We start from the raw sequence: 228,423 nt of genomic DNA, 5'->3' as shown, positions 1-228,423 counted from the left end.
AAGCGCGGCAACGTGTGGAGCTGACGAATACTAATCGGTCGAGGGCTTAACCTATACAATTTAACTCACACTTTACGCAAGTTTCGTATCTAGTTTTCAGGGAATGATAAATTCCTAGAGATATATAGCTTGGAGAGATACCCAAGTGGCTATAAGGGGACCCTCTGCTAAGGGGTTAGACTGCGTAAGTGGTGCGAGGGTTCGAATCCCTCTCTCTCCGCCAGTTCCAACTATATATATCTTGTATGGCGGCGTAGCTCAGCTGGCTAGAGCGTACGGTTCATACCCGTAAGGTCGGGGGTTCGAGCCCCTCCGCCGCTACCATACACAACCCAGTAGGAGGCTTAGCTCAGCTGGGAGAGCATCTGCCTTACAAGCAGAGGGTCGGCGGTTCGATCCCGTCAGCCTCCACCATCATTATATGCCGTTGTAGCTCAATTGGTAGAGCAACTGACTTGTAATCAGTAGGTTGGGGGTTCAAGTCCTCTCGACGGCACCATTTCACTTCAAAGAGTGAAAGTCAACGACTGAGCTTCCATTTGATTTTCGGAGATTTAGTTATTTCTTAATGCGGAGCCGTGGTGTAGAGGCCTAACATGCCTGCCTGTCACGCAGGAGACCGCGGGTTCGAATCCCGTCGGCTCCGCCACCTATTATTTTTTTTGCCCAAATGGGACAAACTATAGTTGCATACATAAGGCTCGGTAGCTCAGTCGGTAGAGCAGAGGACTGAAAATCCTCGTGTCGGCGGTTCGATTCCGTCCCGAGCCATTTGAGATGGTTGCGCTGCAATGGTATGCGGCGCAGGTATCTCTAATCTGGAGGCTTAGCGAAGTGGCCAAACGCAGCAGACTGTAAATCTGTTCTCTGACGAGTTCGGTGGTTCGAATCCATCAGCCTCCACCATTACCTTAATAAGAGCCATTAGCTCAGTTGGTAGAGCACCTGACTTTTAATCAGGGTGTCGTAGGTTCGAGTCCTACATGGCTCACTTTTCAACAATCAAGCTGACCCTCGGGGTCTTTTTTTATTACAAAAAGCATCTGCCTGTAAAGGGGGTGCTTTTTGTCATTACAAGAGACAAGGGAAAGGTCAGAGTGACCGCACAACTACCCGACTCTGACTTTTCCGTATGAAAACCTAAACGTGCAGCTTTTTAGCTCGTTTGATATGCCGGTAGCGCAACATTCCTGCTATTGTGGCAGGCTTTTCACCGAGCATAGGGGTTGAGGTTCATTTTTCTTGAGAACGAAGAAAACCTGCAAAAATACATGAATTTGCGTCCTTTGATCACTGGCCACAAAGAATTCCTGCAAAAGTGCAGGTTTTTCACCGAACACATGGACACAGATTCACTTTCAGCGAAATTTCCTGTACTTTTGCAGGTATTTCGTCAAATCAATCCAATTTCGAAGGGAAAACCTGCACTTTTGCAGGTTTTCTCCCCACCAAGCTGCTTCCAGCCCAGCTGCGCAGTCACAAGACCTACGCCGGGAAAGGCGCGCATGGTGAAAAAGTGGCTTTCCCCAAATTAGCGCTTCTTCAAGTCTCTAACCCTAGCAAAGTATCGCGACTTTCTCGGCAGGCTGATTGGTCGCCTCTTTCCCTCGTTGGGCAGCGCAGGGGGAGTCTGGCTAACATATGATTGTGTCAGCCAGATCGTCTGATGCGTGAACAAACCATCGCTCGTTTTTGAATCCTCTCCTATGAGGTTTGTTATTTCAACTTCTCGGCGACGGATTGCATTTTTTGTTCCATAGAGGCGTGTTTGTCGCGGCGGTCGTCGATTTTGATGGAGGTGGATACCCGCTGTGCGCCGTTTTGGAAAGGGATCTCGTGTATGGTACGGATTACTTCGAAGAGCCGGTCCAACGGTCCTTCTATAATGGTTCCCATTGAGGTCATTTCGAACTTGATGCCGCTTTGTTTGGCAAGCTCCTTATGAAGATCGGCAACATAGCCGCTTAGGCTGGTAGTTGCCGTGCCTATAGGAATAACCGTAAACTCAGCAATGGCCATACGCTTGTCTTCCTCCTTAGCAAGTCTGTATATTTTTTATTGTAGATGAAGGAAGGAAGGCGTGCAAACAGTCCGAGAGGTTCAAATCTCCTGGGAGCCGGCGAGCCCGATGATGTAATCGGCTGTTCTGGCTGCCAGCGCCATGACGGTATTCGTCGGGTTCCCACCGCTTGACGTGACGAATATGCTGGCGTCGCAAATGAACAGATTGGGAATATCGTGGCTTTGGCCGTAGGAATTGACGACGGAGGTGGCGGGGTTATTTCCCATTCGGCATCCGCCCATAAGATGCGCGGAGTCCGGCACAACATATTCGATTTGGCCGCCGGCAGCCTTCAGGATTGTGCTCATGCTTTCCACCGCATGGTCGATCAGCTTCAGATCGTTGTCTCCGTAGCTGAAAGTAACTTTGGCCCGGGGCATGCCATGAGCGTCTTTTTCGTCCGATAAGGCGATATGGTTGTCCCAATGCGGGAGCACCTCGCCAACCATGGTCAAACGGCCGTATTGGTTGTAATCGTTCATCGTCCGCCGCAATTTCTCGCCCCAAACAGGGCCGCCTTGTGCGGAACTGATGCCATTTGCCATGCCGACAGGTCTGGCGCCGTGAGCATGAATCGTATAGCCGCGGGCAAAGCCTCTGCTTCTGTCGGTCTCATAGAAATCCTGGGTGGAAGCCAGCACGGGAGTACCTTTATACAGCCGGATTTCCTGATCGAATTTGGCGTATACGTCATGGCTGCTGTGAGGCATAAATCCGCGGCCGACCCAGCCGCTGCTGTTGCCGAGACCGTCAGGGTACTGCGGCGTAGCCGAATTAAGCAGCAGGCGCGGCGTCTCGACGACATAAGCGGATACGATGACTATTTTAGCCCGCTGCCGGTAAGTATGGCCGTTACGAACAAAAATAACGGCAGAAACTTTGCCGTCCCCGTTCGTTTCGATGTGCGTCGCCATGCAATCGGTCAGCAGCTCGGCTCCGGCTTTGATCGCTTTGGGAATATGAACGATCAGCGTGCTGAACTTGGCGTTCGGCATGCATCCCTGGTTGCAGAAGCCGCGGTTGATGCACGGGGGACGCCCTTCGAACGGGGCGGAGAGTATGGCCAGCGGCGTGACGACGGACTGGTAGCCGAGCGCCTCACACCCTTTTTGGAACAGGTAGGCGTTCGGGCTGAGAGGTTCGCGCTCCGGATATGGATAGGGACCATGGAAATTGCCCCAAGGGAAATAATGGGGGCCGGAAACGGCGATTTCTTTTTCGATTTTGCTGTAATAAGGCTCCAGGTCTTTGTAATGAATCGGCCAGTCCTCACCGACTCCGTCAATGGATTTCGTTTTGAAATCGGATTCGTGAAATCGCAAAAAGACGCCGGTAAAATGCTGAGTGCCGCCTCCGACGCCCCAACCGGAATTGTTATGGCCCATCGTTAACGGGTCGGCGCCGTCGACAAGCCGGGTGTCCTGCCAACCCAACGATTTCATAGCGAGTTCATCGCTGGCAAAATCTTTTTGCGGATCGCGCATCGGCCCCGCCTCCAGAATAACGACGCTCATTCCGGCTTCGCTGAGCTCCTTGGCTAGTACGCCTCCGGCTGCGCCGGCCCCGATAATGACAACATCCGCCTCTTCGTGCTCGTGTCTCCATTTCATTGGTTTTTAACCGCCTCCCACGGGTCCAGATGCCCGAGCTGGGTTCTGACGTAGCCGCGCGGGTAAGCGGGGCCTCCATAGCCGATCTCGGACCAGATTTGCGGATGCGAGTAGTAGGCTTCGACGGTCAGGGTCAGGAGCTTTTGAAACAAATGTTTTTGGGATATTCCTTCCCACAGCTTGCTATGACCGAGGAGACCGCCGCTGATGTCTGTCATGATTTGCCTTTGGCGGTTTTCCTCCAGTTGAAAGAACGGCTTGCTGTCCGCCATGTCCGATGCCTCATCGATGGCTTTCAGCCCTTGACGGATCAATACCTGGGCGGGCGGCACGCCGGTTTTTCGCTGACCTTCGCCTTTGCTGCCGGCGAGACTTTCGTCGATGTGGCTGAGCACATACCCGATAATTTCGCCCCGGTCGTCATCCACAAGCAGAGAGCACCATGACCGCAGCATCTCCGCTTCAGTCAACGTTAGAAACCGATAGCTATGTTCGCGCACAAGTCTGGATTGAACGATCGTTTGCGTATGTGCATCCCACTCATCCTGCTGCGACATCACATCGTAGAACGGATAATGCGTATGGTTGTTCATCAGCGTCTACCCTCCATATACGGCGATCAGGCCAAGTATGCTTAAGGCGGAAAAGAGCAGAGGCAGGACGACCGGAGGACCGGTCAGGAAATTGCGCAGAGCGTATCCGCCGACTCTCAGGCCCACTCCCCTGAAATGGAAATAAAAACCGATCAAGCCGGAGATAGCGCCAAGCCAAAACAAAATCTGACTCAGCACGTACCATCCGCTGCTGTTCGCTAGCGTTGAGACGACGGAAGCTAAACAAATGATCGGCGCCAGCAGGACGGGCTCCCACATCGCTTTGTTGTGGAAATTTTGCCTGTAATGCAGCATCGTTACTTGAATCCACAGCAGTAAATAACCGAGGCCGATGACAAGGATGATTACCCGGTCCAAGGCCCATTTATCCCATACCATAATGAAACCCCTCCAAAAATGATGATTCTCGCGGCTACGAGCGCACCTGCGGGAATGTAATACCTCCGTAAGGAATGACTGCAATTTTCAAATCGGGAGCCCCCGTTAAGCGGGCAAGCGTCGAATCGAGATCCGAAACGGGCCGGAAGCCAAGCAGTTCAGTCGTTGCATCGGGCATTTGCGAATACATAAAAACTTCATGTTTGCTCAAAATCCGGTCGATATGTTCGATTTTATGGGCTCCGAGCACAAATTTATCATTCAACTTTTGCACCATGATGCGGCGGTCCTGGATCGTTTCCACCCAAAATTGGAAAATGCCGTTGCCGAACAGCTCCTCGCAGCGGGCGATGAGCACGATTTGGCCCCCTGGCCGAGTGATTTCGGAGGCGTTTTTTAATGATTTTACGGATTGATACAGCTGCGTGTCTTTGGGATAACCCCCGGGGGAAACGATAACCACATCGTACAGATGGGGAACCTCAACGAGAAAAGCTTGCCGCATCAGGTCCAGCCCCGCGCGATGGGCGGCAATGACATCCCCGGCGACCGCGCCGAGCAGATTGCGCTCATGGTCTACGACGACATTCAGCAGATAATGAACCGGAACGAACTGCAGCATTTCTTCCATATCCGCGCGGACAGGATTGTCCGCATTTCCGGGCGTGGAGGCATACGTCTGCGACAAGCCGTGGTTATGCTCGATTGCAGCGGCTGAAGCGGTGCCCGGGAAAAGCGCCTTGACCCCTCCGGAAACGCCCGCCAAAGCATGCGGCTCCAAATTGCCGGTGACGATGCGGAAATCGGCTTCGGCGACATGCTTGTTGATTTCCACCGGCGTACCCATCCGGGTGACTCCGAGCCGTATACAGTCCTCGGGCAGAGGCGAATGGTTCACTACTTCGATGCGGCGATAGACGGATTCTCCGACCAACCGGATCATCTCTTGCACGGTTTGTTTGCGATGCATGCCGAGAGCAACGACAATGCGTATCCGCTTGTCGGGAATGCCGCCTTGATTTATCTCGTCAAGCAGCTGCGGCAGAAACAAATAGCTTGGACATAGGCGCGATATGTCGCTGATCAGAATGACGGCGTTGCGGCGGCCTTTGACAGCTTCGTGCAGCCGCGGCGCGGCGATGGGGTGCTGAAGGGCGCCTGCGATGCTATCTTTTGAATCTGCTGAGGCAGGCCGTTGATAGCTGATCCAATCGGGTTTCGCGCCTTGCGGGAAATGCAAAGGAACAGTAGTATTCCCATATGGGACGTAATGGATGTGGAACCCTCCTCTCGTTCAAACCATGTTCTAATTGTTTCCATAAACGGGAAGTTTATGAGCGAGGCAGGCGGCTTTTCGCATCCTTTTCCCAACATATGTTACAATGAATTCAATATAGAGAGATTTTGATCGCAGGGAGAGGGACAGATGGATTGGGAACGCATGAAGGAACAATTGGAAGCGGTTTTACATGCACCTATGCAGATTGGTTTGCTGCCCGAGGCGGAATGGAATCGGTTGATGGACAGACAGCGGCAGGAGGGGCGCGATTTTGCCCGAAGCGTTGTTCGCGATCATGATGTGCTTTTTTATCTTGGCAGGGAGCAGGGCGATATTCGAATTTTGCAAGCTTCCAGAGCTGCGCTGACCGATTCGGAGCGCCGCCTTGTCGAATTAATGATGGAATCGAAGCAATCGCAAGAGAAAAAGCAAAAAAATGCCTACGTTTCCGAAGATGAGCGCAAAGCCTACCAGATCAGGGAGTGGCTGATGCATCAAATAGAGCGCGGCGCCGCTCACGCCGAGCTGCCCGATGCGCTGGCCTCTCAGTCCTCACTGTACTCTACCCGGATTCCGCTGCTCATATACGGCGACTATTCGCAGAACCAGCGGGTGTCTTATACGGAACTGAAAAAGCTGCTTGAGTCGTTCTTCGAGTCCGAGATCACCCTGATCCCGCTGCTTGAAAAAGAGTGGCTGATCCTCGCTTCGGAAAGCTTGCTGACGAGCGGAGCGGAGGACCGGGATGGAGACGAAGAGGAAAGCGCGGAGCAAATTCTTGACGCCATTGGCTCCGGTCTTTACGAAATGCTGGCGAACGAATGGGTCGGCGAGTGCCATCTGGCCATCCACTATCCGGTGAAGCCCGCCAAAGTGCTGCCCGGCACAATACTTCAACTGCGCGAGACGATCATGCTGGGGCGCTCCTTTCATGTCGGCAGCAACATCCATCTCCCGTGGGAGCTGCGCCTGGAAAAGCTGCTTCATTTGATCCGGGAGGAGGAGAAGGCCGAGTTTCTGGAGCAGGTTCTCCGCGGCACCGATCATGTCTTGGATGCGGAGACCGTGATGTCGCTGGAGCAGTTTTTCGAACTTGACTGCAATGTAAGCGAAACCGCCAAGAAACTGTACATTCATAGAAACACGCTGCTCTACCGGCTCGATAAATTTAAAAACGAGACAGGTCTCGATGTGAGGACGTTCAACCATGCTGTGTTGGTCAGGCTGGCTTTGCTATTGTACAAAGTAACGAAAAGAAAGTGATTTTTTTGTAAGAGTTGTGCATAGTCAGTCCGTGGCATGTGCGTTAAGATGAATACATGAAGTCCGATAAACCGTAGGGGGAATGAAACCATGGCAGGCGTACGTTTAAATCATATCGTGAAAAGATATTCCGGTGCAGAAGAGTCCACTGTAAAAGATTTCCATCTCGAAGTTGAAGATAAAGAGTTCGTTGTACTTGTAGGCGCTTCCGGTTGCGGAAAATCGACAACTCTTCGTATGATCGCAGGTTTGGAAGAAATTACGGAAGGCGAACTGTACATCGGCGACCGTCTGGTGAATGACGTAGCTCCTAAAGACCGCGACATCGCGATGGTGTTCCAATCTTACGCGCTTTATCCGCATATGACCGTGTATCAAAACATGGCATTCGGCTTGAAACTTCGCAAATTCAAAAAAGCGGATATCGACGCTCGCGTTCGCGAAGCTGCGAAAATCCTTGATATCGTACATTTGCTCGACCGCAAACCGAAGGCTCTGTCCGGTGGACAACGTCAGCGTGTCGCCTTGGGCCGCGCGATCGTCCGCGAACCGCAAGTGTTCCTGATGGACGAACCGCTTTCCAACTTGGATGCGAAACTCCGCGTACAAATGCGCGCTGAAATTACAAAATTGACTAAACGTCTCGGCGTTACAACCATCTACGTAACGCATGACCAAACAGAAGCGATGACAATGGGCGATCGTATCGTCGTTATGGATAAAGGCATTATTCAACAAGCCGCTACACCTGAAGAAATTTACAACCATCCGGTAAACATGTTCGTTGCGGGCTTCATCGGATCCCCATCCATGAACTTCCTGAACGGCACATTGACTCAAGAAGGCAGCTCTCTGTACTTCAAATCAAACAATATCAGCGTAGAAGTTCCTGCGGGCAAAGCTCAAACGCTTCGCGACAAAGGTTTCTCAGGCAAAGAAGTGATTCTGGGCGTTCGTCCTGAAGACATTCACGATGAGCCGGTGTTCCTGGAGGCTTCCCCTAACTCCGTATTGAATGTCAACGTGGAACTGACAGAGAACCTTGGTCATGAAATGTACTTGTACCTGAACGGCATCGGCGTTAACACCGTTATCGCTCGTGTAGACGGCCGCGCAGGTATCAAAGAAGGCATGAACACCAAGCTCGCTCTTGACATGAACAAAGTGCACTTCTTCGATAAAGAATCGACTAAGTCCATCTTGGTTAACTAATCAATAATGTTGTAAAAAGATAGGCCAGCCGTTATCGGCTGGTCTTTTTATTCATGTTTGGGCCGTTTAATCAACACTTTAGTTGATTTCGGATAGGGATTCCTTTACGATGAAACTATTGGGAACATTTAGTTTGTGCTGGCGAAGCTCATTTGGCCGAGGCATAACTCGAAGGAGACAAGGTGGATGGCGAAAAAGGTTAAAGTTTCCGACATGGTCGAACAATTTCATATGGAAGTGCTTGCAGGTGAATCCGGACTGAAAAGGCCGATTACTACGGCCGATTTGTATCGCCCCGGTTTGGAGATGGCGGGGTATTTCAATTATCACCCGCGGGAACGAATACAATTGCTGGGCAAAACGGAAATTACGTTTCTTGAAATGCTGACTACCGGCGTCCGCCGCAACAGGTCCGAACAGCTCTGCGCACCCGAGGAGACGCCGTGCATAGTGATAACAAGAGGGCTCGAAGTTCCGTCCGAGCTTCTGGAGGAAGCGGCGAAACGGGATCTTCCCGTTGTTAGAACCCAGGTGTCGACAACGATTTTTTCCAGCCGGTTGACCGGATTTTTGGAAAACAAGCTGGCTCCGAGCACGACCATCCACGGCGTACTTGTAGACGTCTATGGAATCGGCATGCTGATTACGGGAAGCAGCGGGATCGGAAAAAGCGAGACGGCGCTCGAACTCGTCAAAAGGGGCCACAGGCTCATTGCCGATGACGCCGTAGAGATTCGTCAAACCGCCGACCACGTTCTAACCGGCAACGCGCCTGAGCTGATTCGCCATTTGCTCGAAATCCGCGGCGTGGGCATCATTAATGTGATGACGCTGTTCGGGGCCGGAGCGATCCGCAATATCAAGAAAATATCGCTCGTCGTCAAGCTGGAAAATTGGCAGCAAGACAAACAATACGACCGTCTGGGACTGGACGAGGAACTGACGCGGATTATTGAAACCGACCTGCCGCTCGTTACGATTCCCGTGCGTCCGGGCCGGAACTTGGCGGTTATCGTCGAGGTGGCGGCGATGAACTATCGACTTAAGCGGATGGGTTACAATGCCGCGCTGCAATTTACGAACAAGCTGACGGAGTCGCTGTCGGAGGATTTTGAAGATTTTGATTGATTCGCGAATGCGCGGCTGTAGGGAGTGCTTACAAAAAAAGGAGGCAACGAGAGAGCGATGTTGGATCCAATCGCATTTGCAATAGGTCCCTTGAAGGTGCATTGGTACGGGATCATACTGGGAACCGCTGCTTTGGTAGGACTGTTGCTGGCTATTAGGGAAGGAAAACGATTCCGCATTCCGCAGGATTTTTTCATGGATTTATTATTGATCGGCGTTCCTTCCGCTATTGTGGGCGCGAGAATCTACTATGTGGCGTTTCAGTGGGATGACTACAAAAACAATCTGGCCGAAATTTTTATGATCTGGCACGGCGGCATCGCTATTTACGGCGCTTTGATTGGCGCTATCATAGGCGGTTACTTTTATACTCGGGCTAAAGGGTATTCGTTTTGGAGAATCGTCGATATTTGCGCACCGGGATTAATTGTCGGGCAAATGATCGGCCGCTGGGGCAACTTTATGAACCAGGAAGCGCATGGCGGACCCGTTGCGGAGTCGTTCCTCAGAAACACGCTGCACCTGCCTGATTTTATAGTCAATCAGATGAACATCGAGGGCACGTTTTATCATCCTACGTTTTTGTACGAGTCGTTGTGGAACCTTGTCGGATTGCTGCTGTTGTTCTGGCTGCGCCGGAGACCTTTTTTGCGGGCGGGAGAGCTGTTTTTCAGCTATTTGATCTGGTATTCCATCGGCCGTTTCTTTATCGAAGCGCTTCGTACGGACAGTCTGGACTTTACAGGTCCGGCCTGGCTGGCGTCGCTCATGAACGCTCTTTGGTCGCCAATGAGCATCGTATTTGAGCAGGGTGCCTTGACTTACGGCGGCAATGTAAGGATTTCGCAGCTGCTTTCGCTGCTTATTATTATCGCGGCGGTTACGACTATCATTGTAAGAAGGAAAAAAGGGTACGCAACCGTGCGTTATGCCGATCCGATTATTTCCGCCAAAGCATCATCGGAAAATACTAACGAGAAGGATCAAGAGTTGAATACCAAAGGAGCCGATTATGATTCGAACCGTACTGTTTGATTTGGATGGAACGATTGTTGATACGAATGAGCTGATCGTGCAATCGTTTCTTCACAGCCTTGAAGGGGAAACGCCGGAGCCGGTTACCAAAGAGTTGATTATTCCGAACATGGGGCGCCCTCTGGTGGAGCAAATGGAGTTTTTTACAGGAAGAAAAGAAGTGGAAGACGTGATCCGCAAATACCGCGAGTTCAACTTGTCCAAGCACGACGAATTGGTTCGGGAATTTCCGCACGTCCGCGAGGTGATGTCGCAGCTGCATGCCAAAGGATATAAGCTCGGCATCGTAACAAGCAAAATCCGCCAGACGACTTTGATGGGTCTGAAGCTGTGCGGCTTGTACGACTTTGTCAGCGCGATCGTCACGGTCGACGACGTCAAGCAGCCGAAACCGAATCCGGAAGGGATTCGCATGGCGCTGGAACAGCTCGGCAGTAAAGTGGACGAAGCGATCATGGTCGGCGACAGCCATTACGACATTCAGGCGGCGCAAAACGCGGGCGTCACTTCGGTCGGCGTATCGTGGTCCTGGAAAGGGCGGACCTACCTGCAGGAATACAAGCCGGATCATATCATTGAGGATATGCGCGAGCTGCTGGCGATTGCGGGAGCCGCTCCGGAAGTGGAAACGACTTGAGACGAACGGAGAAATTTCCGGTCGAAGGCCCGAATGCGCTGTGGCAAATTTATCATACGGTCAGCAAATGGAAGGCGATTCGCAACTTTATTTTTATACAAATAAGCCGGTATTCGCCGTCCTTACGGGTCAAGAACTGGATTTACCGCAGCGTGCTGGGGATGAAAGTCGGCGAACATACGGCGTTTGCCCTTATGGTGATGGTCGACGTGTTTTTTCCGGAAAAAATTCATATCGGCAGCAATACGATCATCGGGTACAACACCACGATTCTGGCTCATGAATATTTAACGAAAGAGTACAGGCTCGGCGAGGTGTGCATCGGTTCCAACGTGATGGTAGGAGCGAATTCGACGATTCTTCCGGGAGTGACGATCGGGGATTACGCGGTGATCGGGGCGGGCTCGGTCGTGCATAAAGATGTGGCTCCCCACAGCTTTGTCGCAGGCAATCCGATCCGGGTCATTCGCGAAGGACATGGGGAAGAGTAAGATTGTACTGCGAGCAGTGTGCGAAGAAAACCTGCAAGAGAAAGACTGTCGAAAAACTCACGCGCTAGAAGATAGCACATCCAACATGGCAACGTGAAGTTACCTGCAAAAGTCAGGCTATCTGGAAACCCGCATGCCAGAAACTAGTTGCACTATCTATCTGGTTGCGCGAAGAAAACCTGCAAAAGTCAGACTGCCCAGAACCCCGCGTGCCAGGACCAGTCGAACGATCTGCCTGGTTGCGTGAGGAAAACCTGCAAAAGTACAGTTTTTGCCCGATGGATGCGCTGGCTACGACAAATTCCTGCAAATGTGCAGGCTTTTTGCCGCGAACATGGGCTCAGATTCATTTTCATCGAAAATTCCTGCACAATTGCAGGCTTTTCGCCAAAATGAAGCATTTTTCTGAGAAAAACCTGCACTTTCGCAGGTTTTCCCCTGCCAAGCCGACGTATGCTCCCCACTTCAGCGCTGCACCCGTGTAGGAGAGGCGTGGGCTGCCCGTCACTTTATGAACAATCTGAGCTGTACTGCTTGCAGTACGGCTCTTTTTTTACCAAGCGTGGTCGACCGACCGCCGTCATGCAGCGCAACACCGTGCGCTGGGAGCTGCGCGCGGTGAAGACCGATAGCCGCAAAGGACGGGTTCTTGCATCTGGCGATTGACGCCCAAAAGGTAACGTGTTAAAATTACCGTACATTCTTTATTTTGGTAGTATGGTAGCACGTTATCGCACTAAAGCATCGAGCGAAGCAATGCACATGCCTGAGGCATGATGACGGATATAGGGTAGAGGTGAGACGGTGTCTAAGCCAAAAGTGTTTGAGAAGCCGATTGGGGTTAAGGATTATTTGCCCGAAGCGGTAGCAAAGCTGCGCAATATTGAGTTCCGGGTGCTGGCGTGCATGGAGCGCTGGGGATACAGTCAGATTATGACGCCTACTTTGGAATATTATGATACGGTAGGAGCAGCGAGCTCTACGGAAGACAGGAAGCTGTTCAAGCTGCTGGACCGGAAGGGCAAGACGCTTGTTTTGCGTTCGGAATTAACGGCGCCGATTGCGCGGGTCGTTTCGTCGCTGCTGAAGGAAAATGCCTTTCCGCTGAGATTGTCCTACCACTCCAACGTGTTCCGCGCGATTGAAGAGGAAGCTGGAAGAGACTCCGAGTTTTTTCAAACCGGCGTAGAGCTCGTGGGAGATGCTTCCTCCGAGGCTGATGCGGAGGTTGTAGCGCTCGCTATCGCGTCGCTGCAGGCGGCAGGGGTGGATAAGTTTAAAATCGCACTCGGCCACGTCGGCTTCCTGAACGGGCTGTTTCAGGAAACGCTGGCAGGTCGCGCAGACGCCCAGACGCTGCTAAAGGAATGCTTGCTGAACCGGGACTACGTCGGTTACCGGGAAGCGATCAAATCACTGTCACTTCCTCCTGAGGTGGAACGCGAGCTTCAAGGCGTACTCCGGCTCAGAGGCGGAGATGAAATTTGCGAGCAGGCGCGCCACGTCTCCAAAGACCCGGTCGCGCAGGAAGCGATTCGCCATCTGTGCGAAGTCTGGGATGTGCTGAAAGCTTACGGGGTCAGCGAGCATGTGGTCATTGATTTGACGATGATCGGGGATTTTTCCTACTATACGGGCATGACGTTCGAAGGCTATGCCGCGGATCTCGGTTTTCCGGTTTGCAGCGGCGGCCGTTACGACAACCTGCTCAGCCAGTTCGGGCGTCCGGCGCCGGCCACCGGCTTTGCCCTCAAGACCAACCGGATCTTGGAGGTCATCGGAAAAGAGCCGGCCGAGCAGCCGGGACGCACGTTGATCGCCTATGACGCGGAGCACCGGGAAGAGGCGCTGCAGCTTGCCCGGGAGATGCGCAGCCGGGATGGGCTGATCGTCGTGACGCAGCTTGTCGGCGGCGCGGATTGGGCTGACGAGGTACGGATGCTCCCGAACGGACGATACGAACTGCGTGGAACGGTGTATCACGATATTATCAAAATGATTCCTTAAGCCGGATCAGGCTTACAGTTTTGCTCACGAGACGGGCGTCCTGTCCGGAGGCCCGAAGGAGGCTTTGCATCATGGAAGAGATTTTAAAAGTAGCGATGCCGAAAGGCCGCATCTATAAACAGGCAGCCAAACTGCTGCTTAAGGCGGGACTGCCGATTCCGGAGGATCTGGAGGAAGGCCGCAGGCTGATCATTCCGGTTCCCGAAGCCGGAATGGAATTCATTCTTGCCAAGCCTGTCGACGTTCCGACGTACGTGGAGTACGGAGTGGCGGATATCGGCGTGGTCGGCAAAGACGTGCTGATGGAAGAGAACCGCAACGTCTACGAGCTTTTGGATCTCGGCATCGCGCGCTGCCGCATGTCGGTGATCGGGCTGCCGGATTGGAAGCCGGTGATCCATCCGCGGGTGGCGACGAAGTATCCGAACGTCGCCTCGCAATATTTTCGCGAGCAGGGGCAGCAGGTCGAGGTCATCAAACTGAACGGCTCGATTGAGCTCGCGCCGCTGATCGGCCTTGCCGACCGGATCGTCGACATGGTCGAAACCGGGCAGACGCTCAAGGAGAACGGGCTTGTCGAGCAGGAAGAGATTTTCCAGATCACGAGCCGGCTGATCGCCAACCGGGTCAGCTACCGGATGAAGAACGAGCAGATTCAGCGGCTGTGCGATCTTTTGCAAGCGGTGCTGCCTGTGCCGGCGCAGGTGTAACGGGGTCGGAAGCTAGGAGTCTGTCCGATGAACCAAGTAGAAGGTATATATACAAAATGACAGCAAATATGCAGTCATGATTCACCCGGTATGCACAAAAGTAACTCCGTCGGACAGACTCCTGTGCGATAGAAACAGGCAAAAGAGCGGAGCTCCATGGAAAGGATGAATAGACATGCGGATAGTACCTGCCTCGGAATTTGATTTAAAGCGGGAGGTCGAGTACGGCTCGCCCGAGCAAAATGAGAGCGTCCGCCGCATCATCGAAGCGGTGCGGCAGGAGGGGGATGCGGCACTGCGGCGCTTCGCGCGGCAGTTCGATGGCGTAGACGTCGCCGAGCTTCGCGTGAGCGACGAGGAGGTCCAGGCGGCGTACGCGCAGGTCGACGCCGGTTTCGTGGCGGCGCTGCGGCAGGCCGCCGCCAACATTCGCGCGTTTCATGAGAAACAGAAACGCGCGTCGTGGATGGACCTGCAGGCGGACGGCAGCCTGCTGGGCCAAATCATCCGACCGCTGAAGCGGGTCGGATTGTACGTGCCCGGAGGGAAGGCGGCTTACCCTTCCTCCGTGCTCATGAACGCCATCCCCGCGCTCGTGGCGGGGGTGCCGGAGATCGCGATGGTGACGCCTCCGGCCACCGCGGGCGAGGAAGGCATCAACCCGCACATCCTCGTGGCGGCTGCCGAAGCGGGCGTGCGGGAGATCTACCGCGCAGGCGGCGCCCAGGGGATCGCCGCGCTGGCCTACGGCACGGAATCGATCCCGGCGGTCGACAAAATCGTCGGGCCGGGCAACATTTACGTAGCGCTGGCGAAGCGCTATGTGTTCGGCGTCGTCGATATCGACATGATCGCCGGCCCTACCGACATCGTCGTGCTGGCCGACGGCTCGGCCGACCCTGAATATGTCGCCGCGGATCTGCTCGCGCAGGCGGAGCACGACGAAATGTCGCCGGCCATTCTGGTGACGCCGTCGCGGGAGCTGGCCGAAGAGGTGAAGCAGGAGCTGTGGAGGCAGCTGGACGTGCTGCCGAAAAAAGCGATCGCCGCCGTGTCCACAGCGACCAGGGGCGCGATCCTGCTTGTGGAGAGCTTGGACGAAGGCATCGGTGTCGTCAACAGGCTCGCGCCGGAGCATTGCGAGCTGCTGGTGCAGGAGCCTTTTGCGCTGCTGCCGCGCATTGAGAACGCGGGGGCTATTTTCCTCGGCCCATACAGCACCGAACCGGTAGGCGATTATTTCGCCGGTCCGAACCATGTGCTGCCGACGAACGGTACGGCGCGTTTTTCGTCTCCGCTGAACGTGGACGATTTTATAAAAAAATCAAGCGTCATTCACTACAGCAAGGAAGCGCTGTTGGCGAACGGCGAACAGATTATGATATTGGCCCGCAATGAAGGGCTGGAAGGCCACGCCAGAGCGGTGGAGGTCAGACTCAAAAAGGAAGGGAAGTTGAAGTAGCGATGGCGGAACAAGAACAGCTTTCCCGCAGGGCGAGCGTTTCTCGCAAGACGAACGAAACCGACATTCAGTTGACGTTCGAGGTGGACGGCACGGGAATTTCCGAGCTTGAGACGGATGTGCCTTTTCTCAACCATATGCTCGATTTGTTCACGAAGCACGGGCAGTTCAACCTGAACGTGGTTGCGAAAGGCGATATCGAGATCGACGATCACCACACGGTGGAGGATATCGGCATCTGCCTCGGCCAGACGCTGCGCGAAGCGCTCGGCGACAAAAAAGGCATCAAGCGCTACGCGAGCGTATTCGTTCCGATGGATGAGGCGCTGGCACAGGTCGTCATCGACATCAGCAACCGTCCGCATTTTGAATACCGCGCCCAGTATCCTTCGCAGAACGTGGGCAGCTTCTCGACGGAGCTCGTGCAGGAGTTTCTGTGGAAGCTGGCGCTCGAAGCGCGGATTACTTTGCACGTTATCGTTCATTACGGCCAGAACACGCACCACATGATCGAAGCGGTGTTCAAAGCATTGGGCCGCGCGCTGGATGAGGCGACTTCAATCGATCCTCGCGTGCAGGGGGTTCCTTCGACGAAGGGAGTGCTGTAGCATGATTGCAATTATCGACTATGGAATGGGCAATTTGCATAGCGTCAGCAAAGCCGTGGAACGGCTCGGGCATGAGGCTGTCGTGACCGGCGACGCGGAGCGGATTATGGCCGCAGACGGCGCGATCCTGCCGGGCGTAGGGGCTTTCGGCGACGCGATGGAGCATCTGCGCGAATCGGAGCTGCGCGATGTCGTCGTCCGCTATGCGGAGTCAGGCAAGCCGCTGCTGGGCATTTGCCTGGGCATGCAGCTGCTGTTCTCAAGCAGCGAGGAGCACGGCGATCACGAGGGGCTGAATCTGCTGCCCGGCCAGGTTGTGCGCTTCCGGGGCGATTACAAGGTGCCGCACATGGGATGGAACCGGCTCAGCTACAAGCAAAGCGGGAGCCCGTTGTTTGCCGGCATCGAAGAAGGCCACGTATACTTCGTGCATTCTTACCATGCGAAGCCGGAGCGGGAGTCCGATCTGCTCGCGGTGACGGATTATTATCAGCCTGTGACGGCTATTGTCGGCAGAGACAACGTCTACGGCATGCAGTTTCACCCGGAAAAGAGCGGCGATATCGGCATGCGCCTGCTCGATAATTTTTTGAAAATGTGTTAAGCGAGGTGCGGGAATTCATGTCTTCATTCATCATTTACCCGGCTATCGATATTCGCGATGGCAAATGCGTCCGTCTTGTGCAGGGCGATTACAACCAAGAGACGGTTTACAATACAAATCCGCTGGAAGTCGCTCAAGACTGGGCGGCCCAGGGCGCGGCATGGATTCATCTGGTCGATCTGGACGGAGCCAAAGCGGGCCATCCCGTGAATGACAAGTTGATCGGGCAAATCGCGCAAAGCGTCAAAGTTCCCGTGCAAATCGGCGGCGGGCTGCGCACGGAGCAGGATGTGGACCGCTTGCTTGCGCTCGGCGTATCGCGGGTCATTATCGGAACGGCGGCGATTGAGGACCGCCAGTTTGTTTATAATTTGCTTGCGAAGCACGGTGAAAAAGTGGCGATCGGCATCGACGCGCGCGACGGCTTTGTGGCGACCCGCGGATGGCTGGAAACGTCGCAGGTGAAAGCGGAGGATCTCGCGGTCGAGCTTGCGGAGCGCGGCGCCAAGACGTTTATTTTCACGGATATTTCCCGCGACGGCATGATGGAAGGCCCGAATACGCAGGCGATCGCCCATTTGGCCAAAGTGTCGGGACAGACGGTCATCGCTTCCGGCGGCGTCAGCAAAATGGACGATCTCATTCGTCTCGCCGAGCATGCGGATCAAGGCGTCGGCGGCGCGATTGTCGGCAAGGCGCTGTACACGGGCAGCATCAAGCTGGAAGAAGCGGTCAAGCTGATTTCCCGCTGATTGTTCCGGCATTAATGACGAAGGAGGTGCCCTTATGTTGGCAAAAAGAATTATCCCTTGCCTCGATGTGAAGGACGGTCGGGTCGTCAAAGGAGTTAATTTCGTCAATTTGCGCGATGCGGGCGATCCGGTGGAGCTGGCTGCGATTTATGACCGCGAAGGCGCGGATGAGCTTGTATTCCTCGATATTTCGGCTTCGCACGAAGGCAGGGCTACGATGGTTGAGGTCGTTCGCCAGACGGCGGGGGAGATTACGATTCCTTTTACCGTGGGCGGAGGCATTGCCAGCGTGGACGACATGAAGCGTCTGCTGCGGGCCGGTGCGGACAAGATCGGCATCAATACTGCGGCGATCCGCAATCCGCAGCTTGTTTCCGACGGGGCGCGCAAGTTCGGTTCGCAGTGCGTGGTCGTCGCCATCGATGCGAAGTATAACGCGGAGTGGGGCGAATGGGAAGTGTTCACGCACGGCGGGCGCAACGGTACGGGCATCAAAACGCTGGAGTGGGCCCGCCGCGTCGAAGAGCTGGGAGCCGGCGAGATTTTGCTGACGAGCATGGATGCGGACGGAACGAAGGACGGCTTCGATTTGAAGCTAACCAGTGCAGTATCCGGGTTGGTTGGCATCCCTGTCATCGCATCCGGCGGAGCGGGCCGGGTCGGACACTTTTACGACGTATTCACCGAAGGCAAGGCCGATGCGGGCTTGGCCGCCACCATTTTTCACTATAAAGAGCTGACGATCCAAGAGGTCAAGAACGACCTTAAGGACAAAGGAGTTGAAATCCGATGACATTTGCGATAGATACGATCAAATTCGACGCTCACGGACTTGTGCCTGCCGTCGTGCAGGATGCCGTCAGCAAAGAAGTGCTCATGCTGGCTTATATGAACAGCGAGTCGCTGCAGCGCACGATTTCCACCGGCCAGACGTGGTTCTGGAGCCGTTCCCGCGGGGAGCTTTGGAATAAAGGGGCCACTTCCGGCCACACGCAAAAGGTTAAGGCGCTGCGCTATGATTGCGACGCCGATACGCTGCTCGTTCTGGTCGAGCAGACGGGTCCGGCTTGCCATACCGGCAAGTACAGCTGCTTCTACAACAGCATTCCGCTGGAAACGGAAGGCGCCGCGGCGGAAGCTATCGAAGCTGCGCCGGCAGGCCGCTTCGCGATTTTGTCCGAGCTGGAAGCCGTGATCGCATCGCGGGAAGCCGAACGCCCGGAGGGAGCCTACACGACCTACCTGTTTGAAAAAGGCGTCGACAAAATTTTGAAAAAAGTCGGCGAGGAAACCGCGGAAGTGATCATCGCCGCGAAAAATCAGGACAACGACGAGCTTCGCTACGAAGCGAGCGATTTGATTTTCCACTTGATGGTGCTGCTGCGCAACAACAAGCTCCCGCTTGACGAAGTCATGAAAGAGCTGGAGCGCCGGCACGTCAAAAAATAAATATTTTGCAGACCTGGAGTGATACGGATGTTGATTGATTATCATACACATCATGTGCGCTGCGGTCACGCCTCCGGGGAACTGGAGGATTATGTCAAACGCGGCATCGAGATCGGGCTCACGCAGTTGGGGCTGTCGGATCATATGCCGCTTTTGCACGTGGACCCGGCGGCCTATTGGCCCGAGATGGCGATGCCTATGGATGAGCTGCCGCGCTACGTGGAGGAATGCCTGCATCTGAAAGAAAAGTACAAGGACCGGATCGACATCCGCGTCGGGCTTGAAGGCGATTATATCGAAGGCTTCGAGGCCGAGATCGAGCGGATCGTCAAGGCATACCCGTGGGATTACGTGATCGGCTCGGTGCATTTTTTGGGCGAGTGGGATATTTCCGATTTTCGCCAGGTAGCGGGATGGGACGGCAAGAATGTCTATGAAGTGTACGCGCAATATTACGATGCGGTGATGAAAGCGGCGCGAACGGGATTTTACGATTATATCGGCCATATCGATGTCATCAAACGATTCGGGTATAAGCCGGAACGCGATCCGTGGGAGCTGGAAAAAGCTGCGCTGGACACGGTCAAGGAGTGCGGGCTTGCGATCGAGCTGAACGCATCCGGCCTGCGCATGCCGTGCGAAGAGATGTTTCCGAGCAGGCGGATGCTGGAATATTGCCATAAGGTGGGAATTCCTTTAACCATCGGTTCGGACGCGCACCAGCCGGAGCGGTTGTCCCAATATTTGGACCAGGCCAGAGCGCTGCTGAAAGAGCTAGGATTTAACGAAATAGCCACATTTTCTACGAGAAAGCGGCATCTTGTTACTTTTTAAATTCGACACCTTTCATGTATAATGATATAGGCATGAATAATCCTATTTAATGAAACCTTCGGAGGTAGCCATTAACCATGTATAGCGACAATGTTAAAATATTTTCCGGATCGTCGAATCCGAAGCTTGCGGAACGTATTTGCAATGAGCTCGGCCAGCCGCTTGGGCAAATCAAACTGTCCCGTTTTAAAAGCGGAGAAATTTACTGTCTTTACGAAGAATCGATTCGTAACTGCGACGTATTTCTGGTACAAACGTTTTCCCATCCGATCAATGAGCATATGATGGAACTTCTGGTCATGATGGATGCGGCGAAAAGAGCCTCCGCAAGAACAATCAACCTTGTCATTCCTTACTATGGCTACTCCCGTCAAGAACGTAAAGCTGCTCCCCGTGAGCCGATTTCCGCTAAATTGGTCGCTGACCTGTTCAGTGCCGCGGGCGCACACCGCGTGGTGACAATCGACCTGCACGCTCCTGCGATCCAGGGCTTTTTCAATATTCCTGTGGATCACTTGACCGCACTTGATTTAATCAGCGATTGCGTCCGCAAGAAAAATCTTGTCGATCCGATTATCGTATCCCCGGATGCCGGGCGCGCGACGACCGCCGAGAAAATGGCGAACATTCTCGATGCGCCTTTTGCCATGATGATCAAAAAACGTCCTGCTCACAACGAAGCCGTGATCACGCATGTGATCGGCGATGTCGCGGGCCGTACGCCGATCATTATCGAGGATTTGATCGATACCGGAACGACGATCGTCAATGTTGTGGAAGGGCTCAAGGAGAGAGGCGCTCACGACGTATATATTTGCGCGACTCACCCTGTTTTCTCCGGTCCTGCGCTCCAGCGTCTCGACCATCCGAACATCAAGGAAGTTATTATTACCGATTCCATCGCAATTCCGGACGGCCACTCCGAGAAATTCCGCGTGCTGTCCGTAGCTCCGCTGCTGTCGGACGCTATTCGCATTATTACTGAAGGAGGATCCCTATCCTCCCTCTTCAAATACGGCGGCGTGTAAGGGAGTTTAAAAAGCCGGCTTTGATAACGAAGCTGAGTCAGGAAGCTTAATCGGCATCGAATCTTGAACGAATCCGGGAAGTCCGGTACTCACGTAGAACCCCTCTACGCTCCGTTCCTCCTTCTCCGGATATCGTCCAACCTTCTCGGTTCTGAAAGCCGGCTTTTTAAACCTGATCTAAATTTTTCCTCCTTTTGGATAAAGTTTTTGGCTTCCGGGTGATCTATGGTATAATTTGATGGAAATCAATTTACCGGAGGTGCCTTGCTATGGAAAAGAAGAAGCGTGTGTCCAAAGCGCTGAAGCCCAAAGTCATTTCAATCAACATGGATGCCGCATTCTTTTTCGAGAGAGCGGTTCAATCCCTGGATCGATTTCATTACGATAAGGCATTAAAATATTTCCGGCGTGCTGTAGAGTACGAACCGGATAACCCGGTGAATCACTGCAATCTTGCAGGGGTTCTCTCCGAGACGGGCAATTACGACGAGTCGAACCTTATTTTGCAGCAAATTCTTGATACAATCGATCCGACGATGACGGAATGTCATTTTTATATGGCCAACAACTACGCCAACATGGAAAATTTTGAGCTGGCGGAGCAAGCGTTGGTCCAATATTTGGAGAACGACCCGAGCGGGCAGTTCCTCGAAGAATCGGAAGAAATGATGGAGCTCCTCAGCTACGAGCTTGAACGCCCTGCCCCTCTCACTAGCATCAAGAGTCGAGAAGGGCTCTTCGAGCATGATAAGGCGAGGGCCCTTCTGGAAGAAGGCAAATTTGCCGAGGCGGTGCGCCAGCTGGAGAAGCTGATCAAGAAGCATCCGGATTTCCTGGCGGCCCGGAACAATTTGGCGTTGGCCTACTATTACATGGGCCAGTTCGAGAAATCGATGTCGACGATCCACAGCGTTCTCGAAATCGATTCCGGCAATTTGCACGCGCTGTGCAATCTGGCCATTTTCCACCAGCATTTCGGCAATAAGAAAGAGCTTGCGGAACTGGTGGAGCTGCTGTGCAAAACGTATCCGTTTCAGCAGGATCATGTATTCAAGCTTGCTACGACGATGGGGATTTTGGCCGAGCACGAGAAGGCGTACCATCTGTTCAAGCGTCTGATTAAGGCGGGCGAAGGCGCAGCCGATCCTTGCCTGTATCATTATGCCGCGGTAGCTGCGTGCCATATCGGCCGGTTCGCGGAGGCGCAGCGCCACTGGAAGCAAGTGGAGAAGCTCGACCCGGGGACGGAGATTTCCAAATTTTATTTGGATCAGCTGCGAAACCTCAAGGACGATGCCGCAACGCCGACGTGGAGCTACCATTACCATCTGCCTTTCGAGGAACAATTCCGCGTGCTGGAAAAATCGACTCAAGGCATACCGGAGCAGTTGAAGAAAGACCCGCTGGTTCGCTCTTCGTTCTTTTGGGCGCTTCGGCACGGGGATATCGATACCAAGCTGCAGGTCATTCAGGCGTTCGGCCTCATTGCCGACAATGAAGTGAAGGATGCCCTGAAAGATTTTATTCTGGAGCGCGAAGAGGACGATTATTTGAAAAAGGTCGCCATATTCGTACTCCGCAGCATCGGCGTCCGCGATCCGCTGCCGGCGGTTCTCGAACAGCGCGACGTCGTCGTGCAGGCTTCACCGTACTCCCCGCACTTGCCTGTATGGGATTCCAAGTGGCAGGGAGTGATGGAAACCGCGCTTGCGCATATGCATAAGCGGTATGATATGATTCAGCAGTACGATCTGGAAATTCTCTGGGTCGAATATTTGACCAAGATTTATCCGGGTGTGCCCAAAATCAACAAGTCGGAAGGCTGGGCCGCAGCTTTGGAATATTTGATCGCCAAAATGCACCGCCGCGCCATTTCGTATCAGGAAGTGTCGGTTCGTTACGGCGTCACCGTCTCTACCGTAAGCAAAAACGTGAAACTGATCGACGAAGCTTGCGGGCTGCGTGAAAAAATGGAAGCCATTTTCCCGAAATTCACCAGTATTTGACCGGTTGTGACCGCCGCTTGCGGCGAACCCCGGCTTTCTTTTCCAAATCCAGTAGGCGGAACTCATTTCTGCTTGCATATATAAGCTTCTCAAATAGGAGGGAAACCATATGTATAAAACAGTCGTTGTAGGAACAGGGCCATCCGGTCTGACAGCAGCCATTTATTTAGCTCGTGCCAACCTTAGTCCGCTTGTCATTGAAGGTCCGGAACCGGGAGGCCAATTAACGACCACAACTGAAGTAGAGAACTTTCCGGGATTCCCTGAAGGAATTATGGGGCCGGAGCTCATGGAAAATATGCGCAAACAAGCGGAGCGTTTCGGCGCCGAGTTTAAAACAGGCTGGGTCAACTCCGTTGAACTGACGAATCGTCCTTTCAAGCTGCAGGTTGAAGGTCTGGGCGAGATCGAAACCGAGACGCTGATTATTTCTACGGGAGCTTCCGCCAAACTGCTGGGTATCACCAACGAAAAAGACAGCATCGGACGCGGCGTCAGCACTTGCGCTACATGCGACGGATTTTTCTTCCGCGGCAAAAAAATTATCGTAGTCGGCGGCGGGGACTCCGCGATGGAAGAAGCGAACTTCCTGACTCGCTTCGCCTCCGAAGTTCGCCTGGTACACCGCCGCGATGAGCTGCGCGCCTCCAAAATCATGCAGGACCGCGCACGCGGCAATGAGAAAATCAAATGGGCGCTCAACAATACGCCGCTTGAAGTCGTTTCCGGCGACAAAGGCGTTACCGGTTTGAAAGTGAAAAACAACGAAACCGGCAATGAAGAGATTATCGAAACGGACGGCATTTTCGTAGCGATCGGCCACACGCCGAACACGAAATTCCTCGGCGGTCAAATTACGACTGACGAGCAGGGTTACATCCTGGTCAAGCCGGGTACGACAGAAACGAACATTCCCGGCGTATTCGCGTGCGGAGATGTTCAGGATACGAAGTATCGCCAGGCAATTACGGCCGCAGGCAGCGGATGCGCAGCGGCGCTTGAATGCGAGAAGTTCCTTGAAGGACATATCGTGCACGATTGGAGCCAGTCGCTGTAATTCGACCGGATCTGTTACGAAAACGTGGAGGGCAATGCTTTCCACGTTTTTCTTACTGTATGGGGAGCTGCTAAATTCTGTTCAACCTTGACCTGTATTCGGGCTTGTCATATAGTTGGATCAGGAGCTTATATCTGAAAATTTTATGATTATTCGTTGAGGTGACCTTGCAATGTCAAATCAGATTTATATCGGTGTAGATTTAGGCGGTACCAGTATTAAGGTCGGCATTTGCGACGAGCACGGAAAGCTGCTGCACACTTATGAGGGGCCTACGGGCGCGGATCAGGGGCCTGAGGCTGTTTTGAACCGGATTGCCGAATATGTGCGCAAAATTGTTGACGATTCTCCTTTCGAGTGGGAGCAAGTGGCCGGTATTGGTGCAGGTCTTGCGGGATTTCTGAATATTCCGGAGGGCATTGTCAAATTTTCGCCGAACTTGCAATGGCGCGATGTCCACGCAAAAAGCACGCTTGAAGCTTTGCTTGGCAAAACGGTAAAAATAGACAACGACGCGAACGTCGCCGCTCTTGGTGAAGCATGGGCGGGAGCGGCTGCAGGCATCGATAACAGCGTATGCTATACGCTGGGAACGGGTGTTGGCGGAGGCATTATCATTAACGGGAAAATTTATCAAGGGTCCAACGGTATGGCCGGCGAGCTCGGACATATTAGCATCGTTCCCGATATCGAAGCGATCAATTGCGGCTGCGGTCAAGTGGGCTGCCTGGAGACGGTTTCTTCCGCGACGGGAATTATCCGCATGGCCAAAGAAGCCGTAGAGCGCGGCGAGCGCACATCGCTTGCTCTGCACGACAATATCGAAGCCAAACACGTGTTCGATGCGGCGAAAAGCGGGGACGAAGTGGCGCTGCGTATCGTGAACCGTGCCGCTTATTACCTCGGCCGTTCGATGGCGACCGTTTCCATCATACTGAATCCGAAGCGCTTTGTTATCGGCGGCGGCGTATCCAAGGCGGGAGAAATCCTGTTCGCCCCGATTCGGGAGACGTTTAAAAAATATACGACTGAAGTGGCGGCCGAGGGCGTTGAGATCGTTCCTGCCACACTCGGCAACGATGCGGGCGTCGTTGGCGCCGCCGGTTTGAGCTTGCGTTAGTGTCAGCCATGTTTCGCAGACGGGCTGCAGCTTTGGAGAAAGGATCTCCGGGTGCCTGAAAAGCAATGCGTCTTTATCGCGAAGGTTAGCGAAAGGCTCGGCCGTTCACGGAAATTGCGAAGCGTTCGTCTTCGCAAACGTGCACCCGACATCCGATATTCGGAACGGAAATCCTTTCCCAAGCCTCAACACCCGTCCTCGAAACGCACTCCAAAGGAAGGTGTGTAACCATGGAAGAAATCCACCCTTTAGCGAAGCTGGTCATCATCACAGGAATGTCGGGCGCAGGAAAGACGATCGCTGTACAGAGTCTGGAGGATCTCGGATTTTTTTGCGTCGATAATTTGCCTCCGGTGCTCATACCCAAATTTGCCGAACTGATCGAACAGTCGGCGGGCAAAATCGGCAAAGTCGCGCTGGTGATTGATTTGCGGGGGCGTGAGTTTTTTACGGCGCTTCAGGAGTCGCTGCGCAGCATTCGAGAGAATTATACCCTGACCTACGAGATTCTGTTCCTTGACGCTACGGATGCTGCCCTGGTGCAGCGTTATAAGGAAAGCCGCCGCCGCCATCCGCTCGCTCCGCAGGGCGTACCGCTGGACGGTATCGGCCTGGAGCGCAAGCTGCTTGAAGAGCTGAAAGGCTTGGCGACGCAAGTCATCGATACGAGTGCGCTTAAGCCGACCCAGCTCAAGGAAAGAATTATTTCCAGGTTTACCAATTTGGAAACGAATCGCATATCTATAAATGTAATCTCTTTTGGATTTAAGTACGGAATCCCGATTGATGCCGATTTGATTTTTGACGTGCGCTTTTTGCCGAATCCGCATTATGTCGATCAACTGCGTCCGCAGACCGGTCAGGACCCGGATGTGTACGATTACGTCATGAAATGGAACGAAACGCAGGAATTTCTTGCCAAACTGCTGGATATGCTGCACTTCCTGATGCCGCAGTACAAGAAAGAAGGCAAGAGCCAGGTCGTCGTCGGAATCGGTTGTACGGGAGGCAAGCACAGGTCTGTCGCCATTTCGGAATATTTGGGCAAAGTAATGGGGACCAGCGAGACGGAAGTCGTGCGTGTAAGCCACCGGGACGCCGAACGTGACCGCGTATAAGAAGCTGTTCATTATTTAAGAGGGTGTATAGATGAAAAGAGATAGCTTGCAGAGCGTTCCCAAGATCGTTGTTATCGGCGGCGGCACCGGGCTTTCGGTTATGCTTAGAGGATTGAAAGAGAAGCCCGTTGATATTACGGCTATTGTGACAGTCGCCGATGACGGGGGGAGCTCTGGGATTCTCCGAGCGGAAATGCAGATGCCGCCACCCGGCGACATTCGCAACGTGCTGACGGCTTTGGCCGATGTGGAGCCTCTGCTTTCTTTAATGCTGCAGTACCGGTTTCAGACGGGAACCGGGCTTGCCGGACACAGTCTCGGGAATTTGATTCTGGCTGCTCTCACGGACATTACAGGCGACTTTGTCACCGCTGTCAAAGAGATGAACCGGGTGTTCGCGGTCAAGGGCAGAGTGCTGCCGGCATCCAGCCATGCGATTGTGCTGAAAGCTGTCATGGAAGACGGCTCAACGGTCGAGGGCGAGTCCAAAATCCCCAAGGCGCAGGGCCGGATCAAGCGCGTATTGATCGAACCTCCCGATGTCGCTCCTCTGGAGGAGGCGCTGCAGGCCATTCGCCAGGCGGATGCGATTCTGTGCGGTCCGGGAAGTTTATATACGAGCATACTCCCCAATCTGCTGGTTCCCCAAATCGCTCAGGAAATCATGAGCTCGGACGCCGTGAAAATGTTCATCTGCAATGTGATGACGCAGCCGGGCGAAACGGACGATTACTCGGTCGGCGACCATTTGGACGCGATTCACAGCCATTTGGGCCACCATTTGTTCGACTATGTCATCGTCAACAATGGCGAGATTCCGCCTCAGGTTCAGGCCAAGTACGCGGAGCAGGGCTCCAAGGCCGTCCACCTCGATTTGGATGAAGTGACGAAGAGAGGGTACCAGGTCATTGCCGACCGGCTCGTGCTGTTCCGTACCTACCTGCGCCACGATGCTGAAAAGCTGAGTGACCATATTTATCAGCTCGTCGAAAGCTGGATGTTAAGGAAGAGGTGAGACCTTTGTCCTTTGCGGCACAAACCAAAAAAGAACTGACTTTAATCGAAACGGATGCGTGCTGCGAAAAAGCGGAACTGTCGGCGCTGATCCGTATGAACGGCACCGTGCAGTTGTCTAATCAACGCGTCATCCTGGACATTTCAACCGAAAACGCCGCCATCGCAAGGAGAATCTATACCCTCCTGAAAAAGACGTACCACCTCCATACGGAGCTGCTTGTGCGCAAAAAAATGCGCCTCAAGAAGAACAACGTGTACATCGTCAGAGTGCCCGGACAAGTGCAGGAGCTTCTGAGCGACCTGAAAATCGTCTCCGAGGGCTTTCTGTTCACGCCCGATATCGAAAGGGAAATTATCCGCGGCAACTGCTGCAAACGGGCGTATTTGCGCGGTGCATTTATGGCCGGCGGCTCGGTTAACAACCCCGAGGGCTCCTCGTACCATCTGGAGATCGCCTCGATCTATGAAGAGCATTGCAAAGCGCTGTGCCAGTTGGCGAACAAGTTCGATCTCAATGCGCGCTTCATCGAGCGCAAAAAAGGGTTCGTCTTTTACATCAAGGAAGGCGAGAAAATCATCGAATTCCTGAGCATCATCGGCGCTCATCAAGCGCTGCTGCGGTTCGAGGACGTGCGCATTATGAAAGATATGCGCAATTCGGTGAACCGTATCGTGAATTGCGAAACGGCAAACCTGAACAAGACGATCGGCGCGGCCGTCAGGCAGATCGACAACATCCGACTGCTGCAAAGGGAAGTCGGCCTCGAGAACTTGCCGGAGAAGCTGCGGGAAGTCGCCGAAATCAGGCTGCAGCATCCGGATATGAACCTGAAGGAAGTCGGCGATATGCTAAAAGGCAGCGTCAGCAAGTCGGGCGTGAATCATCGCCTTCGAAAAATAGATGAATTAGCCGAAAAACTGCGAAATTCGTAAGTACGACACAACCAAACAGCTAATTCGCAAGTTTTTCTCAATTTTTCTAGTGTACTTCCGCGAAAAATGCTATAATGTTTTAACATAGGGTAATGAGATGTATTCGACAGTATTTCATATAAGCTTGAGTAGGGGGAATTAGTTCCATGTCCAGACGGCCAGTCGTTGTGAAGTTGAGAACGGGACTTCATGCCAGACCTGCGGCATTGTTTGTTCAAGAGGCGAATAAATTTTCATCGGAAATCTTTGTTGAAAAAGATGAAAAGAAAGTAAATGCGAAGAGCATCATGGGTATTATGAGCCTCGCCATCAGCACAGGGACCGAAGTTTTCATAAGTGCGGAAGGTTCGGACGCCGAGCAGGCTGTAAACGCTTTAGTCACATTGGTCAGCAAAGAAGAATTGGAGAACCAATAATTCGAACGAAGGCTTCCTCTCGGGGAAGCTTTTTTGCGTTTTTGCCTTAGTTGCTCAAAGATGCGAGGGGTCGGAGTCGATTGCGTAATCCGCCTGGCCGTGCTGCGTAGAAAGCCTGCAAAAATCAGGCTGCCCAAGACCCCCCCCGCCGCGTCAGAGGCGATAGCCGCAATCTGCCAGGCTGCACGAAGAAAACCTGCAAAAATACATGAATTTGCGTCCTTGATCGCTGGCCGCGAAGAATTCCTGCGAAAGTGCAGGCTTTTCACCGAATACGTGGGCTCAGATTCACTTTCGGTGAAAATTCCTGTACTTTTGCAGGTTTTTCTCCAAAATAAGTCAATTGCACAGGAAAAACCTGTACTTTCGCAGGTTTTTTCCCTGCCAAGCTGTCTCCTTCCCGGTTGCGCAAGCGGCCGGCGCCTGTCATTTCGAAGGAATATATGTTTCCGCCGGGCCGTTCGCTCAATTTCCTTTATCAGCTAATTCCGTGGCAAAATTGTTAACAACTTGTGAATGTGAGAAACCTTTCTCTTGATGCGCGCGTCTAATTAACGTGACTAAAGAAGGAAAAGGCTTTTTGCCATTTTCACTTACTTATCGGACAAAAGGAGTAAGAAGATGAAACAGTTCAAGAAAGAGCTTACCCTGCTGCTGGCGCTGCTTATGTTTGTGTCGAGCATCGCCATAGCGCCTGTAGCCGGTGCGGTTTCCGCAAGCGCCTCCATGATCCTGCTGTATTTGGACAAGACGGATGCATTTGTGAACAGCGAGCAGGTGCAATTGGACGCCCCGGCCACGATTATTGACGGAAGCACGTTCGTTCCCGCCAAATTCCTCGGCGATTCGATGGGATTCAAAGTCGAGTGGAGCGACGCGACCCGGACGATTCATATGACACCATCGGGTTACGATATCGTATTGGATGTCGACAACAAGAAAGTGACGATCAACGGCGTCGATACCCCTTTTGATAAAGTTGCTTCAATCGTGAATGGCAAGCTGCTAGTGAAGCTGACATGGGTAGCGGACTATATGGGGGCCAAATATACGTACAACGGCGAGCTCCGCCGGGTGGAAATCATTTCGTTTCCTGCGGCTGAGGGTGTTTATGTAGATCGGGACAGCAACTCCACACCTGTCGCCAAGTTTACAACGGCGAAGGCTTCGTACCGGCTCGGAGAGCCTGTCAAATACGTCGACCTGAGTTACGATCCGGACGCGGAAGGCCTTGTATCTTACAACTGGAAAGGGAAGCAGGAAGCCTTTTTCCAACCGGGCAAGTATCCGGTATCCTTGACGGTGGCCGATGCCCATGGACATGTGAGCAAGGAGTTCAAAAGCTATGTCACAGTCGTCGACCAGCAGTATTTGAGCGAGTTCGAGTATCCGATTTACACCAAGCCGATCGGCAGCTCGATCAAAGCGGATTGGGGCATCATCTGGGCGCATTTTAACCAAATGCCGGCTTTGACCAAGAAGGTGACGCAAGAGACCGACCGCAAGCTTCTGGTTAGCGACAGTCCCGAAGAGTTTACCGAGAGAGGGATTTTGTATCAGGATAACATCAACGGAAAAGCGCGCTTGTATGCCGATCACATTAACGGCACGAAGCAAAAGATGACGATGGCGATTTTCGCCACCAACAATACGGACCAAGCCGTTACGATCAAAACGACGAACAAAGGCGAAGTATATCCTTCCGTATATGCGAATTTGATTGGAAGCGAAGCTTCCGTGGACTTTTTGCTAAACAATGTGTATGACCAAAAGCTGACCATTCCGCCGCATCAAACGTATGTTTATGCGAAGCTTCCCGATTTTTATCCGGGTCAAGGCGTGAACCTGTTCTACGACGTGGAAACGGACGGGGAACTGCAAATGTCTTTTGCCGTTACCGAGAAGCTGTCCACGAACTCGTTGAAAGATCTTCCGCTGCTGCCTTACACCGGCCATGTGCGGGGAACGTTCCCGGTCTCCCAGATTAATTGGGATATAGATGCTTCATCCTTTACCAAAACATCGGTGGTATCGATCGGAGACAACAAAACCGACCCGTTCGTCAAAGGCTACGATGTGATGCGCAAGGAAAACGTGGATAACGGCGGCAACTACGGCGTCGTGTACAAAATGCATATCAACAAGCCGCGCAAAATGGCGGTCATGATGATGGCCAAAGGCGGCGTGTTCAAAGGTCCGTTCAAGGTGAACGGAGAAATGATTCCCGTTCCGTATTCCGGCGTAGTCACGGCGTTCGACGGTTTGACGCTGCTGGCCCGGACCACGGGAAGCGAAGATTCCCTGGATATCGAGTTCACGCCTCCGGCGGGATCGGCGTTCCCGATCGATCTGATTTTCTACCCTATGGAAGATAAAAAGTAAGCATAAAAAAACCAGCCCCTGAGCGCCCGGAAGCGTTCGGGAAGGCTGGTTTTTTGTTATTTTGAGCGGATGGCGTTACACGCGCTCGATGACTTTGTCAATAAGTCCGTATTCCGCCGCTTCCGCAGCGCTCATGAAGTAGTCGCGGTCCGTATCCTTCTCGATGCGCTCCAGCGGCTGGCCGCTGCGCTCGGCAAGAATTTTGTTCAGGTTGTCGCGCATTTTGAGGATGCGTTTCGCGCGGATCTCGATATCGGAAGCTTGACCTTCCGCACCGCCGAGCGGCTGATGGATCATCACTTCGCTGTTAGGAAGCGCGTAGCGCTTGCCTTTGGCGCCGGCCGTCAGCAAGAATGCGCCCATGGAAGCGGCCATGCCCACGCAGATCGTGGAAACGTCCGGCTTGATGAACTGCATCGTATCGTAGATGGCCATCCCTGCTGTAATGGAACCGCCTGGGCTATTGATGTAAAGGCTGATATCTTTGTCAGGGTCTTGTGCGGCCAGGAAAAGAAGCTGGGCAATAATGGAGTTCGCGACGACATCGTTTACGCCGGTACCGAGGAAAATGATGCGGTCCTTCAGCAAACGGGAATAGATATCATAGCCTCTTTCGCCGCGGGCGTCCTGTTCAACGACCATAGGGATAAAACTCATGAGAATTACCTCCTTCGATGGGTACAATGGTTTCAAATGGAAATACTACTTACAGTATGGCCAAGAGAATGTTTAAAAAGTCTGCGCCTTTCTTAATACGAAAGGGAACATTTTCAAACGAACTCGTTGTTAACTAGTATGATACCGAAAAAACAAACAAAGGTCAAGAAAGGTCAAACTTATAATCAAAAAAAATCAGTTTCGCAACTGATCTTCGTTCGTGTTGGCGCGCCCGAAGGGAATCGAACCCCTATCTCAGGCTCCGGAGGCCTACGTCATATCCATTGGACCACGGGCGCATGCAATTGAAATTTAGTGAAGCAAGGGTTATTATATGACACCGAATAAAAAAAAGCAAGACTGAAAATGCTTTCAGTAAAAAAAGGCAAAAATATTTGAACAATTGTTGAATCTGACAAAGCAATTGGTTATAATAATAATGCACGGAACGATATATCTCGACAATGTGCGATTCAAGTTGAAGACTTACCGAATTTGAAGTACTGGCAGTACTCAATTTTTTTTGCTCGGGTGGGACGAAAAATGCATACCCGGGACATAAAACGTCCAATCAATGGAGCAGGAGCGTTGTGATCGTCATATGAGAGAAATCCTTGACATTCAAAAGCAGCTCTTGCCGGACCTCATGGATGTTATGAAAAAACGTTACTCGATTCTGCGCCACATCCTTGTTTCCGGTGTCGTAGGGAGAAGAACGCTGGCCAGCTCGCTCGATATGACGGAGCGCGTCCTGCGCGGCGAGGTTGAGTTCCTCAAGGAGCTGGGCCTGCTGGAGACGGATGCCACAGGCATGAAGGTCAGCGAATCCGGCCACCGGCTTCTGGAGAAGATGGAGCCGATCATTAAAGCCGCTTTCGGCCTGACGGACCTGGAAGAGAGCATCAGCCGGGCGTTTCAAATCGCCCAGGTCATCGTCGTGCCCGGCGATTCGGACGTCTCCGCCTTCACGAAGAAGGAGCTTGGACGGGCAGGAGCGGCCGCTTTGCGCAAACACGTCGCCAAAGACGATGTCATTGCCGTAACGGGCGGATCGACGATGGCGCAGGTTGCGAACCATTTGACGATCTCGTCGCGCATGAAGGGCAGTTGGTTCGTACCGGCCCGGGGCGGACTCGGCGAGAGCGTGGATATGCAGGCGAACACCATCGCATCCATTATGGCCAAAAAGACAGGCGGCAAATACAGGCTTTTGCATGTGCCCGACCATTTGGGCGAAGAAGCTTATCAGACTTTGATCCAGGACCCGCAGATCCAGGAGGTTGTCGACGTCGTGCGCAGCTGCCGCATCGTCGTACACGGAATCGGAGAAGCTATGGTCATGGCCCGCAGGCGCAAGGTGGATGCCCGGACGACGCACAGCCTGCAGGAAGAAGGAGCTTTGGCCGAAGCGTTCGGCTATTATTTTGACCGGCAAGGAAATGTCGTCCACAAGATGGCTACAGTCGGCCTCAGGCTGGAAGACATTCAGCGCGTTGAAGTCGTCATCGGCGTCGCAGGCGGCAAGAGCAAGGGGGAAGCGATCGCTTCCGTACTGCTTCACGGCCAGGAAGACGTGCTCGTGACGGATGAAGCCGCCGCGCTGGAAATTATGAAGCATGCCCCACAAATGCCATCATGACGTGTCTTTTTGACCGTCTTGACCATATAATTTTTAAATCTTAGGAGGAATTCGCTATGGTAAAAGTAGGTATTAACGGTTTCGGACGTATTGGACGCAACGTGTTCCGCGCAGCTCTGAACAGCACTGAAGTTCAAATCGTGGCAGTAAACGATCTGACAGACGTAAAAACATTGGCTCACTTGCTCAAGTACGACACAACTCACGGCAAACTTAACGCTACTGTAGAAGCTGGCGAAGGCGAACTGATCGTGAACGGCCGTTCCATCAAAGTATTCGCTGAGCGCGACCCTGGAAACCTGCCTTGGGCTTCCGTAGGCGCTGAAATCGTTGTTGAATCTACCGGTATTTTCACAGCGAAAGAAAAAGCTTCCCTTCACCTGAAAGGCGGCGCTAAGAAAGTAATCATCTCCGCTCCTGCAACTGACGAAGATATTACAATCGTTCTTGGCGTTAACGAAGATAAATACGATCCTGCTGCACACACTGTAATCTCCAACGCTTCTTGTACGACTAACTGCTTGGCTCCGTTCGCGAAAGTGATCAACGACCAATTCGGTATCGTTAAAGGTATGATGACTACTGTTCACTCCTACACGAACGACCAATCCGTGCTTGACCTGCCGCACAAAGACCTTCGCCGTGCCCGCGCAGCCGCTGAGAACATCATTCCTTCCAGCACTGGCGCAGCTAAAGCGATCGGCCTTGTTCTGCCTGAACTGAAAGGCAAACTGAACGGTATGGCTATGCGTGTTCCTACGCCTAACGTATCCGTTACGGACCTGGTTGTAGAAACAAAAGTCAACGTAACTGTAGACGAAGTGAACGCAGCTCTGAAAGCAGCGGCTCAAGGCGCTCTGAAAGGCATCCTGAACTACTCCGACGAGCCTCTTGTATCCAGCGACTACAACGGAGATCCTGCTTCCTCCACGATCGATGCCCTGTCCACAATGGTAGTTGGCGACAACATGCTGAAAGTGGTTTCCTGGTACGACAACGAGTGGGGCTACTCCAACCGTGTCGTTGACCTTGCCGCTTTCATCGCAAGCAAAGGTCTGTAATTCATAATCAGCACACTTGTAGACACTTGAAGAGGAGAAGCGATTCTCCTCTTTGTGTGTGATTGTTACCAAAAAACCGCTCGGGAGGCCTGTTCCATGAATAAAAAAAGTGTCCGCGATGTTGAAGTATCCGGCAAAAAAGTGTTTGTTCGCGTAGATTTCAACGTACCTCTGGAAAACGGTCAAATCACAGACGATACCCGGATCAGAGAAACGCTGCCTACAATCAAATTCCTGATTGAAAAAGGCGCAAAAGTCATTTTGGCGAGCCACCTTGGACGTCCGAAGGGTCAAGTGGCCGAAGAGCTTCGTCTGACTCCGGTTGCCGCAAGACTGGCCGAACTGCTTGGCAAGCCGGTAGCGAAAGCCGACGAAGCGATCGGCGAAGCAGTTAAAGCGCAAGTCGCTGCGCTGAAAGACGGCGATGTGCTGCTGCTTGAAAACGTTCGTTTCTACGAAGGCGAAGAGAAGAACGATCCCGCTCTGGCGAAAGCTTTTGCCGAATTGGCCGATCTGTACGTGAACGACGCGTTCGGTGCGGCTCATCGCGCTCACGCCTCCACGGAAGGCATCGCACATCATCTGCCGGCCGTATCCGGTCTTTTGATGGAAAAAGAACTGGATGTGCTCGGCAAAGCGCTGAACAATCCGGAGCGTCCTTTTACCGCGATTGTCGGCGGCGCGAAAGTGAAAGACAAAATCGATGTGATCAACAACTTGCTGAACATTGCAGACAACGTGATCATTGGCGGAGGCTTGTCCTATACATTCCTGAAAGCGCAAGGGAACGAGATCGGCAAATCTCTCGTGGACAACGAGAAGCTTGACCTGGCGCTCGGTTTTATTGCCAAAGCGAAAGAAAAAGGCGTGAACTTCCTGCTTCCGGTCGATATCGTAGTCGCCGACAAATTCGGACCCGACGCGAACACGCAAATTGTTCCGGTGGATGGCATCCCTGCTGAATGGGAAGGCATCGACATCGGGCCGAAAACCCGTGAAATTTATGCGGACGTCATTGCAAAATCCAAACTGATCGTTTGGAACGGACCGATGGGCGTGTTCGAAATCGAGCCTTTCTCCCACGGCACCCGCGCTGTAGCTGAAGCTTGCGCTGCCACTTCCGGCTACACGGTTATCGGCGGTGGAGATTCCGCGGCGGCTGCTGAGAAATTCCATCTGGCTGACAAAATGGACCACATCTCGACAGGCGGCGGAGCTTCCCTGGAGTTCATGGAAGGCAAAGCACTGCCGGGCGTTGTGGCTCTGAACGATAAATAAGGGAGGATCTTTCGATGAGAAAACCGATTATCGCAGGCAACTGGAAAATGTTCAAGACCGTTTCCGAAGCGGTCAGTTTTGTAAACGAAGTGAAAGGCGGGGCGGAAGTAGACGGCGTAGAGAGCGTAATCTGCTCCCCGTTCACGAACCTTCCCGCTCTGGTTGAAGCCGTTAAAGGCACAACCCTCCATATCGGTGCGCAAAACCTGCACTTCGAAGATAACGGCGCATTCACCGGCGAAATCAGCGGCGTTATGCTGAAAGAGCTGGGCGTAGAATATGTCATTATCGGACACTCCGAGCGCAGAGCGTATTTTGCCGAAACCGACGAGATCGTGAACAAAAAGGTTCAAGCGGCATTCAAACACGGCTTGACGCCGATTCTGTGCGTAGGCGAGAAGCTGGAAGAGCGCGAAGCGGGTCAAACCAAAGAAGTTTGCAAAGTGCAGACAGAGGCGGCTTTCCAAGGCCTTAGCGCGGAGCAAGCGGCTAAAGTCGTTATCGCTTACGAGCCGATCTGGGCGATCGGTACGGGCAAATCTTCCACAGCGGAAGACGCTCAAGACGTAATCGGTTATATTCGCCAACTGGTGAGCGGTTTGTACGGGGCTTCCGTGGCGGATGCGGTTCGCATTCAGTACGGCGGCAGCGTGAAACCGAACAACATTGCCGAGTACATGGCACAGCCTGACATTGACGGCGCGCTTGTAGGCGGAGCGAGCCTGGAGCCTGCTTCCTACATCCAGCTCGTCGAGGGGGCGAAGTAAGATGTCCAGACCGAAACCGGTAGCGCTGATCATTCTCGACGGCTTCGGGCTTCGTTCGGAGGAGCAGGGCAATGCGGTCGCACACGCGAAAAAGCCCAACTACGACCGTTACTGGTCGACTTATCCGCATACGACCTTAATCGCAAGCGGCGAAGCCGTAGGTTTGCCGGAAGGACAGATGGGGAATTCCGAGGTAGGGCACCTGAATATCGGAGCGGGACGTACCGTGTATCAGGACCTGACCCGGATTTCCAAATCGATTCGCGACGGCGAATTTTTCGATAACGAGACGCTGCTCGGCGCCGTTCGCCACGCCAAATCGACCGGGAAGAAGCTGCACCTGTACGGACTGCTCTCCGACGGCGGCGTGCACAGCCACATTCAGCATTTGTTCGCACTGCTCGATCTCGCGAAAAAAGAGCAGCTTGAAGAAGTGTACATTCACGCTTTCCTGGACGGCCGCGACGTGGCTCCGGATTCGGCGAAAAAGTACATGGAAAGCTTGCAGCACAAAATCGCGGAAGTCGGCGTAGGCAAAGTTGCCACCGTGCAAGGCCGCTACTACGCGATGGACCGCGACAAGCGCTGGGAACGTACGGAGAAATCGTACCGCGCGATGGTTTACGGCGAAGGCCCGACTTATACCGATCCGATGCAAGCGATCATCGATTCGTATGAAAAGTCGGTCTTCGACGAGTTCGTCATGCCGACCGTCATCGTAGGCGCTGACGGCAAACCGGTAGGGCTCGTGGAGTCCGGCGACGCGGTCGTCTTCTTCAACTTCCGTCCCGACCGGGCCATCCAGCTTTCGCAAGTGTTTACGAACGAGGATTTCCGCGGGTTTGACCGCGGGGACAAAGCTCCCCGTAATCTTTACTACGTGTGCCTGACTTTGTTCAGCGAATCCGTAGACGGCTTTGTCGCGTATAAACCTAAAGATCTCGACAACACGCTCGGCGAAGTGCTGGCCCAGAACAATCTGAAGCAGCTGCGCATCGCTGAGACGGAAAAATATCCGCACGTGACGTTCTTTTTCAGCGGCGGGCGCGATGTGGAACTGCCGGGCGAGACCCGCATTCTCATTCCTTCGCCGAAGGTCGCTACTTACGACCTGCAGCCTGAAATGAGCGCGTACGAAGTGGCGGAAGCGGCTGTGAAGGAAATTGAAGCGGAGCGCCAGGATGTCATTATCCTGAACTTTGCCAACCCTGACATGGTCGGCCACTCCGGGCTTCTGGAGCCTACGGTGAAAGCTATCGAAGCTACAGACGAGTGCTTGGGCAAAGTCGTCGAAGCGATCTTGGCCAAAGGCGGCGTCGTGTGCATCACCGCCGACCACGGCAATGCGGACGTCGTGACGAATCCGGACGGAACGCGGAACACGGCGCATACGACAAATCCGGTGCCTTTTATTGTTACGGACAAATCTGTTACACTAAGAGATGGCGGAATTTTGGCGGATATCGCCCCGACGATGCTGGACTTCCTGCAAGTGAAGCAGCCTGAGCAGATGACAGGCTCCACCATCATCAAGCGATAATCATATTAACCAACATAAAAGGAGTGTTATCAACGATGACTATTATTTCTGACGTTTACGCTCGCGAAGTTCTTGACTCCCGCGGCAATCCGACTGTTGAGGTGGAAGTATACCTCGAATCCGGCGCTTTCGGCCGCGCAATCGTGCCTTCAGGCGCTTCCACAGGCGCATACGAAGCCGTTGAGCTTCGCGACGGAGACAAAGGCCGTTACCTCGGCAAAGGCGTTCTGAAAGCCGTTGAGAACGTGAACGAAATCATCGCTCCGGAAATTATCGGATTGGACGCTCTGGACCAAGTCGGCATCGACAACAAAATGATCGAGCTGGACGGAACTCCGAACAAAGCGAAATTGGGCGCTAACGCAATTCTGGCCGTTTCCATGGCTGTAGCCCGCGCGGCTGCCGACGCTTTGGACGTGCCTCTGTACACATACCTGGGCGGATTCAACGCGAAAACTTTGCCTGTTCCGATGATGAACATCATCAACGGCGGCGCGCATGCCGACAACAACGTCGACGTTCAAGAGTTCATGGTTCTGCCGGTAGGCGCAGCCAACTTCAAAGAAGCGCTTCGCATCGGCGCGGAAATTTTCCACAACCTGAAATCCGTTCTGAAAGAAAAAGGCCTGAACACGGCAGTTGGCGACGAAGGCGGATTCGCTCCGAACCTGAGCTCCAACGAAGACGCCATCCTGACCATCATCGCCGCTATCGAGCGCGCAGGCTACAAACCGGGCGTTGACGTGTTCCTGGGTATGGACGTTGCGTCCACGGAGTTCTTCAAAGACGGTAAATACCACCTTGAAGGCGAAGGCAAATCCTACACTCCTGCCGAGTTCGTAGACTTCCTTGCTGCATGGGTCGACAAATATCCGATCATCACAATCGAAGACGGCTGCTCCGAAGACGATTGGGAAGGCTGGAAATTGCTGACTGAGAAACTGGGCGGCAAAGTACAACTCGTCGGCGACGATCTGTTCGTAACGAACACAAGCCGTTTGTCTACAGGCATCGAGCAAAACATCGGCAACTCCATCTTGGTTAAAGTAAACCAAATCGGTACGCTGACCGAAACTTTCGACGCTATCGAAATGGCAAAACGCGCAGGTTACACAGCGGTTATCTCCCACCGTTCCGGTGAGAGCGAAGACAGCACAATCGCTGACATCGCCGTTGCTACCAACGCCGGCCAAATCAAAACAGGCGCTCCTTCCCGTACGGACCGCGTAGCGAAGTACAACCAACTGCTTCGCATCGAAGACGAGCTGCACTCCGTAGCTCAATACGCAGGGAAGAAAGCATTCTACAACCTGAAAAACTTCAAATAATTTCGCTTCGCTTCACATAATTTAATACCGGGAGGGGGTTGCACGATGAGCAATTGGGTGAAGACTATTTTATTTTTGATAGGTTCCGCTTTGCTGACTCATTGGATCCCCTCTTCTTTTTTTCGCAATTTGGATACGATGGTTCATGAGTTCGGCCATGCCGCCGTCACGCTTGCGCTTTCAGGGAAAGTGCAGTATATCGAGCTTTACGCCAACCACAGCGGGGTTACGCACTCTTTAATCACGAAGTCGTGGTCGATTGTTCCGGTTGCGCTCGCCGGTTATACGACGGCATCCTTGTTCACCTGGTTTTTATTCTCGGCTTATGCCAGAGGGAAGCAGCGATTGGGACTTCAAGTGATGACAGTGTTGGCCGTGATTTCTTTAGTGCTGTTCGTGCGGAACGCGTTCGGCATTACGTTTATTATCGGCTTGATCGCCATAACCGTACTTGCCCTGGCGTTAGCTCCCAAATGGCTGCGGGACATCTATTATTTGCTGCTCGCTTTCCTTTGCCTGGAGGAATCGGTGTTCGGGCCGTTATCGCTGGTGCTGTATGCATGGAGAAATGCGCGTGCGGCAGGCGATGCTACAAACCTGGCCCTTTATACGGGTGTGCCTGCTATCGTATGGGCCGCGTTTTTCTTGTTGTTTTCCTTATGGTGCGCAAAACAGGCCGTTCAGGCATTTTTGGGCCGCAGGGGAAACAGAGCGAATCACCCGCAATCGCCGGCAGCTTCCTACCGGAATTAGGAAAGGAATTGTAATCTTGGACGAACTATGTTAAAATACTCATGCTGAATGTATAGGCAAAGATCAGGCTATTGGGGTGCTAACATGGTAATCTTATTCAAGGTTTTGTTGATCATAGCTTCAATCGGATTAATTTGCATCGTATTGCTGCAAAAGGGTAAAAGTGCGGGGTTGTCCGGCGCTATTTCCGGCGGTGCGGAGCATTTGTTCGGCAAGCAAAAAGCGCGCGGTTTAGAGCTGTTCTTGTCCCGTTTCACGATGGGGCTTGCTGCCGCATTTTTCATTCTCTCCATTGTCGTAGCTTACGTAGTGAAAGCTTAGCACACATAAAACGATAACAGCAGGGGAACATTACTCCTGCTGTTTTTTCATTTTACAACGAAAGTCTATGTGTGCAGGAGTGCAACGGAGAAAAATGGGCGAGAATAGAATATATAAATCGACGGAGCCCTTCCTCTGGCAGGGCAGCGGGGCGAACGGGCAAACCGGAATTTTAATGATTCACGGCTTTACGGGAACGCCGTCGGAGTTTCGAAGAATCGGCTATTATTTGCAGGATCAGGGGTACACGATTCATGCGATTCGGCTGCCGGGCCACGGCACTTCGCCGGAAGAGATGCTGCGAACCGAATGGACGGATTGGTATGGGCACGTGCAAGCAAGCTATGACGAGCTGGCCTCGCAGTGCAGCCATGTTGTAGTCGTAGGCCATTCGATGGGCGGGCTGCTCGCATTCATGCTGGCCGCAGAGCGGAATGCCGCAGGCATCGTATCGCTGGCTGCTCCGGTATATCTGGCAACACGGAAGACAGCGCTTGCGGTCATGCTGCAGCATTTTATCACCTATGTGGAAAAGAAGCCCAAGAACATCCCTACGCTGCTGGATGAGTCATGTGCGTATACCAAAACGCCGATTCGTTCCATAGTCAGTTTGCGTAAACTAATGAAGCAGGCGAAAAAGCTGCTCCCCCGGGTAGCTGCGCCGGTATGGATCGGACAAGGAGCCATGGACGCCGTCGTCCTGCACCGAAGCGCCGCATTTTTGTATAAGAAAATAAATTCGGCAATCAAAGAAGTGCATTACTATCCGCAGTCGTCCCACGGAATGCTGCTGGATCAAGAAAGAGACAAGATCTATGAGGACATTTCTTCATTTATCCGGTCTTTGAAGCTGCAGCCCGGCAAGCAGGAAGCTTATCCGTGAAAATTACAAGAAGGTGAACAATACATGATAACAGAAAAAGAAATTTTGAGCTTTATGCAGGAAACGGCCTATAAACCGATGACTTATCAGGAGCTCGAAAAGCATTTTGGCGTTGGGAATGCCAACGAATTTAAAGAGTTTTTGAAAATTTTAAACCATTTGGAGCAGGAAGGATTGATTTTGAGGACCCGCAACGACCGTTATGGCGTGCCGGAGCGAATGAATTTAATTCGTGGCAAGCTGCAAGCGCATGCGAAAGGCTTCGGCTTTCTCATTCCCGACGACCGGGATCACCCTGACGTGTACATACACGCCAACGATATGAATACGGCGATGAACGGGGATATGATTCTTGTCCGGGTTACATCCAAAAGCCAGGGAGGCGGCCGGATGGAAGGCGAGGTCGTGCGGGTAGTATCCCGTGCGAATACGCAGATCGTCGGAACTTTTCAGAGTCAGGAAACGTATGCGTTCGTAGTGCCGGACGATAAACGGATGACACGGGATGTTTTTATACCTCAGCATGCGTTCATGGGGGCGGTTACAGGGCAAAAGGTAGTCGTCAAGCTCGTCAGCTATCCGGAAGGCCGGGCCGCGGCTGAAGGGGAAGTCATTGAGATTCTCGGCCATAAAGACGATCCGGGCGTCGATATTTTGGCGATTGTCCGCAAATTTCAGCTGCCGGAGGCTTTTCCTGAAGAAGTGATTCTGGAGGCGGATGCCGCCCCGGATGCGATCAGCGAAGAGGAGCTTCAAGGCCGCAGGGATCTGCGCGGCAAGCGCATTGTGACCATCGACGGGGAAGATGCCAAAGATTTGGACGATGCGGTGAACGTCGAACGGTTGGATAACGGCAACTACTTGCTGGGCGTGCACATTGCCGACGTCAGCTACTATGTCAGAGAAGGCTCCGCGCTCGATCGGGAAGCGTATAACCGCGGCTGCTCGGTTTATTTGACGGACCGTGTCATTCCGATGCTGCCTCACCGGCTGTCCAACGGCATCTGCTCGCTGAACCCGCGTGTAGACCGGCTGACGATGTCCTGTGAGATGGAATTCGACGAGAATTTGCAGGTGGTTAGGCACGATATTTTTACTAGTGTGATTCGTACAAGCGAACGAATGACGTATACCAACGTGCGCAAGCTTTTGACGGATGAGGAAGTCGAGCCTGAGCTTCTGGAGCGTTACGAGTACTTGCTGGAAGATTTCAAGCTGATGGAAGAGCTGGCCATGAAGCTGCGCGGCAGAAGGATGAAGCGCGGGGCGATCGATTTCGATTTTGAGGAATCGAAAATTTTGGTCGATGCCGAGGGCAAGCCGACCGACATCGTCAAACGCGAACGATCGATTGCCGAGATGATGATCGAGGAATTCATGCTTGCCGCGAATGAAACGGTAGCGGAGCATTTTCATTGGCTGAAAGTGCCGTTCCTGTATCGGATTCATGAAGATCCGGACGCAGAGAAGCTGATGCATTTTATGGAATTCATTACGAATTTCGGCTATGTGGTTAGAGGAAAAGGTAACACGGTGCACCCGCGGGCGCTGCAATCCCTGCTGGAAGAAATTCGCGGCTCTGCGGAAGAAACCGTGATCAGCAAAGTGATGCTTCGTTCGATGAAGCAGGCGCGCTACGATGCCCAGAGCTTGGGGCATTTTGGGCTGGCGGCCGAGTTTTACTCGCACTTCACCTCGCCGATTCGGCGGTACCCGGACCTCATCATTCATCGGGTCATTCGGGAAGTGCTGGCAGTCGGAGTGCTGCCGGATCAGCGCCACGAATCGCTGGCCGGGCGCATGGACGACATCGCGCGGCAATCGTCCGAACGCGAGCGGGTAGCTGTCGAAGCCGAACGGGAAACGGAAGCGTTGAAAAAAGCCGAGTACATGCTGGACAAAATCGGCGAGGAATTCGAAGGTATTATCTCGTCCGTTACCAATTTCGGCATTTTCGTCGAGCTGGATAATACCGTTGAAGGTTTGATCCGTTTAAGCGATTTGACGGACGATTATTACCACTATCATGAAATGCAGCACGCTCTTATTGGGGAGCGCACGTCGCGAATTTACCGCATCGGCGACGGCGCCAAGGTGCGCGTGGCGCGGGTGAACATGGACGAGCGGACCGTCGATTTTGAGATGGTCGACATGAAGCCGCGCGGCAGCGGCAAGGCGAATTTTGTGCGCGGCGGGGACAAGGCGGGCTTTGCCCGCGGCGGCAAAGCCGGCAAAGGCGGCAAAGGCGGCAAGGCAGGCAGCTTTGCCGGCGGCGGCGGGAAAGCTGGGGCCCGGGCCGCAGGCAAGCCCGGCAAGGGCGGCGGTGCGCGAGCTGGCGGCGGCGCCGAGACCGCGAAGGGCGGCAAAGCCGGTAAAGGCGGTGGCCGCCGCAGTGGCATTTCGCTAGGGGGCGAAGCCCTGGCGGGTGTTGGCGCCTCGCCCGCGGCGGGCAGCGCGGGCGATTGGGCGAGCGGCGTGAACGCGCTCGCCAAGAGCGGCCGCCGCCGTGGAACGGGCGGCGGGAGCGGCGGTGGCAAGAAGCGGCGGAAATAGTCGCCGCTTCTTGCATTTCCGCCGTGAACTTGCTACAATAGGTTGCACATTGTAGCAAGTTCACGCATGCTTTTTTCCGCGTGCGGTGCGGAAGGAGGATCCCGCGGTGGCAACGAAGAAGGCCGATGGCAAAGTGCTCGCCCAGAACAAGAAGGCGTCACATGACTACTTTATTGAAGATACGTATGAGTGCGGCATCGTTTTGACCGGAACGGAGATCAAATCCTTGCGCGCAGGCAAAGCGAACTTGTCCGACAGCTTTTCGACGATTCGAAATGGCGAAGCTTTTGTCCATAACATGCACATCAGCCCGTTCGAACAGGGGAACCGGAGCAATCCGTCCGACCCGACCAGAGCGCGCAAGCTGCTCATGAAGAAGGCCGAAATTGCCAAGCTGCTGGGTCATGCCAAGCAGGAAGGCTACACGCTGGTACCGCTCAAGGTGTACATCCGCAACGGCTACGCCAAGCTGCTGCTGGGACTGGGCAAAGGGAAGAAGCAGTACGACAAGCGCGAAACCGCGGCAAAGCGGGACGCACAGCGCGACATTCAGCGCGCGCTTCGCGAGAAGCAGAAGATCGCGAGATAATGGCGAGTGGCAGTTTTGCCACATAGCTGCCTGAGCTTCCATGAACATGGACGTTCGTTTCTCGTCCGATTGTGTTATACTAAGTAAGCAGCAACGAAAGAGCATCAAGCTATACCTTTCACCTTCCTTGGTTCGAATGAACGAAGCGGAAGGCAATCCGGGGGCGTTTTTGGATTCGACGGGGATAGTTCGAGCGCGGGTTGCGGGTAGTGGGGACGCGTCCACTTCATCAACGCTAAAGCCTATTAAATGGCAAACAACAACCTAAATTAGCTTTCGCAGCTTAATAACCTGTGAGCTAGCTTCTACCCTGCATCGCCCATGTGCCGGGATAGGGGCCCAACTTTAGTGGGATACGCCGCTTCGGTCTCCGCCTGGGGTCGACGGAAGAAGACAATCAGGCTGACCCAACGCAGAGCGGGTTACGGCGCGCTGCTCGGGTGACATCAAAACTGTGACTACACCCGTAGATGCCTGTGTGGCGATATTTTCGGACAGGGGTTCGACTCCCCTCGCCTCCATACTTAAAACCCGCTCATAGAGCGGGTTTTTTGAGAGTTAAACCAAAACTTTGCCGCTGCGGCAATCGATTGCTTTAATAAACTCGCGGCAAACATTTGCTTTAATAAGTTTAAGACTATTTTACCTCGGGGCCGTTTATGGATTCGACGGGGATAGTTCGAGCATGAGTAGCGAGTAGTGGGGACGCGTCCACTTCATCAACGCTAAAGCCAATTAAAAGCATATTTTTGTCCGAAATTGGACGGAAATATGCTTTTGTTTTATAAACTTACTTGCCAAAATATAGGGTGGATCAAATTGGATAATTTACCTTCTATCGGAGAAAGAATAAAGTCTATAAGAAAACAACATAAATTGACGCAAATTGAATTTGCCCAGAGCTTAGAAATATCACAAGGTACGCTTAGTGAGATAGAATCTGGAAATGCTAAGCCTTCTTTCGATGTCTTAGTTGTGTTAGCGAATAAAGGTTTTAGATTTGATCCGTTAAAAGAAACAGCGGCGGATCAAGACTAGAAAATACAGTCTTAGACCTGCCGCTGTTGTCATTCAACTAATGTTCCCGAGAACTTCTGCAACCGCCAGCTTCCGACCCGAGAATACTACCAGCATGGACACGCCGCGCGGCGGGCAGGAGAGTTTCAGGCGTGAACTCCCTCCATTACTCTTAGCGTAGGAACGCTGTCCGTTAAGGCCTGCCGCTGAACCGCTCGAGCGCTTCCTCGGTAACCGGAGCGAAGAGGTTGACGAGGTTGCCGTCGGGGTCGCGAAACAGTGCTGAGCGGTTCCCCCATGGCATCGTGGTCGGTTCCTGTACCCACTCGTCGACAAGCGGCTTCAAGCGGTTGTACTCGGCATCGACGTCGTGGACGCGAAACTCGATGATGACGGTGTGGTTGTCGGCCGCGCGCGCGGAACCGGCGCCGAACAGTTGCACCGTCTGGGAGTGGCCGATCGCAAGGGTACACGATGGCAGAACGAACTCAGCGAAGACAGGCGCGGGGCGCTTCGCCAAAACACCTGTGACTTTCTCATAGAACACGACGAGTCGATCCAAGTCGTCAGTAATTATGCGTACAGAAGCGAAATTCACGAGACATCATCCTTTCAATAATTTAACGATACGATACCGTATCGTATCGTATCGTATCATATTGACCTGGATAATACAAGTTACCGTACGACTAACAAAAATGGTGCTCGAAAATGCTTCGTTGCCTCACTGAAGCACAAACAAGGAGTGCTCTAAATGGCAAGCCGAAATCCCCGGCGCCAAGGATGCTTTCATGGTATAATGTGAAGGACTTTTTATTTTAAGGCAACGAATCCGAGTCTAAAGTACTTTTATGTTGGAGGGAAGATGGTGATTACGTCTAAGAAATCTGAACGTGTGCCGTCGGCCAATTTGAATAGACGCGTCGAGCGTTCACGACATGCTGTCCTGACCACTGCGTTTGAACTGCTCAGCGAAGGCGGTGTGGCTAGCTTCTCCGTCGACGAGGTGGCGCGTCGTTCCGGGGTCGCGAAGACGACCATCTACCGCCACTGGCCGACGCGTGAAGCACTGGTGATAGACGCCTGTTCACGGATGATTGCCGAGCAGGAAACGCCCGACACCGGCTCACTCGAAGGTGACGTCACGGCTATCCTGGTGGAAATCGCGCACCTGCTACCGACGGCGAATTGGTCCTTCGTCCTGCCGTCAATCGTCGACACAGCCGAGCGCAATCCGGAGTTCGCGGAAATCCACAGTCGGATTCAGCGCGGACACGCCGCCCCCCTGCGAGAGGTCCTACAGCGCGCGGTAGGCAGAGGCGAGCTGTCGGCACACGCCGACGTGTCAACTATCGTCGCAGCCCTGCTGGGGCCACTCTTCTACCGCCGCTGGTTCTCACGTGAACCGATCGACGACCAGTTCGTAAAGGCGATCATCAAACGCGTACTCGCTTCACTTTAGTACGAGACGCCTACCACTGCTTGGCCGAACATCGATGGCGGACCAGCAAACAGCAAATATCTGTTTTGCGCGCCCAAAGGCTTCGGCATCCTGATGCAACGCGATCGAACCTTCGACCTGGAGAGCGAGGGTTCGAAAACAGATTAGATACATGAACGGTGTTTCTTCGTATTTCGAGGCGTTCTTAGAGTCCAAATTCCTGCTCTAATTAGCGTATGTTTTCGATGTTGGCAGTCCCCTACCCGATCTGGTTGTAGTGTCGCTATTCCAACCTGTCCGTTAGTTTACCACTATTTAATATATATAAGACACAGTTTATTTACCGTCGAAAGGTGTGCGTCATTTATAGTTCGCTTACTATCGCAATTCCGCGAGATATTTGGCGGTGCGAATCATTTGGCTGGTAAAGGAGTTTTCGTTATCATACCATGCCGCTATTTTCACCAGGGTATCTGTTCCTAGTTCCGTTACCTTTGTTTGCGTAGCGTCGAATAAGCTGCCGTAAGTCATACCGATAATATCGGACGAGACAAGCTCTTCCTCTGTATATCCATATTGCTCCGACTGGGACTGCTCCATCTTCTCGTTGACCTGCTCCGCAGTTACGGAACCGCCCACGACTACTGTCAATTCTGTTAGGGAGCCGGCCATAACCGGCACTCTTTGGGATACACCATCCAGTTTGCCATCCAAGGAAGGGATTACGAGTCCTATTGCTTTTGCTGCCCCGGTTGACGTTGGGATGATGTTGCCGGCTGCAGAGCGCGCCCGGCGCAAGTCACCTTTGGCGTGAGGGCCATCAAGGGTATTCTGGTCGTTTGTATAAGCATGTATCGTCGTCATAAAACCTTTTTTAATCGGCGCAAGCTCGTTCAAGTAATAGACCATTGGAGCCAGGCAGTTCGTGGTGCAAGATGCGGCCGAAACAATAGTATCTTCTTTAGTTAGCGTGTGTTCATTAACACCATATACAATAGTAGGAATATCTTTCCCAGCAACGGTTGAGATGACTACTTTTTTTGCACCTGCCTCAATATGGGCTGTAGATGCTTTTTTTGAGGCGAAAAAGCCTGTACACTCCAGGACTACATCAACTTGCAATTCTTTCCACGGGAGTTTGCCGGGATCTCTTTCGGCATAAATCGGAATATCCACGCCGTTTACGGTTAAGCTGTTATCACTGTAATCAATCTTTTCATCATAACGTCGCTGCGTTGTGTCGTGCTTTAGCAAATGCGCAAGCATCTTCGGACTTGTTAGGTCATTGATAGCGACAATCTGATAACCTTCTGCATCAAAAAGCTGCCGAAAGGCAAGCCTGCCAATTCTGCCGAAACCATTTATCGCAATGTTGATTGCCATAATAATAACCACCTTTCTTCGTCTGTGTTAATTATACTCCTCGAATCTTTGTGGTACACTGTTATAAGTGAAGCAATTGACTATACTATTTGTCAGGAGAGGACCATGCCGCAAGTTGACCGCCACAAAGACAGAACGGTAAATATTGAATTTGTTGCCGCCGAGGACTTGAACTGTCTTCCCTATCCGGAGCGGCTTACTTTAATCTTAATTACATCCGGCAGCATCAACGGGGTACTCAACGAACGACCGATAGCGATTTCAGCCCCCGGCGTTCTCTGTTTATCCGAAGATGATACGATACAAATACTTGAGAAGCATAACGCCTCTGCGCAATCATTCAGTTATCATCCCGATTTTCTTATTACCGTACCGAATTCTGAAACGAAAGACTACTTTCCTAGCCATCTGAAAATACAAACAGGGCTTTCGCTTTTTCAGGGCAATCAAACACGCACCGGAGTACCTTTTGTTACCGAGAAAGCCTTTCCGCAAGTATTTGAGTGGTTTTTTGTACTTGGGACTGAAGTGTATGCGCAAAGCGATGCAAACTGGGCGTGCAGAATCAAAAAATATCTCATCCAGATATTGGGCCTGCTTGAGGATTTGAACCGCCAAAGCGAACAATCCCCTGTTGATTTAGTGCTGGAATATATACACACCAATTATGCTAATAAAGTCACCTTGGAAGATTTAACTAAATGCGCACACTTGAATCGTGTGTCGCTTAATAAAATGTTTCAGGAAAGATGCGGGTGTACAGCAATGAGATATTTGCTGTCGCACCGCTTGAAAGTTGCGGGAGATCTCCTCACCCATACAGGTATGAGCTTGAACGAAATTGCGCGTGCCACCGGGTTTGAGTACGACACTTACTTCATCAAACAATTTACGGCTAAGAGAGGGATATCTCCAACCGTATACCGGAATATCTCCCGCCAGTTCGCTACTGCTCAATAAGGCTTTCCAATGACTCTTCAATTCATGTGTCGCCTGCGCCGTTCGGCACTCATCCACTCAGGAGTTCAGGTTTGCTCTTTGTCATCGGGGAGATGATGAAGATGAAAACGACAATAAGCTTAAAGACGGTTGACATCGAAACGAATTTCCGAAACATCGAAGCCATGCGAAACGGCATGACTTCGATGTTTTTCTTTATGAGCGGCTCGGGTTCAAGACTGTGCTGCCGCCCCTAATTCTATGATCTGTACCGACGGCAAGGAAATGGTTTTAGCGAAGCCATTGCATTTAGATTTGGACTCCCTTAACTAGTCCTTTATCCATATTACTATTGTGTCCAATCGTTTAACGAGACCGCTAATCTTGCACAAAGATCCCCATTCGTTTCTACCGATGTTATTACCCATAATTTGCACACCATTTTTCTTATCCCTTGATACGCCGAATTCCTTGCACGATCTGTTCCCTCTCGCAATCTCTCAACGAATAGAGTACAGGTGCCGTAGGAATCTCAAATTTCAGATGAGAATGTGGAATTTCTGTCAATAAAGATCCAATAGGTTGTTGGCTTTTTTTATGACGGACAACATTCCAAAATATCCTGGATCTATTTTCTTCGGTTCCCCATTTTTCAAGCGAATTTCGAAATAGCAAACATTTGCCGATAACGAAATCATGTTCCACGAGGGGTTCCGTTGCTTCGAAACCGGCGTCCTCAAGGCAATCAAATAGTGCAGGCATTAACTGGTCCAAATACAGCCCGTAGGCAGCATCCTCGATTTCGCGAAAAGCGACCGTTAATTGAGCATGCATCGAATCGTACAAGGGCTTCCATACCGATTCAATATACCGATTGCCTGCCACGCCAAGCTCCTCGATTGTCATGTCATAATGGAATATTGGTTTTACGGTCATACTTACTCCTCCTTGAATTGGTTTATTTCCATCATATAACATGTAAGCCAATTGGAAGGTTTTGCGAAAATGTTTGAAGGAAATCAACAAAAAGATCAGAATAACATTACAATGGTTTTAATGTTCGTGCATTAATTATAAAGGTGTGATTAGCATGGGCTCGCGACCTAAAAAATTGGCGGGGAAATTTAAGATAAGCGCCAGCACTTTGCGGAACTATGAAGCGAAGGGGTTAATCCCTCCTGCGGAGCGATCCGCCACCGGATACCGTATGTATACTGAACGGCATGATGCCTATCTGGCATGTATTCAAGCCATGGCCCCAGCATTTGGGATGGAAGTGACGACCGAGGTGCTGCATAGTCTCCAAAGAGATGAGTTGGACGATGCATTGTGGATCGTTAGGGAAAGGGAAGTCATGTTACATCGGCAAAAAGCAGATTTGGATCAATTGATAAGGGAGTTGAAATCGTATGCCAATGGAAGTCAAGCTTACGATTTGAACCAACGCATCAGCATCCACGAGGTCTCAAGACGGACAGGGGTTCCTAAATCAGCGATCCGTTACTGGGAGAAAAGCGGCCTGTTCACTACAGAGCGTGACCCTGATAACGGCTACCGACTATATAATGAAGCACTTCTACTTAAAATTAGGATGATTCAGGTGCTGCAAAGTTCTGTATATTCCGAAGACACCGTGAACTTGAAGCAATCGATTGCACTTTTAGATTCTCATAACATCGAACGTGAGATAAAGCTAGCGGAAAGTATCCGAACCTACCTGCATAAAACGATCAAATCCCAGATCCGAGGTCTCTACTACCTATATCGCTTGATTAGATCGTTAGGCTTTTCGGAAATAAACGAAGGCCATCAATAGTACCGACGGCACAATAAAAAACCCGACCGTGTAAGGTCGGGCTTTTGTCCATGTGATCGTATAACTCTATTTTGCATGCTCATCTGGCTGATGAATACCAAAAGTATTTCCTTCTGTGTCAATGTAATACCCTTGCCATGCCATTCCAGGCAGTGCATACTTGGGCAATGCGAGCTTGCCTCCAAGATTAAGAATTTTTGCTTCGGTAGAATCGTAATCTCCGACTCCCATCGTACATGCATAACCATTCATAGCCTGACCGGGTTGCGGGGAAGCGCCTTGACGTTGCATTAAAGCCCCGTTGATTCCAAGTTCATTTGCATCGCCTGTCACAGCTCCCCAATAAGGCATTCCGGCATAAGTACTCCAATCCTCAAATTTCCATCCAAATACCTCTCCATAAAACTTCTTAGCACGTTCCATGTCATCTACATGAATTTCGAAATGAACTAATCGGCCCATGACTTCCTCCTATGTTTTGACTTCCTACATTTTTATATTATTATACTTTCCTATTTCGCTAAATATATAAAATTCAAGTGGGAATTTTTTGTAGTCTGTGGGAGGCCCAGGTGATATCAAAACTGTGACTGCACAGGATGGAATACTTTCACCCCGTATATCCGCATACGCCCACACGCGGAGAATTGACAACAGGAAGAAGCATTTCCTCTCCGCATTCGTGATTTTCCGAACAAGTTTCGCATAACCATCCGGACTCGTTGTATTGGCATTCCGAGCAGACGTTTTCCGCCGCGGCGTTTCCGCATTCGGTACATTGGATAACAGGAGCATTGTTGCGGGCAAGGAGCTCTACGTCAGAGGAAGCGCGTTTGGCCCCGAACCGTTCCCCGACTACCTTCAGCGTCAGTTCCGTTGTCGATCCCATATCGTACTCGTGCCTGAAGGACAGGCCTTTATACAGCAAGTTACCCAGTTTGACCCGCGTGCTTTTCTCATCGTAAGATTTGTCGGGTTGGGGGGAATAGATTTGATTTTCGATCGTGAACAGACTCAAATGTCCGCAGCATTCCAGCCAAATATTTCTCAGGTAATCATCCAGCCTTGTTAACGTCAAGTCAGCGCTTGCCTCGAGGAAGAGCCAGTACTCCGGCGAGTAGCGGCCCTGTACACTGATCAGGAAATATCGTACGACCCCATCGTCCAGCGCTCGTTCGGGACAGTTTTGCAAATGCTTCGTAACGGTTGCCTTGCTGAGTTCTTTCCGGCAGCATGTACAACTTCCTTTGCTTGTTTTGCCCATGTAGATCACCTTTCAATATCTTTTATTATGTTAATTATAACTATTGGGATAAGCGAGCGAAAGGAGTTTCTTCAGACGGGCGGCCAGATCCCTTTCCAAAGGTTATTCCGGTTATGATAAAATAGATGAAGCCTGAATGAATGTAACGGAAAACAGCACGAAATCTGGGGGACCCCCCCGTTTACTTGCGCCTATGGTGTAAAATATACGAATGGCGGGAATTACTTGAAGAGATTGTAGTGGGAACGAGGGATGGAATTGAGCAAACCTATGAAACGAGAGAACCGGCCATTGCCGGAGCCTGAATTGCGGGCGATACTGCGGGCTGCTGACGATATCATCGCAGAAGGCGGACGATCGCTGCTAGCCAAAATATTGAAGGGCTCAAGGGATCGAAAGCTGCTGGAACTGGGGCTGGATCGAAATCCTTCTTATGGATTCTACAAAGATCTCACTTTGGAGCAGATTATGGATAAAGTAGATCATATGATTCGCACCGGCTATTTAAGGATCGAGAAGCAGGGCAAGCTGCCTATGATCGTATTTTCTCCGTTCGGATGGGTGATCGAAAGAGAGCGGTGCGCAGAAGAATTATTGCAGGAGTGGGATCGCTGGATCGAGCAAAACGTCACTCCGATTAGCATGGAGTATTTAAAGGAACGCAACCGGGGCATGATGTTTTTGTTCCTGTACAAAATTTTATGTACCGGGAATACAAAGTACATTCCGTTTTTGACTTTGTGGGAAGGCATCGATTTCAAGAAAGTGCGGGAGGAAATACGCAACGTGATCGAGGTATTAAAGCAACGCGATCAAATGGATGATTCGGCTTGGGAGCAGCTGAAGCGTGAACGAGCCCAATCGCTGCTGATTCGCTTGGATGATCCGATTATTATGGCGTGCAAGCACTGCGGGGATCCTTACATATTCGATGAGGCAAATCCTGAAAACTACACAAGTGAAGGGCTGCGGTTTCCGGAAAAGTGTCCGGATTGTTTGAACTACGACGATCGGCATCAGAAGGCATAGCCTTTTTCCGGCAGATACGCACCCGTGAACCGGGTATGCTAGGAGTCTGTCCGACGGAGTTACTTCGGACAGACTCCTAAGGGTTTGTATTTTTGTGCGATAATGAAGGTGGAGGATGGCTATGAAGCCTGCAGCGCTACTCGAACCCATGGATATGCCCGAACCGAACTTCCCGGTGAAGGTTCATCGTTGTAAGGCAGATGAATATGGTACGACCCTATTCACAAACCATTGGCATAAACATATTGAACTGCTGTACTTCATATCAGGGAAGGCAGTGATCAACTGCAATTCGGAAACTATCCATGTACAGCCCGGCGACCTTGTCTTCGTGAATAGCAACGATTTGCACGCAGGTGTAAGCCTTTCCAATAATTTGTTCTATTATGCGCTTATTTTTGACCCTGCTGTTCTGCAAAGCCATACTATAGACGCCGTAGAAACGAAGTACATGCTGCCTATCATTCGGAATCTTATTTTTTTTCGCAACCGTATTGAGCAGCCCGGCGACGTTGCGGATAACCTCATGGCCATTGTTCGGGAACTGGACGGGCGCGATGAAGGATACGAGCTGTCCATCAAAGCTCACTTATATCGTTTGCTGGTGCGTCTCGTACGAAGCGGTGCTGCGCAAGATCAACCAACTAAGGATCAAAGAGTTCGTATGCGGCAGCTTGAGCAATTTACCCCTGTGCTCGCTTATATCGAAGACCATTATCACGAGGAGCTTTCTATCGAGCTGCTCGCCGCCAAGGCCGGTTTAAGCCGCTTTCATTTCAGCAGACGGTTCAAGATGCTTACAGATAAGTGCGTTACTGAATATATTACTGACATACGCATCCGGCATGCGGAATATTTGCTGTACAATACACAGCATACGATTTCCGAAATCGCTCTTTCCGTAGGTTTCCGGGATATTTACTACTTCAGCCGCATGTTTAAAAAATACCGGAATGTACCGCCTTCTCATATTCGGGACCAGAATTGAATCCTATCGCTTCATCTGAAAAAGGAGAATCCCTTTTCACAGGCGAAGTGTCATAGATGCTGCAAACTCAGCTTGTGAGAGGGTGACTTTGATCATGTCGAGGGGTAAAAAACTCATATCAAGGCTTACTATATACCCAAAACTCGTTTTATCGTTTCTGCTGGTAATTGTACCGATCTATGCGATTAGCTTAACCATGAACGAATCGGGGGCAGACAGCGTAAGAAACGAAATTCTGCAATCCATGCAGTCGCGCGTCCATTTTTATTTAAGCTCCTTCGAGAATGATATCAACCGTGTCCTGAAGCTGAAAAAAGAATATGTCACCGACGAGGATCTGCAAAATCTGAGCAATATCGCTCCGATCATGACCGATTACGACCGCAGGCGGGCGGTTCTCCATTTGCAAAATAAGCTGATGCTTCTCAAAAACTCAAGCCTTTATGTAGAAGAAGTAAAGGTTTTCATCCCTTTGATCAACCGCACGATATCGACGAATGCTTACGATAACGAGATGCGGACGGATGAGGTTCAAGCGCTGCGCAATTTTCCGAACTTGTCCAATTCCCCCTTTATCCCATTTCAGAATCGGCTTCTGTTTAGCGAGGTCTACCCCAATCCGATTTATCAAAGCGAGCATCTTGCGTTTGCCCTTGAAGTGGAGCTGTCCCAACCACGAATGCAAGCCTCATTACGGCAAATCATGACTGAAGCCAACGGCGGCGCGATGATTTTTCATTCCGGAGGGCAGTGGATTGTCGAAGACGGGAGCGAGCCTGAACTGGTTAGGAAATTCAAAAGTTTTTTGGAAAACGAACGGTCTGAAGGACGATTTATGGGGCAGGGGCGGGTAAACATCGGCAATCTCAGCTATCTGACTACTTATGAACAGTCGCCTTCGCTGGAGACGACTCTGCTCGTCTATGTGCCGGAAGCGAATATCCTCGGTCCTGTGTATAAATATCGGCTTTGGTTCTGGATTTTGTCAGGTTTGTCCGTTGTTATAGCTGCTTTATTTTCATATTGGATTTATCGGTTGATTCACCGGCCGCTCAGCCGGCTTGTCCGTGTATTTCGCAAAGTGGAACAGGGAGATTTGGCGGTTTCTATCCGTCATGGGCAAGAGGATGAATTTCATTATTTATACGAGCAGTTCAACTTTATGGTCAATCGACTGCAATCATTAATATTCGAGGTATACGAACAAAAAATCCGATCGCAAACTTCGGAATTGAGACAGCTGCAATCGCAAATTAATCCGCATTTTCTGTACAATAGCTTTTTCGTTCTTTTCCATATGGCGGAAATGCACGATATCGATAATGTCAAACGGATGACCAGACATCTCGGTGAGTACTTCCAGTTCATTACAAGAAACGCTTCGGACGATGTGCGCTTGGAGAGAGAAATCGATCATGTAAAAGCCTATCTGGAAATTCAAGCGATTCGTTTTGCGGGTCGCATCGCGGTCGAATGGGGTGAACTTCCGGAGGGCTGCCGTGAGATGTCGGTTCCGCGCCTTATCCTGCAGCCGATTATCGAAAACTCTTATGAACACGGGCTGGAGGATAAAGTTTCGGAGGGCAGGCTTCGGATTACTTTTACGCAGAAGGATGGAGAACTATGCATTGCAGTGGAGGACAACGGGAGTCATCTAACGGACGAAAAGCTTGACCGGATGCGGGGGATGCTTGCTTCCGGAAGCGTGTCGATGGAAACGACAGGTATGATCAATGTCCATCGCAGGCTTCAGTTAAAGTTCGGCAACAACTACGGTCTATGGCTCCATAGAAGCACTTTAGGCGGCTTGCGAACGGAACTGCATATTCCTGACAAAGAAGGAGAATGAGGATGTACAAGCTTTTGATTGTAGACGATGAGCCGATAATCGTGGAAGGTATGGCCGAGATGTTCCGGAGCGAGTCCCGCCTCGGTCTGGAAGTCTACAAAGCAAATACGGCTATGGAGGCCTTGAACTGGCTGGAGAGAACGAAGATGGATATCGTTCTGTCGGACATACGTATGCCGGGAATGAATGGGCTCGAGCTGCAGCGCGAGATTCACAAGAGGTGGCCCCGATGCAAAGTGATTTTCCTGACCGGTTACAACGATTTTCATTACGTACAGACGGCGATTCGCCATCAAAGCTTCGATTACTTGCTGAAAACCGACGGAGCCGGGACTATCATCCAAGCGGTAGAGAGGGCCGCAGCCAGTTTGCAGGAGGAATTGGAGTCGAATCAATTGCTTATGGAGTCGAAGAAGCAAATGCAGCAGGCGCTTCCCGCTTTACAGAAGCAATTTCTATGGGATGTGCTGATGGGGAATGTCCTCGCTTTGCAAACTTTGACTGAGCAATTCGAAGAGCTGCGAATTCCGCTGGATGTCCGGAGGCCGGTGCTGCTGTTGATTGGACGGGTGGATGACTGGCCGCTTCAGATGAAATCGTCGGACCGGACTTTAATGCTGTATGCGATTCAGAATATAGCAGCAGAATATTTAACGTCCGCCGTTAACCTCGTACCGATGGTGTATGATCGGACGAAACTCGTATGGATGATCCAGCCCCGCGACGGCGGTGAAGCGGAGCTTTCGCATGAAAGCTGGCACAGCCCGATCCGATTCGTTCACGGAACGGTGGAGCTCATTCAATCTGCCTGCCATCATTTGCTGAAGCTCAAGCTGTCCTTCGCCGTAAGCCGCGAGCCTGTTCATTTGAAAGATGCCTGCGAGAAGTTCGACCGGTTGCAATCGTTGTTCAGCCGCGCCTTCGGGATCGGGAAGGAATTGCTGCTCACGGATGCCGAACCGGTATCGGTACAAGAAGTGACCAACGCATCCGGCAATGAGATACGTAAACAATTCGGAAAGCTCGACCTGCTGAAAAATGATCTGGAGAGCGGCAATCGGGAAGCTTTCTTCGACTTGTATCGCGAGTTGGAGGGTGCGGTTCTCTTATCTCCGCACACCTCCGACACCATCAAGCTGGAGCTGATCTATTCCATACTTTCGCTATTTTTCTCGTTCTTAAATCGATTGGGAGAACCGGATGAGGGGTTTAAAGATGTGCTGTTCAGCCGTCTGACGCAGCCGGACTCCTGGCAGGAGATCGCCGCTTATTTCTCCAGCTTCGCCGAATCGCTGTTCGAACGCAAAACGAACGGACTTCTGGAGCAGGAGCATATGCTCGTCAGGCGGATCAAGGAATTCGTCGAGCAGAATCTTTCCGAAGATCTTTCGCTTACTCGCATAGGGGAAATCGTTGCACTAAACCCCTCATATTTGTCACGAAAGTATAAACAAATTACCGGCGAAGGACTATCCGAGTATATTGCGCAGGTCAAGCTGAAGAAGGCAAAAGAACTGCTCTTACATAGTTCGAAAAAAATTCATGAGATTGCACTTGCGGTAGGTTTTGAAGCGCCTGCTTACTTTCACCTCTTTTTCAAGAAAGCTACGAATATGACTCCGCAGGAGTACAGGGAATCGCTTAACAAGTAAACGGAATGCAAGTTCCCTGAAACGCGAAAAGATAGACTTTATTTATACCTTTGCATCAGCAGAATATAGTCACGGGCGAGCTTCAAATCTTCCAGCGCTTCCTTGGATTCGCACGGAGCCGGACGGATGCCCTGCACGGCGGCGATGAAATTCATCGCCTGCTGGCGCATCGCCGAACGGTTAGGCATGACGGGAAATTCGTAGGAAGGAGGCTCCTGGCCGTTATCCTTCAGGATCGTCACTTTTCCGGCAAGCTGGCGGGCGAGCGGAGACGGCAGATCCACGCGTACAAACCCTTTCTCAAAACAAACCAGCAGACTCTCGTGCCACTCGATTGTCGTCTGATAGGGGGCCATTTCCAGCGCGACTGTCACGCCGCTGTCGCTCTCTCCGGTCAACAGGACACCGAGCCGATCCCCGAACGTAATCCGGTAAGGTTCCTGGAGCAGATAACGGATCGCGTTAACTTGATGAATATAGTAGTTCACGAAACTGTTCAGCTCACGCGTCTGTTCATCCGAAAAATTCGCAGGTCCCGGCTCTTGGGGAATGTGCGGGTACGGTTCATCCGAAATGATCGGAGCATCCGCGCCTCCGATCCAATCTCCCGGAGGCATAGTCACTCGGATGTACTGCAGGCTCCCGAATTCTCCGCTTGCTTTCCAGGATTGGATAACTTTGCGGGCGTATTCCATCGCAGGGTCGGACCGTTTATGATAGCCGACCATGTGCAATACCCGATAGTCCTCCGCCAACTGTACCAACTGCTCGCCCGCCTCTACGGTCAGCGACAGCGGTTTTTCGGTGAAGACCGGGATGCCCGCCTTCAGAATGTCCGGAATGACGGCATGATGGAAACGATATTGCTGGGGGGCTACGATAGCATCCAACTTCGGGCCGTTCAGCAAATCCTGGTGGTTGGAGAAAACCTGCGGCACACCGTAGCGGTCTGCCACCGTTTGCGCCAGCTTAGGACGAATTTCCGCAAGCGCGACGACCTCGCATTCCTCGCTAAGTGCCGCATAATTGGACAGATGGGCCATCTGTCCCATGCCGCCTACACCTACGAATCCGATTTTGATTTTACTCATCTTCCTCACTCCTCAGGTCCCTGATTCTCGAATAAATACAAACCTTCCGTGCCCGGTGCGATAATGTCGGGGTAACCGTTGCCTGTGACGTCCTGAATCCACATGTAGATTCCGTTGCCGGAAGCTTCTCCTGCCGGTCCGTAATCGATGACGTGTTTCTCGAACCGGCTGTTTTTTATCTTAAAATAGTACAGTCCGAGCGGGTCATCGAAACCGGGATCATTATCGTGGGCGAGATACCGCTTGCCCGTCACAAGTTCGAGCTCGCCGTCGAGATCGAGATCTGCGAGGGCAAGGTCATGATATTGCGATGCGGTCATATCGATTTCGTGACGAATCCAACTGCGGGTGCCGTCCTCCTCCCGCACTTGTTCGTACCAATGCAAGCCGTAATCGTGCGCTTGGCCCACGATGAGGTCACATAGGCCGTCGCCGTTCACGTCGTGTCCCAGAATCGGCACGCTTGCCATTCCGAGGGAAAATTCGCGATGGAACTTCCACGGACCGGTGAACGGATCGTCCGGCTGTTCCAACCAGCCGTCGCATAGGACGATGTCCATCTTCCCGTTGCCCGTAATGTCCGCAAATCCAAGCCCGTGCCCGCTCGGCCGGTCTCCGATGACTGTTTTGCGGAATTGCCCTGTTCCCCGGCCCTGCTCGTCGCAGACCAATTTGTAGAAGGCTTGCGGCGCTCCCGGCGTATTGGGGAAAATCTCGGGTATGCCGCAGCCGTCAATGTCCAGGTATCGAATCGTTTCAATGTTTGAAGCAGGGTCAATCACGAACGTTTCCCACTCGGCGCCGCTGTCCCCCGGATTTCTACGCCAACGCAGCGCTTCGCTCCACCAGGAGCCGGTAATGATGTCCATTCTGCCGTCTCCGTCCACATCCATAGGGTAATCGGAGAAATCGTCACGATAATGATCATGCGAAGAAATGTCGCAAATTTTGTGCCGGGTGACAAAGTCAGGCCCCTCATACCAATAGGCACCGCTGACGATATCGAGTACCCCGTCCCCGTTAACGTCGAACACCGAGCATGCCTCATAAGGTTCGGTGCTGAGCCGTCTTTTTTTGAAGCGCAAAGCCATTTACCACAGATCCTTTCTAGCGGATGCTATTTATTATTGTGTCAGCATTGTGTAACCTCGTTGTTGTAATCACTCTACAGCATGTTAAAATGGACTACAATGCGCATAGTTGCGTACATTGGCTATTGAAAATTGGGGTGACTGTTATGAATTCGTCAATGTTGATCCGGATGCCGGAAATTCTTGGAGGGGCATTTTGTACAGTGGAGCCGGGGGGACGTTTTTATTTGCCTCCGCATCTTCACGAAGATAATTCGGAACTGCTGTTGATCGTAAAAGGAGAAGGGGATTTCCGCGTGGACGGCAAGTTGTACCATGCAAAATCGGGGAGCTTGATGTGCTACAACCGCGGAATTTGGCATGAAGAGCAATCGAGCAGCGATCAATTTTTGGCCATATATGTAGGCTATAAAGGCTTGCAATTGAGGGGGCTGCCCGAGGATTATTTGACCGGTACGGACCAAGCGGCCATGATCGAATTGAAAGAGCAATTTGTACCCGTCAACCGGCTTTTCCGGGAGATCATTGCGGAATGGCACAGCGGCATGCCGGAATCCAAAGCCATTGCCAACCAGCTTTTGGGCGTCTTACTGGGCCGATTGGTCCGGTTGCTGTACTACAAGGAGGAAAACGAGTTCCGTAAACATCCGGCCAAGGAATATGTGCATATCGCCAAGCGGTATATGGAGGAAAATTATCATACCGAGGTGGACTTGAATACGTTGTCGAACCTGACGCATACGAGCGCCTACCATTTTATTCACGTGTTTAAAACGGAGACGGGGCTGACGCCCATTCAGTATTTGATCCGGTACCGCATGGAAGTGGCCAAGCATTATCTTGCGACCACTCCATTGCCTTTAACCGATATAGCCGAGAAAGTCGGCTACCGAAGCGAGACGTATTTTCAGAACCTGTTCAAGAAAGCGACCGGTGTCTCGCCCGGAAAATACCGCTCCATTACCCGGGAAGCAACTTCAAACAAGTAAATAAAAGTGATAAGAAGTAAAGACATTCGACTATCTGATAGTCTCCTTTTCGCTTTACAATAAAAACAAGAAGTGCTTCCGCAGCATCTTCTGAATCATCTAAATGAAGGGGGCATTGTTTGAAACCGTGTACAAGAAACGAATGTTGATTCTGTCATCCATCGTCTGTTTGATCGCTTTATCCGCTTGCAGCAAAGAAAGATCGGCTCTGCCGGCAAGCGACAGCCAGCCCGTCAACAGCGAGAAAAGCGCCACCGCCGGCAAGATCGATCCGCTGGGCAAGTACGATCCGCCGGTCGAAATAACCGCTGTGAAGCAAATGGATCCGGCCACCAAATTTGTAGAAGGCGAGACGATCGAAAACAATGTTTGGACGAAAGCGTACGTGGATCGGCTTGGCATCAAGCTCAAGTACAACTGGATCGTCTCCGGCACAGTAGATCAGTACAATCAGAAATTGAACGTGTCCATGTCTTCGAACGACTTGCCCGACATTATGTCGGTCAACGCCACGCAGCTCAAACAGCTTGTTGAAGGCGGCCAATTGTCCGATTTGACGGGGATTTACGAACAATACGCCACGCCGCTGACCAAACAAATTTTGACCGGCGACGGCGGACTCGCCCTCAAGTCGGCGACGTTTGACGGCAAGCTCATGGCGCTCCCGAATTTGGGAGGCGATGTCGATCCGGTGCCGTTATTATGGATTAGGACGGATTGGTTGAAAAATCTGAACCTTCCGGAGCCTAAGACAATGGATGACGTACTTGCTATATCCAAGGCGTTTACGACACAGGACCCCGACAAGAACGGGAAGAACGACACATTTGGCTTCGCTGCCCTGAAGGATCTGTGGGGCGGGTTTGCCGGGCTTGAAGGATTTTTCAACAGCTATCACGCCTATCCGAATAACATGTGGATCAAAGACGATTCCGGCAAGTTGGTTTACGGAAGCATTCAGCCGGAAATGAAGCCGGCTTTGGCCAAGCTGCAGGAGCTTTACAAGTCGGGTCAGATCGACCCGGAGTTCGGCGTCAAGGACAGCAACAAGGTGGCGGAATCGGTCACTTCCGGTAAAATCGGCATCGTCTACGGCCAAATGTGGAATCCGATATGGCCTTTCCAGGATGGCAAGAACAAGGATCCGAAAGCTGAGTGGAAAGCGTTTCCACTTCCTTCGATCGACGGCAAACCGTCCCAGGGACAAGTGCCGTTCTCGGTTTCCGAATACTTCGTTATCACGAAGAAGGCCGCACATCCGGAAGCGATCGTCAAGATGCTCAATCTGTGGTCGGACAGCAACTACGGGGGAGGCAGAATTGACGGCGATGCGAAGTATAAAGGCATGGAGCCGTTCAAGTATGTACTTGTTCGGGCCAGCGAAGCGCGCGAAAATCTTGATTTGTACAAGATGTTCAAAAAAGCGTTCGAGAACAAAGATACTTCCAAGTTTACCTCCGGACAGCTCGAAACCTTTGACAGAATCCTCAAATACAGAAATGGCGATCAAGCAGGATGGTCCATGGAGCGGGTTTTTGGCTCGCAGAGCTCGTGGGAAGTGATCGACGGCATGCTGAGCAACAAACAGATTTTGATGACGGGTTATCTTGGAGAACCGACACCCGGAATGATCGATAAGAAATCGACGCTGGATAAACTGGAGCTCGAGGCGATCACGAAAATCATTTATGGCGGCTCGTCGCTCGACGAATTCGACAAATTTGTGGCCGATTGGAAGAAACTTGGCGGCGATCAAATCACCAAAGAAGTGAACGCCTGGTTAGCGGCCCAGAAATAGAAGCAACGCTTGGACATCACAGGGATAGGTGGAACGCCAGCCTACCCCTGCTTTTAACAGGGGGACTGTTCCCAAGGAGGCGGAAGATGACACGATTTAAAAAACTCCGGCAGGAGCTGCCTTTGCATTTGATGATATTGCCCGGTTTCATTTTAGTTTTCATCTACAGTTATGTGCCGATGGCAGGTACTGTCATCGCTTTTCAACGATTCAAGCCGGCTTTCGGCATCTGGAGATCCAAATTCGTCGGACTGGACAACTTTAGTTATGTGCTTCAGTTGCCGGACATTTTTCAAGTGCTGTGGAACACGGTATTCATCTCCGTTTTGAAAATCATGGCCGGTCTGATCGTGCCGATCGTCGTTTCGTTGCTGCTTAACGAAGTCAACAAGACGTTGATCAAGCGGGGGATCCAGACGCTGATTTATCTCCCGCATTTCTTATCCTGGATTATTCTGGGGGGGATCCTGATCGATATCCTGTCGCCGACCACTGGAATCGTAAACGGTCTGTTGAAGTGGGCCGGGTTTTCTCCGATCTATTTTCTCGGAAACAATCATTGGTTTCCTTATGTTCTGGTTGCATCCGACGTTTGGAAGGAATTCGGCTTCAGCACGATTGTTTATTTGGCTGCCCTGACGACCATCAATCCCGTTCTGTACGAAGCTGCCGTCGTGGACGGCGCCAGCCGGTGGAAGCAAACCGTGAACGTCACGCTGCCCGGCATGCTGCCGGTCATCGTGCTTATGGCGACGCTCAGCATCGGCAATGTGCTGAATGCCGGTTTCGATCAGGTGTTTAATTTGTACAGCCCGTCGGTTTACAAGAGCGGCGATATTCTGGATACGCTCATCTACCGGATCGGCCTGGTTGACGCCCAATACGGCGTAGCGACGGCGATCGGTTTGTTCAAATCGTTCGTTTCCTTCGCGATGATCTCGGTTTCCTATTGGCTGGCCTACCGATTCGCGAATTATCGCATTTTCTGAAGGGGGATGCCGATTGCATTTCAAGTCTTGGAGCTATAAAGTATTTCTGGTCTTTAATTATATGTTTCTGATCGGGTTGTCGCTGCTTTGCATGTTTCCTCTGATCCACGTTCTGGCGATTTCCTTTAGCTCCAGCAGCGCAGCGATAGCGGGGGTTGTCAAATTTTGGCCGGTTGATTTTTCCACCAGCTCATACGAATTCGTTCTGCAGAAGCCGGCATTTATCCGCTCGTTCGGCATCACGTTGGAGCGGGTCACGCTCGGAACCGCAGTGAATATGCTGCTGACGCTGCTCATTGCCTACCCTTTATCGAAAAAGAAAGGGCGGCTTCGATTTCGCACCTTTTACGCTTGGTATTTCGTCTTCACGATTTTATTCAGTGGCGGTTTGATTCCCTGGTATATGACGATACAGGCTACCGGATTGATGGATACGGTCTGGGCACTCGTTCTGCCCAGCGCTGTTCCCGTGTTTAATGTGATTCTGCTGATCAATTTTTTTGCAGGTTTGCCGCAGGAATTTGAAGAATCCGCCTTTATCGACGGGGCCGGCTATTGGTCGGCGCTTTGGAGAATTTACGCGCCATTGTCTTTGCCGGCGCTCGCAACGATCACGCTGTTTACGGTTGTCGGGCACTGGAATTCCTGGTTCGACGGGCTGATCCTGATGAACAAGCAAGAGCATTATCCGCTGTCCAGTTACCTGCAAACCGTTGTGGTAAGCCATGATCTGATGGCGAACGTGTCCGAGAATTTGAAATCGCTGCAGGAGGTTTCCGACCGAACGGCCAAAGCGGCGCAGATTTTTCTGGCGGCCCTTCCGATTTTGCTGTTTTACCCGTTCCTGCAAAGGTTCTTTGTGAAAGGTATGGTACTGGGCGGTGTAAAAGAATGATGCGTAAAGGGAGGGGGCCCGGCCTAAGCGGGTCCAATATTTTAAGGAGCGTGAAGAGTATGAGGAAAAAAATGAGGTCTTTCCTATTGGTCATGCTTTCTCTTTCTTTGATGCTTTCGATTGCTTTGACGGTTCATTCATCTTCTGCGTTTGCTTACAGTACAACAGTCAGCCCGTTCCCAATCGGCATTTTTTGGCCGCCGGGTCCAAACGATACGACGGATGCGAATTATGCCAACATACAGAATATGAATGCGAATTTTATTGTTGCCTCGAATGGCTTGAACGATTTTGCCACGAACGATGCCGCTTTAACCAAAGCTGCAAGCCATGGCTTGAAAATGCTCGTGAATGACGAGCGGATCATGTATACGAAAACGCAGATTTCCCAGACGGCAACGGGAAGCGGATATTTTGTAAATAGTTCGAACAATTTAGGGCAAACGTTCACTTTGCCGGCCGGTACCGATTGGGAACTGAGAAGCATTCAACTCTATATCGACAAGAACAACTGGCCATCGGGTATAACGCTTACTTTAAGCGTGTATGATTCCCCAAGCAAGACGAATTTGCTGAGTTCCTCTTCCATAACGGGTCCCGTTACTACGTTTTATCCGGTCTTCAATTTATATGGCTTTTATCAAGGGAATAAGTCTTATTACATGGAATTGACCAGCAACAGTCCCACCAATGTCGGGTGGGTCGTGACTAGCGCCGCGGACAGCTATTCTGAGGGACAAATGTTTCGGAACGGTGCTGCGGGCACGACTGATCTCTATTTCAATGTGGCGCTTGCCAAACTCGTTTATAACGATGGAGGGCAGCCGAATACCGCCGATCTGCAAAGCATTGCGCAGCATTATAGTTCGAATGCCGGCGTTCTGGGGTACAACGTGTACGATGAGCCTTCTGCCGCCATGATGCAGCGCATTAAAAACACAAGCAGCGTCCTGAATACGTACGATCCCAATCATATGACATTTGTTAATCTGCTGCCGACTTATGCCTCAACAAGCCAGATGGGTGTTGACAAATTCGATGGCAGCTACGTAAAGCCGGGTTCGCCATTAGGTCAAACGTTTAAAACGAAACCGGGGCAAACCTCTATTCAAACCATTCAGCTGTACATCGATCCAAACCAATGGTCCTCAACCGAGCCTTTAACATTGTCGCTGTGGAACTCTCCGGCTAAAACAACTTTATTGGCTTCCAATACACTAAACGGCTCTTCGACAGCATGGCCTCAATTTACGTTGAACGCTGCTGTTAGTGGTAATACGCAGTATTATTGGGAGCTTTCCCACGGGGGCGGCGGCGATAACTCCGTCGGATGGGTCGTACGATCCAATATCGGGGATGATTGGTTTGACGGTACCGCTTATGTTGGCGGGAGTGCGATCAATGCGGACTTTTGGTTTACGGTCAATCAAAATATCCAGTTTGGAACCTACGAGGACTATGTATATCGGCATTTAACGACCAATCCGGATGTGTTGGTTTTCGATCACTATCCATTCCCTGAGAATGGCTCCGTCAATAGCGGCTTTTATCAAAATCTGGAGATCATTCGCAAACAAGCTTTGCTGGGGAAGGTTGATTTCTGGTCGTATATCCAATCCGTAGGAATCACAGGATCTTTGCGATCTCCGAACCAAAATGAAATGAGATACGATATATATGCGAATCTTGTTTACGGCGCGAAGGGAATTATTTATTTTACCTATGCTTTGCCTAACTCGTCGGAGTTTCATGATGCCCTCGCTTCAGCTAACGGTTCGCCAACGGCTTCCTATGCCTGGGCGCAAAATTTCAATTCGGAGCTCTTGCACTTAGGCCCGACCTTAACCGGTCTGACGTCATTAGGGGTCTACCATTCGGGCACACTTCCGGCAGGCGCATCGCCGATTCCGTCGACGTTTTTTGTCCAACCTGCAGATAACACTCAACCTGTTATTGAAGGGTATTTTACGAATGCGAGCGGCCGAAAATACGTCATGCTCATGAATAGAGATTATGTTAATAGCAAAACGCTCAATTTCAACTTCAACCCCAAACCGCAAGGACTGACTGAAATCTCCAAAACCACCGGTTTGGAAGTCAGCGTCCCGGGATATAACGTGAATACAGGCGTATTGAACCTTACATTGCTGCCAGGGGAAGGACGATTGTTTGCTTTGCCGGCGGGATATTAGCTATATATGGAGAAGAACGATGACCGAATGCAGCATTATAATTCGCGAAATGCTAGTAAATGGGCTTGATACTCCCTTGGGTGTTGACAATCAGCCGCTCCGGTTCTCTTGGCGTCTCGAAAGCGATGAAAGGGACCAATCCCAGAGTTCGTACCGCATTCTGCTATTTTCCTCTAAAGAGCTTCTAAGCACTGGGATCGGAGATATTTGGGACAGCGGCAAGGTGAATTCGAACGAATTATTTCATCTTGCGAGCGGTTCCTTTCCCCTGGAGAGCAATAAGCGCTATTGGTGGAAACTGCAGATATGGGATCAGAACAATGGTACGGCTAAGGAGGAAACTGCGTGGTTGGATACCGGGTTGCTCCACCAAAGCGATTGGAAGGCGATATGGATTTGGAAAGCTGGTAGCGTACAAATTAATGATTTCGCTTACTTTCGCAAGGAATTTTGTCTTCAAGGGCCGCCGAAGCGGGCGATGCTGTTTGTTTCAGCCCATCATTATTATCACTTATACATCAATGGCAACAAACTGGGAGGCTACAATTCGCCTGCCCCTTCGGAACCTGTACGCTCCAAATATTATTTGGCCTACGACATCACTTCTCATTTGCAAAAAGCCGATAACTGCTTGTCGGCCGCAGTTCATTACTTGGGCGGGGATGGGCAAAATTATGTAAACGGGCTTCCGGGGTTTCGTCTTCAATTGGAAATCGAATATGGAAATCACTTCTCTGAAACGCTCTGTACAGATGAATCATGGGATGTCCTTCAGGACATCCCGCACAAAATAGGCACTCCCTTTCAGCAAAACCGGCGTATCTCCGCAGTTGAGGACTATGACGCGCGAAAACTGGAATCAGGCTGGCATTATCCGGGCTTCCGGGCAATCAGTTGCAGCAAGGCAGCGGTTGCTCAGCTAAACAGTGACAACTGGGTGATGAAGTCGCAGAGCATTGCGGAAGGCACTATCGAGGAGGTCATCGTACCCAAGGCAGCAGGCTTGCAAACAATTGGCATACAGGTATTCGATGCGGGGAAAATCGTATCCGGCTGGCCCAGATTGATCGTTTCCGGCCATCAGGGTGTAACGGTGCGGATGAGATACTCCGAAGACTTAGAGGAATCGGGATGTGTACGCCACAACGTATGCAATGAAACCTCGGAGTACTATTTCGACCAGTATACGATGAGAGGGGAAACGTTGGAGCAGTGGGAACCGAATTTTTCGTACAAGGCGTTTCGGTATGTGGAAGTGACGGGGTATCCGGATTGGCTTACGCCAGACAACCTGCAAATTGTTTGTGCTCATACGGCATTGCCCCATGAAGGAAGCTTTGCGTCCTCCTCTCCATTGTTGAATCAAATTTATGAGGCGTGCATACAAACCCAAAAAAATAATGTTTTGGGTCAGGTGGTTGACTGTCCTCACCGGGAGCAGGCGCAATATTTGGCCGACTCTGACCTGCAGGCTGAAACGCTGCTTTACAACTTTCGTTCCTACCACGTCTTGTCGAAGGTGCTGGCCGATTTCGCGGATTCTTCATTGGAAGACGGAACGTTTCCTTTCGTATTTCCATCCAATTATTTGCATCCGGATTTTCATATTCAGATACCGGAGTGGGATTTGCATTTCTGTACGCTGCTCTGGAAATTGTATGATTTCTATGGGGATAGCCAATTGATCGAGAAGTATTACAGTCCGGCCGCTGCGATGCTTCATAGTTACCTCGACAAGATCGACGTCACTGTGGGTCTCTTGCCTAAAGGGAAGGGATGGCACATTAGCGACTGGCCCTACCCCAATATTGATCAAAGCGGAACGTATTTGACGGTACAAAACTGCAAGCTGTACCATGCGACCACCCTGATGGAAGAAATGGCGATTGTGCTGGATAAACGGGAAGAGGCGCAGAGATTCCGGCGGCAGGCAAAAAAGCTGAGAGACGCTATTGTTCGACATTTATATAATGTGGATACGAGGAGGTTTATCGACAGTTATGGTTCGAATGAAAGTCATCAAGGCACCCAAGTCATTGCTCTGCAATATGAATTGGTGCCTGCCCGGGATCGTCGGGAATTACTGCGAACTATCGTGGAACAAGGTTTAGATTGCAGGACGCTGCTTGCTTTGAACCTGTTGCGCGTGTTATTCGACAACGGAGAAGGCAATGCGGCATGGCGGTTGATTCACCGGACGGAATATCCGGGCTGGGGTTATATGGTTAGCCGGGGAGCAAGGACGATGTGGGAAGGTTTTGAAGACATTGAATCCCATTGTCATGCTTGGAACGCTTACCCGGCCCGATTATTCGTAGAATATATTGTAGGGATCCGTTCCTTGTCACCGGGCTTCCGGCATATTCTTGTTCAGCCGTTTATTCCTGATGACCTGAATTTTGCCGAAGGCAAGGTTCCTGCCGTAACAGGAATCGTGGATGTCAAATGGCAGAAGGAATCTGGCGGTCTCGTTGTGACGGTAATGATTCCGGTCGGTACGGAAGAAGCAATCATTATACTACCCTTGGATTGCCGAAGAGGGGAATTGTTTGAATCACAGACGGTTATTTGGCGTAATGGGATCTTCATTTCAGAAGCTCCGGGAATTCGTATGTGCCGGGCGACCTCCGACCATGAAGCAGTTATTGTAAACGTTGGCTCCGGACATTACAAATTTCGACTCACCGCTACAAATTTTCATGATCCAAAGACGTCTTGATGCAAAAGGGGGAGTTTTACTATGGGGCAGAAGGAACAGATCAAGATCGCGGCGCTTCAATGCGAATATCGAACGAATCCGATCGGGATTGACGTCCTGCGGCCTCGGTTCAGCTGGCGGCTTGAGGCGGCGGCGCGCGGGGTGCGGCAAACGGCGTACAGGCTGCAGGTAGCGAAGGCTGCAAGCTTCACGGAACCGATTTGGGACACGGGGCGCAAAGATAGCGACCGGTCCGTGCTCATCGAGTACGAAGGTCCGGCGATTGAGCCGCGGACTCGTTATTACTATCGGGTGCAGGTATGGGACGGCGACGGCCGAGAGTCGGCGTGGAGCGCAGCCGCTTACTGGGAAACAGGACTGCTTGGTCCCGACGGCTGGTGCGCAAGCTGGATCACGGCGGAGGAGGAGACGCCGGATACCGAGCCGGCTTTGCTGCTGCGCCGTGCTTTTCGGCTGCGCAGCAAACCGGCGTCAGCGCGCTTGTACGCTACCGCGCTCGGTGTGTACGAATTGCAGGTAAACGGCTCCCGGACGGGCGACTGGCAGATGACGCCTGGCTGGACCAGCTACCGGCAGCGATTGCAGTATCAGACTTATGACGTGACCGCGCAGCTTCAAGAAGGCGACAACGTGATCGGCGTCATGATCGGCAATGGCTGGTACCGTGGCAATCTCGCCTGGGCGGATCGGCGGAACTTTTTCGGCGACCGCCGGGCAGCGCTCGTCCAGCTTCACGTGCGGTACGAGGACGGTACGGAGGACTTGGTTGAGTCCGATTCGTCGTGGCGTTCGACGACCGAGGGGCCGATTCGCATGTCCGAGCTGTATCATGGGGAAACTTACGACGCCCGTCTTGAGCAGCGAGGCTGGAGCGAGGCAGGTTTCGAAGCTTCCGGCTGGCGGGGCGTGACTTTGATCGACCATCCGAAATCGATTTTGCTCGCGCAGGAGAACGAACCGGTACGCGTCATTCAAGAGGTTGAGCCGATTGAGGTCATCCGTACGCCGAAGGGAGAAACCGTGCTGGACATGGGGCAAAACATGGTCGGCCGGATTCGGTTTGCTGTAAGCGGTGAAGCGGGGACAACCGTAACGCTGCAGCACGCGGAGGTGCTCGACAAAGACGGCAACTTTTATGTTGGCAATCTGCGACAGGCAAAGCAAACCGTTTCGTATGTATGTCGCGGCGGCGGTACGGAGACGTACGGGCCGATCTTTACGTTCCAAGGCTTCCGGTACATCAAAGTCGAAGGGTATCCGGGTGAAGTGACAACGAACCGGTTTGTCGGCCGGGTGCTCCATTCGGATTTGGAGCCGACCGGCTCGTTTACGTGCTCGGATCCGCTGCTCAACCAGTTGCAAAGCAACATCGCATGGGGGCAGAAGGGCAATTTCCTCGATGTCCCTACCGACTGTCCGCAGAGGGATGAGCGGCTTGGCTGGACGGGCGACGCTCAGGCGTTCGTCCGGACGGCGGCGTTCATGGCGAATGTGGCGTCTTTCTTCGCGAAGTGGTTGAAAGATTTGAAGGCGGACCAGCTTGCCAATGGCGGCGTGCCTTTTGTCATTCCGCACGTGCTGAACGAGACCGACCACTCCTCCGCCGCTTGGGGGGATGCGGCCGTCATTTGTCCGTGGACCATCTATTTATGCTACGGAGACTTGAGAATCCTGGAGGAACAATACGATAGTATGAAGGCGTGGGTGGAATACATACGGGCGCAAGGGGACAATGAGCGGCTGTGGAACACCGGTTTCCACTTCGGCGATTGGCTCGGGCTCGATGCCCATGGAAACGGCTGCATCGGCGCGACGCCGCGCGATTTGATCGCGACCGCTTTTTACGCTTATTCAACCAAGCTGCTCGCGAAAGCCGCGAGTGTTCTCGGCAAGCAAGAAGATGCAATAGCATACGACCGTCTGCATGCGTCGGTCGTCGCCGAGTTCAACCGAGAGTTCGTTACGCCTCTCGGGCGGATCGCCGCTCCGACGCAGACGGCACATGTACTTGCGCTCATGTTCGGTCTAGTCGATGGTCCGGTGAAGGAGCGGACGGCTCGTGAACTGGCCCATATGATCGAGGAGAACCAATTCCACCTGACGACGGGCTTTGTCGGTACCCCGTATTTGTGCCTCGTGCTGTCAGAGAATGGGTATCATGACGTTGCGGCGAAGCTCGTTCTGCAGAAATCGTATCCGTCCTGGCTGTATTCGGTCACCCAAGGAGCTACGACGATTTGGGAACACTGGGATAGCATCAAGGAAGACGGCTCGTTTTGGAGCGATGACATGAACTCGTTCAACCATTATGCGTATGGTTCAATCGGCGACTGGTTGTATCGGGTCGTGGCCGGTATCGATACGGACGAGGCGGAGCCGGGCTATAAGCGGACGCTCATCCGCCCGCATTTCGTGGAGGGACTGTCGTATGCGAAGGCGGCTTTACGCTCGCCGTACGGCAACATCCGCTCCGGTTGGGAGCGGGACAAAACCGCCGGTGCCGTATATGTGGACATCGCCATCGCACCGAACACGACCGCCGAGGCCATACTGCCTGGTGCGAATGCGGGGACGGTTACCCTAGATGGTCATCCGCTCGCATCAGGAGACGGCAGCATCGCGTATAATCAAATGGGTGATGGTGTCAAGTTGGAACTCGTCCCGGGCGAGTACCGGTTTACATATCCGCTGAAATAGAAAAAGTGCCTGGGACTTGGGACATCAAGTTACCGGGCACTTTTATTACCGTACAAGGGAGAGAGAGCTTTCAACACATCATTTGGGATTCAGGCAAGGATGTCAGCATGTTTGGCGAACGTAGCAGTCACGAACGAAGTTTTGGAGAGCGCTGAAAATCCCTGTTGCTGGAATTGGAGGGGCTGCTTGGCAAGGAGCAGAAAGCCTGCAAAAGTGCAGCTTTTTGCTCCTTCGTATGCTCGCCGCGAAATATTCCTGCAAATCTGCAGGCTTTTCACTAAAAATTCCCACCCAGCCCAATCGTGCTTGGAAATTCCTGCACAATTGCAGGCATTTCCTTCAAAAGAGCCGATTTCTTCGAAAAAGCCTGCACAATTGCAGGTTTTGCGGGCGTCGGAGCTGTTTGCAACCCGTAGTGCTTATCAGAACTACCACCAGTAATAAAGCAATCCTCCACATGGGAGTGTTACTTTTAACGGCTTATCAGCCTTTTGGCCGACCAACTTTTATGCAGTTCATAAGTTCTGTATCCAGCGGGGAAAGAGTGATGAAAAGTCATAATATGTAAAAATATGAAGTAGGACGGACAGAAAGCGTTATTTTCCTTCGTATAAATAGATACCCTGTCGAAATTTGTCCGGTTTCAGAGAAAGGTGGTGACATTACTGGAACAACTTTGCAGAAAGATGTGCAGGTGAACTGCTATTCCTGCCATATTTTTGGGTTCAGGCAGATGCGGTTTAGAAGACTTGTCCGGATAAAACGGCGCAGTCCGCCGAAGCAAGGGGCCAAGGCGAGGCTGGGCCAGAGAGAAGAGCCATTAACTCTTTTCAAAAGCCGTAAGTCTTAGTTGTATTCGTTGAACTTAATGATGCAGAAATCAAAAGGAGGGATGGCCGGTTTCCTATCTTACTTCGTTAAACTATCTGGGAGGATGAGAAATTAATGTATTCCGATTTGAAGAAAAAATACGGCTCGATCTCTATGATCGCAACGCTGGCCGTATCCATGTTTGCAGGCGTGACAGGCGTAGCGCCGGAAACGCTGCACGCCGCAGCCGCTACGGATGTTTCCGTCCAGGCAGCATCCGATTCTATGAATAAAGAGCGTTTCCTGCAATTGTACAACCAGATCAAAGATCCGAAAAGCGGTTACTTTTCCGCCGAAGGGGTTCCTTATCATTCTGTTGAAACCCTGATGAGCGAGGCGCCTGCTTACGGGCATATGACGACTTCCGAGACTTACAGCTACTGGTTCTGGCTGGAAACTTTGTACGGTCATTACACAGGAGACTGGTCGAAGCTCGAAGCGGCTTGGGATAACATGGAGACTTATATTTTGCCAAGCAGCAAAGAGCAGCCGACGATATCGAACTACAATCCGAATAGCCCTGCGACTTACGCGGCGGAGAAAAAACAGCCTGACCAATATCCGAGCGATTTGAACGGCCGTTATCAAGCGGGCCGCGATCCGCTGGATGCCGAGTTGAAGGCGGCTTACGGAAACAACGAAACTTATTTGATGCATTGGCTGGTTGACGTTGACAACTGGACCGGCTTCGGCAACCTGCTGAATCCGTCCCATACGGCTTCGTACGTCAATACGTTCCAACGGGGCGAGCAGGAGTCCGTATGGGAAGCGATTACTCATCCATCCCAAGACAACCAAACGTTCGGTAAACAGGGAGAAGGCTTCATGTCCTTGTTCACGAACGAAAATAAGGCTCCTGCCAAGCAGTGGCGCTATACGAACGCTACGGACGCCGATGCGCGCGCCGTTCAAGCGATGTTCTGGGCTAAGGAATTAGGTTATAACAATACCAAATATTTGGATAAAGCCAAGAAGATGGGTGACTACCTTCGTTACGGCATGTACGATAAGTACTTCCAAAAAATCGGCAGCGGAGCTAACGGCAATCCTACGCCTGGAAACGGCAAGGAAGCCAGCCACTATCTGATGTCCTGGTACACAGCTTGGGGCGGCGGCCTGGAAGGCGGCAACTGGGCTTGGCGGATTGGCGCGAGCCATGCGCACCAAGGCTACCAGAACGTAGTAGCGGCTTACGCATTATCGCAGCCTGAGGGCGGATTGAATCCGAAATCGGCAACAGGCAAGCAAGACTGGGATACGTCCCTGAAACGCCAGCTTGAGTTCTATACATGGCTGTCCTCGGCTGACGGCGCGATCGGCGGCGGCGCAACGAACAGTTGGAACGGCGACTACAGCAAATATCCGAGCGGCGTAAGCACGTTCTACGATATGGCTTATCAGGAAGCCCCTGTGTATATGGACCCTCCGTCCAACAAATGGTTCGGTATGCAGGCTTGGCCGGTTGAACGTATAGCAGAGCTGTACTACATCATGGCCTCCAATGGAGAGACGAACTCCGAGAACTTCAAAATGGCCAAAACGATTGTTGAAAAATGGATCGATTGGGCCATTGATTACACGTTTGTGAACAAGAAGCCGGTAACGGACAGCGAAGGATACTACCTCGACGCAACCGGCAAACGCATCATGGGCGGTGCCAATCCGGCTGTTGCGACGGTTGACGATCCAGGTCAATTCTGGATTCCGGGCGGAGAAGAGTGGGCAGGTCAGCCGGACACTTGGAAAGGCTTCTCTTCTTACACGAACAACCCGAATTTCCGTGCAATTGCAAAAGATCCGGGCCAAGACGTTGGCGTACTTGGAAGCTATGCCAAAGCGTTGACGTTCTTCGCGGCGGGAACGAAAGCGGAAAAAGGCGCTTACAGCGATCTCGGTACTAAAGCTAAAGATCTGGCTCAACAACTGCTGGATGTTTCTTGGAAGTTTAACGACGGCAAGGGAATTGTCCTTCCGGAAAAACGTGAAGACTACGCTCGTTTCTTTACCAAAGAGATTTATGTTCCTAACGGCTGGAGCGGTAAATACGGCCAAGGAAACACAATTCCGGGCAACGCAGGCGTACCTTCCGATTCTTCTAAAGGCGGAAACGGCGTATACATCAGCTACTCCGATCTGTATCCGAAAATTAAAAACGACCCGCAATGGTCGAGCCTTGTCGATCTTTACAACAAATCGTACAACCAAACGACTAAAAAATGGGAAAATGGCGTGCCAACTTACACGTACCACCGTTTCTGGTCGCAAGTTGATATCGCAACTGCCTATGCGGAATTCGACCGTTTGATCGTAAACGCTGAAACTCCGAATCCGCAGCCAGGCGAGAAACCAGGCGTTCCTACCGGCGTAGAAGCCAAACTCGAAGTTAAACTGAGCTGGAATTCGATTCCTGGCGCGACCAGCTATAATGTTAAACGCGCTTTAAGCGAAGCGGGTCCTTACACGACAATTGCCGGTGATTTGAAAACGACTAGCTATATCGATACGAATGTAGTTAGCGGAGTTGCTTATTACTATGTGATCAGTTCCGTGAATGCGGCAGGCGAAAGCGCAAATTCGGCTCCAGTGTCTGTAATTCCGCAAGGCGGGGGCTCTACCGACCCCGGACCGGTCGTTCAAGCGCCTGGAAGCTTTACGCTTAGCGGCACAAGTGATACTGCGAAAATCGATTTGAGCTGGACGCCATCGGCTAACGCGACACAGTATGAAGTGAAGCGCGGAACATCCGCGAATGGTCCTTTCGCAGCGATCGCCAATGTGACGGGCAATGCTTTCACGGATACGACAGCAACTGCGGGAACCACTTATTACTACCAAGTAACGGCTAAAAACAGTGCCGGAAGCAAAGATTCCAACGCGATCAGCGCGGCGCTGCAGCCTACGGACCCAGGAAACACGAACAGCAATCTTGTGGTTCAGTACCGTACGGCTGATACGAATGCAAACACGAACCAATTTAGACCTCTTTTCCAAGTTGTTAATAAAGGCGCGACGCCTGTATCGCTGAGCGGTTTGAAACTCCGCTATTACTTCACAGTTGACGGCGACCGCGCTCAAACATTCAACTGCGACTATGCACAAGTCGGATGCTCGAAGCTTTCAGGCAGCTTTACGAAGCTGGGCAGCCCTAAAGCCGGTGCGGACTCCTACCTGGAGGTTACATTCAATTCGGATGCAGGCACGTTGGCTGCCGGAGCTTCGACCGGCGAAATTCAAACGCGCATCAACAAAAACGACTGGACGAACTATAATGTGGCAGATGACTACTCCTATGATCCTACAAAGAACCAATTTGCGGATTGGAGTAAGGTGACGCTGTACCAGAACGATAAGCTCGTTTGGGGTCAGGAGCCTTAAAGCCTGACGGAGCGGCACCCGTATGGGTGTCGCTCTTTTCAAATTGAAGGGAGGAAAGTAACATGAAGGAAAGAAATAGTAATAGTGTTATTTTGTCCAAACGTTCCAAATGGCTGCCTGTCGTCATGGCATGTGCGGTTACAGTGGGGGGCGCACTACCGGCTCAAACTGTCGTTTACGGCCAAACGGCAAAAAATGTCACCATTCAAGTCGATACGTCCAAGGATCGGAATCCTATTAGCCCTTACATATACGGTACGAATCAGGATTTGGCAGGGGATGAAAATATGGCCGCCAGACGGCTTGGCGGAAATCGGCTGACCGGCTACAACTGGGAAAACAATATGTCCAATGCGGGAAGCGATTGGCAGCAATCCAGCGATAACTATTTATGCACCGTTAGCGGCTTGACAAAATCCGACTGCGACAAGCCTGGAGCGGTGACGACTTCGTTTCATGACCAATCGCTGAAGCTTGGCGCCTATTCTTTAGTTACGCTGCCGATGGCCGGTTATGTGGCCAAGGATGGAAACGGAAGTGTGCAGGAAAGCGAAAAGGCCCCTTCCGCTCGTTGGGATCAGGTTGTAAACGCCAAAAATGCGCCGTTCCAGCTGCAGCCCGATTTGAATGACAATAAGGTTTATGCGGATGAATTCGTCAACTTTTTGGTGAAGAAATACGGCGCTTCTTCAACAACGACGGGCGTGAAAGGGTATTCACTCGACAATGAGCCTGCCCTTTGGTCGCATACGCATCCGCGCATTCACGGCGACAAGGTCGGGGCGAAAGAGTTGGTAGACCGGGCGGTAAGCTTATCCAAAGCCGTTAAAGCGGTCGACGCGGGCGCGGAAATTTTTGGCCCGGTTCTTTACGGATTTGGCGCCTATAAAGATCTTCAAACCGCACCTGACTGGGACTCCGTAAAAGGCAGCTACAGCTGGTTCGTGGACTATTACCTGTATCAAATGCGCCTCAGTTCGGCAGCCGAAGGCAAGAGATTGCTGGATGTCTTCGATGTGCACTGGTATCCCGAAGCGATGGGCGGAGGCATACGAATTACGAATGAGGTAGGCAACGACGAGACGAAGAAAGCCAGAATGCAGGCGCCTCGTACTTTGTGGGATCCGACCTACAAGGAAGATAGCTGGATCGCTCAATGGAATAGCGAATTTTTGCCTTTGCTGCCTCGATTGAAGCAGTCGGTGGACAAGTATTACCCCGGAACGAAACTGGCTTTGACCGAGTTTAACTACGGCGGCGAAGCCGATATTTCCGGCGGTATCGCTATGGCCGATGTGTTGGGCATTTTCGGCAAAAACGGCGTCTATATGGCAAACTTCTGGAAGTTAAAGGATGCCAACAACTACGTTAGCGCCGCTTACAAGCTTTACCGAAACTATGACGGAAATCGTTCTGCTTTCGGCGATATCAGCGTTAACGCGCAAACGTCGGATATTGTCAACAGTTCGGTGCATGCTTCCGTAACGGATGCATCCAACAAAGAGCTGCACCTCGTTGTCATGAATAAAAGCATGGACAGCGCATTAGACGCCCAATTCAATCTTTCCGGCGGAACGACTTACGGCTCCGGTAAAGTTTGGGGCTTCGACGGAACAAGCTCGCAATTGAAGGAAGCGGCGCCGATCGCGCAAATTGCAGGCAACCGCTTTACCTATACAGTGCCGCCTTTGACGGCTTATCACATTGTGTTGACTGCCGGCAATGATACGCCTGTGCAAGTTCCTGGAAGCTTCACGCTGAAAGCCGAGGCCGGCGATGGGAAAGTCGCTTTGTCCTGGGGCGTTTCCAGCGGAGCTGCAGGTTACAGCGTACAGCGGGCAACGGCTGCAAGCGGTCCGTTTACTGCTGTAGCGTCCAACTTGACCGCAACGTCTTATACGGATACCAACGTAACGAACGGCACTTCTTACTATTACAAAGTAACCGCAAGCAACAGTGCGGGAACGAGCGATTCCAATGCCGTGAATGCGGTTCCGCAGGCGCCTGTAAACGGCCCGGTTCGCTATGAAGCCGAAAACGGCACACTGAAGGGAACTATTGTGTCATCCAGCGGGACCGGCTTCTCCGGTACCGGTTACGTAACTAATTTCCATAACCCAGGGGATTCGCTGACGATGACGATCCAGGCTGAGGCGGCAGGTTTGTACAATCTTACAATCGGCTACCGTTCTCCTTATGATGACAAACGCACGAATTTCTCCTTAAACGGCAATGCGTCAGGCGAGCTGGTGCTTTGGAAAACGGCTGATTTCAAAGAAACTTCCGGAGGTAAGCTGCTGCTGAATGCGGGGGCGAATACGATCGGTTTTGAAACGGGCTGGGGATGGTATGACATCGACTACGTCAAGCTGGAGCCTGCCACCGACCGTCCGCCGCATGCGGTAACCAAATCGCTCACCAATCCGAACGCGACGGTGGAAGCAAGAGCATTGATGAACTACCTCGTTGATCAATACGGCAAGAACATCCTTTCCGGTCAAGAGGAAATGACTGAGATCGACTGGCTTCAAGCAAATGTAGGTAAAAAGCCGGCTATTGCGGCGCTTGACCTGATCGACTATTCGCCAAGCAGAGCGGAACACGGTCTTCGTTCCACAGAGACGGAAAAAGCGATTGAGTGGGATAAGCAAGGGGGCATTGTTACCTTTGCATGGCACTGGAACGCGCCGAAAGGTCTTATCGATACGCCGGGAAAAGAATGGTGGAGAGGCTTCTATACCGATTCGACTACATTCGATATCGAATATGCGATGAATAATCCGGAGTCTGAAGATTATAAACTGCTTATTCGCGACATCGATGTGATTGCGGAGCAGTTGAAGAAATTGCAGGATGCGAAAGTACCTGTCCTGTTCCGTCCTTTGCACGAAGCGGAAGGCAAATGGTTCTGGTGGGGCGCTAAAGGTCCTGAGCCTGTCAAAAAATTGTATATTTTGCTTCACGATCGTTTGACAAATGTGCACAAATTGAACAATCTGATCTGGGTCTGGAATTCTGTTTCCCCCGACTGGTATCCGGGAGACGCCTATGTGGATGTTTTGAGCTTTGACTCTTATCCGCAAGCAGGCGACTACAGTCCGCAAATTGCAAAATATGAAGACCTGGTTACATTGGGCAAGGACAAAAAGTTAGTTGCCATGAGCGAAAACGGACCTATCCCGGACCCTGATCTGATGAAGGCGTATCAAGCTCATTGGAGCTGGTTCGCTACATGGTACGGGGATTTCCTGAGAGACGGCAAACAAAACAGTCTTGAGCATCTGAAAAAAGTATATAATCATCCGAACGTTATTACGTTGGAGAAGCTCCCGACCAACTTAAAAACGTATGGCATCTCCGAGCAGCCGCCGGTACCGGGCAGCTTCACGCTGAGCGCAGCGGGCGAAACGGCGAAAGTAAACCTGAGCTGGACAGCATCGGCGAATGCGGCAAACTATGAAGTGAAGCGTTCGACGGCTGCAAACGGCACGTTCACGATGGTAGCGAGCGGAGTAACCGGAATCACCTACACAGATACGGCGGTGACGGCAGGCACGACATACTATTACCAAGTCGTAGCGAAAAACGATGCAGGCCAAACGCTTTCGAACATAGTCAGCGCAGCGCCGAAACCGGATGTTCAGCAGCCGACAACCGGACTGGTGCTCCAGTATCGCACACTGGATACAAGTGTGAACGACAATCACTTCAAGCCGCACTTCCAAATTTTAAACAAAGGGACAACTTCCGTACCGATCAGTGAGTTGACGATTCGCTATTACTATACGATCGACGGCGACCGCGCGCAGACATTCAACTGCGACTATGCGACGCTGAGCTGCTCGAAGCTGAACGGCAAGCTGGTTAAAATGGACAAAGCTGTAGCCGGCGCTGATTATTATTTGGAAGTCAGCTTCAATTCGAATGCAGGCGTGTTAGCACCTGGGGGCAGCACGGGCGAAATTCAAACCCGTATTAATAAAACAGACTGGTCGAACTATAACGAAAGTAACGATTACTCGTATAAAGGCACGCAAAATTCATATGCCGATCATACGAAAGTTACGTTGTATCAAAATGGCGTACTTGTCTGGGGAACCGAGCCGACAGCTAATTAATGAAGTGATTACAAATTGGAAAGTGGTTGCCAGATGAACAACTTATCTGAAGAATGCTTGCCGCAGATTCGCAGCGGCGATGAGCAGGCACGGTCGGCTCTGATCGGTCAATACCGGCCCTTTATATTGAAGGTTGTCAAACACGTCTGCAGGCGCCGAATTGGATGGAATGATGATGAAGCAAGTATAGGTTTGATCGCTTTCAATGAAGCTGTCGATCGATACCGTACGGAGTATGGAAAAACATTTAATAATTTCGCTTTTCTTATGATTCGCAGACGATTGATCGATGATTTTCGGAAAAAAATCAAAATTTCCCAAAACGAAGCCGACTGGAAAGACGAAGAGGAAATGCTGTACATTGCAGATAAGGTAAGCTCGCTGGATGCTTTTGAAAGGCAGGAACGAGCCGCGGCGCTGGCGGAGGAATTGGTCAGCTACGATGAAAGGCTCCAGGAATTCGGCATTTGTCTTCGGGAACTGGAAAATATCATGCCCAGCCACCGGGATACCCGGCAAATGCTGGTGCGGATTGCCCGCTATTTTTGCAACAACCGGGAGTGGCTGAACGATCTTTTTCAAAAAAAGAAGCTTCCCTTGAAGGCAATGACCAAAGAGATCAACGTCAGTAAAAAGACGCTGGAACGCAACCGGAAGTATCTGATATCGCTGATCCTGATTTTCGGCTGCGAGGATTTTACGAGAATCCGCGAGAGCATCTCTTTTACAAGCGTGGAGGAGGAAACGCGGCGCGTAGAGCAGTTGTAACGAGATCCCGCGGCGCCACTTTCCTTGCCCACTAAAGCGGAACGCCTTGCCGGACGAAACATCCCGATGAGTTGTATCACGGTGTGACAGTATAGGATTACAATGAAGAGTTACTGACGTAAAGGTGTCGGTAACTCTTTGTTATGGTGGAGGAACTTCGATTTACAGAGGAACTCGTTAACATGAATACGATTCAAATCGCGCAAAGCCTGTGAAACGACTCGATTTGGGCATCTTGTCCAGTCGAGTTTTGTTTATGTTATAATTTAATTATCTATGAAAGCCTGGGGGTGATGGGATGCGCTGGGAAGAAGTGCAGGACCGATTTCCGAATGAATGGGTAGTTCTTGAAGCAACAAAAGCACACTCTATGGATGGCAATCGTTACATTGAAGAAGTGGTTGTCGTTGATAGATTTGATGATTCAACGTCAGCGATGCGCCGATACTACGAGTTGCATAAGCAGGACCCTCAACGTGAATACTGCTTCTTTCATACGTCTCGTCCCTCTTTAGTGGCCCGTGAACGTTATGTCGGCGTACGGGGGCCAAGATGAAACTAAACGAGAGTTTTGGTTTGCCATTTGTTACAGTTACGGTCCAATTTCGCGGACAGAAACTGACATTGGAAAAAGTCTTACTAGATACGGATCTGCAGGAACGATCTTTAAAGCAGATGCTGTTGGCGTAATCGAGTACGTATATACGAAGAACTTCGATGCGATTCACTTCGATGGTGTTTCTATAAACAATTTTCAGGTTGAGATTGGGAATATGGAATACGGGTTAGATATCGAAGGGATCATCGGTTTTGACTTTATCCGAACGGCCGGTTTGGTTATTGATGCAGTAAAAATGCAGGTCTATTCAGTTGCAAAATAAGGCCTCTCCCTTCACGCCAATTCCTCAAACATCCGAACCATCGCGCGGCGATGAGTTGTGGATTTATCACACCACGGTTTGTTTGCATTTAGGAGACGTGTGGAGAGAGACGGAGCGCGGGAATTAAAGATTTCGATACCCCCTCACATACACCATGTAAATCCACAACCGCATGATGTTTGTGGGTTTTTGCTTTATGTCTTGAGCAAGATTTTGATAAAAGGTGTGGTCAAGTTGACGAGCGATAAACGAAGGGTGATTCGCAAAATAGGACGAATGGGAAACAGCTTGGGTATAAGCCTGCCTAAAAGTCTTGTTGAAAAATTAAATGTCTTACAAGGAGACGAAATCGAATTCATCGAGAATGAACGTGGTGAAATTGTGCTGAAAAAAGCAAGGCAAGGTAAATTGCCTGAAAATGTCCGTCCTGAAGTTTTAGAAGCTTTCTTTGATGTTTTTGAAGAAGACGAGGGTATTCTTGAGGACTTAAGGGACAGATGATATGACGGAATTTCTGACAAAAGAAGAGGTTATCTCGGCACACTATTTCATGATGAAAAGAATGAACGACGCAGAGCAAGCGGGAGTAAAAAACCACGGTCTACAGGAATCTGCGGTACATAGGCCCCAGCAAAGTATTTTTGGAGAAGATGCTTATCCATCCTTATTTGATAAGGCCGCGGCCTTACTGGAGTCCCTTGTCAAAAATCATTGTTTTCATAATGGGAATAAGCGGACAGCCTATCTTGTTACCAAGTCGTTTTTGCTGTTGAATGGACACCATTTGCAAATGGAACGCAAGTATGCGGTGGAGTTTATAGTCGATATTGCAACAGGATTGCATACATTGGAAACTATCTCTCGTATTCTAGAAGAACATTCGGATGAAAGTTGATTCTTCGGAACATTGTTATGTCGACATCAAAATTATGACTACTTGTAACAACCACCCGTAGATGCCTGAGCGGCGATATTTCGGACAGGGGTTCGACTCCCTTCGTCTCTATACATGGAACCCATGTAAGTGATTTCCGTGTCAAATGCGTCAATTTCGCGGGACGGCTGGATTATGACACGATCCACGTATTCTTGAAGCACTTGCTTCTTATCGTCTTCATCGCCGGTAAGAAGGGAGTGCTTCTTTTCTAGCCGTACGGCGAGCGTCCGCACGCGTGAAATGCCTTTTAAGGCGTTTCAAGGATACCTTTCCAGGCTTGGGCGGATTCCTTCCAGGGATCCAAATTGTGTTAATTAATATAACAATTTTTAGGATATATAGCAATAAAGAGGATAATACTTTACAAAAAAAAGAATTTAAGGTATATTATTGAATGTGATTCTTGGCCAGTTCACAATCATAGACTAGGAGTGATTATTAATGATGAACTTTAAATTTAAAAAGTCTTTGTCAGCCGCTGTTGTCGTATTAAGCTTACTTGTATCCGCTCAGTCCGCATTCGCGGTTAAAGGACTTGGTGACGCTGAATCGTCACCGATTTATGCCGCCCCTAACACGCACTATACGTTTCCGCTCCAAAGATCCGCTGACGACGTAGATTGGTTCGTTTATACCAATAACACTTCTAGCAGTGTAACTATAAATGCCTCTATGACTCCTCCTAGCGGGCAAAACTATAACTTGGATGCATTCTGGTACATAAACGGATCAGACAAAGACCGAACCAAGTTGGCCGTTAACGATAATGGAGTCGGAAAAAAGGACTCTTTTATTCTTACGAATCTCAAGCCGGGTGAGAAAATCACTTTCCGAATCTATTCGGCAACCGGTACTGTCAGCACATCCGGTTACGATTTCTATTTTACTGCTAACTGATAAACGATTGATTTGACGCTCACGAAGATGCAGATCTTTACATGACGGACATTAGCCCGTAAATAATCCATAAAATAAAAAAGGAACTCAGGACTTTAAGTCTTGATTTCCTTTTTTTGTTTATTAAAGCTTTCCTGTGTATGTAAAGTGACTCCTCGGAAAACAATATGTGTAATGCTTTTGATCCTCGGCCAAGATGTCACTTTTCCGATTTTCGGGAAATAATCCCTTACTAAAGGAGTACTACTGCCATGCATCATCATGTGTTTTGGCTTGAGATCGTGTTTATCTTGCTCGCTTTCATTGCCATGTGGTATTCGTTTTCAAATTTCGCAAGCGTGAAGAGAATTTTCATCGGTCGGCCTTTGCGAACGAAAGAACTTCATGCGCAGCATACCAAGCTTTTCTGGATGATCGCTCTTCCCATTTTATCCGCGGACCTTTACTCTTCGGTAGCTTACGGTCCTGAAGCGGGAATAACGGAACTGATCGGGTTGGGCGCTTCCGCAAGATGGTTCATTTTGCCCATCACGGCTTCAACGGTCGTTTTGCTTGCAATTCTCATTACGTCTTATATTATGGGAGTCATTGCGTATCCGAGCGGTGGTGGCGCTTATGCTATTGCAAAGGACAATTTTAAAAATCGTGTGCCTTCTCTAATTGCTTCGAGCTCTTTGCTCGTTGATTATGTGTTGACGGTTGCCGTCTCGGTTTCGGCGGCTGTAGAAGCGGTCTCTTCTGCATATCCGGCGGTGGGGCCTTATGAAACGATACTTGCCATCATCTGCATATGCGTGCTTGTTGTCATTAATTTACGCGGAGTCGCAGAGTCCGCTAAGATTTTTGCCTGGCCTACATTTGTATTCATGGCTTGCATGCTTTTTTTGATTGTTTCAGGTTTATTGAATGAAGCGCGGCATGGATTTATTCAGGATGTTACGCCTTCCTTTGGCACGTTTCCTCAAGGGTTGACGACGCTGCTTATTTTAAAAGCTTTCAGCTCTGCCTGCTCGGCATTGACCGGTATTGAAACGATTTCCAATGCGGTGCCGGTTTTTCGGGAGCCTCGGCAAAAAAGCGCCATTAAAACTTACATTGCCCTAGGCGCTATCACGGCGGTTACGTTGCTCGGTTTTGCGTATCATTTATATGTGCAAGGGATTGCGCCGAATCCGCATAACACCATGCTGTCCCAGTTGGCGGAGGTATATTATGGACGGGGGGTTCTTTACCAAATCCTGATTTGGTCTACATTTGTCGTGTTAATATTAGCTGCGAATTCGACATTCACGGGATTTTCACAGTTAGCGGCTATTGTTGCAGCTGATGGTTATTTACCACGTGCACTAACCAATCGCGGCGACCGATTAGGTTATTCGAACGGCATTTTAGTTTTAGCCGGTTTCGCGATTCTGCTCATTGTTGCTTTCCGTGCCCATACTAACGCTCTTATTCCGTTATATGCAATTGGCGTTTTTATTTCGTTCTCTGTAGCTCAGATCGGATTATTGCGCCGCTGGAAAAGGGTAAAGGGCGCCAAGTGGCGTGTGAAATTTGTTATTAATCTAATCGGTTCCGTAATAACGGTTCTCGTTGCGTTGATTTTTGCCGTCACCAAATTTGTGAGCGGGGCATGGGTTGTATTGATCGTACTGCCCGTAATTGTTGCTATATCCATATTGATCAAACGACACTATAATCAAGTGGCGGCGGAACTCAAGATAGATCCAAATGAAACCCGTCCGGTTATGCATCGCGTTATTACTATTGTACTCGTTTCCGGAGTGCATCGCGTGGTCAACAACACGCTATCTTTTGCGACAAGTCTCGGTACAGAAATCATTGCCGTATATGTAGGCTTTGACGATGAATCCATCGAAAAAATGGAACAAAAATGGGGAGAATGGGGGGAGCCGTGCAGATTGGTCGTTCTGAGAAGCTCGTACCGATCCATTCTCGAACCAATATCAAGATTCATTCAGACAATGGAGAAAATGGAGGGTGGGAAACCCGACCATATTCATATTGTTGTTCCACAATTTATCCCCAAGAAATGGTGGCACCATGTGCTGCACAACCAAAATGCGCTGCTGCTCCGCGCCTGGTTTTTTAGGAATAAGGATGTGATTATTACGACCGTACCGTATCATCTTCAAAAATAGTGTCGCAGCAATTGTTTCGTATCGTTCCAAAGCTTATTTTGCATAGCGGTATCTCCGCCGGGGTGGACAGGTGTAATAGGACTGCCGTTTCCAACGTTGAAATACCCGCCGGTCACCCCATCGTATTTGGACTCAACAACTAAGCGTGTAATGATGTCAGCTCCTCTACGCGGATCTCCGATACGTAAAAAATTCAAAATGCGTTCAAGCATAGCGGCAAACCGGAGCTCGCGCCCGAGACCTGTTACATTAAAACCCGGATTTAGCGCGTTAACAGTAACTCCGGTTCCGGATAATTGACGGGCCAGTTCCCCAGTAAATAGGATATTAAATAGCTTGGTTTTGCCGTAAAGCGCTGACGATTCCCTCATGGTAAAAGCAGATGTATCGACCAAATCCTCAGGCAGTTTAAGTTCACCATGGTTGCGCGATGCTTCAGAAGCAACATTTACAATTCTGGCAATTCCGGACCTCACCAAAGATTGCTGTAATGTTTGCGTTAATAGCCATTGCGCCAAATAGTTTACGGCTATCATTTCAGCAAAGCCCTCAGAGGTTATCCGCTGCTCGAATGCATGCAGTCCTGCATTATTCACTAGTACATCAATCTTGGGGTATGCGGCTTTAATCTCATTTCCGATGCGCCTGACATCCTCCATCAAGGAAAGATCTCCGAAAAAAAAGTCCACTTCTGTTTTTGGCGCAAGATCTTTCAGCATGTTCCTAGTCGTCTCGGCCCGATTCTTGTTCCTGGCTGTTAGTACAAGATGAGCACCGCGCTTAGCCAATTCAATTGCAGCGAGTTGTCCAATACCGCTGGTCGCGCCGGTAATTACAATAATTTGGTTAGTCGTCATAAAGATTCTCCTTATGCTTGGATAGTGAATCGAAGCTTTTTGACAGGCAGCAGTTAAAAGATTTATAATTGATATATATCAACTATATTCATTTGTTTGACATATGTCAATTATATTTGTTGGGGGAAACTATGGCGGAACATACTAAAGATAAAAATACTGCGAGAGTGCAGTTGGAACTGAAGCTGGGTGAACAGCTAAGTGCACTTATTAGCGCCGCGCATGCACTCAATGTCAGAGCTGCAGCACGTTTCGATTCATCACTGCAACCCGCGGCTTTCCTTATTGTCCGTTGGTTGTATTCATTCGGTCCGACAAGTGCCACAGCTTTAGCGGAATCGACGGCTATGGACCGCAGTTCGGTTAGCCGACTCGTCAATCATCTCAAGCGCTTGGGTTATGTGAAAAGCGAACCCTCTCCCGAAGACCGTAGAGGAGTACTATTATCTTTGACTGAGCTTGGACGACAAAAGACTGTGGATGCTCTAAAAGAGAAAGAATCCGTGTTCTATGAATGCGTTTCAGAATGGAATGACGGCCAACTTGAAAATTTTATTGAGATGCTCAGGCACTTCAACGGTCATGGTCGCGGATAACGAGATTAGTTATTAAGATTGGTGGCGGACCGCAGACTTTTTCTTTTTTTGCATTAAGTATTGACATGGATAAGAAAATGTTTTATCTTAATATTAAGATATTCGATTTGAAGATATCTCAACCAAAGACTTTTTTGAATAAGGAGGTAAAAATATGCTTACAATATTAGAAAGAATTAATCAGCTTTCAAAAAAGGCAAAAGAAGTCGGATTAACTGAAATTGAAAAAACGGAACAAACCGATCTTCGCAAGGAATACCTCCAAATATTTCGGGGTACTATAAAAAGCACGCTCTTGCAGGTCACCGTTTATGATCCAAATGGAGATGATGTGACTCCTGAAAGACTAAAAAAAGAACAGGCCAAAATAGTTCAACAATGAACTCCATTTTGCAAAATATCTTAATTTTAAGAATCTTCGATTGAAAATAATTTAAATAATGATTTTTAGAGGAGGATTTCATATGTCACTTCAAACTACAGGTATCCATCATATCACTGCTTTTGCCGGTAATCCGCAGGAAAACGTCGATTTCTATGCCGGTATCCTCGGACTCCGGTTAGTGAAGAGAACGGTCAATTTCGATGCTCCGGAAGTTTACCATTTGTACTTCGGCAACGAGGCGGGAAGCCCCGGTACCATCATTACTTTCTTCCCTGCGCAGGGCTCGCCCAAAGGGCGAATCGGAGGCGGCCAGGTGGGCATTACCTCGTATGTGATACCGCCGGACTTGCTTGATTTTTGGCACAATCGTTTGCAAAGCTTTGGCATTCAGGTTACGAGAACGAGCCGGTTCTCCGAACAATATCTTCAATTCGAGGATAATGAAGGTTTGCGCCTAGAGCTTGTCGAACGTGAAGAGGGGGCGAACAGCACCTGGTCTTTCGGCGGCGTTCCGGCCGATAAAGCCATCAAGGGGTTTGGAGGCGCCGTGCTGTTCAGCGTCAACCCGCCCAAAACGATGGATGCGCTGGAAAACATACTCGGATTTACGAAAGTCGATGAGGATGCCGAATATGCCCGTTATCGGTCCACAGGAGAAATCGGCAACGTCGTCGACGTTCCGCTCGCCAAAATGGAGTTCGGCGTGGGCGGAGCAGGCACGGTACACCATATTGCATGGCGTGCGAAAGATTTCGAACAGCATGAAGAATGGAGAAGTACAGTTCAAAATTACGGCTATCAGCCGACTCGGGTCATAGACCGCCAATATTTTAATGCGATATACTTTAGAGAAGCAGGCGGCATACTATTTGAAATCGCTACGGATCCACCTGGATTTGCTAACGATGAGCCTGCAGAGACTCTAGGACAAAAACTCATGCTGCCAAACTGGTTTGAACCGCATCGCGCTGAGATCGAAGCGAACCTGCATCCCATCGAAGTGAGAACATTAACGGCAAAACAAGAGTGAACAAATCTTTTAAAAGAATAGAAAGTGACGGTGGATAACTAATGGCATCTATTGATCCAACCACTCAAAGCGATCAGGAAAATTATAAGCTGCTGATTGGCAGTATCGTACCCAGACCGATCGCTTTGGTGACTACGCTTTCCAAGGAAGGGGTGCTCAATGCCGCTCCTTTCAGTTTCTTTTCGATTGTATCCAGTGCGCCGCCCCTAATTTCGGTGTCTGTTCAACGAAAACAAGGGGTAATGAAGGATACGTCAAGGAATGCGACGGAGACCGGAGCTTTCGTCATCCATATCACGGACGAATCGATTATAGATAAAGTGAACGAAACGGCTGCTAACTTGCCCCCGGACGAAAGCGAGGTTGCGAGAGCAGGTTTCACGCCGATAGCGAGTGAAGCGATTGTTGTGCCGGGTTTGAAAGAGGCCAAAATTCGCATGGAATGCCTGCTGGAACAAGCGATACCAATCGGCGGTACCGGCGAACAGCCCGCTTGCGATTTGCTTATTGGGCGAGTTGTTCGCTTCCATATCGCGGATGAAATTTATGAGAACGGACATATCGATCCGGGCAAATTGGCTCCTGTCAGTCGGATGGCAGGCAGTTATTATGCCAAACTAGGCTCCCTGTTTTCCATGGAGCGTCCTAAGTGAGCAGTTCTCATAGGCCGCGGCGAAGCAGCTTGCTTTTCCAGTAAATAAGATCCCGAGGGAGTTTTGACGGTTATGGTTGAGAAAAAGGTTACCTGGCTGGAGCTTTTTTATGATCTGCTTTTTGTAGCAGCCGTTTCAAAAGCAAATCATGTCTTGCTGCACGCCGACCACGGGGCCATCCCTATTGAATATTTAAGTAAATTCGTATTGATTTTTATTCCGATCTGGTGGGGATGGGTGGGTCAAACTCTCTTTATAAATCGGTTCGGCCAAGATATCGCCAGTCACAGGATATTCCTCATCCTTCAGCTGTTTTTTGTTTTAATCATGACAGCAAGCCTATCCGTTAATTTTGATCAATATTACATTCCTTTTTTTATTGGTTATATAGGTTCGAGGGCATTGACAGCCATTCAATATCTTACGGTACACAAAGCAAAAAGCGCGTATCAGCAGCGGACCGCTAAATATTTGGGAATTTGCTTTTTGATAGGAATATTGATATCTGCTTGTTCGCTGTTCTTTGACTCATGGATCCGATACGTCATTTTGTATGCCGGAATCGTTGTAGATACGATACTGCCTTTAATCGGGCGGCGGCACCTGGTAAAAGCACCCATACACACCCATCACTTATTGGAACGTTTTGCCTTGTTTACCCTCATTCTGCTTGGTGAATCCGTGATCAGTATCATTGCTGTTTTGCAGTTCAGTAACTGGAATTTGCCATCTATTTTATTTGTCAGTTTTACATGTGTATTAGTTATCGCAATGTGGTGGCAGTATTTCGAGAATGTGGAGAAGAAAGTAAGCAAAGAGATGCAGACAGCCGGCCAAACGATTATTTATGGCCATTTATTCATCTATTTATCCATGAGCACGTTGGCTGCTTCGATCCAGCTGTTGTATCTGGAACAACTAAATTATTCGTTCATGCTGGGTTTCGTATTTGGGTCTGTGCTGCTTTATTTTTTATCTACGTCTCTGGTTTTTCACCGGTACAGACATCAACATCTGCGGTTGAAGCCCTATCATTTGGCGATATTACTAGGGGTTATTGGAAGTTTTATAGCGCTAGACTTGCTCTATCATGTGCCTAATTATGCAATCGCCGGAGAAATGATGGTGTTCTTTATCGTATATGCGAAATTAACGACATGAGTGGATGCAAAGCCCTGGTAAAAAAACGGGTTCAAAAACCTGGCATCGGCCAGGCTTTCGAACCCGTTTTTTTATAAGTGAGATCCGCCGCTTGCATCAATGAGTTGACCGGTTACCCAACGGCTGTCCGATGAGGCGAGGAAAGCGGCAATATCCGCCACATCTTCAGGCTCCCCCCACCTGTTGAAGGTTGAAAGACCGGCGGCATATTTCTGTCCATTGGGATCTTGCAGCGTCCCGGCATTCATTTCTGTATTAATAATACCAGGCTGGATGGCGTTTACCGTAATATTACGGCTCCCAAGATTGCGAGCCAGAGCAAGCGTAAGTGTGTCGATTGCGCCTTTCGACATGCTATAGGCGAAAACGCTAGGGGAGGCCACCCGTGTAACAAACGATGAGATGTTGATAATGCGGCCTTCATTTTTCAGACGCGGCAAAGCTTGCTGGATAACAAAAAGCGGCGCTTTGACATTCATGTTCATGACTTCGTCAAAAGATGCTTCCGTCGTCTCTTCAATGCTTATAATTTGCCCGATTCCGGCGTTATTCACAAGAATATCAAACCGATTATCGCCTGTGCGATTCCGAAGGGCGCCATCCAATGCCGCATATAAATTGTGAATGCCGTTAAGCGTACTTAAGTCAGCGCCGATCGTGAATGCGGAACCTCCATTTTGTTCAATTTGAAGAACCACTTCCTCTGCTTCATGCTGTCTCTTTCCATAATGCACTGCGACTAATACGCCGTCCTGTGCCAGACGCAGCGCAATGCCGCGACCGATCCCCCTGCTTGCACCGGTTACTAAAGCGATTTTGCCATTCAACTTACTCATGCTCTCATCTCCTTGTTTGTAATTCATGTTAGTTATATCACGAGGCGACATTTGCAATGTTGCTTTCTCATTCGGGAATTAGAAAAGTCGGAAAATAAAGATTTTTGTTGTAAAATAGCGAAACATATAGTACTATCGATTCATAAACCGATTTAGTAAATCGGTTTATGAATCGATAGTACATAACAAGTCGTCCAATTCGGCGCTACTGCCGTATCGTATCTGGAAGCGATTTCCCGGCAGACGAATCTTAGGAGGTGATTAAGAGCTGTGCATCTTAGTTAACATCCCGGTTGTTGAGGAGATTTGACATGTTAATCAAAAGGGAGGACAAAAAGTGAAAACGTTCACTTACGCAAAACCGTTAGTTTTAGTGACAGCATTATCTATGGTTCTTGCCGCATGCGGCGGCAATAGTTCAAGCGGTTCGGAGAGCAAAGGAACCGGTGGCAATACTAACGCCAGCGACTCAAGTAAACCTGTTAAAATTTCGTTCCTGAATTCGAAAGGGCAGATCCAGGCGGCAGCCGAGGAAGCTGCGAAAGAGTTCACCAAAGCAAATCCTAATATTACAGTGGAAGTATTGACAGTGGCAAGCGGCCAGTCTCCGTTCGAGAGGGCATCTGTGTTGTATGCATCAGGCAATCCTGCAACACTGAACATGCTGGATGCAGGCGACATTGTTAAATTTCAAGATAAGGCTCTCGATTTATCCGGAGAACAATGGGTGAAAGACCTCGCGCAGCCTAATCAGCTCGACGGAAAAACGTTAGCTTTCCCGTTTGCAGTAGAAGGCTACGGGCTTGTCTACAACAAAAAAGTTCTGGATAAGGCAGTCGGCGGCACATTCGATCCCTCCACAATTAACTCCGCCTCTGCACTGGAAGCGCTCTTTAAAAAGATTGAGGCTTCCGGAACTGCGCCATTGATCATCGGCGCCATGCCATGGTCTTTGGGCAATCATTTTATCCCGATTACGTATGCTTCTCAACCGAAAGGCGATGTTAACGCGGTCTTGAACGATTTAAGAGCCGGTAATGCAAAGCTGGCCGACAATGCTGTGTTCAACGGTTTGCTTGATACTTTTGATATGATGAAAAAGTATAACAAACGGAAAGGCGATCCGCTCGTTGTAACCGCTGATGATATTGCTGCCGCCGTAGCAAAAGGCGAGGCAGGAATTACATTCAACGGAAACTGGATGATCAGCCAATTGGATAGCGTGCAACCGAACGGGGAGTACGGCTTCATACCGGTTCCGACCAGCAATGACGCAGCCGATAAAAAGAACGCTTCGATCCCGGTGGGCGCCACGAAACAAATATTTATAGATAAAACGGCAGCTACGCCAGCTCAACAGGAAGCGGCCAAGAAATTTTTGAATTGGATCGTATATGAAGGAGCAGGTCAAGATTTCTTGGTCAATAAAGCAAACATTCTTCCCGCTTTCAAAAATATTAAGCTGGAACCTAAAGATTCGCTTGCCAAATCAATCAAAACATATATGAATGCCGGCAATACGCTTCAATTCGGTGCCAATTATGTACCTGGCGATCACTCCAAAGTGATTGGCGCATCTATGCAAAAATATCTTGCAGGCGAGTCCGACCGCGCCGGATTAATCAAAGAAATCGAAGGGTACTGGAAGGATAAAAAGTAGTTATCTTTTTCAGTCAAGTCCACTGCGATAAGCAGCGAAAGGCGATGGATGAGAAGCGGTTCGCTTCCATCCGTCGGCTTTCCGAAGTTAAATCAATGAGAGCGGAGTAGATCCCAATTGATCTCAGAAAAAAGTCTAACTAAAAAGATAGGCAACCAACTTTTGTATACCGGACCGGCGACATTGATCTTTTTCATGGTCATGATCGTTCCATTTCTTTATGGTATTTATTTAACTTTTTTTAAGTGGGATGGCATTTCGCCCAATATGCCGTTTGTGGGATTTGAAAACTATATCGGGGTTTTTCATGATGCGAAATTTTGGAAATCGATGTGGATTACCATTAAATATGTCATCGCCACGGTTTTTCTAATAAATGCAGTAGGGTTTTTATTAGCTTACTTGGTAGTATCAGGGATCAAAAGTCAAAGTTTCTTTCGTGCGGCATTTTTCACACCAAGCTTAATTGGCGGTTTGGTTCTAGGATTTCTGTGGCAATTTCTATTCAATAACTTCTTCGTAAATATCGGCACTAAATACGGGCTCGCTCTATTAAGCAAATCTTGGTTGGGCAGCGCGGATAAAGCGTTCTGGGCTTTGGTCATCGTCACCGTATGGCATTATGCAGGCTATATGATGGTTATTTTTATCGCCGGCCTTATGAATGTCCCCAAAGATATTATGGAGGCATCGACAATCGACGGTACAAGCAGATGGCAGCAGCTTATCCATATGACACTACCCTTGATGGTTCCTTCGTTCATTGTGACGATCTTCCTTTCTTTGCAGAGAGGGTTCATGGTTTATGATTTGAATTATTCCTTAACCGAAGGCGGTCCCTTTGGAAGTACGGTGTTTGTTTCTATGCATGTATTCGACAAAGCGTTTAGAAGCTACGATTACGGCATGGGACAAGCGGAGGCATTTGTGCTGTTCTTCATTGTTGCAGCTGTAACGATTATGCAGGTATATTTCAGCAAGAAAAAGGAGGTCGAAATATAATGGAGACCCGCCTCCTTGCCCGGCAGGTGTCGATTTATTTGATAGTTGTAGCGGCGCTGATATTTAGCATGCTTCCATTTGTTCTGCTTTTGATTAACTCCTTCAAAACGAATGCGCAAATTTTGGCTTCACCTTTTAGCCTGCCTGCAACTATAGATTTCATAAATTTTAAAATGGCCATCCAGCAAATGAATTATTTTAGGAGTTTTATCAATACAGTCATCATTACATTCAGCAGCGTACTGATCATATTGCTGTTCTCGTCCATGACGGCTCATTATTTTGTAAGAAATAAATCGAAGTTGAACAGCACCCTGTTCTTGCTGATGGTGTCAGCGATGATTATTCCGTTTCAAGCGATTATGATCCCGCTGGTCAGTATTTATGGAAAGATGTTTGGCTGGATAACCGCAATGCCGCAGCCAACTTTGATTTTCATGTATATCGGATTCGGCACTCCGCTGGCCGTGTTTATCTATCATGGATTTATCAAAAGCGTTCCGCTTGAGTTGGAACAAGCAGCTCAAATAGATGGATGCAATCGTCATCAAACATTTTTCAAGGTTGTGTTCCCGATCTTGCGTCCTACTTCCGTGACGATCGCGATTTTGCATATTTTATGGATCTGGAACGATTTCTTATTGCCGTTAATTGTTCTTCAAAATGCGGGCAAAGAGAACCGTACATTGCCGCTGGCGATACAAGTGTTCAAGGACATTTATTCCACGGATTATGCCAAATTTTTGCCGGGTATTTTATTGATTACTTTGCCTGTCTTACTCATCTATCTTTTTGCTCAACGATACATCATTCAAGGCGTTATGCAAGGAGCTGTTAAGTAAAGCTAAGAAGTTTGACAAACAACAATTTTGCACAGAAAAGAGAGATCATTTTGGATAAGAGTCTGGATGTCATTACAATAGGAGACGGCATGGTGACAATGAACCCTAAGAGCAAAGGGCCGCTGCGCTATGTCGCTGATTTCGAACGCAAAGTTGGCGGGGCCGAATTAAACCTGGCGATCGGTTGCGCCCGATTAGGCATGAAAGCAGGGTGGATTAGCCGGCTTGGCGATGATGAATTCGGCAGGTACATTTATAATTTTGCAAGAGGCGAAGGCATCGATGTGTCCAATGTCAGGTTGATGGAGGGATTCACCACATCGGTAAATTTCAAAGAGATATGGGAAGACGGCGCCGGGCGCACATTTTACTACAGGACGAATTCGCCTACGCTTACGATGAAAGCTGAAGATTTGCCGTTGGAAGACATCAAAAACTCCAGAATTCTTCACATAACCGGCGTATTCTCGGCAATCCGTCAAAACGATATGTCCGTCATTCACAAGGCGATAGAGACAGCGAAAAACAATAATGTCTTAGTGGCATTCGACCCTAATATCCGTTTGAAACTGTGGTCGAAAGAAGAGGCGAGACAATGTCTCACACAATTGCTTCCCTACGTCGACATTTTGCTTACGGGCGAAGAAGAAGCCGAATTTTTGCTTGGCATCAGTGATCTGGATGAGATGATACGGAAATTTACGGAGTACGGAATTGGCCGTATTGCAATCAAACAAGGATCTGCCGGCAGTGTAGGTTATTATGAGGGGCTAAAGATTAACATGCCTGCCGTAAAAGTAAATACGATCGCAGATACTGTCGGGGCCGGCGACGGATTTGACGCGGGTTTCCTGTTGGGAATCGTAAGAGGGTGGCCGCTTGAAAGAACGCTGACTTTTGCGAATACAGTGGGATCCATGGTTGTAAGCGTATCGGGAGATAATGAGGGGCTTCCGTATTATGAAGAGGTTTTGCAAAAACTTGGGGTAAGAGAGTTTATTGAACGATAAGAGGGTGTTAGCTTGAAGCTGCAATTGGCATTGGATCGGTTGACGCGGCAGGAATGTCTGGAAATCGTCGAAGAAGTGAAGGATCTGATCGATATCATCGAGATTGGAACCGGGGTTATCAAGCAATATGGAGTAGACATCATTTCAGATTTGAAGCGGAGATACCCCGATAAGACAATGTTGGCCGACATGAAGACTTGCGATGCGGGAAAGCACGAGACGGTGCAAGCTTTGTCCGCTGGAGCCGACATTTCGACGGTGATGGCATTCTCAGCCGAACAAACAATCAAGGATGCGTTGGAAGCAGCCCGTTTATCGGGCGGACAAGTCATGATCGATTTGTTGGGGATACAGGACACGGGTTCAATCGCCCGATTGTATGAACAGGGAGCCCGCCTCTTCTCCGTACATATAGGAAAAGACATGCAAGGACGACAGGGAGCAGGGTTAAGGGAAGCGGAAATGATTTCGTTCCTGCATACTCTGGAGGGGATCGATTTTGCGTATGCAGGGGGAATAACGGCTGATTCCATAGAACGAATTGTCCAATATAAACCGGCTATCGTTATTGTCGGAAGTGCCATTACGGGATCCGCTCATCGAAGAGAGATAGCCGAAACCATCAGAAAGAAGATGATCCGATTATGAAAAATTTGCTTGTCCAAATGAATAGCGAAGTTGCCGCGGTATTAGATCGAGTGAGCGAAACGGAGTTTGCAGCTTTTGGCAAAAGAATGAAAGGGGCTTCCAGAATTTTCGTTGCGGGCGAGGGCCGGTCCGGATTAATGGGGAAAGCTTTTGCCATGCGTCTTATGCATGCAGGTTTCAACGCATTTGTGGTTGGCGAAACGATTACACCGAGTATTCGCCCGGAGGATGTGTTGGTGGCGATCTCCGGTTCAGGAACTACGGAAGCCGTTCATTTATACGCAAGTCAAGCGAAAAAGAGCGGAGCATCCGTCTTGCTCATCACGACCAATCGGAACTCGAAAATTGCGGAGTACAGCGATCTTGTCTTAAGAATTCCGGCTGCGACCAAATTAAGGCTGGAAGATGAGCCGCCTACGATTCAGCCGCTCGGCAATCAGTTCGACCAAAGTTTGCACATGCTGCTTGATGCCGTGGTTATCGACATTTTGGATGAAACGGGCGATGCAAGTTACAAAGAGATGGCGCGGCGCCATTCGAATTTGCAATGAGGATGAGGCTGACGGTTATCGGCATGCGAAAGGAAGTTATCCAATGAAATTGTATAATAATATCATTCTGCCGGACGAATGGCCGCCCAAATACGAAGAGGTCGCTCTGGATAAACCGCTGCCGTCGGATTATAAGGCGTATTGGCCGGAGGTCGTGAATATTTCGATCGGAAGGCAATTGTTCGTCGATAGTTTTGTCATTGAGGCCACGGATTTGACGACCCAATATCATCAGCCTGTTCTTATGGACCGGCCTGTATTTGAACCGGAAACTCCGCTTGAAATGAACGATGGATACTGTTCGTGCGCATGCCCTTTCAATGACGGCATTTTTTATGACGACACCGATAAGAAGTTTAAAATGTGGTACCAGGCGGGCTGGTTCGACGGGGTCGGTTACGCGGAAAGCGATGACGGAATCCATTGGGAGCGATTGTCGGAACTTTACCCGGACAGGCAGGACGACAGAGTGATCCCGTATGAATCCGGAGCGCTCCGCGACGGGTCGGCCGTATGGATCGATTACGAGGCTACAGATGCAAGCGAGAAATATAAAATGCTAGTATTTTTCCGGAAATATGATTTTGAAGTGAAATATTATCATCGGATGCCGAAGCATTTTCATGATATTCCCGGCTCTGTCCCGCCTATTGAGGTCATCAAATTGTATAAGTCGGCAAACGGCATCGATTGGACCGAGATGGGGGAAACGACCCTTGCCGGAGACAATTCCACATTTTTTCAAAACCCGTTTACGAAAAAATGGGCTTTCAGTTTGCGAACATTCTCTTCATTAGATAGCCGGGTAAGGACAAGAGGCTACTATGAAACGGATGATTTCTTCCGGGGCTCGAAGTGGAAGAGCGAGGAAGTCCGCTTTTGGTCAAGAACAGATATTTATGATTCTCCGGATCCGAAGCTGGGTTACTATACACAGTTATATAATTTGGATGCAACCCCTTATGAAAGTATGATGTTAGGTGTTTACAGCGTATTTATGGGACCGCCTAACCCTATTTGCGAGCTTACCAAAATGCCCAAAATCAATGACCTGAAGTTGGCTTACAGCAGAGACGGCTTTCATTGGGACCGGCCTACTTATGACAATTTTATTTCGTCTTCGCGTGAAGCGGGTACATGGAATTACGGATATGCGCATTCGCCTAATGGCGTGTGCCTCGTTGTAGGGGATGAATTATATTTTTACGTATCTTTTTTCTCCGGTCAATCTCCTAATTTCGGTACCCATGAATATTCGGGAGGCAGTGTGGGACTGGCCAAGCTGCGAAGAGACGGTTTCGCCTCATTGACCGATGAAGGAAAAGGCGGGTATGTCACAACCAAGAAAATGGAGTTCAATGGTAAATATTTGTTCGTGAATGTCGACTCAACCGAAGGTGCAATCTATGCCGAGCTCCTGGATGAGGAGTCCAATGTCATAGACGGGTATTCCAAGTCGGATTGCATCCCGGTTACAACGGATAGTACGAGTGTACAAATCAAATGGAGAGACCGGGCGCTGGAAGAGTTGAATCACAGCATCATACGGGTACGTTTTTATTTGGAGAATTCGCAATTCTACGCTTTCTGGATTTCTGCGGATCTTGAAGGACACAGCAACGGATATATGGCTGCCGGCGGACCTTCTTTCCGGCATGGCGTCGATACAAAGGTTGATTAAGAAATTAACGTAATGTTAATATAGGTCTAAAAAACGAATGGATATTGGCTCTGAGTGAGGGGGTGACCAACATGATTAAAGGTAAGAAAGCTACGCTCTTCGACGTTGCGGAAACGGCCAAAGTATCGAAAAGCACCGTCTCGCAGTATCTAAATCAAAGATACGAATATATGTCGGCCGAGACAAAAATGAGAATTCAACAGACCATAGAAGCACTGGGGTACCAGCCCAATGTTCTTGCCAGAAGTCTGAAACAAAAAACAACCTCGACGATAGGGGTTATCGTAGCGAATCTGCTGCATCGGTTTTCGACTGAGATCACTCGAGCGATAGAAGACTACTGTCATGCACATGATTACCATGTTATTGTTTGTAATACGGATGAAGATCCGTCCAAGGAAAAGAAGTACATCGATATGTTAAAAGCTAAACAAGTGGACGGATTGATTATCATACCTACCTGCCAAAACAATGAAGTTTACGAGCAGCTCGTGAATGAACATTTTCCGGTCGTTTTTTTGGATCGAAAAGTTGAAGAACTGCCGATCAATATGGTCGTGATGGATAACATTCATTCCGCCTACACTTGCACTTCTCATTTAATAAGCAGAGGCCATAAGCAGATTGCCATCATCACGCCTCCGCTCAATATCAGCACGCGGTCCGAACGGATTCAAGGATATAAGGCCGCGCTTCAAGACCATGGGATTACGTTCGACAAAAACTATGCCAGAAGCGTGAATATCAATGAGGTCACCCGGCAGTTGGATGAATTGTTTCAATTGGAAAAGCCTCCGACGGCTTTGTTAGCCGGTAACGATTTGGTTCTCATGGAAATTTTGCCTTATTTGCTTGAAAAAAATATCCGTGTTCCGGATGATTTGGCATTAGCCGTGATCGATGATGTCAATTTTGCCGATTTTGTCAGCCCTCCATTGACCACTTTCAAGCATCCGTCGGTGGAAATGGCGAATAAAGCCGCCGAATTAATGCTCGGCCAAATCAAATCAAGAGAACTGCCGGATATAGGCTCAAATGTCATTTCCTTTACCGGCAAATTACAAGTAAGAAAATCGTGCGGCGCTTAGAGCGCAAATGCGACGTTCCTCATCGCAATTCGCTATGTTACAACTGCGAAACCTGTAGTATTCCGCCCCCCTGAAAGACAAGCGAGCACTGTGTCCCCAATTGTTCCGGAGGCCAGTGCTCGCTTTCTTGGCTAATCTACGATACAAACGATATATTCTCCGCGGCCGCTTCCTGACTTAATAACGCCCAGGTCTTTAAGCCTTGAAATGTTCTTGGCAATGCTTGAGGGTGAAGCTTCTAAAGTGTTGTCGAACAATTGTCTATGAAATATTTCTCCGTCATTCATTCTACTGATCCATTCGAACATTGTTTTGGCATGCCCTTTGCCCAGTAATTCACGAATATGTTTAATTCTATCGTAACGTTGAAGTTCTTTGAGAACCTTGGTAAGCGATGCGTTGACACACTCCAGATAAAAAACAATAAATGGTTTTAAGTTTCCTTGAGTTGCAGCCATAAGCGTGTCATAGTAATCCTCGATGCGTTTATCAAAGAATTCTTCTACACTGAATGCATCCTTAATCGTGGCAAGATCGTTGTGTATTAAACCGACCAAAGTAGAAAATGCCCGTGCTGTTCTTCCATTACCGTCAGGAAAAGGATGGATATAACCTATTATATGATGGGTGATTCCAGCAATGATCAGGGGATGGATTTTTTTTTCATGGTCAACATGGGTCGTCTCATACGGGTTTGCATATCCGGTCACACTAGTGTAAAGCCAAGAGAAGTATGCCCGCATGAGACGCGGAACTTCGTTAAATGCCGGAGGCTGGTAACTGATTTGCCCATCGCCATCATGAAGGGCTGCTGGAATATGCCTATATCCTTCAGGATAACCGGTTAAATTACTCATTAAAGTATGTTGTATTTTTTTTAGTACAGGTTCATCCATATCCGAAAAATCTTTGTTTGGATTTAAACTATAAATAAACTCGTAAGTTTCAAAGACGTTTTTTACTTCAATTTGTGCTTTTTGTTTAATGGTCATTGGATTTTTTTTGTAGCTCTGATAAAGCTGCTCAACCTCTCTGAACTCCAGCTTATTCTGTTCAATTTTGGTTGTGAAAAATGCCCCTTTCTGCTCTTAACAAATTCATTAAAGTATCTTGAACAGTTCTTAATATTTTAAGCGATTATATTTTACAATCGACGATTAAGCTGTAATAGAGTTCGAGAAACAAGGAGGCACAAAAATACGGATATGAATCGTTTTTGGTCGAAATTGGTATCGATACCAATTTTGGGGGCCAATGCAAAATCAATTGCTTTTCAAATTGGTATCGATACCAATGCAAAAGGAGGTGATTTACGATGAGCTGGTATTTCAAAAGCTTGGGTAAAAGAAAAATTGTTGAGTTTATTATTTTCGCAGTGTTCGTCTTCTTTTTCCTGGGTCCGCTTATCAATCTGGCGCTGCTTGCATTCTCGGGAAAATGGCAGTACCCGGCTGCGCTGCCGCAAAGCTGGTCGCTGGACTGGTGGACATTCGTGCTGTCCCAACCGGAAATTTTGAAGTCGATTAGCTTGTCTTTCCTGATTGCCTTCGTAGTGACGTTACTGTCGATCGCCATCTGCATTCCTGCAGCTTATGCTTTCGCGCGCATTCAATTTCCGCTGAGCAGGTGGTTCCTGTTTTCGTTCCTGCTGACCAACGCCTTTCCGAAAATGGGGTTATACGTGGCCATCGCGGTGCTCTTTTTCAAAATCGGCTTGATGAATACTTTTTTGGGCGTTGTTCTCATTCATGTTATCAATACGTTGATGTATATGACATGGATCCCGGCCGCTTCTTTCAAAAGCGTGCACAAAGCGCAGGAAGAAGCCGCAAGAGATGCGGGGGCGGGTCCGTTTCGCGTCTTCTGGAATATTACGCTGCCGATGGCTCTGCCGGGAATTATCGTGGCTTCGATCTTTACTTTCCTGTCCTCTCTGGATGAAGCGCAGGGAACGTTTATGGTAGGAATGCCCGACTTCAAAACGATGCCGCTGATCATGTACGGAGCGGTGCAAGACTATCCGGCAACGGCCGGTGCCGTGTTTTCCATCATCTTGACGCTGCCGACTATCATTTTGCTGCTGGTATCGCGGCGTTTTGTCAGCGCGGATGTGATGTCCAGCGGCTTCACCATGAAATAGCAAGGAGGCAGGCAATGACTGCTCAAGTTCAATTATCGATTCAAAATTTGTCCAAACGCTACAAAACAGGCGATGGCGTGACGGGGATCTCCTTCGATATCCATCGCGGAGAGCTCGTTACTTTGCTGGGCCCGTCCGGCTGCGGGAAAACGACGGTGCTCCGCTCGGTCGGCGGTTTTTTGGAACCTGATTCGGGAGATATCCTGATCGCGGGCAAAAGCGTGCTGCACCTGCCGCCGGAGAAGCGTCCGACCGCCATGGTGTTTCAAAGCTACAATCTGTGGCCGCACATGAACGTCTTCGAGAATCTCGCCTTCGGCTTGAAGATTCGCAAGATGAAGAAGGAGCAGATTCAAGAAGCGGTTGACCGGGCGCTGAAGCTCGTCCGCCTGCCCGGCGCGGAGAAAAAACGGCCGACCGAGCTGTCGGGCGGCCAGCAGCAGCGCGTCGCCGTAGCCAGGGCGCTGCTGCTGGAGCCGGCGGTTCTGCTGCTGGACGAGCCGTTCTCGGCGCTCGACGCGAAATTGCGCGGAGAGCTGCGCGAGGAGCTCCGGGAAATTCAGTCGGCGACGAAGCTGACGATGATGTTCGTCACGCATGATCAGGAAGAGGCGCTGTCGCTGTCTGACCGGATCATCGTCATGAACCGCGGCCGCATCGAGCAATCCGATTCGCCGCAAGCTATTTACGACGCCCCGCAAACGCTGTTCGTCGCCAACTTTATCGGGCGCATGAACATGATGGACGGGGGCGCGCAGAACGGAAGCATTGCGCTGCAAAACCTGCAGCTTGCCGACCCCGGCAGCTTGAGCGGAGATGTCGTCGTCGCTGTCCGGCCGGAGGATGTCAAATGGAATGACGCCTCGCTGCCCGGCCTTGCCGCTACCGTGAAGCAAGTAATGGTTCTCGGACATTATGCCGAAATAACACTGCTGACCGAAGCGGGCATCGTGCGCATGTTCCTTCCGCGGGAACAAGCGCAGGAGCTGACCGGCGGGCAATCGGTTTCGCTTACCTTTTCCAAACATGCCGCTTATCCTAGATCATCGGTTTAACAACGCTTTTCACATACAAGGAGGATGACAAAACATGAGTATCCATTTTGGCTTTGGCGGATTCAAACAAACAGGTAAGGTGCTGCTTCTTACTTCTCTTTCTGCGGTAACGCTGCTGGCGGGCTGTTCAACAGGCGCGGGCAACGGAGCAAAATCCGGTGCGGCAAGCACGCCAAGCGGAACAAGCGCGGCAAGCCCCGCCGGCGCAAGCACAAGCGGCCCGACGGAAATTGCGTTTTATTTCAGCGGATCGCAAAACGTGCAAGAACTGTGGACGCATTTGAAAGAATTGTATGAGAAAAAGCAGGACAAAGTGAAGGTTAAGCTCGTTTACATTCCGTCCGGACAAGGCGAGCAAGCAACGATGAACCGGATTGTAGCGGCCAAGAAAGCGGGCAACAGCACGATCGATGTCGATCTTTACGAAGCCAACGGAGGGCCGGATATGGCCACCGACAAAAAAGAAAATCTTTTCGAAGAGCTGGACGTCAAAAAAATCCCGAACATCAGCTTGATCAACCCGGCGAATATGAAAGATATGGGCAATAAAGCGATTCCTTACCGCTCTTCATCAGTCCTTCTCGCCTACAACAGCGCTAAAGTGTCGAGTCCGCCGAAAACGCTGGACGAGCTGTACACATGGATTCACGAGCATCCGGGCCGCTTTGCGTACAATGACCCGGCAACCGGCGGTTCCGGCGGATCGTTCGTACTCACGGCGCTTTACAAATCTTTGCCTGAAGATGCGATCCACAATCAGGACAAAAACATCGAGCAGCAGTGGGATAAAGGATTCGAACTGCTCAAAAGCTTGTCCAAAGACATGTACCAAAAAGGCGTGTACCCGAAGAAAAACCAAGGTACGCTCGATTTGCTCGCGAACGGCGAAGTGGATATGATTCCGGCTTGGTCGGATATGGCGCTTGAGCAAATCAACAAAAAGCTGCTGCCGGAAACGACGAAGCTGGCGCAACTTGAACCTGCATTTACCGGCGGTCCCGGAAGGCTGACAGTGCCGAACATGTCCCAGCACAAAGAAGCGGCATACGACTTCATCAACTTTGTTTTGAGCCCGGATGCGCAAGCTGAAGTTGTCAATAAAATTTACGGCTTCCCGGGCATCGAATGGTCTCATATGCCAGGGGACCTGCAAAAAAAATTCGAAGGCGTGTCCGTCAACTACCGCTCCTTCAACCTGGGAGAGCTGGAAGCTGACGCTATGAAACGCTGGCAAAGGGAAGTCGCCGGTCAATGAGCGAGCATAGCCTGACCCGGCCGATGAACGTCGGGAAATCGTCCAAGCCGGCATGGTTCGACCGCGGAGCGAAACGCTCCGCGCTCGGGCTTTTCATGGTGCTGCCCTCCTTTTTGCTGCTGCTTTTTATGATCGTGGTGCCGATCGTCACCTCCATTCAGGAAAGTTTGCGCGGGCACGAAGGTCAATTCACTTGGGATAACTACAAGTTTTTGTTTACCGATCCTGCGATGTTGAACAACATCCGCTTTACGCTTCAACTGACGATCGTTTCGGCGGTGCTCGTGCTCTTCATCGCTTACTTGCTGGCCGTTTTTTTACGGTTCAGCACAGGCCGGATGGCGAAGTGGATCGAACGGCTTTACTATATTCCGATGTTCATTCCATCGGTTATCGCCACGTACGGCATTATTAATATGTACGGCAATCATGGCTGGCTGGCCCGAATTATGATGCTTTTTACGAGTGCGCCGTTTATGAAGGTGCTGTTCGACTTCAAAGGGCTGCTGCTGGCCAATTTGTGGTTCAATATCCCGTTTGCGACCATGCTGCTTAGTTCCGCCCTTTCGGGGATTCCGAACGCTCTGATTGAAAGCGCGAAGGATGTGGGGGCCGGAAAAATTCAAATATTTACGCGAATTATTTTTCCGTTATCGTTTAAATCGATGCTGGTAGCCGCCACATTTGTCGTTATGGGCATTATCGGAAGCTTTACCGCTCCGTTTCTTATCGGCCCGAATGCGCCGCAAGTGCTCGGGGTGGCGATGCAGCAGCAGTTTTCGGTTTATTTTGAAACCGGTATTTCCAGCGCTTGCGCTGTGTTCATGTTTGCCATCTGCTCCTTGGTCGGTTATTTCTATATTCGCAGCATGATGCAGGATGACAAGTAAGGCCATCACGGTAAAAGGGGAACCCGTTCAATGAAAGATCTTCTGATCGTAGAAGGGAAGTTGACTCCGCTCAGCTCAAAAACGCATATTGCGTATCAATTGTATATACCTGAAGCTGTGGAAAGCCTGCATATCGATTTCAGCTACAGCCCCAAAACACTCGACGACACGGACATGTCCCGCGTATTGATTGAGGATGCTATTGACCGATATGTTCGCCCGTCTCAAAAGTCCGTCTACATGGAGCAATGGGAAAAGTTCGCTCCGCTGAAAAATTTGCTGACGCTATCGGTAGACGACCTGCAGGGCTTCCGGGGATCGGCGCACCGCCACCCGAACGACCAGCATCATGTGCTGTCGCCCCGGGAAAGTTCGCCGGGCTTCTTGGCCGGCCCGATCCACGAGGGCGTATGGCGGGTGACGATTAGCGTGCATTGTGTGATTACGCCGGAATGCCGTTATCAATTAAGCATTCGCGAAGGAGAACAACAATCATGAATTGGCTTCCATTTGAACTGCACACTCACACGCCTCACAGCGACGGTATTCATACGCTCGCGGACATGTGCCGGAAGGCGGCGGAACTGGGCTTGAGAGGGATCGCATTGACGGATCACAACACGGTATCCGGGCTCGCCGATGCGGCTCAAGTCACCGAAGAAACCGGAATATGCATCGTCCCGGGCATGGAATGGACGACGTTCTACGGGCACATGCTGACGCTGGGCGCTCCGTACTGCGAGTGGCGCGATCTTGGGCCGAAGGATATCGGCAAAGGCATCGAGCGAGTCCACCGGCAGGGCGGGGTCGTCGGTATCGCTCATCCGTTCGCCCTGGGGAGTCCCATTTGTACGGGGTGCCATTGGGAATATGATATACAAGATTGGCATCAAATCGACTATATGGAAGTATGGCATGAAACGCTGCCACCTATTCGCAATCATAACGAACCCGCTTTCGAGCTATGGACGGGCTTATTGAATCAAGGAGTCCGCATCGCCGCTACGGCCGGACGGGACTGGCATCATTCGAGCGGGGAAAGCGATCCTCCGGCTTTTACATATCTGGGGATATCCGGGGATGAGCATGCCGTATCGGCGTCGTCGGCCGTCGAAGCGATCCGCTCGGGCCGCATATGCGTAAGCATGGGGCCGCTCGTGACGCTTGAAGTTCAGGCGGGCGGACGAATTTACGGTATCGGCGACGCAGTTCCGCCGGACCGGTTGGCGCAAGGCGAAGCTGTGGACCTTGTGGCCCGGATCCATCAACGGCAAAGCCCGGCGGAGACGCAGGCCCATACGGTCATTGTGGAATCCAATCTGGGAGAGCTATGCCGAGGCAGCCTATCGGCAAATGCGGCGGAGTTCCGCTGCGCGATTCCGGCGGAAGGGCTCATATGGCTGCGGGTTCGCCTGCAAGGCTTGTTGGGCGGGGCGTTAGCGAACCTTGCTTTTACGAATCCGGTCTATTTTGAAGCCCGATAACACGCTGCAACTGTTACATGCGCGAAGCGATGTCAGTTGTCAGCAAAATTTGAATAATGTACGAGGAGCGAATGCAATGGACACTATGCCCCTGATTATTGCGCATACCGGATGCGAAGGCACGCCGGATAACACTCTGGAGTCGTGTATTGCCGGAAGAAACGCCGGAGCGGAAGTGCTTGAGGTGGACGTGAGGGCGACCAAGGACGGGATTTGCGTGCTGTATCACGACGATCATCCTTGTTTCTCCGAGCTTACTTACGAGGAATTGCATGCGCAGAACCCTTTACAGCTGCAGCCGGGCAAAGAATTGGAAAGGCTGGAAACGGTGCTGCGGGAATTTAAGGGACAGCCGGTCTCTTTTAATTTGGATATCAAAAACGATGAGGCGGCGCTTCCCGCCATCGGTCTGCTTGAAACTTTGGATATGTGGGACCAAATCTATTTTACGGGCGACACAAGTTTAATTACAAAATCTCCATATCATGGTAGAGTAGTGTGGAATACACCGGCACAGCTGAAAGACATGAGCAGCGCGGATTATGAAACCGCTGTACGGCAAATATGCGGCATGGCCAAACAGGCAGGGCTTGCGGGCGTCAATGCGGACTATCCTTCGTGCCGTCCAGGCTTGGTACAGTGCGCCCACGAACACGGCCTGAGGGTCTGGATCTATACGCTGCAGGACAGCCGGTTGTTTACAGCATATGCCGAAATGAAGGTGGATGCCGTTTCCACTCTCGATGTGAGCGGGCTGACGGCTTTGCGGGTTCGGATGCAGGCATCTTCTCCTTCCTGAACTTAGATCGGAAATGAGGACAGCAGCATAATGGGTGTGAAAATCAATGACGTAGCCAAAGCGGCAGGCGTCTCCGTCACGAGCGTATCCAGAGTTTTGAACAAAGGCGATCATGTGAGCGAGAAGCTTGAAAAGAAAGTGCGTCAAGCGATCGAGCAGTTGAACTACTCGCCCAGTCTGATTGCGAAAAGTCTGAAGCGGAATAAGACGAATCTGATCGGGGTTATTATCCCTGACATAACGGGCAATTTTCAGGCGTCTATTCTGAGCAACATCGAGGAGACGGTAGGGCGCAAAGGCTATAACCTGCTCGTTTCCAACATCGTTGAAGATACCGACAAAGTCGTGAAATATTTGAATGTTTTTCAAGAGATGCGCGTCGACGGCATTGTGCTTATGCATGAAAAGCTGAATGAGCATATCCGGCTTTTTTTGCAAAAAAACCAAATCCCGCTCGTCGTCCATGCCGATCTGGGCATGAATTTGCCGACGGTCATGATCGACGACTTCAAAGCTGCTTACGATGCGACAACGTATCTCATCCGCCTCGGCCATCGGCGCATTGCCATGATAGCGGGAGATATGCGGGATCTATGCGCGGGCAGAAAGCGTTACGACGGGTACCTGGCTGCTTTCAAAGATAATGGAATAGAGGCGGACGAGTCGATTGTCCGGTTCGGCGACTACAAGCTTGCTGCCGGCTACCGGTTAATGAACGAGCTGCTTAACGAAGCCGGCGGGACGTTTACGTCCGTATTTGCCGCGAGCGACGATATGGCGGTTGGCGCCATGAACTGTATGTATGATCGCCAATTGCGCGTGCCTGATCATATTTCCGTTGTGGGCTTCGACGGCATCCAAATTTCCGACGTAGTAAGGCCTAAGCTCACGACGATCCAGCAGCCCGTGGATCAAATAGGCCAAGTTACCGTTGAGCTGCTTATGGAACTTATCGAGCGCAACAACGGCCATTCGCAAAGTCCGCCGACGGGAAGGACAATCGTGCTGGAACACGAACTGGTGGAGAAAGCCACCTGCCGCAGAATCAATGAACAGATCGGCTCCTTGAACAAATAAAAGGAGGATTTATGGCAGTACAACAACAAGAGCGGCAATTAACTTTGTTCGGATTAATGGGTCCCATTTTTTTGGAACAATTTTTGCAAACGGTTATTTTGAACATCGACACGCTCATGCTCAGCAAATACTCGGATCGCGCGGTAGCCGCCGTAGGCGTGGCTAACCAAATTTTGACCGTCGCCCAGCTTCTGTTCGGATTCGTGACCTTCGGACTCAGCGTGCTTATCGCTCAACTGATCGGCGCAGGGAAAGAGCGGGAGGCTGCCAAAGTGACCTCGATTTCGATGGGGTTGAACATCATCTTGGGCGTGATCGTAAGCATCGTACTCGTTATTTTTGCCGACCCGCTGTTGAACATGATGAAGCTGCCTGCGGAATTAATGAATGATGGAAGCGCATTTTTGTCAATGATAGGAAGTTGCTTGGTTACGGTAGCTATAATCGGTACGGCAGCTGCGGTTTTGCGGATGCATGGTTTTGTGAAGCCTACGCTTTTGTTATCTTTTTTTGTCATTACTATAAATATACTTGGAAATTACTTGTTCTTGTACGGACCTTTCGGCATTCCGGTGCTCGGCGTGCAGGGGGTTGCCATTGCGACAAATGTGAGCCGGGTGATCGGAGTAGGGATTGCCTTATGGATGCTTGTCAAATTTTTGCGGTATCTTCTTTCCTACCGGGATATGTTTCGCCTGCCGATAAGCTACGTCAAGGAAATTATCAGGATAGGGATTCCGTCCGCGGGAGAAAATATTTCTTACAGCGCTTCACAAGTTTTTATTACGTATTTTGTTTCCATGCTGGGCGTTTCGGCTTTGACTACAAAAATATATACCCAGAACATGACGACTTTCGTGTTTCTGTTTTCGGTTTCCATCGGACAAGCGACGTCGATTTTGATCGGCCGCCTGGTTGGAGCGGGCAAGCATGAAACCGCTTATCGCGTTTGTTACCGCAATTTGCGGATCGGCCTGCTGATTAATTTTGGCGTAGGCTGCTTGCTGGTGGCTTTTTCCGATACCCTCCTCGGTATATTTACGAACGATCCGGAAGTCATTAGCCTCGGGAAAACCTTGATGCTGCTGTCGCTCGTGCTTGAAGCGGCGCGCGCATGCAACGTGATTGTCATTGGAGCGCTAAATGCGGCCGGGGAAGTCAAATTCCCGGTGTATATGGGGCTGATTTGCATGTGGGGCATCAGCATCCCACTCGCCTATCTGCTCGGTATCGTATGCCACCTGGGGATGCCGGGCATATGGCTGGCTTTTATCGCCGACGAAGGGCTGCGCGGTATCGGCATGCTGCTGCGCTGGCGTTCCCGGAAATGGCAGCACATCCGCTTCGCGATTGTGAGCGGCACCAAAAGCAAAGTAAACGGGTGAACCGGGCGTTTTCCCGCCCATTTCGTCAGTTAATGTCAGTTGCGTCTATTGAGTGGCGCTGCTGATGGTACTGGCGCTTTTTGCAATTGGTAAGTTTATCAACTTGACAATGCGCATGAACAACATTATATTTAACCATATGGTTAAGTATCATGACGAGAATGTTTTAAACGACGTTTTTTCCGTTCTTTCCGATCCGACGAGACGAGAGATGATTACGCAGCTTGCCAAAGGCGAGATGACGGTCATGAAATTAGCCGAGCCTTTTAAAATGTCATTGCCTGCGGTGTCCAAACACCTGAAGGTTCTGGAAAAGGCTGGGCTAGTTTCTGTGCGCAAAGAAGGGAGGTATCGCTATTATTATCTAAATCCGGCGTCAATTGACTGTGCGAATCAGTGGTTATCGGACCTGCGGCAATTCTGGACGTCGCAATTATCCAGACTGGAACGCTTTTTGGACCAAAATACAAACAACAATTAAAGGAGCTATATTAATGATCAATATGCAAGCAGGTAAATTTACACTACAGCTTACTTATAACTACAAAGCCGGCAGAGACAAAGTGTTTCAAGCATGGACGCAACAAGAGCAGCTGCAGCAATGGTGGGGACCGGAAGGTTTTACGACGACCGTTGATCGCATGGATGTTGTTGAAGGAGGAAGCTACCGCTTCATCATGCATGCTCCCAATGGAGCCGATCATATTCTTGGCGGCAAGTATGTAGCGATTATTCCGAACGATAAGCTGGTTTTTACTTGGAAATGGGAGCACGAAGGCTCCGGCGGAGATCAAGAGGATACGGTGGTTACCATTGAGTTTGTGGAGCAGGGTACAGGAACTGAGCTTCTAGTTACGCATGACAATTTCTCCACACAGGCTGAAGCGGAAAATCACAACAAAGGCTGGAGCAGTACCCTGGAAGCCAGCTTCAAAACTTATTTGGAACAATGATCCGATAAATAAAACGAGGAGGTTCCTTGGTGTCTAATCAAAATTTTCAGAATCACAAAAGATTCCACCCGATTTATCATTATTTTTTATCATTGCTTTTACTGGTTATATTGATCGTAACTGTCACCCTTGTCGTCCGAGAAGGTCTAAGCCTCTCTTCGCTGCTCAGTCTGCTGATTTTCATCTATATAGCAGTAAGTTTCTTCTTAATGAGGGCTTACCCGTTAAAAGCGCAAGACAGAGCCATCAGAGCCGAGGAAAACTTGCGTCATTACGTTCTTACAGGAAAACTGTTGGATTCCAGGCTTACTTTTGCTCAAATTGCCGCTTTGCGTTTTGCAGGCGATGGGGAATTTCCGGAATTATGCCAGAAGGCGGCTTCGCAAAATCTGAGCCCCACGGACATTAAAAAAGGAATCAAGAACTGGAAAAGCGACAATGATAGAATATAGCGGCGGGGCCGCGGCTCAAATCTTAACTTACAGTTGTTGAAAAGAGGCATGCACACTCCATGTTACGTCCTGACGATGAATCCAAAGCTTTATTCGCAGCTGCTGTGCCGGGTGACCCGCGGGTTAAGATCAAACCGATGTTCGGCTCTTTGGCCGGCTTTATTAACGGCAATATGTTTACCGGCCTGTATGGACAGGAACTCTTCGTCCGTCTGCCGGAAGAACGGCGCTTGCAACTGCTCCAAGAAGGCGCGACCGAGTTCGCTCCAATGCCGAATAGGCCCATGAAGGAATACGTTGCGATTCCCGGGCAATGGCGGAACGATCCGGATAAAATTACCGGATTGATGGCCGAATCGCTATCATGGGCGGAAACCTTGCCCGAGAAAGTACCGGCAAAGAAGAAGAGCAAGAAGTAGGCGGGGCAATGAGGCGATTTGCCAATTAAACAAAGTGGGCACTTCCGTATAAAGGATGTGTCCATTTTGTTTAGTTTGGGAGTGACGAAATTAGTCAGCTTATAACGTTTGTGTTATAATTATAACAAATTAGTTATATTTTTTGTTAATTCTGCATAAGATAAAATATAAGGGGTCGCTCCGGTGTACAAGTATGAATTCGCTAGTTTGCCCGAAGTCGATGAATTCATTAAGGACCTTGAAGCTAAGAAAAACAGCGGTGACAAAAACGCAAGAATTATTTTCGAAAAGATAGTTTATTGTATAGAACGCGTTCGTATGCAAGGACTTCGTGCCGGAACAAAAATAATTAAGGACCTAAAGGGCAAAGAAAATGACAATTTGTATGAATTGAGACCGCTTGATGAAAGAATATTTATGTGCCTTTGGAATGGAAATCACTTTATCATGTTGTCACATTATAAGAAAGATGCTGATGAAACTGATGAGCTTGAATTGGCAAAGGCAAGACGGTTAAGAGACAAATATATGAGAGAACATCCGGTTGAAAATATCAAGGAAAAAATGAAGAACGGCAAGAAAAGGAGATGATACTTATGAAAACTTGGGACAACATGGTCAACGAAATGAGCTCTGAGAGTCAAAAGGAGATTGAAGTTATTCGCAAGCGGACAGCAATGGTTGTTATGCTGATCGAATTAAGGGAAAGCAAAGGATGGACACAAGCTGAGTTGGCGAAAAGAGCAGGCATGAAACAATCAGCAATAGCTCGGTTTGAGGGTGACACAACAGCGCCTCGTATTGATACAATTATTAGAGTGGCTATGGCTCTTGATGTGGATCTCGCCTTAGTGCCTTCAGATCATTCAGGTCACCACCAAGCAGCGGCAGCATCCTGGGTATAATCTTGATATGCATTACCCACAAAGGCGAACCGTGGATTTCCAAGCCACTGTTCGCCTTTATTTTGCCTATAAAGTCTTGCCGTTCCCCCGCAATCATTCACCCTTGAACGAGTTGGTTTGCAGGTCGGCGTATAGTCGATCGGGTGCGGTTGAACAGGAGTAGGCCAGCTTGTTTGACAAATCGGCTAATGTTAGCCGGATTTGATGTTTTGCGCCTGTGCCGCTGCCGATCCAAAACCGCAAATCCTCGGAATCAACCGACCAACCGACCGACGTCAAAATGGAATAGCCAGCCCGCGGCTGCCTGGCCGCGCTTTTGGAAAGGCTGCCGCCCTTTAAAGCGATATCGCTTGATTGAGCTTTTCGATGTCTACTTCAGCGTGGCTATTGTCATACCGTTTGATTTCGATATCTTCCCATAAACATTGCTTGTTTTGCAGGCTTTGCACATAAGTATCCCAGTTGGCAAATTTCCAGGCATCCCGTTCCAGCGCCCGGGCCAACATTCTTTCTTTAAGCACCGCAAAATCGATCGTGACTTGCAGAACCAGCGTTCTTACGTTCCGCCAGTCATATTTTTCTTTTAATTGGCGGATGTAATCTTTATTTGCAAAATAACCGAGGAAAGGCGCATCCAGAACTACAGACCTGCCGATCTGCAAGTTGTCGTTAGCGATGTCCAGCAAGGTTTGATATTCAAGCCCCATGACCACGTCGCTGTAAAAAACGTTGCCGTCGCGCTCATGCGGGGAGTATCCCTTGGATTCCAGCAAAAGGCCGGTAAATTTGTTGCAAACGACGTCTTTATCGAGATAGCAAAAGTTATAGTCCGATGCGATCCGTTTACCGATCGTTGATTTTCCGGATGCTGCCGCACCGATTAAAAAAATAACTGTAGGCTCCAAAACACGTACCTCCCGAAAAAACTGATGTTATCATGTAAGCGCATTACCAAAATGGACTGTAAATTCACATATGTGAATTTGATTCTAAATAGCGAATCATTATATTTAGATTATCCGATTCTTTACCGCAATTCAATATTGATTCGCAAAATAATATTTGCCATTAATTATTTTCCTCTCCCACTGGGGCAAGATAATTTTTTGGCCGGGGATATTGAAATTATTTAACCACGTGTAATATACTTGAATCAATATTCGTATCCACGAAACGAATTCACATATGCGAATTATAAGCGCAATTTATTTAAAGGAGAATCTATGGAAAAATTTCGCGTAAATAAATCGGCGGAACGGGCACTGGATCTTTTGGTCCTGCTTTCCAAGAGCGGCTCTGCCCTGACTTTAAATGAAATTTGCAAAGAGATGGGCTTGCCGAGGAGCAGCGGGTTTGAATTGGTTCAAACGCTGCTGTACAAAGGCTTTATCGAATTCGATGACGAGCGGCTGAAAACGTATCGTCTGGGCCTTGGAGCTTTTGAAACCGGAATGGCTTACCTGTCCAATATGGGAATTCCTCATCTTGCCAGACCTTTGCTGCAGGAGTTGAATAAACAGACGGGCAGCACGGCTTTTCTGGGAATAGAAGATAAAGGAAAAATTGTTTACCTGGACAAAGCGGAAAATTACTCGGTTGTGCGGCCGACGGCCAAACTAGGCTCGCGAAGATTTATGCACACAACCGGTCTTGGAAAAGCGCTGCTGGCCGCATTGCCTGACGAAAAGATTCAGTACATTGTGGGCGACGGCGATATTCCCGGAAAGACGTCTTATTCGAAAGTGACTTTGCCCCATATTTTGCAGGATATGAAAGAGATACGCGAACGGGGTTACTCGATTGACGACCGTGAAGATAACCTGGAAATGTACTGTATCGGCTCGGCTGTGTATGACCAATCGAATCAACCGGTTGCGGCGATCAGCGTTGCAAGCATGTATGCCGGAATGACGCCCGAGCGCGAGGAATTGATTGTCAAGTTGGTTACCAACACGGCTCTGAAGCTTTCCCGTCAATTGGGATACAGCGGCGAAAAGTTATACATGCATTACGAATAAATGAAAACTCAACCGGAGGGATAACCTATATGTGGAGAAAATTGGACAATCTAAACAAAATTTCGGAAAGCGGAATTGTTCTCATCATTCGTTCCGATAGTGAGCAAGAAGCGCTGGCAGTCGCTGAAGCAGCGATTGAAGGCGGAATTAAAGTGCTGGAAATTACAATGAGCGTGCCGAATGCGCTGCAAGTGATCAAAACCTTGTCTAACAAATATAGCCAAGTATTAATCGGCGCGGGCACGATTTTGGATGGCGAAACCGCCAGAGCGGCTATTTTGGCCGGTGCCGAACTTCTGGTAAGCCCGCAGTTGAATCCGGAAATGATCAAGATGGCCAACCGGTACCAAGCGATTACGATCAGCGGGGCATTCACTCCAAAAGAAGTTTTGGAAAGCTTGGAAGCCGGCGCGGATATTGTGAAGCTGTTCCCGGCTGAAGTCGTTGGGCCGCAATATGTAAAAGCGATCAAAGCGCCGATGTCGCAAGCTCCGATTGCACCGACAGGCGGCGTTACCCCGCAAAATGTGCACGAATGGCTGCAAGCAGGCTGCGTAGGGGTTGGCGTGGGCAGCTACATTACGAAAGCGGCGCAAAAAGACGGCGATTATCGAAAAGTGACCGCTGCGGCAAAAGAGTTTCTTCAAGCGGTTGCCGCGGCACGCTAATTTCCGGTGAGGCTCGCCGGGACTTGATGCCGCTATGGCGGTTGGTATCAAGTTTTCCCGGCGCCGCCGGTTTTTATAGGCGCAGGCAGTCGGCGCTTTTAGCCGATACATGCAAGCGCGTTCAAATAGACAAATATTATTTTAACAAGGGAGTGTTTAGTCGTCATGGCTAAAGCAGCATTACAACCAGCTCCGGCTGTAAGCAAAAAACGTTGGTTTTTTGTCATTCTGATTTTGATTGGGGCAATCGTCAACTATTTGGACCGTTCCAATTTAAGCGTTGCCAATCCGCTTATTTCCAAAGAGTTCAACTTGTCTCCGCTGCAAATGGGCGTATTGCTGTCTGCATTTTTGTGGCCGTATGCCTTGGCCAATCTTCCGGCAGGCTGGCTCGTCGACCGGGTGGGGCCGCGGAAAATGTTTGCCTGGGCAAGCGGCTCGTGGTCCGTCGTCTCGGTATTGAGCGCCTTCACGAGCAGCTACTCTATATTTTATACGCTTCGCGTATTGCTGGGCATTTCCGAATCGCCCTTCTTTCCTTCGGCTGTAAAAGCGATTAACAACTGGTTTTCCAAAAAAGACCGCGGGACGCCGCTCGCCGTGATCAACACCGGTTCGCAGATTGCCAACGGTATAGCGCCCCCGCTGCTGACCGCGTTAATGCTGTCTTTTTCCTGGAAAATCATGTTCATCATCATTGGCGCTGCCGGTTTGGTTGTTATGGCTATATGGCTGTTCACGTATAGAGATCCGAAGAATGGAGAAGTCATTCAAGAGGATGAACAACCGGCCGAACAACAAGCTGCGGCAAAAATAAGCTGGGGCGATCTGTTTAAATACAAATCAACCTGGTTCATGATTATCGGCAACTTCGGTCTCGTATATACGATGTGGACGTTTTTAACCTGGCTGCCGGGTTACCTGGTGCACGATCGCGGCTTAAGTATTTTGAAAACCGGATGGATCGCTTCAATCCCTTTCATGGTGGGCATTATCGGCGTACCGCTGGGCGGCATTATTTCCGATTACTTTATCCGTAAAGGCTATCAACCGATCAAGGCGCGCAAAATTCCTCTCGTTTGCGGTGCGATTGTGGCAGCGGCTGCGGTTATTCCGATCCCTTATGTTTCGAGCATTGGCGCTTGCGTAACTTTGCTGGCGGTAGCTTACTTCGCTTCCTCCGTGCCGACAGGCGTTATTTGGACGCTGGCAACGGACGTAGCGCCGAAAAACATGGTAGCTTCGCTTGGCTCCATCCAAAACTTCGGCGGATTTGTGGGCGCATCGCTTGCGCCGATTGTTACGGGCGCGATCGTTCAGGCGACAGGTTCATTTGAATACGTATTTCTCGTCGGCGCGGTCTTGCTTGTAGTTTCGGCGATCAGCTACGGAATTTTCCTGAAAAAGCCGATAACGGCTCAATAAGCGATTCCGTCCGGGGAAGCCGGATATTAATCGGTGATCGTCGTTATTCTATGGTATTTGTGCCTTCGCGGCGGAAAGAATATCGCTGATCTTGGTTTCAAGCTTATAAACTTTTTGCTGTTCTTCACAGATTTGGCGTGAAAGGGAGACTACGGATGTGAGCGTGCCAAGCACACTGCCGGCGTCTCCTTTTTTTGCCGCTTTTTTGAACGCTGTCCATACTGGAGTTACGTTCGTTTCGATCGTATTGATCGCTTTTTTCTTGGCTTTGAGCTGCACATTGACAGGGTCCGCATCCGACAGGGTGGCGCGAATTTTTTTCGCAGTCTTGGAGGCGGTCTCTTTGGCCGTTCGCCATGCTTCTTCTTTTGTTTTTATGTTGGCGCGCGCCACCTGAACCGGGATTTTCAAAACGTTGATCTGAAAACGAACCATGCCGACGAGGTCCTTGTTATTAATCAAACGCGCTGCATCAAGCTGTTTATTTAATGAGCTGTACTGGTCTAATAACGGTTTGTATCGTTCTCGCGTTTGAACGGCGTCGGCTTCCAGTTTTTCAAGTTTGGCGGCGTCGATTTGCTTGATTTGTTTCTGCAGCGCGGCCAAAGCTTCCCCGTTCGCTGTATGCAGCGCACTGGTTTTTTCATCCCATTCCCCGGTCTGTTTCTGCAGCGTCAGCAGTTCGTCGTACAGGGATTTGATCTTGGCTGCCTGCGTGCGGTCCGCATTCGTGATCGTTTGGTCGAGCGATGTCCGGATGGAGGCGGTGATATCGAGCGAAGCGGCTGCCGCGGCCGCCGGAAAGGCGGAAACAAACAAAAGAGCGGCGAGTAGAACTGCGAAAAATTTGCCAGTGATGTTCAACGTAAATCCTCCCTTGAATCGTTAGAATGAGAAGCGGACCGCAACAAAAAAAGCACCTGTAAGAAAGGCATTCAGCCTTCTCTTACGGGTGCTTCCGTCGTAAGCGATCAATTTTTGAAGATATATGTGATACTATACAAGAAGGCTTGGCGGGTGTCAAGCAAGAAAGCTGCACGCTGTTTACGGACGTCAAGTTTGCACAATGCCGCACAAGTGCATTAAACTAACGAGGAGCGGATAAATAAAGGAAGGAACGAATCGATGATGAACCAACTTTCCATCCATCAATTGAAACAATTTAAAAACGAGTTAACCCGATTCATGATGATGTATAAATTCGCATTGGACGAAATGGAAACAAGAATTGATATTCTGGTACAGGAATTTGAGATGCTTCACGAATATAACCCTATCGAGCATACCAAATCGCGCTTGAAATCGCCCGAAAGCATTTTGAACAAGATGTACAGAAAAGCCTGCGACATTTCGTTTGCCAGCATGAAGGACAAGATTAAAGATATCGCCGGATTGCGCATAACCTGCTCTTTCATTTCGGATATTTATTTGATCAGCGAAATGTTGAAAAATCAGAGCGATTTGAAAGTAATTGAAGAAAAGGACTACATCAAGTATCCGAAGCAAAACGGTTACCAAAGTCTGCATCTTTTGATCGAAGTGCCGGTGTACATGTCGGATCGGCAGGAGAGCGTGTGCATCGAGGTGCAGATTCGTACTATCGCGATGGATTTCTGGGCAAGCCTGGAGCACAAAATTTATTACAAATATAACGAAGACAACCGAGCCGTACCGGAACGGCTGCTTGAGGAACTGAAACAAGCCGCGTCCGCCGCGTCCGCCCTGGACCGGCAAATGGAACGCATCCATAAAGAGATCGAAATGATCAAGGAAGAGCAATCGGAAATATCCGTAGACCAACTGAATCGAATTATCATTAACAATCAGCAGTTTGCTTTGCCGCAGGCGCTGCTGGGGCTTTTGGGCGACAAAAATGAATAGGGAACGTCCGCGTCCCTATATTGCTTCACGCGAGGGCGCCGATTCGGCGCTCTTTTTACGTGCTTGCGCGCGGCAGTTCGTTAAGCGGCCTGGCGCTTGCAAAGCGTGCGAAACCTGCAAAGCCTGCGAATGTGCAGGCTTTTCGGATGGAAACGGCCCGTTTAGGGGAAAAGCCTGCAATTGTGCAGGAATTCCCGGTCAAGACGGCCTGAGCCCTGCGCATTCGCTGAAAAACCTGCAGATTTGCAGGAATATTTCGTTGCAAGCGTATCGACGGACCAAAAGATGCACTTTTGCAGGCTTTTAGCACGCAATGCCAGTTCCAGTGCCCCGTTACACGGGTTTGCTTTTTACCCTTTTAAGGCGGAAAGTCGGTTTGTAAAGTTTTAAGTTTCGACAGTTTATGTAGAATATTGTAAAATAGTGGTGAAGAGGAAGCCTGAGGAGGAACGCGCATGAAAAAATGGTATACCTTACTGCCCGCCTGTTTATTGTGGACGGCTCTTGCAGTACCGGACTTTGCAGCTGCGGCTGACAAGCAGATACGTGTCTACATAGATGGCAAACCTGTACAATTTGCGGTGCAGCCGATTCTTGAGAACGGGACGACTTTGGTCCAGTTCCGGCCTATTTTCGAAAAGCTGGGGCTTTCCGTCCAGTGGGACGAGGCTACGCAAACCGTAACGGGCACGAAGGACGACTTGCAAATCGAACTGACGATTGACAGCGATGACGCTTATATCAACAATCGCCCGAACAAGCTTGAGCTTGCGCCGCGCCTGGTGGACGGCAATACGCTGGTGCCGCTCCGGCTCGTCGGCGAGGCAAGCGGCAAAGAAGTGACGTGGGATGGGAACACCTCATCGATCTACTTGAAAAGTCCGGCCACCGGCCAGCAGCCCGCCAATTCGGGAGGGACTACCGGAGGGGGCACGCAGACAGGCGGCAGTGCAGGAGGAGCGCAGTCAGGCGGCAGCACCACAGGAAGTACGAAACCGGACAAAGGGGACTATGTGTACCCTAACGGGAACAAATATACAGGCCAAATGCAGAACGGCGTCCCGGAAGGCAAGGGGAAAATCGTGAACGCAAGCGGCAAGCCGGTGTTCGACGGAACGGTAGCGAGCGGGAATCCGAGCGACGGGCGTTATAAAAGCTACTACGCCGACGGTAAGCTCGAATTTGACGGGATTTTGAAAAACGGCGTGAACAACGGGGCGGGGAAGCAGTACTCCTCCGGGGGCAAGCTGATTTTCGACGGCACTTTCGTGGACGACGCGCGGAGCAGCGGAACGTTGTATTACGACAACGGCGATAAATATACAGGGGCTTTCGACGGCGACAAACCGAGCGGCACCGGCAAAATCGCCTATAAAAACGGCGACGTTTTCCAAGGGGATTTCGTAAACGGCAACCGCGAAGGAAAAGGGACGTACACGACTTCGAAAGGCGAGAAGGTCGTCGGGGATTTTAAAAACAATCTGATGAACGGAATCATTTATCATTACGATAAGAAGGGCAAGCTTTTATCTGTCAGCGAATATGTCAACGATGTGTTGGTGCGCAAGGTGGATATGGGGGATGGAACCAGCACGCTGCCGAATACGAATACCACTCCGCAGTCGAATGCATTAGGCGTTGAAAACGACCGCCACAACAAGGCGCTGGCTGCGATCAAAGACCGCTACGATCAAAACAAGAAGCAGTTGGACGATCAAATTGCCCAAATCCGCAAGGACAATCCGGGCGTTTACGCCAGCCAAGCGGACTATAACAAAGCGCTGCAGGAAGCGACTACCCAGCAAACGAATCTCACCAGTCGAATAAACTCCTTGGCCGGGGATACTTCCCAGGCGGCGACAGCGGCCAAGGCCGAGCTGAACAAGCAGCTCACCGACGTTCAGACGCTGGTCGGGCAAATCAATGCCAAGGGAACGGCCCAGCAGCGTATCGAAGTTTTGAAAAATCAATTGACGACGCTGCGAACCAGCTACACGACCGAGCTGGAGCAAGAGAACAATCAGCATTCGACCATCGTCGCACAATTGAAGAGTTTGAAATAAAGGCTTTCGCCAGCCGGCCTGACGAGGAATCAATTTGCCGCTGAATAGGGGCGCAGGAATTGCCGAAAAGAGTGTCTCGCTAAGAGGCATTCTTTTTTTAACGCTTTTTCGCACGCCATTACGGGGTGATCATTTTGAACAAACTATATCGAATATGGTTGAAAGGGAGGGATGATTTTGAAAGCCTATTTGTTTTTGACCATTGCGATCGTGAGCGAGCTTTTCGGCACATCTTTGCTTAAAGCTTCGGAGGGCTTTTCGAAATTGTTCCCGAGCATCGGCACGGTGATTTGTTTCGGCGTAGCTTTTTACTCGCTGTCGCTTTCCTTGCAGCAAATTCCATTGGGCGTTGCCTATGCGATTTGGTCAGGGGTAGGGACGGCCATCACGGCGGTTATTGGCGTTATGATCTGGAAAGAAACGGTGAGCGCAACAACGGTTCTGGGTATCGCGTTTATCATCGCCGGCGTAGTCATACTTAACCTTAAAGGCGGAGCGCATTGATCGTTTCCCCGGAGCAAAGATTTGATTTGAAAAAAGCGGGTGTCGCAGGATTCCTTTCCTCCTGTGGCGGCTGCTTTTTGCCCGTTATGCACGTTTTTTGGACCGCACCATTTGAGCGCATACACGTACAATAACCTATACTCTGAAAAATGGAGGAAATGATCGTGATCTTCATTTCAAACGGTGATCCGGCGCAAGTAGACAGACTCATGCTTTCGGGGATGGAAAGAGAAATGCTGCAGCACATGAAACACAGCCCGGTAGAGTACCGGTTCCAGACTCCCGAAGCTTTGGAGTTCGAGTTGAAGATGAGAAGCAGGATTGTGGATGCAGCCAAAGCCTTAAACGCCAGCCGCATATCGTTCGCTACATTCAAGGATTCCCACGGTAACGACAAATTGTGGTTGCGGATGCCAAACGGAGGATTGCGGCTGAGAGAAGGCGTTTCGCCGTCCGAAGGGATATTGGACATTTTTCAAAACGGCAGCCGTTATGCATTTGAATGCGCTACGGCAATGACAGTAGTTCTGTACAAGGCTACGCTTGATATGATCGGCAAGGATGCGTTTAACCGGCATTTCCGGGATTTACTTTTGTATGACTGGAATCTGGACAACGATATGCGGTTAATTGGCAAAAATCACGTCAGCGAAGCTTTGCCCGGGGATATTCAATATTTTAAAAACCCCGATCACGATCCCAAAAAGCCGCAGTGGCAGGGGGAGAACGTCATTTTGCTCGATAGAAATCTGTATTACGGGCATGGCATAGGCATTAAAAACGGGGAGCAAATGATAGCGGCTTTGAACACGAAAAGGAGATCGGGAAGCACCATACCGGCATTCCTGTCGGAGCTGGTGGCGCACCCGGATTTCGAGCATTTGCGGGAGCTGCCGGCGAGACTGGAGCCGACGGTAAGACCGGATCGACTGGAAGTACCGGTGTTTGCGAAGATAGGCACGAGTGTTTACCTGTACAGGGAGCTGCCGGGTTTGGAGGCTGTGGGAGGTTACATCCTATGAACCGCGGCCGGCGAGGACACCGAAGGGGGGTGTCCTTTTATGCGTTATTTAGTATTAGATAGCGGGCTGCATGAAGATGAGTTATGCTAGGGGAAGGGAACATTTCGAAACTCTAGTTCATGGTTAGCTTAAGGAGGGCTGTTAATATTGCACTCGCAACCAAGTCACAGGATAGACAAGCGCGCGATCGCCGTTTGGCGGTGGAGCGAAGCGCTTTCCAGCCTGTTTTTCATAGCCGTTGCGGTGGGGATCGCGTTCGCCGCTCATCGATTCGGCTGGCCTCTATGGATTCCGGTACTCGCATGGGTTCTGGCTGTATTGGAAGCAGCCGTTAGTGTACTGGTCGTTCCGGCGATCAGGTGGAGACGGTGGCGCTACGAAATCCGCGACGAAGAAATCGAACTGCTGCAGGGCATTGTATTCGTGAAAAGAACGGTTGTTCCGATGGTCCGCATCCAGCATGTCGATACGCACCAGGGACCGCTGCTGCGCCGATACGGGCTGTCGAGCGTATCGTTCTCGACGGCGGCAGGCAAGCATCACATCCCGGCTCTGGCCGAAGAAACCGCCGATCGGGTGCGCAGCCGGATTGCCGTGCTGGCGAGGGTGGCGAATGATGATGTCTAAGCCCATTCAGAACGGCAAGAGGCTGCACCCGCTTGCCGCCGTGCTCTCTTCGCTCAAGCTGATCAAGGATATGCTGCTCCCGTTGTTGATCTTTTTGGCGACGGCTGTTTTCAACGGCGGCGGCCATTCGGGAGCAGGGGGGTGGAGAATGGCGGCAAGCGCGACGATTATCGCCGGCGCGATCGGCTGCGGCATTTTGTCGTGGCTGCGTTACCGCTACGAAGTTGCCGAAGGCATGCTGAAAGTGGAGCACGGCATTTTCGTAGTGAAAAGGCAGTTCATCCCGCTGGAGCGCATTCAAACGATCGATTTGACCGAAGGGCCGCTGCACCGGCTGCTCGGGCTTGCCCGTATGCAGGTGCAGACGGCGGGAGGCGGCAAACCGGAGGCGGTTTTTACAGCGGTAACGAGGGACGAGGCGCTGCTGCTGCAAAAACAGCTGCGCGGCCACAACCAGGGCGAGCCGTATGCGGAAGCCGGGGAAGCGCTTGGCGCCGAAGAGCAGGCGGCGAATCGGGCGATGGAACCCATGGAAGAAGGAACGCCGCAGCAGCGGAGGCCCGCTTTCTCTATCTCTTTCGGCCGCTTGCTGGTGGCGGGCATGAGTTCGGGCAGCATGGGCTTGTCGATTTCGTTCATTTTTGCACTGATGTCCAAATTGGATGAAATTTTTCCGAACCTGCATGTATACCGGAATACGGGCAAAATCTTCGAATCGGCCGCCGTGCCCGTCATCATTGTGATCGTGGTTGCGCTTGCCTGGCTGCTGGGCGTCGGCATCACGGCTGTTAAATTCGCGAATTTCACCGTCGTTCGTTCCGGGGACGAATTGGTGATCTCGCGGGGGCTGCTGGAGCGCAGGCAGGTTACGCTGCCGCTTGCCCGCATACAAGCTATCCGCATCGTGGAGGATCTGCTGTGGCAGCCGTTCGGCTTTGCCGCAGTACATGTCGAAAGCGCCGGATACGGCAGCGATAAAGGGGAAACCAGCCTGCTGTTTCCGCTGCTGCGGCGCAGTGAAATCGGCGGCTTCCTGGAGCAGATGGCCCCCGGGTTCCACGTGCGGCCTGCGCCGGTCGAAACCTTGCCGAGCAGAGCGTGGATAGGCTACGTTGTGCCATGGACGCTGTTCCTCGGGATAGCGACGGCGGTGGCGGTCACGTTTACGCCATGGGGCTGGCTGGGCGCACCGCTCTGCCTGGCCGCGGCCGTGCTTGGCCGCCAACAGTTGAAGGATGCGGGCTGGCTGCTTGCGAACGACCTGCTGATTTTGCGGTTTCGCCGGCTTGCGCTTATCACCGTCATCGTGCCGCGCGGCAGAATCCAGTCGTGCCGGACCGTGAGCAATCCGCTGCAGCGCCGCAGAGGCTTGGCGACGCTCGGCATTAGCGTAGCTTCGCGTTCGCTGGGCGTTCACTTTCATCTGCGGGGAATGCGCGAATCGCAGTGCTGCGCCGTTATGGACTGGTATCGCCCGCAGCGCAAATAAGCTGAAGATCTGTGCGGGAGGGGGAGCCTGCGTGTCTTTTGAATTCAAAGCTTGCGAATATCCCGAAAGCCCGGGCTGCTATTTGATGCTGAACGGCGCGGGGCACATTATTTACATCGGCAAAGCGAAAAACTTGCGCAGCCGCCTGCGCTCCTATTTTCAACAAACGCACACGCGCAAAAAAATCGTTCAATTGGTACGCGAAATCGCTCAAATCGATGTCGTGCTGGTGAATAACGAGACGGAAAGCCTGCTTCTCGAAAACAATCTGATCAAGCTTCACAAGCCGCCGTACAACCGGGCCCTGAAAAAAGACAAGAGCGGCTACGCTTATCTGCAGCTGACAGGGGAGCGGGTGCCGAGGCTCGAAGTGTTTTACCGGAATCAACGCGGCGCCGCTCCGGAAGCGCCGGCTTATCAGAACGGAGAGCAGGAGCTGGCGCCGGGGCATCGGCTCGGGCCGTTCCGCAGCAGGCGGTTTCTGGAGGCGCTGCTTGAGTTCGTGACGGATCATTACGGGCTGCGCTCATGTCTGACTATGCCGAAGCAAGTATGCCTGCTCTATCATATCGGCAAATGCAGCGGCGTTTGCGAAGGCCGGATCGGCGAAGAGGATTACAGGGACCGGGCCCGCCAGGCGGCGGCCATGCTGGCTAATGAAGGACAAGCTTTAATAGAAGCGATGTCGGCCAAAATGCATGCGTATGCGGAGCGGCTCGAATTTGAAAAAGCACAGAACATGCTCGGCCATATCCGCAATCTGGAGCAAGTGCCCGACAAGCAAATCGTAGACAGGGATGCCGCCGTCGACCAGGATGTCGTCTACTTCGGGGAAAACAGAGCCATGGTAGCCAAAGTTCAAGAGGGCATGCTGCGGCACTTTCAAATGTTTGAGCTTGATGCGGCCGGCGGGGGAATGGTCTGCGACCGCTTTCTCGCTGCGCGGTATGCGGGGGAGCGGCCCGACGAAATCATCGTCAACACGATCGGCGATATCCGGAAAGTGCGCGCTTTTCTGCGCCGGAGAGGGGCGAAGGCCCCTGCCATCACGGTGCCCAAACGGGGCGTGAAATACGATCTGCTTCAGCTGTGCAAAAGCAATTTTGAATACCGGTTGAACCGGGGCACTTGAACATGAATGTTTTCGGTTACCTGTATTTTTTGCCGGGGAATTATACGAATTTGTAGTATAATTAAGGAAAGCGGACTATTAAGGCTACAGGAAGGGATTTCATATGCGCAGCAGATTATTGCTTTCCTTTTTAAGAGTAAGCAGGTTGGGTTTGCCGGTCTTTTTGATCGTGTTTCTTGCCATTATGGGATTTCCGGGGCTTGGTTATGCGAACGGCACGCAGCCTGTTGCCGTTTCGTTGCGGGCCGATAAGGCGACTGTGAATTACGGCGACACCGTTTCTTTTCATGTGACCGTCACCGATTCTACGGGATCGACGATTGCTCCGGGGGGAAGCGTTCTTTTGCTGGATAACGAACGGGTTGTTAATGAAGCGGTTTTAACCCCGGGGAGTCCGTCCGTATCTTCCAGAACGGGATATCCTCCGCAAACTCCGCCCGAGCTCGGGCTTCGCGCCGTTTGTCTGGCTAAACCGGATGCCCTCGATAGTGCTTCCTCATGCCCGGTCCTGGAATGGGGAGACTACACCTTCTGGGCGCTGAGCTACAATGACAACAGAACTTCGTTTGGAATTGTCCAATATGACGGCAAAGGTCAATTCGTCAACCAGTTGGAGAAGGCCGGAGCGCGGTATTTGTACCAAATCGCCGTGAACCCTAACGCGCAAACGGCAACTTTTATAGGACAGAGCAGCGCGAGCGTCACGATCGAATGGGGCGAACTTAAGGCGGCCAACAGCAACGCGGATATTATCGTGTCCAATCTGACTCCCGGCCGGCATACGTTTAAGGCCGTATATGTGCCTAATGATAATGTCCATGCGGACGGTATGTCCGGCGGGCTTGATATCAACGTGAACAAAATCGGCAGCAGCTTGACCGTAGCCAGCAGCTCGGCATCGACGGTATTCGAACAGCCGGTTACGTTCACCGCTCAATTCGTTCCGACGGCGGGGGCGGTGCCGTCAGGTGGAGTTATTTTTTACGATGACGATAAGCCGATAGGCGAAGGGGCACTATCCGCGAATCAGGCCAATACGGTTGCGGCGGCTACTTACACGACCTCTTCCCTGCAGCCGGGACTGCATGCGATTCATGCCGTTTATTCGGGGGATGCCAACTACTTGGAAAGCGTCTCGCTCGTGCTGAATCAGAACGTCTCGAAGAAGCAGCCGACAACGACGACTATCGAAACGTCGGGCGCGCCTCCTGCGATGGATTCGGTGACGCTTGCCGTATATGTAAAAGGGGCGGCCGGAAGCGCGTATGTGCCTGATGGCGTTGTAGAGATCAGCGACAACGATCAGATCGTGCGGAAGGAGCTTCTGAACGCGGAAGGAAACGCGGTGATTACGCTAACCTCGTTGTCTGTGGGGAATCATACGATCAAGGCCTCCTATACGGGATCTCCTGTTTTTGAAGGCAGCGTCTCCAGTCCGCTGACGGTTCCGGTTGTGTCCTGGAGCGAGGCCCGCATGAGCGGACTCGGCGTGCTCGGAGCGGAGCTTAGCCGGCCGTTTGACGGGAGCGTTATGAACTACACGGCGGTCGTCAGTCACGACACAGCCGGCATCACGCTCATTCCGGTCATAGAAAGCAGCGCCGCTGCGCTCGAAATCAACGGTCAGCCTGCATCCGCCAATCAGGCGAGCTCGCCCATTCCGCTTCGGGAAGGAATGAACGTCGTTCATATAAAGGTCACGTCCGGAGACCGTCAGACCTCTTCCGTTTATACGCTGACGGTCTACAGGCATCCCGAGCGCAGCGCGAACATGTCCGACGTCGTGCGGCAAATTGCGTCCCAGTTTGACATAAATGGGGACGGGGTGTTTGACGAGGCGGACGTGCGGCGCATCCTTTCGCAAATTCCGCCGCTATACGTAACCCCAAAGGGATAGATGCAAAGCAAAAAGCTCAAGATACCGTGCGGTGTCCTGAGCTTTTTGAACATTTACAGCGCTGAGAAGCGTTCAGACTGTTGAAAAAGTCTCGATACGCGGTTAGTGCTGTGGGAAACAGTGAGTCCCAGTCGCTTTTTCTGGGCGCGCACCTCTCCTTGTGAGGTTGCGGAACCGAACAAAATGGGCAGAAGGCAGCGTGATAATGAAAAAACCTGCAAAAGTGCAGTTTTTTTCCGAGAAAGCGGCCTATTTTCGTGAAAAACCTGCAAAAGTGCAGGAATTTTCGCTGAAAGTGGGCATGAGTCTATGTGTTTGGCGAAAAGCCTGCACTTTTGCAGGAATTGTTCGCGGTCAGCGATCAAGGACGCAAATTCATGTATTTTTGCAGGTTTTCTTTGTGCAGGCGGACGGTTTATGGTTATCTTCTCTAACGCAGGGGGACATTCGCGGCGTCAAACAGCTGCGCTATCTCCCCGTGGGCCGAATTTCTCGATATTCTGAGTGCCGAGAGGCCCTCACATCTTCGAAAAGACCTGGATAGAGGTTTATCTCATAAATGCTGTTGACGTTGGCGGTGTTTATAAATTTCATGGACGATCTCTTGCTCCGCACGAGCGTTCCACTCCCTAACCATTCCCGGCAAAAGGAACAGATCGACAATCACCCATACAAATAAAGTACCTCCAGCGATACATAAAACAATCAAAAAGACGACGAACAGCGGCGTGTGCTCAAAGCCGAGAAATAGAGAGAAAAGGAAATAGCTCACCACGGAAATGACAAACAAAACAAGTTGAACAATTGCAGTTCCGATGCGTTTTAAATAGAAGCGGTGGACGCCGAGATGGCCGCCTATTAGCATCAAGTATCCGATCGCCAGCGATTTCTCCGCGTCCCGCAGTGCGGAATTCAAAATGAGCAGCTCATTGGTGGTCAGTTCATGTTTGCTAATGTTCATAGGAATTAAAACACATGTTTTTGAGATAGGAATTGATCGAGCAGTTGATCTTCAATGACCTGGTTGTGCTCTTTAACCCAAGTGTGGAGCAGGAATGCGTCGACAATCCACCAGATTGTAGTAATGATCGTGCCGATAACCGTAAGTGTAAGAATCAACTGCGCTATCGCCGAGCCTGTCTTCCCCATATAAAAACGGTGCCCTCCAAACATGCCCAAAAAATACCAGAGTACGTAGGCGACGACCATGTTTTTCCCGCGGTTTTTCAACTCCGAGTCCAGCAGCAGCAATTCCCTCGTGTCCAACTGGCTTTTTCTTGCTATCGTATGATTCATTCGACAAAACCTCCCAAAATATACAAAATTACAATCAAAGCGATGATATCAAAATTTCGCCATGGAATCTATACATATTTATTTGAGCGGTGCTGCGCTGCATGACGGCGGTCGGTCGACCACACATCCGCGCACCGACACATGCCGAATTGTTAATTATGGTATTCATATGAGTAAATTTTAGTGCGGATGTCGTCTCTGCTCGACTTTCGGCGCTTTTTTACGATAGACGGTGGTTTTTTATGGCACAAAAAAGAAATATTATCTGGACTGGTTCAATAGTCTCATGTCATAATGGAACTACCTGCCATTTAAATATAAGCCGGTTAACTTGAAATTCGCGGAAATAAACGAACAGTGGAAATAGTCCATCTAAATATATGGGTATTTAGACCTATTTTTATGCGAGCCTGTTTTTCAAAATGAACTTCCCGGCATCACTTTGCCGGCGGAAATGTTTTGGGTCATTCCAGTTCCGTGCGATCTGGTAAGGGCCCCTTTGTTTTTAAATGTTTATTTTGAAAAATATGAAATTGGAGGATACCAATGGAAATAGATTTGAAGGTTTACTACAACATGATTAAGAAACGTTTATGGATTATTTTTTTATTCGTATTTATATGCACCACCGGGATGGCGCTTTACAGCAATTACAATTATCAGCCGATGTATCAAGCATCCACCAAGCTTATTATCAACAATACGATCCGGGACGATCAAATCGGTAAAGAGCAGATCGACTTCGGGGCTATTGGGGTGAACATCATGCTGATCAATACCTATAAAGAAATTATTAAAACTCCGTCGATTATGGAGAAGGTTGTGCAGCGGCACCCGGATTTGAACATGACCCCCGAACAAATCATTTCGAAAATCAACGTGACCGCCGTAAACGACACGCAATTAATGGCTATTGTAGCTACCGATTCCTCGCATGAGCGGGCCGTAAGAATTGCCAACTATGTTACCGAAGTGTTCCAGACGGAAGTGCCCAAGATTATGAAGATTGATAATATCGCGATTTTGAATAAAGCGAAAGAGGCCGAGTATCCGAGACCGGTTAATCAAAAATCGAGCAGAAACATCATATTGGCCGCTGCCGCATCGTTCGTTGCCGCCATCGGGCTCATTCTTTTTCTGGATACTTTGGATGATTCCGTGAGGACGGCCAAGGATGTGCGGGCTATCTTTGAAGCTCCGACGCTTGCGATGATCCCCAAAATCAAGGAAAAGAATTCGAAGCTGTCGAAGCCGGGAAGAAGCATGTCTATACAAAAAACGGGGGATGCCTAGTATGCCGCAAACAGCCGCCAGGCCCAATATCATCATGCTGTCGAATCCCGACTCGTTTATTTCCGAAACGTACCGGAACTTACGCCTGAATATCGAAGCGCTCTCGAATGAACGCGAGGTTAAGACGATTGTGATAACTTCGGCTAACCGGGGGGAGGGCAAAACTACGACGGCGCTCAACTTGGCAGTCGCATTCGCCAAGGCAGGCAAGAAAGTGCTGCTGGTCGATGCGAACTTGAGAAATCCGGCAATCCGCGAGGCGCTTGCGCTTCAAAGTGATCAGGGCGCAGGATTGGCAAATGTCCTCGCTGGGGAAAGTGCGGCGGCCGAGACGATCCGCACGTCGGACATCGACAACCTGTTCGCCCTGCCGTCAGGGAGCGCATCGCAGAATCCCTCGGAATTGTTGTCATCGGAAAGAATGAATGCGCTGTTGGCCGAGATGAAGGATCGCTTTGACATCGTGCTTGTTGACGCCCCGCATGTGCTCAGGCTCACCGATGCGAAGATTATGGCGGCCAAATGTGACGGCGTGCTCCTTGTCGTCGATCAGGGCAAGCTTAAGCGGGAAATCGGTTTGAAGGTAAAGGAAGAGCTTAACCAGGTGAATGCCAATTTGCTCGGTATTGTAATGAACAGAACGAGCGGCAAGGAAGCATAGCCGTTTGGAGATAAAGCGAGAGAGAGGACTAACGATTATGAATCAACATAGAGGGAAGCGGGGGTCAGCTCTGCGAGGAATAAGAACAGCCGGCATTGTGGTTCTGAGCTTCTTGTTCCTTGCAGGATGCCTGAATTCGAACGCTAACCCCGAATCATACGGCGGCGAAGCCACGCCCGGGCTTAAACAAGTAAAAGTGGAAAAGTCGTCCAAGCAAAAAATTGCCGACCCGCTGGAACGTACGGCCGAAGTTCAGGCTTCCGTTCAATTCAATCTTCTGGCCGAGGCTTCCGGGACCATTCAGGAAGTGATGAAGAACCGCGGAGAATTCGTGCAGGAAGGCGAGGTCATCCTGACCCTCCATTCGCAGGAAATCGAACTGCAAAGCCAAAAGGCTGCGCTTGCCGTGCAAAATGTCCGGAATGCTATGGCTAAAGCGAAAGCGAAAGCGGCCAAAGACTTGGCAAACAGTCAGAGCGAGATGGATTTTTCGATTCGCAAAATGGAGGAGAAGGTTGACGAAGCGACAAAAAAATACAATAAAGCGAGAAATGACTACGACGATCGAATGACGACAAGAGCCCAACTGGAGCAAGCGGAAAAAGATTGGAAGAGCGTTACGCTGGATTTAGAGGAGCTTAAACATAAACGAAGCACGCTGAGTGCGGAGGACCCTCTCTCGGAGATGGACAAGGAGCTTCGCGATGCTGAGCTTACTCAGGCGCAAGCCGATCAAGCGTCGGCGGCACTTCAAATCAAAGCGCCGATCAGCGGCCTATTGACCGGAGAGCAGCCGATACAGCCGGGATTTGCCGTACAGCAGGGAGTCCAGCTGGGTCAAATCCAGAAGCTCGATCCGATCCTGATAAAAGCGCATCTGCCTGAAGAAGAGGCTAAGCTTGTCCGCGGAAAAAAGGAGCTAAACTATTATCGCGCCGAGACGAAGACCTATGTAAAAGGTCAAATCAGCTATTTCGCCGATATCATCGATCCGCAGACCAAGGGTTACGAGCTTATCCTGCAAGTTCCCAATCCGGATATGAATTTGAAACCGGGAATGAAGGTGCAAGTTCAATTAACCAGCGCCGATGAACTGGTTGCAACGACTGTGCCGACATACAGTGTTGTAAAAGACGGTGACGACAGTTACGTTTTTGTGCTCAATGGCGATACCGTCGAAAAACGGAAGGTACAGCTCGGCCGTATAAGCGAACCCTACCAGGAAGTGCTGTCGGGCGTAAAAGAAGGCGAGGAAGTCGTTACATCCGGTCAACAGTCGTTGGTTGACAAGGAGAAAGTAGAGCGGCCGTAGAGTAAGGCAAAAAGGAAAATGGAGTGACACAACGTGAAACTATACATGAAGAAAAAGCTGGCTGCCGCCGTAATTTCGACCTCGATGCTGCTTTTATCGGGGGCGTATCCGGCCGAGGCAGCGACTTCGGCAAATTCAGCCGAATATTATGTAGCCGATAAGATAAAGGTTGAAGTGAAGAGCGTGCTGAACGAAAAAACCGCAAATGGGACGAGGATCGGCGTCGTATTTTACCTTATCAATCAAGGAAATCGGGCGACAGGGCTTCCGGAAGATGTGGTAAGGGTCAAATCCGATGATGGCGTCGAATATACGTTGCGGCCCAGCGCGGCCAATGCGAAAGAAATTTTGCCTAAAGAAAAAGCAGAATTGACCTATATGGTCGTGGTGGATAGGGACGATACGTTTGCTTTAACCGAACTTTCATGGGTTGACGAGAACTCGTTCGTGTATCCGAGAAAAGTAAAAACCGACCTTACGATTCCGATCGCAGGAATGGAATGGCACGGAGATCAATCAAGCGTTACGAGTCCGGAAATGGTGAAGACATGGGGGGAAGCGTTCAAGATCCCCACCTTATCGGCCGCGCTGGAATACAAACCGGTCAGCCTCAGCAAGCAGCGAACAGACAAAGGAAATGCAATGGTGCTAACGCTGCTCGCGGAAAATACAGGGGATCTCAAGCGGGAAATCCCTGACTTTAGAATCAACGGTAAATCGAGCAAAAAGGTTTACACCGGGAAAAGAGTGGAACAAGACGCCATTATTCTCGAACCCGGCGACAAGCAGTATATTCACTATGCGATTCCCGCGGACAAATATGAGGAACTGCAGAGCCTGTACGTTCTTACGCCGGAAAGCTTCGCAGTCGACGAGAAGACGGCTGTGGACTATACGATCGGGCGGTTGAGCATACAGCTTCCGGGTACCGGAAATGCGTGGAGTCAGGCTGTTTCTTATGAAAGAACGCTGCCGATCCGTTTCGACCCTTTGAGCAAGCTGGTTCCGTCCAATGTCTCCGTCTCGCTGGATGAGCTTCAGATGCATGAAAGCAGCAGCGAGGGATTCAAAACCGTAGTTGCCAAGTTCAAGCTTCAGAACCGAACGGACAGCCCTGTGCCTGTTCCCGAATTTTTGACGGAGCTTGTAAGCGGCAGCGGATACAACTACGCGGGCACCCGCCAAAATTTAACGATACAGTCGCTCATTCCGAACATTAATTATGTAGTATACTACTATTTTGTTGTGCCAAGCACGGAGCAAGGCGATAAGCTTGTCATGAATATTTTGGATGGCGGCGCTGCCGCGCCTTATCGCATTCCGCTCGCATCCTTAAGAACGAAGGTTCAATCCAGTCCCGAGGATGAGCAAATTTCCCTGTATCCATTCGATGTGAAGCTTAATAACTGGAAGATCGAAGCCAATTTCGTATCGAGCGACTGGTCGTATTCGAATCAGTTGATTTTGGATCTGGATATCCCTCCATCCAAATCGGTCGTCGACCAAAATTTTTCCAACTTGCAAGTGGAAGTGACGGATAAGGAAGGGAAAGTGATGGTTTCCAAAAACTTCTCCTTCACGGGTGCCGACCGTTTGACAAAAGGGGACCGTTTCGTCGCTTTTAAAGCAAAACAATTCGATCATGATTATACCGTGAAGTTCTACGAAGTTATCGATACGCCTTTCGGTGAAGCCAAGCGATTGTTGAAAACGGTAAAACAGTAATGCATCTTTACACTTTAGCGATTGTTCTTTATAATGAACGATAAGAGGCATGTGCGGTATCGTTATCAAGCCATGTTAGGAGGTTCACGGATGGAGAAACCAACGTACTCGAGTCCAAAAGTATTAAGTCATCAACCTATCCGATTCGAAACGGCTCAATCCTGGAATAAGGGTGTTGGAAATAAAAATCACTACGGAACCGGCAATGGAGGAAAGATTTATCCCAACGATCCAAGGCCGTCCAAAAAAACGAAGTACTAAGCTAAGCAAGTTCTGTCCCGATTGTAAGGTCAATGGTGAAATGCCATTGACCTTATTTTGAATCGCCGGTCAGGCTAATCAAGGTTATGGAGATAGAGCAATGAAAGTCATACATGCAATCATTGGAGAGCATCGAGTACGATTTGAAAATGTTTCGGAAAATCTTGAGCCGTTTTTTCTCAAAAATTACGCGATCCGCGCGGAGCCAAGCGATGTAAAGCCGGAGATCGCGATTCGTCTGGAAGAAGGTTTCGGGGTTCCTTTTCTCGATTACGAGGTAAGCATTGAACAGCGTTCGAACCGTGTTATTTTCCGAAGAGCGGATTACTTGATTGAAGCCAGTCCGGATTTTAGCGACGCCCGTATATCGGTTCACAATGAATTTGCTTTAAAGCATGCCCTTGTGAACTTTTATAGCGCATATATCGTTCATCATCAATGGGGGCTTCTTCTCCATGCCTCCTGCGTAATCGATCAGGGCAGGGCGCATCTGTTTACCGGGCAATCGGGAGCGGGCAAATCGACGGCGGCCAAGCTGTCTCTGCCCAGAAAGCTGCTCGCGGACGAAGCGGCGATTGTGAAAATTACGGCTGATCGATTGACCGTATTCAACTCTCCGTTCCGTAGCGAACTTGAGGCCATGAATACGGAAGACAGCTGCACTCTGGCCGGTATTCACGTTCTGCATCAGGCCCTTCATCATGAAAGGCTGAAGCTCGGCAAGTCGAACGGGTTCCTTCAGTTAATCGATAAAGTGTTCTATTGGAAGTACAGCGCCGCCGAGACTAATAAAGTATTCGGGCTGTTGCGGATGCTGGCGGATACCGCTCCGATTTATGAGCTCCGTTTTCAAAAAAACAACCGGTTTTGGGAGTTGATAACCTGATGACGTCTTACATTCAAAAAGATCAGTATGAAACGGTTCAGATGGATGGGGAATGGATCATTCTGAATACGCATGATTACACGGTAACGAAGCTGAATGAAATCGGCGGTTTTTGCTGGTCGCTGCTTCACGAGGAGCAGACGGTGCGCTCGCTTACGCAAGCCGTTCAGGATAAGTATAACGGTGTTCCGGATGCAGCCGGTATGGACGTGGAACAATTTTTGTCCAGTCTGCTTGAATGCGGCTTGATTCGGCATGCGGCAAGCTGACGCGGAAACCCTGCACCTGATTCACGGCGTCGTGAAACGCAAAGGATGGATTGATCTGCCTTCTTCCGGTACAAGCATGTTCCCGCTTATTCGGGAAGATGACGTGTGCCGCTTCGTTTCATGCGGGCCGGCGGATTTGCAGAAGGGGGACGTAGTTTTATTCGTTACTGCCGGCGGACAGCTTGTTGCTCATCGGTTTTACCGGACCGTATGGAACCATAATAAAGCGCATTATTTATGCAAGGGCGATACGAATCTGGGCTTTGACGAGCCTGTAAGCGACGATCGGATCATAGGCAGATTGGCATATATACAAAAGAAGAACAGGCGGATTCAAACGAATCGCCTCATTTTTGATGTGTGGGGTCGGCTCGTCATTTCGATTCCGCATATATCCTGGTTGTTAAGAATGTATCTGAACCGCAAGCAAGGCATTAACTAGAAGCTTTAGTGGAGTGTCCCTATGATCGAACGAATGCAGCGGAAATTTGCCTCTTACATAGAGCAGTATTTTGTTCCTGACGATATCCGAAAAACGTTCTCCCTGCTCATGCCGTATATGCTCCGGTATTGGAGGCCGAATGCGCTCCTCTTTTTGTTGTTGGGGGTCGATGTCGCCTTGACTTTGGTGTTCGCCTGGTTTTACGGGTCGATTACGGATGCTGCGATCCATGGCGACATTACACGCCTGCTTCGCTTGGTGGCGCTCGGTGTAGCTCTTTTGATCGTTAGTATACTTACTGCTTACTTCAATGTTTATTTGGACACGGTCGCTACGAACGGCGTTAAAAACAGTTTGAAAACGGATTTGTATAAACGAATTTTGCTGCTCCCCGCAGCAAAGCACTTCAACCTCCGTTCCGGAGATTTAATATCCCACTTTACGAACGATATTCACAGCATCGATGGAGTTATCGGCAGAAGCTTTATAGAGCTGATCAAGCTTCCTGTTGTATATCTGGCTGTGTTTATTTATTTGCTGCAAATCCATTGGAAGCTTGCTGTACTGGGTGTTCTTGCCGCGCCCTTCGCCCTGGCGATCGGCGCCGTGTTCGGTTTATTGCTGCGCCGGAACAGCCGGCTGATTAACGAACTGCTGGGCAATATGAACGGTTTGCTGAATGAAACTTTTCAAGGCTTCATGATGATTCGTTCGTTTTCCATCGAGAGATGGCTGTTCGGTAAATTTGCCGCCCAGAACCGGGAATTGTTCGCATTGGAGCTGCAAAATGCCAGGTTGCGGGGAAAATTTTTGGCCGGAGGAGACGCTATCAGCACATTGATCTTTCTGGCGAGCCTTTGCTTCGGGGCTTATTTCATTTCGCGCGATGTGCTGACGGTAGGCTCCCTGCTGACGTTCGTCAACCTGATCGACCATATGATTTACCCGCTAACGGGGCTTGCGGCCCAATGGGCGGGATTTCAACGGTCGGTATCCGCTGTGGAAAGAATCTCGAGAGTGATGCAGGAAGCTCCGGAATCCCCTCGGCTGCCGTATTATATCCGGCATGCACCGACGGCTGTAGCTATCGATGTCAACAATATCGCTTTCAGCTACGACGGCCGGATGCGCATATTCGATCGATTCGACATGCACATCCCCGCCGGACAAGTCGTCGCTATCGTCGGCCAGAGCGGTGCGGGCAAAACAACGCTGTTTAACCTGCTTCAAGGCTTCTTCAAGCCCGAGGAGGGGGCCATCCGGATTGATGGCAGGCCCGCCGACAGCTATTCCTCTTCGGAGCTGCGCAGCCGGTTTGCATACGTTCCGCAGGAAACCTTTTTATTTGACGGAACCGTGCGGGAGAACTTGTCGATAGCGCGGCCGGATATTACGGAAGCGGAAATGCGGGAAGCTGCCGCCGCTGCCAATATCCATGATTTCATCTGCGCTTTGCCGGACGGATACGATACAGAGATCGGGGAGAGGGGCCTGCGGTTGTCAGGCGGGCAAAAACAGCGGCTGGCCATTGCACGGGCAATTTTGAAGGATGCTCCGATCCTCCTGCTGGATGAAGCGACTTCCGCACTGGACAACGAATCCGAACATGAAGTAAAAGAGGCGCTGGACCGGCTTATGCAAAACCGTACAACGCTCGTCATTGCCCATCGGCTGTCCACAATCCGCCACGCGGATTTGATTATCGTACTGAACAAGGGGAAAATCGTGCAGCAGGGCAATCATGAGGAGCTTATGGAAACGGACGGATTATATCGTCAGCTGTATCAAAGAGAGTTTCAAAAAACGGAAGGAGCGGACGCGGTTTGATAACGGATATGATTCAGGCATTGTACGAGCCGTCGAAGCCGCTGCCTGCCGATTCGGCATTTTACCGCCGGGCGTTGGAGGACATCGAATCATCCGAAGTATGTTCGCAAATATACTGGCTTTTAAAGCGGAAAGGATGGCTTGAACAAACCCCTCCGTTTTTTCGGGAACGTCTGGAACAGCAGTTTACGAAAGATTTGTACCTCAATATTTTTGTGAAAAGCGAGCTGGAACGCATCGTCGGCAAGTTGGAGGAAGCCGGAATCGCGGCGATTCCGCTTAAAGGCGTCTTTTTCGCCGAGAAGTATTTCGGACATATTGGAGCCAGAAAAACGACCGATATCGATCTGCTGATTCGTCCCGAAGATATGGAGAAGGCGAGCGCGTGTGTCAAATCGCTTGGTTTTACGGATGAGGAGGAACGAATTCCTGCCCATTTTCATGCCAGCTACAGCAAGCCGCTGCCTCATTCGCCGATTCCGTTAACCGTGGAACTTCATTGGGATTTGTTGAAGGCCGGCACTTCTTCCTTAAGGATCGGAGAGTTTTGGCATCAAGCCAAGCCGCTGGGGCCGTACAGACATATCAAGGAATTATCCGATTATCATACTTTCTACATGATTTGTCTGCATGGATGGAAGCATAATCTGGACTCTTTTAAATATATACTGGACATCATCCAGATGATCTGCGCGCTGCGTGATAACGGGGAACTCGATTATTCGCTGCTTTTTCAGGATGCGGGTTCGCATCACACCTTCAAAAGAATGATTTGGACGCTGGAGGTTGTTTATCACATTTTGCCGCAGTTGGAACAAATCGCACCACTGCCGATCAGAGCAAAAGCAGGTTTGCGGTGGGATTACCATGCGGTCACCGAGCGGGATTACAACAAGCGGCGGCAATATATCAATTTGATCAGGTCTCAATTTGTAATCTATGATAAAGCGGCGCATTGCCTGCGGGCGATATGGAGCTGGATCCTTCCCAACAAGGTCGAATTAGGCCATGAATTGGGGCTTAAGACGGCTGAAGGCCCGGTATGGGTCAAGTACGTCATGCTGTATCATAAAAGGTACCGCAGCTTTATACGAATGCTTTTCCCATAATTTGGGTGAATTGATAAAGAAAGATTTGACATCGAAAATGTGACATGATATTCTTGAAATGTTCTTGATAAAGAACAAAAATAGTTCGTAATACCCATATATTAGCGGACTATTGTTCTGTATAAAGATTCGGGCTAAGCTGCATGGTCGGGTGAAAGGAGCATTACATGAGTGCCATAGCGGGAGTTTACAGTGTAATGGAAGAGCCTATTGCCCTCGAGTATGGCGGAATGCTCATGCAAGCTTTGCAAATCTACCCGGCGGACGACGTTCGAATTTGGCACGAAGACCGCGTCTTTTTGGGATGCCATGCGCAGTGGATCACACCCGAGTCCGTAGAAGAGCGTCTGCCGTTTTATGATTCGGCAAGGCAGTTGGCGATTACGGCTGATGCTATTATCGATAACCGGCAGCAATTGTTTGAAATGCTGCAGATCGAGCCTGAAAGGCGGAAGGCGATAACCGATAGCGAGCTCATTTTGCTCTCCTATGCCAAGTGGGGGGGAGATGCTCCGCAGTATTTGGTCGGCGACTTCGCTTTTATGATTTGGGATGGCAGGGAACGCCGCCTTTTCGGGGCAAGAGATTTCTCCGGCAGTCGGACGCTGTATTACGCCGGTGCGGGGAACCATTTTGGATTTTGCACCGTGATCGAACCTTTGTTGACATTACCTCATGTGAAAAAAGAGCTGAATGAAGAATGGCTCGCGGAGTATTTGGCGATAAGCGGGATGGTGGATGTTGTCACTTCTTCTTCAACCGTGTACAAACATATCGAGCAGGTGCCTCCATCGCACAGTATCTCTATTGCCGGGAATCAAGTGAAATTATCGAGATATTGCCAAATAGCGCCGGAACAACGGCTGCGGTTGAAATCCGATGAAGAGTATGTAGAAGCGTTTCGCGAAGTGTTTCAGGAAGCCGTTACCTCTCGCCTGCGTACATATCGGGGCGTGGGCGCTCAATTGAGCGGGGGGCTGGACTCAGGCGCCATTGCCGGTTTTGCCGCAAGGGCGCTGCGGAAGAAGAATAAGCTTTTACATACGTTTAGTTACGTTCCGACGAATGATTTTAAGGATTACACTTCACAGCATTACATCGCCGATGAGAGTCCTTTTATTCAATCGACTGTAGGGTACGTAGGCGGCATTAAGCAGAAATATTGCGATTTCGCAGGCAGAAACTCCTTATCCGAGGTCGATGATTTCCTTAAGATTATGGAGATGCCCTATAAGTTTTTTGAGAATTCCTTCTGGCTTAAAGGGATGTTTGAGCAAGCGCATGAGGAAGGGACAGGCGTGCTGCTGAACGGCGGCAGAGGTAATATGTCTATTTCCTGGGGGCCTGCGATCGATTATTATGCGATTCTTCTCAAAAAGCTAAGATGGGTTCGATTAAGCCGCGAATTGCATCATTACAGTTTCAATGTGGGCGGAAGCCGGCTGCGCATGCTGCCTGATATCGCGAAAGTCGCATTCCCGCGGTTAGAGCGGATGCTTCCGGCAAGCGCGCCTTTTAAGTATCCAGTGCTCATCAACCCGAACTTTGCGAAAAAAACGGACGTTTACAACAGGCTGAAGTTGTATGGAATAGATGAATCCGGTTGGATTTCCGATGCCGATGCATATGAGCAAAGAAGGAAGCATTTTGAACAATTGTTTCATTGGAATGCAAGCAATACGTTGGCGACGAAATTGTCGCTGCGCTATTCGGTATGGAAGAGAGACCCTACGAACGATATTCGCGTCATTCGGTTCTGCTTGTCCGTACCCGAAGAGCAGTACGTTCGCGACGGATTGGACCGTGCGCTCGTTCGAAGAGCGACGGAAACGTATTTGCCTGACAAAGTCAGGCTGAATCAACGGGTTCACGGTACGCAAGGTGTCGATTGGATTCATCGGATGATGCCGCATTGGGACGCATTCGTGGAAGAAATACAACAGCTAAGCACGGATTCTGTCGCACTGGAAGTGTTTAACGGCTCTGCGATACGGGCCGCTCTTTCGAAGGCCAAGCAAGGGGTACGCCCTGAGCAGGCCAACGATATGGATTTCAGAATGCTGATGCGAAGCTTGATTGTGTATCGATTTTTAAAGGGGTTCATTTAATACGAGGGGGAGGTGAAAACAATGGCAGACAAAAAAGAATGGAATAAACCGGTACTGAGCGTATTGGACGTACAAATGACCGAAGCTTCTACAACGGACGGTCCGTTTACAGACGAAGCTTATGTTCAAGGTGTTCGTTCACCGAAACCGCGCTTTACCAGCTAATTCAAACATTCTCGGCGGACAATCATTTGTAAGTTTTGAATGTGTAGAGGCCCTTATACATCAAAGCGAGTATAAGGGTTCTTCTTATTTCCATGGCAGCGATTTGGAGTGAGTTGCATGTATAAAGCTTTTGGATTATTGATCTCAAGCGAGATTTCTTTACCTGAATTGCCGTTCGTCAATATGCCGGCGAATGAAGCCGACATTGAAATTGTTATCGACGACAATGTGAATTTTAAGTCTGAATTGGAAAATAACCCGTACGAACATATCGTGAAGGACCGGACGGTCCTGTTCTATGTTCCGGATCATGCATATTTCTGCGTTCAGGATGGCCGAACGATCAAGGTCGCTCCGATTCGCGGAGCGGACGAGAGTTTAATCCGCCTCTACATCCTTGGCTCGTGCATGGGCGCATTGTTGATGCAAAAAAACATCTATCCCCTGCACGGAAGCGCCATTGAAATCGATGGAAAGGCGTACGCTTTTATCGGGGAATCCGGCGCCGGGAAGTCCACTTTGGCCTCCGCCTTCTTAAGACGGGGCTGCCGGTTGGTCAGCGACGATGTGATTGCCGTTTCGCTGTCGAACCGTGATCGGGTACCCATAGTAACGCCTTCGTATCCGCAGCAGAAGCTGTGGCAAGAGAGCTTGGACAATTTTGGCGTCGACGACCATGAATATAAGCCGATATTCGGCAGAGAAAATAAATTTTCGATTCCGGTTCCGTCCAGCTTCTATGCAGAACCGCTGCCGCTTGCCGCTGTATTTGAACTTGGCAAGACGGAGAATGAACGTTTCGAATTCCAGCCTATTACGAAGCTGGCGCGGCTCCAGACACTTTTCACCCATACATACCGCAATTTTCTTATTCCGCGGCTTGGGCTGATGGAATGGCATTTTACCGTCTCGGCTAGCATGGCGAATCATGTGGATATGTATCAAATCCGACGGTCTGCCATTAGCTTTAGCGCGCCGCAGTTAGTAGACTTCATACTCGATAAATTAAACAGGGGGAATCCATAATGAGCAAAGCTCGGGAAATATCGCTGCATGACGTGGTTAAACAATTGGAAGGTACGGTTGTAAGCGAGATGGACGGAGAAATCGTCATGCTGAGTATTGAAAAGGGCAAATACTACAATTTAGGCGATATAGGCGGGAAAATTTGGGGATTGATGGAGAACCCGGTTGCGGTTCATCAAATGGTAAGCATCCTGATTTCGGAATACAACGTGGAGCAGGCGGAATGCGAAGCGCATGTCGTCTCCTTTCTGGAGGATCTGCACAAAGAAGGGCTTATTCATATCGGAGAATAAAGATGCTGAGAAAATTAAGGGCTATACGTTCTTGGGATAGGAAAACCTTTTGCTTCATGTTGGAAGCCCTGTTCTATTTAGGCTGGGCGCGGCTGCTTATCTTGCTGCCATTCTCGAAGATAGCGCCGCAATTGGGGCAGAAAATGTTGGAGACAACCTTCGAACCTACGCCAAGCAACCACGCTGCACTCGTTCATATCCATAACGCCATTCAATCCGTGAGCGGCCATACGTTGTGGGAGAGCAAATGTTTGGTCAGAGCGATTGCCGGGCTCAAAATGCTGGAGAAACGGCGAATCGAAAGCACTTTATATTTGGGAACGGCAAAGGATGAAGCGGGAAACATGATCGCACATGCCTGGCTGCGAAGCGGCCCTTACTATATTACCGGCTCGGAAGGAATGGAGAAATTCACAGTCGTTGGTAAATTTGCCAAGACAATGAACAATGACTGATTGAAGGAGTTAATCATGGATACTAATGTTCATCTCCATTGGGGCGACCTCCCCAAAGAATTAAGATTGCTTCTGTCTATGATCGGGCAGGAGGATGAACCTGCTTCACCGGATCATGCCGGGCTGTTCCACGATATCGATTGGAATCATTTCCTCGAATTAGTGAAGCATCACCGTGTGTTCCCCCTCGTTTACAAAAAAATAAAATCGCTCAACAGTACGTCTATCCCTCCGCACGTTGTGCAGAACTTACAGCTGGAATACAAACTGAATACGTTCGAGATGCTTCGTTTTGGCGGGGAGATGGGGCGCTTATGCAGGCTGCTTTCTGAGGCGGCGATTCCGTGCCTGTTTTTGAAAGGGCCTGTACTTGCCATGGAGCTGTACGGCGATCTGTCGCTCCGCTCCTCCTGCGACCTGGATATTCTCGTTCCGCTTCGGGAGCTTGATCGGGCCGAGGAGCTTTTGCTCAAGCAGGGCTATGTGAAGGACGACTACTTCTCAACGACTTTAGACAATTGGAAGTGGAGGCACCATCACACTACGTACACCCACCCGCAGCGGGGGATCACGGTGGAATTGCACTGGCGGCTTAATCCGGGCCCGTCCATTGAGCCGAGTTTTGAGCAATTATGGGAACGGAGACGGGTGAGTCCGATAAAAGGCGTGTCCCTCTACTTCTTGGGCAGAGAGGATTTGTTCCTTTTTTTAATATTGCACGGGTCCCGTCACGGCTGGTCCAGACTGCGTTGGTTGGCAGATATCGATCGATTCGTCAGGCAAGCGCCGGACTGGGACAAATTATACGCCGAACTGCGTACCTATGATGCTTCGCATATTGCCGGACAGGCCCTTCATTTATGTGCGCAATTGTTGCATACGCCGCAGACGGAAGCCATGGCCCTGCTTGCGGAAAAGAAACGGGCGAAGAAGCTGGCGAATGACGCCATGTTTTATTTGAAGAGGATGGTCAATTTGCACACCGACCCTGTACCGGATGATGTGCAAAAGTATCATAAGCGGCATCTGTTCGCCTTGATGGGAATCCGGCAAAAGCTCCTGTTCATAGTTAGCTTCCTTCATCCGTATCCGATTGACGCCGAGATATTGCCTCTGCCGAAGAAGCTCCATTTCCTCTATTTCCCTTTGCGTCCGGTATTGTGGTTCTGGCGGACGACCAAGAAATATGTAGTGTCCGGGAGGGCGTAGAGTGAAGCAAATTTTATTTCTGACCAAACAATTATATGCATACACGGGAAAGCTTCTATATTTGAATTTGCTTGGGATGGTTTTCATCAGCTGTTTGGACGGCATCGGCATATTCCTCTTAATTCCGCTTATAAGTATGAGCGGCATTTTGGATATGAATACAGGAGCAGCGCCTGCGGCCGGGCTATTGCAGACCTTGCAGCAGGTCCCGGCGATGCTCGGATTACCGCTTATTTTAGGGATTTATGTAGTGTTGGTACTCGCTCAGTCTATGCTGCAGCGGAATCTGACCATACAGGACGCCAAAATCCATACCCGGTTTATCAATCACTTGCGGCTGGAAACGTACCGTGCAATCTTGCAGGCGAATTGGAGCTTTTTTGTGAAAAAGCGTAAATCCGATCTTATTCATTCGTTGACCGGAGAGCTGGGGCAGGTTACAGGCGGGGTTCAATTATTTCTGCAATTGCTAAGTTCGTTCACTTTTACGATGATCCAGCTTGCGTTCGCCTTTTGGCTGTCGGTAAAAATGACGAGTTTCGTGCTGCTGTGCGGTTTCGCGCTGTTTCTCTGCTCCAGAACGTTTATTTACCGGTCGCAGGCGGTTGGGGGCCGCTTGTTAGAGCTGGCGAAGGGCTACCTTGCCGGGATCACGGATCACTTCAACGGCATCAAAGATATTAAAAGCAACAGGCTGGAAGAACCGCGGTACCGCTGGCTCCAGGACTGGTCGGATGAGACCGAGCGCGAACGGATAAAGCAAGTCAAGCTGGCGACTCAATCGCAGCTGCTCTATAAAGTCACTTCAGCGGTGCTCATCGCTGTATTTATTTATGTGTCTTTAACGCTGTTCAAGTCCGAGCAGGGGCAGCTGTTGATGATCGTCGTCATATTTTCCCGGCTGTGGCCGCGATTTATAAGCATCCAATCGAACCTGGAGTCGATGGCGTCGATGATTCCGGCATTCCGGATGCTGATTGGGCTTCAAGAGGAATGCAAGGCCGCGAAGGAACTCGATGGAATCGGCGGGCATCCGGCCGAAAGCGTCGAGCGGCTTCGCATCGAGCAAGGATTCGAATGCCGCGATGTATATTTTCGCTATAATCCGGAGGAGTCGCTGTATGCTCTTCAAGGGGTTAGTCTGAAGATTCCGTCCTGCCGAATGACGGCGATTGCAGGAAGATCCGGGGCCGGGAAGAGCACTTTAATCGATATATTAATGGGTTTGATGCAGCCGGAAAGCGGCCAAATTCTTGTCGACGGCGTACCGCTTACTGCGGAGAAGCTGGTGTCGCTGCGGCATTCCGTTAGCTACGTTCCCCAGGACCCGTTTTTATTTAATGCCAGCATTCGGGAAAATCTGTTGATGATTGCGCCGAATGCCGCCGAGGAGCAAATGTGGGAAGCGCTGGAGTTTGCGGCTGTCGATGAGCTGGTCCGCAAGCTGCCGCAAGGACTGGATACGTTGATCGGCGATCGGGGGGTCAGACTCTCGGGCGGTGAGCGGCAGCGGCTGGTGTTGGCCCGGGCAATTTTGAAGAAGCCGTCTATTCTCGTTCTGGATGAAGCGACGAGCGCGCTGGATACGGAGAATGAATCGAGAATTCAACAAGCTTTGGAAAAAATACAAGGCAAGATGACCATTATTGTCATCGCCCACCGGTTGTCGACGATTCGCAACGCGGATCAAGTGATCGTCATGGATAACGGCCGAATTGTTCAGGCAGGCGGGTTCGAACAATTAGCGCTGGAGAAAGGCGGTCTGTTTGCCGGCTTGCTGGGAAATCAAAGCCCGAATCTAAGCATCGGCGCGGCGAACTGAACGGACACAATGATTGACATGTTCTTTATAAAGAACTACAATGAAGATGAATTGGTGTAGAAATTGCCATTTATGTTCTCTGTGGAGAACGACTGATTAGTTCTTAGGGGGAGCTTTCCGTTGAATATCATTCCCAAAACGATTCACTATTGTTGGTTTGGCGGTAATGAAAAGCCAGATATCGTCAAGCGGTGCATGGACAGCTGGAAACGTAACCTGCCGGGGTATGAATTTATCGAATGGAATGAACATAACTTCGACGTTCGATGCAATTCATACGTTCAAGGGGCTTATGAAGCCCGGAAATTCGCTTTTGTCAGCGATTACGCCAGGGCCAGCGCCCTGTATCACTATGGCGGCATTTATTTGGATACCGATGTTGAGGTGTACAAGCCTTTTGACGATTTGCTGCATCACGATTCGTTCTGGGGATTCGAGCAGGAAAACTACATTGCGACGAGCACGATCGGGGCTGCAAAGGGCAACCCGTTGTTAAAGCAATTTGTCGACTCCTATGAAGGCATTGACTTCAAGAGAGAAGACGGGAGCTACAACGATTTAACGAATGTGGCGATGATCACTGAAATTCTCCGAAGCAAGGGGCTTCAGCTCAATGGGGAATACCAAGAAATCAAGGGTATCGGCGCCTTTTATCCCCAGACTTATTTTTCCCCTTTCGATTACATTAACTGTAGGAAATTTATTACGGAACAAACCTATGCGATGCACTATTTTCATAAAAGCTGGCTGCCGCCTAAAGTCAGATTGAAGAGCAATCTCAAGCATTTGGCAGCCAAAATTATTGGCGGAGACAACATAGCGCGAATTCGCAAATTAGTGACAAAAGCATAGGAGCACAGTCATGAAAAATATATTAATCGCATCCTACGACATGGAAGTCGGTGGGGTGGAACGAAGCCTGATCAGTATGCTTGAAAATTTCGACTATGACAAGTATGCCGTCGATTTGATGCTGTACCGGCATCAGGGCGATTTTATGGGGATGATTCCATCCCAAGCCAGATTGCTGGACGAAGTCTCTTCCTACACAACCTTCAGAAAGTCGATTGGCGAGATTGTGAGGGAAAGGCAATACGTGATCGGCGCATCCAGAATCGTTTCCAAGCTGGCAGCCACGTACATGGGCAGAAGGAAAGGGATCGCGGAACCGGGCTATTACCAAATGCAACTCATGTGGAAATACGCCCTGCCCTTTTTGCCCAAGGCGGACAAAGAGTACGATATCGCGATCAGCTATCTGTGGCCGCATGACTTTGTCGCTGCAAAGGTGAAAGCGCGGACGAAGATCGCCTGGATCCACACGGACTATTCGACTGTGGAGACGAACGTCGGCATGGACCTCAAAATATGGGACCAATTTCATCATATTATTGCGGTGTCGGAAGCCTGCAAGCAATCTTTTTTGGTTAAGTACCCTACGCTGAAAACCAAAGTTAGCGTCATCGAAAACATAACCTCCCCTGCGTTTGTTAAGCGTATGGCTCTGCACAAAGCAGAGGATTCGATCGCTCCGGATCATCGGTTCAAGCTTGTCACAGTAGCCAGGCTATCGAATGCAAAAGGAATCGATCAAGCCGTTCGGGCATTGAAAATTTTGCACGACAGAGGTTACGGCGGCCAAATTGCCTGGTACGTAGTCGGATATGGCGGAGATGAGGCTATGCTGAAAGAACTAATCGAGCGGAACGGCCTCTCCGGCAGCTTTGTTTTGCTGGGGAAAAGGACGAATCCCTATCCTTATATGAAGGATTGCGATCTCTACGTCCAGCCTTCGCGCTATGAGGGAAAAGCGGTCACCGTGACCGAGGCCAAAATTTTAGGCAAGCCGGTCTTAATTACCAATTACTCGACGGCTGCGAGCCAGATCGAGGACGGCGTTGACGGGGTTGTTTGCGGGTTGAGCGAAGAGGGGATCGCGGATGGCATTGAAGGACTGTACAAGAACCGCGAGTTAAGAAAAGCGTTATCAGACCATTTGGAAGCCCAAGATCATAGTAATAGCGACGAGTTGGAAAAGCTGTATCGATTGATGGGAGCTTAAGTCATGAGTGTCAAAGTTAGTGTAATCGTTCCTGTTTATAACGCTGAGCGCTACATCGTTCCATGTATGGAATCGCTCCTTGAGCAGACATTGCGCGAATGTGAATTTATTTTCATAAATGACGGCTCCCGGGACAACAGCCGGGCTGCCATCGAGCGGTATATGCAACAAGATCATAGAATCAAGCTGATCGATCAAGAGAACCAGGGCGTGAGCATGGCAAGGAATGCCGGCTTGGAGCGCGCGGTCGGGGAATATGTGGGGTTCGTCGACGCAGATGACTACATTGAGTCCGATATGTTCGAGCTGTTGTACGACACCGCAAGACGAAGCGGCTGCGATGCGATCATCTCCAATTTTGAGAGTGAGTTGAGCGGTCATCAAGTGGTTACGCGATACCCGTTTCCTGCGAGCACTGTTTTAAGGGAAGATTACATTGCCCGGGAGATTCTGCCTTATTTTATCAAGCATGACGATTTGAATACGGTTTGCAGCAAGCTTTATAAGGGAGAGGTTCTGCGCAGCCGGCGGGTGAAATTTCCGAAAGGCGTTGCGCTGGGGGAAGACGGCATGTTTAACCTGGAGTTCTTCAGAAGCGCCGCGGCGGTTCAATACATAGACTACACCGGATACCATTACCGGGAGGTGGCGGGGAGCGCTACGAGAAACATTTTGCAAAAAGATTATTTTCAGCGGGCGCTTGATGTATATGCATTGGATTTGACCCGGGTCATCGGCGGTACCCTGGAAAAGGACGAAATCCGGCGGCTGCAATCGATCAAATTGATCCATAGTGTCATGTCCTATATTTATATATATTTTACCTCTCCGGAGGTGGGATTCGGCAAAAGGTATGCCTTGGTAAAGAAAATGATACACAATGTGCACGTTAGAGAGGCTCTGCCTGCATATATTCGCGAAATGTCCGGCAGGCAAGGGCGTTACGATAAGTATATTGTGGAGTTGATGAAACGGAAATCGACGTTTGGCCTTTACTGCGCTACCGCATACAGCAGACTGAGGAATAAATAACGAGGGGGATCGGATAATGAAAATTATGATGTTTGCCCATGACGGGAGTTTGAATAGAGGCTGCGAGGCCATCGTGCGCTCCTCTACTTCGCTTATTAAGGAACAAATCCAGGGGGTGCAAGTGTACCTGGCTTCGGGAAAGCCTGAAACCGATCGGGTCATCGAGACGTTGGACGGCATCTACGACGGATCGCCGCAAAGCATTAAAAAGTATTCATATGACTGGTTGCTATCTTCACTTAAGGTGAAGTTTTTTAATGATGAATCGTATGCCTTGGGCAGAATCCACAACAAAATCATTAAACATATAGACCATATGGACGTATGTTTATCGATCGGCGGGGACAATTATTGCTATGGCGAACAGCCTGGATGGTATGAGATCGACAGGCGGGTGAAGGCGCAAGGCAAGAAATTGGTTTTGTGGGGCTGCTCAATCGGGGCTGAAGATTTGTCGGAAAGAAAATTGCAGGATTTGCGGTTGTTCGACCTCATTCTTGCCCGCGAAACCCTTACGTATGAGCTGTTAAGGAGCCACGGGCTAACGAATGTCAAATTGTGCGCGGATGCCGCGTTTACGATGGAAAAAGAGGAGCTGGCTCTGCCTGAAGGCTGGCAGGAAGGCAACACCATCGGGCTCAACTTCAGTCCGCTCGTCTGGAAGCGAAATAAAGATTCGCAAGTCGCCGTAAGGGAACTGATTTCCCACATCTTGCATACGACTGATTCGACCATTGCGCTTACGCCGCACGTCATCGAAGCGGGGAACGATGATTACGAAGTTCTAAAAAGCTACTATGGCGAATTCAAGGATACCGGCCGGGTCATTCTGCTGCCGAATAACTTAAATGCCATCCAGTACAAAGGATACATCGCCAGAATGAGGTTCTTTATCGGAGCCAGGACACACGCTACGATCGCTGCGTATTCCAATTATGTTCCGACGATGGTGCTCGGCTACAGTGTGAAATCGAAGGGCATTGCCAAAGATTTATTCGGCGAAGAGAAGCTGGTTCTGGGGATCGAGGAAATCGCGACAGGCAGCAAACTCATCGCCAAGTTTAATGAAATGTTCAGCGAGGAGCAGGCGATTAAAGAAAAGCTGAAGCAAGCGATCCCGCAGATTAAGAAGATGTCCTACAAAGCGGTTGAATATTTGAACGAGCTAGTCAAAGCCGTTTGAGATGAGACGAATGATGAAGCGTGAGAAGCATTTGCTATTTGTTATGCCTGACTTATCCGCAGGCGGCGGGGAAAAGAGTCTTGTCAATCTGTTATCCCAAATCGATTACGGCGAGTATCGTGTAGACCTGGTCCTGTTCAATAGATCCGGCGTGTTTATTCATTCTTTGCCCAAAGAAGTGAACCTGCTCGACATGCCTGAGAATCACCGGATTTTTTCGGACGGGTTAAAGAGCTCGTTGGGCAGATTTATATTGAAAGGGCGGGTGGATCTGGCGTACTCCAGATTCATGTTCAGCTTGAAGAATCGTATGATCAAGGATCAAGCGATCTCCGAGCAAAACACCTGGAAATATTATAGTAGATCTTTGGATGTGTTAGATAAAGAGTACGACGCTGCAATCGGATATTTGGAGAAATCCTCTATTTATTTTGTTGTAGAGAAGGTGCGGGCGAAGAAAAAGATCGGCTGGATTCATACGAATTACTCCACCTCAGGGATGGACGGGGAATTCGACACGCCGTATTTCTCCCGCCTGGATTATCTCGTTACCGTATCCGAAGAATGCGCCAAATCGCTGGTGTTTCATTTTTCCCATTTACAAAACAGAGTGAAAGTCATTTACAATATCGTGTCCCCTTCCATCATCAATCAATTGTCGCAAAACGATACGCCTGTCGAAATGGTGACCGATGCGAAATGCACGAAAATCGTTACGGTCGCCAGATTAAGCAATGAAAAAGGCATTGATCTGGCGATCGAGTCATGCAGATTGTTGATAAGCAAGGGTTATTCCGTACAATGGTACGTGCTTGGCGAGGGCGGCGAACGGGAACAATTGGAGCAGTTAATCGCCACCCATGGCTTGGAACCTCATTTCAAATTGCTGGGTATCAAAGAGAACCCTTATCCGTATATCAAGGCGTCCGATATTTACGTTCAGCCGTCCCGATATGAAGGGAAGTCGATTGCCATAGACGAGGCCAAAATTCTTCGGAAACCGATTGTCGTCACCGGCTTTGAAACGGCGAAAGATCAAATCCAGCATGGTACCGACGGGCTCATTGTGGAATTAAGCGAAGACGGATTATGCGAAGGCATTGAGACGCTTATCAAAGATAAGGCGATGAAGGAACGGCTGGTGGACACTCTTAGCAAACAAAAGCTGGGGACCGAAGAAGAAATTCGTAAATTGTACGAAATAATCAATTAGGTGGTAGCTTGTGAAAAAAAGACTGCTGTTTATTATTAACAACCTGGATTGCGGCGGAGCGGAGAAGGCGTTAATTTCCTTATTGGAAACAATCGACTATGCGAGCTATGAGGTGGATCTGTTCCTGTTTAAACACCAGGGCCTATTTTTCAACAGCATACCTAAACAGGTTCATATATTGGAAGAGCCCGAGGAATATCAATATTTTGACATGCCGTTAAAGAAAGCAGTATCCGATTGTTTGAAGAAAGGCCGGTTCTCTATTGCGTTCTCCAGATTTTGTGTGAGTTATATTTTCAGAAATGAACGCAACCGGGCCAAAGTTGATCAACGGGCTTGGGCCTACATTGCCAGATCGATGCAAGCCGTTAACAAGAGATACGATGCAGCGATTGCCTATTTGGAAAAGAATCCGATTTATTATTGCGTGGACAAGGTTATTGCAAGTAAAAAAATAGGGTTTATCCACAACGATTATGACAAATTAGGAATGGACCCGGACATGGATAGCGCGTATTTTTCCCAATTGGATCATATCGTTACAGTATCCGAGCAATGTGCCGCAGTACTAAAGCATAGATTCCCTGAGTTTCAGGACAAAATTGAAGTGATGCACAACATCGTATCTCCTAAAATGATTCATAACATGGCATCCGAACGGGCTGAAATGGCTGCAGACGGCGTGAAGCTGGTTTCGGTTGGCAGGCTTGTTTACCAGAAAGGATTCGAGCTGGCCATCGACGCGTGCAAAGACTTGGTTCAATCCGGGTACAAGGTTACCTGGTATATTATCGGGGAAGGCGAAGATCGGGCCAAGCTTGAGGCGATGATTGCCGACCGGCAGCTGCAGCACAACGTCATTCTGTTGGGCATTCGCGAAAATCCGTATCCATACATAAGGGAAGCGGATATTTACGTGCAGCCCTCCCGGTTCGAGGGGAAATCCATTGCCTTGGATGAAGCAAAAATCTTGCACAAACCGATTGTCGTTACGAATTACAGTACGGTAAAAGATCAGATTGTACATGAGGTCAACGGATTGATTGTAGAAATGAACGCCGCAGCAGTGTCTCACGGTATCAAAAGACTGTTGGATGATGAGGCTCTGAGAAGCGGGCTAATCCGCAATCTGTCCATGGAGAAGCTGGGGACGGAAGCGGAGATCGGCAAATTGTACGCATTTGTGGAGTAGTGTAGAGAGGACATAACGACGATGATTCATATAGCAGGCTGGGCTGCGCTTGGCATCCTTATACTCATTTTATTGGTGGATTTGATTCCTATCGGCACGGATTGGCTAAGCCGAATCCATATTGGGCGGTATGACGACAAGCGGCGGTGGAATCAAGCGATTACGGCAACCGGCATGAAGTGGCTGACAAATACGCCGAAGATGAAGGTGACCGACAATACAAGATTAGTCGCTATCGATATGATCAAAGGCAATTATTCCAGCAGTGCCATTCAGCACTGGCAGGAAGCGTCATTGCTTCTTGGCTTAGCCGAATATGTACGGCATCATGACGATGCGCAAGCTAAGAGGAGCATTCAATCGTATCTGCAGCAAAAATTCGACCGGGACGGCCAATGGGTGAACAAGCCTGTACATGTGGATGGAGCTATTCTCGCTTACGCGGTCATGAAGCTCGAATTTATCGACATCGATGTCTACAAGCCGGCTTTGGACGCCACTTGGGAGTTGATCAGGGAGCATATCGGCAAAGATGGGACTGCTGCTTATCGAAAAGCTATGCAGAGCTACCGGTATGTGGACACGATCGGGTTTATATGCCCTTTTCTCATCGCTTATGGGCTCAGGTACAACAAGGAAGAGTGTGTAGACTTGGCCGTTAAGCAAATCCAGGCGTATGAGCAATACGGAATGCTGGACGGGCACTTTATACCTTGTCATGCTTACCAGATCGACAACAAGGCGCCTCTTGGACTGTATGGATGGGGGAGAGGACTGGGGTGGTTCGCCATCGGTTTAATCGATGCTTGGAACGAGCTTTCCGAAGACCATGCCTATAAGTCCGTATTGGAGGGAAGTGTACAGAGATTCGCCAAAGCCGTTATTTCGTTCCAACAACCCGGCGGGAATTGGAATTGGACGGTTACCAGAGCGGAATCCCGGCCGGATTCTTCGGCTACGGCTACGCTTGGCTGGTTTTTGCTGAACGCGGCAAAGATCGAAGCGATTTCGAAGGACTGTTCGGAGAGCTCCGACCGGGCGATCGGATACCTGATGAAGGTAACGAGACGAAACGGAGCCGTGGATTTCTCCCAAGGCGATACGAAGGATATCGGCGTGTATTCCATGTTGTTTAATATTTTGCCGTTCACCCAGGGCTTCTGTATTCGTATGATGAACAAATTATGAAATATAAGGTAGTGTACATTCATGCTAATGAAAATGATGAATTTTCTAAGGGCCAGAATAAGAAAAGTTATTTTAGAAGAAAAGTGGATGGAAGATTATATTAAAATGGGGATGAAAATAGGGGATAACTGCGCTATTCAGCCAGGTGTTGTTTTTGATTATTCCCATTGTTGGTTAATTCAGATCGGCAATAACGTCACCATTGCTCCGGAAGCTTATTTATTGGCACATGATGCCAGCACTAAAAAGTTAATTAACTATACAAAGCTTGGAAGTATAACTATTGAAGATAATGTATTTATAGGTGCAAGAGCATTAATCATGCCTGGAGTTACAATTGGCCGGAATTCTATCGTTGCGGCTGGGAGCATCGTTACAAAATCGGTACCGGAAGACAGTATTGTTGCCGGTAACCCCGCCAAAGTCATTTCTACGATTGACAGCTATCTGGAAAAAAGTAACGAACTAATGAGACAGGCAAAAGTGTATGACAAAAGCTTCACTTTGAACGGAAAGGTTTCCCTTGCCGATAAGGAAAGCATGTACAGAGAGCTTCGTAATACAATAGGTTATGTTGAATAAAAGCAGCCAACAGTGGGAGTTAACATGAGAATACAACATTCCATACTCAATATAAGTGCCGGGTTAGGTAGTCAGCTGCTGATTACGATACTTAGTTTTTTTTCGAGGACAGTGTTTATCCATACCCTTGGTTTAGATTATTTGGGTGTGAACGGGTTGTTTACGAGCATCTTGGCTATGCTTTCTTTGGCTGAGGCCGGATTTGGGTCGAGCATTATATACAGCTTGTATAAACCTGTTGCGGATAACGACAAAGAAAAAATTAAGGCTCTCATGCATTTGTACAAACAAGCATATCGGATCATAGCGCTCGTTATCCTTTTGCTGGGTCTGGGATTGATGCCGTTCCTTCATTTATTCGTCAAAGATGCGAATGTAGCCAACCTGCATTGGATCTACCTGATTTTTCTGATCAACACGGTTGCGCCTTATTTTTTTCAATATAAAAGCTCGTTCTTAAACGTAAATCAAAAGGGTTACATCATCACCGGAATCTATTCGGTCTCCTCGATCCTTTCGATGCTTCTGAAAATCGTTCTTTTGCAATTCACGCAAAATTACATCTTATATCTGGTTATCGATAGTGTGATTACGATTGCCAACGGGTTCATTATGTTCATGCTCGTTGATCGGAGATACCCGTTCCTGAAAGAGAAAACAAGAGAGGGACTGGACCCTGAGATCAAGAGGAGCATCACTAAAAATATTAAAGCAATCCTGCTGCAAAATATCGGCGCTTATTTAATTTTCGGCACGGATAATATTATTATTTCGTCTTTTGTCAGCGTAGCGGCCGTAGGCTTGTATTCCAACTACAATATGCTCATCGAAATATGCAGAACGTTCATTAATCAGATATTCAACAATATATACCACAGCGTGGGCAATTTGGTAGCCAAGGAAAGCCAGGATAAAGTTTATCAAGTGTATAAAGTATACTGGTTGGTGAATTTCTGGCTGTATTCGTTTTTCGCGATATTCCTCTATGTGATTTCGGAGCCTTTTATTTCGCTGTGGATAGGTCCTTCATTTATTATGGACCACGCGGTGCTGATTGTTCTTATGGTTACATTTTATGAGAGAGGCATGAGAAATTCCATTACAACGGTGAAAACGACCGCCGGCATTTTTCATGAGGATCGTTATGCGCCTTTATGCCAAGCTGCTGTAAATCTCGGATTCTCCATTTGGCTGGTGCAGTACTGGGGGATTATCGGTGTATTTCTGGGGACGCTGATCAGCGCTCTGGTCATTCCCGTATGGACAACTCCGTATCTTGTCTATAAGAAGGTATTTAACAAACCGTTACGAACGTATTTTGCAACCTATTTCTTCTATGTGGTTATTGGATTAGGAACCTGCGTGGCGACGAGTCTGATTTGCCGGATGATTGCTCCGGATAACTTGTGGAAGCTGATACTGACCGGTGCGGTCGCATTTGTTGTGCCGAACCTCATTTATGTAGCTATTTTTCGTAAAACGGGAGAGTTTGCGTATATATGGACGATCGCCAGGCGGATGGCCGGCATGGTGTTTGAGAAAGCCGCGCAGTTGGGTAAAAAGAGGAAAGTAGAGAAGATGTCTTCCTGATTCATCCATATCATACATTAAAGGAGGGTTGCTCATGGTTCAATGTTTGATCGCAATTGTAGCTGTCGGAATGACGATGCTGCTCGTGAAAAGATACAACCGGGTTATGGATTCGCACATATGGTCGATCCGTGTATTTAGCTCCGATAACTTTATCCAGGACGCTCCAATGGACGAAAAATTAAGCCGGCCGACTTTGCAAGCTTCGGATATTACCGATGCAGCTGCGGAATTAGTCGCGGATCCGTTCTTATACAAACACGGCTCTACCATTTACTTGTTCTTTGAAGTGTACAATAAGGCCACTGAAAAAGGAGAAATAGGCTTAGCCACAAGCACGGACGGAGAGAACTGGACTTACGAGAAAATCATATTAGCGGAAAAGTTTCACTTATCCTATCCGCAAGTGTTTGCGTTTCAAGGCGAAATTTATATGCTGCCGGAATCGATTGCCGCGACCAAGGTGCTGTTATACAGAGCAACAAACTTTCCGTATGAGTGGGAGATCGCTCATGAGCTGCTGCATAGTAAATATGCGGACCCTTCCATATTCCGATATCGAGAGATGTGGTGGATGCTGGCCGGCATAGATGGGCACTTACATTTATTTCATTCGCAAAATCTCGAAGGAGATTGGAAAGAGCATAAGAAAAGCCCCCTGATTAAAAGCGACATAGGTATTACTCGTCCGGGCGGAAGAGTCATTGTGGATAACAATGCGATCTACAGGTATACGCAGCAAGGCGAGCCTTACTATGGGCATTCGGTTAATCTGTTTAAAATCACAACTCTTACGGAAGACGATTTTGCGGAAGAGCGGATCGATACGGTTTTAAGCGGCACGAATAAGGAGAATGACTGGAGAAAAGACGGCATGCATCATATCGACCAATTAAAAATCAATGACAATAAGTGGCTAATAGCCGTTGACGGCCACAGGTTTGAAAAGAAACATTATTTCAGCTGGAAAATGGATCGCCTCGCAAGCAAGATTCATCATCTGCTTAAAGCGTGATAACTAAGTGTCCGAACTCACGGTTAATTTATGAATTGACATGTTCTTTATAAAGAACTACAATTGAACTGTAACTGATGTGAAAGTTCGCCGCGGCACTTCTGTACTCCGCTCATCGTACGGTATTTTTCAAAAAATGCTCTGCTATGATCCGTTTTAAAGAAATCGTATACCTGTTTTCCATATTTTTTTTGCCTTCGCTGTTCTTTATAAAGAATGGTAACGATTAAATAGTTTTAAAATGATCCGAAAGGGTGAAATCGTTTGACATATCGCCAGAGGTATTCATTATTAATCTCCTTGGATTCGTTGATCGTGTTAACCGCTGTCTTCTTCAGCAGTTTTCTGGTGAACGCCACGGTCCATGTGATCACGGTACCCATCATCATTAGCGCGCTCGTACTGCTGCTAAGCCATCATTTTTTCTCATTTGTGTACAAGTTGTACAAAAAAGCGTGGGAATACGCGAGTGTCGGAGAACTGCTCATTATTTTGAAGGCAGTGACCTTTTCGATTCTGGTTACGGGCGTCGTACAACTCATAATGCTGGATACGACTTTCCTTCGCTTGCTGGGCGTGACCTGGATGCTGCATATGCTTTTGATCGGGGGCTCACGGTTCGGTTGGAGAATGTTCCGCGATACTTATATCAGGCAGGATGACAGTAAAAAACGGACGCTGATCGTCGGGGCCGGGGCCGCAGGGACTATGGTAGCGAGACAATTAATTCAGAACAACGATTCGGAATTGAAGCCGATCGCATTTATTGACGATAATCCGAAAAAACAGAACCTGGATATATTAGGAATTTCGGTGGTGGGCGGAACGGGCCAAATTGAGCGGATCGTTCAGGAATTGAAAATCGACAACATCATTATAGCCATCCCGTCATTAAACAAAAAACAGCTCAACGCCATTTTCCAGGAATGCGCGAAAACAAAAGCCAAAACCAAAATTCTTCCGATGCTGGAAGACCTGGTTACAGGGAAGGTATCGGTTAGCAAGTTCAGGGATGTACAGGTCGAAGATCTGTTGGGCCGGGAGCCCGTTGAATTGGACATGGGCAGTATCTCGGAATACATAAAAGACAAAGTTGTGCTGGTAACGGGGGCGGGCGGTTCCATCGGTTCCGAAATTTGCCGTCAAATTGCCCAATTCCACCCGGAGAAGCTGGTTTTATTGGGGCATGGCGAGAACAGCATCTATTCGGCGGAAATAGAATTAAAGGAAATGTTTGCACATACGAACATCAAGTTTTATACGGAAATCATGGATATCCAAGACGCCAAAAAAATGCTTGAAGTGATGCAGTTCCACCGGCCGGATGTTGTGTATCACGCCGCGGCGCATAAGCATGTGCCGTTGATGCAGCGCAATCCGGAGGAAGCGGTCAAGAACAATGTCATCGGGACTATGAATGTCGCCAGGGCGGCAAGCCAGAGCGGCGTAGGGAAATTCGTTATGATCTCTACCGATAAGGCGGTTAACCCGACCAGCGTGATGGGAGCTACGAAGAGATTGGCGGAAATGATCGTCCAGCACATGGATACGATTAGCAGCACGACGTTCGTCGCTGTTCGCTTCGGTAACGTATTGGGCAGCCGTGGCAGTGTGATCCCGAGATTCAAAACACAAATTCAAAATGGCGGGCCGGTAACGGTCACTCATCCTGACATGGTTCGTTACTTTATGACGATCCCGGAAGCATCCAGGCTGGTTATTCAAGCGGGAGCTTTGGCCAGGGGCGGGGAGATTTTCGTCCTTGATATGGGCGAACCGGTCAAAATCGTCGATTTGGCCAAAAACCTGATCAAGCTGTCCGGGAACTCTATTGAGGATATCGGAATCGAGTTTAATGGAATGAGGCCGGGCGAGAAGCTGTACGAGGAACTGTTAGCGGAAGACGAGGTTCATAAGCAACAAGTATTCCCCAAAATTTATATAGGCAAGACGGCGGGTCTCTTCATATCGGAGATTGAGGAAATCATCGAGATCTACCCGACTCTTGACATCCAAACGCTGAAAAATCTGCTGCTCGACGTAGCCAATGGCAAAGTAGAACGCAACAAGCTTGTATCTGCCGTAATTTGAATGAAGAAGAGGGGTTCACAGTCATAATGAAGGTAAGAAAAGCGATCATTCCTGCAGCCGGGTTAGGCACAAGGTTTCTGCCTGCGACCAAGGCAATGCCCAAAGAAATGCTGCCTATCGTAGATAAGCCGACGATTCAATACATTATCGAAGAAGCAGTGGAGTCGGGGATCGAAGATATTATCATCGTAACGGGCAAAGGCAAGAGAGCTATTGAGGATCACTTCGATAACTCTTTTGAATTGGAGCAAAATTTATTGGAAAAGAAGAAATACGAATTGCTCAGCGAGGTTCAAAAATCCTCCAATATGGTAGATGTTCATTATATCCGCCAGAAGGAGCCGAAAGGTCTCGGGCATGCTATCTGGTGTGCGCGTAAATTCATAGGCAATGAGCCGTTTGCCGTACTGCTCGGAGACGACATCGTCTCTGCGGAAAAGCCCTGCCTTTTGCAGATGATCGAACAATATGACCGCTATCACGGTTCCATCATCGGGGTCAAGCACGTGAGGGATGAAGAAGTCTCCAGATATGGAATTGTAGACGGGAAAGCGATGGACGAACGGATATACAACGTCAGCAACTTGGTTGAGAAACCGCAGGCGGGATCAGCGCCATCCAATCTGGCGATTATGGGACGCTATATTTTAAGTCCGCGGATTTTTGAGGTTTTGGGAAATCAGGGGCCGGGGGCCGGCGGTGAAATCCAGCTTACCGATGCCATTGCGCAGTTGAACCGGCATGAAGCGGTTTTCGCCTATGAGTTCGAAGGGATTCGGTATGATGTGGGCGAGAAATTAGGCTTTATTCAAACGACCATCGAATTCGCCTTGCAGCGGGAAGATTTGCGAAGCCATTTGCTGGATTACCTTACTCAAGTTATGGACAAAGAAGCAGCGCGCAACTAATTTTATGGACTGTGAACGGATGGGGACAATGGCTGGAAAAGTATTGTTTGTTGCGACTGTGGATTATCATTTCAAGGCGTTCCATTTGCCGCACATGAAATGGTTTCAGGAGCAAGGCTGGGAGGTGCACGTTGCCGCACACGGGAACATGGAGCTTCCGCATGTGGATCGGAAGTACGATCTTCCCATTCACCGCTCTCCGTTCCGGAGGCAGAACTTGAAGGCTTACCGCGAGCTCAAGGCTATCATCGATAATCAAAAATACGACATCGTACATTGCCACACTCCTGTAGGAGGCGTGCTTGCCCGCCTGGCTGCAAGTGCCGCCAGAAGGAATATCGGCACGAATGTGCTGTACACGGCGCACGGCTTTCATTTTTGCAAAGGAGCGCCTCTCCTCAACTGGCTGATCTATTACCCGATCGAAAAGATGCTCGCAAAAGTGACCGATTGCTTGATTACGATCAATGGAGAAGATTATACATTGGCGGTGGACCATCGCTTTAAGGCCAAGCGAATAGAGCATGTTCATGGCGTAGGCGTGAACACGGAGCGGTTTAAACCGGCGGCAGAAGAGAAGAAGCGGGAAATGAGGCTGGAACTGGGCTATCGCCCGGATGACTTCCTGATGTTTTATGCAGCAGAGTTTAATAAAAATAAGAACCAGCAGCTCCTCATACAAGCGTTAGGAGCTATCAAGGACGAAGCGCCTAACATGAACCTGCTGCTCGCCGGAGTAGGGCCGCTGCAGGAAGCATGCCGGGAGCTTGCCGCAAAGCTGGGGATATCGGACAGAGTCGTATTTCTTGGCTATCGGGAAGATATCGATCGGATTTTGCCGGTGTGCGATATAGCTGTCGCCTCCAGCATTCGCGAGGGCTTGCCTGTGAATATTATGGAAGCCATGGCGTGCGGGTTGCCCGTTGTCGCCAGTCACAACAGAGGCCATGCCGAACTTGTTCAAGAATCGGTGAACGGTCACGTGGTGCCGCATGAAAACTTCGGACTGATGGCTAAACGGCTGTTGGAGCTCTGGAGATCGAAGGACCGGCGGAATCAAATGCAGGCTGAAAGTTTGCTCCGGGTGCAGCAATACTCGCTTTCGCAAGTCGGATCGGAGTTAAGCGAAATATATGCCCGGTACATGTTGGGGGATTCAGATGTTTCCAAAAGTCAGTATCATCGTGCCTATATATAATGTGGAGAATTATTTGAGCCGGTGTCTCGATAGCCTGCTTGCCCAGACCTTGTCGGATATAGAGATCATAGCTGTAAACGACGGTTCGACGGACGGAAGCGGGGCTATCCTTAGCGAATACGCAAGCAAGGACAGCAGGATTGTGGTCATTGAGAAGCTGAACGGAGGGGTCTCCGCTGCGCGAAATGACGGCATTCTGGCATCTGCGGGAGATTACATCGGATTTGTAGACCCGGATGACTGGGCGGATACCGATATGTACGAGCGGATGTATACGACCGCAATCGACGAAAAAGCGGATATTGTCATGTGCGGCTACATGCGGGAGTTCGGTACGCATGCCAAAGTGAAGGAGTTCCAACTTCCCGAGAAGGTATGTTACCGCAATGAAGACGTTCAAGCGAAAGTAATGAGACGTCTGGTCGGTCCGCTGTCCGAAGAAGTGGCAAGTCCGGAGCTGCTGGACGCCTGGGGCACCGTCTGGTCAAAGCTGTACCGGAGCGAGCTTATCAAGGATCGGCAGCTGCGGTTCGTTGACCTGAGTCTGATCGGCACGAACGAGGATTCTCTTTTTAATATACACGCCTTCTATTACGCTCAGTCATTTGTATTTCTGAACAAACCTTACTACCACTACTGGCGCGATAATGCCGGTTCATTGACAACGGGGTATAAACCGGATTTGCACCATAAATGGTTTGCTCTCTACGGGATGATCGAAAGTTTGCTGATCGAGAAGAAACTGAATGCGGATTTTCATGCTGCGCTGAACAACCGGATTTGTTTAAACACCCTGGGGCTCGGTCTGAATACGATCAGCAAAGGCAATAAGGCCTCAGTATGGCGGAAGATGCGCATGCTTCGCCTCATCGTCAACGACGAGCGGGTCAAGCGTTCCTTTCGGCAATTGGAGATGAAGCATTTTTCAGCTGTCTGGAGAGTGTTTTATGGTTGTGCGAAATATGGTATTACACCTGCATACTACTTCATGCTTGTAGCCATAGAACAGCTTAGAAAGATGGTTAGATAGGAGCGAATATATGGAACCGATACGTGTATTGCAGGTAGTGACCCATATGAACCGCGGCGGATTGGAAACGATGCTGATGAATTATTATCGGCAAATGGACCGAAGCAGCATACAATTTGATTTTATGGTGCACCGGTCTTCGGAAGGGCATTACGATCAAGAAATTGAGAGCCTTGGGGGCAAAATCTTTCGGATGCCGCAAATCAGGCCAGGCAATTACCGGCTTTATTTTAGCGTGCTGGATCATTTCTTTGCGGAGCATCCCGAATATCGGGTCGTGCACTCGCACATTAACGAGAACAGCAGCTTCGTGCTTCGGGCGGCCAATAAGGCCGGAATTCCTTGCCGAATCGCCCATAGCCATTTAAGCGATCTTGGCATCGATTTGAAGCTCCCTTTCCGTTTGTATGCCAGATATGCGATGAAAGATCACCCCAGCCAATATTTTGCATGCTCGCGCAAAGCCGGTGAGTGGTTGTTCGGAGAGAAGTCGGCCCCCAAAGTTACAGTTCTCAATAATGCGGTGAACGTGGCGGACTTTAAATACGATGAAGAGGCCCGCAAGCAGGTAAGAGCCGAACTGGGCATTGGAGAACAGTTGGTCTTGGGCCACATTGGAAGATTCAATAAACAAAAGAATCACAGCTTTCTCATTGACGTGTTCAAAGCCGTTCATAAAAAGCGCCCGGATGCGCTGCTGTTATTGGTAGGCGACGGTGATTTGCGGGCTTCGATCGAAAATAAAGTGGAGCAGTCGGGTTTATCGGGCAGCGTTCGATTTTTGGGTGTGCGAAGCGATATTCCAAAATTGATGCAAGGCATGGATTTGTTTCTGTTTCCATCCTTGTTCGAAGGACTACCCGTCGTCCTGGTGGAAGCGCAGGCTGCCGGATTGCACTGCGTGGTGTCGGATGCCATCACCAAAGAAACCGATGTGACCGGCCGCGTCCGCTTTGTAAGCCTGCAAGAATCGACGGATACCTGGGCGCAGCGGATTCTCGACTCCTCCTATGAACATGCGGATACCTCGGAGCAATTAAGCGCGAACGGTTATGACACCCAAACGATGTCAAAATGGCTGGCAGACTATTATTTGCAATATAAGAGCATGTAACGTTCCGGAGGTTTAATTATCGTGGTTCCCACTTTAACCGTGTTCACACCTACGTATAACCGAGCCTATACACTCCATCTTTGTTACGCCAGTTTAGCGAGACAGACGAGCAAAGATTTTATATGGCTCATCATCGATGATGGCTCTCAGGATAACACCAAGGAGCTCGTCCGTTCCTGGATTTCCGAGGGCATCGTTAACATCCGCTATCATTATCAAAATAATTTGGGGATGCATGGCGCACATAATGCCGCTTACGAACTAATCGAAACAGAGCTTAATGTTTGTATTGATTCAGATGATTATATGTCAGATAATGCAGTGGAGAGTATTATTTCCTTTTGGAAAGAACACGGAAGCGAGCAATACGCCGGAATTGTCGGATTGGATGCGACGCCGGACGGAGCGATCATCGGAACCCCGATGCCCGAACGGCTGAAGGCTTCGACGCTTACCGATTTGTATGCGAAGCACAAGGTTCGAGGAGATAAGAAGCTGGTGTACCGGACCGAGCTCACCCGGAAATGCCCGCCGTATCCGATTTTTCCGGGCGAGAAATACTGTCCGCTGAGCTACAAATATGTTCTCATCGATCAAGAGTGCCCGTTGCTGGTCATGAATGAAATTCTATGTCATGTAGAATATTTGGCCGACGGCTCCAGTTTGAATATGCTCAAACAATATGTGAGAAATCCCCGGGGCTTTTCATTTTTCAGAAAAGTCGCCATGCAATACGCCACTTCCTATAAGGAGAGATTCAGAGAGGCGGTACATTATGTATCCAGCAATCTGATGATCCGCAACCGCAAATATTTGTTGGAATCGCCTTGCAAGTGGACGACGTTATTGGCGACGCCGCTGGGCGTAATGCTCTATGTATATATTCAAAACAAGAATAGGACGCTTGCATAAAAATGCGGCAACGTTTTGCTTGCATCATGAGAGGGATCGCGGAATGACGATATTTTGGATTACTTTATGCAGTGTGTATATGATTTCATTATTGGCCAGATTCGTCGCTAAACCGATCCCGACAGGTCCGGTCTATATTAGGCCGAACAGGATGCTTGTTTTCATCGTTATCGCCATTATAGTTCTCGTTTCCGGTCTCAGAAACAATATCGGCGACACGGTTTTCTATATGTACTCTTACCGCACCAATCACTTCAATTTGTACAGCGCCTTGTTTAGCGCGGATTTCGGGTTTAATTTATTTCAGATGCTGCTGCAGCAAATATCGCTTGATCCGCAGCTCCTGATCTTCGTAGTAGCCTTATTAACAAATGTATGTATTCTGATTGTTCTATATAAATATGCGAGATTGTTTGAACTGAGTGTCTTTCTATACATTACAAGCGGAATGTTCCTGGTTTCCATGAACGGCATCAGGCAGTTTCTTGCAGCTGCCCTGCTCTTTGCGGCAACCAAATATATATTGGACGGAAATTGGAAAAAGTATATGGCCGTCGTTCTTTTGGCGGCGACTATTCATCAATCCGCGCTTATTCTCGTGCCCATTTATTTTATTGTCAGGCGAAAAGCGTGGACGTACCAAACTTACATATTCCTGGCGATAGCGGTCATATTCGTGCTTGGCTTCGGCCAATTTTCACAAGCTCTGTTCACGGTGATCCAGGATACGAAATACAGCGAATACCAAAATCTCGAAACGCATGGCGCCAATTTTTTGCGGGTTGTTGTGACGGCTGCGCCGCTGGTCCTTGCTTTTATCGGAAGAGATAAGCTGAGGAGCATTTTTCCGCAAAGCGATATCATCGTCAATATGTGCTTGCTGAATGTTGTCGTTATGCTTATCGCGACGCAGCAGTGGATATTTGCGAGATTCAGCATCTATTTCGGCTTGTACAGTCTTATTCTGATCCCTTGGGTCGTGAAGGTGTTCGTCACGAGACATCAGAAATTTATTTATTATCTGATCATGGTTTTTTATTTCCTTTACTACTATTACGAGAGCGTCATCAGCCTGAATATTTATTATGGCAGCAAATACTTGTACTTGTAATATGATGTGCCGCTCAGAAGCAAAGGAGTTGATAAGATGAAAAGGCTGTTCGATTTATTGGTTTCCTTCACGATGCTTTTGCTGCTGTCTCCATTGATCGCCGTATTGTTTGTCCTGGTCAGAAACAAATTAGGTACGCCGGTTCTATTTAAGCAGGAGCGTCCCGGTTTACACGGCAAGCCGTTTTACTTATATAAATTTCGTTCTATGACGGATGCGCGAGACAGCGAAGGGAACTTGCTGCCCGATGCAGTGAGGCTAACCCATTTCGGCAAAATTTTGCGAAAATTTAGTCTGGATGAATTGCCGCAGCTGGTCAACGTGATCAAAGGCGATTTGAGCCTGGTCGGCCCAAGGCCGTTGTTGATGGACTATTTGCCGCTCTATACCGAGGAACAGGCCAAACGGCATTTGGTCAGGCCGGGGATCACGGGCTGGGCTCAGGTTAACGGCAGGAATGCGATTTCATGGGAAGACAAATTCAAGCTGGATGTATGGTACGTAGAGAATCGAAGCTTTGCCCTGGATTTGAAAATCATGATGTTAACTTTCTATAAAGTGTTTAAATCCGAAGGAGTCAGTCAAGATAATCATGTCACCATGGAGAAATTCAGGGGGACGAAGCTCTCTTAGCGAAGGGTGTGGTTGAGCTGGACATCGCAGTGGTCGGTGCGGGAGGGCACGGCAAAGTTATTCGCGATATGATACTTGCGAGAGAGGGCTATACCATAAGAGCCTTCCTTGATGATAAATATGATGATTTATCGCTGCAAGACGGCGTGTTCAAAGGTCCTGTCTCTGCAGCGCAGCAGGTGATGGGCAAACTGGAAGAACTGAAGTTCATTATCGCTATCGGAAATAATAGAATTAGACAAGCGGTTGTTTCGCGACTGAATGTAGCGGATGCATATTACCTGACCCTTGTCCATAAGACAGCGGTGATCAGCCCGAGCGCTCAAATCGGCCAAGGAACGGTAGTTATGGCGAATGCGGTTATTCAGGCCGATGCTGTAATCGGACGCCATGCCATCATCAATACGGCTGCTGTCATCGAGCATGACAACCGCATCGGGGATTATGCTCATATTGCACCCGGCGCAACATTGACCGGCGATGTGAAGGTAGCGGAAGGGGCTATGATAGGCGCGGGAGCAACCGTCATTCCGGGAATGACGGTCGGGGAATGGTCCGTGATTGGGGCAGGCGCTACTGTCATTCGTCCGGTACCGCCGCACAGCACCGCCGTGGGAACTCCCGCGAAGGTGATCAGCAAGATGCCGGAGCCCGCACATGACTGAGCCAAAGAAGATATCCCGGCGAAGTTTTTTGAAAAAAGCGGGATTGATTTTGCTCGGATCAGGCGTAGTGGGAACCGCGGATGCCATCGGGGAGCGATTCTGGTATCAGATACGCAAGGTGGATCTCAAGATCGGCAAGCTGCCCGAAGCCTTCAAGGGTTGGAAAATCGTTCAATTCAGCGATACGCATTTCGGCTTTCATTACGATGGCGAATCGTTCCGCCGGGTCGTGCGGATGATCAACGATTTACAGCCTGACATTCTGTTTTTTACAGGTGATTTATTGGATCGTGGGTGGCTGGAAACGCCGTCGCCGTCGGTGCTGCCCTTGCTCCAGGAACTGCGCGCGCCGCGCGGCGGAAAGTGGGCTGTCCTCGGGAACCACGATTATGCAGCGAGGGATCAAGCCGTTCAGATGCTGCAAAACTCGAATTTTCGCGTGTTGATCAATGCGCACGGCTATATCGAAGAAAATGGGCAGCGCTTATGTATCGCAGGTGTGGATGAATATATGTTCGGCCACTTCGATATCGAGAAGACGCTGCAAGGGAAGTCGGAACAAGATTGCGTTTTGCTGCTGGCACATGAGCCTGATCTTGCGGATATTTGTTCCGGTTTCGGTGTGAACGCCCAATTCTCGGGACACTCGCATGGCGGCCAAATTCGCAAGCCGTTCTCCAAGCCATTTTTTACCCCGGAACTTGGACAAAAATATGTAGACGGATTGTACGCCATTGGAGACAGGCGGATGCCTTTATACGTGAACCGCGGGATCGGCACCAGCTTTTTACCGATCCGCATGTTTTGCAGACCGGAAATTACTATATTTCATATATCTTAATTCAACATTCTGGAAGGAAAGGTGCGTTGCAAGTGACATCGGAGAAAAAAAGAATCTATTTATCGGCTCCGCATATGAGCGGCCAGGAACAAACATACATAGCCCAAGCCTTCGAAACGAACTGGATTGCTCCGCTAGGACCGCATGTCGATGCTTTTGAGAGCGAGCTTGCCGCCTATGTCGGAATGAACGGCGCAGCTGCCGTAAGCTCTGGAACAGCGGCCATTCATCTTGCTTTGCGGTTGCTGGGCGTGGAGCAGGGCGACAAAGTGTTTTGCTCGAGCTTGACATTCGTAGCCAGCGCCAACCCGATTGTTTACCAGGGGGCCGTGCCCGTCTTTATCGATTCGGAGCCTGAGACCTGGAACATGTCGCCTGATGCATTGGAACGCGCGTTAGCGGATGCGGACCGTGAGGGAGAGCTGCCCAAGGCCATTATCGTGGTGAATTTATACGGACAAAGCGCGAAAATGGACGAGATCCTTGCATTATGCAATCGATACGATATTCCCGTGATCGAAGACGCAGCGGAGTCGCTAGGATCAACGTATAAAGGGCAAGCGAGCGGATCTTTCGGCAAGTACGGCATCTATTCCTTTAACGGGAACAAAATTATTACGACGTCCGGCGGAGGCATGCTTGTTTCCAATGATCTGGATGATTTGCAAAAAGCGCGTTTCTTGGCCACTCAAGCCAGGGATGCGGCCGCGCATTACCAGCATTCGGAGCTTGGCTTTAATTATCGCATGAGCAACGTATTGGCAGGGATTGGGCGCGCGCAATTGGGCGTACTGGATGAGCGGGTGAGTGCTCGAAGAGCCATTTTCGAAAAGTACCGGCAGGGCCTATCCGGCATCCCGGGCATACAATTTATGCCTGAATTGGAGAACACAAGGTCGAACCGATGGCTTACCGTGATCACCCTGGATGAGGAACAACATGGCGTAAGCGTCAAATCCATACTCGAAGCAATGACAGCAGAAAACATCGAAGCCCGTCCGGTTTGGAAACCGCTTCATCTGCAGCCTCTTTTTGGGGGAGCGGAATATTACCGGCATGCGGAGAACGAAAGTGTTTCCGAGAAATTGTTTAACACCGGCTTATGCTTGCCATCAGGATCCGGGATGATGGAAGAGGAGCAGACGAGAGTTATCGATTGCATGAAAAGCACATTACGGCACAAAGCGGCTGTCAGATAGCATGGAATATATTACATCGTTAAAAAAAGGAAGATCTTGATGATAGGAACTCGAGTACAGCAGCTTCGCAAGGAAAAGGGATTGTCTCTGTCCGAGCTGGCAGAGCGGGCCGGCGTGGCCAAATCATATATAAGCAATTTGGAACGTGATGTTCAAAAGAACCCGTCGATACAATTTCTCGAGAAAATCGCCTCCGTTCTGAAGGTGCCTGTAGACAGGTTTCTTGATCAAGAAGCTCCGGAAACGAATGTCGCAGAACTGGATCAGGAATGGTATCAGCTTATTAAAGAAGCTATGTCATCCGGTATTAACAAGCACCAGTTTAAAGAATTCCTTGAGTTTAACAAATGGCGTTTGACGAACCCCGGCGAGTGAACGGCGGCGCTGAGAGTCCGGCGGGCGAAGTTTGTTTTGTGCAACCCGCCGGACACCGGGGGTAGGCCTTCGAAATGCATCTCCTTAAATGGCAAATAGAAGTTTAACCGCTTTTATTTCTCCATTTTTGTGCAGATGCATTTTTTCTTTTCTGAAAATTGTATGCGGTTGGAAAATATAGCGATAGTCTGGGCAGGGGTACTTTGCTATAATATGCGTAAACATGGTGAATAAAGCAAAAAGGAAGATGATAAGTGTGATTGGTAAAAGGATTCAAAGATTACGGCTGGAAAAAAAACTCAGCTTATCTGAGCTTGCTGCCAAGGCTGAAGTCGCCAAATCTTATTTAAGCAATATGGAAAGAGATATTCAGAAAAATCCGTCCATTCAATTTTTGGAAAAAATTGCGGTTGCGCTTGACGTGCCGCTCGACTTGATCCTGCACGGAGAACAGCCGAAAGTGCAAGAAGAACTGGACAGCCAGTGGCAGGATTTGGTCAAAGAGGCGATGGATTCGGGAGTAACGAAGGAGCAGTTTCGCGAATTTTTGGAATTCAGCAAATGGAAGAAAAACCAGGAAAACAACAAGTGAGCATCCTACTAATTACTTATCTATTGCGGATACATTAGTATCATTTTCCTAAAAAATAATGACCTAGCAGTTTTTTTTCAAATTTTTTGGTGGAATTTAGGAGAAGGTCGTTGTATAATAGGCTTAGGTTGATGAGAAATGTTTCAGTCTTAGGCCTTGAGATCTATTCCGCAATTGGATAATTAATTATGGGAATACTTTGATACATGCGCCGTATGTGGGCACCTGGAGCATGTGGAGTTAGTGGTGCAACCGACCCAATCTATTAAACCGTTAATAGATGGTTTTTTGCAAACAAACTTCACATTGGAGGTAATAGTATGTCTAAAGTATTTGTGCAATTGGGTATGGAACGCAATCCCTTGGATTCAGACTGGGTAGAAATGATTCGCGAGGCTCGCAGCTTGGGGTTAACAATTGGTGAAGTGCAAGCTTATTTAGGGTCATTCGCACAGTTGGACAGAGGGTTAACCAAATATACGAACATCAACGCCGGGGCTGCCAATAATGACCTGTCCGGCAAAGTCGTTGTGTAATCATGCATTTGTTACCGGAGCGCACTGATCCTTTTCCTTGAGAAGGGTGGGGCGTTTTTTTGGTATTTGCTAAAATGGCATAAATCCATTAAGTTGGAAAAAGGCTGCATGCAGATGCGCCGGCGCAATGAAATCGTAAATTGGAGGAACGGAAATCATGTCCATTCTAGTAACTGGCGGAGCAGGTTATATTGGCAGCCATACCTGTGTCGAACTGCTTGACAAGGGTTATGAGATCGTCGTTGTCGACAATCTGATGAACAGCAAGCCGGAGGCGCTTGAGCGGGTCCGTGAGCTGACGGGGAAGGATTTTGCATTTTATCAATTGGATTTGCTCGACTTTGCGGGGCTGGAACAGGTGTTTCGCGAGCATTCGATCGAAGCGGTGATCCATTTTGCAGGGTTAAAGGCAGTGGGGGAATCGGTCTCTTTTCCTTTATCTTACTACCACAACAATATTACCGGCACATTAATTCTGTGCAATGTCATGCAAAAATACGATGTCCGCAAATTGGTGTTCAGCTCTTCGGCAACTGTCTACGGGGTGCCTGAGCAGGTGCCGATTCATGAACATTTTCCGCTCGACGCGACGAATCCATACGGTCAAACAAAGCTTATGATCGAGCGGATTTTGCAGGACTTGTACATCTCGGATCACAGCTGGAGCATATCGCTGCTGCGGTATTTTAATCCGGTCGGAGCGCACCCCAGCGGACGAATCGGGGAAGATCCGAACGGCGTGCCGAACAATCTGATGCCGTATGTGAGCCAAGTGGCTATCGGCAAACTGGAAAAGCTGCGGGTATACGGGAACGATTATCCGACCGTAGACGGAACCGGAGTCAGGGATTATATTCACGTCAGCGATCTGGCCAAAGGGCATTTAAAAGCATTGGAACAACTGCTGTCCAGGAGCGGGATCGAAGCGTATAATCTCGGTACCGGCCGGGGTTACAGCGTGCTTGAAATGGTCGAAGCCTTTCAAAAAGCTTCCGGAAAAGTAATATCGTACAGCATCGAGGAGCGCAGGCCGGGGGATGTGGCTACGTGCTATGCGGACACAACGAAAGCGCGCGAGCAATTAGGCTGGGTTGCCGAGAAAGGCGTTGAAGACATGTGCGCAGACGCCTGGCGCTGGCAATTCAACAACCCTAACGGATATGAAAAATAAACAGGCTGGTGTTGTTCCCTGACAGCAGCCGGACTTTGCCAAACTGCAGACAACTGCAGTTTTTTTGCGTTTCATGCGACGGCAGCCGGACTCAGGAAACCCTCAGGCAACGCTCATGGTTTATTAAGTCGGCGCTCAGGGGGGATTCAGGAAAGGGGCCTATACTTGGTCTTGTAAACAACAAAAACATTCGAAAAGGTGGAATAACAATATGAAAACTATTAGCAAAAAAATTCTCGCAGGTACGATTGCAGCATCTTTTGTTCTTGGAACAGGTTTTGTCGGAGCGCTACATAATCAGGCGTATGCCGGTACAGTGAGCGGCTCGACCGTTCAAAAATCGGACGGCTTCAAAGACCGCGGCGGCCGCCAAGGAGGTTTCTACGGAGGCAGCATCGTCAAGGAAGCGGCAGCTGTGCTGGGCGTAGACGAGAGCACGCTTCAGGCGTCGCTGAAAGAAGGCAAGACGCTGCTTGAAGTCGCGCAAGCGGCCGGCTTGACGGAGGACGATTTCCTGGCGAAGCTGGTTGCCGCCGAAACGACGGCGATCAACGAGAAGGTGACGGCCGGCAAGCTGACGCAAGAGCAGGCCGACAAGCTGATAACGGATCTTTCGACTCGTTTGAAACAGCAAATTGAGAACAAAGGCTTCGGCAACAAAGGCGAAGGATTCCGCGGCGGTGAGCAGGGCGGACGCGGCGGCTTCCAAGGCGGCAAGCTCGACGAAACGGCGGCAACCGTGCTGGGCGTAGACGTGAGCACGATCCAGGCATCGCTGAAAGAAGGCAAGACGCTACTGGAAATCGCGCAAGCGGCCGGCTTGACGGAGAATGATTTCCTGGCCAAGCTGACTGACGCTCAGAAAACGGCAATCGCTGCCCAAGTTACGGCAGGCACGATCACGCAAGCGGAAGCGGACAAAATCACCGCGGATCTTGCGACCCGCCTGAAACAGCATATCGAGAACGCAAGACCTGAAGGCGGACAAGAAAACGGAGGCGAGGGTCATCGTGGCGGCGGCTTCGGCGGCGGTTTCCTGGGGAACTCCGAGGCGCTGACGACGATTCTGGGCATCACGCAGGATGAGCTGAAAACCGAGCTGGATTCCGGCAAGACGATCGTTGAAATTGCAGCGGCCAAAGGAATTAGCGAAGACGACCTGATCAGCAAACTCAAAGACAGCTTGACCGATACGCTGAAAAAATTCGTTGAAGACAAGCACCAAAAACCGGAAGCGCCTGCCGCAGACGCAACGGACAGCACTTCCACGAACTAACATAGCGGAAAAAGGGGCTGCCCCTTTGCCTCGAAATATCACCTGAAGAAAGGACCTCATTCTCCACTTGATAGTGGAATTTGAGGTCCTTTTGCTCGATTTTTGGGCCGTTCCCATACTATGCGCACGCTTTTGGGGCAGCCTCTTTTTTCGCCGCGCGCAGTTTCCAGTGCGCGGTGTTACGCTGCATGACGGCGGTGGGTCGGCTGCATGTTGAGTTCGGGGAATGGAGGCACGGCCTCCTACTTCCCTCTCGTGCCCCCCTTGCTTGCCTGCCTCTCGCTTGCAAAGCCTGCAGATTTGCAGGAACAGTTCCGAGGCAAATACATCAAGGAGCATAAAGGTGTATTTTTCAGGCTGCTCAGAAATCTGCACGCCAGAGCCAGTCGCAAACTCGCCTGGCTGCACCAAGAAAACCTGCAAAAATACATGAATTTGCGCCCTTGATCGCTAGCTGCGAAGAATTCCTGCAATTGTGCAGGCTTTTCACCGAAAACATGGGCTCAGATTCACTTTCAGCAAAAATTCCTGCACTTTTGCAGGTTTTTCGCCCCAATTAGCCGATTTCACGGAAAAAACCTGCACTTTCGCAGGTTTTCTCCCTACCCAAGCTGCCTCATCCCCCTTATTGAGCACCGTTGCGACCCGTACAGGAGAGGTGGGGGTTGGGGAAGAACAGCTGCGCCCAACAATCAGATTTTGCAGGTTTTCAATGCGCCAAAGGGATGCGCCTCTCCAATGTATGTTTTCTCAGCAGCCAGATTTTTGAAGTTTTTTTACGTGCGGCTGGCGAAGCATCGTTTTGGCAACGCATTCTTCCGGGGCCTCCTTCTAACGATGCAATCCGCTTGACAGAAGTATACCGCCCCGGTCCCGGATTGGCGCTGACTCAGGCAGCTTCAGCGCCCCTGGCAGCTCAGGTGGCTTTGGGGCGCTGGCCCCGCCTCCGGCGGCTTCGGCATCTCCGGCGGCCTTTGCGGCTTCGGTAGCTCCGGTAGCTCAGGTGGCTTTGGTGCTGCAGGTGTCGGCGAGAAACCGTTGCAGCTTCAGCACTTCAATGCCGGCCAGCAAAACGATGCCTATGCCGTGCGTATCGTTGAGCAGCCAAGGCAGATCGTCCTTGTAGTAGCCGACGCTGTACGAGTAGCCCGATCCGCGGCATACTCCGTACACGTTGCCGTACTTATCGATCGAGATGCGGGCCAGCCCGTTCCAGCCTTTTTGAATGGCCGGCATGTATCGGTCCGCATCGTCAATCCAGCCGTGGCGTATTCCGCGGGCGTAGGCGTAGAGGAACATCGAGGTGCAGGATGTTTCCTCGTACGATTCCGGCTCGGTGAGCACCTGATGCCACAGGCCGCTGCGGCCTTGCAGGCGCAAAAAGCCTTCGCACAATTCATTGAAAAATTGAAGGAGCTCTTTGCGGCGGCTATGCTGCTCCGGCAGCACCTCCAGCAGTTCGGACAGCGAGAACAGCACCCAGCCGTTGCCGCGCCCCCAGGCGATTCTCGTCGGTTTGTCTATACCGAAATCGTAAACATGGGACATGATCTGCCGCTCGGGCATGAATAACCGCTTTTTGAACTGCACGAACTGATTGGCCGCATCATCCAAAAAGCCGATCTCGCCCGTCCGCTGATAACAGCGGCACAGGTAAGGCACGCTCATGTACAGATCGTCGCACCACAGCGTCGCGTTCGGAAAGTCGACATGACGCGGTTTGCGGTACAAGGCGCCGTCGGGCAGGCGCTCCTGCTTGCTGCCGATATAATCCGCTATCACGTCGGCGATCGCCTCCGCGCCTTGCAGCTCGCGCTCCTGCAGCGCCAGCAGCATCGTGGCTCCGAAGGAGCCGCAGTCGTCAAGGCTGTCGAGCGTCGCCAATGTGTTCAATACGCCTGAGGCGCCGTATTGTTCCTTGTCCCATTTGGCATAGCCGTACAGGCGGGTACACGTTTCAATGTGCTGATAAACGTACTGCCGCAGATCGTCGCGGTCCAGCAGCTTCCCTGTCTGCAGCATGCCGTAGAGGGTCACGCCCAGCGGGTAATTCCATTTGCCGAACAGCGCGTTTTCGGCGAATGGCCGCACCCGCGTATTCGGCTGGTCGAGCCGCCAGAAAGTCCCGCCTTCCCGCGTATCCACCAGCGAATGCATGGACTCGGCGGGATTCGGCATCGCCTCATCTGCGGCGAAAGGACCCAAATACAGCCAGGTGTCCTTGTTCCCATGCACCGGATACGGCTCAACCAACTGCACGCCCTCAGGCAGAGGGTCCAGCTCGAACCCGGCGCCGAAGCTCTGCACCGTCAAATCGTGCAGGCCGCAAGACAGGCTGAGCACGGCGCGGAAAGGGCCCGGCTGCTCGATGGAGGCCTGCAGCCGGCCGGCCAAATAAATCGCCGTGGCGCCGAAGGCGCGGCCGGTCAGCTCCACCTGGCGGGGCTCCTGCGAGAGTGAGGCCGAGAGCGAGCGGAGCTTCGTCCAAGCCAGCGCGTACTTGCCCTGCAAATCGCCGAATATCCGCGCAATCGGGCCGTCCGCTTGCTGCGAACCGCTCCATCGCAGCTCGGGGAACCACTTCACGCCGCCGTCGGCTTCGCTGCTGCCTTCCCCCGGCAGTGTGCTCCAGACCGTATCCTGCGGCTCCGTATAAATCCATCCTTCGTGCCCGGATCGTTCCGGCGACGGAGCGAGGAAATGGACCGGATTGCTCTTGTACGAGCCCGGCCCGAGGGAACCGCCGCAGCCCGCCTCCGTTTTCGTAAACCGGAACGCCAGATGATTCCATCCCTTGTTCAGCGGAATCGTCACTACGGTTCTCCGCTTTCTGTTCAGCTCATCGGCAATATTCGCTTTATAAATCTGAGCGCCGTTCGCGTACAGCGTCAGCGGCCCGTAGCAGTGCAAAATAAAATTCAGCGGCGCCTCCGCATCGCTCCAATATTTGCTCCAAGCGTACACATGCTGGCCGTTCCGCATCTCCGGAAAGCGCTCCGTTAGATTGAAATCATAGCTGTAATCGTGCTTCTTCAAAATGCCGTCGGCGCAAAAAGCCCGGTAAGCCATCGGATGCGGCGGATTATTGCCGATGTATCGGCCCGCGACCGTCAGCAAAATATCCTCGACCCGGTCCCCGCATTTCATGAAAATACTTTCGTTGTCATCGATATAACGCTCGCTCACCCGCTCATGTCCTCCTTTGGTCTGCCCAAGCTTATTTGGCGCCCCCTGCGCCGCTGCGTTTTTGATAAGCTTCGGTCATTTCCTGGCTCATCTTCGCCAAGTCGGCATCGGTTTTGGCTTTGGCGACGAAATCGTCCCAAGCCGAGATCGGCTCGCGGCCCAAAATAATTTTCGTTTTCAAATCCTGCGCTTTTTTCTCGAATTCCGGAAGCAGCTTTTGCACTGTTGGGGAGTACAGCCCGATGCTGACGTCCGCTACGCTCGTTTTGGCGCGTTCGTCCTGAATCTTTTTGTACAATTCGTTCGCTTCTTTCGGGAAAAACACTTTCGTGGAGCTGGCGTACGGATCGGCGACATATACGATTTGGTTAAAATCCGGCCCGTTATCCTTGGCCAACTGCTCGGTGTTGATAATTTTTTGCCCGTCTTTCACCGTGTAGTCAATGCCTTCGATGCCATACTGCTGAATGGCGAATACTTCGTCGCTCATCCATGTGTCGACCAGCTTCAGGATGCGCTTCATCTTAGCCTCCGGAACCGATTTCGGAATCGAGACCATACCGGAGAAGCCCGGTCCTTTCGGGTTGTAGCCGTTTATATTTGTCAGCGGGTAGAAGTCTTCCGGCTTTATTTTCGGATCGATTTCTTTCAGCTTTTGGTAATAGTCGTTCATCGTCCCGGCTTTTTCCATAATGATGCCCGCCTTGCCGCCCTTGAACAAGTCCGAAGCCTGGGTCAGCTTCAAGGAAGCGAAATCTTCCGGCAGCAGCTTCTCCTTGTACATTTTCGCCAAATACTCAAGCGCTTGACGGCTTTCCGGCAGCAGCACCGTATTCACCATTTTGCCGTCCACAAGCTTCCATTTATCGTTCTTCACGTTGGCGCCCGTAAAGCTGTTCTCGATCATCCCCAGGGTCCCCATGTCGGCAGGGGGATTCATATAGGCGGCAAGCGGAATCGTATCGTTTTTGCCGTTTTTGTCCGGGTCTTTTTCCGCAAAGGCTTTCATAACTTCGTACAGTTCATCCGTCGTTGTAGGAACTTTCAGGCCCAGATTATCCAGCCAGTCTTTGCGGATGACGAAAAACGAGTCGGCCTCGGACGGGCGCGGGCGCGGAATGCCGTAGTTTTTGCCGTCCTGCATTTTCGTCAGTTCCCAGGCGGTTTTGGAAATTTTGGAACTCAAATTCGGATAGTCTTTGATGTAAGGCGTCAAATCCCAGAACGCCCCTTGCGTAACCGCGTTGCGGAACACCGATGTGAACGGATCGTTGATCGTGATCAGCTCCGGAATGTCCCCGGAAGCGAGCGTCACGTTCAGCTTGTCGGTGTAGTTGTTGCCGGATACCCACTGGATGTCCAGTTTGGAGTTCGTCGCTTTTTCGATCGCCTGCTTGATTTTGTTGTCATCCGCCGCCGGGGAAGGGCTGAGCAAAATCGTCATCACTCTGACTTTCAAAGGGCCTTCATCATTGGCCGCACTTTTTCCTCCCGTATTGTCTTTGGCGCCGCAAGCGCTCAAAACGCCGGATAAAGCCAGCAATAGCGCAAGCGAGCCCAGCGCCGCTTTCTTGTTTGTACTCTGTTTCATTAAGTGGTCCTCCCTTGTTCATGTCTTCTGCGGAGCGAACGTTCTGTGTCGAACACAAGGTAGACATTAGTTGATTTTAATTTGATCGGCAATCGTACTTTTTTGTAGGCGGTTTCCGAAAAGATAGGACTATATTGCAGCCTTGAACTTTTCTTAGGAGCCGCGCAGCTCACGGAATTGGCTCGGCGTGATGCCCTCGTACTTTTTGAACAGCCGGTTGAAGTAACTGTGCTGATAGCCGACCCGGTCCGCCACTTCGTTGATTTTCATATCCGTTTCGGCCAGCAGCTTCTTGGCGTTCGCGATGCGGATATTCGTCAAATAATCGATAAAGTTAATGCCTGTCACTTGTTTGAACGCCCTGCTTAACGTATACGGACTCGTTCCGAACAGCTCGGCGCACGATTCGAGGGAAAGCGGTGTCATATACTGCTCGCCCAAATAGACGATAATTTGCTCGATCGTATGTTTGAAGTGGTAGTCCTGGCGGCTGATCATCTCCTGCACGAAAACGGCGATCACCTTGTGCCGGAACCATTTGAGCATTTCCTCCGGTTCCTTGATCTGAGCCAACTGCTCGAACAGATTGACGCTGCCGAACAGTTGGACAGGGTTCATGCCGGACTGCAGCGCCGCATAACGGATGCTCCCAAGCAACTGCAGCATGCCCTGCTGAAGCACGAACTCCGTCGACCCGTTGGCGGACAGCTCTTCCATGAACTGGTTGATTAGTAGGGCAGCGTCCGTTTCCTGCCCGCTGCGGATCGCGTGAATGATTTCTTTATCCAGGGTGAACGGATAGCTGCTTTCTTTCAACTGATTGAGTTTGGAGATCTGCTCCGTTCTAATAATTTGATTGTCGTCCAGCAAATCCCGGTATACCAACGCCTGTCTCACTTCCTCGAACAAATGCGGTATTTGTTTGACGTTATGAATCCATTTGGATATGGACACCGTCACCTGCATTTTCAGGATTCGGTTAATCGTCCGGGCCACCTCCAGGCATACCTGCTCCAAATCTTCTTCCAGCCATTTGACAGGGTGGGAGGCAGGAAAGGACAGCAGCACACCGACCGAAAAATTGTGGAAATTAATAATTTCCGCCTGCTCGTACTCGTTTTGCAGCAGCTCGTTAATGATGTTGGAAGCCGCAAAGGTAGCCAAACTCTCGTCTCCGGTTGAAAATTTGCCTTCCGGGTTGGAAAACCCGGTCAATTGGAACATAAGCGCAGCAAACTGGCGGTCATCGGTCTCCCAGCCGTAGCTTTTCATTCTTTCCTTGATATCGCTTTCCTGCAGCGCGAACAAATAACCTTGTACGAGCTGCAAATAAAACCCTTCCCTTAAGTGCGGGATTTGCTCGTTAAGCTTGGAGCGCATCGACTCGCTTTCCTTCGACAAGTGCTGCCAATGCTTCTCGATGAGCGCGAATTCGTCCCTTGCTCCATCGTGCTTCTCCCCGGTAAGCAAAGTCATGAGCCGGTGAACGGGCGAGTAGATGCGGCGGGAAACGAACCAGGACAGCAGCAGAGCAAGCAGCAGGCCGGTAAAGCTGACGATCAGAATCCACTGGGAAATCGTAACGACAGAAGCGGTGATGGAGGACAGCGGAGCTGCCGACATGTAGACCCACGTTTGCCCGAGACGGCTGAAATGCCCGTATGAAACGGAGTAGGACACCTTTTTGTATTCGAAAAGAAACGATTCCGGCTTTTTCCCCAGATCGTCTGCGCGGAGTTCGAGCGCGGATTGGCGCTTCGCGTACTCCCGCTTGATCGCCTGGTCCAAATCGCGCCCCTCCGCGCTGCTGCTGGTCAAGTTCCAGTCCTCGGTTTCGTTGAACAGCAGCGTCGCTCCTTCGTCGTAAGGAGTTAACGTTTTGAGCAGCTGCAGCAGCTTCTCCTGATTGATCGTAGCGATAATCGCGCCGAACGATTCGCTGCTTGCCCCGGGGATTTTATCGACCAGCGTAATGGCCTGCTTCGCCGCCCCTTTGGGATAAGGGTTTTCCCAAAATACCGATTTTCCGTGCTTGAATATCGTTTCGTAGCTTTCAATATCGGACAGCTTGCTCAAAAACGTGTATTGTTCCTTCGAAAACGTCAGAGGCCGGGGTTTATCCAAAAACAGCTCGACTTTTTCCAGCAGCGGGTGCGCGCTTTCTATCTGGAGCAGGGTCCGGTACATATCCTGAACCTGATCGTAATCGTAGGCAAAATTCAGCGATTTCAGCTTCTCGTCGAATTTGGAGTCAAACGCCCAATGGGAGATCGTCATTTCCAGAGAAGCGAGCTGGTCGTCGATGTTGTCCGCCCGGTTTTTGATTTGGTTCTGATGCAGACGCTGCAATTCTTCTTCAATGTTGTTCGTCGCGATCCAATAAATGCTGAGCCCGATGATGAGGCCGGGTATGCTGGCCATAACCAAAATCATCGCCAGACTTCTGCGGAAAAAGCGGCTGTTGTATTTGTTTTTTTGCAAGTAGCGAAGCAGCGATGTCATCATTTCAGTCAAGATGCTCACCTTCCAGGACATTTTATAAACACGTTTTTCGACATCTTGAGCTGAAATCCTCTACCTGATGCCTGCTTATCCCTTGACTGAGCCGACCATAGCCCCTTTGGCGAAATGCTTTTGCAAGAACGGATATACGAGCAGAATCGGAATCGTGGCGACGATAACGGCGGCCATTTTGAGCGTTTCCGACGGCGGCGCGACGGTGGTTGCGTCCATGCGCAGATCGGCGTTATTGGCGTTCAGCAAAATGTTTTGCAGCATAACCTGGAGCGGCCATTTGGCCGAATCGTTGATATAAATGAGCGCGTTGAAAAATTGATTCCAGTACGCTACCGCGTAAAACAGTCCGAAAGCGGCCAGCGACGGGAGAGACAGCGGCAAAATGATCCGGAAAAACGCAGTCAAGTCGTTGCAGCCGTCCATCGCAGCGGATTCCTCCAGTTCGGCGGGAATGCTGTCGAAGAAGCCTTTCATCAAAATCACGTTCCACCCGCTTGCCAAAGCCGGAAGAATGAGCGCCCACAGGCTATCGATCAGCTTCAGCTCGCGAACGAGCATATAGTTCGGGATGATCCCCGGATTGAACAGGATAGTCAGCAGGATCGCCAGCAAAATCAGCTGTCTGCCGCGCATTCTTTTGCGGGAGAGCGCATAAGCGAGCGCCGAGGTGACGATCAAGCTGCAGGCGGTTCCGACCAGCGTCACGTATATGCTCACGGCGATCGATTTCGGAAAGGCCCCCGTCGCCATCAGAAATTTGTACGATTCCAGCGACCAGACGCGGGGGAACAGCACGAAGCTTTTTTTCAGATATTCGGTCGGGTCCGTAAAGGAAACGACGAATACGTAGTAAAGCGGAAAAAAGGTGGCGGCCGCTACCAGCCCCAATACGACGATATTGATGAGTTGAAAAAGACGGTTTCCTAACCCTGGTTTCATAGTGTCGTCCTCCTGCGAATCGTTAGCCCGATCTTCATAACATTAATACACGCCTTCTTCGCCCATTTTTTTGGCGATCCAGTTCGCCAGCACGACCAGGGCCAGCCCTACGACCGATTTGAACAATCCGGCGGCGGTGCTGTAGCTGAACTCGCCCTGCTGAATGCCGACCCGGTACACGTACGTATCGAACACTTCGGCCACCTGAGAGACAGCGCCGTTGTACATCAGAAATACTTGCTCGAATCCGACATCGAGCATATGGCCGAGCCGCAGTATAAGCAAAGTGATGATCACGTTGCGAATCGCCGGGAGCGTAATGCTCCACATTTGGCGCAAACGCCCCGCGCCGTCGATTTTGGCAGCTTCGTATACTCCCGGATCGATACTAGCCATAGCCGCGAGGAACAAGATCGTGCCCCAGCCGCATTCTTTCCAAATCGATTGAGCCGTAAGCATCAACCAGAACGAATCAGGGTTTGTCAGAAAGTCGATGCGGGAGAGGCCGATGCTTTCCAGCATTTTATTGACGAGCCCCTCGCCCTTGGCGAACAGCAGGAAGGTTAAGCCTGAAATAATGACCCAGGATAAAAAGTGCGGCATATAAATAATCGATTGGACGACCCGCTGGTATACTACGCTGCGCAGCTCGTTCAGCAGCAAGGAAAGCACGATCGGCAGCGGAAAAAACAGGATCAGATTGAGCAGGTTGATCGCCATCGTGTTGCGGAACAGCAGCATGAAGTCGGGGTTCGAGAAAAAGCGCTGAAAATGCTCGAAGCCGACCCATTCACTGCCGGTAATCCCCGCAAAGGGGGAGTAGTTTTGGAAAGAAATGACAACCCCCCACATCGGGATAAATTTGAAAATGAGGAAAAACAGAATGCCCGGCAGCGCCAGCAGATACAAATATTTATCGCGGAGCAGGTCTCTGGCTAATCCGCCTTTGCGTTTGCTATAGGAAATGCCGGCATTTATCTGCTTTTGTTGGAGTGATGATGCCATCCATGCCGCGCTCCTTTCTCGGGTTCAAATGTTAAAGCCTGCTGTTCACGGGCTTCAGTTCATGCTTGGCATAATCGAAATATTTGCCTTCAAGGAGCCCTATGAGCGTATTGGTTACGCGCACCTCGATTTCGTTGCCGCCCTGGCGAAGCAAGCTTGTGCTTCCCGTGAAACGGTAAGGCATCCAGGCGCGGGCTCCAAGGGAATGACTGTTCACAAGCACCTCCGTCACCTCATGGAACTGCGGGTCCAGTCCCTCGAACGAAAGCTCGAAGGCCGCGGCATCCGGCAATGCGACCAGCTCTACCGTTCGAGTGAACGAGAGGGTGCCGGAAAAATAAGGGAACCCCGGATAAGGTTTCGCAGCCAGCGGCTGCTTTTGTACGGCGGGCGGCTTCAGCACCGGACGACGGTCGTCGTCGAATCCGACACGGAAAGCTCCGGTAATGTAAAGAGCATCGACAAGCCCGTTCCAGTCGTGTTCGATTTCCACGTCAACGGCTATCGTGTTTATCCCTTCTTGCAAATAAGGGGCAATATCGCAAGCTACGTTCATATGATCGTACAGGAAGCTCCGCTCAAAGGCCGGCTTCTCCAGACGATGGCCGTTGATCAGGATGGCTCCACTGCCGGACACTGCGCCCTGGTCCATGACGAGCCGGGCCTTCTCCGGCGTCTGCCGGGCGATAAACGAAGCGGCGTAACGCGCTTGAAGCGGATAAGCGAGCCCGATGCGCATCGGGGTGCCGAACAGCTGGCTCATCTGCACGGGCAGATTCGTCGAAGCCGCGAGATCGGCGCACTGATCGATGAACGTTTTCACCTGCACCTGAGCCGGCGCGCCTGCCAACGAGCCGTCCGGCTGCGCAATCGTGAGCTGGAACGTGTCGAAGCGGACGGCGTTGTCCTGTTCCGTGCGCAGCGTCCACAAGTCTTTGTCCGAGGCGGCGATGGGCAGACGCCATGGGCTGTGGCCGGCGGCCAGGTCGGGGGCGGTGGCCGCCGGGGCGAGGGCCGCTGCGCTGCGGCCGACGCGGGTCAGCCGGAACAGCCGGGACTCGTAGGGAGCCAGCGCCACCGGCAGGCTCCAGACCGTCCCGTCCCGGCGGGCCGCCGCCGATGTTTCGCTGCCGCTATCCAGCGACAGCTCCGAGAAAGCGATGGCGTGCAGATCGCCATCTTCCGTGCCGGTTCCGGCCCATAGCGCAGCCGTAACCTGCAATGACACCTCGCGGCGCGCCTCTTCCTGGTTGCTGACGAACACCAGGAAGGCATCCCCGGCGATGCGCCGCGTCTGCATCAAGATCCCCCACCGGCCGCAGGCGGGGGTCAGCTTCACAGCCAGCGGCTGCAGCTCTTCGAGCAGCGCTGTCATCTTGCCGAGCGCCGCCGGTGCCGCGGCGTCGGTGGTGAAGGGCAAATGGTACGCGTTCGCCGCCGTACCTTTGGACCAATTCGCCGGCTCCGCTTCCCGGGAGGAGCCGCTCCAAAACTGTTCGCCGGACGCTCCCGGCAGACCGAACGCACTTGCCATCGCGGCGGCGTCCTCCCGCCGCGACGGCTCGATCGCCTGGTACGGCAGCTGCCCCATGCTGATGACGGTGCCGCCTTGCGCAAGGAAAGCTTGCAGCTTGGCCCAGGCGCCGTTCTCCAGATTCGTGACGGGAGGCACGATGACGATGGAATAGCTTGCGGAGCCCAGCGTGACATGCCCGTCTTTTATGTCCGCTTCCGCCAGCAGTTCGGCATCGAGATGGTCAAAATCTCTGCCGCTCATCGTCAGCTCGTTGCAAATGCGTGTCCACCAAGCTTTTAAATCGGTGAGCTTCCGCTTTTCCTCCGCTTGATTGCCGCCGTAATCGAAATGATGGAACGGATTTCCCATGTGCGCCCACAGAGATGTCGTCGGCTGCAGCACGGCCGCTTTAATATCCGCTTGCCCGCAGCTCATGACATAACTGATCCGGCCAACGTAGTCGCCGAGCTGTTTGAAATGTTTCCAATACGGATTTTGCAAAAATTGCGAAGGGGGAGCGTCGTGCTTCGTCAATCCGTCCAGCGTATAGAAAAAGGCATGGAAATTGAAAAAATTGGTCCCCTGCGCGGCCATCCGGTCGATCATCCATTTCGCATCCTGCAAAGTCATCGACCAGCCGACGCTGTGGAAACACTCGATCAGATTGCGTTCCCTGTTTAATTGGCGGGCGAGGGAGCTGACCATTTTGGCGCTGCTGCGGAAGCTTTCCGGATGGTTGTTCAAAATCCAGTCAAGCGGCCTGCCCAGCTTCTCATGAGCGGTATCCCCGCCCGGCACATGGCTGTACAACTGCGTCGTGTGCCTTACCGAAGGCACTTCGGTGACATATTGCAGTCCGTGCCGCTCGCACCAATCATGGACTTGCTTATGGTAAGCGCCGAGCAGCAGCAAATGGACGGCTTGATAATAGTCGTAGCGAACCCTGGCTGCGTCATCCGCCTCCTCGTAGAGCAGAGCATGAAGATGCTCCCGCAGATCGTAGCCGTTGCGCTCCAGGAAAAAGGCGGGCAGCTGCGGCGACCACGGAATGCTGCCCAAAAGGCCGATTTCATCCGTAAATATCCCCCGAATCGTAGTCCCGAAATAGTCCCCGAAATGCTGTGCATATTTGTCGTGTGTCAGCCGGATGAAGGTCTCCATCGCTTCCCGGTTGCATGGGTCGACGAATGTGCCGTAATATTTGAAATCTTCGATTTCCTGCTCTTGCACGACCAGCACTTCCCATTCGCCGGGAGGCGCGGTCCATTCGATCTTTTGAACGGTGCGGTATGTGAAAAAACGCTTCTGGTTGTAAGCCGTCAACCCCGCTTTCTGAAAAATCGGCTCCGCCTGAAAATTCCCGATCGAGGCGCGCACGTCCACGGCTTCCTGCCATATTTTCTCCCCGCTAGAGGTAACGGGAACGGCTTTGGCGTACAAAATCCGCGCCCATGGCAGCTCGGCCGACCAATGTTCCCCGCCCCGGACCCGCTGCGCGCGGTGCGTCAACGTGTAATGCTTGGCTTCCGGATGCTCCAGCGTGACTTCCCCTCCCGCGATTCCGCTGGGATAAGGGTATTCGTCGTACAGCCAAACGCCCAGATGTTTGCGCTTCGCCGCTTCCAGGGCGACCCGCACTTTTTGAAACCATGCTTCGGACAAGTAGGGGATTTGCAGCCCTTGACGCGCGCACACGAAAAAACCGCCCACGCCCTTGTCCGCCATTTCATCGATCTGATGCCGGATTTGATCGTCTTCCATCTCCCCGTTCCAAAACCAGAACGGATGAATCCGGTACGCCGAGTCCGGCTGCCGAAACGATTGCATGTTGAAGTCGGCCATCTTTTTATTCCTCCTAAGGCAGTTGAAATTGCTTTAACTGTAAAGGAAGCGGCTCTTGCAGCACAATCGTAATATTTTTGCGGACCGGTTACGGGGGCTGAGACTATTTTGCACGCTTTGCACATCCTTGCAGTTCGCCCGGGAGTCCGGCGGTCGGAGCTTCGGGTTCATCGGACAGACTTCTGGAACCGGAGCCCTGAAACCACAAAAAATATTGGTAAAATGGGCGAGGGAAAGCCATATTAACCTGTAACGGGAAACTCCATTTCAAAGCGAAAGGAAACGGATCGCGATGAGGATCAAAATTCCGTCCTACTTCAAAGCGCTGTGGCGGCAATTTCAGCGGGACGACGCTTTGGGGCTTGCCGCGCAATGCGCATACTATTTTTTGCTGTCGGTGTTTCCCTTCCTGATTTTTATCATGAGTCTTTTCGGTTATTTGCCTATAGAGACCAAGGATGTCCTGGCTCTGCTCGAAGAGTACGTGCCTCAAGAGGTCGCGCGGGGGATGGAGAAAAGCATTGTTGATTTGCTGGATGTAAAAAGAGGGGGCAGCCTTTCTTTCGGGCTGATTTTGTCTCTTGTGAGCGCCAGCGCGGCGATGAATTCCATCGTGCTCGCCGTGAACAAGGCGTACGGGCTGCCGGAGCGCAAAAGCTTCATTCATTCGCACTTGCTGGCTGTGATGCTGACCGCCGGCATGCTGATCGTCATCGCCTCGGCCTTGCTGCTGAGCGTCTTCGGACAATGGATCGGCAACTGGATGCACGTTCATGTCCATGTCCCGAAAGCGCAAATTGATGTGTGGAACGTCATGCGTTGGGTCATCAATTTCATTATTTTATTTATCGTTTTTACCGGTATTTATTACATAGCTCCGAACACTTGTCTGACTTGCAAAAGCGTCCTTCCCGGCGCCTTGTTCGCGGGGGCGGGCTGGCAGCTTACATCATGGGGCTTCTCCTACTATATCAGCCAGTTTACCAATTACGGCGCAACTTACGGGAGTCTGGGCGGAGTCATCGTGCTTATGACCTGGTTCTACATCTCGGCGCTCCTCATTATCGTGGGCGGGGAAATTAACGCGACGGGCCATATTCGCCACCGGCAAAAGCTGGGCTGAACAACAGTCATAACCACCGGCTTAGCCGGTGCTTCCATCAGCCCTGTAAATGCCCCCGCCTAACCAATGGTGCTCGTTTGGGATACTATGAAATCCTGCGAATGATTGAGATTTTGTGAGATTTTGTGAGGTTTCCCCATAAATACAAGGGAGGGCATGTTACAAGCAAGCGTCTCTAAGGCGCGCTGAAAGTCTGCCGACCGCGTGCTGCGACGTTACTATGCGTAAGCACGGCCAACCCCCTGAAAAGGGGACTCCCGCCCTTTTTCCACTGGCTCACCTGTAAACAGGTTGCCCCATCATTTTGGGTTCGTCCGTCCGGCGGCAGACAGGAATGGGGATGTTCGGCGACTGCAGACTCGCGTGCTCGATCTCCAATCGGGCTGTGTCGGGTGGATGCTGTAACCGGTTGCCGTGAGATGGCCTATTCGGGCTGTTGAGAAAGTCTGACAGGTTTCCTCTCAGATTAATTTTTATGTGGGGGCCACTCATCTCGAAGAGAAAAATTGATTTAAAACGATCTGAGAGGGATATTTAGCTCATACTTTTGGTGCTTTTTTTGAGCATCCAGGAAAAAAAGGGGTTTCTCAACAGCCTGCTAGTGCAGTCCCTTTTACGCTTTTCTATATGATTTTTCGCATACAAAAGTCATCTTTTACCACTGCAGGGCACGATTATGTTCGGTTTTTCATACTTATTTTTCGATTTTACGAAATCAGCACAATTTCTGTATGAAATTTCGAACAGTTTTCCACGATTCGCAAGTGGCAGCGGTCGGCAGACCGGCTCCCCTCTTATCATTCGAGTTCAAGGGATGTCTACTCATAGCTATAAGCTTTACCGAACCCCCAGTCGACGTACACAAAAAGAACGCCGATCTTGGGGATCGGCGCTCTTTTGCGGATTATACTCGTTCCACTTTCAACAAGTTTGTCGTGCCTGATTTGCCGATCGGGATACCGGCGGAGACGATGGCGAGATCGCCCGGTTTCACATAACCGAGACCTTCCGCCTGCTGGATCGCGGAACGGATAATTTGGTCGGTCGAATCGTGCTGCTCGCCGAGGATCGGGGTAACGCCCCGGACCATGCTGAGCAAATTGATGACCGGCTCGTTCGAGGTGATCGCCAGCACCGGGGCGGACGGTTTGTACTTCGCGATCATTCTCGCGGTAAATCCGCTCTCCGTCGGAGCCAGAATCGCAGCCGCTTGCAGCCGCTGAGCGGATGAAACGACCGCTTGGCAGATCACTTCCGTAATTTCATTCGTAAGTTCGCTGTCAAGCTCCAGCGCAGCGTTGTGCTCGATGGATTGCTCGGTGCGCTCGGCGATGGCGGCCATCGTTTTTACGGATTCAACGGGGTATTTGCCTGCCGCGCTTTCGCCGGAGAGCATCACCACGTCGCTGCCGTCCAGAACGGCGTTGGCCACGTCGCTGACTTCGGCCCGCGTAGGGCGCGGATTGCGCTGCATCGAATCGAGCATTTGCGTAGCGGTAATAACCGGCTTGCCGGCCCGGTTGCAGGCGCGGATCATCTCTTTTTGCGCAATCGGCACTTCTTCCGTCGCGATTTCCACGCCCAAGTCACCGCGCGCTACCATAATGCCGTCGGAAGCTTGCAAAATGTCCGCGAAGTTCGTCATGCCCTCTTCATTCTCGATTTTGGAAATAATCGGCGTGCGGCCCGCCTGATGCTTCTCGAGAATTTCTCTGACGGCTCTGACATCGTCTCCGTTTCTGACGAAAGACATGGCAATGATGCCGATGTTCTCCTGAACCCCGAACTCGATATGCTGGATATCCCGCTCGGTTACGCCCGGCAGGGATGTCCGAATGCCCGGCAGGTTGACGCCCTTGCGCTGCTTGAGAACGCCTCCGGTCAGGACGCGGCACATGACATCGGTTCCGCTTGTTTCGACGACTTGAAGCTCGATGGAGCCGTCGTCAATAAGGACGATAGCGCCCGGCTTCACGTCCTGCGGAAGCCCTGGGTAGTTGACGGACACGCGGTTGCCATTGCCCATAATTTGCTGTGTGGTCAGCACGAAAGTTTGATCTTTAAACAAATCATAGGACGCCTCTTCCAATTGTCCGATGCGGATTTCCGGCCCTTTGATATCCATCAGGATCGGTATCGTGACTCCCATATCCCGAGCGGCTTCGCGGACGGCAGCAATTCTGCGGCGGTGCTCATCCAGATCGCCATGGGCCATATTCAAGCGCGCGACGTTCATGCCGGCGGCGATCAGCTCTTTCAAAACAGGTACGGAATCGCATGCAGGGCCTAACGTACAAATAATTTTCGTCTTTCTCATGATCGGTTCATCCTTTCGGGTTGAATTTACTTGTTGGCTTCATTCTAGTACGAAAGGTGAAAAACGGATATGAAATATAGTATGATCTATGTATCATAGTATTATTGGCGGTGTTCGCATGCAGATCGTTTCTCTTGTTTACGATAAAAGCAGCAATTGGTATGCGGAAGAGACCCATTCGCATTCGGCATGGACGCTGGTGCTTGTCTGCTACGGGAAATGCGTCTACTGGATCCACGACAAAAAAGTCGTATTGGAAAAAGGGCAGACGCTGCTCATTCCGGGAGGAGTCCCGTACTACGGCAAAAGCGTGCCCACCCTGATGCATGAAAAATACACGGTCCGCTTCGAACCGGAGCAGGCCGCAGAGGCGCTTCCTTTGCTGCGGTCCGCAAACTATTTGTGCTGCGCAACCGGCAAATATGAACTAATTCTGGAACGCATCCGCACGATGTACGAGCAGTGGAGCGAACGGAAATCGTACTATTTTGCGATGTGCGAGGCGCTGCTCCAGGAAGTGCTTGTACACATGAACAGGGAGCACGACCAGGGGGCCGTCTCTCATGCTTTGCAGCATTTGGTCGATCAGATGAAGGAGTACATCCAGAACCATTACCGGGAGCAAGTCACGAAGGAGCTGCTTGCCGAAGCGGTCGGCAGGTCACCGAACCACACGGCGACGATGTTCCGCAAAGTGACCGGTCAGACCATCAGTGAGTACGTGCATGCGATGCGCATCAAAACCGCGGTCTACATGCTGCGGCACTCGGCCCTGACCGTCACGGAAATCGCGGAATTCGTCGGGTACGGCGATCCGTCGTATTTTTACCGCGTGTTCAAGCGCATCACGGGGGAAGTGCCGACGAGCTACTTGTCCGACCGTGAAGCAGTGCGGAGGTAACGGGACGGCCGCCGTCATGAGTCGCCGCGCGTCGTACTGGGAGCTGCACGCGGTGTGAACCGCAATGTACTCCAAAGTCGCCGCTGCCGTTTGTTAAACGCCCGGTAGCGTTTGGCGCTCCCCGGCCTCTGGACTATACTGGAAACCCTCGGGAAACGAAAATCAGACTGTTGAGAAAGTGACGGGTTAGGGGGGCTGAATTTGGGGTGCGGCCGGTCTTTTCCAATGCATCTCTCCAGAGCGGGTTATGGCGTTGTTGTACAGTGGGTGGCGAATCTCCGCTTCGCCGAACAGATCGAGCGAAAGCAGGTTGTGGCGTTGTGCAGTGAGGGGGGGATGAGAGAGAAAACCTGCAAAAGTGCAGGTTTTCTCTGTGAAAAAGGCCCATTTTGGCGAAAAGCCTGCAAAAGTGCAGGGATTTTTGCTGAAAGTGGATCTGAGCCTATGTGTTTGGGGAAAAGCCTGCACAATTGCAGGAATTCTCCGTGGCCAGCGATCAAGGACGCAAATTCATGTATTTTTGCAGGTTTTCTTCGCGCAGCCAAGCAGATTGTGGGCTACCGCCCCTGACGCGGAGGTTTTTGGGCAGCCTGTCTTTTGCAGTTTTTTTCGCATCGCGCGCAGCCAGGCAGATTGTGGGCTATCGCCTCTGACGCGGGGGTTTTTGGGCACCTGACTTTCGCAGTTTTTTTTCGCCCCGCCCGCAGCTCCCAGCGCGCTGTGTTGCGCTGCATGATGGCGGTCGGTCGACCACTTCGCGCGGCGCTGTCGATTTGCCGGGAAGTCCCCATCAGGCTTGGGCCGGCGGGGGATTTTGCTACTTAAGCTGGCCTGTCTCTTTGAGGTATTGCTCGACCAATTGATCGGCTTTTATAGTACTTGGTGCCAGCCAGTCAGCGTATATATCACCGAAAGTGTTTAATAAAAAATCATCCGTATATTGGTTGCTGAATGTACCGAATAATTTATAAAGATCCCCCAGCTTAGTCTTCCTTTTCTTCCCGTCTTCATCTGTCCATTCAATAATCTGGTTTAAATCTTGTGTTTGAATCGGCTCCAGTTTTACCGTCAAATAAGTCCCGTTTCGCTGAAAATATATGTTTGCTTCCTGCTCATAACGGTGTCCTTTTAACAATTGCCAACCTTGCATATCTCCTTCAGCAGGAACCGCGTACATTCCGCTCGCAGGAACGGGGTCGCTTTTCACATCTTGCCTTGGAGCTTCTTGAGGGGGAGTCTGTGTTTCGCTGTTAGGAGGGAACTGGTGAGTTGTCTTCCCTATGTATACCGTACGCTCTGCCGAGTCGAAGTTGACCGGGTATTTCATCATTTCAGAAACGGCCCTGAGAGGAACAAAAGTAGTTCCGTTATATAAAATATTGTCGGAATTCAACTCAGTACCGTCGACTTTAATCGTTATCGCGTTTAAATGGACACTGATGGAAGTGTTCGATTTTTCCAATATAGGATCATGGCTGGGGGTAGCGGGAGCCGCATCCCAGGGGCCGACATCGGAGCTAATGGGTCCGATATATACCGTTTTGCTGTTGCCGAAATAATTAATAGGCAGACTCAGCATGGCGGAAACATCGCGAATAGGCACGTAAGTAGTTCCATTGTACAAAATATTGTTGCTGCTAAAAGGCTGATCGTTGACTTTAATAGCAACCTGGTTGATGCCGACATCGATTTTTTGGGGTTCGGCAGCCGCGAGGGCAGGGGATTGTGCGAGCAGCACAGCCGCTAGAGTGAGTCCGGCAATTTTTGCTTTGGCCATTTTAGCATCTCCGTCTCTATATAAAAATGCATGCAGATTTTGTCAATTTATAGTATATCGGGTTTGGGTCGTTATTACCACATTTTTGAATTCGCTTTCATGGATCGTATGTCGCTGACCTTAACGTAAATTGCAGGTGGTGTTCGATCGGAAAGGGGGAGGGAGGTAAGCGGAGGCACGTTTTTAGCAGTTTTCATAAAAATTACTCCATCTAAAATTGCCCGCATGGGCTGAAATTTTTATCAACCAGTGGTGAATTTCAGAATAATGAGAAATTTTAATCAATTCTACAAAATTCTACAAAAGTAGTGTTTTTTTGATGGAGGATATTAGAGGTTCTTTGGAGAATGTTGTTTTGCATACCGGATTATGGAAGAATCATGCCGGTTTGTCGACGATCTGGAACAAAAGGAGGGATTTGAGAGAAGAATCTTGTCATGAAGTTCAAATGGAGATGGAAGAAAGGATGACCATGCTATTTAAACATGTCGAGGAAGCAACAACGGTGGTGAAAGATGCACCGGTCCACATAGCGGCTGCTTTTGGGCTTGGACCGGTAAAGGTGCCCAAAGTGAAGGGAGGGCTGGGAACCGAGCTTCGGGAAGAGCTCCCGGACGGTTCGATCATCCTGAAGGACGGGGCTTCGCTGGAATGGAAGCAGGGAGAAGTCTGCGAATGCCGATTGCTTACCCAGATCGACAGCAGAGGTTTTGAATTGGATTTATCTCAATACCCGGCACTTGCCGAGGATGAAACTGTATATCTAGTTGCGAACCTAAGGTGCGAGTTAGAGCAGGAGACCGTCTTTAGAGCTTTCAACATATTCGGTCGAATTTGGCTGGACGGCAGGCTTGTATTTCATAATTATTTTTCTGCGTCGTTTCGGCTCTTGTTGACGGAAGGCGACCATACGATCGTTATAGCATTGAACAATCCGACCAACGACAGGTCGCTTCGCATCAGCGGCGCAGGTGCGGAGCAAGGGAGCTCTGCTGCACTTGCGCAGGAGCTTGTCGAACGTAATCTCAGGCATAAGCTGCACTTGATCGGGGGCAAGCGTCAAGAGGAAGCGGACCCTCTGTTGGTTTTTTATTTGCTGCGGTTGGACCGTATCGGCATACCGGAGCAGGAAGACGTATGGGTCGAGGTCATGAACGACGAAGACAGTGTCATCGACAGGTTCAAGACGAAGCTGGAGCACCAAATTGTCTATGATATGACCCGAGCAATAGAGCAGACGAACTATGTTGTTCGAATGGCGATTCATTATAAGGATACGGATGGCGGAGTGCATGTGTTTGAGCACAAGGAGCTTGTGCGGCCGGTGTCCGGACTTGTTCTTGAGCTGGAACGGCAGTATGAGGGATTGCTTGCCGAGAGGGCGCTTGATCAAGAGGATCGCACGAATTTGCAGGGACTGCTGGGGGACATTCGGCAAATTGCGTTGATGGAATGGAAACAAATTCAATTTTTTCAAGTCCGGGTAGTGAGTGAGTACTGGGCAGTTTGGCGGCAATGCCTTGAACTGCTCAAGCGGGGAGAGCACTACCTTGATATCGTTGCGGCCAATCGGCTGGGCGAAGGATACTTTTATTCCCGGCTGGACGGCAGTCTTGAGCGCTATACCGTATGCTTGCCGAAGCATTATTCCCGGGACCGTGCCTATCCGCTTATTTTTCTGTTGCCGGGCGTCAGGTACGAACTGGATCTTCCGGGTTTTCGCGACATGCAGTTTGGAACCCGGATGGATGAAGAAGCGATTTACGCCACCGTGTCCAGCCGCGGGGTGACTTTGGGCAGCTATATCGGCGAAGCCTCGTTTCTTGAGGCGTTTGACGTGATTAAGCAGCGGTTTGCCATTGACGAGAACCGCGTTTATTTAACGGGATATTCCAATGGCGCCTATGCTTCCTGGGCTTTGGCTCAAGCGCACCCTTCCCGGTTTGCGGCTATCGCCGTATTGGCGGGAGAGCCTCATCCGGAGCAATTGCCGAATCTCGGCAACATGCCTGTACTGAACATATGCGGGGATCGGGATTATTTGGTCGAGGAAGGGTATCGGCACCCGGAATCCGTACTTGGCGGCGGTCTCTACGAAGGTATATTGGAGACAAACTCCAATCACTTGGACATTTTTCCGTACCATTATCTTGACGCGGTGTTCCGCTGGATGCTGCAATGGCGCAGAAACCCGTATCCATCCAAAATTGTGTACCGAACGGAGCGGGGGCGGCACAACCAAACGTATTGGCTGCAAATTACGAAAATGAACGAAGGCTCCCCGTATGCGCAAGTGAGCGGGGAAATGACCGGGGAGTCAACCTTTGTCCTGGATGCCGTTCATGTCGACGAATTCAAGCTTACCCTGCCGGACCGGCTTGAGTCCGCAGATGTGGAAGTGACGCTTCAGAATCAAAGCTTCTTCTTGGACGCAACGAATAAACGCGCATTTATTTTTGCGAACGAAGCGGGCCGTTACCGGCTTAAAGAGGAAACGACGGCGTCCTGCAAAGGATCGAACCATGGAATGGGCGTGCTCGGAATCTATATGGATTCGCTCCAAATTGTGATTCCCTCACAGTTCGCCTCGCCTCAAGAGGAAGAAAGCGTGCGGACGGCGGCGGCTGTGTTGGCAAGACCGAAGACGAATGCCTGGGACCCGAATATTGTCGTCCAGTATCCGATTGTCAGCGCGGACACGCTTTCGGATGAGGAGGCAGGGGCGTCCAATCTAATCTGCATCGCCACCCGTCTGCACGACCATGAGGTGCTCCGGCGGCACCAAAACAAGCTGCAAATCGCATGTGAAGAAACCGGATACGGGATGTACGGCTCTTTCACCAAAGGGGATTACTGCATCCTGTTCATACAGCCGAATCCGGCGAACCCGAACAAATACATGCTGGTTGTCGCAGCAAATCGGCCCGAAATGTTTAACCGGAATATTATCACGCGCAAGATGGTGATTCCGGGTTACTTCAGCGGGCTGCATCAATATCTCAACCGGGAGATCATCGTCTATGACGGGGCTCTGAAAGCAATGAATTTTCATGATGTTCGTGCCTCCAGTCAAATAGCATCCGAACAATAACCAATTGAAGGGAGAATGAATGATGAGAGAACGAATTATTCAAATGATTAGCGAGGCCAAGAACGATCCGTCACTGCTGCAATCGCTGAACGGCGATTCCAGCATATTGCATGATTCCGGCATGGAGTCATTGCAGTTGATTCACTTTATTTTGCGGGTAGAGGAAGAGTTTGGGGTCGAAATCGACTTCGATCAGTTTGATATGCGGCATTTGGAGTCTGTGGACGCTTTTTGCACTTATGTTGCCTCGGCACAGCCACAACCTCAAGCCCAGCTCAGCGAGAACATCCAATGAGCCGGTCGGGTGCGCACAGAAAGGTTCACTGCGGCACTTTCGACGCGGAGCAGTATTGGCGAGATCCTAATCTCGCCAAGCTGCCGGGGCTGCCTGACGCGGACAATCTTCGGATCGTTTCGGCGATGGACGAGCTGTTGTTTGCGTTTTGCGAAGAAGGCGACGTGCTGCTGACGCGCAGCGCAATGGATCAAGCGCATTATCAATATTTAAAAGATATCGGGTTTGATTTTGCGGTCAACCGCCATGCCCTGGAACAGCATCCCGCACAGGATAACGGGAAGTGCGTCTTTCAACTGCTGTGCGAGGCCGATGCGCAGACCCTTGCGGGGCTAATTCCGGAGGGCGCGGAGCTGGAGCCCTTTGCGGCGATTCCGCTTGTCAGGGAGGCGAGCGAAAGGTTCGGCTTGACCTGCCGTATCCCCGGGATGGAAACGATCCGGACGGTCAATTCAAAGGCATATTCCACGCAGATGCGGGACCGACTGTCGATCCGAAACGATGCTTTGGAGGTTAGCGGAGGCGAGGACGTTCAAAGCAAAGGATGGGAAATGCTGCGTCAGGGTTCTTTTCTGATCAAGGATAATTACGGCGTATCAGGCAAGGGCAACCTGTTTGTCGACTCCGAAAGTATATGGGAGCGCATCGTCAGCTACGTGACTGCGCAGGAAAGGAAAGGGAAGCAGGCCCATTTTATTTTGGAGCCTTTCCTGGAGAAGGCTTTCGACTTTTCGTGCCAGTTTAGCATTGACGAACAGGGCGGGTACCGCCTCTTGTCTTTGCAAAAGCTTGCCAACGACGGGTTTGCCTACCAGGAGTCCTACACGCCGGAAGCGTCGTTTCTCGAAGAGCTGGAGGAGACCGGGTACTTCGATTTGATGAGGCGTACTGCGGAGGCGCTGTACCAAGACGGTTATTTCGGCCATGTTTGCATCGATTCGATGAAGCTGAAGGACGGCACATTTGTGCCTATCGTGGAGATTAATGCCCGCAAGTCGATGAGCTTGATCAAGCATCGGATCGATCGTTATCTGGAACCGCAGGGTGTGCAGGGCAATTTGCGGCATTATTCGCTCTCCATCAACAACCCCGGGCTGCAGTTCGAAGAAGTGCTGGCGAGGATGGAGGCGGCAGGTCTTCTGTTCCGGCCGGGTCAAGCGGGAGGCGTGATCCCGCTGACAGCCAATACGCTGACCATTAATCAGAGGGCGGATAAGCTTTACAAGGGGAGGATTTACGTTTCCGTGGTGGGGAGCGATGCGCAGCACCGCAAGAAGCAGGCGGATTCGCTTTTGGACTTACTCTCCGGACTTTCGCTGCAGCAAATTCACTGACAAGGGGGATCGATGTCATGACTTTAGCCAATAAACGGACCATTCTGGCCTCCGGATTCGGGCTGGGCTTCTACATGCCGGCGCTGCTGTTGAAGAGCCGGCTGGATCAGCGAAGCATCCCGTCCGAGGTAGTTGTCTTCGAGCATTTGCTGCAAAAGGACAAGAAAGGCAAAATCGCCGAGAGCCGCCGGGATTACCACGCGAACTTCGCCGTAGCCAAAATCGCGCAGAAACTGCCGATGGATATCCGGGACAGTCTGGATTTTGAAGCTGTGGACAGGCTGCTGGACGAATGGGAACGGGAAGGCAGGAGCGAGTTCGTCGCGCTTTCGGGACATTGGGTGTACGTGCTCGACAGGTATCGGGAGCGGATAGGGGCCGGGCGCTTGAAGGCCGACCTGCTGTATGTGGATGCGGCTCTCTCCCCCTCGTGGAAAAGCTTGCAAAAACAACTGCCCGATTACAGCGACAGGTACCGGGAAATATGGCTGTACGACACGGTAAAGCCGGATATCCTCTACAGCCTGCCCGTTTCGAACGAGGCGCCCGTGCCCTATGCGGAACGCCCCGAACGCCTGGTGGTTCATGGCGGCGGATGGGGAATGGGCACCTACCTCGGCAAAACGGCCGAATTGGAGGCGCAGGGATACGGCCTCGATGTTGTCGTCGCAGGAGCGGTCGAATCGACCGACCATCCGCAGCACCGTTATTATACGATCGATCCGTCGTGGGAGGCATGGAACAAGGAAGCCGGACAGACGGAGCACACGTTCCCAAGGGTGGGGCAGATTCGCCCGGGAGAGCCGCTGAAATTAGTCGGCAAACCCAATCACAACCTTTTGCACGATGTCATCCGGCAAGCGAAGGCGATCATCAGCAAGCCGGGCGGAGGAACGTTGATCGATTCGCTTAGTTCCGCAACGCCGGTCGTATTTTTGGAGCCGTTCGGACCGCATGAGCAAGTGAATGCTGCTTTGTGGGAGCAGCTTGGTTACGGCATTTCCTACGAGCGTTGGAAGCAGGCAGGCTTCCGGACCGATGTGCTGGAGCCCTTGCACGAGAGATTGCTCGAACATAAAGGCAAATATGAAGAATACGCCGATCATATGCTAGAGGAGCATCGGCTAAATCAAAGGATGGGGTGATTGTATGCAACCGAAAAGCAGTGTGGTCATGGATGATAAAGCATTCGATCTGATGAAACGAACAATGAGGAACATGGCGGTTCCTTATCGGGAACGCCTGAAAAATCCGTTATATAAATCGCCTGTGCCCGAATCGCTGGGCATTAAGCTGACCAACCGCTGCAACTTGCGGTGTATCCACTGTTTCCAATGGAATGAAGACGGGTACCACCAAAATATGGACAAGGAAGAACAGAACATGGACATCGATCTCGACGTCTTCCGCGGTTTGTTGGAAGAGACGCGGGAAGCCAAGTCGCGCTTGTATTTGTGGGGCGGCGAGCCGATGATCCATAAGCAATTTGACAAAATTCTCGATATGCTGGCGGAAGACCCGCGGGAAATGACGATTTGCAGCAACGGATTGCTGATGGATAAATACCTGGACGGCATTATCCGCATTTCTCCCCATCTCGAACTGTTGATAGCTGTCGAAGGGTTGGAGACGGAGCATGATTTCATTCGAGGCAAAGGGACTTTCGGCAAAACGATGAAGCAGATCGAGCGTCTGGTGGAGCTGCGCGATCAGGGAATCTATAAAGGCCGCATATCGGTCCATTCGGTTATCAATGAAGGGATGATTCCCAAGCTGTACGAACTGCTGGAGTTTTTCGAAGAGAAGCGGCTGGATCTGGTGATTCTGTGCTTCCCTTGGTATATCTCGAAGGAAACGTCCGGGCAGATGGACCGCTATTTTGCCGAGAAATTCAGCTGGCTGCGCCAATTGGACGAGAGTCAAATCAACTCCTGGCATGCGTTCAAATACCAGATGAATCCGGAGTATGTGGAAGCTTTGATGGCATCGCTCAAAAAAATCAACGATCGGGTATGGAATATCCGCGTTCGCTATCAGCCCGGACTCGATTACGATGAAATCGAATCCTTCGTCCGCGGAGAGGCGATGACAAGTCGCTGTGCTACTACGTGTCTGGCGCTGTCTACCCGTGCGGACATTTTGCCGACAGGCGAAGTCACTGCCTGCAAATTTTTCTCCGAGTTTGGGGTCGGCAATTTAAAGGAACAGAGCTTGAAGGAGATTTGGGATTCCGAGAAATACGAAAGAATCAGAGAAATCATCAACGTGGAAGGGCTGACGCCGGCTTGCTCCAAATGCAGCGTCCTGTATTTGCACGGAATTTAAGGAGTGACGTTCCATGAGCGAGAAGAGAGAACGGCAGCGCATCGGCGTGATCGGTTGCGCTGCCATCCTTCCCCGCGTGCTGCTTGATCCCGTCAAGGATATCGGGCACCTGGAGGTATACGGGCTGTCCAGCCGCACCAGAAGCAAGGCGGAGGCCTACGCCCAAACCCACGGCGTCCCTGTCGTGTACGATAGCTATGACGCCCTTTTGTCCGACGATCGCATCGATTTCGCATACATTTTGCTGTGCAACGATCTTCATGCGGAATGGATCGTCCGGTGCATGGAGGCCGGCAAGCATGTCCTGGTTGAGAAGCCCTTGTGCCTGACCGGCGAGGAAGTTCGGCGGATTCAAGAGGCTTGCCGGCCGGGCCGGGCGCATCTGCTCGAAGGGCTGATGGTGCAGCACCATCCTTGGCAGCAGGCGATGAAAGAGATGATCGAAGACCGGCGCTACGGCCGGCTTCGCAAGATCGAATCCAGAATCAGCTTTTTGCCGAAGGAGAGCTTCGCAGACAACTACCGCAGCGATCCGGCGCGCGGAGGCGGTTCCTTCTATGATTTGGGCTGTTACTGGCTGCAATTTCTGCAAGGGACCGTCGGGCTGCAGCCCGAATCCTGCCAGGGACATTCGAAGTTTGACGGTCCCGGGGGCTGCGACTGGACGTTTCACGCCGAGCTCCGCTATGCGGAGGGGGTAGAGGCGTCGCTTGTCACGTCTTTCGAGATGCCTTATAAGGCAGCGCATGTCCTCCACTTTGACGATGCTACTGTGAGCATCGACGATTTTTTTCGGGCAAATCTCGGTCATTACCGGATCATGCTCAAAATCGTGGATAAACATACGGGCAGCATGGAGAAAACGGTATTCGAACCGCAAAATTATTATGTCAACCAGTTGAATTTCTTTAGCGATGTGATTGAGGGCATCAAGGATAATGTTTCACCGGAAGCGTCATTCGAGCGGATTTTCCTGCAGGAGAGGATTTATCATTCGGCCCGGCAATCCGTATAACCAGAAGAGAAAGGCAGGCAGTCAGCATGTCGGCAATCGTCGTCCGTCATTTGTCCAAATCGTTTCGCTACTACAAGAAAGAAGTGGGGCTGGCCCACTCGCTCCGCAATTTGTTTTATCGAAAGCCGCTAATCAAGGAAGCCGTGAAAGATATCTCGTTTGAAATCGCCGAGGGGGAAATGGTCGGCTTTCTGGGCCCCAATGGCGCAGGAAAAACGACGACGCTCAAAATGCTGTCCGGCATTTTGTTTCCGACCGACGGTCAAGCGGCGGTGCTGGATTACGTGCCTTGGGAACGGAAGAGAGCGTTCAAGCGCCATTTTTCCATCGTGATGGGCCAGAAGAGCCAACTGTGGTGGGATTTGCCTGCGAACGAGTCGTTCCATCTGAACAAACATATCTACGAGCTGGAGGAAAAAACATTTCAGCGCACCTTGCAGGAACTGGCGGAACTCCTTGATGTAACGGATCTGCTGAGCGTACAGGTTCGCAGATTGTCCCTCGGCGAGCGGATGAAGTTGGAGCTGATCGCAGCGCTGCTGCATGAGCCCCGCGTGCTTTTCCTGGATGAACCGACCATCGGGCTGGATATTTTGTCGCAGCGGAAAATCAGGGAGTTTCTGAAATACTACAACCAACTGCGGAGAACGACCGTGATTTTGACCAGCCACTACATGAACGATATCGAGGATTTGTGCAAGCGGACGATTATCATCAATCAGGGACGCGTAGCCTATGACGGCGATCTCGCGAAGGTGAACCGGCTGATGGATCAGACGAAAATCATGAAGCTCAAGCTGTCGGGCGCCGTCGATGCCGCAGATCTTCGGACTTACGGGAAAGTCAGGGAATGCACCGGACTTGAAGCGGTGCTGGAGGTGGACAAGCAGGAATTGACGGAAATCTCGATTGCGGTGCTGCGGAGTTTGCCGGTTATTGATTTTACGGTAGAGGACGTTTCGATCGAGGAAGGTATTGCCCTGCTTTATCAAAAAGGCGATGTCGAACCATGAGAAGATGGAAAAAGTATGCCAAGACGTTCGCCATGGGCTTGCAGAATGCGATGCAGTACCGCATCAACTTCGCGCTCAGCCTGCTGAGCTGCCTCTTCCCGATCGTGATCCAGATTTTTTTGTGGAACGCTGTGTTTAACAGCCATAAAGGGTCCGACGTGTACGGTTATTCGGAAGGGCAGATTATCGCCTATGCCATCATGGCGGCGTTGTTTTCGAAGATGGTGGCTACCGGCTTTGAATACGAAATCGCCACCGATGTGAAGAACGGGCAGCTTAGTAAATTCGTCGTTCAGCCGATCCGTTACGCGGCGTTTCGCCTTTGTACTTTTTTAGGCGAAAAGATGATGCATTTGGCCGTCATCGCAGTTGTCGCTGCAATTATCGTTGCGGTGATGCGGGATGTGATTCCTCTGCGAATGGATCGCATTGCGATTTGCCTGGCGGCGCTCGTTTTATCCGTTTTTATGAACTTTTTTATTTATTACTGTTTAAGTATGATCTCTTTTTGGCTGCTTGAGGTGTGGGGAATCTTCCTGACATTCAGTTTGCTGGCCAACATAGCCAGCGGAGGGGTGTTTCCCCTCGATATGTTTGGCGATACGGCCCAGGTAGTGCTGAATTGGCTTCCTTTCAAGTACATTGTCTATTTTCCGGTAAGCGTGCTGCTGGGCAAAATCCCGTTTGAGCAGATGGTAAGCGGTCTGGGCTTCCAGCTTCTCTGGATCGCGGTGTTGACGGCCGTTTCGATGCTGTTGTGGCGCAGCGGGATGAAGAAGTATGAATCGGCCGGGGGGTAGCGAAAGATGCGGAAGATGCTCAAGGAATGCAAAAGATACCTGCTTATCTACGGGGTGTTTGCCAGAAACAGTATCAGTTCCATGATGGAGTACCGGCTTAATTTTATATTCGGGATCATGATCGAGTTAGGCTTTTTGGCTGTCAAATTATCTTATGTGTACGTCATATACCGGATCGGCGTGCAGATCAACGGTCTGTCGCCTGACGAAATCGTTTTGTTTATCGGTACGTATACGATTATGGCGGGCGTGTATTCCACGCTGTTTTATACGAATTTTGTACAGCTTCCGGAACATATTCGGACGGGAACGCTGGATGTGATGATGACCAAGCCGATATCGCTGCAGTTCATGTCAACGATGCGCTCGATTGATATCGGTTTCTCGATCCCCAATCTGATCGGAGGAATCGCGATGGTGGTCTACGGATGGAACCGTTCGAACGTCCCGCTGACGCCGATGAATTTGATCGGTTTTATCGGATTCCTACTGATCGGGGTCATTGTGACCTATGCCGTATTTTTGCTGCCGCAGTTAGTCGCATTCTGGACGGTGAGAACGGGCGGGATCAATGAGGTTTCGAACGCTTTGTTCGATTTTAATCAAATGCCTATGGGGATCTATGGGAAAACCGTGCAGGGCGCCGGAACATTTTTGATTCCGGTGTTTCTGATTTCGAACTGGTCGCCTCTCTTTGTGCTGGATCGCATGAGTCCGGTTCAATTCTTGTGGGGGCTGCTGGCTCCGTTGCTGTTTATGCTGATTACAAGGGCAATTTGGAAAATCGCAATACGAAATTACACCAGCGCTAGCAGCTGAAGGGAGCGACTAAGATGAGTCCTACGGGAATGGAAAACCATAATGCCGGGAGCGGCGACGTATCGACGATTGTGGAGCAAAGACGGCTTGACGACGATCGATTGCAGAGTGTCATTCAAACGTACGGAACCCCGCTTTACATATATGATGCCGACTCGATTCGGCGTAATGCGGAAGATTTGCGATCTTGTTTTCCGAAAGAAGTGGATCTGTTTTATTCTTTGAAAAGCAATCCGCTCATCGGAATTGCCCAATTGCTGCGCAAGATCGGCTGCCATGTCGAAATCGCTTCCGGCGGGGAGCTTGCCTTGGCGCTCGCTGCGGGCTATCCGCCCGAGGAAATCATCTTCACGAGTCCCGGCAAGACGGTAGAGGAGCTGGAGTATGCAATAGCTACGGGGTTGTACAGCGTAAATGTAGAGAGTATCGAAGAGATTGCGATGATTCAAAGCATAGCACAAAGAAATGGAGTTATCGCCGACATCGCGATCAGGATCAATCCGGATACGCAAGGGCAAGGGCAATCGGCCAGCATCCGCATGACGGGCGTTTCTTCCCAGTTCGGGATCGATGAGCGGCTCGTACCCGAAGCGATAGAAGCTGCTTTGCAGGCCGACCATGTGCGGTTGATCGGTTTCCACGTCTACGTGGGTACGCAAATTTTGCAGGAAGCCGCCATCATTCGGCAGTTCGAGGAGACGATTAAACTAGGACTGCGTTATATGGAACAATACGGCCTGAGACTTGCCTTCCTGGATATGGGCGGCGGGTTCGGCGTGCCGTATTTTCCTCCCGAACAGGACATCGATTTGCCGCTGCTGAAGCAGGGAATTGCCGATGTATGGCAGCGGTACAAGGAGCGGTTGGCGGGTACCCGGGTAGCTATCGAGAGCGGAAGGTTCCTGCTGGCCGACAGCGGCGTGTTCGCCGTTAAGGTGCTGTACCGGAAGTCCTCCAAGGGCAGCACGTATCTGGTCTGCGACGGCGGCTCTAACCAGCATGCGTCGTCGGCTTTTTTGGGGCGGTACATCCGCAACAATTTCCCGATGCGGGTGCTTGGCAAGGAAGCGCGGACGGAGGAAGTCTATGTAACGGGGCCGTTATGTACGGCGACGGATATTTTAGGGCAAAAAGTGCAGCTGCCGGAGGCGGAAGCCGGTCAAATTGTTATTATCGAAAAATCGGGCGCCTACGGGCTTACGCACAGTCCGGCCATGTTTCTTAGCCATCCTCTGCCGGCCGAAGTGCTCGTAGACGGCGGCAATTGTTACCCGCTGCGCGAGCGGGGGCGTTTTGAGGACGCGCTGCGCGGGCAGTCCGGTCTATTTTGAGAGAGGAGGCGAGGGTATGCAGGAGTCTTTTTCTTTACTTCCGCGGCTGACTGCGGAACGCGATCGGGGGACGATTGTCTGGTTATGCAACATCGGAGCCGAGCAGTTCTGGCACCGTCAGAGCAAAGGGATCGTCGATCGCGAAGAGAACCGCGTTGTCGGGCGTATCGAGGAGATGAACTTGCTTCTTTGCCGCCGGCAGGATGTGCTGATCTTGCGCGAGCAGCCGGACGCCGCTTTTTTATCGGACCTTGCGGGGCTCGGTTTTGACATTCCGCGAATTTGGATTCCTGGCCAAACCGATGCGGAAACACCGATTTCTATGCTGGTGCTCAAGGACGAGCAACTGCTGCGAAAGCTGGAAGAGCTGCGTGACGAAAGCGAAGAAGTATATTTTGTCCCCTACGCAGTGACAATGCTGGAAGAAGAGATTGCACAGCGAAGCGGTTTGACGCTGGCAGGTCCCTCTTCCGCTTTGGGGGCGAGGGTCAATGACAAAATCTTCAATCGGCAAATGGCCGAAGAGCTTGGATTTCCGGTTTGCCAAGGCGCAATCTGCGGCACCGTAGAGGAGTTGCGGACGCAGTATCGGGCATTGAGACAGACGTGTTCGCAGGTGATCGTAAAGGAGCCTTACTCGGCATCAGGCAAAGGATTGTACCTGATCGACAGCGACGAGCGATTCCATGCGCTCTGCAACCGGCTTTCCAGAATCGCGGGCCGTTCCGGCCACCCCGAGCATCCGTGGATCATCGAACAGTGGCTGGACAAGCGGGCGGATGTGAACATTCAACTGTTCGTTAACACCGACGGTTCGGTGGATGTGTTCTCGATCAAGCAGCAAATGCTTAACGGCACCGTGTACATAGGTTCCCTAACGCCGCCTCGGCTGGAGCCTGCTGCGATGCAGCGGCTTCAAGACTACGGAGTACGTATCGGGGCCTACTTGCACGGGATCGGTTACAGCGGAGTGGCCGGTGTCGATGCGATTATTACACGCGATGACGTCATTATTCCGATCATTGAAATTAACGGGCGCTTCACATTGTCAACGTACTTGTCGTTCGTGCAGCGTATATTTGCCGGAAAAAAGCTGTACTCGCGCTATTTCCGGCTGGTCACCGATCATGCAGTCGATTATACCGCTCTGCGGCAAATACTGGCGCAGGACGGATTGCTGTGCGAACAGGGAGGGGAAGGCATATTCGTGTACACTTCGGGAACCCTCCCTTCGATCAGCCTGTCCGGCGAGCAGCGCTATATGGGCCGCGTTTTTGCGCTGATCATAGCCGATGAATGGGAGACGGCGGAGCAGTTGGAGAATCGGCTGGAGCAGACCTTGCGCCGGTTATATGCCCAAACGCTTCCCGGAAGCCCGGCGGGCGGAGCCGCTTTTGCGCATACACAATGAAAACAGAAAGGGTGAGTGGAGTGATCGTTGTAGAGAGCAAGGAGCTAACCGAGGTGGTGGCCTCTGTTTTAGGAATCGACGCAGAGACGATGTCGGCCATTCATGAGAAGACCGATCTGCGGAATTACAATCTGGGCTCTATCATGGCAATCGAATTAGTCGTTGCTTTGGAAGATCGGTTTCAGATTGTCATCCCGGAAGAGGAGCTGACCTTCGAAAACATATGTACCATAGAGAGACTGAAGCAGTTGGTTGAAAGACGCAAGTCTTCATTGGGGGAGGGATAGCAGATGTCCTCCGCGATGCTTCAAGTCCATATTCAACCGGGCACGCACTGCTTGTTCGGCAGCATCCGGAACGCGCTTGCTTCGAACTACGGTTATTCGATTTCCGAGGCAGAGCTATATTTCATGTGCGACGGGATGAACGTAGAATATGACCCGGCGCACAGGCCCTTCTGGGTCGGCCGTTCAGGCGAGGCTATGCTGCAGCAGTTCGCTTTGCACGGCCCTGCGCGTATGCGCTATGACTTTCGGATAGACGGGGAAGAGGAGAAAAGGGAGCTGCTGCGCGATCTGCGGCAAACGCTGCTCTCCGGCCACTTGGCGCTGCTGTTCGTGAACAGCAGCTGCCTCGGCTTTCACAAGGTATACCTGGAAAATCCGGGCCGGCAGCACGTAATTATTCTCTACGGACTGGATGAAAATAACGACGTGGCCTATGTCGGCGATTCCTTTCTGTTAGATGACGGAGGGACAGTGCTCACCTATAACGGACCGACTCCTCTTCAAAAGCTGCTGCAAGGCGTATATGGTGCGGCCTTCATGGACGGGTTGCACACCACCGATGCTTCACGGAAGGAGAGTGTGACCGGGCTCGCGGCTGAACGAATCCGCCGGTTTATTTCCGGAAAAGCGCTCAAAGCCGGCGTCGAACACGGACATTCGGCTTACATGGCCCTTTTCGACGATTTGCAGCAGAGCATGCCCGCAGATGATAGCTCCTTTACGGAACGCTGCCAGGAAGTTTACTACTGCTTGAGAATCGGCGGCATCCTCCATCAGCTTCTATACACGAGGCAGTTTGCCGAGCAGTATCCCCGCGAATTTGCGGCGTCAGACAAGGATTGGCCGGCACTGCTCGAAGAGGAGGAGACCTTGTGGAAAAAGCGCCTCTGGCAGCTGTATAAACTTGGACTGCAGCGAAGAAAGGAGGGCTGGCCCCTGTTTCTGGAGCAGACCAAGGAATTAATGGACCGCGAGACCGGGCTCCTGCGGGAGTACGCCGGCCATCTGCAGGCCATTGGCTGATACGCGGGCAGCTCCCGGAGCGCGGCGCTGCGCTGCGTGACAGCGGCCGGCCGATATGAGAAGAGGACCGCCAAGTTCGCTTGGCGGTCTTCAGGTTGTCCAAAAAGCCTCGCGTTCAGAGGCGATCGCTATCATCATCTGCCTGCTGCACGAAGAAAACCTGCAAAAATACATGAATTTGCATCCGTAATCGCTGGCCGCGAACAATTCCTGCAAAAGTGCAGGCTTTTCACCGAACACATGGGCTCCCGAGTCACTTTCAGCGAAAATTCCTGCACTTTTGCAGGTTTTTCGCCAAAATAAACGATTATTACAGAAAAAACCTGCACTTTCGCAGGTTTTCTCTGTACCAATCTGCTTTCTGCCCGGTTGCTTCCTGCCCAGTTGCGCAGTTCCACGATCTGCGCTTGGAGTGATGCGCGCAGGATCAAGATAACCCTGTTCGGATTTTTGGCGCTGTCAGCGGGGGATTCATATCTTTTGTGAATCATTCCGGTAGGTCTTTGTAAATCTGCCCGTCCGATAAAAACGAAGCTGTAAAAAAATGCTGCGGCAAATCTGCAAAAAAAGCCTTGCGAAAAATGTGTTTTTCGTATAAAGTATAGCCAAATGAATAGCTACACGGGTGCTTGATGAAGTCAGGCTGAGATAGCGGCCTTATGCCGCTGACCGTCAAACTGATCTGGGTAATGCCAGCGTAGTGAATGGTGTGCTTCTTCAAAGTTGCACTGAACTTATGCCTGCCGCATGCCCGGTGGGCTTTTTCGTGTTTGCCGGACATTCATTTAATGCATATTAAGATTGAAAAGGGAGTTGATGGCAAGATGGCGAATGCGCAATCTTCATCCAAAGCTTTAAAATTGACCGATATCCTGGTGACCATCGTCATTGCGGCGGTATTTGGCGTTATTTACAGAATTTGGGGCCCTATTTACGATATTCTCAAACCCATAGGGCTTCAGGCGGAGCAGCTCAGCTACGGGATGTGGTTTATTGCCGCCACGTTCGCGTTCCTGATCATCCGCAAGCCGGGCGTTGCGATTCTCGCCGAGGTTGCTGCCGCTACGATTGAAACGTTCTTCGGCGGCGAATGGGGGATTTCCACGCTGGTATACGGGCTGCTTCAAGGTCTCGGAGCCGAAATCGTGTTTGCTATCGTCCTGTACCGGAAGGCGAACGTAGGCGTGGTCGTGCTGGCTTCGATCGGATCGGCGCTGCTGTCCTTGATCGTAGACGCCTATTACGGCTACATCGAGTCTCTGACTTTCTGGAACTACTGCCTGTTCATCGGCTTCCGTCTGCTCGGCAGCATCCTGATCTCCGGCTTCTTCTCCTATTATTTGGCGGCGGCTATCGAGCGCACGGGCGTTCTCAACGCCATCCGTCCGGCGTCCCAAAAAGATTACGACCAATTGAGGTAAAGCTTATGATCCAAAATGCAGCAGTCGGCGTTACCGACCTACGTTTGAAATATCCCGGAGACGATGCCCCCCTTTTATTCAAGGGGGTTTCCTTTTCATTCCGCCCCGGAGAAAAAGTGCTGCTGCTCGGTCCGAGCGGCTGCGGAAAGTCCACCCTGCTGCAGGTGCTGAGCGGGATGGTTCCAAGCATCGTGGAGATTCCGATGAAAGCGGAAGAGCTCCGGGTCCCCGAACGCTGGGGATACGTTTTCCAAGATCCGGACACCCAGTTTTGCATGCCGTACGTCGATGAAGAGATTGCTTTCGTGCTGGAAAATATGCAGGTTCCGCGGGAACAAATGCCTGCGCTGATCCGCCGCTATCTCGAAAAGGTAGGCCTTCATCTGGACGATATTCATACGCCAATTCAACAGCTTTCGCAGGGCATGAAGCAGCGGCTCGCAATCGCCAGCGTGCTGGCGCTGGAGCCGGAGGTGCTGTTCCTGGATGAGCCGACCGCTTTACTGGACGAGGAGGGCACGCGCCAGGTGTGGGAGACGATCCGGGCCGCAAGCCCGGGAAAAACGCTCCTGATCGTGGAGCACAAAATCGGCGGCATTCTCGATCTGATCGACCGCATCATTGTGCTTTCCCCAGACGGCGAGGTGCTGGCCGACGGCAAGCCGGAGGCGGTGTTTGCGGAGTACAAACCGAAGCTCCGGGAGTTCGGGATCTGGTACCCGGGAGTGTGGGACGACTACGCTGCGGGCCCGATGGAAACCGCATGGGACGAGGGGCCGCCGCAGGTCAAGCCGCATGACGGGGAAGTTCTCATGGAGATGCGGGATTTCCAGGGTATCCGCGGCGGAGAAATCAAGATCCATGTGGATCGCTTATCCGTCCGTGCCGCGGAATGGATCGCCGTCGCCGGGCACAACGGAGCGGGCAAAAGCTCGCTGCTCCTGGCCATCATGCGCCTGATCCGGACCAAAGGGCTCTGCTCGATCGCAGGGGTCACGGGCAAAAAAGTGGAGGACGCCGCGGCCAAAGCGGCTTTCGTGTTCCAGAATCCCGAGTTTCAGTTCGTGACGGGCTCCGTGGAGGACGAAATCGCTTATTCCTTGGAGGACGCGCCCCCAAGTCTGACGGAAAAGCTGCTGCAGCAGTATGACCTGCTCGGGCTTCGCGACAGGCATCCGTTCCAGCTTTCCATGGGGCAGAAGCGCAGGCTGAGCGTGGCGTCGGCTCTCGTGCGGGGGCAGCGCGTTGTGCTGCTGGATGAGCCGACGTTCGGGTTGGACGCGCGCAATACGTTCCGCATGCTCGGGATGCTGGAGCAGTTGCGCAGCACGGGAACTGCGATCGTCATGGTGACGCACGATCATGAAATCATACGCCGCTGCGCGAGCCGGGTATGGCACGTTGCAGAAGGCCGCGTGACGGACCAATCGCCGCAGCAGTTCCTCGCGGCATTCGCCGCCGCCGCGGAAGGAGGGGCCGTCCTGTGCAACTGACGTTCACATATCGCGAAACATGGCTGCACCGGGTAAACCCGGGCATCAAGCTGATCGCCTCCATCGCCTTATTTGCGGTGGTGGTGCTGACTCATAATGTCAATGTTATGATCTATTTAACGTTGGGAACGATTCTCCCGCTGCTGCTGTTCACGGGCCATCCCATGAGGCGGCTGATGCTGTATATTTCTCCCTTCGCGCTCATATTCATTTCGTCGGCGTCAGGGATGACGATGTTCGGCAGCGGAAGCACGACCTGGTTCCGGTACGGGATTATCCACATCACCGAAGAGAGCTTTTACAGGGGCGTTCATCTTGGCCTTCGGGCGCTGCAGATAGCTTCGGTCGGGCTGCTGTTCAGTCTGACGACGCGGCCTGTCGCCCTGTTTTATTCGCTTATGCAGCAGTGGAAAGTGCCTCCCAAGTACGCGTACAGCTTCCTGGCCGCCCTGCGGATGATTCCGACGCTGATCGAAGAGTTCCAGACGCTACGTTACGCGCTCAAAATTCGCGGCCGCAAACGGCGGAATCCGCTTACCGGCTGGTATGCGACGCTGCGCATGTATTCGATTCCGCTGCTCGCCCAAAGCATCCGCCGCGCTCACCGGACAGCCGTCGCCATGGAAGCGAAACGCTTCTCGGTCGGCAAGCTGCGGACGTATTACTACACGATAGGCTATTCGGCTTTTGACGGCTTGTATTTGCTGTGCATAGCGCTGCTGCTTGCCCTGTCTTATGTGCTGGGCACCGTATGGCCGTTTGCGGCAATAACCGATGTGCGTTAGCATTCCCCTGCCGGCCGGTTTTCGCCGAACCGGCTTTTTTGCTTTTGCGGAGAAGAATTGATTTTCTGTTATAATAGGATCAATAAGTTTATGAGGGGGTTCGAAAACAGTCATGTAAATCCCATTTAAACTATTATAATCTCTATAATATTTGTTATAATGTTATATTGGGATAAAAGATCATTTTGGATATTGGCAGCGGCATCAACTACAACAGATCGTTATAGTATTCAGTTGTCGATTGAAAGGAAAGCGGGCGAATAAAGCCAGGAAACTGCTCAAGGAGTTGATGGAAGATGATTTTGGCGAAAAAGGTCAGAATTCGGCCAACTCCTGAACAGGAACAACAGTTGTGGCGTTCGGCTGGAACGGCTCGGTGGGTGTACAATTGGGCGCTTGCCCGACAGGAAGAAAATTACCAGAACGGCGGGAAGTTCATTCCTGACGGAGACTTGCGGAAAGAACTGACGAAGCTCAAACAGACAGAAGAATATGCGTGGCTATACGAAGTGTCCAACAACGTGGCGAAACAAGCTGTCAAAGACGTTTGTGAAGCATTCAGGAACATGTTCAAGGGACATGCGGGGAAGCCGAAGTTCAAGAGCAAAAAGCGTTCCAAACCTGCATTTTATCAGGATACGGAGAAGTTGAAGGTCGGAAACGGTCAAGCGTTACTTGAGAAGATCGGCTGGGTAGCAACATCCGAACAACTTCCCGTTGGTGTGAAGTATAGTAATCCGCGCGTATCGTTTGACGGGAAGTATTGGTATGTCTCTGTGGGCATTGAACAGGAGCAGGAGAAGCTGGAACGATCGGGCGAAGCCATAGGTATTGATGTAGGGATAAAAGAGTTGGCGGTATGCAGTAATGGGATGGTGTTTAAGAACATCAATAAGTCTGCTGCCGTAAGAAAGACGGAGAAACGCTTGCGTCGGTTGCAGCGCAAGGCTTCCCGTAAATACGAGATGAACAAGGAGGGGAATCGTTTTGTCAAGACATGCAATCTTGTAAAAGTCGAAAAGTCAATGCGTTTGCTTCATCGGAAACTAACGAATATCCGTACCAACCACATTCATCAAGCGACAAGCGCAATAGCGAAAACCAAGCCGAGCGCTGTAGTGATGGAAAATTTGAATGTGAGCGGAATGATGAAGAACCGCCACTTGAGCAAGGCGATAGCCGGACAGAAGCTGCATGAGTTTGTGCGGCAGATGAAATACAAGTGCGAGAAGATCGGCGCGAAATTTTTGCAAGCTGATAAATGGTTCCCATCATCAAGATTGTGTTCATGTTGTAGTCAGGTTAAGCAGAATCTGAAACTATCTGACCGCATCTACGAATGCACTTGCGGATTAATGATGGATCGTGACTTGAATGCGGCGATCAATCTATCTAAATTGGCGGGCTGACACGTAAACGTCATCGTCAATATGTAGGATTCGTTGCATCCGAATTTACGCCTGTGGAGTGTTATATCAAACGCGAGTAGCTCTGGCAAAAGCGGACACGTTGAAGCAGGAAGCAAACAAGGATTTATAGACTTTTATAAGTTCTTGGCAACGGATGACTATGGAGTTTAAAAGTACGCGAGGCAAAGTTGATAAAATCGGGTTCATCGATACGGTATTGATGGGATTGGCGGACGACGGAGGGCTATTGATCCCGAGCGAAATCCCGCAAATCCCGCAGGACAAGCTGAAGCAAATGGAGCAGTTGTCCTACCAGGAACTGGCCTATGAGATTTTTTCGTACTTTACCAATAACGAAATTCCGCAGGAGGATCTGAAGGAGCTGATCCGTCAAAGCTACTCGACGTTCCGCGACCCTGAAGTGACGCCTGTCCGCAAAATTTCGGACAACCTGCATGTGATGGAACTGTTCCACGGTCCGACATTCGCTTTTAAAGATGTTGCGCTGCAGTTCCTGGGCAATCTGTACTCTTACGTGTCCAAGAAGCAGAACAAAATTATTCATATCCTTGGAGCGACTTCCGGCGATACGGGCGCTTCCGCTATCGAAGGCGTCAGAGGCAAGGAAGGCATCCGCATCTGCATTTTGCACCCGCACCAAAAAGTGAGCCGAGTACAGGAGCTGCAAATGACGACCGTACACGCGGACAATGTGCTCAACCTGTCGGTCAAAGGAACATTCGACGACTGCCAGGGAATCATTAAAGACCTGTTCGGCGATGTGGATTTCAAGAACAAATACCACCTGCGGGCAATCAATTCGATCAATTTCGTCCGTATTTTGGCGCAAACCGTGTACTACTTCTATGCGTATTTCCGCACAGCCAAGCCTTCCGGTGCTGAAAAGCTGAATTTTAGCGTTCCGACGGGGAACTTCGGTGATATTTTTGCGGGCTATTTGGCGAAAAGAATGGGGCTGCCGATCGGCAAGCTGATCCTCGCTACGAACGAAAACAACATTCTGGAACGGTTCGTCCATGAAGGAGTGTACAAGCCGGGCGAATTCGTCAGCACGTACAGCCCGTCGATGGACATTCAAGTGGCAAGCAATTTTGAAAGATACTTGTACTATTTGACAGGGGAAAATGCCGCAAAGGTTTCGGAATATATGGCCAAATTCAAAGCCGAAGGCGAGATCCGCATCGACGCGGAGCTGCTTCGTCAGGTGCAGGCCGATTTTGCCGCTCACGGCGTAGGCGGAGACGAGTGCTTGCGGACGATCGGCACGTACTACAAGGAGAACGGATATTTGCTTGATCCCCATACCGCGTGCGGCGTAGCTGCCTATGAGAAATGCAACGGCGCGGGCGAAGTATGCGTGACGCTCGCTACCGCGCATCCGGCCAAGTTCAACGAGTCCATCGAAAAATGCGGTATCGAGCAGACGTACCCGGAGCAAATCGCTCAATTGCTGGACAAACCGCAGTACCAAGTGATCGTCGACGCTTCCGAAAGCGAAATTGTCGGACAGCTTGAAAAATTTTATACGCTGGCTTAAAAAAGTGCAAAATGAAACGCCTCCCAAACCCGCAAGGGCCGGAGGCGTTTTTTTGTTGTCTTACTTCACGTGGACGTAAGTCGTGGCTTTGTCGCCGCTCGGCAGCACAGCGGTCAATTCGAACGAAGTGACGTTGCCTGTCACGCGGACAGTGCCGTCCTGATCTACCGATACGGTGCCTGCAGCCCCTTTGCTCGAGTCGCCCTGAACATCATTTGTAATCAGCAGCGAGCCCAGCGCAAAATTGTATTTCGGCACGTCCCCTTTTTCATACTGAATGCCGTAGTTGTCCGTGATGGTCAGGTCCATCGCCGTGAAGGCATTGAACGAAGCGGAGCCGGCAAGCGTGTAGTCGTAAGAAGTGTTGCCGACCTTGATTTGCTTGGCCTGGACAGGATCGGCTTTGACGTTGACCGTGACCTGCATGTTCTTCACTTCATTGTTGATCGTTTTGAAAGCGACGCTGACCGTTGCCGTGCCCGCTTTGTTGCCGAGGGCATAGCCGCGGTGGTCGGCGGATACGCCTACTTTAACCACGCTCGGATTGGAAGAAGCGATCGACTGAACCATTCCCGGCATCGCGACTTCTTCGCCTGCGGCGGTTGTCGCTTTGATCACAATTTCCTTGGCAAGCTTGCTGACGGCGGGGTTTTCGGCATTTGCCTTGGTTTCCAATCCGTTCAAGCCCGTAGCCGAGGCCGTCAAACCGCTGTCGATCACATTGCCCAGATCGTAAGTTTGAGCGGAGCTGTAATCGGTGCCGCCCGCCGTTGTGGAAGCGGCAATCGAAAACATGCGGGTAGCCGCCGTGTCAAGGCCGCCCAGCGTAACCGTGTAGTCTCCCGCGGTCAGAGCGCCGTCCTTCGGAGTCAAAACGGCGGATTTTTTGTCGCTGGACCACTCCGTTGTAGCCGGAACGGCTGTCGTTCCTTTGCTCAAAGCAAGCGTGGCTTTTGTCGTGTCGACTTCCTTGCTGAGTGTGACTTGCACCTTCGTTTTGTCGCTCGAAGCCTGGACGGAGCTGACGGATACCGGGGTCGCCGTTTCCGCCGGCGGCTTCACCGGATTCGGCCGAGCAGCGTAGGAGCTCACGACGAGGTCCTTGCGGTCCGCAGCGGCATCGCCTGTTTTGCCCGCCGGATGAATGCCAAGGTCAGAAGCCTGCTTGACTGCGTCCGCAAACCAGGGGCTGCCGGCCGTGCTCACCTTTTTGCCCAAACCTTTCAAAAGAATAGTGTCCAACTGACCGGTCGTCACTTTATCGCCGGGAGCAAAAGTCGTGTCCGTTACGCCATCGATCAGCCCGGCTTTTTTGGCTGCTTCGATGTAAGGAATCGCCCAACCGTTGGCCGGGTCATTGGCGGTCACGTCCGTGAAGCTGGAAACCTTGACGGCAGGGTCTACCTTGATGCCGAAAATGAGCGTGGCCACTTTTGCGAACTGTGCCCTGGTCATATTTTCGTTGATGCCGAATGACGTGTCGGACACGCCTTCAAAAACGCCTGCCGCCAGCAGACTGTCGATCTTGGCTTTCAGGCTTGCGTCGCTATCTTTCAAATCCTGAAAATCAGCGGACGTTTTTGAGGCCGCGGCGGCAGCCTTTCCTGCCGGATCTACGAGCGCTGCAGCTGTATAGAAAGAGAGAGCCATTGTGCCGAGTGCGATGATGGATAAAGATTTTTTCATAAGTACCTCCTGAAAATAATGGATGGTTCGGGTCAAGCATAAGTATGAAACCCTGCAAATCTGCTGCTATGTGAGCTGGCGCGGGCTGACAGCCTTAATTATAGATTGCTACAATTACGCTGTCATTGTCAAATTGTTGTAATGAGAGTGAGAATCGAACCAACCGGAAGGGAGGCTCTTCCCATGGCTCAATGCGCATGCGGCAGCACTCAAAACGAACAAGGATAATGCGACGGTTCTCACGCAAAAAAGAAATAAAAGGGCTCCGGCGATCAACCGCCAGGGGTCTTTTTTTACCTAATAAACGCGGTCGCTCATCTTCGAAAGACCTCGATAGAGGTTTATCTCAATGCGATGAACTGTCAAGCTAAGTGCGACAGTGCTTGCAGATTTCCAATCGAGGCCCATACAGCCAAACAAGCTGTAACGAAAAGTCTGAAATCCGTCATGCCGAAAGAAGTCACGTGGCTCGGCAACCCGCCAAGACTGCGAAAATACAGGAATTCCTGCCGATGATGGGGTTGAGCCCCAAATTTCAGGCTGCCCGGAAACCCGTACGCCGGAGCCGGTCACACAAACAGCCTGGTTATGGTGGCGCGGCGCGAAGAAAACCCGCAAAAGTATGCTCGATGGATACGCCGGCCACGAAAATATTCCTGCAAATGTGCAGGCTGCCCGAGCAAGTCGCGACACTCTGTGGGGGCTAGGGGGCGAGTGTGGCAATTTGGAGGATAGCCGCTTTTCGTGCGCCTCTCCCGGTGTAGGTCGTGGAACTGCACAACTGGGCAGGAAGCAGCTTGCTAGAGAGAAAACCTGCGAAAGTGCAGGTTTTTTCCGTGGAGTTGGCTTGTTTTGGCGAAAAACCTGCAAAAGTGCAGGAATTTTCGCTGAAAGTGAGTATAAGTCTATGTGTTCGGTGAAAAGCCTGCACTTTTGCAGGAATTGTTCGTGGCCAGCGATCAAGGACGCAAATTCCTGTATTTTTGCAGGAATTTTTCGTGCAGCCAGGCAGATTGTGGCTATCTCCTCTAATGTGGGGGTAACTCCACTGCCTGACATTTGCGGGTTTTCTGCGACCAGGGCTTATCGGTGATGTGCCACCGGCCGGCATTTTTCGTTCATGAGCGTGCTCAGAGGTGCGTTTTTTCCGGCAGGCCACCGAATCTGTTTGCGGGTATCGGAGGGGTTAGCCAATGCGAGGGGATCCCCCTCGAGAGCGGCCAGGCTTCCCGCATGAGCACCGCGCACAGCTCCCGGCGCGCGGTGTGTGCCACATGACAGCGGCCGACCGCATATGGAATAAACGTATGGGCGCTTGTTTTTGTTGCACGCATTTGCGAAATGCCGCGCATTCGTGCACAATATAGTAGATGAGAATGTTTATCACTGAGATGAGAAAGCGGGAGTGAATGAAGCCATGGAAATAAAAGAAGCCATCCGCCAGCGCCGCAGTGTTGGAAAAGTGAAGCAGGATCCGGTGCCGGTCCGTTTCATTGAGGAAATACTGGAAGCGGCCGTATGGGCGCCGAATCACGGGCAAACCGAGCCGTGGCGCTTCTGGGTCATGACCGGCGACGGTCGGAAGCTGCTTGGCCGCGGCTACGCGGAAGTCGCGGCCGCTGAGGCGGGCGCGCTGCCCGGGGAAGAGCTGGCGCAGCTGCGCAGCGCGCAGGAGAAAAAAGCGTTCCGCGCTCCGGTCGTGATCGCGGTCGCCGTAACGCCCGCCGGCCTGGCCGGAGTGCCGGCGATCGAGGAATACGCCGCGGCGCACTCCGCGGTGCAAAATATGCTGCTGACAGCCCACGCGCTGGGGCTTGGCACGATTTGGCGGACGGGTGCGCCGACCTACCATCCGAAGATGAAAGAAACGTTCGGCCTTACAGGAGCGGAGGAGCTGGTCGGTTTTATCTACATCGGCTATCCCGAGGGAGACGTGCCGAATTCCAAACGCACACCTTTTGAGCAAAAGACGGTGTGGGTCACGGAATAGCTGCGCACAAAAAAAGATGCTGCTTAGAATTAAGCGCAGCATCTTTTTTTTGTGCGGAGCAGCGAGTCAATCGGCCTTGAAACGACGCGGCCCCGCTCAAGCTTATTTTTGCTTCAGTGCCACGGCGATTTGCGCAGCGACTTGTGCGTTGTGGTAGACGAGGGCGATGTTGGTCGCGAGGCTTCTGCCGTCGGTCAACTGTTTGATGCGGGCCAGCAGGAAAGGAGTGACCTTTTTGCCGGTAATGTTCTGCTCTTTGGCTTCGTTCAGCGCCTGGCGAATAACGCCTTCGATCTCAAGATGGTTCATTGCCGATTCCTCAGGCACCGGGTTCGCGACGATGGCGCCGCCTTGCAAGCCCAGCGACCATTTGGTCCGCAGCATGTCGGCGACTTGTGCCGGCTCGTCCAGGCGGAAATCGACGCCATAACCGCTCTCCCTGGCATAAAAGGACGGGAACTCGCTTGTTTTGTATCCGACAACAGGAACGCCGTGCGTCTCCAAATATTCGAGCGTGCGCCCGATATCGAGGATCGATTTGGCTCCGGCGCACACAACGGCTACGTTCGTTTGCGCCAGTTCCGTCAAGTCGGCGGAGATGTCCATCGTCGTTTCGCCTTCGCGGTGTACGCCGCCGATGCCTCCGGTCGCAAACACTTCGATTCCGGCAAGTGCAGCGCCGATCATCGTAGCGGCCACAGTCGTAGCGCCGATACGGCCTGACGACAGGATATAAGGGAAGTCGCGACGGCTCACTTTGTCGACATCCTGGCTGGTCGCGAAAGCTTCCAGCTCCTGTTCGTTCAAGCCGATTTTGATTTTGCCGTTCATGATGCCGATCGTGGCCGGAACGGCGCCGTTATCGCGAATGATCTGCTCCACTTTATTCGCCATCTGGATATTTTGCGGGTACGGCATGCCGTGGGAAATGATCGTCGTTTCCAGAGCGACGACGGGCTTGCCCGTGTCCAGCGCTTCTTTTACTTCGTCGGTAAAAGTCAAATAAGAGTTCATGGTCGGTTACTCTCCTTTTAAAATGAATGTTTTTGTACGATATCAAGCAGCAGTTGGCCGTTCAGCCCGCCTGCGGCGGATTCGTTGGTTTGCAAAGTGATGTGGGCAGCGGCGACGCCGAATTTGCACGCTTCGATAAACGATTGCTCCTGCAAAATACCGTAAGCGACGCCCGCTACGAAAGCATCCCCCGCGCCTGTAACTTCAACGACTTCCGTCGGTATCGGGGAGAATTGCACGATGCCTTCCTCGCCATGGTAAAAGACGCCTTGCTTGCCGAGCGTAATCAGGACATGCTGCACGCCGCGCTTGCGGATGGCTGCCGCCAGTTCTTCAATAAAAGCGGGCTCGGCTTGTTCGGTAATGGCTGCTCCCGCCAACTGGCAAGCCTCTTCCAGGTTCGGGAAAATCGCCGTTACCCCCTGCAGCTGTGCGGGCAGTTTTTTCGCCTTTTCCGAAGAGACGGGATCGATAAACAGCGGAACCCCTTCCTCGGCGCAGCGCTTGACCAATTCGCCCAGGCTGCTCTCCGGCAGATTGGTATCGGCAATCGCAAGCTTGGAGGCGGCAATATGCGGCCATTTTTCCTTGAGCAGCTCCGGGGTGAACGTATCGTAAATTTCCATATTGGCAAAAGCTAAAAACATATCGCCGCCCGCATCGAGCAGCGCTGTATAAGTGCCTGTATTCTCGCCAGGCAGCACAACCGATTGGCTGACGTCAACGCCGCGCTTCCTCGTCTCCTCAAGCACCCACATCCCGGCTTTGTCGTCGCCGACAACGGTCATGAGCGCGGTCCGGCATCCCAGTCCGGCGAGATTCTCGGCGATGTTGCGCGCAACTCCGCCGCAGGACTCCGTCAGCGTGACGGGGTTCGAGGAAGCCAGGCGAATCGGCTGCTTGCTCGCCGCCTTGCTGTCCAGATTGGCGCCGCCGATGCACATTACGGCACCCTCATCGGCGATCACGTAAGCGCGTCCGCGGATGAAGCCCTTTTTCATGAGCGTGGCGATATAACCGGCTACTGCAGAGCGCGAAATGCCGACGCTGCCGGCGATATCATTTTGCGAAATGAACGGGTTTTGACGGATAAGCGCCAAAATTTGCTGTTCCCGGTCCATGGCATGCTCCTTTCTGTGCAGGTCTGCTTTCATTGTAAATCATTTATAAACATATGTCCATTGAGTAAACTTTTGTTTACGGCCCGTGAATGCAAAAAAGAGCATAGACCTGTTTTGAAGGTCTTGCTCCTTTTACCACATCTTCGAAAGCTTCGATAGAGGTTTATCTCATTCGACCCGGCTTCGGCTGTTCCGCGCGCGGGGAAGCCCGATAAGGCCGAGCAGCCCGAGCAATCCGAGATAGCCGCTGCGACCCGCTGCGGAATGTGCGGCAGGCTCCGGCGGACGTTCGGAATAACCGGCGTACGAGGGTGGAACGCCCGAACCGAGCGGCGAAGCGCTGCCGCCGGCAGCTTCCGGGGAATGGCTATGCCCTGCTCCGACAGCGGCGGCAAAGCACAAAAACGACAACAGCGCCAACTTCGTATACAGCCGCGGAATCATCATGCATACCTCCGACTCGCTCAAATGTGCGTCAAAATAGGCAGATTTACTATTCCCATCCCGCAGGAAATTTATTCGGCCCGGCGAGATTCCAGCTGCGGACATGGTTGTCTGTACCGGTCGTTCCTCACCGTTTTACAATGTTAAAATTGTCCTCCAGCAGCAGCCAGTTTTGCGGAAAGCTGAGACCGAGCTTCCAATAGCTGATGCCCCTTAGACCCAGTTCCTTCAGCAAAAGAAATTTCGCCTGAATCGAGCGGGCGTCTTCAAACCAGACGGAGTGTTCTTTTCCGGACGGATCCCAATAGTGAAAGTGCGGGGCTTGCGCCCTATGATCGTACAAAATATTCGCTCTGTGCCTGCGAGCCAGATCGATCGCCGTCTGCGGGCTGATCGCTTTGGCGAACTTCCCGCCATGCACGTAAGGCAGCGTCCAGTCGTAGCCATACAAATTTTGTCCCATCATAATTTTCGAGCCGGGCATTTCGCTGAGCGCATACTCCAGCACTTTGCGCACCGGCCCTATCGGCGAAACGGCCATGGGCGGCCCCCCGCTGTAGCCCCACTCATACGTCATAATGATGACGAAATCGGCGATTTGCCCGTGCGCTTTGTAATCGTGCGCCGTATACCATTCGCCTGTCTGCGCGGAGCTCGTCTTGGGGGCCAGCGCAGTCGACATCAGATACCCTTCGCGGTGGAGCTGATCCGCCGCTTTCCGCAAAAAGCGGTTGTACTCCAGACGGTCATCAGGCCGCAGATGCTCGATGTCAAAATGAATATCCCGGAAGCCGTACCGCTTGGCGGTTGCCTTAATATTTTCGAGCAAACGGTTCTGAATCGTTAAGTCGTTCAAAATCAAATGCCCAAGCTGCGGGCTGAACTGGCTTTTCTCCAAATTCGTAACAACCATCATCAGCGTGACCTGCGACTGCGCGGCAATCGATTCCAGGCCGTTCAAAGGGGGCGCCTGCAGCGAGCCGTCGCGTAAAATACGGAAGCTGAACGGGGCGAGATACGTAAGATTCGGCGCCGCCTCGCGGGCCGAATTCAGCAGCGGCGCAGACACATGATGCCCGTGAGGTTCCAGATAAGCATTGACCTCGGCATCGCGCCTTGGCGCCGGCGGAATGTACAAAGCGGAGCCTGCTTCAAGCGGCTGATCCGGACTGAGGTCGTTGAGCGAAGCGAGCGTTTGCGCGGCGACGCCCAATTTTTGGGCGATCGACTGTAAAGTGTCGCCGGGCATCACCCGGTAATACGAGCCGACGATCGGAATAACCAGAGCCTGTCCGATGACGAGCGACTGAGCCGCAGCTATTTGGTTGGCCTCCGTAATATCCCCCACCGTTACCCCATAAGTTTGAGCGATTCTGTATAATGTCTGACCACGTTGAACTACATGAATCTGCATGCGGAAATTCCTCCTGACGTTCCTGTACTTCATTACTTTTAACGTATTCCGCCTATCCGCAATAGGTGTATGTCTAGCCCAAATTATGCTTGCGATCGCTTCAGTACTATTTAAAGTTAGTACTATTTGAATCGGCCGGTCTGTCCTACAATAAGTTCAAGTAATCGTACATAACGCGTTGCGGCAAGCAACCTGATGGAGGAATGGAAGATGGATACAAATCGGAAAAGAAATACGGCAGCATTTTCGTTTATGGCATGGGCATCGTTTATCGCCGCTTTTTTGGCGATGTTCATCGGGATTTATACATTGGAAGAATCGCTTAGCGTAAAAGGGTATTATGCGGTCAGCGCATTATTTTTGACCATGTCGGCATTCGTTCTGCAAAAAGTCGTCCGGGACAACATGGAAGACGGGCATTCTTCCCGTAAACGCAATACGGCGGCATTCACTTTCATGGCCTGGAGCGCTTTCGTTTGTGCACTGCTCGCGATGTTTGTCGGCATCGTCAACCTTCAGCAGCCGCTGTCGGTGCAAGGCTATTACGCAGTCACGGCTTTGTTTCTGACGATGTCCTCCTTCGTGCTGCAAAAAACGGTTCGTGACAACAACGAAGACGGATCTTGGAACGCAGCCGCGCTTGAGGACTCAATTGAGCAAAAAGAAGCTCGTTCCATGGATATTTTCGCGCAATAAGGGAATATTGGGAGAATATGATTTATTCCCGAAGGGTGAGAACGAATGATCTTGGGGCGCATAGTGCTCGCGGCTGTCTGGATAGTATGCCTGATTGCGGCTCTCCTGCTGGTGCCCAGAGCCCGGGTGCGCGAGGCGGTGCTCGTATTTTTATCGAGTCAGTTCCTGACCTGGATCTCCAGCCTGCTTCTTGTGGAAAACAATTTCATCGCGAACCCGGTGCGTGAGTTTCCGCAGGCGACGGGCGGCAATTTTACGAACAATTATGTGCTGTTCCCCTTGATTACTGCGATTTTTTATTTATATTACCCGGAGAAGGGCAGTTTGCTTAACAAAGCCACGTATCAGGCGCTTTTTGTTACCGCAAGCTGTCTTTACGTTTATTCACTAACCTTGTTTACACAGCTTGTCAGGTATGAACATTTTAACATCTGGCTGAATGCCGCCGTTTTTTTAGCGGGAATGAACCTTTCGCGGATGTACGGCAGATGGTATTTTCAGAAGACGAAGCGGCAGGAGGATGACGGGCGTTGACGGCGGAGCGAATCATTTTTGTGGTCGTATGGTTGATATGCGTGACGGCGCTGCTGTTCGTTCCCAAAGATTGGCGGAGGGAAGCGCAGGCCGTATTTCTGTTCCAGCAGCTGGTCAACTGGATATTCGGACTTGTCGTTGTCCAAATGGGGTGGCTGACTTATCCGGTCAGGGGGCTGCACAAAAATATGACGAGCTTCACATTCGAATTTTTGGCTTATCCGACTGTCGCCGTCTACATGAATATGCTTTATCCGGAACAAAAGCGGCGCGTAACCCGTTTTCTTTACATTACGCTATTCTCGCTTGGCATCACGATCGTGGAATCGCTCATCGAAAAATATACGAAACTGATCGATTACTACGCCTGGAAGCCGATCTGGACGTTTCTCAGCGTGTGGGCGACGCTCTATTTATCGCGGGTTTTCTACTTATGGTTCTTTCGCCCGGAACATTCGCCGGCAAAGCCTGCGAAAGTGCGGCAAAAATAAAGGAACCCCCCGGTGCGGGAGGTTCCTTTGCTTTTGCATTATACGTTGGTGATGTATTGGTTCACCGTAGCCTTGATCAACTCGAGGCGGCCGGATTGGTTGACGATGCTGCCGTTTTGCAGCGCATAGGCTTCGAGCGTCTTGAAGTTCGCTTTGCCGGACACGATATCCGCGCCGATGCCGGATTTGAAGGAAGCGTAGCGCGTGTCGAGAATGTTGTCGAAGACGCGGTCTTCGATCAATTTGGCGGCAACCTGCAAGCCGCGTGCGAAAGAATCCATACCTGCGATGTGAGCATAGACGACGTCGGACGGTTCAAAGGAAGTACGGCGCACTTTGGCGTCAAAGTTCACGCCGCCGCGGCCGATGCCGCCTTCGTTAAGCAAAATCTCGTACATCGCCAGCGTCGTCGCGTACAGGTCGGTCGGGAACTCGTCGGTATCCCAGCCGAGCAGCATATCGCCCTGGTTCGCATCGATGGAACCGAGTACGCCGTTGATCCGCGCTACGCGCAGCTCGTGCTCGAAGGTATGGCCCGCAAGCGTCGCATGGTTCGCTTCAAGGTTCAATTTGAAGTGAGGCAGCAGGTCGTACTTTTGCAGGAACGAGAGCGTCGTCGCCGCATCAAAATCGTATTGATGCTTGGAAGGCTCCTTCGGCTTCGGCTCGATCAGGAACTGCGCGTCGAAGCCGATTTCTTTGGCGTAGTCGACGGCCATGTGCAGGAAGCGCGCAAGATTGTCGAGCTCCAGGCCGAGGTCCGTGTTGAGCAGCGTTTCGTAGCCTTCGCGGCCGCCCCAGAAAACGTAGTTTTCAGCGCCGAGCTCTTTGCCGTGCTCCAGCGCTTTTTTCACTTGCGCTGCGGCATAGGCGAACACATCAGCATTGTTCGTAGTAGCTGCGCCATGAACGAAGCGCGGGTTGGTGAACATGTTTGCCGTGTTCCAGAGCAGCTTTTTGCCGCTGGATTTCATGTTGTCTTTGATCAGCGCGACGATCTCGTCGAGGTTCGCGTTCGTTTCCCGGAGCGAGTCGCCTTCAGGCGCAATGTCGCGGTCGTGGAAAGCGAAGTAGTCCACGTCCAAAATGTTCAGCAGCTCGAAGCAAGCTTCGACGCGCGCTTTTGCCAGATCCATGCCTGTGTATTTGTCCCAGGCGCGCAGCGCCGTACCGCTGCCGAACGGGTCGGAGCCGTTGGCCGAGAAGGAGTGCCAGTAAGCGATTGCAAAACGCAGATGCTCCCGCATGCTTTTGCCCAGAACGATCTGGTCGGGATTGTAAAATTTAAAAGAAAGCGGGTTCGTGGAAGTCTTGCCCTCATACTTGATCTTTTGAATGTTGTCAAAATAGCTCATCGACTCTACCTCCGGAATCATGAATTAATAAATGCTTATGCTGTAATCATATCATCATTCATAAAGTTTGTAAATTCATTAAACAAACTTAGTCCGTGCAATGAGCAGACGATCGTGTTAAAATCAGTTCATACTAAAAAAGGCAGACGAATAGCGCACAGTTGGGGGCTTGTCATGAAGCAAACAGGGGATTTGAACCTGGTTAAAAAAATAAATAAATCGATCGTGCTGCGCCATATCCGCATGAATTCGCCGATCTCCCGCGCGCGGATTGCGGAAATGACGGGGCTGACGAAAGCGACCGTATCCAGCTTGGTGAACGAGCTTATGGAAAGCAGCCTGGTCGGGGAAATCGGGGCGGGCGAATCGAGCGGCGGCCGCAAGCCGATGATGCTGCTGTTTAACGGAGCGGCAGGATACGCCGTCGGGATCGACCTCGGGGTGGACGATTGCCTGGCCGTTCTCACCGATTTGACCGGCAAAGTGATCGAAGCATACACGGTGCAGCATAACAACGATACGGTGGACAACGTAGTGGAAGTGATGAAAGCGAGCATCCGCGAGCTCATTCGCCGGGCGCCGGACAGCGTGTACGGCATCGTCGGCATCGGCATCGGGCTCCCGGGCATCTGCGACGAGAACGGCAATCTGCTGTTCGCGCCGAATCTCGGCTGGGAGAACGTGCCGCTGCAGAAGATGGTGGAGGCGGAGTTCGGCATCCCGGTTGTGATCGACAACGAGGCGAATGCCGGGGCCGTAGGCGAGCGGCAGTTCGGCGCCGGCAAGGAAGCGGCGAACCTGATCTATATCAGCATCGGGATCGGCATCGGCGCGGGCATTATTATTAAGGGCGAGCTGTACCGGGGAGCGAGCGGTTTTGCCGGCGAGATCGGGCACATCTCGATCCAGCACGACGGTCCCAAGTGCCGCTGCGGCAGCATGGGGTGCTGGGAGCTGTATGCATCCGAGCTCGCGCTCCAAAAGCACGCGCGGGATCTCGGGCTGATCCGCGGTGAGGACGGAGCGGATGTGGACGAGCTGCTGCGCCTGGCGGACGAAGGCAGCGAAGCTGCCGTCCGGCTGTTCGAGCGGCTCGGATACTACCTCGGGGTTGGCGTCATAGGCGTGATCAACGCCTACAACCCCGAATTTATTATTCTCGGCGGCCGGTTGGCCGGAGCCGAGAAGTGGCTCAAGCGGCCGCTGCTGGCGCTGCTGGAGCAGCGTTCCCTGCCGCATCCGCGGAAGCAGCTGACGGTTGAGTTCTCGCAGCTTGGCGTGCGCTCGGCCGTCCTCGGCGCAGCTTCCCTGGCGACGGCGAAGTTTTTCGCCGACGCGGAAGTTACGGTGGACAGAAGCTAGGCGTCTGTCCGAATATGCAAAATGACGGATTCTATGCAGCGTAAGCGGCATAGATGCAGACTCCTGGCGCCCGGTTCGGACAACGGGCGCTGTGCAGGCGCGATTGGCATGAGAGCAGCGGGTGCCAATCGCGCTTTTTGACGTTGGCAGGGGGGCGGACTACGCGCGCGCAGAAAGCCTGCGAAGTCGGACTGTCGAAAAACTGGCGCGCCAGGCGGGAGTATATCTGCTTGGCAGGGCCGCATGCAGAAAGCCTGCAAAAGTGCAGTTTTTTGCTCGATGAGGCACTTGAAACGAAACATTCCTGCAAAAGTGCAGGCTTTTCAGCGAATACACGCGCTTAGACCCATTTTGATCAAGAATTCCTGCACAATCGCAGGTTTTTTCTCAAAATGGACCATGTTCGCGGAAAAAGCCTGCACTTTCGCAGGCTTTTCGGGGATTCGGCTTGCCAAGCCGGTTCGCGAATGGCAGCGTCCCCAATTGAGGGTCCCGCTGGCTGCCCATGCTGCTTATCGAACGGCTGCGCCATCTTCGGCGTCAAGCAGCTTCTCATCTACTTGGTAGCGCCGCATGCAGAAAGCCTGCAAAAGTGCAGTTTTTTGCTCGATGAGGCACTTGAAACGAAACATTCCTGCAAAAGTGCAGGCTTTTCAGCGAATACACGCGCTTAGACCCATTTTGATCAAGAATTCCTGCACAATCGCAGGTTTTTTCTCAAAATGAACCATTTTCACGGAAAAAGCCTGCACTTTCGCAGGCTTTTCGGGGGTTAGGCTTGCCAAGCCGGTTCACGAATGGCAGCGTCCCCAATTGAGGGTCCCGTTGGCTGCCCGTGCTGCTTATCGAACGGCCGCGCCATCTTCGGCGTCAAGCAGCTTTGCGAACGGTTGCAGTTCCTTGGAGGTACAGCCTATTAGCCCTACGTTTAATTTTGTAAGGAAGAAAACGGCGGAAACCTGTATACTGAAAAGAGAAACTTTTCCAGATTATGCTGCGAACAGGAGTGGGCCTATGCCGGATTGGTCCTATCATTCTATTTTTCGGCCGTTGCTGTTTCGTCTTTCGGCGAAATTGGCGCGGGATTTCACGCTCCATGCGATGGGAGCGCTCAGCCGGATGCCGGGCGGCGCTTTTGTGATTCGGACGATGGGGCATGTGGAGCTGCCGCCGATTTTGGCGGGAGACCTTGCGGGCGTGCCGATTTCTTGCCCCGTCGGCCTGAGCGGCGGGCTCGATCCGCATGGCACGGCGCACAAAGCGCTGTCCCAATTCGGCTTCGGCTACATCGAAATCGGGCCGGTCACGGTCCGGGAGGTGCGCAGCGCCGCACCGATCATCAGGGAGGCCGGGGAGGAGGCTATCGTCTACCCGGATGGCTACGAGAACGATGGCGTCGACCGCATCGTTCAGCGGCTGCGGCGCGGCGCGGGGCACCGGCTGCCGCTGTTTTGCCGGCTGCGTCCGATGCCCGGACGGACGCTGGAGCAGGCCCTCCACGAGCTGCGCGAGCTGCTCGTGAAGCTTGGGCCTTACGCGTCGGGCTTCAGCCTCGACGCGCTCGCCGAAGGATGGCCGCCCGCTGCGGCGGCGGCCATCCTTCGTCAGGCGCAGCAGCTTGCGGACGCGGTAGCGCCGGGCAAGCCTGTGCTGCTCTATGTGCCGCCGGACGCTTCGCAGGCGGCACTGCAGGCGCTTGCCGCCAGCGAGGCGCTAAGCCGCTGCGGCGGTGTAGTGCTCGGCGATTCGGTGCGTCTGGAGGACGGCCGAATCCGGGTCGGGGCCGGCGCGCTCGGCGAGGCGACGGCCAAGGTCCGGCAGCTGCGCGGGATGCTGGACGCGCGGCAGGCGATCGTCGCCTGCGGCGGGGTGCATCAGCCGCAGGATGCCCGGGAACTGCTGGCCGCGGGCGCGAACTGCATCCAGCTGCACAGCGGGCTGGTGTATGAAGGGCCCGGGCTGCCCAAACGAATCAACGAAGCGGTTCTCTATGACCGCATTCGGGAAACACCGGAGCCCGAGCCGCCGTCGTTTTGGGCGAACTGGGGCTGGATGAACCTCCTCGGCATCGGCATGATGCTCGGAGGCGTGCTGGCTTGGCTGATCGCGCAGACGAGCGTGCTTTTGCCTTATGACGAGAGCTTCCTGGGCGTGGGGCGCGGCGACATTTTACAATGGAACCGGCGCGTTCTGCATTTCATGTCCCACGATCGGATCACGCTGGCTGGGACGATGATTTCCATAGGCATCTTTTATTATCAATTGGCCCGGCATGGGCTTCGATACGGTTTGCACTGGGCTAGAACTGCGGTATTTGCCTCCTGCGCGGTCGGTTTCAGCAGCTTTTTTCTTTATCTGGGCTACGGTTATTTCGATCCGCTGCATGCGACAGCGGCTGCTATTTTGCTGCCGATGATGCTGCTTGCGCTGAGAGGGCTGAAAGATCGGCCGTCCCGCAAACCGCCGGGCTTGTATAACGATACGGTCTGGCGCAGGGCGCAATGGGGGCAGTGCTGTTTTGTCGTGCTCGGCGCCGCTCTGGGGATTGGCGGACTGACGATTTCTTTCATCGGCGTGACCGATGTATTTGTGCCGACGGATTTGAAGTTTCTCGGCGTAAGCGCCGAGCAGCTATCCGCTTGGAACGAGCGGTTGGTGCCGCTGATTGCCCACGACCGCGCGGGGTTTGGCGGAGCGCTGTTTTCGCTGGCGGTGGCGATAACCGCTTCCGCTTTGTGGGGAGTGAACAAGGGGGAGAGCTGGCTGTGGTGGACGTTCCTGGTTGGGGGTCTGCCCGGTTTTGCGGCGGGACTGCTGGTTCATTTGCACATCGGCTATACAAGCTTCATTCATTTGCTGCCCGTATACGTGGCTATCGCTTTATATGCGGCGGGGCTGTATCTCATGTATCCTTTTTTGGTGCGTCCTGCGTCAAATACATAAGCGGGCAACCGGGTTCTGCTGCCGGTACAGCCGGATTCGGCCTCCGGCGCAGCCGGGAATTTTCTTTTTGATCGGAGGGACTGGTATGGAAACGGAATTAACGCTCAGGCAATTGCAGCAGTTTATCAAAAAAACGGATTATGCCCCCGATAACCGGCTTCATTATTTTTATAAGCTGATTGAGGAGACCGGAGAGCTTTCGGAAGTTTTGCGAAAAAATCAAAGGCTGGCGGAAAACGGAACGATCAAAGGCACGATTGAAGAGGAATTGTACGATGTGCTCTATTATGTGGCTGCGCTGGCCAATGTGTATGACATCGATCTGCAGGAATGTTTTCGGCTCAAGGAGGAGATCAACAAGGTGAAATGGAACAAGTGAGTCGCAGACTTTGCTTTGCGGGGAAAAGGGGGGA

Annotated in this window: 206 protein-coding genes, 9 tRNA genes, 1 other RNA gene, 2 pseudogenes and 2 riboswitches; of the genes and pseudogenes, 182 read left to right on the top strand and 36 right to left on the bottom strand. The window is 51.0% G+C overall.

What is annotated here, in order from left to right; translation table 11 throughout:
- Positions 1 to 131: 131 nt before the first annotated feature.
- The 8 genes from AC0LWT_RS18890 to AC0LWT_RS18855 all read left to right on the top strand — a co-directional run bounded on the left by AC0LWT_RS18890 (position 132) and on the right by AC0LWT_RS18855 (position 991).
- Positions 132 to 223 (top strand) — tRNA-Ser (locus AC0LWT_RS18890).
- Positions 224 to 247: 24 nt separating this feature from the next.
- Positions 248 to 324: transfer RNA gene (locus AC0LWT_RS18885), tRNA-Met, on the top strand.
- Positions 325 to 338: 14 nt separating this feature from the next.
- Positions 339 to 414, top strand: a tRNA-Val gene (locus AC0LWT_RS18880).
- Positions 415 to 423: 9 nt separating this feature from the next.
- A tRNA-Thr gene (locus AC0LWT_RS18875) sits at positions 424 to 499 on the top strand.
- A gap of 73 nt (positions 500 to 572) precedes the next feature.
- A tRNA-Asp gene (locus tag AC0LWT_RS18870) sits at positions 573 to 649 on the top strand.
- Positions 650 to 698: 49 nt separating this feature from the next.
- Positions 699 to 771: transfer RNA gene (locus tag AC0LWT_RS18865), tRNA-Phe, on the top strand.
- Between the two features lie 49 nt (positions 772 to 820).
- Positions 821 to 906, top strand: a tRNA-Tyr gene (locus tag AC0LWT_RS18860).
- A gap of 12 nt (positions 907 to 918) precedes the next feature.
- Positions 919 to 991 (top strand) — tRNA-Lys (locus AC0LWT_RS18855).
- Positions 992 to 1,716: 725 nt separating this feature from the next.
- Here AC0LWT_RS18855 and AC0LWT_RS18850 read toward each other — a convergent pair.
- From AC0LWT_RS18850 to AC0LWT_RS18830, 5 genes are all read right to left on the bottom strand, one after another.
- Positions 1,717 to 2,019: an MTH1187 family thiamine-binding protein gene (locus AC0LWT_RS18850; protein ID WP_474682804.1), complete on the bottom strand. Its 303-nt coding sequence runs from the start codon at positions 2,017 to 2,019 to the stop codon at positions 1,717 to 1,719.
- Between the two features lie 81 nt (positions 2,020 to 2,100).
- Entirely contained in the window at positions 2,101 to 3,672 is a 1,572-nt protein-coding gene (locus AC0LWT_RS18845) for a GMC family oxidoreductase (protein ID WP_474682803.1), read from the bottom strand.
- The gene (locus AC0LWT_RS18840) at positions 3,669 to 4,265 is read right to left on the bottom strand and encodes a gluconate 2-dehydrogenase subunit 3 family protein (RefSeq protein ID WP_474682802.1); all 597 of its coding nucleotides are present in this window, start codon (positions 4,263 to 4,265) and stop codon (positions 3,669 to 3,671) included. Before AC0LWT_RS18840 ends, AC0LWT_RS18845 begins: the two co-directional genes overlap by 4 nt.
- Before the next feature lie 6 nt (positions 4,266 to 4,271).
- Positions 4,272 to 4,664 carry a hypothetical protein gene (locus tag AC0LWT_RS18835; RefSeq protein WP_474682801.1) on the bottom strand — a complete coding sequence of 131 codons (393 nt, stop codon included), beginning with the start codon at positions 4,662 to 4,664 and terminating at the stop codon, positions 4,272 to 4,274.
- A 34-nt stretch (positions 4,665 to 4,698) separates the two neighbouring features.
- On the bottom strand, positions 4,699 to 5,940 hold the full coding sequence (locus tag AC0LWT_RS18830) for a nickel-dependent lactate racemase family protein (protein WP_474682813.1): 1,242 nt from the start codon (positions 5,938 to 5,940) through the stop codon (positions 4,699 to 4,701).
- Positions 5,941 to 6,090: 150 nt separating this feature from the next.
- Here AC0LWT_RS18830 and AC0LWT_RS18825 point away from each other — a divergent pair, with 150 nt between their 5' ends.
- From AC0LWT_RS18825 to AC0LWT_RS18710, 24 genes are all read left to right on the top strand, one after another.
- Entirely contained in the window at positions 6,091 to 7,206 is a 1,116-nt protein-coding gene (locus AC0LWT_RS18825) for a PucR family transcriptional regulator (protein ID WP_474682800.1), read from the top strand.
- A gap of 90 nt (positions 7,207 to 7,296) precedes the next feature.
- Positions 7,297 to 8,418 (top strand): ABC transporter ATP-binding protein, encoded by a 1,122-nt coding sequence (locus AC0LWT_RS18820; protein ID WP_474682799.1) that lies wholly within the window; start codon positions 7,297 to 7,299, stop codon positions 8,416 to 8,418.
- Positions 8,419 to 8,604: 186 nt separating this feature from the next.
- Complete coding sequence (hprK, locus tag AC0LWT_RS18815; RefSeq protein WP_474682798.1) at positions 8,605 to 9,546, top strand: HPr(Ser) kinase/phosphatase; 942 nt, start codon at positions 8,605 to 8,607, stop codon at positions 9,544 to 9,546.
- 57 nt (positions 9,547 to 9,603) lie between these two features.
- A complete protein-coding gene (gene lgt, locus AC0LWT_RS18810) occupies positions 9,604 to 10,581 on the top strand; it encodes a prolipoprotein diacylglyceryl transferase (RefSeq protein WP_474682797.1) in 978 nt (325 codons plus the stop codon).
- On the top strand, positions 10,559 to 11,218 hold the full coding sequence (ppaX, locus tag AC0LWT_RS18805; RefSeq protein WP_474682796.1) for a pyrophosphatase PpaX: 660 nt from the start codon (positions 10,559 to 10,561) through the stop codon (positions 11,216 to 11,218). Before lgt ends, ppaX begins: the two co-directional genes overlap by 23 nt.
- Positions 11,215 to 11,709 carry an acyltransferase gene (locus AC0LWT_RS18800; RefSeq protein ID WP_474682795.1) on the top strand — a complete coding sequence of 165 codons (495 nt, stop codon included), beginning with the start codon at positions 11,215 to 11,217 and terminating at the stop codon, positions 11,707 to 11,709. The genes ppaX and AC0LWT_RS18800 overlap by 4 nt, the downstream gene beginning before the upstream one ends.
- An 804-nt stretch (positions 11,710 to 12,513) precedes the next feature.
- A complete protein-coding gene (locus AC0LWT_RS18795) occupies positions 12,514 to 13,716 on the top strand; it encodes an ATP phosphoribosyltransferase regulatory subunit (protein ID WP_474682794.1) in 1,203 nt (400 codons plus the stop codon).
- 71 nt (positions 13,717 to 13,787) lie between these two features.
- Positions 13,788 to 14,426 (top strand): ATP phosphoribosyltransferase, encoded by a 639-nt coding sequence (gene hisG, locus AC0LWT_RS18790; RefSeq protein ID WP_474682793.1) that lies wholly within the window; start codon positions 13,788 to 13,790, stop codon positions 14,424 to 14,426.
- Between the two features lie 175 nt (positions 14,427 to 14,601).
- The gene (hisD, locus tag AC0LWT_RS18785; protein ID WP_474682792.1) at positions 14,602 to 15,888 is read left to right on the top strand and encodes a histidinol dehydrogenase; all 1,287 of its coding nucleotides are present in this window, start codon (positions 14,602 to 14,604) and stop codon (positions 15,886 to 15,888) included.
- Between the two features lie 2 nt (positions 15,889 to 15,890).
- Positions 15,891 to 16,496: an imidazoleglycerol-phosphate dehydratase HisB gene (hisB, locus tag AC0LWT_RS18780; protein WP_474682791.1), complete on the top strand. Its 606-nt coding sequence runs from the start codon at positions 15,891 to 15,893 to the stop codon at positions 16,494 to 16,496.
- 1 nt (position 16,497) lies between these two features.
- Positions 16,498 to 17,100 carry an imidazole glycerol phosphate synthase subunit HisH gene (gene hisH / locus AC0LWT_RS18775; protein ID WP_474682790.1) on the top strand — a complete coding sequence of 201 codons (603 nt, stop codon included), beginning with the start codon at positions 16,498 to 16,500 and terminating at the stop codon, positions 17,098 to 17,100.
- 17 nt (positions 17,101 to 17,117) lie between these two features.
- A complete protein-coding gene (gene hisA / locus AC0LWT_RS18770; RefSeq protein WP_474682789.1) occupies positions 17,118 to 17,852 on the top strand; it encodes a 1-(5-phosphoribosyl)-5-[(5-phosphoribosylamino)methylideneamino]imidazole-4-carboxamide isomerase in 735 nt (244 codons plus the stop codon).
- 34 nt (positions 17,853 to 17,886) lie between these two features.
- Positions 17,887 to 18,645 carry an imidazole glycerol phosphate synthase subunit HisF gene (gene hisF / locus AC0LWT_RS18765; protein ID WP_474682788.1) on the top strand — a complete coding sequence of 253 codons (759 nt, stop codon included), beginning with the start codon at positions 17,887 to 17,889 and terminating at the stop codon, positions 18,643 to 18,645.
- Positions 18,642 to 19,301 (top strand): bifunctional phosphoribosyl-AMP cyclohydrolase/phosphoribosyl-ATP diphosphatase HisIE, encoded by a 660-nt coding sequence (gene hisIE, locus AC0LWT_RS18760; RefSeq protein ID WP_474682787.1) that lies wholly within the window; start codon positions 18,642 to 18,644, stop codon positions 19,299 to 19,301. Before hisF ends, hisIE begins: the two co-directional genes overlap by 4 nt.
- Before the next feature lie 27 nt (positions 19,302 to 19,328).
- Positions 19,329 to 20,135 (top strand): histidinol-phosphatase HisJ, encoded by an 807-nt coding sequence (hisJ, locus tag AC0LWT_RS18755; protein ID WP_474682786.1) that lies wholly within the window; start codon positions 19,329 to 19,331, stop codon positions 20,133 to 20,135.
- A gap of 77 nt (positions 20,136 to 20,212) precedes the next feature.
- Complete coding sequence (locus AC0LWT_RS18750) at positions 20,213 to 21,163, top strand: ribose-phosphate diphosphokinase (protein WP_474682785.1); 951 nt, start codon at positions 20,213 to 20,215, stop codon at positions 21,161 to 21,163.
- A 269-nt stretch (positions 21,164 to 21,432) separates the two neighbouring features.
- Positions 21,433 to 23,169, top strand: a complete 1,737-nt coding sequence (locus AC0LWT_RS18745) for a tetratricopeptide repeat protein (protein ID WP_474682784.1) — start codon at positions 21,433 to 21,435, stop codon at positions 23,167 to 23,169.
- Between the two features lie 109 nt (positions 23,170 to 23,278).
- Positions 23,279 to 24,226 (top strand): thioredoxin-disulfide reductase, encoded by a 948-nt coding sequence (trxB, locus tag AC0LWT_RS18740; RefSeq protein WP_474682783.1) that lies wholly within the window; start codon positions 23,279 to 23,281, stop codon positions 24,224 to 24,226.
- A gap of 172 nt (positions 24,227 to 24,398) precedes the next feature.
- Positions 24,399 to 25,346, top strand: a complete 948-nt coding sequence (locus tag AC0LWT_RS18735; protein ID WP_474682782.1) for an ROK family glucokinase — start codon at positions 24,399 to 24,401, stop codon at positions 25,344 to 25,346.
- A 230-nt stretch (positions 25,347 to 25,576) separates the two neighbouring features.
- Positions 25,577 to 26,464 (top strand): RNase adapter RapZ, encoded by an 888-nt coding sequence (gene rapZ, locus AC0LWT_RS18730; RefSeq protein WP_474682781.1) that lies wholly within the window; start codon positions 25,577 to 25,579, stop codon positions 26,462 to 26,464.
- Between the two features lie 31 nt (positions 26,465 to 26,495).
- On the top strand, positions 26,496 to 27,479 hold the full coding sequence (locus AC0LWT_RS18725; protein ID WP_474682780.1) for a gluconeogenesis factor YvcK family protein: 984 nt from the start codon (positions 26,496 to 26,498) through the stop codon (positions 27,477 to 27,479).
- 5 nt (positions 27,480 to 27,484) lie between these two features.
- Complete coding sequence (whiA, locus tag AC0LWT_RS18720) at positions 27,485 to 28,414, top strand: DNA-binding protein WhiA (protein ID WP_474682779.1); 930 nt, start codon at positions 27,485 to 27,487, stop codon at positions 28,412 to 28,414.
- A 146-nt stretch (positions 28,415 to 28,560) separates the two neighbouring features.
- The gene (locus AC0LWT_RS18715; protein WP_028555561.1) at positions 28,561 to 28,830 is read left to right on the top strand and encodes an HPr family phosphocarrier protein; all 270 of its coding nucleotides are present in this window, start codon (positions 28,561 to 28,563) and stop codon (positions 28,828 to 28,830) included.
- A gap of 621 nt (positions 28,831 to 29,451) precedes the next feature.
- A complete protein-coding gene (locus tag AC0LWT_RS18710) occupies positions 29,452 to 31,212 on the top strand; it encodes a copper amine oxidase N-terminal domain-containing protein (protein WP_474682778.1) in 1,761 nt (586 codons plus the stop codon).
- A 75-nt stretch (positions 31,213 to 31,287) separates the two neighbouring features.
- Here AC0LWT_RS18710 and clpP read toward each other — a convergent pair whose 3' ends face one another.
- A complete protein-coding gene (gene clpP / locus AC0LWT_RS18705) occupies positions 31,288 to 31,869 on the bottom strand; it encodes an ATP-dependent Clp endopeptidase proteolytic subunit ClpP (RefSeq protein WP_235119401.1) in 582 nt (193 codons plus the stop codon).
- A gap of 224 nt (positions 31,870 to 32,093) precedes the next feature.
- Positions 32,094 to 32,168: transfer RNA gene (locus AC0LWT_RS18700), tRNA-Arg, on the bottom strand.
- A gap of 302 nt (positions 32,169 to 32,470) precedes the next feature.
- On the opposite strand from AC0LWT_RS18700, the gene AC0LWT_RS18695 reads away from it, so the two are divergent.
- The 13 genes from AC0LWT_RS18695 to AC0LWT_RS18635 all read left to right on the top strand — a co-directional run bounded on the left by AC0LWT_RS18695 (position 32,471) and on the right by AC0LWT_RS18635 (position 45,619).
- The gene (locus tag AC0LWT_RS18695) at positions 32,471 to 33,508 is read left to right on the top strand and encodes a sugar-binding transcriptional regulator (protein ID WP_474682777.1); all 1,038 of its coding nucleotides are present in this window, start codon (positions 32,471 to 32,473) and stop codon (positions 33,506 to 33,508) included.
- 56 nt (positions 33,509 to 33,564) lie between these two features.
- Complete coding sequence (gene gap, locus AC0LWT_RS18690) at positions 33,565 to 34,569, top strand: type I glyceraldehyde-3-phosphate dehydrogenase (protein ID WP_474682776.1); 1,005 nt, start codon at positions 33,565 to 33,567, stop codon at positions 34,567 to 34,569.
- Positions 34,570 to 34,665: 96 nt separating this feature from the next.
- On the top strand, positions 34,666 to 35,847 hold the full coding sequence (locus tag AC0LWT_RS18685) for a phosphoglycerate kinase (protein ID WP_474682775.1): 1,182 nt from the start codon (positions 34,666 to 34,668) through the stop codon (positions 35,845 to 35,847).
- Between the two features lie 14 nt (positions 35,848 to 35,861).
- Positions 35,862 to 36,614: a triose-phosphate isomerase gene (gene tpiA, locus AC0LWT_RS18680; RefSeq protein WP_474682774.1), complete on the top strand. Its 753-nt coding sequence runs from the start codon at positions 35,862 to 35,864 to the stop codon at positions 36,612 to 36,614.
- A gap of 1 nt (position 36,615) precedes the next feature.
- Positions 36,616 to 38,154 carry a 2,3-bisphosphoglycerate-independent phosphoglycerate mutase gene (gpmI, locus tag AC0LWT_RS18675; protein ID WP_474682773.1) on the top strand — a complete coding sequence of 513 codons (1,539 nt, stop codon included), beginning with the start codon at positions 36,616 to 36,618 and terminating at the stop codon, positions 38,152 to 38,154.
- Positions 38,155 to 38,189: 35 nt separating this feature from the next.
- Positions 38,190 to 39,482: a phosphopyruvate hydratase gene (gene eno, locus AC0LWT_RS18670; RefSeq protein WP_474682772.1), complete on the top strand. Its 1,293-nt coding sequence runs from the start codon at positions 38,190 to 38,192 to the stop codon at positions 39,480 to 39,482.
- Between the two features lie 45 nt (positions 39,483 to 39,527).
- Positions 39,528 to 40,235, top strand: coding sequence for a M50 family metallopeptidase (locus tag AC0LWT_RS18665; protein ID WP_474682771.1), 708 nt, complete (start codon positions 39,528 to 39,530; stop codon positions 40,233 to 40,235).
- Positions 40,236 to 40,319: 84 nt separating this feature from the next.
- A complete protein-coding gene (gene secG, locus AC0LWT_RS18660; protein WP_474682770.1) occupies positions 40,320 to 40,556 on the top strand; it encodes a preprotein translocase subunit SecG in 237 nt (78 codons plus the stop codon).
- A 94-nt stretch (positions 40,557 to 40,650) separates the two neighbouring features.
- A complete protein-coding gene (locus AC0LWT_RS18655) occupies positions 40,651 to 41,439 on the top strand; it encodes an alpha/beta hydrolase (RefSeq protein WP_474682769.1) in 789 nt (262 codons plus the stop codon).
- 24 nt (positions 41,440 to 41,463) lie between these two features.
- Complete coding sequence (gene rnr / locus AC0LWT_RS18650; RefSeq protein ID WP_474682768.1) at positions 41,464 to 43,992, top strand: ribonuclease R; 2,529 nt, start codon at positions 41,464 to 41,466, stop codon at positions 43,990 to 43,992.
- Between the two features lie 106 nt (positions 43,993 to 44,098).
- The gene (gene smpB / locus AC0LWT_RS18645; protein WP_474682767.1) at positions 44,099 to 44,581 is read left to right on the top strand and encodes an SsrA-binding protein SmpB; all 483 of its coding nucleotides are present in this window, start codon (positions 44,099 to 44,101) and stop codon (positions 44,579 to 44,581) included.
- A gap of 159 nt (positions 44,582 to 44,740) precedes the next feature.
- Positions 44,741 to 45,105, top strand: a transfer-messenger RNA (tmRNA) gene (gene ssrA / locus AC0LWT_RS18640).
- A gap of 295 nt (positions 45,106 to 45,400) precedes the next feature.
- On the top strand, positions 45,401 to 45,619 hold the full coding sequence (locus AC0LWT_RS18635; protein WP_474682766.1) for a helix-turn-helix domain-containing protein: 219 nt from the start codon (positions 45,401 to 45,403) through the stop codon (positions 45,617 to 45,619).
- A 172-nt stretch (positions 45,620 to 45,791) separates the two neighbouring features.
- On the opposite strand, the gene AC0LWT_RS18630 is transcribed toward AC0LWT_RS18635, so the two are convergent.
- Entirely contained in the window at positions 45,792 to 46,196 is a 405-nt protein-coding gene (locus AC0LWT_RS18630) for a VOC family protein (protein ID WP_474682765.1), read from the bottom strand.
- 267 nt (positions 46,197 to 46,463) lie between these two features.
- Here AC0LWT_RS18630 and AC0LWT_RS18625 point away from each other — a divergent pair, with 267 nt between their 5' ends.
- Entirely contained in the window at positions 46,464 to 47,060 is a 597-nt protein-coding gene (locus AC0LWT_RS18625) for a TetR/AcrR family transcriptional regulator (RefSeq protein ID WP_474682764.1), read from the top strand.
- 357 nt (positions 47,061 to 47,417) lie between these two features.
- Here the strand turns inward: AC0LWT_RS18625 and gap (AC0LWT_RS18620) are convergent, their stop codons facing one another.
- Positions 47,418 to 48,422 carry a type I glyceraldehyde-3-phosphate dehydrogenase gene (gap, locus tag AC0LWT_RS18620; RefSeq protein WP_474682763.1) on the bottom strand — a complete coding sequence of 335 codons (1,005 nt, stop codon included), beginning with the start codon at positions 48,420 to 48,422 and terminating at the stop codon, positions 47,418 to 47,420.
- Positions 48,423 to 48,527: 105 nt separating this feature from the next.
- On the opposite strand from gap (AC0LWT_RS18620), the gene AC0LWT_RS18615 reads away from it, so the two are divergent.
- Both AC0LWT_RS18615 and AC0LWT_RS18610 read left to right on the top strand, forming a co-directional pair.
- Entirely contained in the window at positions 48,528 to 49,382 is an 855-nt protein-coding gene (locus tag AC0LWT_RS18615; protein WP_474682762.1) for a helix-turn-helix domain-containing protein, read from the top strand.
- Between the two features lie 101 nt (positions 49,383 to 49,483).
- Positions 49,484 to 49,618, top strand: a complete 135-nt coding sequence (locus AC0LWT_RS18610; RefSeq protein ID WP_474682761.1) for a hypothetical protein — start codon at positions 49,484 to 49,486, stop codon at positions 49,616 to 49,618.
- A gap of 190 nt (positions 49,619 to 49,808) precedes the next feature.
- Here the strand turns inward: AC0LWT_RS18610 and AC0LWT_RS18605 are convergent, their stop codons facing one another.
- Entirely contained in the window at positions 49,809 to 50,297 is a 489-nt protein-coding gene (locus AC0LWT_RS18605; RefSeq protein WP_474682760.1) for a DUF6022 family protein, read from the bottom strand.
- A 154-nt stretch (positions 50,298 to 50,451) separates the two neighbouring features.
- Here AC0LWT_RS18605 and AC0LWT_RS18600 point away from each other — a divergent pair, with 154 nt between their 5' ends.
- Positions 50,452 to 51,177: a MerR family transcriptional regulator gene (locus AC0LWT_RS18600; RefSeq protein WP_474682759.1), complete on the top strand. Its 726-nt coding sequence runs from the start codon at positions 50,452 to 50,454 to the stop codon at positions 51,175 to 51,177.
- A gap of 66 nt (positions 51,178 to 51,243) precedes the next feature.
- On the opposite strand, the gene AC0LWT_RS18595 is transcribed toward AC0LWT_RS18600, so the two are convergent.
- Positions 51,244 to 51,639 (bottom strand): VOC family protein, encoded by a 396-nt coding sequence (locus AC0LWT_RS18595; RefSeq protein ID WP_474682758.1) that lies wholly within the window; start codon positions 51,637 to 51,639, stop codon positions 51,244 to 51,246.
- A 148-nt stretch (positions 51,640 to 51,787) separates the two neighbouring features.
- The gene (locus tag AC0LWT_RS18590) at positions 51,788 to 52,441 is read right to left on the bottom strand and encodes a hypothetical protein (RefSeq protein WP_474682757.1); all 654 of its coding nucleotides are present in this window, start codon (positions 52,439 to 52,441) and stop codon (positions 51,788 to 51,790) included.
- Between the two features lie 258 nt (positions 52,442 to 52,699).
- On the opposite strand from AC0LWT_RS18590, the gene AC0LWT_RS18585 reads away from it, so the two are divergent.
- From AC0LWT_RS18585 to AC0LWT_RS18570, 4 genes are all read left to right on the top strand, one after another.
- Positions 52,700 to 53,470: an RQC-minor-1 family DNA-binding protein gene (locus AC0LWT_RS18585; RefSeq protein ID WP_474682756.1), complete on the top strand. Its 771-nt coding sequence runs from the start codon at positions 52,700 to 52,702 to the stop codon at positions 53,468 to 53,470.
- Positions 53,471 to 53,591: 121 nt separating this feature from the next.
- Complete coding sequence (locus AC0LWT_RS18580) at positions 53,592 to 54,458, top strand: AraC family transcriptional regulator (RefSeq protein ID WP_474682755.1); 867 nt, start codon at positions 53,592 to 53,594, stop codon at positions 54,456 to 54,458.
- A gap of 94 nt (positions 54,459 to 54,552) precedes the next feature.
- Positions 54,553 to 56,307 carry a sensor histidine kinase gene (locus tag AC0LWT_RS18575; RefSeq protein WP_474682754.1) on the top strand — a complete coding sequence of 585 codons (1,755 nt, stop codon included), beginning with the start codon at positions 54,553 to 54,555 and terminating at the stop codon, positions 56,305 to 56,307.
- A gap of 2 nt (positions 56,308 to 56,309) precedes the next feature.
- Entirely contained in the window at positions 56,310 to 57,959 is a 1,650-nt protein-coding gene (locus AC0LWT_RS18570; protein ID WP_474682753.1) for a response regulator, read from the top strand.
- Positions 57,960 to 57,997: 38 nt separating this feature from the next.
- On the opposite strand, the gene AC0LWT_RS18565 is transcribed toward AC0LWT_RS18570, so the two are convergent.
- Positions 57,998 to 59,050 (bottom strand): Gfo/Idh/MocA family protein, encoded by a 1,053-nt coding sequence (locus AC0LWT_RS18565; RefSeq protein ID WP_474682752.1) that lies wholly within the window; start codon positions 59,048 to 59,050, stop codon positions 57,998 to 58,000.
- 5 nt (positions 59,051 to 59,055) lie between these two features.
- On the bottom strand, positions 59,056 to 60,141 hold the full coding sequence (locus AC0LWT_RS18560; protein ID WP_474682751.1) for an FG-GAP repeat domain-containing protein: 1,086 nt from the start codon (positions 60,139 to 60,141) through the stop codon (positions 59,056 to 59,058).
- A gap of 146 nt (positions 60,142 to 60,287) precedes the next feature.
- On the opposite strand from AC0LWT_RS18560, the gene AC0LWT_RS18555 reads away from it, so the two are divergent.
- The 17 genes from AC0LWT_RS18555 to AC0LWT_RS18475 all read left to right on the top strand — a co-directional run bounded on the left by AC0LWT_RS18555 (position 60,288) and on the right by AC0LWT_RS18475 (position 86,428).
- Positions 60,288 to 61,130 (top strand): AraC family transcriptional regulator, encoded by an 843-nt coding sequence (locus AC0LWT_RS18555; protein ID WP_474682750.1) that lies wholly within the window; start codon positions 60,288 to 60,290, stop codon positions 61,128 to 61,130.
- Positions 61,131 to 61,257: 127 nt separating this feature from the next.
- A complete protein-coding gene (locus AC0LWT_RS18550) occupies positions 61,258 to 62,928 on the top strand; it encodes an extracellular solute-binding protein (RefSeq protein WP_474682749.1) in 1,671 nt (556 codons plus the stop codon).
- 86 nt (positions 62,929 to 63,014) lie between these two features.
- Complete coding sequence (locus AC0LWT_RS18545) at positions 63,015 to 63,917, top strand: ABC transporter permease (protein WP_474682748.1); 903 nt, start codon at positions 63,015 to 63,017, stop codon at positions 63,915 to 63,917.
- Positions 63,918 to 63,978: 61 nt separating this feature from the next.
- Positions 63,979 to 64,812, top strand: a complete 834-nt coding sequence (locus AC0LWT_RS18540; RefSeq protein ID WP_474682812.1) for a carbohydrate ABC transporter permease — start codon at positions 63,979 to 63,981, stop codon at positions 64,810 to 64,812.
- Positions 64,813 to 64,871: 59 nt separating this feature from the next.
- Positions 64,872 to 67,004, top strand: coding sequence for a hypothetical protein (locus AC0LWT_RS18535; RefSeq protein WP_474682747.1), 2,133 nt, complete (start codon positions 64,872 to 64,874; stop codon positions 67,002 to 67,004).
- Positions 67,005 to 67,023: 19 nt separating this feature from the next.
- Positions 67,024 to 69,723: a family 78 glycoside hydrolase catalytic domain gene (locus tag AC0LWT_RS18530; protein ID WP_474682746.1), complete on the top strand. Its 2,700-nt coding sequence runs from the start codon at positions 67,024 to 67,026 to the stop codon at positions 69,721 to 69,723.
- 21 nt (positions 69,724 to 69,744) lie between these two features.
- A complete protein-coding gene (locus AC0LWT_RS18525; protein WP_474682745.1) occupies positions 69,745 to 72,420 on the top strand; it encodes a family 78 glycoside hydrolase catalytic domain in 2,676 nt (891 codons plus the stop codon).
- 186 nt (positions 72,421 to 72,606) lie between these two features.
- A complete protein-coding gene (locus AC0LWT_RS18520; protein ID WP_474682744.1) occupies positions 72,607 to 72,861 on the top strand; it encodes a hypothetical protein in 255 nt (84 codons plus the stop codon).
- Between the two features lie 504 nt (positions 72,862 to 73,365).
- A complete protein-coding gene (locus tag AC0LWT_RS18515) occupies positions 73,366 to 76,665 on the top strand; it encodes a glycoside hydrolase family 48 protein (RefSeq protein ID WP_474682743.1) in 3,300 nt (1,099 codons plus the stop codon).
- A gap of 62 nt (positions 76,666 to 76,727) precedes the next feature.
- Positions 76,728 to 80,783 (top strand): glycosyl hydrolase, encoded by a 4,056-nt coding sequence (locus AC0LWT_RS18510; protein WP_474682742.1) that lies wholly within the window; start codon positions 76,728 to 76,730, stop codon positions 80,781 to 80,783.
- Between the two features lie 33 nt (positions 80,784 to 80,816).
- Positions 80,817 to 81,551 (top strand): RNA polymerase sigma-I factor, encoded by a 735-nt coding sequence (gene sigI / locus AC0LWT_RS18505; protein WP_474682741.1) that lies wholly within the window; start codon positions 80,817 to 80,819, stop codon positions 81,549 to 81,551.
- A gap of 298 nt (positions 81,552 to 81,849) precedes the next feature.
- Entirely contained in the window at positions 81,850 to 82,107 is a 258-nt protein-coding gene (locus AC0LWT_RS18500; RefSeq protein WP_474682740.1) for a hypothetical protein, read from the top strand.
- Complete coding sequence (locus AC0LWT_RS18495) at positions 82,082 to 82,432, top strand: hypothetical protein (RefSeq protein ID WP_474682739.1); 351 nt, start codon at positions 82,082 to 82,084, stop codon at positions 82,430 to 82,432. The genes AC0LWT_RS18500 and AC0LWT_RS18495 overlap by 26 nt, the downstream gene beginning before the upstream one ends.
- 99 nt (positions 82,433 to 82,531) lie before the next feature.
- Positions 82,532 to 82,933 carry an AbrB/MazE/SpoVT family DNA-binding domain-containing protein gene (locus tag AC0LWT_RS18490; RefSeq protein ID WP_474682738.1) on the top strand — a complete coding sequence of 134 codons (402 nt, stop codon included), beginning with the start codon at positions 82,532 to 82,534 and terminating at the stop codon, positions 82,931 to 82,933.
- A 1-nt stretch (position 82,934) separates the two neighbouring features.
- A complete protein-coding gene (locus AC0LWT_RS18485; RefSeq protein WP_474682737.1) occupies positions 82,935 to 83,327 on the top strand; it encodes a type II toxin-antitoxin system death-on-curing family toxin in 393 nt (130 codons plus the stop codon).
- Between the two features lie 483 nt (positions 83,328 to 83,810).
- On the top strand, positions 83,811 to 84,266 hold the full coding sequence (locus AC0LWT_RS18480; RefSeq protein WP_474682736.1) for a fibronectin type III domain-containing protein: 456 nt from the start codon (positions 83,811 to 83,813) through the stop codon (positions 84,264 to 84,266).
- Positions 84,267 to 84,517: 251 nt separating this feature from the next.
- On the top strand, positions 84,518 to 86,428 hold the full coding sequence (locus AC0LWT_RS18475; RefSeq protein ID WP_474682735.1) for an APC family permease: 1,911 nt from the start codon (positions 84,518 to 84,520) through the stop codon (positions 86,426 to 86,428).
- On the opposite strand, the gene AC0LWT_RS18470 is transcribed toward AC0LWT_RS18475, so the two are convergent.
- Positions 86,419 to 87,285 (bottom strand): SDR family NAD(P)-dependent oxidoreductase, encoded by an 867-nt coding sequence (locus tag AC0LWT_RS18470; protein WP_474682734.1) that lies wholly within the window; start codon positions 87,283 to 87,285, stop codon positions 86,419 to 86,421. The genes AC0LWT_RS18475 and AC0LWT_RS18470 overlap by 10 nt on opposite strands.
- Before the next feature lie 131 nt (positions 87,286 to 87,416).
- Between AC0LWT_RS18470 and AC0LWT_RS18465 the strand changes: the two genes are divergently transcribed.
- The 5 genes from AC0LWT_RS18465 (at position 87,417) to AC0LWT_RS18445 (ending at position 91,110) form a co-directional block, all read left to right on the top strand.
- Positions 87,417 to 87,881: a MarR family winged helix-turn-helix transcriptional regulator gene (locus AC0LWT_RS18465; RefSeq protein WP_474682733.1), complete on the top strand. Its 465-nt coding sequence runs from the start codon at positions 87,417 to 87,419 to the stop codon at positions 87,879 to 87,881.
- A 154-nt stretch (positions 87,882 to 88,035) separates the two neighbouring features.
- Positions 88,036 to 88,263 carry a DUF896 domain-containing protein gene (locus tag AC0LWT_RS18460; protein WP_474682732.1) on the top strand — a complete coding sequence of 76 codons (228 nt, stop codon included), beginning with the start codon at positions 88,036 to 88,038 and terminating at the stop codon, positions 88,261 to 88,263.
- A gap of 82 nt (positions 88,264 to 88,345) precedes the next feature.
- The gene (locus AC0LWT_RS18455) at positions 88,346 to 89,296 is read left to right on the top strand and encodes a ring-cleaving dioxygenase (RefSeq protein WP_474682731.1); all 951 of its coding nucleotides are present in this window, start codon (positions 88,346 to 88,348) and stop codon (positions 89,294 to 89,296) included.
- Positions 89,297 to 89,337: 41 nt separating this feature from the next.
- On the top strand, positions 89,338 to 89,949 hold the full coding sequence (locus AC0LWT_RS18450; RefSeq protein ID WP_474682730.1) for a flavin reductase family protein: 612 nt from the start codon (positions 89,338 to 89,340) through the stop codon (positions 89,947 to 89,949).
- Between the two features lie 72 nt (positions 89,950 to 90,021).
- Positions 90,022 to 91,110 carry a low temperature requirement protein A gene (locus AC0LWT_RS18445; RefSeq protein ID WP_474682729.1) on the top strand — a complete coding sequence of 363 codons (1,089 nt, stop codon included), beginning with the start codon at positions 90,022 to 90,024 and terminating at the stop codon, positions 91,108 to 91,110.
- A 71-nt stretch (positions 91,111 to 91,181) separates the two neighbouring features.
- Here AC0LWT_RS18445 and AC0LWT_RS18440 read toward each other — a convergent pair whose 3' ends face one another.
- On the bottom strand, positions 91,182 to 91,946 hold the full coding sequence (locus tag AC0LWT_RS18440) for an SDR family oxidoreductase (protein WP_474682728.1): 765 nt from the start codon (positions 91,944 to 91,946) through the stop codon (positions 91,182 to 91,184).
- A gap of 337 nt (positions 91,947 to 92,283) precedes the next feature.
- Here AC0LWT_RS18440 and AC0LWT_RS18435 point away from each other — a divergent pair, with 337 nt between their 5' ends.
- From AC0LWT_RS18435 to AC0LWT_RS18400, 8 genes are all read left to right on the top strand, one after another.
- On the top strand, positions 92,284 to 93,606 hold the full coding sequence (locus AC0LWT_RS18435) for an ABC transporter substrate-binding protein (protein ID WP_474682727.1): 1,323 nt from the start codon (positions 92,284 to 92,286) through the stop codon (positions 93,604 to 93,606).
- 117 nt (positions 93,607 to 93,723) lie between these two features.
- Positions 93,724 to 94,608, top strand: a complete 885-nt coding sequence (locus AC0LWT_RS18430; protein ID WP_474682726.1) for a carbohydrate ABC transporter permease — start codon at positions 93,724 to 93,726, stop codon at positions 94,606 to 94,608.
- Positions 94,608 to 95,450 (top strand): carbohydrate ABC transporter permease, encoded by an 843-nt coding sequence (locus AC0LWT_RS18425; protein ID WP_474682725.1) that lies wholly within the window; start codon positions 94,608 to 94,610, stop codon positions 95,448 to 95,450. Before AC0LWT_RS18430 ends, AC0LWT_RS18425 begins: the two co-directional genes overlap by 1 nt.
- A 50-nt stretch (positions 95,451 to 95,500) precedes the next feature.
- Positions 95,501 to 96,460: a sugar kinase gene (locus AC0LWT_RS18420; RefSeq protein WP_474682724.1), complete on the top strand. Its 960-nt coding sequence runs from the start codon at positions 95,501 to 95,503 to the stop codon at positions 96,458 to 96,460.
- A 12-nt stretch (positions 96,461 to 96,472) separates the two neighbouring features.
- Positions 96,473 to 97,108 carry a 3-hexulose-6-phosphate synthase gene (gene hxlA / locus AC0LWT_RS18415; protein ID WP_474682723.1) on the top strand — a complete coding sequence of 212 codons (636 nt, stop codon included), beginning with the start codon at positions 96,473 to 96,475 and terminating at the stop codon, positions 97,106 to 97,108.
- Positions 97,105 to 97,659 carry a 6-phospho-3-hexuloisomerase gene (hxlB, locus tag AC0LWT_RS18410; protein WP_474682722.1) on the top strand — a complete coding sequence of 185 codons (555 nt, stop codon included), beginning with the start codon at positions 97,105 to 97,107 and terminating at the stop codon, positions 97,657 to 97,659. Before hxlA ends, hxlB begins: the two co-directional genes overlap by 4 nt.
- Positions 97,660 to 97,702: 43 nt before the next feature.
- On the top strand, positions 97,703 to 99,340 hold the full coding sequence (locus tag AC0LWT_RS18405) for a hypothetical protein (RefSeq protein WP_474682721.1): 1,638 nt from the start codon (positions 97,703 to 97,705) through the stop codon (positions 99,338 to 99,340).
- Between the two features lie 71 nt (positions 99,341 to 99,411).
- Positions 99,412 to 100,428, top strand: coding sequence for a substrate-binding domain-containing protein (locus AC0LWT_RS18400; protein ID WP_474682720.1), 1,017 nt, complete (start codon positions 99,412 to 99,414; stop codon positions 100,426 to 100,428).
- Between the two features lie 131 nt (positions 100,429 to 100,559).
- Here the strand turns inward: AC0LWT_RS18400 and AC0LWT_RS18395 are convergent, their stop codons facing one another.
- The gene (locus AC0LWT_RS18395; protein ID WP_474682719.1) at positions 100,560 to 101,420 is read right to left on the bottom strand and encodes a Fic family protein; all 861 of its coding nucleotides are present in this window, start codon (positions 101,418 to 101,420) and stop codon (positions 100,560 to 100,562) included.
- Between the two features lie 323 nt (positions 101,421 to 101,743).
- On the opposite strand from AC0LWT_RS18395, the gene AC0LWT_RS18390 reads away from it, so the two are divergent.
- From AC0LWT_RS18390 to AC0LWT_RS18320, 15 genes are all read left to right on the top strand, one after another.
- Positions 101,744 to 102,568 (top strand): ABC transporter permease, encoded by an 825-nt coding sequence (locus AC0LWT_RS18390; RefSeq protein ID WP_474682718.1) that lies wholly within the window; start codon positions 101,744 to 101,746, stop codon positions 102,566 to 102,568.
- A gap of 14 nt (positions 102,569 to 102,582) precedes the next feature.
- Positions 102,583 to 103,623: an ABC transporter ATP-binding protein gene (locus tag AC0LWT_RS18385; protein ID WP_474682717.1), complete on the top strand. Its 1,041-nt coding sequence runs from the start codon at positions 102,583 to 102,585 to the stop codon at positions 103,621 to 103,623.
- A gap of 34 nt (positions 103,624 to 103,657) precedes the next feature.
- Entirely contained in the window at positions 103,658 to 104,878 is a 1,221-nt protein-coding gene (locus tag AC0LWT_RS18380; protein WP_474682716.1) for an extracellular solute-binding protein, read from the top strand.
- Positions 104,875 to 105,768 (top strand): ABC transporter permease, encoded by an 894-nt coding sequence (locus AC0LWT_RS18375; protein ID WP_474682715.1) that lies wholly within the window; start codon positions 104,875 to 104,877, stop codon positions 105,766 to 105,768. The genes AC0LWT_RS18380 and AC0LWT_RS18375 overlap by 4 nt, the downstream gene beginning before the upstream one ends.
- A 30-nt stretch (positions 105,769 to 105,798) precedes the next feature.
- Complete coding sequence (locus AC0LWT_RS18370) at positions 105,799 to 106,266, top strand: hypothetical protein (protein ID WP_474682714.1); 468 nt, start codon at positions 105,799 to 105,801, stop codon at positions 106,264 to 106,266.
- A complete protein-coding gene (locus AC0LWT_RS18365) occupies positions 106,263 to 107,252 on the top strand; it encodes a CehA/McbA family metallohydrolase (RefSeq protein ID WP_474682713.1) in 990 nt (329 codons plus the stop codon). Before AC0LWT_RS18370 ends, AC0LWT_RS18365 begins: the two co-directional genes overlap by 4 nt.
- A 76-nt stretch (positions 107,253 to 107,328) precedes the next feature.
- Complete coding sequence (locus tag AC0LWT_RS18360; protein ID WP_474682712.1) at positions 107,329 to 108,051, top strand: glycerophosphodiester phosphodiesterase; 723 nt, start codon at positions 107,329 to 107,331, stop codon at positions 108,049 to 108,051.
- A 30-nt stretch (positions 108,052 to 108,081) separates the two neighbouring features.
- On the top strand, positions 108,082 to 109,128 hold the full coding sequence (locus AC0LWT_RS18355; protein ID WP_474682711.1) for a LacI family DNA-binding transcriptional regulator: 1,047 nt from the start codon (positions 108,082 to 108,084) through the stop codon (positions 109,126 to 109,128).
- Positions 109,129 to 109,139: 11 nt separating this feature from the next.
- Positions 109,140 to 110,513, top strand: coding sequence for an MATE family efflux transporter (locus tag AC0LWT_RS18350; RefSeq protein WP_474682710.1), 1,374 nt, complete (start codon positions 109,140 to 109,142; stop codon positions 110,511 to 110,513).
- A gap of 64 nt (positions 110,514 to 110,577) precedes the next feature.
- Positions 110,578 to 110,994 (top strand): ArsR/SmtB family transcription factor, encoded by a 417-nt coding sequence (locus AC0LWT_RS18345; RefSeq protein WP_474682709.1) that lies wholly within the window; start codon positions 110,578 to 110,580, stop codon positions 110,992 to 110,994.
- Between the two features lie 13 nt (positions 110,995 to 111,007).
- A complete protein-coding gene (locus AC0LWT_RS18340; RefSeq protein ID WP_474682708.1) occupies positions 111,008 to 111,466 on the top strand; it encodes an SRPBCC family protein in 459 nt (152 codons plus the stop codon).
- Between the two features lie 29 nt (positions 111,467 to 111,495).
- Positions 111,496 to 111,918, top strand: coding sequence for a DUF6526 family protein (locus AC0LWT_RS18335; RefSeq protein ID WP_474682707.1), 423 nt, complete (start codon positions 111,496 to 111,498; stop codon positions 111,916 to 111,918).
- Positions 111,919 to 111,977: 59 nt separating this feature from the next.
- On the top strand, positions 111,978 to 112,337 hold the full coding sequence (locus AC0LWT_RS18330; RefSeq protein WP_474682706.1) for a TfoX/Sxy family protein: 360 nt from the start codon (positions 111,978 to 111,980) through the stop codon (positions 112,335 to 112,337).
- A 183-nt stretch (positions 112,338 to 112,520) separates the two neighbouring features.
- On the top strand, positions 112,521 to 112,928 hold the full coding sequence (locus tag AC0LWT_RS18325; protein ID WP_474682705.1) for a type II toxin-antitoxin system RelE/ParE family toxin: 408 nt from the start codon (positions 112,521 to 112,523) through the stop codon (positions 112,926 to 112,928).
- Between the two features lie 5 nt (positions 112,929 to 112,933).
- Complete coding sequence (locus tag AC0LWT_RS18320; RefSeq protein WP_474682704.1) at positions 112,934 to 113,242, top strand: helix-turn-helix domain-containing protein; 309 nt, start codon at positions 112,934 to 112,936, stop codon at positions 113,240 to 113,242.
- A gap of 335 nt (positions 113,243 to 113,577) precedes the next feature.
- Here AC0LWT_RS18320 and AC0LWT_RS18315 read toward each other — a convergent pair whose 3' ends face one another.
- Positions 113,578 to 114,147 (bottom strand): P-loop nucleotide/nucleoside kinase family protein, encoded by a 570-nt coding sequence (locus AC0LWT_RS18315; RefSeq protein WP_474682703.1) that lies wholly within the window; start codon positions 114,145 to 114,147, stop codon positions 113,578 to 113,580.
- Positions 114,148 to 114,465: 318 nt separating this feature from the next.
- Here AC0LWT_RS18315 and AC0LWT_RS18310 point away from each other — a divergent pair, with 318 nt between their 5' ends.
- From AC0LWT_RS18310 to AC0LWT_RS18300, 3 genes are all read left to right on the top strand, one after another.
- A complete protein-coding gene (locus tag AC0LWT_RS18310; protein WP_474682702.1) occupies positions 114,466 to 115,260 on the top strand; it encodes an IclR family transcriptional regulator in 795 nt (264 codons plus the stop codon).
- 29 nt (positions 115,261 to 115,289) lie between these two features.
- Positions 115,290 to 115,928: a bifunctional 2-keto-4-hydroxyglutarate aldolase/2-keto-3-deoxy-6-phosphogluconate aldolase gene (locus AC0LWT_RS18305; RefSeq protein WP_474682701.1), complete on the top strand. Its 639-nt coding sequence runs from the start codon at positions 115,290 to 115,292 to the stop codon at positions 115,926 to 115,928.
- 165 nt (positions 115,929 to 116,093) lie between these two features.
- Positions 116,094 to 117,353 carry an MFS transporter gene (locus tag AC0LWT_RS18300; RefSeq protein ID WP_474682700.1) on the top strand — a complete coding sequence of 420 codons (1,260 nt, stop codon included), beginning with the start codon at positions 116,094 to 116,096 and terminating at the stop codon, positions 117,351 to 117,353.
- A 48-nt stretch (positions 117,354 to 117,401) separates the two neighbouring features.
- Here AC0LWT_RS18300 and AC0LWT_RS18295 read toward each other — a convergent pair whose 3' ends face one another.
- Positions 117,402 to 118,217, bottom strand: coding sequence for a hypothetical protein (locus AC0LWT_RS18295; RefSeq protein WP_474682699.1), 816 nt, complete (start codon positions 118,215 to 118,217; stop codon positions 117,402 to 117,404).
- Between the two features lie 264 nt (positions 118,218 to 118,481).
- Here AC0LWT_RS18295 and AC0LWT_RS18290 point away from each other — a divergent pair, with 264 nt between their 5' ends.
- From AC0LWT_RS18290 to AC0LWT_RS18250, 9 genes are all read left to right on the top strand, one after another.
- Positions 118,482 to 119,234 carry a GTP pyrophosphokinase gene (locus AC0LWT_RS18290; RefSeq protein WP_474682811.1) on the top strand — a complete coding sequence of 251 codons (753 nt, stop codon included), beginning with the start codon at positions 118,482 to 118,484 and terminating at the stop codon, positions 119,232 to 119,234.
- 455 nt (positions 119,235 to 119,689) lie between these two features.
- Positions 119,690 to 121,297: a stalk domain-containing protein gene (locus AC0LWT_RS18285; protein ID WP_474682698.1), complete on the top strand. Its 1,608-nt coding sequence runs from the start codon at positions 119,690 to 119,692 to the stop codon at positions 121,295 to 121,297.
- 177 nt (positions 121,298 to 121,474) lie between these two features.
- Positions 121,475 to 121,801: a DMT family transporter gene (locus AC0LWT_RS18280; RefSeq protein WP_474682697.1), complete on the top strand. Its 327-nt coding sequence runs from the start codon at positions 121,475 to 121,477 to the stop codon at positions 121,799 to 121,801.
- 164 nt (positions 121,802 to 121,965) lie between these two features.
- Complete coding sequence (locus AC0LWT_RS18275) at positions 121,966 to 122,823, top strand: protein-glutamine gamma-glutamyltransferase (protein ID WP_474682696.1); 858 nt, start codon at positions 121,966 to 121,968, stop codon at positions 122,821 to 122,823.
- A 147-nt stretch (positions 122,824 to 122,970) separates the two neighbouring features.
- Positions 122,971 to 123,450, top strand: a complete 480-nt coding sequence (locus tag AC0LWT_RS18270) for a PH domain-containing protein (RefSeq protein ID WP_474682695.1) — start codon at positions 122,971 to 122,973, stop codon at positions 123,448 to 123,450.
- Positions 123,437 to 124,939 carry a PH domain-containing protein gene (locus AC0LWT_RS18265; protein WP_474682694.1) on the top strand — a complete coding sequence of 501 codons (1,503 nt, stop codon included), beginning with the start codon at positions 123,437 to 123,439 and terminating at the stop codon, positions 124,937 to 124,939. Before AC0LWT_RS18270 ends, AC0LWT_RS18265 begins: the two co-directional genes overlap by 14 nt.
- Positions 124,940 to 124,970: 31 nt before the next feature.
- Entirely contained in the window at positions 124,971 to 126,071 is a 1,101-nt protein-coding gene (locus AC0LWT_RS18260) for a GIY-YIG nuclease family protein (RefSeq protein WP_474682693.1), read from the top strand.
- A gap of 103 nt (positions 126,072 to 126,174) precedes the next feature.
- Positions 126,175 to 127,968 (top strand): Ig-like domain repeat protein, encoded by a 1,794-nt coding sequence (locus AC0LWT_RS18255; RefSeq protein WP_474682692.1) that lies wholly within the window; start codon positions 126,175 to 126,177, stop codon positions 127,966 to 127,968.
- 205 nt (positions 127,969 to 128,173) lie between these two features.
- Positions 128,174 to 128,512, top strand: coding sequence for a hypothetical protein (locus AC0LWT_RS18250; protein WP_474682691.1), 339 nt, complete (start codon positions 128,174 to 128,176; stop codon positions 128,510 to 128,512).
- A gap of 9 nt (positions 128,513 to 128,521) precedes the next feature.
- Here AC0LWT_RS18250 and AC0LWT_RS18245 read toward each other — a convergent pair whose 3' ends face one another.
- Complete coding sequence (locus AC0LWT_RS18245) at positions 128,522 to 128,929, bottom strand: NINE protein (RefSeq protein WP_474682690.1); 408 nt, start codon at positions 128,927 to 128,929, stop codon at positions 128,522 to 128,524.
- Positions 128,930 to 128,934: 5 nt separating this feature from the next.
- A complete protein-coding gene (locus AC0LWT_RS18240; RefSeq protein WP_474682689.1) occupies positions 128,935 to 129,264 on the bottom strand; it encodes a TM2 domain-containing protein in 330 nt (109 codons plus the stop codon).
- Between the two features lie 546 nt (positions 129,265 to 129,810).
- Between AC0LWT_RS18240 and AC0LWT_RS18235 the strand changes: the two genes are divergently transcribed.
- From AC0LWT_RS18235 to AC0LWT_RS18025, 43 genes are all read left to right on the top strand, one after another.
- Positions 129,811 to 130,557 (top strand): YveK family protein, encoded by a 747-nt coding sequence (locus AC0LWT_RS18235; protein ID WP_474682688.1) that lies wholly within the window; start codon positions 129,811 to 129,813, stop codon positions 130,555 to 130,557.
- Between the two features lies 1 nt (position 130,558).
- A complete protein-coding gene (locus AC0LWT_RS18230) occupies positions 130,559 to 131,218 on the top strand; it encodes a CpsD/CapB family tyrosine-protein kinase (protein WP_474682687.1) in 660 nt (219 codons plus the stop codon).
- A gap of 37 nt (positions 131,219 to 131,255) precedes the next feature.
- On the top strand, positions 131,256 to 132,530 hold the full coding sequence (locus AC0LWT_RS18225; protein ID WP_474682686.1) for an efflux RND transporter periplasmic adaptor subunit: 1,275 nt from the start codon (positions 131,256 to 131,258) through the stop codon (positions 132,528 to 132,530).
- 33 nt (positions 132,531 to 132,563) lie between these two features.
- Positions 132,564 to 134,255 (top strand): hypothetical protein, encoded by a 1,692-nt coding sequence (locus AC0LWT_RS18220; RefSeq protein ID WP_474682685.1) that lies wholly within the window; start codon positions 132,564 to 132,566, stop codon positions 134,253 to 134,255.
- A gap of 90 nt (positions 134,256 to 134,345) precedes the next feature.
- Complete coding sequence (locus AC0LWT_RS18215) at positions 134,346 to 134,516, top strand: hypothetical protein (RefSeq protein WP_474682684.1); 171 nt, start codon at positions 134,346 to 134,348, stop codon at positions 134,514 to 134,516.
- A gap of 100 nt (positions 134,517 to 134,616) precedes the next feature.
- Positions 134,617 to 135,402 (top strand): hypothetical protein, encoded by a 786-nt coding sequence (locus AC0LWT_RS18210; RefSeq protein ID WP_474682683.1) that lies wholly within the window; start codon positions 134,617 to 134,619, stop codon positions 135,400 to 135,402.
- Positions 135,402 to 135,671, top strand: coding sequence for a PqqD family protein (locus tag AC0LWT_RS18205; protein WP_474682682.1), 270 nt, complete (start codon positions 135,402 to 135,404; stop codon positions 135,669 to 135,671). The genes AC0LWT_RS18210 and AC0LWT_RS18205 overlap by 1 nt, the downstream gene beginning before the upstream one ends.
- Positions 135,658 to 136,113, top strand: coding sequence for a S24/S26 family peptidase (locus AC0LWT_RS18200; protein ID WP_474682681.1), 456 nt, complete (start codon positions 135,658 to 135,660; stop codon positions 136,111 to 136,113). Before AC0LWT_RS18205 ends, AC0LWT_RS18200 begins: the two co-directional genes overlap by 14 nt.
- A gap of 21 nt (positions 136,114 to 136,134) precedes the next feature.
- On the top strand, positions 136,135 to 137,940 hold the full coding sequence (locus AC0LWT_RS18195; RefSeq protein ID WP_474682680.1) for an ABC transporter ATP-binding protein: 1,806 nt from the start codon (positions 136,135 to 136,137) through the stop codon (positions 137,938 to 137,940).
- Entirely contained in the window at positions 137,937 to 139,049 is a 1,113-nt protein-coding gene (locus AC0LWT_RS18190; protein ID WP_474682679.1) for a nucleotidyltransferase family protein, read from the top strand. Before AC0LWT_RS18195 ends, AC0LWT_RS18190 begins: the two co-directional genes overlap by 4 nt.
- 167 nt (positions 139,050 to 139,216) lie before the next feature.
- The gene (locus AC0LWT_RS18185) at positions 139,217 to 141,157 is read left to right on the top strand and encodes an asparagine synthase-related protein (protein ID WP_474682678.1); all 1,941 of its coding nucleotides are present in this window, start codon (positions 139,217 to 139,219) and stop codon (positions 141,155 to 141,157) included.
- Between the two features lie 21 nt (positions 141,158 to 141,178).
- Complete coding sequence (locus AC0LWT_RS18180; protein WP_474682677.1) at positions 141,179 to 141,322, top strand: paeninodin family lasso peptide; 144 nt, start codon at positions 141,179 to 141,181, stop codon at positions 141,320 to 141,322.
- A gap of 117 nt (positions 141,323 to 141,439) precedes the next feature.
- Complete coding sequence (locus tag AC0LWT_RS18175; protein ID WP_474682676.1) at positions 141,440 to 142,348, top strand: HPr kinase/phosphorylase; 909 nt, start codon at positions 141,440 to 141,442, stop codon at positions 142,346 to 142,348.
- Positions 142,348 to 142,641: a lasso peptide biosynthesis PqqD family chaperone gene (locus AC0LWT_RS18170; RefSeq protein WP_474682675.1), complete on the top strand. Its 294-nt coding sequence runs from the start codon at positions 142,348 to 142,350 to the stop codon at positions 142,639 to 142,641. The genes AC0LWT_RS18175 and AC0LWT_RS18170 overlap by 1 nt, the downstream gene beginning before the upstream one ends.
- Positions 142,642 to 142,697: 56 nt before the next feature.
- Positions 142,698 to 143,096, top strand: a complete 399-nt coding sequence (locus AC0LWT_RS18165; protein WP_474682674.1) for a lasso peptide biosynthesis B2 protein — start codon at positions 142,698 to 142,700, stop codon at positions 143,094 to 143,096.
- Between the two features lie 15 nt (positions 143,097 to 143,111).
- On the top strand, positions 143,112 to 144,305 hold the full coding sequence (locus AC0LWT_RS18160; protein ID WP_474682673.1) for a nucleotidyltransferase domain-containing protein: 1,194 nt from the start codon (positions 143,112 to 143,114) through the stop codon (positions 144,303 to 144,305).
- Between the two features lies 1 nt (position 144,306).
- The gene (locus tag AC0LWT_RS18155) at positions 144,307 to 146,127 is read left to right on the top strand and encodes an ABC transporter ATP-binding protein (RefSeq protein WP_474682672.1); all 1,821 of its coding nucleotides are present in this window, start codon (positions 144,307 to 144,309) and stop codon (positions 146,125 to 146,127) included.
- A 120-nt stretch (positions 146,128 to 146,247) separates the two neighbouring features.
- Positions 146,248 to 146,979, top strand: a complete 732-nt coding sequence (locus AC0LWT_RS18150; RefSeq protein WP_474682671.1) for a glycosyltransferase family 32 protein — start codon at positions 146,248 to 146,250, stop codon at positions 146,977 to 146,979.
- Positions 146,980 to 146,989: 10 nt separating this feature from the next.
- Positions 146,990 to 148,189 (top strand): glycosyltransferase, encoded by a 1,200-nt coding sequence (locus AC0LWT_RS18145; RefSeq protein WP_474682670.1) that lies wholly within the window; start codon positions 146,990 to 146,992, stop codon positions 148,187 to 148,189.
- 3 nt (positions 148,190 to 148,192) lie between these two features.
- On the top strand, positions 148,193 to 149,221 hold the full coding sequence (locus AC0LWT_RS18140; protein ID WP_474682669.1) for a glycosyltransferase family 2 protein: 1,029 nt from the start codon (positions 148,193 to 148,195) through the stop codon (positions 149,219 to 149,221).
- A gap of 16 nt (positions 149,222 to 149,237) precedes the next feature.
- Complete coding sequence (locus tag AC0LWT_RS18135) at positions 149,238 to 150,404, top strand: polysaccharide pyruvyl transferase family protein (RefSeq protein WP_474682668.1); 1,167 nt, start codon at positions 149,238 to 149,240, stop codon at positions 150,402 to 150,404.
- Positions 150,405 to 150,414: 10 nt separating this feature from the next.
- On the top strand, positions 150,415 to 151,617 hold the full coding sequence (locus AC0LWT_RS18130) for a glycosyltransferase (protein ID WP_474682667.1): 1,203 nt from the start codon (positions 150,415 to 150,417) through the stop codon (positions 151,615 to 151,617).
- Between the two features lie 10 nt (positions 151,618 to 151,627).
- Positions 151,628 to 152,809, top strand: a complete 1,182-nt coding sequence (locus tag AC0LWT_RS18125) for a glycosyltransferase (RefSeq protein ID WP_474682666.1) — start codon at positions 151,628 to 151,630, stop codon at positions 152,807 to 152,809.
- A 21-nt stretch (positions 152,810 to 152,830) separates the two neighbouring features.
- The gene (locus tag AC0LWT_RS18120; RefSeq protein ID WP_474682665.1) at positions 152,831 to 153,997 is read left to right on the top strand and encodes a glycoside hydrolase family 88 protein; all 1,167 of its coding nucleotides are present in this window, start codon (positions 152,831 to 152,833) and stop codon (positions 153,995 to 153,997) included.
- Between the two features lie 21 nt (positions 153,998 to 154,018).
- Complete coding sequence (locus AC0LWT_RS18115; RefSeq protein WP_474682664.1) at positions 154,019 to 154,579, top strand: acyltransferase; 561 nt, start codon at positions 154,019 to 154,021, stop codon at positions 154,577 to 154,579.
- A 24-nt stretch (positions 154,580 to 154,603) separates the two neighbouring features.
- The gene (locus AC0LWT_RS18110; RefSeq protein WP_474682663.1) at positions 154,604 to 156,169 is read left to right on the top strand and encodes a lipopolysaccharide biosynthesis protein; all 1,566 of its coding nucleotides are present in this window, start codon (positions 154,604 to 154,606) and stop codon (positions 156,167 to 156,169) included.
- A gap of 34 nt (positions 156,170 to 156,203) precedes the next feature.
- The gene (locus tag AC0LWT_RS18105; RefSeq protein WP_474682662.1) at positions 156,204 to 157,184 is read left to right on the top strand and encodes a glucosamine inositolphosphorylceramide transferase family protein; all 981 of its coding nucleotides are present in this window, start codon (positions 156,204 to 156,206) and stop codon (positions 157,182 to 157,184) included.
- A gap of 264 nt (positions 157,185 to 157,448) precedes the next feature.
- Positions 157,449 to 159,275 carry an SDR family NAD(P)-dependent oxidoreductase gene (locus tag AC0LWT_RS18100; protein WP_474682661.1) on the top strand — a complete coding sequence of 609 codons (1,827 nt, stop codon included), beginning with the start codon at positions 157,449 to 157,451 and terminating at the stop codon, positions 159,273 to 159,275.
- Between the two features lie 23 nt (positions 159,276 to 159,298).
- Positions 159,299 to 160,183: a UTP--glucose-1-phosphate uridylyltransferase GalU gene (gene galU, locus AC0LWT_RS18095; protein WP_474682810.1), complete on the top strand. Its 885-nt coding sequence runs from the start codon at positions 159,299 to 159,301 to the stop codon at positions 160,181 to 160,183.
- A gap of 28 nt (positions 160,184 to 160,211) precedes the next feature.
- Positions 160,212 to 161,381 (top strand): glycosyltransferase family 4 protein, encoded by a 1,170-nt coding sequence (locus AC0LWT_RS18090; protein ID WP_474682660.1) that lies wholly within the window; start codon positions 160,212 to 160,214, stop codon positions 161,379 to 161,381.
- The gene (locus tag AC0LWT_RS18085; protein WP_474682659.1) at positions 161,344 to 162,411 is read left to right on the top strand and encodes a glycosyltransferase; all 1,068 of its coding nucleotides are present in this window, start codon (positions 161,344 to 161,346) and stop codon (positions 162,409 to 162,411) included. Before AC0LWT_RS18090 ends, AC0LWT_RS18085 begins: the two co-directional genes overlap by 38 nt.
- A gap of 10 nt (positions 162,412 to 162,421) precedes the next feature.
- On the top strand, positions 162,422 to 163,525 hold the full coding sequence (locus AC0LWT_RS18080) for a glycosyltransferase family 1 protein (protein WP_474682658.1): 1,104 nt from the start codon (positions 162,422 to 162,424) through the stop codon (positions 163,523 to 163,525).
- Between the two features lie 21 nt (positions 163,526 to 163,546).
- Positions 163,547 to 164,437 (top strand): glycosyltransferase family 2 protein, encoded by an 891-nt coding sequence (locus AC0LWT_RS18075; RefSeq protein ID WP_474682657.1) that lies wholly within the window; start codon positions 163,547 to 163,549, stop codon positions 164,435 to 164,437.
- A gap of 43 nt (positions 164,438 to 164,480) precedes the next feature.
- Positions 164,481 to 165,548: an EpsG family protein gene (locus AC0LWT_RS18070; protein WP_474682656.1), complete on the top strand. Its 1,068-nt coding sequence runs from the start codon at positions 164,481 to 164,483 to the stop codon at positions 165,546 to 165,548.
- A 36-nt stretch (positions 165,549 to 165,584) separates the two neighbouring features.
- Positions 165,585 to 166,181 (top strand): sugar transferase, encoded by a 597-nt coding sequence (locus tag AC0LWT_RS18065; protein ID WP_474682655.1) that lies wholly within the window; start codon positions 165,585 to 165,587, stop codon positions 166,179 to 166,181.
- A gap of 17 nt (positions 166,182 to 166,198) precedes the next feature.
- Positions 166,199 to 166,846, top strand: coding sequence for an acetyltransferase (locus tag AC0LWT_RS18060; RefSeq protein ID WP_474682809.1), 648 nt, complete (start codon positions 166,199 to 166,201; stop codon positions 166,844 to 166,846).
- The gene (locus AC0LWT_RS18055; RefSeq protein WP_474682654.1) at positions 166,839 to 167,687 is read left to right on the top strand and encodes a metallophosphoesterase; all 849 of its coding nucleotides are present in this window, start codon (positions 166,839 to 166,841) and stop codon (positions 167,685 to 167,687) included. Before AC0LWT_RS18060 ends, AC0LWT_RS18055 begins: the two co-directional genes overlap by 8 nt.
- 74 nt (positions 167,688 to 167,761) lie before the next feature.
- Complete coding sequence (locus tag AC0LWT_RS18050; protein ID WP_474682808.1) at positions 167,762 to 168,886, top strand: DegT/DnrJ/EryC1/StrS family aminotransferase; 1,125 nt, start codon at positions 167,762 to 167,764, stop codon at positions 168,884 to 168,886.
- Between the two features lie 39 nt (positions 168,887 to 168,925).
- Positions 168,926 to 169,261 carry a helix-turn-helix domain-containing protein gene (locus AC0LWT_RS18045; RefSeq protein WP_474682653.1) on the top strand — a complete coding sequence of 112 codons (336 nt, stop codon included), beginning with the start codon at positions 168,926 to 168,928 and terminating at the stop codon, positions 169,259 to 169,261.
- 256 nt (positions 169,262 to 169,517) lie between these two features.
- A complete protein-coding gene (locus AC0LWT_RS18040; RefSeq protein ID WP_474682652.1) occupies positions 169,518 to 169,853 on the top strand; it encodes a helix-turn-helix domain-containing protein in 336 nt (111 codons plus the stop codon).
- A 183-nt stretch (positions 169,854 to 170,036) separates the two neighbouring features.
- Positions 170,037 to 170,120, top strand: a riboswitch (cyclic di-GMP riboswitch).
- A gap of 53 nt (positions 170,121 to 170,173) precedes the next feature.
- Positions 170,174 to 170,389, top strand: a complete 216-nt coding sequence (locus AC0LWT_RS18035; RefSeq protein ID WP_474682651.1) for an anti-repressor SinI family protein — start codon at positions 170,174 to 170,176, stop codon at positions 170,387 to 170,389.
- Positions 170,390 to 170,546: 157 nt separating this feature from the next.
- Positions 170,547 to 171,560: a UDP-glucose 4-epimerase GalE gene (gene galE / locus AC0LWT_RS18030; protein WP_474682650.1), complete on the top strand. Its 1,014-nt coding sequence runs from the start codon at positions 170,547 to 170,549 to the stop codon at positions 171,558 to 171,560.
- A 211-nt stretch (positions 171,561 to 171,771) separates the two neighbouring features.
- Positions 171,772 to 172,836: a hypothetical protein gene (locus AC0LWT_RS18025; RefSeq protein ID WP_474682649.1), complete on the top strand. Its 1,065-nt coding sequence runs from the start codon at positions 171,772 to 171,774 to the stop codon at positions 172,834 to 172,836.
- A 999-nt stretch (positions 172,837 to 173,835) separates the two neighbouring features.
- Here AC0LWT_RS18025 and AC0LWT_RS18020 read toward each other — a convergent pair.
- From AC0LWT_RS18020 to AC0LWT_RS17995, 6 genes are all read right to left on the bottom strand, one after another.
- Positions 173,836 to 176,022, bottom strand: a complete 2,187-nt coding sequence (locus AC0LWT_RS18020; protein WP_474682648.1) for a glycoside hydrolase family 88/105 protein — start codon at positions 176,020 to 176,022, stop codon at positions 173,836 to 173,838.
- Positions 176,023 to 176,053: 31 nt separating this feature from the next.
- Positions 176,054 to 177,613 (bottom strand): type 2 periplasmic-binding domain-containing protein, encoded by a 1,560-nt coding sequence (locus AC0LWT_RS18015; RefSeq protein WP_474682647.1) that lies wholly within the window; start codon positions 177,611 to 177,613, stop codon positions 176,054 to 176,056.
- Positions 177,614 to 177,766: 153 nt separating this feature from the next.
- Positions 177,767 to 180,118, bottom strand: coding sequence for a helix-turn-helix domain-containing protein (locus AC0LWT_RS18010; RefSeq protein ID WP_474682807.1), 2,352 nt, complete (start codon positions 180,116 to 180,118; stop codon positions 177,767 to 177,769).
- 84 nt (positions 180,119 to 180,202) lie between these two features.
- A complete protein-coding gene (locus AC0LWT_RS18005) occupies positions 180,203 to 181,069 on the bottom strand; it encodes a carbohydrate ABC transporter permease (protein WP_474682646.1) in 867 nt (288 codons plus the stop codon).
- Positions 181,070 to 181,111: 42 nt separating this feature from the next.
- The gene (locus tag AC0LWT_RS18000; protein ID WP_474682645.1) at positions 181,112 to 182,074 is read right to left on the bottom strand and encodes an ABC transporter permease; all 963 of its coding nucleotides are present in this window, start codon (positions 182,072 to 182,074) and stop codon (positions 181,112 to 181,114) included.
- A 31-nt stretch (positions 182,075 to 182,105) separates the two neighbouring features.
- On the bottom strand, positions 182,106 to 185,432 hold the full coding sequence (locus AC0LWT_RS17995) for a glycosyl hydrolase (RefSeq protein WP_474682644.1): 3,327 nt from the start codon (positions 185,430 to 185,432) through the stop codon (positions 182,106 to 182,108).
- Positions 185,433 to 185,724: 292 nt separating this feature from the next.
- Here AC0LWT_RS17995 and AC0LWT_RS17990 point away from each other — a divergent pair, with 292 nt between their 5' ends.
- Entirely contained in the window at positions 185,725 to 186,555 is an 831-nt protein-coding gene (locus tag AC0LWT_RS17990; protein ID WP_474682643.1) for a YihY/virulence factor BrkB family protein, read from the top strand.
- Positions 186,556 to 187,459: 904 nt separating this feature from the next.
- Here the strand turns inward: AC0LWT_RS17990 and pyk are convergent.
- Positions 187,460 to 188,872: a pyruvate kinase gene (gene pyk / locus AC0LWT_RS17985; protein WP_474682642.1), complete on the bottom strand. Its 1,413-nt coding sequence runs from the start codon at positions 188,870 to 188,872 to the stop codon at positions 187,460 to 187,462.
- Between the two features lie 118 nt (positions 188,873 to 188,990).
- Here pyk and AC0LWT_RS17980 point away from each other — a divergent pair, with 118 nt between their 5' ends.
- Positions 188,991 to 189,773: a helix-turn-helix transcriptional regulator gene (locus AC0LWT_RS17980; protein ID WP_474682641.1), complete on the top strand. Its 783-nt coding sequence runs from the start codon at positions 188,991 to 188,993 to the stop codon at positions 189,771 to 189,773.
- Between the two features lie 817 nt (positions 189,774 to 190,590).
- Here AC0LWT_RS17980 and AC0LWT_RS17975 read toward each other — a convergent pair.
- Positions 190,591 to 191,550 carry a copper amine oxidase N-terminal domain-containing protein gene (locus tag AC0LWT_RS17975; RefSeq protein WP_474682640.1) on the bottom strand — a complete coding sequence of 320 codons (960 nt, stop codon included), beginning with the start codon at positions 191,548 to 191,550 and terminating at the stop codon, positions 190,591 to 190,593.
- Positions 191,551 to 191,905: 355 nt separating this feature from the next.
- On the opposite strand from AC0LWT_RS17975, the gene AC0LWT_RS17970 reads away from it, so the two are divergent.
- Genes AC0LWT_RS17970 through AC0LWT_RS17910 form a run of 13 tightly spaced genes read left to right on the top strand, consistent with a single transcriptional unit; the run spans position 191,906 to position 206,294 of the window.
- A complete protein-coding gene (locus AC0LWT_RS17970; protein ID WP_474682639.1) occupies positions 191,906 to 194,641 on the top strand; it encodes a carboxylesterase family protein in 2,736 nt (911 codons plus the stop codon).
- 19 nt (positions 194,642 to 194,660) lie between these two features.
- A complete protein-coding gene (locus tag AC0LWT_RS17965) occupies positions 194,661 to 194,936 on the top strand; it encodes an acyl carrier protein (RefSeq protein ID WP_474682638.1) in 276 nt (91 codons plus the stop codon).
- Positions 194,933 to 196,270, top strand: coding sequence for an ATP-grasp domain-containing protein (locus AC0LWT_RS17960; RefSeq protein ID WP_474682637.1), 1,338 nt, complete (start codon positions 194,933 to 194,935; stop codon positions 196,268 to 196,270). Before AC0LWT_RS17965 ends, AC0LWT_RS17960 begins: the two co-directional genes overlap by 4 nt.
- A gap of 17 nt (positions 196,271 to 196,287) precedes the next feature.
- A complete protein-coding gene (locus AC0LWT_RS17955; protein ID WP_474682636.1) occupies positions 196,288 to 197,415 on the top strand; it encodes a glycosyltransferase family protein in 1,128 nt (375 codons plus the stop codon).
- Between the two features lie 4 nt (positions 197,416 to 197,419).
- Positions 197,420 to 198,595 (top strand): radical SAM protein, encoded by a 1,176-nt coding sequence (locus tag AC0LWT_RS17950; protein ID WP_474682635.1) that lies wholly within the window; start codon positions 197,420 to 197,422, stop codon positions 198,593 to 198,595.
- Positions 198,596 to 198,608: 13 nt separating this feature from the next.
- Positions 198,609 to 199,610: a Gfo/Idh/MocA family protein gene (locus tag AC0LWT_RS17945; protein ID WP_474682634.1), complete on the top strand. Its 1,002-nt coding sequence runs from the start codon at positions 198,609 to 198,611 to the stop codon at positions 199,608 to 199,610.
- A 26-nt stretch (positions 199,611 to 199,636) separates the two neighbouring features.
- Positions 199,637 to 200,623, top strand: coding sequence for an ABC transporter ATP-binding protein (locus AC0LWT_RS17940; RefSeq protein ID WP_474682633.1), 987 nt, complete (start codon positions 199,637 to 199,639; stop codon positions 200,621 to 200,623).
- Complete coding sequence (locus tag AC0LWT_RS17935; RefSeq protein ID WP_474682632.1) at positions 200,620 to 201,423, top strand: ABC transporter permease; 804 nt, start codon at positions 200,620 to 200,622, stop codon at positions 201,421 to 201,423. Before AC0LWT_RS17940 ends, AC0LWT_RS17935 begins: the two co-directional genes overlap by 4 nt.
- Before the next feature lie 6 nt (positions 201,424 to 201,429).
- Positions 201,430 to 202,242 carry an ABC transporter permease gene (locus AC0LWT_RS17930; protein WP_474682631.1) on the top strand — a complete coding sequence of 271 codons (813 nt, stop codon included), beginning with the start codon at positions 201,430 to 201,432 and terminating at the stop codon, positions 202,240 to 202,242.
- A 14-nt stretch (positions 202,243 to 202,256) separates the two neighbouring features.
- Positions 202,257 to 203,573 carry a type III PLP-dependent enzyme gene (locus AC0LWT_RS17925; protein ID WP_474682630.1) on the top strand — a complete coding sequence of 439 codons (1,317 nt, stop codon included), beginning with the start codon at positions 202,257 to 202,259 and terminating at the stop codon, positions 203,571 to 203,573.
- A gap of 16 nt (positions 203,574 to 203,589) precedes the next feature.
- Positions 203,590 to 204,984: a preATP grasp domain-containing protein gene (locus AC0LWT_RS17920; RefSeq protein WP_474682629.1), complete on the top strand. Its 1,395-nt coding sequence runs from the start codon at positions 203,590 to 203,592 to the stop codon at positions 204,982 to 204,984.
- Between the two features lie 20 nt (positions 204,985 to 205,004).
- Positions 205,005 to 205,271 carry an acyl carrier protein gene (locus AC0LWT_RS17915; protein WP_474682628.1) on the top strand — a complete coding sequence of 89 codons (267 nt, stop codon included), beginning with the start codon at positions 205,005 to 205,007 and terminating at the stop codon, positions 205,269 to 205,271.
- Between the two features lie 3 nt (positions 205,272 to 205,274).
- The gene (locus tag AC0LWT_RS17910) at positions 205,275 to 206,294 is read left to right on the top strand and encodes a BtrH N-terminal domain-containing protein (RefSeq protein WP_474682627.1); all 1,020 of its coding nucleotides are present in this window, start codon (positions 205,275 to 205,277) and stop codon (positions 206,292 to 206,294) included.
- A gap of 134 nt (positions 206,295 to 206,428) precedes the next feature.
- Here the strand turns inward: AC0LWT_RS17910 and AC0LWT_RS17905 are convergent, their stop codons facing one another.
- Complete coding sequence (locus tag AC0LWT_RS17905) at positions 206,429 to 206,785, bottom strand: hypothetical protein (RefSeq protein ID WP_474682626.1); 357 nt, start codon at positions 206,783 to 206,785, stop codon at positions 206,429 to 206,431.
- Positions 206,786 to 206,905: 120 nt separating this feature from the next.
- Positions 206,906 to 207,015: riboswitch (TPP riboswitch) on the top strand.
- Between the two features lie 103 nt (positions 207,016 to 207,118).
- Between AC0LWT_RS17905 and AC0LWT_RS17900 the strand changes: the two genes are divergently transcribed.
- The 6 genes and pseudogenes from AC0LWT_RS17900 to thrC all read left to right on the top strand — a co-directional run bounded on the left by AC0LWT_RS17900 (position 207,119) and on the right by thrC (position 212,960).
- On the top strand, positions 207,119 to 207,715 hold the full coding sequence (locus AC0LWT_RS17900) for an ECF transporter S component (RefSeq protein WP_474682625.1): 597 nt from the start codon (positions 207,119 to 207,121) through the stop codon (positions 207,713 to 207,715).
- 5 nt (positions 207,716 to 207,720) lie between these two features.
- Entirely contained in the window at positions 207,721 to 209,208 is a 1,488-nt protein-coding gene (locus AC0LWT_RS17895; RefSeq protein WP_474682624.1) for an ABC transporter ATP-binding protein, read from the top strand.
- Entirely contained in the window at positions 209,199 to 209,993 is a 795-nt protein-coding gene (locus AC0LWT_RS17890) for an energy-coupling factor transporter transmembrane component T family protein (RefSeq protein WP_474682623.1), read from the top strand. Before AC0LWT_RS17895 ends, AC0LWT_RS17890 begins: the two co-directional genes overlap by 10 nt.
- Before the next feature lie 208 nt (positions 209,994 to 210,201).
- Positions 210,202 to 210,330, top strand: a pseudogene (locus AC0LWT_RS17885) (IS607 family transposase); the annotation flags it as partial.
- Positions 210,290 to 211,402: an RNA-guided endonuclease InsQ/TnpB family protein gene (locus tag AC0LWT_RS17880; RefSeq protein WP_474682622.1), complete on the top strand. Its 1,113-nt coding sequence runs from the start codon at positions 210,290 to 210,292 to the stop codon at positions 211,400 to 211,402. The pseudogene AC0LWT_RS17885 and the gene AC0LWT_RS17880, both read left to right, overlap by 41 nt.
- Positions 211,403 to 211,562: 160 nt before the next feature.
- Entirely contained in the window at positions 211,563 to 212,960 is a 1,398-nt protein-coding gene (gene thrC / locus AC0LWT_RS17875) for a threonine synthase (RefSeq protein WP_474682621.1), read from the top strand.
- 60 nt (positions 212,961 to 213,020) lie between these two features.
- On the opposite strand, the gene AC0LWT_RS17870 is transcribed toward thrC, so the two are convergent.
- On the bottom strand, positions 213,021 to 214,646 hold the full coding sequence (locus AC0LWT_RS17870; RefSeq protein ID WP_474682620.1) for an S-layer homology domain-containing protein: 1,626 nt from the start codon (positions 214,644 to 214,646) through the stop codon (positions 213,021 to 213,023).
- Between the two features lie 1,417 nt (positions 214,647 to 216,063).
- Here AC0LWT_RS17870 and AC0LWT_RS17865 point away from each other — a divergent pair.
- Entirely contained in the window at positions 216,064 to 216,636 is a 573-nt protein-coding gene (locus AC0LWT_RS17865; protein WP_474682619.1) for a nitroreductase family protein, read from the top strand.
- Positions 216,637 to 216,738: 102 nt separating this feature from the next.
- On the opposite strand, the gene AC0LWT_RS17860 is transcribed toward AC0LWT_RS17865, so the two are convergent.
- The 4 genes from AC0LWT_RS17860 to AC0LWT_RS17845 all read right to left on the bottom strand — a co-directional run bounded on the left by AC0LWT_RS17860 (position 216,739) and on the right by AC0LWT_RS17845 (position 220,629).
- The gene (locus tag AC0LWT_RS17860; RefSeq protein WP_474682618.1) at positions 216,739 to 217,650 is read right to left on the bottom strand and encodes a pseudouridine-5'-phosphate glycosidase; all 912 of its coding nucleotides are present in this window, start codon (positions 217,648 to 217,650) and stop codon (positions 216,739 to 216,741) included.
- Positions 217,651 to 217,667: 17 nt separating this feature from the next.
- Positions 217,668 to 218,771, bottom strand: coding sequence for a carbohydrate kinase (locus AC0LWT_RS17855; RefSeq protein ID WP_474682617.1), 1,104 nt, complete (start codon positions 218,769 to 218,771; stop codon positions 217,668 to 217,670).
- Between the two features lie 168 nt (positions 218,772 to 218,939).
- Positions 218,940 to 219,218 carry a hypothetical protein gene (locus tag AC0LWT_RS17850; protein WP_474682616.1) on the bottom strand — a complete coding sequence of 93 codons (279 nt, stop codon included), beginning with the start codon at positions 219,216 to 219,218 and terminating at the stop codon, positions 218,940 to 218,942.
- Between the two features lie 124 nt (positions 219,219 to 219,342).
- The gene (locus tag AC0LWT_RS17845; RefSeq protein ID WP_474682615.1) at positions 219,343 to 220,629 is read right to left on the bottom strand and encodes a LysM peptidoglycan-binding domain-containing protein; all 1,287 of its coding nucleotides are present in this window, start codon (positions 220,627 to 220,629) and stop codon (positions 219,343 to 219,345) included.
- A 210-nt stretch (positions 220,630 to 220,839) separates the two neighbouring features.
- Between AC0LWT_RS17845 and AC0LWT_RS17840 the strand changes: the two are divergent.
- The 4 genes and pseudogenes from AC0LWT_RS17840 to AC0LWT_RS17825 all read left to right on the top strand — a co-directional run.
- Positions 220,840 to 221,043, top strand: a pseudogene (locus AC0LWT_RS17840) (YiaA/YiaB family inner membrane protein); the annotation flags it as partial.
- On the top strand, positions 221,035 to 221,325 hold the full coding sequence (locus AC0LWT_RS17835; RefSeq protein WP_474682806.1) for a YiaA/YiaB family inner membrane protein: 291 nt from the start codon (positions 221,035 to 221,037) through the stop codon (positions 221,323 to 221,325). The pseudogene AC0LWT_RS17840 and the gene AC0LWT_RS17835, both read left to right, overlap by 9 nt.
- 45 nt (positions 221,326 to 221,370) lie before the next feature.
- On the top strand, positions 221,371 to 221,859 hold the full coding sequence (locus tag AC0LWT_RS17830; RefSeq protein ID WP_474682614.1) for a CBO0543 family protein: 489 nt from the start codon (positions 221,371 to 221,373) through the stop codon (positions 221,857 to 221,859).
- Positions 221,856 to 222,350, top strand: coding sequence for a CBO0543 family protein (locus AC0LWT_RS17825; protein ID WP_474682613.1), 495 nt, complete (start codon positions 221,856 to 221,858; stop codon positions 222,348 to 222,350). The genes AC0LWT_RS17830 and AC0LWT_RS17825 overlap by 4 nt, the downstream gene beginning before the upstream one ends.
- A gap of 38 nt (positions 222,351 to 222,388) precedes the next feature.
- Here AC0LWT_RS17825 and xylA read toward each other — a convergent pair whose 3' ends face one another.
- Positions 222,389 to 223,705 (bottom strand): xylose isomerase, encoded by a 1,317-nt coding sequence (gene xylA / locus AC0LWT_RS17820; protein WP_474682612.1) that lies wholly within the window; start codon positions 223,703 to 223,705, stop codon positions 222,389 to 222,391.
- A gap of 174 nt (positions 223,706 to 223,879) precedes the next feature.
- On the opposite strand from xylA, the gene AC0LWT_RS17815 reads away from it, so the two are divergent.
- From AC0LWT_RS17815 to AC0LWT_RS17805, 3 genes are all read left to right on the top strand, one after another.
- Positions 223,880 to 225,067: an ROK family protein gene (locus AC0LWT_RS17815; protein ID WP_474682611.1), complete on the top strand. Its 1,188-nt coding sequence runs from the start codon at positions 223,880 to 223,882 to the stop codon at positions 225,065 to 225,067.
- 1,014 nt (positions 225,068 to 226,081) lie between these two features.
- Positions 226,082 to 228,010 (top strand): beta/alpha barrel domain-containing protein, encoded by a 1,929-nt coding sequence (locus AC0LWT_RS17810; RefSeq protein WP_474682610.1) that lies wholly within the window; start codon positions 226,082 to 226,084, stop codon positions 228,008 to 228,010.
- A gap of 85 nt (positions 228,011 to 228,095) precedes the next feature.
- Complete coding sequence (locus AC0LWT_RS17805; RefSeq protein ID WP_474682609.1) at positions 228,096 to 228,389, top strand: MazG nucleotide pyrophosphohydrolase domain-containing protein; 294 nt, start codon at positions 228,096 to 228,098, stop codon at positions 228,387 to 228,389.
- Positions 228,390 to 228,423: the final 34 nt, after the last annotated feature.

Source organism: Paenibacillus sp. sgz302164 (assembly GCF_056120505.1).
This window is presented reverse-complemented; position numbering and strand designations above follow the sequence as displayed.

Bases quoted from the DNA above. Each gene is read 5' to 3' on its own strand.
- hisA (WP_474682789.1), top strand. From the start codon at position 17,118: ATGTCTTCATTCATCATTTACCCGGCTATCGATATTCGCGATGGCAAA.
- AC0LWT_RS18090 (WP_474682660.1), top strand. From the start codon at position 160,212: ATGGCTGGAAAAGTATTGTTTGTTGCGACTGTGGATTATCATTTCAAG.
- AC0LWT_RS18045 (WP_474682653.1), top strand. From the start codon at position 168,926: ATGATAGGAACTCGAGTACAGCAGCTTCGCAAGGAAAAGGGATTGTCT.
- AC0LWT_RS18235 (WP_474682688.1), top strand. From the start codon at position 129,811: ATGGAAATAGATTTGAAGGTTTACTACAACATGATTAAGAAACGTTTA.
- AC0LWT_RS18610 (WP_474682761.1), top strand. From the start codon at position 49,484: ATGAAAACGACAATAAGCTTAAAGACGGTTGACATCGAAACGAATTTC.
- AC0LWT_RS18375 (WP_474682715.1), top strand. From the start codon at position 104,875: ATGAGCGAGCATAGCCTGACCCGGCCGATGAACGTCGGGAAATCGTCC.
- hisJ (WP_474682786.1), top strand. From the start codon at position 19,329: ATGTTGATTGATTATCATACACATCATGTGCGCTGCGGTCACGCCTCC.
- thrC (WP_474682621.1), top strand. From the start codon at position 211,563: ATGGAGTTTAAAAGTACGCGAGGCAAAGTTGATAAAATCGGGTTCATC.
- AC0LWT_RS17880 (WP_474682622.1), top strand. From the start codon at position 210,290: ATGATTTTGGCGAAAAAGGTCAGAATTCGGCCAACTCCTGAACAGGAA.
- AC0LWT_RS18120 (WP_474682665.1), top strand. From the start codon at position 152,831: ATGATTCATATAGCAGGCTGGGCTGCGCTTGGCATCCTTATACTCATT.
- AC0LWT_RS18685 (WP_474682775.1), top strand. From the start codon at position 34,666: ATGAATAAAAAAAGTGTCCGCGATGTTGAAGTATCCGGCAAAAAAGTG.
- AC0LWT_RS18380 (WP_474682716.1), top strand. From the start codon at position 103,658: ATGAGTATCCATTTTGGCTTTGGCGGATTCAAACAAACAGGTAAGGTG.
- AC0LWT_RS17805 (WP_474682609.1), top strand. From the start codon at position 228,096: ATGGAAACGGAATTAACGCTCAGGCAATTGCAGCAGTTTATCAAAAAA.
- AC0LWT_RS18840 (WP_474682802.1), bottom strand. From the start codon at position 4,265: ATGAACAACCATACGCATTATCCGTTCTACGATGTGATGTCGCAGCAG.
- AC0LWT_RS17990 (WP_474682643.1), top strand. From the start codon at position 185,725: ATGAGGATCAAAATTCCGTCCTACTTCAAAGCGCTGTGGCGGCAATTT.
- galE (WP_474682650.1), top strand. From the start codon at position 170,547: ATGTCCATTCTAGTAACTGGCGGAGCAGGTTATATTGGCAGCCATACC.
- AC0LWT_RS18015 (WP_474682647.1), bottom strand. From the start codon at position 177,613: ATGAAACAGAGTACAAACAAGAAAGCGGCGCTGGGCTCGCTTGCGCTA.
- AC0LWT_RS18580 (WP_474682755.1), top strand. From the start codon at position 53,592: ATGAAGCCTGCAGCGCTACTCGAACCCATGGATATGCCCGAACCGAAC.
- AC0LWT_RS18615 (WP_474682762.1), top strand. From the start codon at position 48,528: ATGCCGCAAGTTGACCGCCACAAAGACAGAACGGTAAATATTGAATTT.
- AC0LWT_RS18340 (WP_474682708.1), top strand. From the start codon at position 111,008: ATGATCAATATGCAAGCAGGTAAATTTACACTACAGCTTACTTATAAC.
- AC0LWT_RS18715 (WP_028555561.1), top strand. From the start codon at position 28,561: ATGTCCAGACGGCCAGTCGTTGTGAAGTTGAGAACGGGACTTCATGCC.
- AC0LWT_RS18160 (WP_474682673.1), top strand. From the start codon at position 143,112: ATGGATACTAATGTTCATCTCCATTGGGGCGACCTCCCCAAAGAATTA.
- AC0LWT_RS18395 (WP_474682719.1), bottom strand. From the start codon at position 101,420: ATGACCATTAAACAAAAAGCACAAATTGAAGTAAAAAACGTCTTTGAA.
- ppaX (WP_474682796.1), top strand. From the start codon at position 10,559: ATGATTCGAACCGTACTGTTTGATTTGGATGGAACGATTGTTGATACG.
- AC0LWT_RS18625 (WP_474682764.1), top strand. From the start codon at position 46,464: ATGGTGATTACGTCTAAGAAATCTGAACGTGTGCCGTCGGCCAATTTG.
- AC0LWT_RS18185 (WP_474682678.1), top strand. From the start codon at position 139,217: ATGAGTGCCATAGCGGGAGTTTACAGTGTAATGGAAGAGCCTATTGCC.
- AC0LWT_RS18230 (WP_474682687.1), top strand. From the start codon at position 130,559: ATGCCGCAAACAGCCGCCAGGCCCAATATCATCATGCTGTCGAATCCC.
- AC0LWT_RS18320 (WP_474682704.1), top strand. From the start codon at position 112,934: ATGAAAACTTGGGACAACATGGTCAACGAAATGAGCTCTGAGAGTCAA.
- AC0LWT_RS18540 (WP_474682812.1), top strand. From the start codon at position 63,979: ATGTTTCTGATCGGGTTGTCGCTGCTTTGCATGTTTCCTCTGATCCAC.
- AC0LWT_RS18845 (WP_474682803.1), bottom strand. From the start codon at position 3,672: ATGAAATGGAGACACGAGCACGAAGAGGCGGATGTTGTCATTATCGGG.
- AC0LWT_RS18070 (WP_474682656.1), top strand. From the start codon at position 164,481: ATGACGATATTTTGGATTACTTTATGCAGTGTGTATATGATTTCATTA.
- AC0LWT_RS18115 (WP_474682664.1), top strand. From the start codon at position 154,019: ATGCTAATGAAAATGATGAATTTTCTAAGGGCCAGAATAAGAAAAGTT.
- AC0LWT_RS18240 (WP_474682689.1), bottom strand. From the start codon at position 129,264: ATGAATCATACGATAGCAAGAAAAAGCCAGTTGGACACGAGGGAATTG.
- AC0LWT_RS18500 (WP_474682740.1), top strand. From the start codon at position 81,850: ATGCGCTGGGAAGAAGTGCAGGACCGATTTCCGAATGAATGGGTAGTT.
- AC0LWT_RS18290 (WP_474682811.1), top strand. From the start codon at position 118,482: ATGAACCAACTTTCCATCCATCAATTGAAACAATTTAAAAACGAGTTA.
- AC0LWT_RS17950 (WP_474682635.1), top strand. From the start codon at position 197,420: ATGCAACCGAAAAGCAGTGTGGTCATGGATGATAAAGCATTCGATCTG.
- AC0LWT_RS18590 (WP_474682757.1), bottom strand. From the start codon at position 52,441: ATGGGCAAAACAAGCAAAGGAAGTTGTACATGCTGCCGGAAAGAACTC.
- AC0LWT_RS18850 (WP_474682804.1), bottom strand. From the start codon at position 2,019: ATGGCCATTGCTGAGTTTACGGTTATTCCTATAGGCACGGCAACTACC.
- trxB (WP_474682783.1), top strand. From the start codon at position 23,279: ATGTATAAAACAGTCGTTGTAGGAACAGGGCCATCCGGTCTGACAGCA.
- AC0LWT_RS18345 (WP_474682709.1), top strand. From the start codon at position 110,578: ATGGTACTGGCGCTTTTTGCAATTGGTAAGTTTATCAACTTGACAATG.
- AC0LWT_RS18825 (WP_474682800.1), top strand. From the start codon at position 6,091: ATGGATTGGGAACGCATGAAGGAACAATTGGAAGCGGTTTTACATGCA.
- AC0LWT_RS18215 (WP_474682684.1), top strand. From the start codon at position 134,346: ATGGAGAAACCAACGTACTCGAGTCCAAAAGTATTAAGTCATCAACCT.
- AC0LWT_RS17955 (WP_474682636.1), top strand. From the start codon at position 196,288: ATGACTTTAGCCAATAAACGGACCATTCTGGCCTCCGGATTCGGGCTG.
- AC0LWT_RS18510 (WP_474682742.1), top strand. From the start codon at position 76,728: ATGAAGGAAAGAAATAGTAATAGTGTTATTTTGTCCAAACGTTCCAAA.
- gap (WP_474682763.1), bottom strand. From the start codon at position 48,422: ATGGCAATCAACATTGCGATAAATGGTTTCGGCAGAATTGGCAGGCTT.
- sigI (WP_474682741.1), top strand. From the start codon at position 80,817: ATGAACAACTTATCTGAAGAATGCTTGCCGCAGATTCGCAGCGGCGAT.
- AC0LWT_RS17940 (WP_474682633.1), top strand. From the start codon at position 199,637: ATGTCGGCAATCGTCGTCCGTCATTTGTCCAAATCGTTTCGCTACTAC.
- AC0LWT_RS18750 (WP_474682785.1), top strand. From the start codon at position 20,213: ATGTATAGCGACAATGTTAAAATATTTTCCGGATCGTCGAATCCGAAG.
- AC0LWT_RS18605 (WP_474682760.1), bottom strand. From the start codon at position 50,297: ATGACCGTAAAACCAATATTCCATTATGACATGACAATCGAGGAGCTT.
- AC0LWT_RS17815 (WP_474682611.1), top strand. From the start codon at position 223,880: ATGAAGCAAACAGGGGATTTGAACCTGGTTAAAAAAATAAATAAATCG.
- AC0LWT_RS17895 (WP_474682624.1), top strand. From the start codon at position 207,721: ATGATCCAAAATGCAGCAGTCGGCGTTACCGACCTACGTTTGAAATAT.
- AC0LWT_RS18195 (WP_474682680.1), top strand. From the start codon at position 136,135: ATGATCGAACGAATGCAGCGGAAATTTGCCTCTTACATAGAGCAGTAT.
- lgt (WP_474682797.1), top strand. From the start codon at position 9,604: ATGTTGGATCCAATCGCATTTGCAATAGGTCCCTTGAAGGTGCATTGG.
- AC0LWT_RS18360 (WP_474682712.1), top strand. From the start codon at position 107,329: ATGGACACTATGCCCCTGATTATTGCGCATACCGGATGCGAAGGCACG.
- AC0LWT_RS18080 (WP_474682658.1), top strand. From the start codon at position 162,422: ATGGAACCGATACGTGTATTGCAGGTAGTGACCCATATGAACCGCGGC.
- AC0LWT_RS18480 (WP_474682736.1), top strand. From the start codon at position 83,811: ATGATGAACTTTAAATTTAAAAAGTCTTTGTCAGCCGCTGTTGTCGTA.
- AC0LWT_RS18470 (WP_474682734.1), bottom strand. From the start codon at position 87,285: ATGACGACTAACCAAATTATTGTAATTACCGGCGCGACCAGCGGTATT.
- AC0LWT_RS18560 (WP_474682751.1), bottom strand. From the start codon at position 60,141: ATGGCTTTGCGCTTCAAAAAAAGACGGCTCAGCACCGAACCTTATGAG.
- gpmI (WP_474682773.1), top strand. From the start codon at position 36,616: ATGTCCAGACCGAAACCGGTAGCGCTGATCATTCTCGACGGCTTCGGG.
- AC0LWT_RS18745 (WP_474682784.1), top strand. From the start codon at position 21,433: ATGGAAAAGAAGAAGCGTGTGTCCAAAGCGCTGAAGCCCAAAGTCATT.
- AC0LWT_RS18310 (WP_474682702.1), top strand. From the start codon at position 114,466: ATGGAAAAATTTCGCGTAAATAAATCGGCGGAACGGGCACTGGATCTT.
- AC0LWT_RS18465 (WP_474682733.1), top strand. From the start codon at position 87,417: ATGGCGGAACATACTAAAGATAAAAATACTGCGAGAGTGCAGTTGGAA.
- AC0LWT_RS17995 (WP_474682644.1), bottom strand. From the start codon at position 185,432: ATGGCCGACTTCAACATGCAATCGTTTCGGCAGCCGGACTCGGCGTAC.
- AC0LWT_RS17925 (WP_474682630.1), top strand. From the start codon at position 202,257: ATGAGTCCTACGGGAATGGAAAACCATAATGCCGGGAGCGGCGACGTA.
- AC0LWT_RS18355 (WP_474682711.1), top strand. From the start codon at position 108,082: ATGGGTGTGAAAATCAATGACGTAGCCAAAGCGGCAGGCGTCTCCGTC.
- AC0LWT_RS18025 (WP_474682649.1), top strand. From the start codon at position 171,772: ATGAAAACTATTAGCAAAAAAATTCTCGCAGGTACGATTGCAGCATCT.
- AC0LWT_RS18475 (WP_474682735.1), top strand. From the start codon at position 84,518: ATGCATCATCATGTGTTTTGGCTTGAGATCGTGTTTATCTTGCTCGCT.
- AC0LWT_RS18440 (WP_474682728.1), bottom strand. From the start codon at position 91,946: ATGAGTAAGTTGAATGGCAAAATCGCTTTAGTAACCGGTGCAAGCAGG.
- AC0LWT_RS17920 (WP_474682629.1), top strand. From the start codon at position 203,590: ATGCAGGAGTCTTTTTCTTTACTTCCGCGGCTGACTGCGGAACGCGAT.
- hisIE (WP_474682787.1), top strand. From the start codon at position 18,642: ATGACATTTGCGATAGATACGATCAAATTCGACGCTCACGGACTTGTG.
- AC0LWT_RS18460 (WP_474682732.1), top strand. From the start codon at position 88,036: ATGCTTACAATATTAGAAAGAATTAATCAGCTTTCAAAAAAGGCAAAA.
- AC0LWT_RS18135 (WP_474682668.1), top strand. From the start codon at position 149,238: ATGAAAATTATGATGTTTGCCCATGACGGGAGTTTGAATAGAGGCTGC.
- AC0LWT_RS17960 (WP_474682637.1), top strand. From the start codon at position 194,933: ATGAGCCGGTCGGGTGCGCACAGAAAGGTTCACTGCGGCACTTTCGAC.
- AC0LWT_RS17965 (WP_474682638.1), top strand. From the start codon at position 194,661: ATGATGAGAGAACGAATTATTCAAATGATTAGCGAGGCCAAGAACGAT.
- AC0LWT_RS18835 (WP_474682801.1), bottom strand. From the start codon at position 4,664: ATGGTATGGGATAAATGGGCCTTGGACCGGGTAATCATCCTTGTCATC.
- secG (WP_474682770.1), top strand. From the start codon at position 40,320: ATGGTAATCTTATTCAAGGTTTTGTTGATCATAGCTTCAATCGGATTA.
- AC0LWT_RS18820 (WP_474682799.1), top strand. From the start codon at position 7,297: ATGGCAGGCGTACGTTTAAATCATATCGTGAAAAGATATTCCGGTGCA.
- pyk (WP_474682642.1), bottom strand. From the start codon at position 188,872: ATGAGAAAGACGAAAATTATTTGTACGTTAGGCCCTGCATGCGATTCC.
- AC0LWT_RS18085 (WP_474682659.1), top strand. From the start codon at position 161,344: ATGTTTCCAAAAGTCAGTATCATCGTGCCTATATATAATGTGGAGAAT.
- AC0LWT_RS18305 (WP_474682701.1), top strand. From the start codon at position 115,290: ATGTGGAGAAAATTGGACAATCTAAACAAAATTTCGGAAAGCGGAATT.
- AC0LWT_RS17865 (WP_474682619.1), top strand. From the start codon at position 216,064: ATGGAAATAAAAGAAGCCATCCGCCAGCGCCGCAGTGTTGGAAAAGTG.
- AC0LWT_RS18140 (WP_474682669.1), top strand. From the start codon at position 148,193: ATGAGTGTCAAAGTTAGTGTAATCGTTCCTGTTTATAACGCTGAGCGC.
- AC0LWT_RS17975 (WP_474682640.1), bottom strand. From the start codon at position 191,550: ATGGCCAAAGCAAAAATTGCCGGACTCACTCTAGCGGCTGTGCTGCTC.
- AC0LWT_RS18130 (WP_474682667.1), top strand. From the start codon at position 150,415: ATGATGAAGCGTGAGAAGCATTTGCTATTTGTTATGCCTGACTTATCC.
- AC0LWT_RS17930 (WP_474682631.1), top strand. From the start codon at position 201,430: ATGCGGAAGATGCTCAAGGAATGCAAAAGATACCTGCTTATCTACGGG.
- AC0LWT_RS18050 (WP_474682808.1), top strand. From the start codon at position 167,762: ATGAGCGGCCAGGAACAAACATACATAGCCCAAGCCTTCGAAACGAAC.
- AC0LWT_RS18265 (WP_474682694.1), top strand. From the start codon at position 123,437: ATGATGATGTCTAAGCCCATTCAGAACGGCAAGAGGCTGCACCCGCTT.
- AC0LWT_RS18545 (WP_474682748.1), top strand. From the start codon at position 63,015: ATGACACGATTTAAAAAACTCCGGCAGGAGCTGCCTTTGCATTTGATG.
- AC0LWT_RS18350 (WP_474682710.1), top strand. From the start codon at position 109,140: ATGGCAGTACAACAACAAGAGCGGCAATTAACTTTGTTCGGATTAATG.
- AC0LWT_RS18200 (WP_474682681.1), top strand. From the start codon at position 135,658: ATGCGGCAAGCTGACGCGGAAACCCTGCACCTGATTCACGGCGTCGTG.
- AC0LWT_RS18665 (WP_474682771.1), top strand. From the start codon at position 39,528: ATGAGCAATTGGGTGAAGACTATTTTATTTTTGATAGGTTCCGCTTTG.
- AC0LWT_RS18010 (WP_474682807.1), bottom strand. From the start codon at position 180,118: ATGATGACATCGCTGCTTCGCTACTTGCAAAAAAACAAATACAACAGC.
- AC0LWT_RS18570 (WP_474682753.1), top strand. From the start codon at position 56,310: ATGTACAAGCTTTTGATTGTAGACGATGAGCCGATAATCGTGGAAGGT.
- rapZ (WP_474682781.1), top strand. From the start codon at position 25,577: ATGGAAGAAATCCACCCTTTAGCGAAGCTGGTCATCATCACAGGAATG.
- AC0LWT_RS17810 (WP_474682610.1), top strand. From the start codon at position 226,082: ATGCCGGATTGGTCCTATCATTCTATTTTTCGGCCGTTGCTGTTTCGT.
- AC0LWT_RS18210 (WP_474682683.1), top strand. From the start codon at position 134,617: ATGAAAGTCATACATGCAATCATTGGAGAGCATCGAGTACGATTTGAA.
- AC0LWT_RS18710 (WP_474682778.1), top strand. From the start codon at position 29,452: ATGAAACAGTTCAAGAAAGAGCTTACCCTGCTGCTGGCGCTGCTTATG.
- AC0LWT_RS18180 (WP_474682677.1), top strand. From the start codon at position 141,179: ATGGCAGACAAAAAAGAATGGAATAAACCGGTACTGAGCGTATTGGAC.
- AC0LWT_RS18400 (WP_474682720.1), top strand. From the start codon at position 99,412: ATGATTAAAGGTAAGAAAGCTACGCTCTTCGACGTTGCGGAAACGGCC.
- AC0LWT_RS18165 (WP_474682674.1), top strand. From the start codon at position 142,698: ATGTTGGAAGCCCTGTTCTATTTAGGCTGGGCGCGGCTGCTTATCTTG.
- xylA (WP_474682612.1), bottom strand. From the start codon at position 223,705: ATGAGCTATTTTGACAACATTCAAAAGATCAAGTATGAGGGCAAGACT.
- AC0LWT_RS17845 (WP_474682615.1), bottom strand. From the start codon at position 220,629: ATGCAGATTCATGTAGTTCAACGTGGTCAGACATTATACAGAATCGCT.
- AC0LWT_RS17980 (WP_474682641.1), top strand. From the start codon at position 188,991: ATGCAGATCGTTTCTCTTGTTTACGATAAAAGCAGCAATTGGTATGCG.
- AC0LWT_RS18695 (WP_474682777.1), top strand. From the start codon at position 32,471: ATGAGAGAAATCCTTGACATTCAAAAGCAGCTCTTGCCGGACCTCATG.
- clpP (WP_235119401.1), bottom strand. From the start codon at position 31,869: ATGAGTTTTATCCCTATGGTCGTTGAACAGGACGCCCGCGGCGAAAGA.
- AC0LWT_RS18525 (WP_474682745.1), top strand. From the start codon at position 69,745: ATGGGGCAGAAGGAACAGATCAAGATCGCGGCGCTTCAATGCGAATAT.
- AC0LWT_RS18170 (WP_474682675.1), top strand. From the start codon at position 142,348: ATGAGCAAAGCTCGGGAAATATCGCTGCATGACGTGGTTAAACAATTG.
- AC0LWT_RS18035 (WP_474682651.1), top strand. From the start codon at position 170,174: ATGTCTAAAGTATTTGTGCAATTGGGTATGGAACGCAATCCCTTGGAT.
- AC0LWT_RS18600 (WP_474682759.1), top strand. From the start codon at position 50,452: ATGGGCTCGCGACCTAAAAAATTGGCGGGGAAATTTAAGATAAGCGCC.
- AC0LWT_RS18530 (WP_474682746.1), top strand. From the start codon at position 67,024: ATGACCGAATGCAGCATTATAATTCGCGAAATGCTAGTAAATGGGCTT.
- AC0LWT_RS17905 (WP_474682626.1), bottom strand. From the start codon at position 206,785: ATGATTCACAAAAGATATGAATCCCCCGCTGACAGCGCCAAAAATCCG.
- AC0LWT_RS17945 (WP_474682634.1), top strand. From the start codon at position 198,609: ATGAGCGAGAAGAGAGAACGGCAGCGCATCGGCGTGATCGGTTGCGCT.
- AC0LWT_RS17850 (WP_474682616.1), bottom strand. From the start codon at position 219,218: ATGATGATTCCGCGGCTGTATACGAAGTTGGCGCTGTTGTCGTTTTTG.
- AC0LWT_RS18250 (WP_474682691.1), top strand. From the start codon at position 128,174: ATGAAAAAACCTGCAAAAGTGCAGTTTTTTTCCGAGAAAGCGGCCTAT.
- AC0LWT_RS18055 (WP_474682654.1), top strand. From the start codon at position 166,839: ATGACTGAGCCAAAGAAGATATCCCGGCGAAGTTTTTTGAAAAAAGCG.
- AC0LWT_RS18365 (WP_474682713.1), top strand. From the start codon at position 106,263: ATGAATTGGCTTCCATTTGAACTGCACACTCACACGCCTCACAGCGAC.
- AC0LWT_RS17830 (WP_474682614.1), top strand. From the start codon at position 221,371: ATGATCTTGGGGCGCATAGTGCTCGCGGCTGTCTGGATAGTATGCCTG.
- AC0LWT_RS18205 (WP_474682682.1), top strand. From the start codon at position 135,402: ATGACGTCTTACATTCAAAAAGATCAGTATGAAACGGTTCAGATGGAT.
- AC0LWT_RS18300 (WP_474682700.1), top strand. From the start codon at position 116,094: ATGGCTAAAGCAGCATTACAACCAGCTCCGGCTGTAAGCAAAAAACGT.
- hprK (WP_474682798.1), top strand. From the start codon at position 8,605: ATGGCGAAAAAGGTTAAAGTTTCCGACATGGTCGAACAATTTCATATG.
- AC0LWT_RS18175 (WP_474682676.1), top strand. From the start codon at position 141,440: ATGTATAAAGCTTTTGGATTATTGATCTCAAGCGAGATTTCTTTACCT.
- AC0LWT_RS18065 (WP_474682655.1), top strand. From the start codon at position 165,585: ATGAAAAGGCTGTTCGATTTATTGGTTTCCTTCACGATGCTTTTGCTG.
- AC0LWT_RS18110 (WP_474682663.1), top strand. From the start codon at position 154,604: ATGAGAATACAACATTCCATACTCAATATAAGTGCCGGGTTAGGTAGT.
- hisB (WP_474682791.1), top strand. From the start codon at position 15,891: ATGGCGGAACAAGAACAGCTTTCCCGCAGGGCGAGCGTTTCTCGCAAG.
- AC0LWT_RS18655 (WP_474682769.1), top strand. From the start codon at position 40,651: ATGGGCGAGAATAGAATATATAAATCGACGGAGCCCTTCCTCTGGCAG.
- gap (WP_474682776.1), top strand. From the start codon at position 33,565: ATGGTAAAAGTAGGTATTAACGGTTTCGGACGTATTGGACGCAACGTG.
- AC0LWT_RS18595 (WP_474682758.1), bottom strand. From the start codon at position 51,639: ATGGGCCGATTAGTTCATTTCGAAATTCATGTAGATGACATGGAACGT.
- AC0LWT_RS18330 (WP_474682706.1), top strand. From the start codon at position 111,978: ATGTTACGTCCTGACGATGAATCCAAAGCTTTATTCGCAGCTGCTGTG.
- eno (WP_474682772.1), top strand. From the start codon at position 38,190: ATGACTATTATTTCTGACGTTTACGCTCGCGAAGTTCTTGACTCCCGC.
- AC0LWT_RS18005 (WP_474682646.1), bottom strand. From the start codon at position 181,069: ATGAAACCAGGGTTAGGAAACCGTCTTTTTCAACTCATCAATATCGTC.
- AC0LWT_RS18000 (WP_474682645.1), bottom strand. From the start codon at position 182,074: ATGGCATCATCACTCCAACAAAAGCAGATAAATGCCGGCATTTCCTAT.
- AC0LWT_RS18515 (WP_474682743.1), top strand. From the start codon at position 73,366: ATGTATTCCGATTTGAAGAAAAAATACGGCTCGATCTCTATGATCGCA.
- tpiA (WP_474682774.1), top strand. From the start codon at position 35,862: ATGAGAAAACCGATTATCGCAGGCAACTGGAAAATGTTCAAGACCGTT.
- AC0LWT_RS18445 (WP_474682729.1), top strand. From the start codon at position 90,022: ATGGTTGAGAAAAAGGTTACCTGGCTGGAGCTTTTTTATGATCTGCTT.
- AC0LWT_RS18485 (WP_474682737.1), top strand. From the start codon at position 82,935: ATGACGGAATTTCTGACAAAAGAAGAGGTTATCTCGGCACACTATTTC.
- AC0LWT_RS18450 (WP_474682730.1), top strand. From the start codon at position 89,338: ATGGCATCTATTGATCCAACCACTCAAAGCGATCAGGAAAATTATAAG.
- AC0LWT_RS18285 (WP_474682698.1), top strand. From the start codon at position 119,690: ATGAAAAAATGGTATACCTTACTGCCCGCCTGTTTATTGTGGACGGCT.
- AC0LWT_RS17900 (WP_474682625.1), top strand. From the start codon at position 207,119: ATGGCGAATGCGCAATCTTCATCCAAAGCTTTAAAATTGACCGATATC.
- AC0LWT_RS18455 (WP_474682731.1), top strand. From the start codon at position 88,346: ATGTCACTTCAAACTACAGGTATCCATCATATCACTGCTTTTGCCGGT.
- AC0LWT_RS18245 (WP_474682690.1), bottom strand. From the start codon at position 128,929: ATGAACATTAGCAAACATGAACTGACCACCAATGAGCTGCTCATTTTG.
- AC0LWT_RS18225 (WP_474682686.1), top strand. From the start codon at position 131,256: ATGAATCAACATAGAGGGAAGCGGGGGTCAGCTCTGCGAGGAATAAGA.
- AC0LWT_RS17860 (WP_474682618.1), bottom strand. From the start codon at position 217,650: ATGAACTCTTATTTGACTTTTACCGACGAAGTAAAAGAAGCGCTGGAC.
- hisG (WP_474682793.1), top strand. From the start codon at position 13,788: ATGGAAGAGATTTTAAAAGTAGCGATGCCGAAAGGCCGCATCTATAAA.
- AC0LWT_RS18735 (WP_474682782.1), top strand. From the start codon at position 24,399: ATGTCAAATCAGATTTATATCGGTGTAGATTTAGGCGGTACCAGTATT.
- AC0LWT_RS18370 (WP_474682714.1), top strand. From the start codon at position 105,799: ATGAAAGATCTTCTGATCGTAGAAGGGAAGTTGACTCCGCTCAGCTCA.
- AC0LWT_RS17870 (WP_474682620.1), bottom strand. From the start codon at position 214,646: ATGAAAAAATCTTTATCCATCATCGCACTCGGCACAATGGCTCTCTCT.
- hisF (WP_474682788.1), top strand. From the start codon at position 17,887: ATGTTGGCAAAAAGAATTATCCCTTGCCTCGATGTGAAGGACGGTCGG.
- AC0LWT_RS18385 (WP_474682717.1), top strand. From the start codon at position 102,583: ATGACTGCTCAAGTTCAATTATCGATTCAAAATTTGTCCAAACGCTAC.
- AC0LWT_RS18405 (WP_474682721.1), top strand. From the start codon at position 97,703: ATGAAATTGTATAATAATATCATTCTGCCGGACGAATGGCCGCCCAAA.
- rnr (WP_474682768.1), top strand. From the start codon at position 41,464: ATGATAACAGAAAAAGAAATTTTGAGCTTTATGCAGGAAACGGCCTAT.
- AC0LWT_RS17855 (WP_474682617.1), bottom strand. From the start codon at position 218,771: ATGGACCGGGAACAGCAAATTTTGGCGCTTATCCGTCAAAACCCGTTC.
- AC0LWT_RS18535 (WP_474682747.1), top strand. From the start codon at position 64,872: ATGAGGAAAAAAATGAGGTCTTTCCTATTGGTCATGCTTTCTCTTTCT.
- AC0LWT_RS18105 (WP_474682662.1), top strand. From the start codon at position 156,204: ATGGTTCAATGTTTGATCGCAATTGTAGCTGTCGGAATGACGATGCTG.
- AC0LWT_RS18390 (WP_474682718.1), top strand. From the start codon at position 101,744: ATGAGCTGGTATTTCAAAAGCTTGGGTAAAAGAAAAATTGTTGAGTTT.
- AC0LWT_RS18725 (WP_474682780.1), top strand. From the start codon at position 26,496: ATGAAAAGAGATAGCTTGCAGAGCGTTCCCAAGATCGTTGTTATCGGC.
- hxlB (WP_474682722.1), top strand. From the start codon at position 97,105: ATGAAAAATTTGCTTGTCCAAATGAATAGCGAAGTTGCCGCGGTATTA.
- AC0LWT_RS18145 (WP_474682670.1), top strand. From the start codon at position 146,990: ATGAAAAATATATTAATCGCATCCTACGACATGGAAGTCGGTGGGGTG.
- AC0LWT_RS18425 (WP_474682725.1), top strand. From the start codon at position 94,608: ATGGAGACCCGCCTCCTTGCCCGGCAGGTGTCGATTTATTTGATAGTT.
- hisH (WP_474682790.1), top strand. From the start codon at position 16,498: ATGATTGCAATTATCGACTATGGAATGGGCAATTTGCATAGCGTCAGC.
- AC0LWT_RS17935 (WP_474682632.1), top strand. From the start codon at position 200,620: ATGAGAAGATGGAAAAAGTATGCCAAGACGTTCGCCATGGGCTTGCAG.
- AC0LWT_RS17835 (WP_474682806.1), top strand. From the start codon at position 221,035: ATGGAAGACGGGCATTCTTCCCGTAAACGCAATACGGCGGCATTCACT.
- AC0LWT_RS18255 (WP_474682692.1), top strand. From the start codon at position 126,175: ATGCGCAGCAGATTATTGCTTTCCTTTTTAAGAGTAAGCAGGTTGGGT.
- AC0LWT_RS18575 (WP_474682754.1), top strand. From the start codon at position 54,553: ATGTCGAGGGGTAAAAAACTCATATCAAGGCTTACTATATACCCAAAA.
- AC0LWT_RS18565 (WP_474682752.1), bottom strand. From the start codon at position 59,050: ATGAGTAAAATCAAAATCGGATTCGTAGGTGTAGGCGGCATGGGACAG.
- AC0LWT_RS17910 (WP_474682627.1), top strand. From the start codon at position 205,275: ATGTCCTCCGCGATGCTTCAAGTCCATATTCAACCGGGCACGCACTGC.
- AC0LWT_RS18495 (WP_474682739.1), top strand. From the start codon at position 82,082: ATGTCGGCGTACGGGGGCCAAGATGAAACTAAACGAGAGTTTTGGTTT.
- AC0LWT_RS18555 (WP_474682750.1), top strand. From the start codon at position 60,288: ATGAATTCGTCAATGTTGATCCGGATGCCGGAAATTCTTGGAGGGGCA.
- hisD (WP_474682792.1), top strand. From the start codon at position 14,602: ATGCGGATAGTACCTGCCTCGGAATTTGATTTAAAGCGGGAGGTCGAG.